This is a genomic window from Bartonella schoenbuchensis R1 (assembly GCF_002022685.1).
GTDB lineage: Bacteria > Pseudomonadota > Alphaproteobacteria > Rhizobiales > Rhizobiaceae > Bartonella > Bartonella schoenbuchensis.
Genome location: NZ_CP019789.1, coordinates 1 through 230,686, shown reverse-complemented (window position 1 = coordinate 230,686; position 230,686 = coordinate 1). Strand labels below are relative to the sequence as shown.

Below are 230,686 nucleotides of genomic sequence, written 5' to 3'. Positions count from 1 at the left end.
GATCTTCGACTGTGCTGAAATAATTCAACCATATACACACTATGCAAAAGCTTGATGTGTTGTTTCCTTCTCCCATGCTTCCTCTATAGATATAAACTATAAACTTCGTTGATCAGTGGATACTGCTGTAGGAACTAGCAAAAGCTTATCATAATCAAATCAGTAAGGAAGAGACTACATTCCACAATCCAAAACTGAACCTGAGAAACTTAACTCATTATCTATGGGGTCTTCATACCTATCTGTCACTTAAATTAAGCAAAGTAATCCATAGGTAGAACGGTCAAGATTTAATTCCCCGCTTTTTCTCCCTCAATCAGACCATGTAGATACACTGTAAACAAATAAATAAGTCATCGATAATGGTTTTCGAGAATAATACCGGTAGATCACAAAAACAACTTGTTGAGTCTCATAGTTATTTTAGCTTATTCGACAGCATCAAGATAGATATTAAGCATTTTGGCTAAAAACTCTATAGACCCTATAAATTGTTATAGAAAAATAGATAAAAACGGTACGTCAGCATTTGAATAGAAGATTGATACAGTCTAGCATATATCTTATTCATTGCTGTTTTTTAGTAACTAAAATCACGTGAATTATTGACCACTATTTGACACCTATCCAAACACAGTGACTTCTCTTGGAGGGAGAGTTGATAGTGGAACTATGGATGTTGAAAGCTCAGATATTACAGTAAATAATGGAAACTCCTACAGTATAAGCTCTTAGAGTCCACAGAAATCAACATCTGAAATGTACCTCAAAAGATCCCTAAAAACTACACGTAAGTTTAATAGCACTCCATTTCCTCCATAGAGAAAGCATCTGACCTCATATTGAAAGGATCATAAACAGCAGCACTCATATCGCTAGTTCTTAAAGATAATAGTTTTATCCAGCCAGTACGATAGAACTGTATTCTCATTAGGATACTCACTTGTGTTTATATCATTAACTGTAACCGCATCTTTGTAAGAAAATGCAAACAATTTTATTGTCTTAAACATCTTCTTTGATTCTTTCATTTTTGCTGATTCAATATCAAATTTATGCGTGTAATAGGAAATAAGCATCGCTTTAAATTCCTTAATTTGTATTTTCGGGATGTGTTAGATTTGAAAGTTGCAAACGCAATTCATCAATGATGTCTTGCAAAGCTTCAATGCGTTGATCTGCTTTTTTTGATAAAGTGCTTGAAAGATCATGCTGAATATCGTCTTTAACCTTATCAATGATTTTATTTAAAGAACACGAATTTGCTCTGTGTCGATAATCTCATCAATTACTGATGGATTATTGATCATCTTAAAAACTTTATTATTTTATGGTGTAAATAACCGTGTTGTATTAACAGGGCGTGTTTCTACTGAGCCTGTTAAAGAAATCGTGGATTATGTGTATATGCACCAGATGAGGCTATTGTCACTGTTCTGGGGCTATTTTTAGCCGGGTTTTAGCCAATAAACTATAACATTCCACTACAGAATATGTACACCCATGCGTATTGTACCCCGCTAATTGAACGGTGCATGTATGCGTATGCGCTTTTAAGCTATTTTGCTGCTTTTCGGCAAATTTTTCTACCTTGGTCTATACCACATTCATCATCAAAACCACGTAAAAACATCCCTCCTAAAATTGGGAAATTTAAAAAAGTAGTATCGTTATCTGTCCCCCAATGCTCACCTATTGCTTTGAATAACCTAGAATATTTTTTATGCTCATAGTTTGCACCATCACACAAAAGCTAACCATTTAGTAATGCTTGCATAGCAAATGTCGCAATAAACCAAGTTGGAAAAACTTTTATCTTAGGAGGTGTTTTTGGGAGTTAGGTTTAATAAATACTAATTATCAAGACTTCTTGTTAATGTACTATTATGATAGACCAATTTATAAATGCCGTCTTCTTGCAGCTCACCACCTTCTAAGGATATAACACCTGCATCGGTCTTTTATAATATAAATAGGCTTTTCATTCAAGCTACTGACGGTTAGTGTTGAGATATCAACATTTATGCCACTTGCCCTAAAACGTATAATAATGCCATTCTTATATGTCATTATAGGGGAGCTGTGTTCAGTGTGATTGATATCGTTTTTTACTATTCACAATAAACCCAGATTAGTAGGGCTACCATTATAAACACAAAAACTTGTCAAAATTCAATTAAGCGAATAGTTTAGCCTTCTCTCTACCAAAACGGTGCTTTACAATGTGTAATTGATCAAAAAACTCTATTTTACAAAGCTTTTTTATAACTTAACATCATAAACATTAACATTAGAATTTATAAGCTACACCAACGCGAAAATCATTAGTTTTGTAGCTATGCTCAACTCCACTCTTTGCGAATTGTTTTTTACCAAAATCCGAGTAACGGTATTCTGTACGCAAAATAGTGTTACCAATCATCACAAAATCAACACCAGCACCCAAAGTATAACCAATCATTGTCCCTGTTCCTCCCACCGTGTTATCCACTATTTGACCTTGTTCTTGGCTTGACCTCAATAAAACATCTTGAAGCTGCGTATAAGAAATACCACCAGCGACATAAGGCATAACATGATCAGCTGCAAAACCGACACGTACCCGCGTAGCACCAGCCCATTTCTGTTTTAAAATATGATTATAAGTTGCAAATTTAATCTTTGAAACAATGTTTTCATTATAAATACCACAGTCAGAAGCAGCAACCATTCCTTCAGAATCTCTCGCTGTGTTTTCATTTCTTAACTCTTCATTTTGACCATAATCATTTATTTTAACAGTTTTTATGTCCTTTTTATCAGACAAAACCATATCCGTATCAACACCTATAATAAAACTATTCCCGAGACTAACATTGGCACCTGCATAAAAACCTCCAACAACCCCTGAAAGTTTAGGCATAAAATCTTTTCTAATCAAAGCCCATTTTTCAACATCATCATTCTTTAAATAACCTGAACTTAGATCAATTTTATTCGAAAAAATACCAATCTGACCACCAAGATAAAAACCTGTCCAAGAAAAAGAAGGAGTAACAATAACTGATGGCGTAACAGATATTGATTCCTGAGGAATTGTACCATTTTCTGCTTGTACCGTAGAAATTGCAAGCAAAACAAAAGCAGATACTGTTATTAAATATTTCATGTACATAAATTTCCTCCTTAGCTACGATAGCTCTAACAAATAGTCTCACATTACCCTTCAAAAGAACTGTAGTAAAAATGATACAAGTATAGACAGAAATTAAAGCGATAAGTCCTTTTCACAAATCAAAGACAAGCAACTATCAAGCATCTTAATATCTTTATACTTGCCCAAAACTTGTCGGTGATATTAATTTCAGTGTAATAAGTAGAATTTTTCGCACACAACTCATCTGTATGTGAGTTTACGCTTTGTGTAAATTTTGCAATCTGTGTAGAGAAGGCTTTGCATTGTTAAATGCTACTGCTTTATTCTTTATAGAGCCGTAATGTAAATTGTTTGTAGCTTATATGTCTTGTTCAATATGCTGCTAATTACTTTATTCAAAAAGAACAAATGACGAATTTTACTTAGCACCCTCTCAGAACTATAGTGATACAATCATCCAGCACACAGAAAAAATCGAATAGCATTCGACAGTGATTTGCAAAATCGTTATTAGGCAAAAATTGTTTCAATATTGAATATAAAAACCTAAGGAATCTATTTAAATCTCTTATATTTTAGATAAAAACGCACCTTGATTTCCAGCCTAAAATTATGAACTAATTTATCGTTTAAGTGGAAGAATGATATATTTTAAAATATTGATACAAAAACAAAAAAGCATTAGCACTTTTGCAGACGCTAAAAAATAAAGCGATATAAATTATTCTTACTCTATAAATTATATTTTCCTTGTAATTACCCTTCTTTCCAAGAAAATAACATAGCATGCTTTTGCATTGATCAAGCCTTATAAATATCCGTATTGACTAAATTTTCACGTGTGATTTCTTTTATTGTACGGGCACCAATTAATGTCATAGCCACTCGCATTTCTTTAGCAAAAAGATCAAGGAGATGAGCAACACCTTTCTCACCTGTCGCCGCAAGCGCATAAGCAAAAGCACGGCCAATCATAGCAGCATCCGCTCCTTGTGCCACCATGCGTACAACATCAAGGCCAGACCGAACGCCAGAGTCAGCCAAAATAGTCAAATCACCTTTTACAGCCTCGGCAATTGCTGGCAACGCCCGCACAGTTGACAGCACTCCATCAAGTTGACGCCCACCGTGATTAGAAACAACAATACCATCAGCACCAAATTGCACTGCTTCACGTGCATCCCTTGGATCAAGGATACCTTTCAGAATTATTTGTCCTTTCCAAAAATCCCGAATCCATTGTAAATCACGCCAAGCAATCGATGGATCAAAATTTGCATCAAGCCAACCAATATAATCTTCTAGTTTAATTTTCTTTTGAAGATAAGTAGAAACATTTCCAAGATCATGTGGACGCCCCATAACACCAACATTCCAAGCCCAATGAGGATGGACAACAGCCTGTAACATACGGCGTAACTTAGCATAAGGCCCAGACATCCCCGAATGAGCATCACGATAACGTGCACCGGGAACTGGCATATCAACCGTAAAAACCAACGTACGTACACCAGCTACCCAGGATCGCTCTAATACATCACGCATAAATCCGCGATCTTTAAGAACATAAAGTTGAAACCAAAATGCATCTCCAACTGCTGTTTGTACTTCTGCAATAGAGCAAACTGAAACAGAAGATAAAGTAAAAGGAATACCTTTCGCAACAGCCGCGCGTGCAGCTTTTACCTCACCACGACGCGCATACATACCAGTTAACCCAACAGGTGCAAGCACAATTGGCATACTCAATATCTGATCAAAAATCTGAGTTGAAAGATCAACCTCTCCAACGTGCTTAAGAATCCGCTGACGTAATGTAAGTGCATGAAGATCTCTACAATTACGCTGCATCGTTTCTTCAGCATAAGCACCACCATCAATATAGTGAAATAAAAAGGGAGGTAACCGACGCTTTGCTGCTTTGCGATAATCAAAACTTGAAGAAATAATCACAGCGATATCCTTTTTCTATATATGAAATACCAAAGCTGTTTCCTCAAAAAATGAACTTATATATTTGATCAAAATCTGTATTTTCAAACTTATTTAAAATGCTTAGACAATTTTAATCCTTGTGCTTGATAATGCGAACCAATATCATGCCCATAAAGAAGTGACGGTCGATTAAGCATATGCTCATATACCAAACGACCGATCATTTGACCATGCTCTAAAATAAATGGAACCTCATGGCTACGTACTTCTAAAACCGCCCTGGCTCCTTTCCCACCTGCCTGAGTATGCCCGAATCCTGGATCAAAAAAACCTGCATAATGTACTCTAAATTCACCAACTAAGGGATTAAATGGTGTCATTTCAGCAGCATAAAGCGGTGGAACATGGATAGATTCTTGCGAAACTAAAATATAAAACTCATCAGGATCAAGAACCAATTCCATTTCACCACAATCATAAATAGGTTCCCAAAAATCTAAAACATTAGCAACACAACGTTGATCAACATCAATAACACTCGTATGATGTTTACCACGATAACCCACAAGCCCTTCTTCATTTCCTTTCAAATTAACAGAAAGCCCAATACCATCGTCGCTAATATTGGGAAAATCATCCGATATAAGCATTTCGTTTCTATGCAAAGCATGTAACTCAATTCCATTCAAATAGCTTTGCCCCTTACGAAACCGAAGCTGTGATAAACGCGAACCTGTACGTACTAAAATCGGAAATGTGCGTGGACTAATTTCAAGATAAAGTGGGCCATGATAACCTGCACAAATTTTATCAAACTCTTGAGCATTATCTGTAATCACACGTGTAAAAACATCTAACCGTCCCGTAGAACTTTTAGGATTAGCAACCGCAGAGAAAATGTTTGGCAAATCCAAATTTTCTAAAAGAGGAACAATATAAACACAACCGGTTTCTAAAACTGCTCCTTCTTGCAAATCAAATTCATGCAACTTTAACCGTTCAAGCTTATCAAAAACTTTTGTACCCAGTCCTGGCATAAAGGAAGCACGTATACGATATGCTTTTTTTCCCAAACGTAAATCAATACTCGCAGGCTGTATTTGATCGGCATCAAATGGGCAAATAGCTTTAAGAACGCTACTATCAATTAAAGCTTGTATATCACTATCTGCGAGAATACCGTTCGTGCACACCATATATCCTGCCTTTCATTTCTATTTGCCTCTTTTTGACCTAGATCATTAGTTATCGTAAGTTTTGTTAAGAATAATAAACTCATTCTTTACCGATGTATTTAACTGGTTTATAACCGCAATTAATATAATTCAAAACTATAAAGATAGAACAGTCTTTGGTAAAGTGTGATCTACGAGTAGAGACATTGAACATTTCAGTTATGTATTATTTCTTCCATTGAAAGTGAACAGAACCATTCTTAAAATATTATTTTCAACTTTCTCTCATTCTTAAATATTGAGTAAATATTTTTTACTCTTTCTATACAATAAAAACGAACCTTGTTAAATTAAACTATGATCATACGCCACCTCAGCGAAACCATTATTAACCAAATTGCCGCCGGTGAAGTTATTGAACGGCCAGCTAATGTTGTCAAAGAACTTGTTGAAAATGCTATTGATGCAGGAGCAACTCGCATTGAAATTGTTACAGCAAACGGTGGAAAAAACCTTATAAGAGTAAGTGATAATGGCTGTGGTATCCCAAAAGATCAATTAACTTTAGCGATTTCTCGTCATTGCACATCTAAACTTGTCGATGATGTACATAATATTTGCTTCCTTGGATTTCGAGGAGAAGCCTTACCTTCTATTGGTTCTGTTGCTAAACTTAAACTCGTTTCACGGACACAAGACGCTGATAGCGCCGCTGAAATTATCGTTACAGCAGGAAAAATTGAAGGACCAAAACCTGCTGCTGCCAATTCTGGAACAACTGTTGAAGTTCGTGACCTTTTTTTTGTGACACCAGCACGGCTAAAATTCATGAAAACTGATAGCGCTGAAATGAACGCTATTACAGATATGATTAAACGAATTGCTATCGCATTTCCACATATCCGTTTTTCTCTTTCTGGTAAAGACCGAACTCTCATAGAATTACCCGCAACTGAAAACAACACCCAAGGGCAATTAGAACGTATTACACAGATTATGGGAAAAGAGTTTGGCTCCAACACTATCACACTAAATGCTGAGCGTGAAACAGCTCGTTTAACTGGTTTTGCTTGTTTGCCATCTTTCAATCGTGGTAATAGTCTTCATCAATTTGTCTATGTTAATGGGCGCCCAGTGCGTGATAAATTTTTATCGGGAGCAATCCGGGGAGCTTACACCGATGTTATGGCTCCAAATCGCCATGCTGTATCCATTCTTTTTATTGATTTGCCCCCTGCTGATGTAGATGTCAATGTGCACCCAGCAAAAGCTGATGTAAGATTCCGTGACCCCGGTTTAATTCGCGGATTAATTATTGGAGCCATTCACGAGGCATTACGCCAGACTGGCATTCGCCCTAGTTCAACAGGCTCTAAAGCGATGTTAGCTGCATTTCAAAGACAATCATCATTCAAAACTTTTAGAAGCCCTAGCCCTCATCAGCCCTTTTCTTATAGTCCGCAACCACAGTATGTTGCACCAGGAACTACATCAGCAGATCATAAACCAGTAGATATTCCCGACTTTTCTGGTTTAAGAGAAGATATCACCCCTATGATAGAGTATGTAAACACACCTAGTAGTGACGTAGGTTTTGTAAATACCTCTACATCAGAAGAATTATACTATCCATTAGGAGCTGCAAAAGCACAAATTCATAAAAATTATATTGTTGCTCAAACCAAAAATAGTTTGATTATTGTAGACCAGCATGCTGCCCATGAAAGATTGGTTTATGAAGCCCTTAAAAATGCACTTTACTCCAAACCATTGCCTTCACAACTATTGCTTATTCCTGAAATTGTAGAACTCTCTGAAGAAGATGCAGCGTGTCTTTTAGTACATAAAGATGTTTTGCAAAAATTTGGTTTAGGAATTGAAGCATTCGGATCAGGGGCAATCGTAGTGCGTGAAACACCTACCATGTTAGGAGAAATCAATGCACAAGCTCTTATCAAAGACCTTGTCGATGAAGCGTCTGAATATGATACCACAGATAATTTAAAAGCAATGCTCAATCATGTTGCAGCAACTATGGCTTGTCATAGTTCAATACGTTCAGGACGCCTTTTGCATCCTAAAGAAATGAATGCTCTTTTACGGCAAATGGAAGCAACACCTAATTCAAGCACATGTAATCATGGTCGCCCTACTTATATTGAACTCAAACTAGCCGATATAGAACGTCTTTTTGGAAGAAAATAAAATCTCACTCACTATTTTAACCTGAAAAAATATTTTAATTCACTCTCGACTTTATAAAGAAAGCATCTTATGGCACTTTATATGTCTTATAAGAATAGAAAGGGTCCATAGAGAATGTTTTCTAATAACGAACGTGAAGCAACTATTCAGTATTCTAGTAATGGATACAAAATTGTGAACTACGGAACCTATACTCTTTGTGCTGTCAGCGGACAAAAAATCCCTATAGATGACCTAAAATACTGGAATCATCATCGTCAAGAAGCATATGCTAGTTGTGAATTGTCCTATCGTCGTGAACTTGAATGCAATCCACATCTTCGCCAATTATTAAAAATAGCGAATGAAAACCCGTAAAGCAGAAACTAGCGCTTTAAATATAGATTAAAAAGAATGCTTGCGTTTCCTAAAACGGGTCATAACCTCTTCAAGCAATATACGGCAAAAATCTGCCTGAACAAAATCGACTTCAACATCAAATATGGTAAGATTTTTTAATTCCTTTTGCAAACCATTTGCTTGTATGCGAGTATAATCCTTAGCAGTTGTAGCCAACCACAAATTGTGAATTCTGGCTTCTTGTGCAAGGTTCTTTAAATCCGTACTGGTAAAAAAATAGTGGTCTGGATAAGAACGAGTTTGTACAACATGACCAGACATTTCTTTAATGGATTTGAAAAATTTATCTGGGTTTCCAATACCAGCAAACGCTAAAAAAGATTTTCCAGCAACCTCATCAGTAACCAAGGGTTTAAGACGAGCATAATGCAAGGGTTTTCCAGAAACTGCTACCAAAAAAGCCACATCATTATGAGAAGCCGCATGACCAATGACTAAAACGCTATCCATTAAAGAAAACTGAGTTTCTAATGGTGCACGCAAGGGCCCTGCTGGAAAAACAGCCCCGTTTCCAAAACCACGCATTGCATCCACCACAAGTAATGCATAATCCATATAAAGGCGACGACTTTGAAACCCATCATCCATCAAAATAAGATCACAGCCCTCCTCCTTAAGGCGTTGTGCCGCCGCATAACGATCAGGCGATACTGCAACCAAAGCATAACGTGCAAGTAAAAGCGGCTCATCTCCAACATCACGTGCATTGTCATATTTCTCATTAACAAGACGTACACCTTTAGCCGTCCCTCCATAACCACGCGACACAATGCCAGGAACAAAACCAAGCTCTTTGGCTACCTTGGCAAAAGCAATCACAACAGGTGTTTTGCCCGCTCCACCTAATGTAAAATTGCCAATACACAAAACTGGCAAATCAATAACACAGGGCTGTCTTTTCATACGACAATGTGAAAAATAGCCATAAACTTTAGCAATGGGTGTAAATAAAAAACGTAAAATGCTTTTATTTTTCCACCAAAAATGGGGAGCTCTAATAAGCATACCCACTCCGACACTGACTTAAACTCGTCTGCATTACAAGTGGCTGTAAAAATGGATCAAGAAGCTTTAATGTGCGCTCAAGTGCACCTGCCATATCTGTTGCTATTTCATAAGCTTTATTAGCCATTTCTTGCCTCAATATTTCATCTTTTAAAAGCTTCTGTACTTGAAGTGCAAGCTGTGCAGTATCTTCAACCACAAAAGCTGCATCACGAGATAAAAAATGTTCAAATATATCTCGGAAATTTGCGACATGAGGCCCCGTTAAAATAGCTACACCAAGCAAAGCCAATTCCAATGGATTATGACCACCATAACCACATAACGATTTACCAATGAAAGCAACTTTCGATAAGCGAAGAAAAAGCCCTACTTCCCCAATTGTATCTCCCAGTAAAATATCTGTATTTGCATCCGGGACAGCATGCCTGCTTCTACGAACAAAATGCAAGCCTTTATCACTACATGCCTTGATAATATCTTCTGAACGTTCAGGATGACGCGGAACAACGATTGTTAATAAATCTGGCCAATAATTTTTAAGAATTTTATGAACCTCAAAAACTATCTTCTCTTCCCCTTCATGGGTTGAAATAGCAGCCCAAACTGGACGATTGCCAATAGCATTACAATAACGTGTAACTAACGATTGGTTTACAATCGGAACAACATCAGTTTTAAGATTACCAGAAAGCGCAACAGACTTTACCCCAAGCGCGTGATAATAAGCTACATCCTTTTGACTTTGACAAATAACCATATCAATATGTTTAAAAATATGCTTAGCAAAGGGTAATCGTTTTTGCCACGCCTTAAAAGAATGTTCAGACATACGTGCGTTAACCAGAATCTGTGGAATACGCATTTTAGCAAGTGTTTTTATACGTAAAGGCCAAATTTCTGATTCACAAGTCAAGACTAAATCAGGCTTCCAATTGCTAATAAAACGACATACGGCCGATTCTAAATCCAATGGAGCATATTGATGAATTAACCGATCACCAAAATGCTTTTTCACAAGAGTGGAAGATGTCACAGTACTTGTTGTCAACAATACATTAATTTTTAAAGATAAGATATAATTAATAAGCGGGAAAAGAGAAAGTGTTTCTCCAATACTAGCCGCATGAAACCAAATCAATGGACTTTGAGGACGCGCTTTATGACTTTTACCCAAACGTTCCTTCTGACGGCCCCGTTCTTCCTTTCCACACATAGTACGACAAAATAAATAAAAGGGCACTATAGGGCGCGAACAAGAACCAACTATTCGATAAATTGAAAGAGCTATTCGTGCTTTTAAGTCTATCATCTTCAATAAACCTTACTCACCTATTGCAAGACGGTTATAAGCTTCATCTGTTAAGCGATTCATCATATCTGTTAATTGCATGCGTTTTTCTTCTAGCAAAGCATCACTTGCATCTTTAGAAACAAAAAATGCCTCCCCAACGAGAACAATTGAACGCCCAAAAGGGAGTGGAATTGCAGTTTTATCCCATGTTTTTTCAAGAATTTTCTCTCTTGAAAAAGCATATACACAAGGAATAATAGGACGACCAGATAATTTAGCTAATAAAATAATTCCTCTCCCAGCTTCACGTGCTTTTTTATGCGAAATATCTGCAATCATAGCTGCCGTTTTTCCAGATTTAAGAGCGTTTTTTAGCGTTAACAACGCCTGCGCACCCCCCTTATTTACGTGATGCGTTTGACCGCGCCCCCCTGAACCACGTACAATTTCAAGCCCCAATTTTTTTGCTAATTGCGCATTTATTTCTGCATCTGCAGAACGAGAAAACATAGCCATAACTACTTCATCTCGAGAACGCAGAAAAGGCGCCATAATATGGCGCCCATGCCAAAATGTGATAATAAATGGATTATGAGCATTATATGTCTTTGTAAGATCATCTGAACTTTTTAATCGCGGATTTGTCCAATAAACAAAACGTAGATAGTTAACCAATAACCATACAACAAAAACTTGGACAAACCACGATTTCATCAATGAACCACGATTTTTTCGCCAAAATCGCTTTAAAACACTATCCGTTTTCTTTTGAATTATTTCACTCATCTTGATGTCAAATCCAGTCAATTTAATCTGACTGCTTTATTGTAGCCGGAAAATAATGTTTGAATATAAATTATGCATCACTTATTTCAGGATCAAGAAGTCGGTGCAAATGCACAATATAATAACGTTGTAATGCGTTATCTACACTACTTTGCGCCTTTGCCCGCCATGCCGCATGAGCTGATTGGTAGTCTGGAAAAATACCTACTACATCCAAATCATTAATATTTTTAAATTGATTATCATCAAGATTTTTTAATTCCCCACCAAATACAAGGTGCAATAATTGCTTTTTCTTGTTGGTTTCATTCATTACTGCCTCCGTATCATTAAATTTTTAGTCTTACGTTTATTTGATTAAACTAACTTTGCTTGACGAACAACATCTATCATATCCTGACAGCAATTATTTTCACCGGCAATTAAAAATCCATATTGATAAGGCTCAATTCTATAAGAAATAAACGGTGCATCAAATGATATAAAACATCCACCACACTCTTGCAAAATAAGATCAGCAGCAGCAATATCCCAACCATGACAATTTGGTCGAACCAACACAAGATCGATCTCACCTTGAGCAATAAGGGCAATACGGTAAGCAAGAGAGGGAATATAACGAAAAAAACTAACCTGATTTAAAAAATCGCATGGTAACTTTTGAGCAACTGATTGATCAAGCGAAATTCTATATTTCCGATTAACACAAGACGACATTAAGCGAGGCAACTTTATACCATTTAACGTCGCCCCCTGACCAATGGCAGCAGCATAAACATCACCTTTAGCCGGACACTGCAAAACACCCACAACAGGACGCCCATTTTCAATAATGGCAACTGAAACACACCAATAAACACTGCCAGAAAGAAAACCACGCGTTCCATCAATGGGATCAACCATAAAATAGCGTTCATAAACCTGTTGTTTTTGATTTTCTTTCATTTCTTCTGAAATCCAACCATAAGTTGGTCGCGCTTCAAGAAGTCGTTCCTTCAAAAAGTGATCAACCGCGAAATCCGCCTCACTGACCGGTGAATTACCATCTTTGATCCAAACTTCTTGCTCATACCCAAAATATTTCATCGCTAAATCCCCCGCTTCCCGACAAACATCAAGCAAAAGATTAAGGTCAGAATGATAATGCGCGTTATTTTCCTGCAAGTGTCATTCCTTCAATTAACAATGTTGGAGAAGCTGTTGCATAACGTCGATCAATATCAGTGGCCGGTGTTAAATGCGCTAACATATGAAGCAAATCAGAGCCCAAAGTTACTTCAGCCACTGGATAAGCGATTTCACCATTTTCAATCCAAAAACCGGAAGCACCACGACTATATTGACCGGTAACAAAATCAACCCCATGCCCAAACAATTCTGTAACATAAAAACCATTTCGTAAAGCTTTTATCATATCATGAGGTGATGCTAAACCCGGTTCAATAGCAAAATTAGTACTCGCTGGTTGAATAAACGATCCGCAACGCACACCGTGCCCATTGGTTTCAAGCCCCAATTCACGAGCTGCTGATGATGAAAGAAGCCAAGTTTTTAAAACACCATTTTCAATAATATTCAATGTTTGTCCTTCTACCCCTTCACCATCAAAAGGACGAGAAGCATTCCCTCGCAATCTCAAAGGCTGATCTGTTACATTGACATCAGGTTTCATCACCCTTGTCCCTTGTAAATTTTGTAAAAGGCTTGTTTTACGAGCAACCGATGCTCCATTAACCATACATGCAATATGCCCAGCAATTTCGCGAGCCACACGCGGATCAAAAATAACATCAACTACCCCAGTAGCTGCACGAACTGCTCCTAAACGCCGAACTGCTCTTGATCCTGCATTTTTGCCAATAACTTCTGCATCTTCCAAATCAGAAAAATGTAAAGAAGTTGTATAATCATAATCTCGTTCCATTGCTGTACTTTCACCAGCAAGTGCACTACAAGAACGTGAAAAACAGCTAGAACGATACGCCCCACAAAAACCATTGCTGGTTATAAGAACAAGCCCACTATTGCCGTAAGCCGTTGTAGCACCACCAGAATTGTTGACCCCTTTAACATCAAGAGCTGCTGCTTCCATTTTTAAAGCATCTTCTGTTAAAAACTGACTTTGCGGAACAAAATCATCAAAAAGGTCAAGATCTTTAGGATGAGTGACTAAATATCCTTTATCTACCAAACCTTCAAACAAATTATCAGGTGAAGCTTTAGCCATTGCAACAGCACGTTCTGCTAATTTTTCTGGATATGATGCCAAATTAGCAGAAACACTTGCTAGTTTTTTCCCAACAAAAACTCTTAATGTAAAATCATCACTTTCTGAAGCTTCTGTCGATTCAACTTTGCCCAGATGAACCGATACACGAACAGAATGTGAATGGACAATAACAGCATCAGCAGCATCTGCACCAGAACGCTTTGCCGCTTCAATCAATGAAACGGCTTTATCAATTTGTTCTTCGACAGTCATTATAAGCTCCTTCAAATATTTACCATTTACAATGATAAATCATTAACAAAATCATATAAAACATCATTTTTATATATTCATAGCCAAATATGCATTATTAATGCGCCATTGAATTTTCAATTAATTGAGAAATTTCCCTTTTAGCTTTTTCACGAAAAGGCGCTAAACGTTGTAAAATTTCTTTGGCTTCAAGAAAATCTAAAATATGAATCCCATCAATAGGAGGCCGTAATAAAAGATCCAAGTTTGAAAACCGCAAACGTGCTGCAACAAGCGCCTGTTGTCCTACAACACTTGCAGCAATAAGGCTTTCTGCAACCGAAACATGTCCATTTTTACAATCAACTATTGGTGGCCCGATAACATCAACACCAATTGAAAGATCAACTGGTTCAATAAAGCAATCAAAAGGTACCGGATTGCAAACCGCCCCATCAACCAACAAAATATGGTTACGCAAAACTGGCTTAAATAAACCAGGAATAGCAGAGGAAGCAGCTAAAGCCGAACGCAAATCTCCTTCTTGAATAATAGCCATTTCTGCTGTTTTTAAATTTGTAGCCACAGCACAAAAAGGAACTTTTAAAACACAAAAATCTCGTGGAAAATCACGAGGTAAAAAATTCTCTAAAATAGACTCCAAATTAAATTGCAAAAAACGCAAACCACATTCCCATAGCTCTTTCCATGAAAGAGGCATCAAAGACCATAAACGACGCAGAGCATTATCCGAATGAGAAAAAGTTGAAAGACAATAATCTTCCCAATCAGCTTGTGTCATTCCAGCAGCTAAACCCGCACCCACAATCGAACCAATAGAAGACCCAGCAATAACACTTGGTTTTAAACCCAAATCTTCAAGCGCTCCAATAACCGGAAGATGACCAAAACCACGCGCTCCCCCACTACCAAACGCTAAACCAATTTTCATTTTATCTTGCCTCTTTTACTCTTCAATTTCTAAGCAAATATAAAGCAACAACCTCCTATAATTCGTGCGATCCATATTGGATCAACTCTTTAATAACAACTACCAACGTCAGTCCTTTATTTTAAAATCTTCAGCAATTGATCTGACTTGATCAAATATAACAATACTGATTATATTTTAGTGCATCTGTATATAACTAATCAGCAATCCCCAATCTTAGTCTTCATATACTTTACCATAATGTCAGAAAGTGCCATTATATTTTTGTATCACATAAAAACCAACTGCACTTCTATTGTCTAAGTTTACTTGCTCTAACTTATACCTATTAACTATTTTTACCTTAAACAGAGACCATAGAAAACACCCTATGCACTTATGTAAGATTATTACTATGATATATCATTAAAATAGCGCACTTTTTTGGGAGATTGAAAGCACATTTGTTTTCATTTTAGCAGTAATTGTTTATCATATCTACGTCTTTTAAACTATTAAAGAAAACGCACTCTATAAAGTTAAGGCAACATTTCATACACTTACTAACAATCAATCACCACCACACTAAGTTCTATCCATTAAAAATATTATTTAGAAATAAACTCATGAAAATTATGATTATCTTTTAAAATATTCAGATAAATAAGTTTAAAGGTGAATATAACCAATTATTATGAAGAATGACTTTTCTCAAAGTCAAAGATTATGATTGAAGCTTATAAATACGTATGACTGTCTCACCATAAAAACGTTCATCATCTAAACGCAATATATCGGGTAAATTAATAACTGCCTCTTTCATTTCTTCGAGCACAAAAAGTGCTCCATCTTTTGCCCATCCACCTTTAAGAACCTCTATAAAAGCTTTTTCACCCAGACAATAACCATAAGGAGGATCTGCAAAGACAACATCAAATGGAAGCATTGTTCCAATATTACCAAGTTTAGTAGCATCACGACGCAAAATTCGCCCAATTGCTTGCAATCCAAAAGATTCAATATTTTTCTGAATTAAGCCGCGCCCTTCAACTGAGTTTTCAACAAAAACAGCAGCTTTTGCACCACGTGAAAGTGCTTCAATGCCCAAAGCACCAGTGCCAGCAAAAAGATCAAGAACACGCCTATTTGCCCAAAATTGTTCTTCTCGACTCACAAGAATATTAAAAAGGCTTTCGCGTATACGATCACTCGTCGGGCGAATAGATTGACCAAGAGGAGATGATAAAATACGCCCTGCAAATTTACCGCCAATAATCCGCACATCAGTCTCCAGATAATTTAGATGTTTTTATTCCATGTCTTACAGGTTTAAACTTGCTTACATTACCACTAAAAAACTTACCCTTCCGCTTGCTATCTGAAAAACGCTTATCATAATCGCCCTTAATAACTTTCCCCTTCTTTTTAAAAAGCTGATCTTCCTTGCCGCAAGCACGTGTTGCATCATAAGATACTTTGCTATGTTTTTTATTAAAACTAACGGATTTCTCTTTTCGTAATTGGCCCTCTAATAATTTTTCTTTTTCTCTACCTGAAAATTTTTTACCAACATAATCACTTGAACGATTATGATAACTGCCTTCATTATAGCAAAACTTCTTACGCTCAACCTGCGGACGCGCGCCAGGAGCCATCCAAACATTAGAATGGCGTGAACGCAGCGACAAATTCTTTGTTTTACCCATAGATTGTTCATCAGATTTCGTATTCAATCGTGCCCGACGACCTTCACAAAAGCCACTTTGCTTTTCATGGCGTGTACCATTTACACGAGAAACAACCTCATCATCACCTGCTACAAAAAGCTTTTTACTGTTCTGTTTTTTTACAGAAACCACAGAGTTTGAAAATGGTTTAAGAATAGGAGAATCAAAATCCGCATTGGCTTGTGCAATCAAACGTTCACCCAATTGATCACGCAACACCCGGCCCTTTAACTCACGAACTGCCCCTTTGTCTAAATCAGCAAGTTGAAATGGACCATAAGATATACGAATTAAGCGATTAACCGATAACCCTAAAGCTCCTAAAACATTCTTAATTTCACGATTTTTTCCTTCACGCAAAGCCACAGAAAGCCATATATTTGCCCCCTGCTCACGTTCAATTGATGCTTCAATTGAACCATAAAAAACACCCTTAATCGCAATACCATTTTTAAGGCTATCAAGTTTACTCTGTTTAATTTTTCCGTGGGCACGCACCCGATATTTTCGCACCCACCCCGTTATAGGAAGCTCTAATATACGTGCTAAACCACCATCATTAGTTAATAACAAGAGCCCTTCTGTATTAATATCAAGCCGACCCACAGATAAAACACGGGGCATTTCTTTCGGCAAATTATCAAACACTGTTGGTCTTCCCTCAGGATCACGGTTAGTTGTAACAAATCCTGCTGGTTTGTGATAAAGCCATAACCGTGTTCTTTCCATAGGAGGCAAAGATTTGCCATCAATTGTAATAACATCAGAACGCATAACATTAAAAACAGGTGTAGTTACAACTGCCCCATTAACAACAACACGCCCTGCAATAATCATCATTTCCGCATCACGACGCGATGCTACACCAGCACGTGCTAATCTTTTAGCAATCCGCTCACTTTCACTGTTTTCATCTATTTTCTTTTTATTTTGCTCCCCCTCAGATCGTTTAGAAAATTTATCACGTGTATCATATCGTTTATCCTGAAAAGAGGGAGTAGTATTATCGTTCATCATTTTCTATCCTTTAACAGCAACAATATGCACCTGTTTATTTTCAAATTCACTGTAGACACTTTTAAAGAAATGATAAAATCTCTTTTATCATAAATTAAATATAAAACGTTCAATTACTCTACAGCAAACTTCTATAACTATTTGATTACCTATTCTCTACATAGAAAGAAAAATATGTCTCTTACTCCTATGGAAATAGCCCTTTTAGAAGCACAATTGGCAGCAAAGCAAGACGAAATTCCTGTAGGTGCTGTTATCATGCGTGGTAAAACAATCATTGCACGTGTTGGAAACTATACAAAAACTGTATGCGACCCTACAGGACACGCAGAAATACGCGCTATTCGTATAGCTTGTGAAATACTTCAAAGCGAAAGAATTCCTGATTGCGATCTCTATGTAACACTCGAACCTTGCGCTATGTGCGCTGCAGCCATTTCATTTGCACGCATACGACGCCTCTATTACGCAACAAGCGACCCAAAAGGTGGTGCTATTGAACACGGTCCGCGCTTTTATCAACAGCCAACTTGTCATCATATACCTGAAGTCTATTCTGGTTTCAAAGAAAAAGAAGCAAGCCACTTGCTTAAAGAATTCTTCGCTCAAAAGCGAAATCAAAAACACTCTTTACTTTCGCCTCAAACACCTACTCTTTAAACAATAGCCCCTTAAAAAGGCCACAAGCTCTTCTTGTCACCAGATTTTGCTTGTCTTGCAGCACGTTTCCTTTTACGCTCTTTCACTGATTCATCGTACCCCTTTTGACCAACAGGGGCTGTTTTTGCTGGCTGACGATAAATTAAAGGCGGCTCACTAAGATCTCTCTGGTAATTTACATTTCCCTCACCTGCCGCTTGTCGACGGAATAAATATTTCTTACGTCGTTTTTTTACATTCACCTGTGGGGAGCCCCCTACACTATCTGCTTGAGGCGGAGGTAAAACTGCACGCGAATCCGGCCCTGGATATACAAGCTCAGGGCGTTGTTTCATAACAGGCTGATTATTATCAGTTGAGCTAGATGGAACAAGGCTCACAATATCATCAACAAATTGCAATGAAACTGCCTTATCTGTCCCATAAGTTGGAGCAGGCACACGGCACCCTGTCAAAATAAAGCATACGCTGAGGGTGCTCATTAACACTATTTTGACTTCACGCTTTTTCACTGCTTATCCATTTTTCAAACGTATTATTTACTTATATCCACTCTGATTAACTAGAGACTAGTTATCTACGCACGAACTTGCCTATCTGTAGACATAATAACGCGTTTTGCACTTAACATAAAAGACCCTCCTCAGCAATGACAGAATTCACATGATAAAAACTGTTGAATATCGCTTACTTCAATTATTCTAACTTAGAGCCTTTGCAATTTTCGTCAAGTTCCTGCAATTCCCGCAAAGCAGCCGCATCACGAGCAGAGACATCAGGATAAGCTGGATCACTTCCAACATCTTGTGTATAACGCCATGACCTGGCGCATTTTGCACCTAAAGCCTTATTTGAACACACACCAACACCTTCAACATCATCTAAAATAAACGCATTCGAAGGTGATATATCCTGAACAATTGTTAGAGCACTGGTGATACAAATTTCTGCCATATCTAAATTGTCTAACGCTTCCAATAAAACTGGATTAGAAATAAAGACAACAGGCGCTGCTTCTAAAGATGATCCAATACGTTTTTCTGCCCGCTCAAGTTCTAAAGCACCCGTAACAACTTTCCGAACTTGCCGAACTTTTTTCCAACGCTCAGCTAATGCCTCATTCTTCCACTCTTCTGGAGCAGAACGAAATTGCTCTAAATGCACTGAACAACTTTCTGGATAACGCTCCAACCAAGCCTCTTCCATTGTAAAAGGCAACATCGGAGCAAGCCATGTTACCATCCGTTCAAAAATCTCACGGACAACCTGTAAAGAAGCTTTACGTTTTTTTGATGAAGGTGCATCACAGTAAAGAGAATCTTTGCGGATATCAAAATAAAATGCAGATAACTCAATAATCGAAAAATCTAATAATGCGCGCATAATTTTTTTAAAATCAAACGCATTATAAGACTGATTAATCAATTGATCGAGCTCATAAAGACGATGCAGTATGAACTTTTCAAGATCTGGCATAGCACAATAAGATATTTCTTCCCCTGTATCATGCGCTAAAGTTCCAAGCATCCAACGAATTGCATTACGCAACTTACGATACAAATCCACATTTGTCTGAAGGATCTTTTTGCCTAAACGCTGATCTTCCCAATAATCAGTCGTCATCACCCAAAGACGAAAAATATCAGCGCCAGAGGTTTTAATGACATCTTGTGGAACAACTGTATTCCCCAAAGATTTAGACATTTTTTTGCCATTCTCATCCAGAGTAAAACCATGTGTAATCACCGTTTTATAAGGTGAACAAGCACGTGTCCCACAACTTTCCAAAAGAGAAGACTGAAACCAACCACGATGCTGATCCGACCCTTCAAAATAAACATCAGCAGGCCATTTTAAATCAGAACGACCTTCTAATACAAAACTATGAGTCGACCCAGAATCAAACCAAACATCTAAAATATCACGTACCTGGTGCCAAGACTCATGTGCACGTGCACCCAAAAAACGTTCACGCGCCCCTTGTGCAAACCACGCATCGGCTCCTTCCGCTTCAAAAGCCTGCAAAATACGCTCATTGACTTGTTCATCTTTCAGAACAACACCATCTTCATTAGCAAAAATACAAATCGGAACACCCCAAGCTCGCTGACGAGAAAGTACCCAATCAGGACGATCTGCTATCATAGAAACTAAACGATTTTGACCAGAAGATGGAACAAAACGCGTTATCGAAACAGCTTCTAAAGCTCGGCTTCGTAAAGTTGAACCATCACCCAAATCTTTATCCATTGAAATAAACCATTGCGGTGTATTACGAAAAATTACTGGTTTTTTGGAACGCCAACTATGAGGATATGAATGCTTTAAACGACCACGTGCAAATAATCGATCCGCTTGAATTAAAGCATCAATAACCTCTTTATTTGCATTACCCATTTTACCATTATCATCAATAATGCGGGCAGCTCCCTCTTTACGCTCTGGCCCAAAACCAGGTGCATCTTTTGTATAAAAACCAGCATCATCAACGGGAAAGGGAATAGTCGTATCAATACCAGCCTGCTCCAATGCAGATTTATAACTATTCCAAATCTCAAAATCCTCGCGCCCATGGCTAGGTGCTGTATGTACAAAACCTGTACCAGAACTATCCGTTACATGGGGGCCATCAAGCATCGCAATCTTATAGAGATACCCCCCAGCTAAACCTTTTAATGGGTGGGATAGAACAAGAGATTTAAGTTCATCATCTAAAACAGAGCGCAAACGCTTAAGAACAAGTTTTGCTTTTTCTGCACAACTATCAGCCAAAGCATCAGCAAAAAGAAGCTTTTCACCAGCTTGGGGGCCAAAAGCATTCTCTGCGCTCTCAACCTCATAAACACCATAAGAAATTTTAGAAGCATAACTAACTGCACGGCTTCCAGGAATTGTCCATGGTGTTGTTGTCCAAATTACCACAAAAGCATCATGTAAATCATGAGAAGAAGAGTGTAAAATAGGATATTTAACCCAGATAACTTCAGACTCATGATCGTGATATTCAATCTCTGCCTCAGCCAAAGCCGTGCGCTCCACCACAGACCACATCACAGGCTTTGAGCCACAATAAAGTTGATCTGACATAGCAAATTTTATCAATTCACCGGCAATGCATGCTTCTGCGTGAAAAGCCATTGTTGTGTAAGGATTTTTAAAATCTCCAACAATACCAAGACGTTTAAATTCTTCACTCTGAACGGTGACCCAATATTGTGCAAATTCACGACACTCTTGACGAAATTCATTAAGGGTACATCATCCTTATTTCTCCCCTGTGCACGGTATTTTTCTTCAACTTTCCATTCAATCGGCAGCCCATGACAGTCCCACCCGGGGACATAATTTGCATTAAAACCACGCATTTGGAATGAACGCACAACAACATCCTTTAAAACTTTGTTTAAAGCATGCCCAATATGAATATTGCCATTTGCATAAGGCGGACCATCATGGATAACATAAAGTGGACGATCTTTTGCTTGTTGACGCAAACGGGTATAAAGATCCATCTTTTCCCACCGAGCCATTAATTCTTGCTCTTTTTGCGGCAACCCTGCACGCATAGGAAAATTTGTTTTTGGTAAATAAAGAGTTTTTGAGTAATCTATTGTTTCATTTTTCACAGTCATTGTGAAACATTCCTGTCCACTTTTATGATTTTATTTTTCACAATTCCCCTAAACCCTGCAACCATGGTTGTTTAATTTATGCGGAAGGCCGAATTAATAATTCGTATGAAGCAACGATTAAGAAGAAAATATCATCACGCGTCAGGGCTTTATCACAAAACCAGTAAAAAAAGAAACCCCAAAATAAATTTATCAAAAAAATAAAGGCCCTGCCAAAGACAGAGCCTTTAAAAAACTTAAATCTTACAACAAATTAGAATTTGTATGCTACACCAACGCGGAAATCATTGGTCTTAAGATCAATTTCAGCGTTGTTACTGATAAATGATTTTTTACCAAAGTCTGAGTAACGGTACTCTGCACGTAATATAACACTGTCAGTCATTGCAAAGTCAACACCGGCACCAAGAGTGTATCCAACCAATGTCTTTGAACCTGACAATTGTTCAATAACTGTCTCTACGCCTTGCCTTTCTTCTGCAACCACAGCTTTAATCTGCGAATAAGCAATACCACCAGCAACATAAGGCATAATGCGGTCAAAAGCAAAACCAAGACGAACCCGTGTAGCACCAGACCATTTATCGCTAAAAGTCACACTTTCAGTTACACGAGAAGCATTATTGTCAGTTCCTTCAAAAAGAGCAGGGGCTCTTGTAGATACTCCAGCCCGCGCTGCCAATCTTGCCCCATTACCAGTCCGCAAAGAGCTTCTTGATGCTTTGGCCTTAGCTCCAGACCAAACGATGTCCGTGTCAACACCCAAAACAAAGCCATTGCCGAAATCAACGTTAGAACCTGCGTAAAGGCCCCCTACAAAACCTGAAAATTTAGGAAATGCCTTATTGTGTCCAAGAATCCCTTGTATGTCACCAGAAGTCCGCACCCAACTACTGTTACTTGAAAAGCCACCGATCTGACCACCAAGGTAAAAACCTGTCCAAGAAAAAGCAGGAGCAACAACAACCTGTGGTAACACTGTTGTTGGTCTTTCTTGAACTGGCATATCTGCTGCTTGAGCTGCAGATGCTGAAACTAAAGCGAAAATGGACGCTGTTATTACACATTTCATATTCATAATTTACTCCATAGCTAATGTGTGAATATGCCAGCTTATATAAATCACGTTTGCTAAATATCTGTAGCAAAAAAGACACACCTCTCAATTAAACGCTCAGAGTTTCATTAAAAATAAATTTATCAAAAAATAAAGGCCCCGCCAAAGACAGAGCCTTTAAAAAACTTAAATCTTACAACAAATTAGAATTTGTATGCTACACCAACGCGGAAATCATTGGTTTTAAGATCAACTTCAACTTTATCTTTGACGAATTTCTTTTTACCAAAGTCTGAGTAACGGTATTCCGCACGTAACATAACAGTGTCAGTCATTGCAAAGTCAACACCGGCACCAAGAGTGTACCCAACCATCGTTTTTGAATCTGACAAGCCTTCAAGAGGTTTCTCTACACTTGTACCTTCAGCTTTTTGTGCACCTGAAGCTTTAGCGTTTTCTACTGAAGCTTTAAGTTGCGAATAAGCAACACCACCAGCAACATAAGGCATAACACGATCAAAGGCAGCACCAAGACGAACCCGTGTAGCACCAGACCATTTATCGCTAAAAGTCACATCTCCCTTAGCTGGTTTAGCTATTTGGCTACCTTCATCCTTAGCTCTAGTTGCTACACCTAAGTACCCACCTCCACTTACGCCATCTGCGGGGTTAAAATCACCAATTGGCGTGTCTGGCTTCGCAGCCACTTCATATGACTTTGACTTACTAGCTTTATCTCCAGACCAAACGATGTCTGTATCAACACCCAAAACAAAACCATTGCCGAAATCAACGTTAGAACCTGCGTAAAGGCCCCCTACAAAACCTGAAAACTTAGGAAACGCTTTATTATCAACAAGAATCTCTTTAGTCCCATTAGGTACGTTATTATAAGTTCCTTTCGAACTGCTGTTACTTGAAAAGCCACCGATCTGACCACCAAGGTAAAAACCTGTCCAAGAAAAAGCAGGAGCAACAACAACCTGTGGTAACACTGTTGTTGGTCTTTCTTGAACTGGCATATCTGCTGCTTGAGCTGCAGATGCTGAAACTAAAGCAAAAATAGACGCTGTTATTACACATTTCATATTCATAATTTACTCCATAGCTAATGTGTGAATATGAAACTTATATAAACTACTTTCGCTAAATATCTGTAGCAAAAAAGACACACCTCTCAATTAAACGCTCAGAGTTTCATTAAAAATAAATTTATCAAAAAATAAAGGCCCTGCCAAAGACAGAGCCTTTAAAAAACTTAAATTTTACAACAAATTAGAATTTGTATGCTACACCAACGCGGAAATCGTTGGTTTTAAGATCAACTTCAACTTTATCTTTGACAAATGTCTTTTTACCAAAGTCTGAGTAACGGTATTCCGCACGTAACATAACAGTGTCAGTCATTGCAAAGTCAACACCGGCACCAAGAGTGTACCCAACCATCGTTTTTGAATCTGACAAGCCTTCAAGAGGTTTCTCTACACTTGTACCTTCAGCTTTTTGTGCACCTGAAGCTTTAGCGTTTTCTACTGAAGCTTTAAGTTGCGAATAAGCAACACCACCAGCAACATAAGGCATAATACGGTCAAAAGCAGCACCAAGACGAACCCGTGTAGCACCAGACCATTTATCGCTAAAAGTAACATTTCTAGTTACACGAGAAGCATTATTGTCAGCTCCTTCAACAAGAGTAGGGACTCCAGTAGATACTTCAGCCCGCGTTGCTACTTCCTGCACATCACTGGTCTGAGGCAAATCATAGCTTTTTGATGTTTTAGCTTTATCTCCAGACCAAACGATGTCTGTGTCAACACCTAAAACAAAACCATTGCCGAAATCAACGTTAGAACCTGCGTAAAGACCCCCTACAAAACCTGAAAATTTAGGAAACGCTTTATTATCAACAAGAATGTCTTCCTTACCTTTAGATACACCCTGATAAATTCTTTTCGAACTGCTGTTACTTGAAAAGCCACCGATCTGACCACCAAGGTAAAAACCTGTCCAAGAAAAAGCAGGAGCAACAACAACCTGTGGTAACACTGTTGTTGGTCTTTCTTGAACTGGCATATCTGCTGCTTGAGCTGCAGATGCTGAAACTAAAGCAAAAATAGACGCTGTTATTACACATTTCATATTCATAATTTACTCCATAGCTAATGTGTGAATATGAAACTTATATAAACTACTTTCGCTAAATATCTGTAACAAAAAAGACACACCTCTCAAGTAAACGTTGAGAGTTCCACTAAAAATAGAATTCTTTATCAATTAATATTAACAAAAAGTTACAATTTGTATGCCACACCCACACGCAAGTCATGGGTGCTATAACTAACGTTTACTGGACTCTCCATAAATTTCTTTTTACCAAAATCTGAATAACGATATTCCCCACGAAGAATAACATTATCACTTACTGCAAAATTAACCCCTGCACCAAGAGTATAACCAATCATCGCCTTTTTTTCTGTCATTAAATTTAAAGGATTCGCTGAATTAACTAAAAACCAGGGGGTAATTTGAACCTTTGTATAAGCAATGCCGCCGGCAATATAAGGCATAATACGATCAGCAGCAAAACCAAAACGAACCCGTGTGGCACCAGCCCACTTCTCTTTACGAGTGGTATTATAAGTTACCTCATCACCCACTTTAACCAAGCCAGATTTTTTGTGCCCAAAACGACTAACGAGTGCATTATGTACACGAGCTGATTGATCACCCACAATCATCCGCTTACCAAATTGTACATTCTTTTGGTTAGACCAAACGATGTCTGTATCAACGCTTAAGATAAGGCCATTGTCGTCGAGCCTAAGGTTGGAACCTGCATAAAAACCACCTATAAAACCTGCAAGATTATACTTATCACTCGAAACTATTTGAGATTTTTTAGTAACAGTATTTTTACCAGAAATAACACGAGAACTTACAGAAAGTTTGCCCAATGCCCCACCAACTTGTCCACCCAAATACAAACCTTCCCAAGAAAAAGTAGAAGGAACAAAAACTGGCATTGGTTCTTGAATAACCATATAACCCGATGCTCGCACAACAGAAGTTGAGAATAAAGTAAGAGCACATATAATAATAAGGCATCTTATCATAGACTGATCTCCATAATACGATTCAAAATGTATTTTATAATATTTTATTTCAATTATCTATAGAAAAATAATTCTCGGCTCTTCATTAACAAGAGGACACATATTATAGAAATGAGTCTGATTAAGTTATTTTTTGTTTATTATTGACTTAAAGACCTGCCAACAGCAATATAATCTAAAAAGATAGCGATAAATAATAGAAAGATATTTCATTATTTGACAAAAAACATGACAAGCACCCCACCTAATAAAACCATAAAATAATAAATTTAGCATCTTCTTAAATACATAACAAATTTTATATGTTTGAAATACTATACGGCATTGTACTGTAACTGTTATGTATGTCCTTATATTATCTAATAAATCTTTTCTCGAGACTCCATCAACCTGTTCACTACAATACCACACCTCCCCCTTAAATAAGTGGGATAATAAAGAAAATTGGCTTTTCTAAATAAGCGCACCATCAAGAATAGAGACATAACCTTTTAGCGTCTCAATAAATGAAATTTATAAGCTATAATAGCCCAGTAATCGTGTAGCAACACTTGTAAATTTAAGCTTCTGTTCAAATGTCTACCGAAATCCAAATACTCATTACACAAATAACACTCGTTCAAAATGAACCACTCCCACCGCCCAGCAGAAACATAAATAAATGACGCTTTTCGTGCTATCTATTAAATGACTAGAAATAATCCAATCATCCATTTCTACGGATTGACTAAGCTTAAAATAATACTCTGAAGTCCCAAATAGCTAATAACGCAAACAATACTAGATAAAGTGCACGAAAGTGCAAATACACTCACCTCACTTTTACTACTCTTGTTCAAAACGTCATTGAAGCCGTTTCACTATTAACTAATAACTAAACGAATGCATTCTAGACCATAATGAACGCCGTGATCTTTTATTTGGTGATACCAGATTTCTATTGCTTCCTCTGCTTTTAATTAAAGAAGCTGTATATCCCTGTCCATAATTCGTTATCCATTTATTCTGATCGGTACAAGAAATATTTAGAAAAGAACCATTCGTAGTATCACTATCCTGCTTATCAAAATGCAAATCTTTAGGAGAAGAAGTGTTAGCAATATTCTGTGCCAATCCTTTCACACTTATAAGATTAGCTCCCTGAACTGAAGCAGTTGAACCAAAAGCGAAAAAAAATATAAACCCGAGATGCTTTATGTTCATAGATTGACCTCCATACAAAATATCCAAAACGGATTTTATATATAATTACTTCACTCCAAATATCTATAGGAAAATTAAGAAAAAAGTGAAAGATTCATCAAAATAGGGTATTTTAACAATGTAATCCCCCATAAATGAGGATTGTGCATGGTGCATACCAACATAAAAAGCATTGATTTGACAACCAAACCGAAACCTTGTTTTTTGCGAATTTCTTTTTCTTGAAATTCAAATATTAATCTTTTGTACGGGACGATAACTTTACCGGCTATTGAATATTCAATACCAGTTCAAAGTTATAATCAAGAAACACCTTATACCCACCCATTACTCACAATGGACTTATAGCACCTTTAATGTATCTCAAATTTAAAATACCTTAAAACTATATATAATTGCGCCTTCATGATACTAGGCATTAATGCGTGATTAGGAGTCAAATAAAGTTGCACACAAGTTGTTATTAGCCCACTTCTCTAGAAAAGTACCATAGCCATCATAGAGCCAACATAACTCTTGGAGATACCTATATATCTGACTTTCAAAGTATATCAATAGCCCCTTACTTCTATCTACTGCTATACCCTATAAACTCCATTTTGGATCTTTTGGTCTCACATAAGGGCATGTCTTATATTATCGTAAAGAGTACATATTTGTGATATAATTTATAAATCAAATAGATTGATTTATAAATACTGTTCTATAAAATTTTTCAAAACAATATATTGAGAAAAACAAGAAAATAAAAAATGCCCGTAAAATACAGGCATTTTATTTTATTAACTTTTTCTGCTTAGATTAAAAACAAATTTTTAAACTCAACTATGTGCAAAAATATCAGTCTCTGTCCATCCCAAAAGATCGAGTTTTGCTCTCATCGGTAAAAATTGAAAACACGCTTTTGCAACATTTTCTCGCTCTTCGCGCTTTAAACGTGTTTCAAACACACTTTTCAAACGATGTAGATATAAAACATCAGATGCCGCATATTCAATTTGTGCACGTGATAAAGTTTCTGTCGCCCAATCTGAAGATTGTTGCTGCTTAGAAATATTAACATTCAGCAATTCGCTACAAATCTCTTTCAAACCATGCCGATCAGTATAAGTGCGCGTAAGCTTTGATGCAATCTTTGTGCAAAAGACAACATCTGGCATAATTCCAAAAGTATGCGCTAAAATGGCAAGATCAAAACGTCCAAAATGGAATATTTTGGTAATTGCCTTATCTTCAAGCAATTTGACCAAATTAGGAGCGCTATTTTGCCCTTTAGCAATCTGTATAATATCAGCAGTGCCATCCCCAGAAGAAAGCTGAACAACACACAAGCGATCACGATATGGTTGCAACCCTAAAGTTTCAGTATCAACCGCAATAGCATCAACGTGATAATTATCTAAATTTGGCAAATCACCTTGATGAACACGAATTTCTGTCATTTATTCTCCTATTTGCAAAAGTCTCAAGAATACGCGCCCAAGACCGCTGTCCTTTATGAAATGACTTTAAATTATATTTTTCATTAGGTGAATGAATACGATCATCAGCCAATGCAAATCCGACCAAGACACTTTCCATACCAAGAATTGATTGAAAGCTCCCAACAATTGAAATTGAACCACCCATAGCAATTAATAAAGCTGACTTCTCCCATTCTTGTGTTAAAGCATCCTTTGCTGCCTCAACAAAAGGTGAATCAGGAGATAACTGAACAGCTGAATAAGCACCATGGTCTTTAAATGTAACTGTACAATCTGCTGGAATAAGGCTGCGCACATAATCACGAAAAGCCTGACGTATTTTTTCAGGATCTTGTTTATGGACTAAGCGAAAAGAAACTTTTGCACTGGCTTGAGAAGGAATAACCGTTTTAAACCCTTCACCTGCATAACCCCCACTAATACCATTGATTTCCGCTGTAGGACGAGCCCATACTTGTTCTAAAATACTACGCCCCTTCTCACCAGCAGCAACAGAAAGACCAAAGGGACGAAGCAGCGCTTCTACACTACTATTAAGTTTATTCCATGATTGCAAAACTTGTGGAGGTGTTTCCTCTACACCATCATAAAATCCAGGAAGGATCACCCTACTATTTTCATCATGAAGCCCACCTAAAATTTTAGTTAAAATACGAAGAGGATTGGCTACTGCCCCTCCAAAAGCACCAGAATGCAAATCACATTTAGCCCCCGTGATAATGATTTCTTCTGTTAACAACCCCCGAAGACCGATACAAACTGAAGGTGTATTTGCATCCCACATTGGTGTATCGCAAACAAATGCACAATCAGCCTTAAGCTCATCAGCATTTTCTTTTAAAAAAGGAATAAGTGAAGGGGAGCTACTTTCTTCTTCACCTTCCAATAAAATAGTGACCTTAACAGGAAGCTGGCCTGTTTCCTTCTTAAACGCACGACACGCTTCAATAAAAGTCATAAGCTGACCTTTATCATCTGAAGCACCACGGGCACAAATAATCTTTTCTCCATTCTGTTCTTTTAAAGAAGGTTCAAATGGATCATCGTGCCATAAATTTAAGGGATCGACTGGTTGAACATCATAATGCCCATAAAACAGGACATGCAAACAGTCATCCGAAGGCCCTGGGTGATGCCCAACAACCATCGGGTGGCCAGGTGTATCGCGGCGTGAAGCTTCAAAACCTATAGTTTTTAAATCTTCCACCAACCAATCAGCTGCTTGACGACATGCATCCTTATAAGCTGGATCTGTAGAAATTGAATGAAAACGTAAAAGAGAAAAAAGACGTTCAAGACTCTTATCTATATTTTCATCAAGATGTGTAAGCACTTTATCAAGCATAAAAATCTCTCCATTCTAATGAAAGCCATTCACGACTTTAAGCTTATTGTAAGATTTTGCAAGATGTTTATTCATTTTTGACACTTTGGGCAGTAAAAACTTGAGCGCCCAGCCTGCAAAATACGTACAATAGGCACCTCGCATTGCAAACATTCCTTTCCTTCTCTTCCATAAACCGAAAAATTGTGTTGAAAATAACCAAGCGAACCATCTGTATGCACATAATCACGTAAAGAAGACCCACCAGCAATTATCGCTTCAGAAATTACATCACGTATATTTTGTGCTAGACAATTTGCCAATTCGTATGCACGCGCACTTTTTAGTGCCAATGTAAACGCACTACGCTGTGGAGATAAACGGCTACGCCAAAGCGCTTCGCAAACATAAATATTCCCAAGTCCTGCGATAATAGATTGATCAAGCAAAGCCATTTTAAGAGATGTCTTTTTATTGATAAAAGCCTTTTGCAAATAAGAACCAGAAAGCACATCCCCCATAGGCTCAACCCCTAATTTTTTTAAAAGTGGGTGCTCATTAAGCTTTATTGTGTCTACTAAAAGTATAAAACCAAAACGACGAGTATCATTATAAATGATATGATAAACGTTACCATCTTTTGCTCTAACGTCCATTATAAAATGATCATGTGCAACTAATTTGCCCATAGAAGCATACTCTTTTTTAAAAAGCTTATCTTCTATGCGCCACGTTCCTGACATTCCCATATGACCTAAAATTGTTTCATTTTGCGAAAGATGAAACAATAAATATTTTGCACGTCGATCAAGTTCTATGATCCTTCTGCCAACAAGCTTCTCAGAAAACTCTTCCGGAAAAGGAAATCGCAAATTTTTACGATTAAGTGTCACAGATATAATTTTTGCACCAGTCAAAACTGGTTCAAGCCCACGACGAACTGTTTCTACCTCAGGAAGTTCCGGCATTCATCTTCCTAATATATGACACATATTCAAATAAAATACTCCTAAAATTCATCACATTAACTCAATTGTTCCTAACAAAACACTAGGAACTGCTATGCCAATTTGAGTAAGACTACCTATGTTGATTACCCCTTCCCAATTACCCAATCAACATAAAGCATATTTTTACAGCTACAATACATTGCAATCTTTTTCACTATAAATAATGCGCTACTAAAAAGCATTTGAAAGAACATTCTCTAAAGCAACGTAACGTGCAGTGTTTTCATCAACAAGGTATTATAAAAACCAAACCTCTCTTTAAAATAAGCAAAGAATGCAAAACAAGAGAAATCTTCTCCAATCAACTAACCTTCTTATTATTTGGAATAATTTTTTGATTTATTAAAGCATGTGCAGCAACGATACATCTCATTTCAAAATCTACTTAACATTACTAATCAATACTCTTCTGACAGAAAAGTAGTCTCATTGAATGTATATAATTTCTAGTCTTATAAATATGAGGAAAGTTTTAGCACTTCTTCAGCCAAAATATGAAGATTATAAATAACGCCATTTTGCGTGATAGAAGCCTCTGCGCTCTCTTAACATCTGTTAAACAAGCGGTAAATCAGTATTTTTTACTCTGTAAAATGCAAAGCAGCAAAATGCTCTTTACAAAATCATAATCAAAACAAGGCCTTGCTTTTTTCGTAGCTTAAGCCACACTCCTACCGTAACTTCTGTAAAATGATAAAGCATTTCACGCAAAATTACCGCATGAATGCCACAACACATCATTTACAGCTCCTTTAAATTATGAAAAAATTACCGGGCTCTGTATTGTTTTTCTAACATTGCAACAACTGTATTTAACTTATCCAATGATGGCGCAGTATATGCTATAACTGGCGTAGTTTCCTGTGTCTTAGCAATACGATTAGGTGCAGGCGTAGGAATAGGAACCATGTCAGGTTTTGTAACAACAAAAGGTACAGAATTAACTTGCGCAACTTCTATTGAAGCAGATGCTATTTGTATTTCTTCTACTTTTGTTCCCTTGTTCTTTAAGTCCACATCTATGAAATTTGGTACATCGCCCTGATCTTGGGCAAAAGCAAAAGCAACATTATAAGGACGATCATTAACAGGAACTTGAAGTGATCCATCACGCGCCCGCTTTTCATAAAAAGCGTTGCCTCCGGCAACACGAACATAGTGCATATTCTTATAGGGAAAAGACAACCCAGCTGTATGAAAAAACATGGCGTTTTTACTCTTCTTATCCCGTTCACCACGTAAAACAGCATCTACAGCCTCTTTAACGCGAGCAACAGATGCTTTCTCAGTCATAGGACGTGTTAAAACACCAGGAGCAAATTGTTTGGGCTGACCAACAACCTCGCAAATCGTTTTCGGATAGGCACTTGAATTAACACGGTTCATAACGACCGTTCCGACTGCAATCATTCCCTCACGGCTTGAACGATTTGATTCAAAATACATCGCACGCATAAGACATTGGCGCTCTGTCAATGAAGGTGTCGTCACTTTAGCGACCTGATTATTGGGTGCCTTTTTAACGTTTAAATGATTTGATGCGCAACCCACAGTAACTAGTGGTATTATAGAAACAGCGATACGTACAATCCATCGATTTTTTTTTATTTTATACAGTAGATTCATATGTTTTCAAAACATTCAAATTTTAAATAAGTTTTAAATATGCAATTAAATAACACTATATTGTTAATTATTTACCTATCAGTAAACCCTTAACATATAATAAGCACTAAAAGAGATTTACACGAAAAAATAATAAGAAAATCTTAATTTAAAGCACATCTTATTTCTTTAACTATGCAAATCAATCAATCTTTCCATTTTTTATCATTCAATGTACTTACTGATCTGCATATCTAAGGCTAGATTATTCATTAAATATCATATTCTCAAACATGATTTAAAACTTCAATCTGCTTTTTTATCGCCTACTCCAACTGTATACGTAAGATCATCACGAGGACGATCAAAAGACATATGATGACCGGTTATAATATAATACAGCGTTTCAGCAATATTGGTAACATGATCACCAATCCGTTCAATACTCTTTACACAAAAAAGCAAATGCGTACAAACCGCAACATTATGTATATCTTCTGTCATATAATTTAAAAGCTCACGAAAAAGAGAAGTATACAAAGCATCAATTTCATTGTCACGCTCGCGTACCACATCAATACGACCTAACAAGCGCTTAGTATAAGCGTCCAGCACTTCCTTTAACTGATTGAGCGCCAAAATTGTAATTGTTTCAAGTTTGCAGTAAAAAGCCTCAGGTTGGCGTATTTCTGAAATAGCAGCTGCCCGTTTGGCAATGTTTTTTGCCATATCCCCAATGCGCTCAAGATCAGAAGAAATGCGAATAGCACCAACAATTTCACGCAAATCAACAGCCATTGGTTGGCGTTTACAAATAATAGTAATCGCTTTTTCATCAATGTCGCGTTCTGCCTCATCCAAAAATAAATCATCAGCAATAACCGCAGTAGCAAGCTGAAAATCATCATGAATAATTGATGCTATCGAGCGCTCGATCATTCTTTCTGCGCAACCACCCATTTCCACAATCTTTTCTGCCAAATATTTTAACTCTGCATCATAAGAACGGACAGTATGGCTTGTAGGCATATTTTATACTCCTAAATTAACTTACCCAAAACGCCCTGTAATATAGTCTTGCGTACGTTGTTCCTTTGGTGACGTAAATATTACTTCAGTTTCATCAACTTCCACCAAATGCCCCAAATGAAACATAGCCGTGTATTGAGAAACACGTGCAGCTTGCTGCATTGAATGTGTTACAATGACGATTGTGTAATCTTGTCGTAACGAATCGATAAGCTCTTCAATACGTGCCGTTGCAATCGGATCAAGAGCTGAACACGGTTCATCCATTAAGATAACTTCAGGATTCACAGCAATAGCACGCGCAATACACAAACGTTGTTGCTGCCCTCCTGACAAACTTGTTCCTGGTCCATGGAGACGATCTTTAACTTCGTCAAACAATCCTGCTTGCATCAAACTTTTTTCAACCACATCATGCAATTCAGTACGTGATTTTACTAAACCATGAATACGTGGTCCATAAGCAACATTGTCAAAAATAGATTTTGGAAAAGGATTAGGCTTTTGAAAAACCATCCCCACACGTGCTCGTAATTCTACAACATCAATGTGCGAATCATAAATATCTTCCTCATCTAAAGTAATCAAACCTGTTACTTTAGCACCTTCAATCGTATCATTCATACGATTAAAACAACGTAAAAAAGTTGACTTTCCGCAGCCTGAAGGGCCGATTAAAGCAGTAACTTTATGCTCAGGGATATCAAGAGTAATGCCATGGAGTGCTTCTTTATCTCCATAAAAAACCTTAACATCTTGACCCCGCATTTTGACCTTCATTGTAGACCTAACCTTATCTCGACGTACACACTTTACTGAAGTTATAAACGTCGTTCAAATCGTCGACGCAAAAGAACAGCTGAAATATTCATGACAGCAAGAAAAACCATCAATACAATAATGGCGCCTGATGTTTTTTCAACAAAAGCACGCTCTGCTTCACCCGCCCACATAAAAATTTGCACAGGCAAAGCCGTTGCTGGATCCATTGGTGTAGTAGGAATATTCGCAACAAAAGCGACCATTCCAATCAAAAGTAAAGGAGCAGTTTCACCCAGCGCTTGTGCCAAACCAATAATCGTGCCAGTCAGAATACCGGGCACCGCTAAAGGAACAACATGATGAAAAACCACTTGCGTCTTTGATGCACCTAATCCTAAAGCTGCTGTACGAATAGACAGTGGAACAGCTCGCAAAGCAGAACGTGTAGCTATAATAATTGTTGGTAACGTCATAAGAGTTAAAACGAGCCCACCAACAAAAGACGCAGAACGTGGCATGCCTAAAAAATTAATAAAAACAGAAAGCCCTAAAAGACCAAAAATAATTGAAGGAATAGCAGCAAGGTTATTGATATTAATCTCTATAAAATCTGTAAACGTATTTTTACGTGCATATTCTTCAAGATAAAGAGCCGTTGCTACCCCTATGGGCAACGCAACTGCTAAGACAATAAACATCATATAAAAAGAACCAATTATTGCAACACCTAATCCTGAAGTTTCAGGACGACTTGAAGAACCAAATGTAAAAAAACCGCGATTAAATGTTTTATAAAGCGTATTGTCATCAATTAAGCGTCTAATCCATTCTACCTGTCGATTAGAAACCTTGCGCTTTTCCTCTGCCACTTGCAAATTAATCTGTCTTTTATAAACTAAATCAACATCTGCCGCCGCTAAAATTTTAATTTTTTGCGTTGTACCAATCAAGTTTGGATTTTTTACTACCATATCACGTAACTGCACGCGAACATTACCCGAAAACATACGGTTAATATCGCGCATAGCTGCCCGATCATTGTAATCCACTCCAAGTTTTGTAGCCAAAGCATTACGTACAAGAAGTGGATAATTTGCAGTTATTAATACCTTTGGATTAGTTGCACGTTGACCACCCGGATCAATCACCTTTTCATCTAAATAAATTGATAACGTCATTTCACTATGAAAAAAGGCTGTATAGCCTTGACTGACAATAGACCATAAAAGAATAATTAAAAAAAACAAACCAATGAAAATAGCAACAAGGCCATAAGCACGAAAACGGCGTTCAGCCCAATAACGACGCCTCAGACCAATATTACGACGATACGAGACAAAATCTCCACTCATTCATATTGCTCCCGATATTTACGCACTATATAAAGAGCAAAAATATTCATCAAAAGAGTCAAAATAAAAAGTGTCATTCCCAAAGCAAAAGCTACAAGAGTTTGCGGCGAATTAAACTCAAAATCACCTGTTAATTGATTAACAATTTTAACTGTCATCGTAGTCATTGCCTCAAATGGATTAAGAGTCAAATTGGCTGCAACACCTGCTGCCAACACAACAATCATTGTCTCCCCAATTGCCCTGGACGCTGTTAATACAAGTGCTCCCACAATACCAGGAAGTGCCGCTGGTATAATGACTTTTTTAATGGTTTCAGATTGTGTTGCTCCCAAACCGTAAGAACCTTCACGCAATGAACGGGGAACAGCAGTAATAATATCATCTGACAAAGATGAAACAAAAGGAATCAACATAATTCCCATAACCAAACCAGCGGTCAAAACACTATGGGCCATAATAAAACCGGCCCCACCAGAAAGAGAAATAGAAAGGTCGCGCAAAAAAGGCCCAACAACCATTAAAGCAAAGAAACCATAAACAATAGTGGGAATACCAGCAAGAACCTCCAATAACGGTTTTACAATTGACCGCAATCGGCTTGAAGCGTATTCGGCCATATAAAGAGCAGCAAACAACCCAATAGGAACAGCAAAAAGCATTGCCACAAACGCAATATAAAGCGTGCCAGCCAACAGTGGTATGAAACCAAATTGCCCTATCTCACCGCCTGAACCATTGGTTGAAAAACGAGGGTCCCAAACTGTTCCCCAAAAAAAGTTTAAAAACGGTACAGATTGAAAAAAACTCACCGTCTGGAATAATATGGAAATGACAATGCCAATCGTTGTTATAACTGTAATCGCAGACGCACAAATTAAACCAATAATAATGAAACGCTCAACCTTATTGCGTGCACGCTGTTGCGGAGAAACATGTATAATCCCAAAAATAAAACCACAAAGTGCAATTATAAAACATAAACCATAACCAATAAATTGCAGTTTTTTAGAAGAAAAATACCATGATCGTGCTATCTTCAACGCATAATCTGGTACCTCCATAGGCAAAATAAACCCTTTTTTCGACAATTGCTCTTGTACATCTGCGTAAGGAATTGTCATCAAATCCCCTTCAAAATGATGAATAATTTTAGCCAAATCACGAATTATTTCTAAAATAAGGTCATGATTTTCTATTTCTATCGCACCTATTATAGACATCTTAACTGCCTGCGAAGCATTATATTCTAAATAAACTGCACTTCCAGCGTTCCAAAAAACTAAAAACACAAAAGCTGGGATAACAGTTATTAACAATGTCCACCAACCGTAATAATACGCACGAGAGTGCATCTTGAATCTCATAAATTCAAGGAAACGAGCTCGCATATAAGAAATGCAAAAGCCGACAAAACCAAAAATCAATAGCAGAAAAATAACAAAAGAAATGGGCATATTGTCTTTCAATTTTTACAAAAAAGCAGCACAGAGAAATCCTACATCGTCATTTTAGAAAATTATTTTAAAGTCATCACTGTACCAGCATAAAAAGAAGTACGCTGCATTTGCCGCTCTTCTTTAGAAGCAGCAACTAAACCATAATCCGCCAATGGACCATCTGGACCAATCATTTGATCGGAAAGAAAAAAGTCAACATATTCCCACAAACCTGGAACAATACTAAAATGCGCTTTTTTAACATAGAAGAAAAGTGGACGCGAAAGGGAATATTTACCATTAGAAATTGTTTCACTACTTGGAACAACACCATTAATGTATGCAACTTTAAGTTTGTCAGCATTATTCTCGTAAAAAGACAAGCTTAAAACACCAATACCTGTTTTATTAGACATAAGATGAGCAAATGTTTCAGAATAATCACCATCGATATCAATGGCCTTCCCATCCTTACGTACAGCAATACAAGCAGCATTAATCTCCTTCTCATTCATTCCCAAAGCTTCCATTGCCTCAACTGCCCCACTAGCCTTACAGCCTGCGGCTAATAATTTTTCTTCAAAAACTTCACGTGTTCCATGTTTTTCACCAGGTATATAAACTGTAATTTCCCAATCAGGAAGAGCATTATTGACTGTATTCCACTTCGTAACTTTATTTAACTGCAGTTTCCCATCAACCACAACTTGAGCAGCCAATGCCCTATATACATCTACAGAGCGTAATTCCCAGTCAGGTCCACTGCTATTTGTTGCAAAAACAATGCCATCATACCCAATGCGCATTTCTTCAATATCTTTTACACCAGCATTAAAACAGGACTGTAATTCACCTGATTTCATTGGCCGTGAACTATTAACGATATCAATCGTCTTATCTCCAATACCACGGCAAAACTCTTTAATACCAGCACCTGAACCACCAGACTCGATAACGGGAATTTTAAAATTAGGGTAAATTTCTCCAAATACCTCAGAAACGATTTTTTCATAAGGTAAAACTGTTGATGAACCCGCAATCTTAATCTGATCGCGAGCATTACCGATATCAACCAGCAATGCAGTAACGCACATCAGCCCCACTCCAACTGATAACAACTTACTCATTCATACACTCCCTAAGACCCAAATTCTAGTTTACATTTGTAGAATCACAAAATAAATTTAGTAATCTTCTTAAATAAATTAACTCGAACGCTTACGTTCAATAATGTCCCAAAAAAGAGAGGCGATATCCGCACCTCCAAAGCGTTTAATTTCACGAATCCCAGTGGGAGATGTAACATTGATTTCTGTTATATAGTCTCCAATTATATCAATTCCTACAAGAAGAAAACCTCGTTTCTGCAAAGTAGGACCAATGCGTGCACAAATTTCATAATCACGTTTAGTCAAGCCAATAGTTTCTGCTCGACCTCCAACATGCATATTGGAACGAGCATCCATTTCCGCCGGAATCCGATTAATCGCCCCCACAGGTGTACCATCAAGTAAAATAACCCGTTTATCCCCTTTTCGAACGACATCTAAATAACGCTGAACAATAAAAGGTTCACGATAACTGTGTTCAAACATTTCTACAAGCGATGTTAGATTGCGATCATCTTGTTTTAAATGAAAAACACCCGCCCCTCCACTACCATAGAGTGGTTTAATAATAATATCACCAACCTTATTTCTAAACGATTTTATTTCTTCAATATCTTTTGTAATTAATGTTTCTGGCATTAAATCAGAAAATTCAGTAACAAAAATCTTTTCTGGACTATTACGTACCCATGTTGGATCATTTACGACAAGCGTCTTAGGGTGAATGCGCTCTAATAAATAAGTTGTGGTGATATAATACATATCAAAAGGTGGATCTTGACGTAAAAGAACTACATCCATATCCATCAACGGCGTGTATACAGGCTCCCCCAATTTATAATGACACCCCTCTTCATCACGTACAATTAATGGCTCCAACCGTGCAATCACGCAATCACCACGCATAGATAAGCAATCTGGTGTATAATGAAAAAGAGTGTGTCCACGTTCTTGCGCTGCTAAAGCAAGCGCAAATGTAGTATCTCCTTGGATCTGGAGCGTTGAAATATGATCCATCTGAATAGCAATTTTCATAAATAAAACCTCCTATCACTAAAAACAGACTGGTTAATGCGCCATAAATTTATTAAATCATAAAAAAACTATGACAAGAGAAAATCTATGATACAAAAAGGTGATACAAAATTAAGCAAAGAAGAAATTGAACGTTACGCACGTCATATTGTTTTACCCGAAATCGGTGGCGTGGGACAGCAAAAGCTTAAAACTGCTCGTGTTCTTGTCATAGGTGCAGGTGGTCTTGGCTCCCCTGTTCTTACTTATCTTGCTGCAGCAGGTGTTGGAACGCTTGGAATTGTTGATGATGATATTGTTTCACTTTCCAATTTACAACGCCAAGTTATTCATAACACAAATACAATCAATCAATACAAAACCATTAGCGCTGAAACTACTATAAAAGCGATAAATCCTCACGTTATAGTTGAAAAACATAGTCTACGTTTAGATGAAAGTAATGTAGATAAACTGCTCAACGCTTATCATATTGTTATCGATGGAAGCGATAATTTTGCAACACGTTATCTACTTGCTGACCATGCTGCTCAATGTGCTAAACCTTTAATAAGCGGTGCTATAAACCGATTCAATGGCTCACTGACAGTGTTGATGCCTTATAAAGACAATAATCCCCATTATCGCGATTTGTTTCCTAACCCACCTGCAACTGGCGTCATACCCACATGTTCTGAAGTCGGAATCATTAGTCCTCTACCCGGAGTTATCGGGACATTACAAGCAATGGAAGCTATTAAACTGATCACAAACATTGGTGAACCTTTAGTAGGAAAAATCCTTCTTTATAATGGATTGTCAGCGCAATTTGATGTGATTGTCTATAAACGGCCAGATTCTAATGCAAATGCTGCAGCCATTAAAGCTTGCGTATAAGAATTTTGGGGACAAGAAAAAATACGATCAGCACAATCATACTCAACTACTTTTCCTTTATGCATTACGAGTACTTCATGAGCAAGCGCTTTAACGACTTTTAAATCATGGCTAATAAACAAATAACCCAAATGATATTTTTGTTGTAAACGATGCAAAAGGTCAACAATCTGTGCTTGCATACTCATATCAAGAGCAGATGTTGGTTCATCAAGCATAATAAAGCGAGGCTTAAGAATAATTGCACGTGCAAAAGCAATTCGCTGCCTTTGTCCACCGGAAAATTCATGAGGATAACGATAGCGCACAGCAGGATCAAGATCAACCTCACGCAAAGCTTCAATCACACGATTATCGCGTTCACAATCAGAAAGATATGGTTCGTGAATCGACAACCCTTCAGTGATAATCTCACTTACAGACATACGTGGTGAAAGCGAACCAAAAGGATCTTGAAAAACAATTTGAATATGGCGGCGTAAAGAACGCATCTGATTGAAAGTAAAATTGCCAATATCAACACCATCAAAATAAATCTGACCTTTGGAAGAAATCATTCGTGTCAGTGCAAGTCCTAATGTTGTTTTCCCTGAACCTGATTCACCAACAACACCAAGTGTCTGTCCAGTACGAACTGTAATATCAACATCTTGAACAGCTTTTACATAATCAACTGTTCGCCGCAATAAACCTTTTTTAATTGGAAACCAAACACGTATTTTCTTACCTTGCATCAAAACGGGCGCATTATCATTAGCCTGTAGGGGATAACCTTGAAACTCTGCCGCTAATAATTTCTTTGTATAGGAATGCTGGGGATTGTTAAAAATTTCACTCGTGGTACCATTTTCAATAATTTTCCCCTCTTTCATAACATAAACGCGCTCTGCAATACGACGCACAATAGCCAAATCGTGGGTAATTAAAAGCATTGACATATTGCAGCTTTTTTTAAGCTGCACTAGGAGTTCAAGAATTTGTGCTTGAACTGTCACATCAAGTGCAGTTGTTGGTTCGTCGGCAATTAATAACTGTGGCTTATTTGCAAGTGCCATTGCAATCATCACGCGTTGCCGTTGACCACCCGATAATTGATGTGGGAAAGAACCCAAACGTTTTTCCGGCTCATCAATTCCCATTTGATTGAGCAAATCAATAATACGTGTGCGTAATAATTTACCAGATATGTTTGAATGTATTTTAAGAACTTCACCTATTTGCTGTTCCACAGTATGCAAAGGATTAAGAGAAATCATTGGTTCTTGAAAAATCATAGCAATATCTTTGCCACGAACTTTACGCAAATCCTCTTCTTTCTGTTTCATTAAATCTTGATTATTAAAAAGAATTTCACCTGATTGATAAAGTGTTTTTACACAAGGTAAAAGTTGCAAAATAGATAGTGCTGTTACCGATTTTCCAGAACCAGACTCCCCTACCAGAGCAACTATCTCTCTCTTTCCAATATCGAAAGAAATTTGGTCAACAACGCATTTTTTTTCTTTAGCTTGGCAAAATGCAACCGACAAATTACGTACCGAAAGCATCTTTGTCATTGCAATGTCTTTCGTGGATCAAAAGCATCCCGCACTGCCTCACCAATAAAAGCCAACAAAGCCAATAAAGTAGCAATAACAACAAAACCTGTAATGCCAATCCAAGGAGCGTTTAAGTTAGAAGTAGCCTGCCGCATTACCTCACCCAAAGAAGGATAACCAGGCGGAAGACCAAACCCTAAATAATCAAGTGACGTCAGTAAAGAAATACCTGATGTTAATAAAAATGGCATATAAGTTAAGGAAGCAACCATAGCATTTGGCAGTAAATGACGTATTATAATAATGCGATCAGGCACCCCTAAAGCGCGTGCAGCAGTAATATAGGCAAAATTGCGCGCACGTAAAAATTCTGCACGCACCACACCAACCAATGCGACCCACTGAAAAAGAAGCATAACCCCTAACAACACCCAAAAACCCTGCGCCAAAACAGCAGCCATAATAATAATTAAATAAAGCGACGGTACAGAAGACCATATTTCAATCAAACGTTGACAAATTAAATCAACCCAACCACCAAAATACCCCTGAACTGCCCCTGCTATAACACCAATAATAGCTGAAATAGCTGTCAAAAGAATACTAAAAATTATCGATAATCGAAAGCCATATAAAACCCGCGCAAAAACATCACGTGTTAGATCATCTGTCCCAAGCCAATTCCATCGACTTATCGTGCATTCCGGATCAGCGCTTCCTTGTGCATAATTGATACAACGCTCTTCTTTACTTTGAAGCCAAAAAGGAGGTGATAATGCTACAGTTTTATTACCTACTACTGTATTATATGAATAACGAACTAGTGGCCACACCGCCCAACCATGTTTTGCAATCTCATTTTGAATGAAAGAATCTCGAAAGTCCGCTACGGCTAAGTTTCCACCAAATTTTTCATCGGAATAATCAAAAAAAACAGGGAATAGCAACTCCCCCTTATAAGAAGCAATAATAGGGCGATCATTGGCAATAAATTCTGCTGAAAAAGAACAAAAACATAAAAATAAAAAGAGCCACAATGACCACCAACCACGACGATTTTGTTTGAAATTACGCCAACGACGCGCACTCAATGGAGAAAAAAAAGATCGTTTTTGTAACTTCGAGTCACAGAATTGATCATACTTTATCTTTTCCATCATAAATCTTTTCTATCAAAATCAATACGTGGATCAACCAGCATATAAATGATATCAGAAATAAGACTCACAACAAGACCAATCAGAGAAAAAATATAAAGACAGGCAAATACAACAGCGTAATCACGGTTAACAATAGATGTATAACTTAAAAGCCCCATACCGTTTAATGAATACAGCATTTCAATCAATAAAGATCCGCTAAAAAATGAACCCATAAAAGCTGCAGGAAAACTGGCAATTACAATCAATATCGCATTGCGAAAAATATGACCATAAAGAATAGAGCGTTCGCTTAAACCCTTCGCGCGAGCTGTAATGACGTATTGCTGACGAATTTCTTCCAGAAAACAATTTTTCGTTAACAAGGTTGTTGTAGCAAAAGAAGAAATGACCATCGCTGTTAATGGTAAAATCAAATGGTACAGATAATCTAATATCTTGCCTCCAAAGGATAATTTATCAAAATTATCCGAAGTCAAATGACCTAATGGAAACCAATCAAAAAAAGATCCCCCAGCAAAAAAAACCATTAAAAAAATTCCAAAGAGAAAATTAGGAATTGCATAGCCAATAACAATAATAGCACTCGTCCATACATCAAAAGCAGAGCCTTCTTTAAGAGCTTTACGGATTCCTAACGGTATGGAAATAGTATAAGAAATCAGCAAATTCCAAAAACCAAAAGAAAGAGAAACAGGTAGAGCACTCTTAATCAACTCAATAACTGAACGCCCTTGTATATAAGACTCCCCAAAATCAAAACGTATATAATTGCCAAGCATCGTCAAATAACGCTCCAAAGGTGGCTTATCAAAACCAAATTGCCGTTCAAGTTTGGCAATAAATTCTGGATCCAACCCTTGTGCTCCACGGTACTTAGAACCCCATAAGCAGATAAATCAGCATGCGCGCCATCAAAAATACTATCAGAAGAAAGACTAAGATCGCTACCACCAGCCACCCGTCCTACAGCATCACCACCCATTCCTTGTAATTGAGCAATAATATTCTCAATAGGTCCACCGGGTGTAAATTGTACAACGACAAATGTTACCGTCAAAATACCAATCAGTGTCGGTATAATTAGTAAGAGACGCCATAGAATATAGGCCACCATTTCTTATTTTACCTTTTGATCAAGTCACACCAAATCACTTTAAATAATACATTCATCACAATTTTTCTGATAACTCGATAAAACCCAAATCACAAATAAAGTTAACTACACATACTTTTAAAGTCAGCACTTCTAGCACAAACTAATTTTGTTTAGCATCTTCATTATCCAGTGGTAAAGGAACAGGGTGATCAGATAGACTGCGTAAATAAAGTAAAAGATCAGCACGATCTTGATCATTTTTAATCCCTCGAAATGACATAGTCGTCCCTGGAAATGCTTTACGAGGTGATTGAAGATAGTGATCTAAAGTGGGAAAATCCCATTTTTTATTAGAATTTTCACGTAACACTCTTGAATAAGTAAAATCTTTTGCATCCGCAAAAGGGCGATTTACTATCTCCCAAAGTGTTGGGCCAAGAACACGGTTAGAATTATCACGCCCAGAAGTATGACATAGAGCACACTGACGAAAAATTTTACGCCCATTTTCAAGATCACCTTTTTGAAGACGCTCATTTAACGATAGATAATGGTGAGATAGATCCTGCTTTTCTTTAAGATCATCATTATCTGCAGTATAAGAATGTTGAACTGATGCAAAATAATTATAAATTACATCACTAAAAATGAAAATTCCCCCCGCAATAATTAGCAAAAACAGAGAAGCACAAATAAAATAGGTAAATGTAGATCGTTTCATTAAAATCTAAATATTCAATTTTTATCATTTTCAGTTTAAGGCTTTTCCTTATAGTATATCATTATAAATATATCAAATATACAACATTTGGAACTCTAGTGATGGCTTTTAAACCACTCATTCTTATTCCTGCTCGCATGGGTTCATCTCGTCTTCCAGGAAAACCTCTCGCTGAAATCGCTGGAAAACCTATGATTATTCATGTAGCTGAACAAGCGAAAAAAGCTGCATTAGGACGTATCATTGTTGCAACGGACCACAATACCATCGCTCAAGCTGTTACAGCTTACGGACATGAATGCATCATAACACGTACTGACCATCAATCAGGATCTGATCGCATCTATGAAGCTTTAACCATCATTGATCCTGAGCGACACTACAATATCATTGTAAATCTACAAGGTGATTTACCAACAATAACCGCTCACGAAATTATTAGCACTCTACAACCTTTAGAAAATGACTTAACTGATATTGCAACCCTGGGTGCTAAACTTGTTGAAGAAGATGAAAAAACAAATCCCAATGTAGTCAAAATTATTGGTACACCGCTTTCTCAAAACCGTTTGCGTGCTCTTTACTTCACCCGTGCAACTGCACCTTACGGAAATGGTCCTCTTTACCATCATATTGGATTATATGCTTATCGACGTGAAGCACTTGAACGATTTGTAACTCTTGCACCATCCACACTCGAACAACGTGAAAAACTTGAACAATTACGTGCATTAGAAAATAATATGCGTATCGATGTAGAAATAATTGATACGATTCCCTTAAGTGTCGACACACAGTCTGATCTTGATAAAGTACGCAAAATCTTAACATAAAGAAATCAAATCTTTATAACCATATTAACACTTTTGCACTACGCTAAAAATTATCACTAACAATAGCCACACGGTTTATTGTTTTTACTCACATTGCCACATAAAGAAAAAAATATTATTCTTAAAAGCGTCTAATTTCTAAGTGTAAGCTTCTTTTTATGAAAACGCTGTAGTTTTTAAATACCATAAGTAAAAAGCCATTAAGATAGACTTGCATTATAGAAGATTACGCTTGGCAAATAGAGCATTTATAAGAGTTCCAAATGTATAGAACCTATTCAGTTATTTGGAAAAATGCTTCTTTAAAACCGGATTTGCAAAACACTTTCAACTCAATTTGAGTAATTTTATATCTCCACATATATTCAACGAAATTCGAATATTGTAGAGATTTTTCAACAGATTGGATAACCCAGCTTTTAAAAAGAAAAATTAATTTTCACATTAATTAGTGGCGTTCACTTTTATAGCCTAATCATCCCGTAAATTATAAGCTACATTGCAAACAAACATAGAAATAAGAGAAAACTTTGATCAAGAATTACCTATAACAAAGCCAATATTTTATCTACTTTAAACAAAAACATAGGCTGTTTTATTATAAATAATTGACAAATTTCTTGCATATTCAGCAACCTACAGTACAAAAATAAAATCATTCAAAAACCGCAAATCACAAAATGTTAAAGAAAAACCAAAAATATTTCTTATGCTAAATATAAATTAAATTCAAAAGAAAGCTTTTTAACTATTCTTTCTACGTTTTTTGTTTCAAAGCTTGATTTTCTTTTTTAAATCGACAATATAAAATTGGGAGGTTGGTGATGGACGAACTACTCGCCAACCGGGTCAGGTCTGGAAAGAAGCAGCCCTAACGAGCTCTGGTACGGGTCATCGTGCCGACCTTCCACTTTTATTAAATGGAATCACGCCTTTGCTATTTTACAAATCTTCGTGATAAGATAAGTACTCTGCCTCCCAAAAATAAAGAAATCTTGGGCGTTTTTAAGAAATGATCCTATTTTCTTAAAATAAATTGATTGAGAAAAAATCCTTTTATAGTAGAGTATATTTTTAATCTGTGTTTTCATGTCATTGTAATATACTTACAAGAGCTTTTAAAATTGGAATCATTGATGGAAAAACTGCCTGCAGCAACGACTTATCGTGTTCTCGCTCGCAAATATCGGCCTCAAAATTTCTCTGACCTCATTGGTCAAGAAGCAATGGTGCGCACCCTTACTAATGCTTTTGAGACAGGACGCATTGCACAAGCGTGGATGTTAACAGGAATTCGTGGAGTAGGAAAAACCACAACAGCACGCATTTTAGCGCGTGCGCTCAACTACAAAACAAAAGATATTGACCAACCCACTATTGCACTTAATACACTTGGTGAACATTGTGCACAAATTATTGAAGGCCGACATATTGACGTTATAGAAATGGATGCTGCCTCGCACACTGGCATTGACGATATTCGTGAAATTATTGAACAAATACGTTACCGTCCTGTTTCTGCGCGCTATAAAATATACATTATCGACGAAATTCATATGCTTTCAACACAAGCATTTAATGGCCTATTAAAAACGCTTGAAGAACCACCACCCCATATAAAATTTATTTTTGCAACAACAGAAATTCGCAAAGTCCCTATTACAATCCTTTCACGCTGCCAGCGTTTTGATTTACGGCGTATTGAATCAGCAGTTTTAGTAGAGTACTTGCGTAAAATTGCTAAACATGAAAAAATTAAAGTAGAAGATCAAGCTTTATCTCTAATCGTTCGTGCTGCAGAAGGGTCTGCACGTGACGCTTTGTCTATTTTTGACCAAGCTATTGCCTATAGCAATGGTAAAGTCAGTACTGTTTCAGTACGCACAATGTTAGGACTAGCTGATCAAGCGCGTATTATTGATCTGTTTGAATTTGTTATGAAAGGAAATATTGTCAGTGCATTGAGTGAATTACGTAGCCAGTATGATGCAGGTGCCGACCCTTTTATGATATTAACAGAATTGTCTGACTTCAACCATTTGGTCACGCGGTTGCGTTTGACACCAGAGATAGCTGGAGATCTCTTCTTAACAGAAGAGGAACGTTTAAGAGGTTTAGACTTTTCACAAAAACTTTCTATTCCCGTTCTTTCCAGAAACTGGCAAATTTTGCTCAAAGGCTTACAGGAGGTCAATAAAGCTGCACGCCCTATTCAAGCTGCTGAAATGATATTGATTCGCCTTACCCACACTGCTGACCTGCCAACTCTTGATGAAGCGTTGAAAAAACTCACACAAGAAAAAACATCTCTCACAATTACCGAAAATAATCCCCATCAAGAAGCCAACAATGTAAACCATAGCGTAAAAGCTGGTGGTGGACAGACTCACTCTTTCTCACAAATTTCAAACTCACAGCAAAACCAACATAATTTAAAAACAGTCGTAACTAATCAACCCAGCCTTTCCGTTCAACCAATAGAATCATTCAAGATTCAAACTCCTGAAAATACAGATTCTTTTAAAACAACAGAAAGCCTTGATAACATTCAAACTATCGAATCTTCTAACAACATTGTTCATTTACCGTACGCTTCTTCTCAACCAGAAACGGAAACAACAGAACAAAAATTCTTAAATATAAACTCCCTACATGATATCGTTAATTTAGCTGAACAACACCGCGAAACACATTTCAAATTGCTTATTAAAGAATTTGTTCATCCTGTTTCTTTTGAACCAGGGCATATAACATTAAGACTTGCTGAAAATGCTCCGCGTTCACTAGCCCGTGATATAAAAAAAATGTTACATCAATGGACTGAAAAAAAATGGACAATAACCTTCGTCACTGAAGGGGGAGGACCAACTTTACAAGAAGAAAGCGCAGCCGCTCAAAGGGCTCTTTTTTCTGATGTAGAAACAGATCCTGATATAGCAACAATTCTCAACCATTTTCCAGGAGCAAAAATTGTCGATATTCGTCTGAATAAACAAGAAAATGATCTTGATTTAACTCCTCATATCTTCGACAATGAAAACGATGATCATACAAATGATGAATAAGGAAATTAATTACTATGCGTGATATGATGGGCATGATGAAAAAAGCCAAAGAAATGCAAGAAAAAATGCAGCAAATGCAAGATGATTTGGCTAATTTGCATATAACAGGTACAGCCGGCGGCGGGCTCGTTAGTATTACCTTAAATGGTAAAAATATTATATCAGCAATCAAAATTGACCCGTCACTAATCAATCCTGAAGAGGTTGAAATACTTGAAGATCTCATTATGGCAGCTCATAATGAAGCTAAAGCAAAAATTGAAACGGCTATAGCAGAAAAAACACAAAGTATAACAGCAGGTTTACCGATTCCACCAGGTTTCAAGCTTCCGTTTTAATAAAGTGGCTTTAATTTAATCTTTTGGAATAATGGTATGTCTCAACACATTGCAGGCCCTGAAATTGAGCGCCTCATTCAACTTTTAGCGCGAATACCAGGTCTTGGACCGCGTTCAGCACGCCGTGCTGCCCTTCATCTCATCAAGAAAAAAGAAATACTATTGGAGCCATTAGGGGCAGCAATACAAGAAGCTGTAAACAAAGTAAGCATTTGTTCTATTTGTGGCAATGTGGATACAACTGATCCTTGTTTGATTTGTACAGACCCTCGCCGTGATAATACAACGATTATTGTTGTTGAAGATATTTCTGATCTCTGGGCTCTTGAACGAGCCGGAATTTTACCAGCGCGTTACCATGTATTAGGTGGACGACTATCCCCATTGGATGGAATAGGCCCAGATGAACTCAACATCACTTCTTTAATAAACCGTGTTATTAATGATTCAATTACAGAAGTTATTCTAGCTGTTAATGCAACTGTTGAAGGGCAAACAACAGCGCATTATATCACCGATCAACTGTCTAATTTTTCAATTAAAATTACCCGGCTTGCCCATGGAGTACCAGTAGGTGGTGAACTAGATTATCTTGACGATGGAACCTTAGCTGCAGCACTACGAGCGAGAACCAATCTTTAAAATCTAATTTTCTATTATCTTGTTATTTCTCCCATGGTATTTTTAAAGGAGAAAATATTAAAAAGACTATAGTTAAGAGATTATCTCTTCTCATAAATTGTGATCGTGCTTTAATAATATACACACTTAAGACTGAGCGTATAACTTAAAAATTATAGAAAAATAGCTTATACAGAAACACAGTTTGAAAGCTTTGGCAGTTTTATTAGAATTCATTAATTGACTAGTTTGTACAATACCACACATTTCAGAGTAATAATTGTCTTTTTAGTAAAATATCCTGTGGCTTAAAATCTAAATAACCTTGGATTTCCATATTTGCCATATTCTTCTAATGCTGCATATGAACTTTATGGTTCTTTTTCGGTTACTCCTTGATAATTTTAATATTTTTAGTGATACCCTTGCGTACACTTTTGCCATGCTATACCAAGACACACATTAAACACTAATCTAGTCTGAAAAATATTTCCAAAAACGTAATGTTTATTAATATTGCAATTGTCTTCAAACATTGCAAAATATACAAAATAAAAATACTCAAAAAACTATAACTAATTATTTATCTGTTGTTATATCCAGTTAAAAAAATGCGTTCATGTTCATCCTTGCTATAGACACCGCTTCAATTTATTGTGCCGTTGCACTTACCCGCCATCAAGCTGTTATTGCGCGTATCAGCGAACGCATTTCCAAAGGCCATGCTGAAAAACTCATCGGTCAAATTGCACAAATAATTGACCAAACCGACATCACATTTGATCAAATTGATCGGATCGCCATTAATATCGGACCTGGATCATTTACAGGTGTACGTACAGGTGTTTCAACTGCAAGAGCTTTAGCATTAGCACTAGAAGTACCAGCCATTGGGGTGAGTACACTTGAAGCATTAGCAGCACAAGCAATTAATAAAAATGCCATGTCAACAATCACTGTTGTCATTGAAGCTGGTAGAGGAATGTTCTATTATCAAAATTTTAACAAAGACCTTACAGCTTTATGTGTGCCTGGCTTACAAACACTTGAGAATATCGTCGCAGCTTTACCACAACAAACAGTATTAACTGGTCCAGCTGCTGATATTATCGCTTCGTACATCAAAAACAATAAAATAAACACCACAACCATATCAGATCTCATTCCATGTGAAGCGGCTGATGTTTTAACCTATGCTCACCTTGCGGCAAACAAACAGCCACAAGCTGCACCTCGCCCACTTTATTTACGCGATGCTGACGCAAAACAAAACGCCAGTTTTGTCTTACCACGAAAAAATAATGGCTAAAGTTTCATCCATAAAAAAACATTTTGAGATTGCATCGCTACAAACTGATGATAGCGCTCTTCTTCATCAAATTCACCAAAATTGTTTTATTCCAGCTTGGGAAGAACAAACATTTGATACTTTTTTAAAAGATCATTCTATTTTTGGCTACAAAGTTTACCTTATTAATCAGCCTGATCAAATTTTAGGATTTTGTCTATGCCGTTTTATTCTTGATGAAGCAGAAATTATTACAATTGCTGTCCAACCTCATTACCAAAGACAAGGAATTGGCTCTTTGCTTGTCGATAGTATACTTTGTTATCTTCAACATGCACGTGCCGCAAAGCTATTTTTAGAAGTTGAAGAAACCAATCTTTCTGCCTTGGCTCTTTATCAGCATTTTGAATTCAAAAAGATTGCTAAACGTCTTGCTTACTATCAATCACCAAATGGCCGCAAAAATGCAATCATCATGCAAAAAACTTTTAAGCAAACAGATTGAGATTTATACAAAAAGCGTTTAGGAATGCATCATGAAGCAGTCGCATCTTAAGAATACACTTTCTATTTCTCCCCAAAAGGTTTTTATCAAAACCTACGGCTGTCAAATGAATACTTATGACAGCCAACGAATGAATGATAGTCTTAGTGCCGAAGGTTATGTAACTACACAAACACCAAATGATGCTGACCTTATTCTTGTTAACACCTGCCATATTCGTGAAAAAGCAGCAGAAAAACTTTATTCTGATCTTGGTCGCTTGCGGATGATACGTCAAAAACGTGCACCTGATAAACCTTTAATAATTGGTGTGACGGGCTGTGTTGCACAAGCCGAAGGAGATGAAATCTTGCGTCGTGCGCCAACAGTAGATCTTGTTGTTGGACCGCAAATGTATCATCGCTTGCCAGAGTTATTAAAACAGGCCAAACAAGGAAAAAAAATCGTTGAAACGAATTATGCTGTTGAAGATAAATTTACTCATTTACCACCTCATAATAAACATGCTGTGCAAAAACGGGGTGTTAGCGCATTTTTAACAATACAAGAAGGATGTGACAAATTTTGCACCTTTTGTGTTGTTCCTTATACACGGGGTGCTGAAACATCACGACCTGTTGAACAAATTACTCATGAAGCCATCCAACTTATTGAAGCTGGTGTCAAAGAAATTACGCTTTTGGGGCAAAATGTAAATGGCTGGCATGGACAAAGTGCTAATGGCAAAACTTGGCGCCTTGGTGACCTTCTCTATCATCTTGCCAAACTTGATGGTTTAAAGCGTTTGCGTTATACAACCAGCCATCCACGTGATATGGATGACAGCCTTATTGCTGCACATCGCGATCTTGATATGCTTATGCCTTATCTGCACCTTCCTGTCCAATCTGGTTCAGATCGTATCTTAAAAGCAATGAATCGCCAACACAAAAGTATTCATTATCTTAAACTTATTGAAAAAATTCGTACCGCACGACCAGATATTGCTTTTTCAGGCGATTTTATTGTGGGATTCCCAGGTGAAACTGATGAAGATTTTGAAGAAACCATTAAACTCATTAAACAAGTGGGTTACAGTTCAGCTTATTCTTTTAAATATTCCCCCCGTCCTGGAACACCTGGTGCAACAATGAAAAACCATGTCGATGAAACTGTGAAAAATTCTCGCCTTCAACGTTTACAAGCACTCCTTCTTGACCAGCAACATACATTTTTACGTTCTAAAATTGGTCAAAAAACCAATATCCTTATTGAAAAATCTGGTCGCCATCTTGGGCAAATGGTAGGTCGCTCTCCTTGGCTTTTACCTGTTGTTGTAGATGCACAAGTCTCTACAGGCACTATTATGGAAATTCATATTAAAAATGCGAGTCCAAACAGTTTCGTCGGAGAAAAAGTGAATATTTAAAAACACTCCTAAAGTTTTGTTCAAAGTATTAACTTAAAAAACTCTTTTATTTTTAAAGAAAAAAATTATATCTTAAATGTATCATACTTAAACAACACAGGAGAATAGGTTGAAAGTATCAACCGAAAAACCAAAACACATTAAAAAGGCAATAAATGCCTCCCCCAAAAACATTAATATCTTTGAAAAAACGAGCTTATCGGAAACTGATCATATTGTTTTAACTTTTGAAAATAACAACTATGCAAAAATGGTTTTTGGAAAATTCGATGAAAATCTTTCTTATATTGAACAAAAACTCGGACTTAACATTTACCCGCGCGGTAACAAAGTTTCAATCCGTGGAAGTGCTGCTGCTACAAAACACGCGCAATATGCATTAGGCCAGCTCTATAAACTAGCAAAAACACGTCAAGAGCTTACTTTATCAGATACAGAAAGTGCACTCACTATGGCAAATTTGCCAAATGAAAAGCAAAAGTCTCCAAAAACAATTCAATCTACGACAAAACATGTACCAATACAGTTGAGCACTCATAAAAAAACAATCTATCCTCGCACCCCAACGCAAGAGGCTTATCTACGAGCAATGGAGTGTTCTGAGCTTGTTTTTGGTATAGGTCCAGCAGGAACCGGCAAAACATATCTTGCTGTTGTTCACGCTGTAACGCTCTTAGAACGCGGTATTATTGAACGAATTATCCTCTCACGTCCTGCAGTTGAAACTGGGGAACGTCTTGGTTTTCTTCCTGGTGACCTCAAAGAAAAAGTTGATCCCTATTTACGCCCGCTTTATGACGCCCTTTACGATATGATGTCTGCTGAAAAGGTAGAACGCATTTTAGCTTCTGGAGTCATAGAAATTGCTCCTCTTGCTTTTATGCGCGGACGAACACTTGTTCATTCAGCTATCATCCTTGATGAAGCACAAAATACTACACCCATGCAAATGAAAATGTTTCTCACACGTCTTGGAGAAGGAGCGCGTGTTGTTGTTACAGGTGATATAAGCCAAATTGATCTTCCGGCAGGGCAAAAGTCAGGTTTAACAGAAGCAATTCGCATTCTTTCAGATATAGAAAATATTTCGATCGTTCGTTTTGACGAAAAAGATATTGTACGCCATCCTCTTGTTGCTGCTATTGTCCGCGCTTATGATCGCGATTCTGGCAAACAAGCAAAAAAGTATCATTCTAATGATCTTGATTGAAAAATGAATTAAATCCACCATGATTACTATTGATATAACTATTGAAGATTCTGAGTGGGATAATGAGGACGTACTTTATGACATCACCACAAAAGCATTAACCACCACAATGCATCATTTATCATTAAACCAAGTAACAAGTGAACTCAGCTTGCTTTTTACAAATGACGATCACATAGCACAAATCAATGCACAATGGCGCTCTCAAAACAAACCCACCAATGTTTTATCCTTTCCTGCTTTTCCTCTCAAAGTTGGACAAAATCCTAAACCTATGCTTGGTGATATCATCATTGCAAGGGAGACTATTATGAGAGAAGCAAAAGAAGAAGGGAAATCATTTCAAGACCACCTGACGCATATGATTGTTCATGGCCTCCTCCATCTTCTTGGTTACAATCATGAAACAAATGATGAAGCTAATCAAATGGAAATGTTAGAAAGAGAAATCCTCAGCAAGCTTTCCATAAAAAATCCCTATACTGAGTTACTTTAAAATGATAAAAATCAAACTTTAAAAACCGATATTATACAATAAAGCTTAAAACATCTTACGCGTTATATTATAAAAAAAAGGCTTAGAAAATCTTAGGACCATGGTGGATAAAATCAATACACACAATAACAACCAAATATCTTCTCATACTGAAGGAGCCTCCTCTCAACGAACAAATCATATAGAAAAAAATTCATTTCTGAGCCATTTGTTTTCATTCTTACGTGGACGTAACTCCACATCACTGCGTGATGATTTAACTGATGCCCTTGCTGCTCACAATGAAGATGACGCAACACTCTTCTCACCCGAAGAGCGTATTATGCTGCACAATATCTTACGCTTGCGTGAAACACGCATTGATGATGTGATGATCCCACGCTCTGAAATCGAAGCATTAGAAATAAATACCCCTCTTGGGGAAGCTCTCGAATGTTTCGAAAAAATTGGTTATTCTCGTATGCCTGTTTATGCTGAAACTTTAGATGATCCACGAGGTATAATCCATATTCGTGATATTCTTAGTCATATAACCCGCTTTATTACCAGTTCAACTTCCAACAAAAATGGGCAAAAATCTGTTCCACTTCAGTTAAACCATACAGACGGTTTAGATACCCCAATTGGTAAACTAGATCTTATTCGGACGGTTTTATTTGTTCCAAGCTCTATGCTTGCTAGTAAATTATTAACACGTATGCAAGCTACACGAACACAAATGGCTTTGGTTATTGATGAATATGGTGGCACAGACGGTTTAGTTTCTATGGAAGATATTGTTGAGCTCATCGTTGGTGATATTGAAGATGAACACGACAATATCAACAATGTTATTGTGCGTGAACCCGATAATAAATGGCTTGTTGATGCAAGAACTGAATTAGAAGATGTGGAAAAAGCTCTCGGTCCTGATTTCATTGTAGGAGAATATGGTGATGAAGTCGACACCATTGGTGGTTTGATTGTTTCCATTCTTGACCGCATTCCTTCAAAAGGTGAAATCATTGAAGCTATACCTGGCTACAAATTCCGTATTTTAGAAGCTGATAAACGCCGGATTAAGCGATTACGCATTGTTCGTATCCCAGAAAATGAGCACTTAACTGAAGAGGCTACTTTAAAAGGGTGATGATCAAGTGCTTGTTAATAAGCTCACAGCTTTTCTACTTTCTATCACTGGCTGGAAACGGCAAATATGTGTTTTTTTATGTGGTGCACTCACATCTTTTGCGCTCCCACCTTTTTACTTGACACCTGTCAGCTTTTTAACTTTTCCTGTCTTTGTTATCTTACTTGATGCAATCTATGCTATTCAAAATCTCAAAAAACGCCTTTTGATAAGTGCATTAACCTGCGGAAATTTTGGCTTTGGTTATTTTGTTTGCAGCCTTTGGTGGACAAGCAATGCTTTATTGATAGATCCGATTACTTATGCTTGGACAATACCATTTGTTGTTTTTGGTCTTCCTGCTTATCTTGCTCTTTATTGGGCTTTTGCTGGTCTTATTGTTGGTTGGTTATGGACAAAAGGGATAGCACGCTTCTTTGTCCTTGCTTTTGCACTGGGACTAGCAGAATGGCTACGCGCCATCTTGTTTACAGGATTTCCATGGAATGCACTTGGCTATACGGCTATGCCAACCCCGATACTCATGCAATCAGATATGATTGTAGGGCTTTACGGAATGAACATTCTTGCTGTTTTAGTCTATAGTTTACCTACAGTTTTATTCACGAATGAAAAAAAGAAATCTGCACTTATTCTTTGTTTTCTACTTACATTAACCCATAGCTTCTTTGGATTTTATAGACTGAATACAGCACCTAATATCGCTGATTATCAAAAGAGTAGTTATTGGGTACGCATTGTTCAACCCTCCATCCAACAAAATAAAAAGTTAGACAATGCTACACCTGAAGATATATTCACAGCTCATCTAAATTTAAGTATAATGTCAGAAACTGATCAAACTTTAAAGCCTGACTTTGTCGTATGGCCTGAAACATCTGTTCCTTACATTCTCACAGGTACTTCTGCTATCACAATGCGCATTGCCTCACTTCTTAAGCCACAACAATGGGCTATTATTGGTGCTGTGCGAGCCAATACTGACTCCCCTAATGCCCAAACACAATATTTTAATACAATTGAAGTCATTGACGCCAAAGGCAATATTCTTAACGCTTCCGATAAACTCCATCTGGTCCCTTTTGGTGAATACCTCCCCTATCAAAGTTTATGGAATAAAATTGGATTAAATGCCATTGCCGATAAAATTGGTGGATATAGCTCTGCTTCTGAGCGCCAAACTGTTATGATGCCAAATGGATTTTCTTATCTTCCTCTCATTTGCTATGAAGCCATATTTCCCCATGAAATGACTTTTAAAGGCCCTCCTCCTCAAGCAATTATTAACGTTACAAATGATGCATGGTTTGGCATAACACCTGGCCCCTATCAACATTTTCAGCAAGCACGGCTGCGTGCAGTTGAACTAGGAATACCTCTTATACGAGCAGCCAACAATGGAATATCAGCTGTGATCGACCCTTATGGACGAATCGTTGATGCTCTTGAACAAAATGCTATTGGTTTTCTTGATTCTCCGATTCCATCACCAATTATTTTAATATGGAACAATGAATACAGAATATTCTCTACTTTCATCTTATTCATTCTTATGCTATTGTGCCGTATTAGTTTTGGCTTTACAAGACGACCTTAATGATTGAGTGCTTATGTATAATATCATGTTATGCGTACCAGTAACGTTGGGGAAAAGTATTACATATTATCCTAATTTATGATAAACTAACTTTACGTGCATCTAATATTGATTTGGAAACAAAGCGCTGAAAATAAAGAGTTGCAGTATGACCGAAACTAGAAAAAAGCCCGATCCAATAGATGTTTATGTTGGCACTCGTATTCGTTTACGTCGTAATATGTTAGGTCTTACCCAAGAAAAATTAGGTGAGCAATTAGGTATTACTTTTCAGCAAATCCAAAAATATGAAAAAGGTACAAACCGTGTTGGTGCAAGTCGCCTTCAAGCAATTGCAGAAATTATGGATGTTCCTGTTTCTTATTTTTTTGATAAAGGCATTACTCAATCCGTAGAAGGTTTTGCTGAAAGCGAGAGTAATTTCATGGATTTTTGCTCTAGCAGCGAAGGAATCCAATTAATGCGTGCTTTTACTAATATACTTGATGCTAAAGTACGTCGAAAAATCATTGATTTAGCAAAAGCTCTTTCTGAAGAAGATCAAACAAATAAATTATAAGAATAAAAATACATTTTTCCTTTAATATCGCCTCATAAATCAGCATTGACGATTTGCCATAGGATTGGCAAATAGAGCAAACTTTAAATAAATAATAAGAAAGTGCCGGTTTTCTTTTTTGAGGGAGTTTTTATGCCGCATCAAAATTATTTTTTCACTAGTGAATCAGTATCCGAAGGGCATCCTGACAAAATCTGTGATCGTATTTCGGATGAAATCGTTGATATGGTTTATAAAGAAGCGCAAAAAACTGGAACTGATCCATGGTTAATGCGAATCGCTTGTGAAACTTTAGTAAGCATAAATCGCGTGGTTATTGCTGGTGAGGTGCGTGTTCCTGATACGCTCTTAAAAAGAGACAAAAATGGAGAATTTATTTATGATAAAATTGGTTCTCCGATCATCAACCCTACTCATTTTCGTACAGTTGCACGTCAAGCTATTCGTGCAATTGGTTATGAACAGGCAGGTTTTCACTGGAAAACGGTTAAAATTGATGTTCTTTTACGTCAACAATCGGCTGATATTGCACAAGCGGTTGACAATGCAACTGATCGTCAAGGCCAAGAGGGAGCAGGCGATCAAGGTATTATGTTTGGATATGCTTGCCGTGAAACACCAGACCTTATGCCTGCACCAATCTATTATGCGCACAAAATCTTAGAGCTTCTTGCCATAGCGCGCCATAAAAAAGAAGGAGAAGCTGGAAAACTGGGGCCAGACGCTAAAAGTCAAATAACAATACGATATAAAAATGGAAAACCTATAGAAGTAACGTCTATTGTTCTTTCAACACAACATTTGGATGAAAGTTGGGATTCAAATAAAGTACAAACAGTGGTTGAGCCTTATATTCGCCAAGCTTTACGTGATATTCCTATTTCTGATGAATGCAGTTGGTATATCAACCCAACAGGCAAATTTGTTATTGGCGGGCCTCAAAGTGATGCAGGGTTAACAGGACGCAAAATCATTGTTGATACTTATGGTGGTGCAGCGCCCCATGGTGGAGGGGCGTTTTCAGGTAAAGACACAACAAAAGTCGACCGTTCTGCAGCATATGCTGCACGCTATCTAGCTAAGAATATTGTTGCAGCTGATTTAGCAGAACGGTGTACTATTCAACTTTCTTATGCAATTGGCGTTGCACAACCCCTATCTATCTACCTTAACCTTCACGGAACAGGAAAAGTAGATGAAAATACTATTGAAACCGCAATCCGCAAAATAATGGATCTTTCACCAACAGGTATCCGAAAACACCTTGGTCTTAATAAACCCATTTACGCCAAAACAGCTGCTTATGGCCATTTTGGGCGCAAACCAGAACATGATGGTTCATTTTCATGGGAAAAAACTGATCTAATTGCAACGCTTAAATCAATGATTAAAGTGCCATGATTGCACATAAAACACGTATGAGCGAAGCTTTTTTTGGTCGCCGACAAGGGAAACGGCTACGAAACAATCAACTTTCGTGTATAAAAACGCTTCTCCCCACTCTTAATGTTGATTTAAATAAACCAGCGCCCTTAGAGTTAACATCTTTATTTGCTACTCAAGTAAAGGAAGTCCGGCTTGAAATTGGTTTTGGTGGAGGTGAAAATTTAATTCATGAAATGGAACGTTTTCCACAAACTGGTTTTATTGGCGTAGAACCCTTTATTAATGGTATGGCAAAAATATTGGTCCATATTGAAAAACACACACATTATCAAAATCATCTTCGCCTTTATGATAATGATGCCACACAACTTCTTGATTGGCTGCCAACAGCATCACTTGATGGAATAGACCTTTTTTATCCCGATCCATGGCCTAAAAAAAAGCATTGGAAACGGCGATTTATCAATACAAAAAACCTTAATCGTTTTGCTCGAGTTCTTAAGATAGGTAAAAAATTCCGTTTTGCCAGCGATATAGATACTTACGTTAATTGGACCCTATATCATTGCACACATCACGACAGTTTTGAATGGCAAGCAGAAAATCCTCAAGATTGGAAAAATCCCTACCCGTCATGGCAGAGCACCCGTTATGAAGCAAAAGCTTTGCGCGAAGGCAGAACACCTGCTTATCTCACTTTTATTAGAAAATAGCTGATAAAACACTTTACCATGGACGACTTGAAAAACTTTAAATTTAAGAATATAATGAAAACAATTCTTAATCTTGTGATAAGGAGTGGGTTATTTGAACCCGCTCTTTTTTAATATCAGTGGGTCAAAACAACTTGAATGATATAAACGAAACTGAAACAATAAATAACATTGACGAGCCGCGTCTGTTTAAAGAAGATGGCATCGAAGGGCGTGTGGCTGCTCTTGTCTCACCATTGCTCAAACCTTTAAGTTATCGTTTAATTCGCGTAAAATTCTCTGGTTTAAATGGCTTAACTCTTCAGATTATGGCTGAACGCACTGATGGCACCATGACAATAGAAGATTGCGAAATTATTAGCCGCACTGTTTCGCCTTTTCTTGATGTACAAAACATCATTGAACGAAAATATCATTTGGAAATCTCATCTCCTGGTATTGATCGTCCATTGGTAAGAAAATCTGATTTTTTCAAGTGGCAAGGACATGTTGCAAAAATTGAAACTGGTGTTGTTATTAATGGACGCCAGAAATTTCGTGGCACACTAACAAATATTACACAAAATAGCTTTACCTTAAATACCGATAAAGCTTCTCACGGAGAAATAGCGGATGTTTTGATTCCCTTCGCTGATGTTACAAATGCGCGTCTAGTGCTCACTGATGAACTTATTCGCGACGCACTGAAAAAGATAAAGAGTTACGTCAACAGCTAATCCCTGAAGATAATTTTAACACTTTAACCGAAAAAACAAACTGTCAAAATTAATATTAATTAGGATCATTCCGCTTGGATGGTATAAAAAAGGAGAAAATCTATGGCTATAAGCGCTAACAGGCTTGAACTTCTGCAAATCGCAGATGCTGTTGCACGCGAAAAGTCAATTGACCGTGAAATTGTCATTTCTGCAATGGCTGATGCTATACAAAAAGCAGCACGTTCACGTTATGGTCAAGAAACCAATATCCGTGCTGAGATTAATTCTAAAACCGGTGAGATCAAATTACAGCGCTTGCTTCAAGTTGTTGATATTGTTGAAGATTATACAAATGAAATCGCTTTATCTGACGCCTTAAAACATCAAGTCGATATAAAAATTGGTGATTTTTTCTGTGACCCTTTACCTCCTATGGATTTTGGGCGCATTGCAGCGCAATCTGCCAAACAAGTTATTGTCCAAAAAGTACGTGATGCGGAACGTGACCAGCAATTTGAAGAATTCAAAAACAAAGTTGGCGAAATAATTTCTGGTACAGTCAAGCGTGTAGAATATGGTAATGTTATTGTCGATCTAGGACGTGGAGAAGCTATAATACGACGTGATGAGCTAATTCCCCGTGAGTCATTTCATTATGGAGATCGGATCCGTGCCTTTGTTAATGACGTACATCGTGAACAGCGAGGTCCGCAAATTTTCCTTTCGCGTACGCACCCTCAATTTATGGCAAAACTTTTTACCATGGAAGTGCCAGAAATTTATGATGGTATTATAGAAATTAAATCCGTTGCACGTGATCCAGGTTCGCGTGCCAAAATTGCTGTCGTTTCACGTGATGGCTCAATTGATCCTGTTGGAGCATGCGTTGGAATGAGAGGAAGTCGGGTTCAAGCTGTTGTTGCAGAATTGCAAGGAGAAAAAATTGACATTATTCCTTGGTCACCTGATGCTGCAACATTTATTGTCAATGCACTACAACCTGCTGAAGTTTCAAAAGTCGTTCTTGATGAAGATGCAGAACGTATTGAGGTTGTCGTTCCTGATGACCAACTCAGTCTCGCTATTGGGCGACGTGGGCAAAATGTTCGTTTAGCCTCGCAATTAACAGGGTGGAGCATTGATATCTTAACAGAACAAGAAGAATCCGAAAATCGTCAAAAAGAATTTAATGAACGCAGTAAGCTTTTCATGGAATCCTTAGATGTTGACGAAATGGTCGGACAAGTTATGGCATCAGAAGGTTTTGCTTCAATTGAAGAAATTGCCTATGTTGATCTTGAAGAAATCGCTTCTATTGATGGTTTTGATAATGAAACTGCTTCAGAAATTCAAAGCCGTGCACGCGAATACCTAGAACGCAAAGAAAAAGAATTAGATGAAAAACGTAAAAAACTCGGTGTTGCTGATGAATTGCGATCACTTCCTGGCATGACAAACGCGATGTTGGTTGCTATTGGTGAAGATGGTATTAAAACAATAGACGATTTTGCAGGTTATGCAGTGGACGACTTAATTGGCTGGCGAGAACGCAAAGGAGGTCAAGTTCAAAACTTCTCTGGTATCTTAACCCCATTTGATATTACACGTACTGATGCAGAAGCTATGATTTTAGCTGCACGTGTGCAAGCAGGTTGGATATGCCAAACTGATTGTGTCGTAGAAAATTCTACAGAAAATGAGAAAACAGATAACGTGGATGAAGATACACTTTAAAATAGGAGACACACTTTAAATGAATGAGCGGACCTGTATTGTGACAAAGAAGAGCGCTTCAACAGCAGCGTTGATCCGCTTTGTCGTTGGTCCAAACAATCAAATTATTCCCGATCTTAAAGCTAATTTGCCTGGGCGTGGTATTTGGGTCTCTGCTCATCATCACGCCATTGAAGAAGCAATTAAACGTAAAGCTTTTAGCAGAAATCTTAAAACAGATGTGGAGGTTGCTTCAAATCTTGCTAATATTGTGGATAAACTCCTCCTAAAGTCTGCCCTTGGGAGCCTTTCTATGGCGCGAAAAGCAGGTGCTGTTGTTACAGGTTTAACCAAAGTTGATTCTGCTATTCGCTCTGGTCAGGTTGCTCTCGTGCTGCATGCAAAAGAAGCTACGGAAGATGGTAAACGGAAAATTTTACAAGCAATCTATGCAATACAACAGAAAACGAATCAGGATATAAAAGCTTTATCTTTATTTACAAGCGATGAAATGAGTGTGGCTTTTGGAGCTAATCTTGTGATACATGCAGCCTTATTGAATACAAAATCTGCAGAGGGTTTTAGCAAAACGATAAACAAATTGATCGCCTATCGTAACGAGAAATACAATAAGCCTTGTGAGATGACGGCAAAAGCCGTGAAGGAAATACAATGAGTGAAAATAATAATGACAAGATAACAGCTAAAAAGACGCTGACCCTCAAACGAACAGGGCTGGAAACTAGTATGGTCAAACAAAATTTTAGTCATGGCCGTACAAAAGCTGTAGTTGTCGAAACTAAACGACGTAAAATTACACGTCCTGATGAAAAAGTTGAAACATCATTGTCAATTACTAAACCGCATGTGGCTCAACCACGTTCCAAACCGCGGTTTGAAGAAAAAGCAACGAGTAAACCTATAGCCCAAAAATCTGTGACTCAAAGTAATCTTTCATCAGCTGAAATAGAAGCAAGATTTCGCGCTTTAGAAGAAGCAAAAATCCAAGAACAGATAACGCGTCAACAAGCTGAAGAAAAAGAAAGACGTGCCAAAGAGCGTGAAGAAAGTTTACGTTTACAAGCTGCTCAAGAAAAACAAAACAGCAAGACAATCAACACACTGTTGTACAAACTCAAACTTTCTCTCCTGCAGTCTCTCTAACAGAACCAATAGAATCAGCAAAGGCAGCTGCCCCGTTTAAAAATACAGCTTCAATCGAAAAACGTGCCATAGATGACAATGAAGACGAAGAAAAGCGTAACCGTCGCGCTAATCTTTCCAAATCAGAAATACGTGCACCTAAAGCTGTAAAAGGTGCCGATGAACGCCGCCGCGGAAAATTCACACTTAACAGTGCCTTAGATGAAGAAGGCAGTGCACGTGGCCGTTCAATGGCTGCAATGCGCCGCAGACAAGAAAAATTTAAACGCGCTCAAAACCAAGAACCACGGGAAAAAATTTCTCGTGAAGTTATTCTTCCTGAAACTATTACTATCCAAGAACTTGCGCAACGTATGGCTGAGCGTTCCGTTGATGTTATTAAATTTCTGATGAAGCAGGGCCAAATGATGAAGCCCGGCGATGTTATTGATGTAGATACTGCTGAACTTATTGCTATTGAATTTGGTCATACAGTTAAATGTGTCTCAGAATCGGATGTAGAAGAAGGTATCTTTAATATAGCTGATGACCCTCAAAAAATGCGACCACGTCCACCAGTGGTAACAATTATGGGCCATGTCGATCACGGAAAAACGTCTTTGCTTGATGCTATTCGCAAAGCCAATGTTGCATCTAATGAAGCAGGTAGTATTACGCAACATATTGGTGCTTATCAAATTGAACACAATGGTCAGAAGATTACCTTTATTGATACACCCGGACACTCTGCCTTTACAGCCATGCGTGCTCGAGGTGCCCAAATCACTGACATTGCTATTCTGGTAATCGCTGCAGATGATAGTGTTATGCCGCAAACAATTGAATCAATCAATCATGCAAAAGCTGCTGGTGTGCCTATTATTGTTGCCATTAACAAAACTGATAAACCAACTGCTGATGCACAAAAAGTGCGCACAGAGCTTATGCAACACGAAGTTTTCGTGGAATCCATGGGTGGGGAAACTTTAGAGGTTGAGGTTTCTGCTAAAACTGGTCAAAATCTTGATAAACTTCTAGAAGCTATTCTTCTTCAAGCTGAAATTCTTGACCTGAAAGCAGATCCAGAGCGAACTGCAGAAGGTATTGTTATTGAAGCAAAACTTGATCGAGGACGTGGATCTATTGCAACTGTTCTTATTCAAAAAGGTGCATTGCATCTTTCCAATATTATCGTAGCAGGTAATGAATGGGGCCGTGTTCGTGCCTTGATTGATGATCATGGTAACCATATTAAAGCAGCAGGTCCTTCTACACCGGTTGAAATTTTAGGTATGCAAGGTACACCGCAAGCTGGTGACCGTTTTGCTGTTGTAGTGAATGAAGAAAAAGCACGTGAAATTTCTGAATATCGTCAACGATTAGCACGTGACAAAGCTGTAGCACGAAAAGCTGGTTCTCGTGGTTCTCTTGAACAAATGATGACAAAACTGCAAACCGCTGGCATAAAAGAATTTCCGCTTATTATTAAAGGGGATGTTCGGGGATCTATTGAAGCGATTGCATCAGTATTAGAAAAGCTCGGAAATGAGGAAGTATGTGCACATATTGTTCACTCTGGCACTGGAGGAATCACTGAAAGTGATATTTCTCTTGCTGCAGCATCTAATTCTGCTGTTATTGGTTTTAATGTCCGAGCTAATAAACAAGTGCGTGATCTAGCCGCGGCTCAAGGAATCGAAATTCGCTATTATAACATCATTTACGATCTCGTTGATGATGTCAAAGCAGCTATGTCAGGATTACTTTCACCAGAAAAACGTGAAACATTTCTTGGTAATGCTGAAATTTTGGAAGTCTTTAACATTACAAAAATTGGAAAAGTTGCTGGTTGTCGAGTTACAGAAGGTAAAATAGAACGAGGTGCAAGTGTTCGCCTCATTCGAGATAATATTGTTATTCATGAAGGAAAACTTAAAACACTTAAACGTTTCAAAGATGAAGTCAATGAAGTGCAAGTTAGCCAAGAATGTGGGATAGCATTTGAAAATTATGAAGATACACGTATAGGCGATATTGTTGAAATTTTCCGAGTCGAGCACATTAATCGCACATTATAAAATCACATGATAATTTTCCTCTTTATTAAATGAGAGAAATTTTTGGGTTGATGAATGGGTGCCTCTTTCCTTTTTAATTTTTTAAAAAAGTAAAGAGAAGAGAAATTGTAATAAAGGTTATGAGTTCAATGAAAAACACAGGCCCATCACAACGGCAATTAAGAGTGGGAGAACAAGTTCGCCACGTGTTAGCTCATATACTGCAACGAGATATTTTACTTGATGATGTCTTAAAAGGTGTTGTTATTTCTATCTCTGAAGTACGTATGTCAGCAGATTTGAAAATTGCCACTTGCTTTGTTTCTCCGCTCAGTACTATTCACGATATTTCTCATACTGCTATTATAGAAGTCTTAAATAAACACAGTCGTTTTATCCGTAAAGAAATTAGCCATCAATTGCGACAAATGAAATACATGCCTGAATTACGTTTTCGATTTGATAGTAGTTTTGATAATTTTTCAAAAATTGATGCTCTACTCCATTCACCTGAAGTAGCACGCGATCTTCTTCATAATGACGAGCCTGAAAATTAAAAGAGCATGGCACAACAACGCAAAAAAAAAGGTCGTTCTATCTCTGGTTGGGTAATTCTTGACAAACCAAAAGGAATGAGATCAACAGAAGCTGTCTCACAAATCAAATGGCTCTTTAATGCACAAAAAGCAGGGCATGCAGGCACACTCGATCCACTTGCTTCTGGTATGTTACCTATTGCATTAGGCGAAGCAACCAAAACTATTCCTTATGTTATGGAAGGTATCAAAACCTATCACTTTCACGTAGCTTGGGGAGAAGAGCGCTCAACAGATGATCTCGAAGGTGAAGTCATTAAAACAGCGACTCAACGTCCAACACAAGAAGATATCCTCGCCCTTTTACCTAAATATACAGGTGTTATTTTACAAACACCTCCAAAATTTTCTGCAATTAAAATTGCCGGAAATCGTGCTTATGATTTAGCCCGTGCAGGCGAAATTGTTGAAATTCCGCCCCGCGAAGTGAAAATTGAATCCCTCAAACTTACTGGAACCACCACACAAGGACATTCCATTTTTGAAATAACATGCGGAAAAGGAACATATGTACGCTCCTTAGCACGCGATATGGGACGTGATCTTGGTTGTTATGGATATATTGCTGACTTACGCCGTGTCGCAGTAGCTCCTTTTAATGAAAATGATCTCATTCCATGGAGTAAATTAGAAGCAGCCGTAACACATAAAGACGAAAAAAGAGAAAATTATGCATTTCCCAAACGGGATTTCTCTATACTTGATGAACTACTAACTGAAACAAAGGCTGCATTAGTTCATCTCCCTCATTACACCATAAACGAAAATCAAGTACAGCATTTAAGCACGGGCAATCCAGTACTCTTACGTAATCAAAATACATCCGTTGATGAAAGTGATGTTTGTATAATCTACAAAGACCAACTTCTCGCTATAGGTACTATTGAAAAAAACCAATTCAAACCAAAACGTATTTTCACAAATAGATGAACTTCTTTCTGCCTGCGATAACTTCTTTATGAAACGAAATATTCTCTTACACTTATTACGAACAATTGATCTATTTTACTACTTTATATCCAAGCTGTTCTACTAAAATCATTGCTCTGTAGGAAACTTCAAATATACCTCATCAGCCTGTGGTACTGTTTGCCATTCGATCATACGATGTACTCTTATACCATCGGGTGCACAATTTAATCGATCAAGATGTTTATTCACTTCTGCATCTGCTTTTATAGCCCGATAATTATGGCGTAAATAATCTACCCATGTTGGCATATGATAAACTTCTGTCCAATAGCCAGGTTTTTCAAGGTTACGTACAAGAACCCATTGGCGAGCACCATCACGTCGACGAATATGACGACGACGTGCCATAACTTCAAGAAATTCTTCAAGATCATTTTCATTGATTTGATAATCAATCATAATCATGATAGGGCCACTGCATGCTTCCAAGTCAAGCAAAACTTGTGGTTCTTTAAATTGATCAAGTGGATCAAAATCTATCTGAGGAATTTCTTGGATTTTAAACTTTATACCCGCAAGAGCCCCTAAAATTAAGAAGAGAGCACAAACACTCAAAGCCACTGTTGGAGAATAAGCATCAGCAAATACACCCCAGATCACACTACCAACTGCCATACCACCATAAGATGCAGTCTGATAAAGTGCTAAAGCACGTGCAACAACCCAACGTGGTGTGGAAAGTTGTACAGATGTATTAAACAGCGACAACGCTAAAACCCAGAATAAACCAGCAGGAAATAAAACAAGATGGCTTACAACAATTGAACGACTGATTGCTAAAACAAAGCAAACAAAAGAAAAGCCAATAAATGAAGTTGCAACAATCGTTTCTGAACTAAAACAATGCCGTATATACGAGTTAACAAAGCCAGCTGTAATCGCACCTATACCAAAACAACCAAGTAACGTACCGTAGAGAAGGGCACCTCCCCAAGAATGTCACATGCAACAATTGGCAATAAAGCAGAAACCGAAATCGTCCCGATACCAAAAAGAAACGCTCTGGCCATAACGTTTAAAAGATTAGGCGACATCACAACATAACGCAGACCATCTGCTATAGCCCCTAAAAATTTCTCTCGTGGCAATGGTAATGTATTGGTCTTATAGTTGGGTTTCCATACAAATAAAGTACTCGTTAAAGGAATATAACTCATAGCATTTAATAAAAAAGCCGCCGTTCCACCTAGAGCAGCAATAACAGCTCCTCCGATAGCAGGACCTATACTGCGCATTAAATTAAAACCAATACTATTTAGAGTAACAGCAGCAGGGATATTTTCTCTACTGACAATATCCCCCATTGTTGCTTGCCAAGCAGGATTATGAAAAGCAAGCCCACACCCAATCAAAAATGTGAAACACAGTAAAAGCCAAGGCGTTATCAATCCTAAATAGGATAAAACAGTCAAATTAATTGATACAATTATCATAACTATTTGTGCAAATAACATAATTTGACGCCGATTAAAATTATCGGCTAATGCTCCTGCCATCAGAGAAAAAACAACAAGCGGTAATACTGTAGCACCTTGAACAAGCCCAACCATGAAATGTGACGAACTAATCAAAGTCATCAACCAGCTTGCCCCTACAGCTTGTATAACAACTCCTAAATTAAAAATGAGATTCGCTGACCATAAATTTCGAAACATTGAATTTCGAAAAAGCTCTAACGTTGAAATTTTCTGCATCTTTTGTCTCCAAATCGGCAGTCTAATCTTCTTTTACCATAAACACATTGCGCAAAGCTGCAATCTTTCTCTCAAATAGATATGCCATATTTCATAAAATAGCCTTAAACTAAACAACTTTATTTCTAAAGAAGATCTTCAATATACTTTCAAGGGCTAGTATTTTGTTCTTCTTTCTTATATAAATACCAAAGCAAGTAAGAATTTTTGTTCTTCTTGTTTTTTCATAGACCCTCGCTGGACGACATCTCGGCTATGGGTGACTGTTGTTTCCTCATTTTTTGAAAGGATGATATGATGTCGATTACAGCTGAACGTAAACACGCTCTCATTACAGAATATGCAACTAAAACCGGTGATACAGGCTCGCCAGAAGTGCAAGTTGCTGTTCTTTCTGAACGTATTTCTAATTTAACTAATCATTTTAAATCTCACAAAAAGGACAATCATTCTCGTCGTGGCCTTTTAAAGATGGTTTCTAAACGCCGTCGTCTTCTTGATTACCTTAAAGAAATTGACCAAGATCGCTATCAGGTATTGATCGGAAAACTAGGTTTGCGTCGCTAAAATAAAGTAAATGGGTGTTTTTACAAAAACATCCATTTATGTCAGCTTACTGCTTTCATCTTCAAAATTGATAAAAATTTTCATAAGGCAGGATTGCCAGTTGCTTCGTATCTCAATTGTGATTTATTCTTATCTTTGCGAAAGAACAGAAGCATCTTGTTGTCTTGCCCACATTTGAAAGAAAACATACAAAATTAGAACGTGAACACTGGCCATTAAGGATAAAAAATGTTTAAAACCCATAAGGTAGAAATTGAATGGGCCGGTCGGCCACTCATCCTCGAAACAGGAAAAATTGCACGTCAAGCTGATGGTGCAGTTCTTGCAACCTACGGTGAAACCATCGTCTTGGCAACCGTCGTTTCAGCAAAAAATCCAAAACCAGATCAAGATTTTTTTCCATTAACCGTTAATTATCAAGAAAAAACCTATGCTGTCGGTAAAATACCAGGTGGTTATTTCAAACGCGAAAGCCGGCCGAGTGAAAATGAAACATTGATTTCACGTTTGATTGATCGTCCGATTCGTCCTCTTTTGTCGACGGTTATAAAAATGACACTCAAGTCATTGTCTCTGTTATACAGCATGATTTAGAAAACAACCCTGATATTCTTGCTATGATTGCATCTTCTGCTGCATTAACTTTATCAGGCATTCCTTTTGTAGGTCCTATCGCTGGTGCTCGCGTTGGTTATTGTAATGGGCAATATGTTCTCAATCCTCACATTGATGAAATGCCCGAATCAAAACTTGATCTTGTCGTTGCCGGAACAGAAAATGCCGTGTTAATGGTTGAATCAGAAGCGCAAGAATTACCTGAAGATGTCATGCTTGGTGCTGTTATATTTGGTCAAAAAGGTTTTCAACCGGTTATTGACGCTATCATAAAACTTGCTGAAGTTGCTGCAAAAGAACCGCGCGATTTTATTCCAGAAGATTTATCTGACCTTGAAACAACTATGCTTGGAATGGTCGAAAAAGACCTCCAAAAAGCTTATACAATCACCGATAAACAAGAACGTCACACTGCAATTGACGCTATTAAAGCAGAAGTTGTCGACAAATTTATGTCGAAAATAGAGGAAAATTGTGAATTTAATGCTGATCAAATTGCCACTGTTTTCAAGCATTTACAGGCTAAAATTGTTCGCCAAAATATTCTTGATACTGGAAAACGTATTGATGGACGCACCCTTTCAACTGTCCGTTCAATTCAATCAGAAGTTGGTATTTTGCCTCGTGCACACGGATCAGCACTGTTTACCCGTGGTGAAACACAAGCACTTGTTATAGCAACCTTGGGAACGAGTGAAGACGAACAATATATTGACTCATTAACAGGAACGTACAAAGAAACATTCTTACTTCATTACAATTTCCCACCTTTTTCAGTAGGTGAAACAGGACGTATTAGTTCTCCTGGTCGTCGAGAAATTGGTCATGGTAAATTGGCATGGCGTGCTATTCACCCAATGTTGCCAACAAAAGACTCTTTCCCTTACACTATTCGTGCTGTATCGGAAATTACTGAATCTAATGGATCATCTTCAATGGCAACTGTCTGTGGAACTTCACTTGCGCTCATGGATGCAGGTGTTCCTTTAGCTCGGCCTGTTGCAGGTATTGCAATGGGCTTGATTAAAGAAGGTGAACGTTTTGCTATTTTGTCTGACATTTTAGGCGATGAAGATCATCTTGGTGATATGGACTTCAAAGTAGCAGGTACAAAAAATGGTATCACGTCTTTGCAAATGGACATTAAAATCGATGGTATTACCGAAGAAATTATGAAAATAGCACTTGAGCAAGCCAAAGACGGTCGAATCCATATTCTCAATGAAATGTCAAAAGCCTTAACCAGCGCACGTGATGAACTAAGCGAGTTTTCTCCACGTATAGAAATGATGAACATCCCTGTAGATAAAATTCGTGATGTTATTGGCTCTGGTGGAAAAGTAATTCGGGAAATCGTCGAACAAACTGGAGCTAAAATTAATATTGAAGATAATGGTGCAATTAAGATTGCTTCTACCGATGCTAAAGCCATTGAAGCAGCAAAACGTTGGATTCATTCGATTGTTGATGAACCCGAAATTGGTTCCATTTATCAAGGAACAGTTGTAAAAACTGCAGAATTTGGCGCATTTGTGAACTTTTTTGGCTCACGCGATGGACTTGTTCATATTTCCCAACTGGCATCAGAACGCGTAGAAAAAACAACTGATATCGTTAAAGAGGGTGATAAAGTTTGGGTTAAATTAATGGGCTTTGATGAACGCGGTAAAATCCGATTATCGATGAAAGTTGTTGACCAACAAACTGGGAAAGAAACTTCTCTCGATGATTCAATAAAGACAGAAAAAGAAAATAGTTCTGATAAAAAAAGTAACACTGAACGAAAACGCCGCAGTAAGAAAAAAGAAAACTGAGTTTTTTCTTATTATCATGAAAAAAATGCTATCCTCACGTTAGGATAGCATTTTTTTTGAAAGAACCCAATGTGTCACTGTTGTTATCTTGAAAAATATGAATTCCTTCAACTTAACCCAAATGAATATTGGCCGTTTTCTGATTTAATTAAGATACTCAATGAATAATAAATACAAACTTTTAAAGTATAATTGTCTTAGTAATTAAATTTCTTAAAATCTACCAATGTCAAATTCCGTCTCTTTTGCAAACAAGCTAAATATTTGCCTATGATGGTGTGCTTTTACAATTTGATAAATACCGTGATCCTCGCTAAAAACTACTTCTTGGATTTGTCTAAATAGATCAAACCAAGTATATAAATTGTCATCAACAAAGATAAAGCTAGCAAACATCACTTCAATGATGAAATAGATAAATTATATTAGTGACAAATTACCCAAAATCAAAGCCTTGTATTTTGGTTTTAAGTATCACAATCTATATAGATAGATACAATATTTATCGTTTCGTTCACCACTACTCAGTTTTGAAAATAAATTTCATAACATTTTGGCATGTTTTTATGGTCGTCATTGTTCCAGAAAGAATCTGCCATATTTGCTATTTTGTATATTTCTGGAAAACTTTTATTTTAGTAGAAAGATTAAGACTTCTTTCTTATGCAAAAACCTAAGAAAATAAATAAAACCTAGCCTGCACTTAATCTTTATGAAATTAATCATAACAAAAAGCAGCCAAAAACACATGTAATAATTAACAGCTATTATTTTCATGGTTTTTTATTAGAACGATCTTGTTTACGAGTTTATCACAGATTTTCACAATACAATCATTTCAAATCCACGGTCTCATACAACAAAACATAAATATCTTCATCTTATAAAGACAGTATTGCGATTATCAATATCTGCAAAATCCTTCAAATAAGAAAGCAGCTTATTTTATTGTTGCTAACCAATCTACTCTTGTGAAAGAGTGTAAAAAACTCTTTCACAAAGTTTTGATATATAAAAAGTACACAGTTTTAAAAGTTATCGAAGCACAACGAAAAGATGACAACAAGCGATAACCTTTTAAAGAATAAAACGTGAAAGATCGACATCAGCCGCCAGATCACCTATAGATTGTTTGACATAAGCAGCATCAACTTTAAATGAAGTACCAGCTTTATCAGGCGCTGTAAAAGAAATTTCATCTAGAACACGCTCCATCACTGTTTGCAAGCGACGTGCTCCAATATTTTCAATCCTTGCGTTTAAATCAACAGCAATATCAGCCAAAGCATCAATTGCATCATCTGTAATTTCTAAATGAACCTCTTCTGTCGCCATCAAAGCAATATATTGCTTAATCAAACTTGCTTCAGGTTCGGTAAGAATACGCCGTAAATCTTCCCTCGTTAAAGCATTTAACTCTACACGTATAGGCAAACGACCTTGAAGCTCTGGCAACAAATCAGATGGCTTGGATACATGAAACGCACCAGAAGCAATAAAAAGAATATGATCCGTTTTTATCTGCCCATATTTAGTAGCAACTGTTGTTCCCTCAACTAAAGGCAAAAGATCGCGCTGAACCCCTTCACGTGAAACAGTAGCACCTGCTCCACCGTCTCTGGTTGCAATCTTATCAATCTCATCAATGAAAACAATTCCATCATTTTCAGCCACACGCAATGCTTCTTGAATAATTTGATCCTGATCAAGAAGTTTTTCAGATTCATCATCAATTAATGGTTTAAAAGCATCCCGCACAGTTGTTTTGCGGATTTTTGTACGAGTCCCCATTTTGCCAAAAATATCTGATAGACTCATAATACCCATTTGTGCACCAGGCATACCAGGAATATCAAAGGTGGGAGTACCATTACTGCTATTATCGGCTACTTCAATCTCAATTTCTTTTTCATCTAATTCACCTTCGCGTAATTTTTTACGAAAACTATCACGTGTAGCAGGACTTGCCGTTTTGCCAACAAGGGCATCCAAAACCCGCTCTTCAGCATTCATATGGGCTTTAGCTTTCACTTCATCCCGCTTTTTTTCGCGTACAAGAGAAATTGCTATTTCAACAAGATCACGAATAATTTGTTCAACATCACGCCCAACATAACCAACTTCGGTAAATTTAGTGGCTTCTACTTTAACAAAAGGCGCACCAGCAAGTTTTGCCAATCGACGTGCTATTCCTGTTTTACCAACACCTGTCGGCCCTATCATTAAAATATTTTTCGGCATAACTTCTTCACGCATTTGTCCTTCAAGTTGTTGCCGACGCCACCGATTACGCAAAGCAATAGCAACAGAACGTTTAGCGTCTTTTTGACCAATAATAAAACGATCAAGTTCAGAAACAGTTTCGCGAGGAGAAAATACAACACACATTCAAATAGCTTTCTCTAAAGAATTATAATTCTGTATCCAATGTTTCAATCGTGAAATTGCCATTGGTATAAACACAAATTTCAGCAGCAATGCTCATCGCCTTACACGCAATAGCTTTTGCATCCAAATCCGTATCTATAAGTGCCCGCGCAGCCGATAAAGCAAAATTGCCCCCAGAACCAATTGCCATGATTCCATCTTCTGGTTCTAATACATCTCCAAGACCTGTTAAAGCCAAAGTTACTTTTTTATCAGCCACAAGCATCATTGCTTCAAGACGACGCAAATAACGGTCAGTTCGCCAGTCTTTTGCGAGCTCTACGCACGCACGCATAAGCTGATCAGGATACTGTTCAAGCTTAATTTCCAATCTTTCTAACAATGTGAAAGCATCCGCTGTAGCGCCTGCAAAACCAGCAATAACTGTTCCACCCTTCCCAAGACGACGCACTTTACGTGCATTACCTTTCATAATGGTTTGCCCAAGTGAAACCTGACCATCACCAGCCATAACTACTTTATCACCCTTTCGTACAGTAACAATAGTTGTACCATACATTCTATCAGACTTATGTTCTGTCATTAAGAAAACTCCTTAATATTGCTTCCCTTTATCAGACATAAAATGTAACTATCTATCTCTTTATTTAAGAACATATATTGCAAAACACAACGACTGAGCTTAACTCAATTATTTAAATAAGAAAATGATACCGTTGCTGCTAACTTAAATTGTTGTTAAATAACTTTCACATGTAATCTGCATTTTCTAAAGGGCAAACTATGAAAAAAATAGCCATAGGAACATTGGGTGGCACTATTGCAATGGCGCCCGATAGTTTTGGAAAAATGCAACCAACTTTAACTTCAGATATCCTTATAAAAAGTGTTCCTGATTTAAAAAACATTGCTGATATTTATGCTCAAACATTAACACAATTACCAAGTGGATCTTTATCTTTTAAAATTCTTTTTGAAACAATAGAATGGGCAACACAGCAAATTGCAGCCGGTGCCGATGGTATTGTTTTAACACAAGGTACTGATACACTAGAAGAAACAGCTTTTTTTCTCTCCCTTTACTGGAATAAAGTTGAACCACTTGTTATAACTGGCGCTATGCGTCTGCCCTGTAATGCAGGTGCTGATGGGCCGGCTAATCTTTTAGCTGCAACCCGCGTTGCTGCTGATCAACAAAGTCGTAACAGAGGTGTCTTGGTTGTGATCAACGACACTATTCATTCACCCTACTGGGTGCAAAAAAGCCATACTGTCAAGGTTGAAACATTTCAGTCAGATTTAGCAGGCGCTTTAGGGACCATTTTGGAAGGAAAACTTATTTACTTCAACGATCAAAACTTCTTCCCTACAACTTTTACTTTTCCCAAAAAGGATAATCACCAAGTTGCACTCCTGCACTCCTCTCTCTCATCTGATACAAACTTAATGAAATTCTGTCTTGAAAGTGGACATTATGCAGGTCTTGTTATAGCTGGTTTTGGTGCGGGTCATTGCTCTTTTCAAGAAGCAGACATTGTACGACAATACGCCAAGAAAATTCCAATTATCATCGCAAGCCGTTCTTATAATGGCTCAACAGCTAAAACAACCTATGGTTATAAAGGTTCAGAAATCGATATGATCGCTTCTGGCGCCTTAATGTCAGGTTATTTATCCGCAGTGAAAGCGCGTTTACTTTTATGGGCTTTTTTAGCACAAGGTCTATCACGAGAACAAATTAATATGTATTGGAATGATTGGACTATAAGTTGAGCAAACCCGTTGATTATCTTAAATGAAGAGAATATGCACAATAAAATATTTCTGACAATAAAGCGCCCTATCTTTTCATACTCAAGTATTGCTATTGCAAAAAAAGCAATCCAGCAAAAATCCTTGGCTGGTAAAAAATGATTGATATCAATTTGTCAAAAACCAATCAAGGAGATGATCTGATCAACTACATTTCTGGCCCTTATTCTCCTTATAGTGTCTTTACTGCACAAGAATGGTCACAGTTTCGTGCAGATACACCACTTACTTTAACTTTTGATGAAATTAAGCGTCTACGATCAATTGGCGATCCTATTGATCTTGAAGAAGTACAACGCATTTATCTCTCGTTGTCGCGTTTGTTATCATGCCACGTTGAAGCAGTGCAAAAACTCTTCCAAAAACGACAACAATTTTTGTACCAAGAAGACACAATAAAAACTCCTTTTATTATTGGAATTTCCGGTTCTGTTGCAGTAGGAAAATCAACCACTGCACGCATCCTTCAAGAACTTTTGAAGCGCTGGACATCCAGCTTTAAAGTCGACCTTGTAACAACTGATGGCTTTCTCTATCCTAATGCTGTGTTACAGAAGAAAAATCGTATGAATCGTAAAGGTTTTCCTGATTCTTATGATATTAAAAAATTGCTGAGCTTTCTTTCTGCCATAAAAGCTGGTATTGGTAATGTCAGCGTGCCGCTTTATTCACATATGACCTACGATATTGTAGAAAATAAAGAAGCTATCATTGACCGCCCTGATATTTTAATCGTTGAAGGTATTAACGTGCTTCAGGTCAGTAATTTTCTCAATGATAAAAAAATTATGCCTTTTGTTTCAGATTTTTTCGATTTTTCAATCTATGTAGACGCTGAAACAGAAATGATTCGCCATTGGTATCTAGATCGTTTCAAGCGTTTACGTAAAACAGCGTTTCAAAATCCTGAATCTTATTTTCATCGTTATGCACTCTTAAGTGAAGAAGAAGCTTTTAAAATCGCTGAAAATCTTTGGCATACAATTAACTTAAAAAATTTACAGGAAAATATATTGCCAACACGGCCACGGGCTAACCTTATTCTACGGAAAGGAAGAAACCATTTAGTCGAATATGTCGCACTTCGAAAACTATAAGGATCAAATAGATATGCTTCAACACCAAATTAATTTCACTTCAACACGTGCTGACAATAGCTGCCCTATTATTTTAGTGTGCCAAGAAAATTGTGCTGACTTACCTTTTGATGCATCAACAACCAAATGGATGAAAGTCAATAATTTTACTGGAAAAGCAGGGCAAATATTATTTGTTCCTCATGAAACAGGACAATTAAAAAAAGTTTTATTTGGAATTGGCAATGGTGAAGAACCTTTTATCACAGGGCTTCTTGCCAAACATCTGCCCGCCGGCCATTGGCATTTACAAGGATCAGCCGCAAACGAAATAAATACTTATTTAGGATTAGCATTAGGAAGCTATCAATTTAACCGCTATCTCCAAAATCCTTCTTCCAAATCATTATCGATTCATGTTCATGACACAATTGATCTTAATGAACTCAAACGAATTTATGAGACAGTCTTTTTTGTCCGTGATCTTATCAATACTCCAGCCAATGACATGACCCCTGATACTCTGGAGGCCACAACCCACCAACTAGGGCAAACTTATAATGCTCACGTCAAAAGCATTTGTGGAGACGAACTCCTTACACAAAACTTTCCAATGATTCACGCCGTAGGGCGGGCAAGCAATATTGCACCACGACTTATTGAACTACAATGGGGGCAGGAAAATCATCCTAAAATAACATTAGTTGGTAAAGGCGTGACCTTTGACACTGGGGGATTAGACATTAAATCAGCCAACAACATGCTGTTAATGAAAAAAGATATGAGTGGTAGTGCGCATGTCTTAGGTTTAGCCAAGCTTATTATGGATGCACAATTACCTTTCCGTTTACAGGTTCTGATTCCAGCCGTTGAAAACGCAGTTTCGGGTAACGCCTTTCGGCCAGGTGACATTTTAAAAAGTCGAAAAGGACTAAGCATTGAAATTGGCAATACAGACGCTGAAGGTCGACTTATTCTTGCCGATGCATTAACCTATGGTGATGAAAACAAACCTCAATTCATGCTTTGTATGGCTAGTTTAACAGGGGCTGCTCGCATAGCGTTAGGTCCAGATCTTCCTGCATTTTATTGTAATGACTCATCATGGGCACAAAAAATTTCTCAAGCTGCCAACTGTGTTAGTGATCCTCTTTGGCAAATGCCACTCTGGCAACCTTATAAAGAAAAATTATCATCACCGATTGCTGATCTTAATAATGTAACTCGGGATAACTTCGCTGGCTCTATAACTGCTGCCTTATTTCTCAACTCTTTTGTTGAAAAAACCCAACACTTTGCTCATTTTGATCTGTACGGGTGGATACCAAGAGAAAAACCAGGTTATCCTACTGGTGGTAGTGCACAAGTTATTCGTGCCCTTTATCATCTTTTCAAAGACCAAAGTTAACATAGATGACACATAAAGATCCACGATTATATCCATTCAGAAATGATCTTGCAGATCAGCACATTATAAAAGAAATGACAGCTCAACGCCCTATTCAAGGAGAAAAAAAACGCGTTAATACAGCAGTTGCCGGTTTGTTTAAGGATAAAAGTCAAAAAAGCGAAAGGCAAACTGAATGCCTTTTTGGAGAAGAGCTTTTAATCTTTGAACAAGGAGAAATCATGTCATGGGGGCAATCACTCAAAGACAACTATGTGGGTTATATCGATACAAAAATTCTTTGTACACCAACTATAAAACAAACTCATATCGTTGCAGTACCGCGCACCTTTCAATATTTACAAGCTGACTTACGTGGACCAATAGAAAGTGCCTTATCCATGGGAAGCAAAGTAAGTGTCGTTGATGAAATTGAGACACGAAATACAATGTATTCTATCCTTGAAAATGGAAAAGCTATTGTTTCTTGTCACCTTAAGCCCATTGAATATCTCTATGAAGATTACGTTACAGTTGCGCAAACTCTTGTCGGCACACCTTATCTTTGGGGTGGTGTCAGTGGTTTTGGTATTGATTGCTCGGGACTGGTCCAGCTTTCCATGATGATGACCGGTCAAATGGTTTTACGAGATGCCGATATGCAACAGAAAACCATAGGAAAACAATTGACAGACGATGAAAATCTTCAACGGGGTGATTTGATTTTTTGGAAAGGCCATGTTGCTATTATGGTCGATCACCAAAATATCATTCACGCAAATGGCAAATCTATGGATGTTATGATCGAACCATTAGAAGAAGCTATCGCATATTTTGCTAAGAAAAATCAGCATCTCATAGCAAAACGTCGACCAATCTAGAAAATATAATATACGTTCTCTCATATGAGAGAGAGTTTAAAAAAACACAACAACGCAATTATTATTATCATATGTGGAAAACAATAATTTGATTTTATATACTCATTAATGCAGAGCTGAATTCTACACTTACTTTTTTAAACATATAAAGTTTACCCTCTGTTATAAGGCTTTTCATTTACGTACTTCAACTAAAACATTTCCGTTTATAATTTTACGTATTTCCCCCATAAGACAGCTTACACATAAGCATCAAAGCATTAAAAATAACTTTTATTATTGTGTATTATAAATTGTATCATTTAATCAAATGAATGCCAAAAAGTTCGTCTATACATTGCTTTATTAAAAGAAGAAAATTTACTGTAATATTATGATGAATCTGTACTTACAGTACATCTATATCTTCAAATGTTTTAGTATTGTTCATAAATTTTATCATAATTGCTCAATTAATTTAAACCTCTTTAACTAAACATATGCCATATTAAATAAGTCTCGGACCTATTTTCCAAATGTTAAATTACAAAAATACAAAAAGCATAGAATAAAAAAAGGTTGAAAAGTGAAAAATTCCATCTGGTTTCGATTTTCAACATTCCTATCATGTGTATTAATAACAGGAGAATTTTTATTTAGTTCTCTTGTTCTTTCGCATGCACAAGCATCCAATCAAAATTTGGGTCCAAGTGGTTTACCACTTCCACGATTTGCTTCGATCAAGCCTGCACGTGTTAATGTACGCGTGGGACCGGGAAGTAATTATCCTATTATCTATACCTATCAAAAGCAGGGCTTGCCTATTGAAATTATTCAAGAATATGATCAATGGCGCAAAATTCGTGACGCTGAAGGAGACGAAGGATGGGTCTATCAATCGCTTTTATCGGGAAAACGAACTGCTATAACTATTCCGTGGCAAAAAGATAAAACAAAAAGACTTATGGTACGCCAAACCCCAACAGATAATGCAAAACTTTTAGCAGAAGTAGAACCCAATATTATCGGGAATATTCGTCAATGTGACGGGCATTGGTGTGAACTAGATATTCGCAACATTCGCGGATGGCTTCATCAAACCCAATTATGGGGAATTTATCCTGGTGAAAAAATCAAAAATTAATGATTTTCCAGCTTCTGCACTTAATTTTCATGTATCAAACTGTTTAATTTCTAATATCAACTAAGTTTTGGGTCTTAATCGAATGATTAAATCAACATGCGAAATTTCCATCCCCTCTGGTGGTTGAGGCAAATTTTCAATAATAGGAGACCCTTTTAAACTACAAGGAATATCAAGAATACGATTCTCACCTTCAATATAGAAATGATAATGATCAGATGTATTCGTATCAAACCAAGTTTTTGAACCTTCTACAGCAATAATTCGTAATAAACCAGCTTCCGTAAATTGATGAAGTGTATTATAAACCGTCGCTAAAGATATAGGAACATTTGATTTAACCGCCTCTTCATAAAGCTCTTCAGCCGCAATATGGCGATTGCCTTGAGAAAAAATCATTTTGGCGAGCTCTAATCGTTGGCGCGTTGGTCGCAAACCATTTTGACGTAAATGCTTTTCTAATTCAGGTAAGGAATAATAATTCACAACTCTCTCACGAACTATTTTTCTTCATAAATCCTAAATCGTTTATGCTTATTGACGCAATATAAACTGCATTACATTTATATTCAAGTAAGGTTGACATTCAAGAAAATGAGGAAGATAAAATATAAATTCTTGATTTTATCAAAAATAGCCTTTCATAATAAAAATATATAAAAAAGGTCTTTAATCATATAAAATTATTTCCTTCTCCCTCAAATTTGCTTTAAAAATAAGTTGAAAAAGCACAATGAAATACACGGAGATAAATGGAGTAACAATGGCTGAACAAAAGTCTCGCTACACTTATGAAGAGCTCCTAAGCTGTGCTCGCGGTGAAATGTTTGGTAAAGGTAATGCGCAATTACCTGCACCACCAATGTTAATGATTCACCGAATCACCCAAATTAGTGAAACTGGTGGTGAATATAATAAAGGGATAGTCCGTGCGGAGTTTGACATCACTCCAGATCTATGGTTTTTCGATTGTCATTTTATCGGTGACCCTGTCATGCCAGGATGTCTCGGCTTAGATGGACTATGGCAATTAACAGGTTTTTTTCTTGGTTGGTTAGGTGAACCAGGAAAAGGGCGTGCTATATCGACAGGAGAAACAAAATTATCAGGCATGGTTACTCCACAAACTCAACTGCTTGAATATGAAATCAATTTTAAACGTATTCGACGTGGGAATTTGGTCTTAGGAATAGCAGATGGATGGGTGAAGGCAGATGGAAAAGCCATTTACAAAGCCAATGATTTACGCGTTGCTTTATTTAAAGAAGACTAACATTATTCCATCAGAAAAAACATTTTGTTGTGCTCTATATGAACTAAGGAGGTATGAATGCGTCGAGTTGTTGTAACCGGAATGGGAATTATCTCCTCAATTGGAAACGGACTTCAAACTGTTTTAACGAGTTTGCGTGAAGCAAAATCCGGAATTTCTTATGCACCCGAATATGCTGAATTAGGCTTTCGTAGCAGAGTTTATGCCAAACCAAATGTAAATATAGAAGAATTGGTTGATCGACGAGCCATGCGTTTTCATGGTTATGGAACAGCGTGGAATCATATTGCTATGGATCAAGCAATAGCTGATGCAGGTTTAGAGCCTAGTGAAGTATCAAATGAGCACACTGGTATTATTATGGGTTCTGGAGGACCTTCTACTCGTTCAATCGTTGAAGCTGCCGATATTACACGTCAGAAAGGCCCTAAACGCGTTGGACCTTTTGTGGTACCCAAAGCGATGAGTTCCACAGCAGCAGCAACTCTTGCAACTTTCTTTAAAATTAAAGGAGTGAACTACTCGATCTCTTCAGCTTGTGCTACATCTAATCATTGCATTGGCAATGCTTATGAGATGATACAATACGGCAAACAGAATCGTGTCTTTGCAGGAGGTTGTGAAGATTTAGATTGGACGTTATCTGTTTTATTTGATGCCATGGGCGCTATGTCTAGTAAATATAACGACACACCAGAAAAAGCTTCACGTGCGTATGATATCAATCGAGATGGATTTGTTATTGCTGGTGGTGCTGGTGTTTTGGTTCTTGAAGAGTTAGAAGTAGCCAAAGCACGTGGCGCAAAAATCTATGGTGAAATTGTTGGTTATGGTGCTACATCTGATGGGCATGATATGGTTGCTCCATCCGGTGAAGGAGCAGAAAGATGCATGCGCATGGCACTTGCAACCGTAAAAAATAAAATTGATTACATCAATCCCCATGCAACAGCAACGCCCATTGGTGACCCCCCTGAAATAGAAGCAATCCGCCAGATCTTTGGGACAGGTGATCAATGCCCACCAATTTCTGCTACAAAATCTTTAACGGGTCATTCTTTAGGTGCAGCAGGTGTTCAAGAAGCGATCTATACATTGTTAATGATGAATCATAATTTTATTTGTGAGAGTGCTCATATTGAAGAACTTGATCCCGCTTTTGCTGATATGCCGATTGTCCGTAAACGCCGTGATCACCAAGAATTAAATACTGTATTATCAAATACATTTGGTTTTGGAGGTACCAATGCAACGCTTGTTTTCCAACGTTATACGTAAATGATGATTCTTAATTGATTGACAATGGCACGATCTTACGGAGAAATAATATGAAAGGTTTGATGGAGGGCAAGCGTGGCCTCATTATGGGGATTGCGAATGATCATTCAATTGCTTGGGGCATTGCATGTCAATTAGCAGAAGAAGGAGCTGAACTAGCCTTGACTTATCAAGGAGATGCCTTTGGAAAACGCGTTCAACCGCTTGCAAAAAAACTTGGCTGCAAATTATTACTTGAGTGTGACGTTGAAAAAATTGAAAATGTCGACCAAGTTTTTGAATATTTAAAAAAAGAATGGGGGTCGATTGATTTTGTTGTCCATGCCATTGGCTATTCAGATAAAACACAATTAAAAGGGCGTTATGTCGATGTTACAACCCGCGAGAATTTTACTCGCACAATGGTAATTTCAGCTTATTCTTTTACAGAAATCGCTCAACGCGCGGGTAAGCTCATGCCCAATGGTGGAACACTTTTAACACTCACTTATGGAGCTTCACAGCAAGTTGTTCCTAACTACAATATCATGGGCGTTGCTAAAGCAGCCTTAGAAGCTATGGTGCGTTATTTAGCTGCAGATTTTGGTCCTCAAAATATCCGTGTCAACGCAATTTCAGCTGGTCCTGTTAGAACCTTAGCTGGCAATGGCATTGCAGCTGCAAGAGCAATCTTTTCATATCAACGTCGTAATGCACCACTCCGCCGCACTGTAAACATTAATGAGATTGGGAAATCTGCTCTTTATTTGCTTTCTGATTTATCATCAGGCGTTACGGGAGAAATCCACTATGTTGATTCAGGATACAACATTATGTCTATGCCAACACTTGAAGAACTAAAACAAAGTGAAGAAACTCAAGGAGAATAATGGTTTAGACATTAGAAAAAAGTAGAAACACTTATTCAATAATTCCTACAAATTCCTGCAAAAATATTTAAGTCTATAAATTATTTAAGAGAATGATTCCTTTTACTATAGAATCATTCTCTTTCTCTTTTAAAATGCAAGCATTCTAGTCATTAAAAGATGATGAATCTTTCAACGCTGGTTCTTCCGGCGTTTGTACATTTGATGCCGGTTCTTGCACACCTGGTGCTAATTCCTCTTGCTGTTGCACACTCGACGCCGGTTCCTGCATACCTTGCACTGGTTTTTCCGGCTCCTGTATTGATGTTTGTTCCTCCTGCTCTTGCATACTTGATGCAGGCTCTTCCGGCTCAGTTACATTCATTTCTAATACTTCTGGCACAATAATGCGTCCTGAACCACCCATCATATTATAATTCAAATGAGAAATAGCCCACCACGTTCCCCCAATAATAATGAAAACGCACATAGCTGCAAACCATAGGGTTATCCAATTCCACTTAGCATCTGGACCAGAATTCAAGTGCAAAAAGAAAACAATCTGTACGACAATCTGGATCAGTGCCATACCAATGAGATAAATAACTTTCGTACTAACCGCCCAACTGTCCAACATCCCATACATTACAGGAATAAAAGAACCTAAAGTAAAAAAACAGCTAGAATAAAACCAACCAAATAAGAGATAGTACTTGGATTATGTGCTTTGTCATGCATGCTCATTACAGTGCTCCTAACAAGTAAACCATAGTAAAAACACCAACCCAAACAATATCAAGCAAATGCCAGAAAATTGAAAGGCATGTTAAACGTGTTTTGTTATTCTGATCCAAACCACTACGACATAGGTGAAAAAACATCACAATCATCCAAAGTAGACCAACACTTACATGGAGACCGTGCGTACCAACCAAAGCAAAAAATGCTGACCAATAAGCAGACAGAACCTCTCGCCCAAAAAGTTGCGTACCTGTTGTTAAATCAACACCAGCATAAGCACCAGCATCATAATAATACACCTCACTTAAAAGTTCACGAAATTCATAAATTTCCATCCCAATAAAGCAAGACCCAAGTACAAAGGTTATAGCCATCCATAAACGTACGCCAGCCAAATTACCCTTGTGGGTTTGTACCATCACAAAACCGTAGGTAATTGATGATAATAACAAAATAGCAGTTTCAACCAACACAAAGTTTAAATGAATAAACTCACTGCCTGCTTTACCTCCGCCATAAGAAGCAGAAAATACAGCAAAACCTGAAAAAAGCGTCGCAAACACGATCAAGTCCGAAAGGATATAAATCCAAAATCCAAATATCATTACCGAACTATTGTCGTGGTGATGCTCATCCGCGCAAACATTATTCATTGTTACCGCACTCATGCTTTTACTCCTTGTTCTTTAAGAACAGCTGTGAAGGTGTCTTCTGTTTTCTGCACTTCTTCAGCTGGAATATAATAACCATGATGATCGCCCATTAATGAATGACAAACAATCGTTGCAATAAAGCCAATCACCCCAATCGCAACAAGCCACCAAATATGCCAGACAAGCGCAAAACCTACAATTAATGAGAATAAACCTGCAATAACTCCAGCTGATGTATTTGACGGCATATGGATTTTTGTAAATCCACTCGTTGGGCGCTGATAACCATTTTTCTTCATATCCCAATAAGCATCCTCAGCCTGCACCTCTGGAATAATTGCAAAATTATAAGCAGGAGGAGGAGAAGAAGCCAACCATTCAAGCGTACGTGCATCACCCCAAGGATCATTCGATGTTACTGGCAAGCGCCCCTTATGCTTAATGCCATACCAAATCGCCAAAACAACTTGGAGCACAAAACAAAGGATACCAAGAAGAATAATAAAAGCTCCCACCGCAGCAATAATAAACATTGGCTGCCAACTAGGTTCAATATAGTGTTGGAGACGACGCGTAGCTCCCATTAAACCAAGTATATAAACCGGGAAGAAAGCAACGTAAAAACCAATAAACCAACACCAGAAAGATGCAATACCTAACATGCGGTTTGGTTTAACACCAAAAACTTTTGGAAACCAAAAAGCCAGACCACCCAAATAAGCAAAGACAACACCCCCAATAATTGTATGGTGAAAATGACCCACCAAAAATAGAGAATTATGAAATTGCCAATCAGCAGGCACAATCGCCATCAAAACACCTGTCAAGCCACCACCAACAAATGTAAACATCATCCCCATACACCAAAGCATAGGAGGCTCAAAGCGAATCCGACCCTTATACATAGTGAGCAGCCAATTAAAGACCTTAACACCCGTTGGAATTGCAATAATCATCGTTGCAACACCAAAGAAAGTATTAACAGCTTCACCACCACCCATTGTAAAGAAATGGTGTCCCCAAACAATAAGTGAAAGAATCAAAATAACCAAAATCGCCCAAACCATTGAGCTATACCCAAAAAGGCGTTTTGAAGAAAAAGTGGGTACGATTTCAGAAATAATCCCAAAAGCGGGGATAACTAAAACATAAACTTCAGGGTGACCAAAAATCCAAACATAATTAATCCAGACCATTGGATTGCCACCAGCTGCATTGGTGAAAAAATTCATACCCAAATAACGGTCACCTGCTAACAACGCAAACGCTACAGCTAAAACAGGATAAATAACTAAAATAAGAATATTGCTAACAAAAGCTCCCCAACAAAAAACGGGCATTTTCATCAATGTCATCCCAGGAGCGCGCATTTTAATAATAGTTGCAACAAAATTTATTGCTCCCATCGTTGTCGCGATACCAGAAAGCTGAAGGGACCACAAATAATAATCGACACCTGTATCTGGACTACTTTGTAACTCTGAGAAAGGTGGATACATCAACCAACCACCACGACCAAAATTGCCAACTCCAAGAGATATATTCAGCAGTATTGCTCCCGCAACCGTAATCCAAAATCCTAGATTATTTGCAAACGGAAACGCGACATCACGAGCACCGATTTGAAGAGGTATAAGGTAATTAAAAATACCAAATAAAATTGGTGTCGCCATGAAGAAAATCATAATAACACCATGGGCCGAGAAAATCTGATCAAAATGCTCAGGAGGCAAATAACCTGCTGTTTCATTACCAAGCGCCATAGCCTGATGTGTTCGCATCATAATCGCGTCAGCAAAACCACGTACAAGCATGATAATCCCGAGAACGATATACATAATACCAATGCGCTTATGATCAACTGTTGTAATCCAATTGCGCCAAAGAATTCCCCACCAGCCAAGCGCTGTTAAAGCAACAACAGCGACCAAGCCAATCACAGCAATTGCAATACATGTATGAAGAACAATTGGCTCATGTGTAAGTGCATGAAAAGCACCAGCCGTAGGATCCGTAAGTCTTCCAAACATTTCTCACCCCATATCCAATGAATTTTAGTTTTAAAAAACCTTTTTAAAAAAGTTTTTCTCGATTGATGCCTTCTTAAAGAACACCCGGATCAAAAACAGAACAAAGTGTACCCCAAAGTGTTTGAGCGGCAGCACGCTTCATTAAGTCTTCATTACATATCGTATTTTCATCAACACACCGGTTAACAATTCGATAATAAAGCCGTTCTTCAACAGGTGCAAAATAACGCACTTCAGCATCTTTTTCTTTCGCGACAACATCACCCATACGAGGTACACTTGAAAGTTGACGATAAGATGAACGATCAAGTTTTTGTCCACTCGCCCGAGCTTTAGCAATCCAATCATCGAAATCTTCTAAAGACACAGAATGCCATTGAAAACGCATACCTGAAAAACCATCACCACTATAGTTTGCCGAGCTCCCGTTGAATATTCCTTGCTCATCAGCTACTAAATGTAATTTAGAATTCATCTGTGGCATAGCATAAAGAACCGTACCCAGTTTTGGCACCCAAAATGCATTAACAGAGTTTTCTGATGTTAATTGCAACAATACTTGACGACCTTCTGGCGCATAAATTTCATTGATCGATGCAACGCCATATTCAGGATAAATAAACAACCATTTCCAATCTAGAGCCACAACATCAACCTGCAACGGCTTTTCTTCACCAGCAACATCTACTGGAAGTGGATTTGAAGGTTCAAGCCTATAAGTGTAATAGGCCGTCAACAAACCTAAAATCGCAACAATAACAATGGGAATACCCCACATAAAAGCTTCAATTTTATTTGAGTGCCCCCAATCAGGTAAATAATCTGCCGCTGTGTTCGATGCGCGATATTTAATAGCCAAAAGGACTACCGCAATCATCACTGGAATCACGACACAAAGCATAACAAGAACACATATAACAATTAAAGTAAGCTGTTGACGTGCAATATATCCCCCAGGTTGAAGAATATCCATTTCACAACCAGATAAAAGTAACGCTCCCCCTAAAATAGCAAGCATCTTAATTTGTTCAAAACAGTTTCTCATTCTGACCTGCCTGTTATATGTATTAATAAATTATCATAAAAACAGTAATAGTATTTTTATAAGTTATCTTACTCATTTGAAACAAATTATTAAGAAAATGTCAAACACACCTTATCAATTTTGTCCAATTTATGCCTTTTTCATACCACATTTTAGCCACTTGGCAATATAATTAAGTGCAAATAAATATCCTTCACCTCCACACCCGGCAATAACTGCATCTACCCCGTAGAAATATAAGAATGGTGACGAAAGGATTCACGCTGATAAATATTTGACAAATGGACCTCTACTATTAGCCCTGAAAACATTTTTAATGCATCAAGAATTGCAAGAGATGTATGACTATAAGCAGCTGGATTAATAATCAATCCAGCACTCGTTCCAGTTGCTGCTTGTATCCACTCAATCAATTGTCCTTCACAATTACTCTGATGAAATTGCACCGTTATTCCAAGGTTTACTGCATAATTCTTGCAAGACTTTTCAATATCTTCTAAGGTTTCACTGCCATAAATTTCTGGCTCACGTCTTCCAAGGAAATTCAAATTAGGACCATTTAAAACCGTTATAATCGCAGACACAATAAGCCTCTTTTTCTCAATTATTACCCCATCACAAACTTTGAATAGGTTTCTTGCTGCAATAAAGCTCCATCTTCAATCTCAAAGAACTCTGCTCGTCCTTTTAAGGAATCAAACAAAATACGATCTGTTCCTGTCATAAATGTTTGACTACCTAAATCATCAAGAATATCAAATAAAGCAGCACGCCGACGAGAATCAAGATGAGCAGCCATTTCATCAAGAAGAAGAATAGGTGTCATATTTGACATCATACCTGTTAAACGCGCATGACATAAAACTAAACCTGTCAACAAAGCTTTCTGTTCACCTGTTGAACAAGATGTTGCAGCTATATTTTTATCCGCATAAAAAACCTGTAAATCTGTGCGATGCGGCCCTTCTAATGTTCGCCTAGCAGCACAATCTATCGGGCGATTGCGACGCAATCGGTCTAAAAACTGCTCTTCAACCTCAATTGCTGATGTCGTTCCAAGAGCTTTTTCCAAAAAACCATCAATTTGCAGAAAAGCCCGTGGAAAAGGTGTATAAGATGACGTTTGCTCAGACATATCATTCAAAAGCTGAATAACATCAACCCGTGCAGCTGCAATAGCTGTTGCAAGTTCAGCCATCTGCGCCTCTAAAGCATCAAACCAAGCACAATTTTCATTTCCATCTAAAAACAAACGATTACGCGCGCGCATAGCCTTATCATAATCTGCGATACGCCGGCCATGTAAAGAATCAATAGCCAAAACCATACGATCTAAAAAACGACGTCGATCAAGTGAAGGCCCCATAAAAAGTCCATCCATAGAAGGAGTCAACACACTCACATGACAATAATCTGTCAAACAATCACACGACTCATGCACACCATTGATATGTACTTTTCGACCACTATCACTAGTCTCTAAAGTCGTACCAATATTCACTTCACCATAAAGAGCACATTGGAGACGAGCAAACACAACAAATGCAGCCCCTACACCCTTAGAAAAACTGATATCAGAATAAGCCGCACGCCGTAACCCACGACCAGGAGAAAGAAAAGATAACGCCTCTAAAAGATTAGTTTTACCAGCACCATTATGACCGGTAAAAACTACATGCTGACCTGATAAATGAATATTGAAAGAGCAATAATTGCGATAATGCGTTAATTTCAGCTGCCTCACTGTTACCTTATGTATACGGCTAGCACTGCACTGCAAGACACACTATCCCTAAACACGAATAGGCATCAGCACATAAAGTGCAGCTGCATCATCACTTTCACGAATCAGTGCCGGTGCCCCAGCATCAGCCAACATAAAAACCATTTCATCACTTGTAAGCTGCGCAGCAATATCTAAAAGGTAACGTGAATTAAAGCCTATCTCAAGCGGATCAGATGTGTAATCTGCAACCAATTGATCTTCTGCACTTCCAGAATCAGGGTTATTAACTACAAGCTTTAGCTGCCCATTTTCGATTGTTAATTTTACCGCACGACCACGATCACTTGAAATTGTTGAAACACGATCAACTGCAGCAGAAAAATCCTGCCGGTTGACAGCTAGCTTTTTATCATTGTTCAGAGGAATGACGCGTTGATATTCTGGAAATGTTCCATCAATTAATTTTGATGTCAAAACCACAGACCCAACAGAGAAACGAATCTTTGTTTCTGAGAGTTCTATAGAAACATCACCCTCAGTTTCTTCGGAAAGCAGTTTTTGTAACTCTCCCACAGCTTTACGAGGAATAATAACACCCGGCATATCCTTAATTTCTGAAGGCGCCTCCATATCAACCTGTGCTAAACGATGACCATCAGTTGCAACCAAACGCAACTTCAAAACACCATCATCAACGACATGAAAATAAATACCATTAAGATAATAACGCGTTTCTTCAGTCGAAATAGCAAATTGCGTACAATCAAATAAACGCTTTAAATCTGATGCCGATAAAGAAAAACAACAACTAAACTGACCTGGAAGCGATTCTGGAAAATCTACCTTAGGAAGACATTGAAGTTGAAAATTAGCACAACCAGAAACAACAGACATTGTATTTGCTTGATTGTTATCAACCTTTAGCACAATCTCACTTCCACTGGAAAGCTTACGAACAATGTCATAAAGCAAATGCGCTGGAACAGTTATTGCTCCTTCCTGCTCAACTTTAGCTAAAGAAGACTCTATAACTTCAAGATCAAGATCTGTTGCTTTTAATTGTACACCATCACCACTTGCGTTAATCAATACATTTGACAAAATAGGAATCGTATTACGACGCTCAACCACACGATGAACACGATTAAGAGACTTTAAAAATTGATTGCGGTCAATTGTAATGTGCATAAAAATCCCCGTTGATAATTTATTCATAACTATAGGAATTCGCTCAGCCAAAGCACTCGATTCATTTAAAGAATCATAGTTTAAGTTTATTCAACCTCTACTAAAATGGCAATAGGGCATCATACAAGCAAAAACGACTATTCTCACTGGATCTTTCCAACATATTAACAAATAGAATAAAAAATTATCAATGTTATACAGCCTGTTCTCCAATTAGTCGCTTAAGTAACTCAAGTTCTTTAGCTAAAGTCTGATCATCATAAATCAAATCTTCAATTTTGCGTACAGCATGTAAAACTGTTGTATGATCGCGCCCTCCAAAACGACGCCCAATTTCAGGCAACGAACGAGGCGTCAATACTTTTGCCAAATACATTGCAACTTGCCGTGGCTTAACAACCGTACGTGTCCGGCGATTGGATAATAAATCCTGCTTAGAAACGTTATAATGGCGTGCAACCGTACGCTGAATTTCTTCAATTCGAATACGCTTTGGCTCACCTGAACGTGTCAAATGACCTAATAACTCATCAACACGCTCTAAAGATAAATCAGATTCAAAAGACTGACGGAATAAAAGCTGATTAAACGCTCCTTCAATATCGCGCCCTGACCCTAAAATTGTTTTAGCAATATACTCTAAAATATCATTAGAAATTTCAATTGCACTATCATCTTGGCGCGCCACCTTCAATCGTTGCTGCAGCATTTTTAAGCGCATTTCATAATCTGGCGCTTCAATTTCAAGAGCAACCCCCCTTGAAGACGAGACCGAACCCGAAGATCAAGCGATTCCAATTCCGCTGGTGGACGATCTGCAGCCACGATAACCTGTTTTGCACTATCAAGTAACATGTTGAGTAAATGGCAAAACTCGTGCTGAATCGATTTACCCTGTAAAAATTGCATATCATCAATAATTAAAAGATCAATATCGCGAAGCTGTTCTTTAAAAGAAAGAGCATTATTATCACGAATAGCTGTCGCAAAACGCCACATAAAATATTCAGCAGTCAAATAAATAACCCGTGCTGGCGTCAAACGCTTCAAAGCAGCGGCTGCGATAGCTTGAAGCAAATGCGTTTTCCCCAAACCAACCGATGCATGAATAAAAAGAGGATTAAATCGTAACGCGCTTTTATGCCCCTCTGCAATTGAACGCGCAGCAGCTAAAGCAACACGATTTGAAGCACCCTCAACAAAATTCTCAAAAGTATAACGCGAATCAAGTGGCGAACCAAAGATTCCTGCCTGAGAATTCTTGGCTGAATGCTCCACATAACTCTCAGCTAAAGATGAAGTATTCTGCTCCTCAGGAACTGCAACAACAGAGCTTCCATTTGTTTTGCATACTCCATTTTTTGAAACACGTTTTAAATCACGAACAATAACTTCAACCCGAAGAATCGCTGAATTTTCTTGTTGCCATAAACTGGTTAAAAGAGAACCGTAATGATTATTAATCCATGAACGCAAAAATGCTGTAGGAACAGAAAGTTTTACAAGATTGCGATTATATTCGGAAAGCTTCAAACGACCAAACCAACTGGTATAAGCCTCAACACCAACCCGCACTTTTAATTGCGCCATCACACGTGTAAAAGCAGCTGCACCTTCTTCTTCTAAAATAACTGGATGCTCTCCAAGAGTACTTGTACCACCCATTTCATTTATATTCGTCATTTGATTTATTGCTCTTTCTGTCGACAGGACATCCACCGAAACCCTTTTCAAGGAATTAGCTCTAGAACTCAATTTATCCACCATTTTTTATTCCGATAAAAACTACAATCTTGTCCTGCCAGACAGCTAAATATTTACTTAGCCAAGGCAAGTGCTCCTTTCCCCAAATGAGATAATTCACCCTCCCCTAAGATAGCCTCATTACAACCTGACTAATAAAGATGACCAATAAGATTTATCTTTTTCTGATTGTACGATATGCCCTTCAAGATGACAAAACATATCAATAAAGAAACCAAAAAAACTCACCCGAAAACTCGCTTAAGCTAAAGCACTCTTCACCTAACACACTATAGCATCTAGCTGATGTAAACCTTGTGCATTTTCAATTTCTATTAAAGACCATACAAAACAGAAGAGGTAAAATGCAAGAGGCGAAAATAAAATCAAATGATCATTAAAATCCGTAATAATTTTGTAATCGTAAAAAACAAATAAGAAAGTTCATTGATTCAACTCACTTTTTCTTTACGAAAAATTTACTACTAATGAAAAAATTCATTCATTAAAAAAAAATAAAAAAAGCTTGACAAGAAAAGACTCTATTACAATCCACAAGGCTTGTGGATAACTATCTTAACATTATAAATTTATTCTATTTTTTAACAGTAATAACCGTTCGTATAGCTTTTATAAAAAAAGCATCATGTTTAAAAATAAATAAAAAAGTCAGCACCTGTTCGGTACTGACTTAATTTGACAAATTGTAAAAAATTTAGGCGCTAAAAGCTTTTAAGCGTTTTGCTAAACACGACACTTTTCGTGCAGCAGTATTCTTATGAAAAACCCCTTTAGAAACCGCACGCATAATTTCAGGTTCAAAATTTTTAAATGCTACTTCTGCAGAAGCTTTATCACCGCTAGCTAAAGCATCATTAAATTTACGAATAAAAGTGCGAACGCGTGAACGGCGGGCCTTATTGACCTGCGTGCGTGCTGCGATCTTGCGCACCGCTTTTTTGGCTGAAAGTGTATTCGCCATCGTATCTTTCTCTTTCAACTAATCAGTAAAAATTAACTCGACAAAATATTTTACTGAAATAAACAAGTCTAAGCTCTAAAGCTGTTCATTATTGCTGCTCTTATAACGTAATCTGAAAACAAACGTCAATTAGATTCTCAAAGATGAACCTAAAAATCAGCAAAACACCTCTTTGAGCCCCTACTTAAACACACTGTTAAACAGATAAATTTTATTTAACCTGCCAAATTACGCAAAACATAGTGCAAAATGCCACCATGATGCAAATAATCTAACTCATCCTCAGTATCAACACGACATAATAATGGTACAGTTTTCACCATTCCATCAGAAAAAGTGATTGTAGCTGTAGTCTTCTGACGAGGTTTCAAATTATCGATTCCTTCAATCGTTATTTGTTCATCTCCTTTTAAACCAAGCGATTGCCAACTTGCACCCGCTTCAAATACAAAAGGAACAATACCCATACCAACAAGATTAGACCGATGAATACGCTCAAAAGATTGAGCAATCACTGCTTTTACACCAAGAAGATTAGTACCTTTAGCCGCCCAATCACGAGATGACCCGTTGCCATATTCAATACCAGCAAAAATAACGAGTGGGACTCTTTCTTGCTTATATGTCATTGCTGCATCGTAAATTGTTGTTTCTTCTTTGGATGGATAATGAACTGTATAACCTCCTTCACGACCACTTTCTCCTAACATAAAATTACGAATGCGGATGTTAGCAAAGGTCCCACGCATCATAACTTCATGATTTCCACGACGGGTTCCATACTGATTAAAATCAGCCATTTTAACACCATGATCAGTCAAATATTGCCCCGCAGGCGAATCAACCTTAATAGAACCAGCAGGAGAAATATGATCAGTCGTAATTTTATCACCAAACAAACCTAAAATTCGTGCATTTTTAATATCTTCTAATGCACCAGGAACTTTCAGCATACCGTCGAAATAAGGCGGGTTACGTACATAAGTTGACTGATCATCCCAAGAATAGGTAACACCAGAAGACACTTGAACTTTTTGCCAATTTTCATCTCCCTTAAACACATCTGCATATTTCTCAACAAAAATCTTACGAGTAACATTTTCTTCGATAAATTCTTGTATTTCTTTAGAAGTAGGCCAAATATCTTTTAAGTAAACTGGCTGACCATCCGAACCTCTACCAAGAGGCTCTTGGGTTAGATCTTTGCGTACCGTCCCCATAAGAGCATGCGCTACAACTAACGGTGGTGAAGCTAAATAATTTGCTTGCACATCAGGTGATACACGCCCTTCAAAGTTACGATTACCTGAAAGGACTGCTGAAGTAATTAAACCATTATCGTTTATCGTTTTGGAAATGGCTGGCAGCAAAGGACCAGAGTTCCCGATACATGTCGTGCATCCAAACCCAACTAAGTTAAACCCTAAAGCATCCAAATCTTTCTGAAGACCTGAACTAAGAAGATAAGCTTCAACTACCTGTGAACCAGGCGCAAGAGAAGTTTTAACCCATGGCTTGGTTTTGAGACCTTTTGCCACAGCATTACGTGCCAAAAGGCCAGCAGCAATAAGAACACTTGGATTTGATGTATTCGTACAAGAAGTAATCGCAGCAATCACCACATCTCCATGACCGAGCTCATACTCCTCACCCTCAACCTTATAACGGTCATTTTGCCCAGTAGTTTTCTTATAATCATGGACCAATGCCATCTCAAAACCTTGGCCCACATCTTCCAATGGAACCCGCCCTTCAGGACGTTTAGGGCCAGCCATAGAAGGCACAATGCTTCCCATATCTAATTCAATTACATCACTAAAAACAGGATCAGGTCCTGTTTCATCACGCCACATCCCTTGTGCTTTAGAATAAGCCTCTACCAAAGCAATCCGATTTTCATCGCGCCCTGTCATATTAAGATAGCGTATTGTTTCTTTATCAATTGGGAAAAAACCACAGGTTGCCCCATATTCAGGCGCCATATTCGCAATTGTCGCCCGATCAGCAAGCGTCATATACTCTAAACCAGGACCAAAAAATTCAACAAATTTACCAACAACACCTTTTTGGCGTAAAATTTGTGTTACCCTTAGAACTAAGTCAGTAGCAGTTACACCTTCTTTCAGTTTTCCAGTTAAATGAAAACCAATAACTTCAGGTAATAACATTGAAACTGGCTGCCCCAACATGGCAGCTTCTGCTTCAATACCGCCAACACCCCAACCTAAAACACCCAAACCATTCACCATGGTTGTATGCGAATCAGTTCCCACGCACGTGTCAGGATAAACTGTCTGACAACCATCCCCATCGTTCATCCATACACATTGCGCTAAATATTCTAAATTGACCTGATGACAAATCCCTGTTCTGGGAGGAACAACACGAAAATTTTTAAACGCTTTCTGCCCCCATTTAAGAAAACGATAACGCTCGCCATTGCGCTCATATTCACGCTCAACATTTTTCTTAAATGCCATTGAATTGCCAAAATTATCAACGATAATTGAGTGGTCAATGACGAGGTCAACAGGAATGAGAGGGTTGATTTTTTCAGCGTCTCCTCCTAATTTGACCATAGCATCGCGCATTGCAGCAAGATCAACAATTGCAGGGACGCCAGTAAAATCTTGCATGAGAACGCGTGCGGGGCGATAAGAGATTTCTGCACCAGCGCTGCCTTTATCATTCAGCCAATGAGCAATGTTTAAAATATTTTCTTTTTTAACTGTACGGCCATCTTCAAATCGTAGCAGATTTTCGAGAAGAACCTTCATGGAAAATGGCAAACGAGAAACACCTTTAAGGCCGTTTTTCTCTGCTTCAATCAAGCTATAATAAACGTATTCTTTGCCACCAACATTTAAAGTTTTACGACACTTAAAGCTATCAATTTGAGACATGATTGTTCATCCTTATATTATATATTCACCCATTTTCCGGAATGAACAACACAAACTACAAATATAAATGCAGCTTGAATACGAATGCAGTCACTTCCGCTATCCATTCCCCGCTTTCTTCGGTCAATTCGCAAGCTCGATCTTAAAATCCATTCTACATCGACAACTGATAGAACATACACCTTATAAAACTATTCCTAGAACTATTCTAGATACAATTACATAAAAAACGTGTTTTTTATTTTACAATGTAATAAAAGCTATAGAAATAATAAGAATAACAGGCAATCACATGGTGTTATTAGGTAAAAATCTAGCAGCACGTAGAAATGAAGAAATTTTATTTCAAGGTCTTTCTTTTTGTCTACTCCCACAACAGCTCATGACAATTACAGGCCCAAATGGCATCGGAAAATCGACATTGTTGCGAATCATTGTCGGCCTTCTTGAAGCTGCTGAAGGCCATGTCATTTTTAAAGAACATACACAGACATATCCTTTAGCTAGTGTATGTCATTATCTCAGTATTCAAAATGCTATGAAATCCTTCTTATCAGTCATTGATAATTTGCAATTTTGGGCAGCATTTTACGGTCAATATCTGCGTACGCCCCATGAAGCCCTTGCTGATGTTGGTCTTTCTGATCTTGGGCACCTACCTTTTCGCGTTTTATCAACTGGGCAAAAAGACGCGTAGCTATTGCTCGTCTTTTGCTATCTTATCGTCCTGTTTGGATTCTAGATGAACCAACATCTGGCGTTGATAGCCATACCCAAAACATTTTCGCAAATCTTTTTCAAAATCATCTCAACCAAGGCGGCATGATTATTGCTGCAACCCATACACCCCTTGGTCTTCCAGAAAACTATACGATTGCCCTAGAGCATTTTCTACCCTTATAAAGAGAAAGTATAAATGAAAGCATTATTCTGGCGAGATCTTAAATTAACCTTAGAACCACAAGTTTCTTCACTAACAGAGCTCTTATTTTTTATTGCTGTTATTATGATCATTCCTTTTGCCATCGGGCCAGATCCAGATATTCTCGCACGAATAGGTCCAGGTATATTATGGCTTGGTGCTCTTCTAGCTAGCCTACTTAACCTTAATAAACTGTTTCAAATTGATCATGATGATGGCAATCTTGATCAACTTATCCTTGCCGCTCACAGACAAAGCTTAACACTTATTGTTTTTACCAAATGCCTTGCCCATTGGGCAGGCACTATGCTGCCTCTTATTCTTGCTACCCCTATTTTAGCATTTATGCTCCATTTAGATGCTAAAACAACTTTCGCAACGATGCTCACCCTTTTATGTGGAACACCTGCTATCATTTTTATTGGTGCCATTGGTGCAGCATTGGCAATATCATTGCCGCACAGTACTATCCTCACTTTCATTATTATTCTGCCATGGACAATTCCAATCATGATTTTTGGTGTTGCAGCTTCTACAGCCCCAATAATACCAAACATCTTCTTTACTGCCTTGGCTTTTCTTATTGCTTTCTCACTTTTTTTGAGTGTCTTTAGCTCTTTTGTCGCAGCTATAACACTGAAATATTTATATTAGAATAATAAAAGATAATTGCTGCAAAACTAAAGTTTGCTTATTATAAACTTATGAATGAATTACCACGTCAAAAAAAAACGAAGCTTTTCCTCATAAATTCAACTCGTTTTATGGAAATTAGCAGTACTGTTTTGCCTTGGTTAACCAGCGCAACAGTGCTTTTTTTTATCTTAGGATTAGCTCTTGTTATACATTCTCCCGATGACTATCAACAAGGTATTACTGTTAGGATTATGTATATTCATGTGCCTTTTGCATGGCTATCTACAATTTGCTACATTATGATGAGTGCCGCTGCACTAAGCAGCCTGATTTGGAATAATTGCCTTGCTGATATAGCACTCAAATGTAGTGCTCCCATTGGAGCAATCTTTACAGCTTTAGCCTTAATGACAGGAGCCCTTTGGGGACGCCCCACATGGGGAACATGGTGGGTATGGGATGCTAGATTAACATCAGTTTTAATCTTATTTTTTATTTATCTTGCTATTATCACGCTCGCTCGTGCTTTTGATAACCAAGTAAAAGCTGCACGTGCTACAGCGATTTTAACACTGGTTGGATTAGTCAACATCCCCATTATTAAATTTTCCGTCAATTGGTGGAATACGCTTCATCAATCAGCATCACTTTTACGTTCAGGTGGCACAACAATTGATGGCCCCATGCTATGGCCACTTATAACTATGATGTTTTGCTTTATTCTTCTATTTATCTTATTAAACTTAATGGCCATGCAAAATGAAATTACTCGTCGTCATATTCAAGCACTCCAAACTAAAATAACCCGTCGTACTTAACATTAAAACTTCTTTACCATACCTAACTCAAATAATATGCAAAACAAACTTTTAGCAAATTTTTCTCAGCGCATTGATTTTCTCCTTGGCACTCTTCACCATGAACAAACTGTCATTTTAAGTTACATGCTTTCTGCAATTACTCTGCTTTGTTTTATTGGGCATATTCTCCGTAAAGGAGCCCATCAAAGAAAAATCTTGCAACAACTACAAGCAAAAGAGCTTATTTTGGAAGAAAAATGCGATGAAAACAACTCCATCCAAATGTAAAAAAAGTATATCTTTATCTATTTTATTTGGCCTGCTTGCGCCATTTTTGCTCTTTCTTCTTTTAATCTTACTGCTCTTTAGCTCTATAAAAAACAAACACTCTAACGATCTTTCCCTCACCCCAAATATATTAATTGGAAAACAAGCTCCTAAAACTAACCTTCCCTTGTTAAACAAAGACGATTATTTAAATTCAGAACAGTTTAAAGGACGCATAACATTAATTAACTTTTGGGGATCCTGGTGCCCACCTTGCCGTGAAGAACATCCCGTCCTTATGAAAATCGCAAAAGATCATCGTTTTGATCTTATCGGAATTAATTTTAAAGATAACAAAGAAAATGCCAAACGTTTTTTAACTCATTTTGGCAATCCTTTTAAACTTATCGGTTTTGATGTTTCAAACCATACAGCCATTAACTGGGGCGTATATGGACCACCGGAAACCTTTGTTCTGGATAAAGAAAACATCATCATTGCCAGACATATTGGCCCTTTAACATGGCAAATTTATCAAAAAGAAATTCTGCCAAAAATAGAAAAAGCTATAGCTGTCAAAGGATCTTCTAACGATAAATGATTTATTTCACCCAAATAAACAATTTTACTCTTTCGGTGCTTTATTAAGAAATAAAACAAACAAGCAATATTTTTGATTTAAATCATTTCTATATTAGAGTGGACATTTCAGCTTTCTTACGAAACCTTAAAATTAGTTTGTACACACCGTATTAGTTTAGCTTTACTCTCTTGATGTGCACTTTTTATACAAGCACAGACTTTATCTTTCAAATCACTATAACTTGGTTAACACCACAGTCCACTCAGTATTACTCATTCTACCCTATGAACCGTAATCTCAAACAATTCAACCAATCATGTTAATATGCAATAATGGACTTTATTGCTGTAATATCAACAATAGCCTCAATTAACATATACAGTTAACAACTAACAAAAAACACCTCTATGAATAAGAAGCAATAAAACTGCTTAACAACTAATAATAATTAAATACGCACAGTTAGTATTTTGATATAGCCACCAAGACTTGCTTGAACTTCCTATTACTTTCGTTTTAGGAGAATTTCTTATCATAAAAGTGCATCAAAAAATGAAAAAGTAAATATCAAGCACACCAGTTGAATGATACAATTTAGCCTTAAGAATCAAGAAATACCTACAGATAACAAAACATCCGCGGAATAATGAAACTTTGTCTAAATTTTGTAATGATTTATACACACACCAATGCGTATTATCATTCGAACGAACAACCACGAAAAGTGAAATTTGAACCCTCAAGATTCCAATAAAAATTTCACATCCATTTAAATATATATCTTCACAAAAGATCTCTTTTATAAGATCCAGATTTAAAAATAATTTTTTACTTTTTTAACTAAAATTCACTTATAAAATATAAATTCTAATATAGGATAATACCTTTAATTATATTCTTACTCGCCGTTTTTCTGATATTGGTTGAAACGCTATTTTGGCATGAAAAGCGCAATAAGGGTTGCCTTCACCAGAATCAGCGCCACAAAAATGAAAATCTGATGACAAAGGATCTCCCACTGGCCATCTACATGTATTTTCACTCAGTTGCAAAAGATTAAGATGACGTGAAATAGGAACAACCACTTTTGATTGCTCTAAAACATCAACTGCTTCCACATCCTCAGCTATAAAATCCATTTTCAAAGCTGTAGCTCCAACACTGCAAGAAATAGCATTTTCTGGAACTACAGAAGATGCAGCACGGCGCATTCGTGGTATTGATGAACCAACACCTGTTGATGTTTTTTGTACACGCGATATCACAGGTGTTGTTTTACCACGCCCTGGTAATTTTAGCCGATGCACTTTACCGATCACTGCATTTCTGCTAACCCCACCTAGTTGAGCTGCGATCTGACTTGCACTTAGACCCTCACTCCAAAACTTCTTAAGAAGTTCAACGCGTTCACATGTCCAGCTCATACAAGAACTCCTTTCTGATTATATCATTGAAATGCATTTTTATCGCATTTTCAAATGTCTTAACTTTTTTTTATATTTTAAAATCAAGCGCAAAAAGATCTCTTTTGATCCGTAGATTTACAAACGTAAATACAATTTCGTTTGCTTATTTAGACTATAATATGCACTGACTCTATGACAAGAGCCTTTACCTTCTGAAATGTCTTTTTAAAAAGTTTTCCCCAACTTGCGAATCAATCATAGATAAAATTCTTTCTTTTTCTCCAACCTTTTCATGTAAACATACCTTTTAGAAACCTTAATTGACTTTTTATAAATTGGCGCGATAGTTTATCAATAATTTTGAAGTACCGATTACATTGCATTGATAAGCGTAGCAGTATTTTGTTCATCAGATTGCGGTGCTTAAGAAATAAAGGAAATAATGATGGAAAGCACCTCTACACAATCACTTTATAATAATTATGCTCGACGTAATTTGTGTTTTAAACAAGGCAATGGTGCATGGCTTATTTCCGACAAAGGAGAGCGTTATCTTGATTTTACATCTGGCGTTGCTGTCAATGTTTTAGGATATGCTCACCCAAAACTAATTGATGCTCTTAAAATAGAGGCTGAAAAACTTTGGCATATTTCCAATCTTTTTCAATCACCTGAACAAGAAACACTTGCTACACGTCTTTGTGCAAATAGCTTTGCTGACAAAGTTTTTTTCTGTAACTCTGGTGCAGAAGCATTAGAGTGCGCATTTAAAACTGCACGACATTATCACTACGCAAATGGTCAACCAGAACGTTTTGAAATTATTACTTTTGAAGATGCATTTCATGGCCGTACACTTGCAACGCTTGCTGCTAGTGGACAAAAAAATATCTTGAAGGTTTTGGCCCTAAAGTAAGTGGTTTTATTCAAGTTCCCTTTGGGGATGAAAAAGCTTTACGTAGTGCCATTAATAAAAATACTGCAGCCATCCTTATTGAGCCCATTCAAGGAGAAGGGGGGCTTCGAGCAGTACCTCTTGAAACTCTAAAGCTTTTACGCAAACTATGTGATGAAAATGGCCTGTTATTAATTTTAGACGAAGTTCAAACTGGTATTGGACGAACAGGTAAACTTTTCGCTTATGAATGGAGTGATATTATACCTGATATTCTCACTCTAGCAAAAGGGCTGGGTGGGGGCTTTCCATTAGGGGCTTGCCTTGCAACAGATAAAGCTGCAAAAAGCATGACACCGGGAACCCATGGTTCAACTTTTGGAGGCAATCTTCTTGGTATGGCTGTTTGCAATAGTGTTCTTGATGTTGTGTCAGAACCTGGTTTTCTTAACCATGTGCAACACGTAGCTCATCAGCTAAAACAAGGGCTTTTAACTATTCTTGAAACTTATCCTGATGTTATTTGCTCAGTTCAAGGAAAAGGCCTTATGATAGGTGTCCAGTGTATCGTCCCCCAAAATGATGTCATCACTGCATTGGAAAATGAATATATTTTAAGTGTTGGTGCCGGCAACAATTTTGTGCGTTTCTTACCTCCTCTCATCATAACTGAAGAAGAAATACGTGAAGGTCTGCACCGTATTGAAAAAGCAATTGCTCACCTTTCAAATTCATAAAAAAATAAATGTAATCTCATGATAAATGCTCTTTGCTATTTTTTTGACTTATCCATTTTAACCCCACAAACAGCACGCATTATCATCGATTATGCCGCAATCCTTAAAACAACTTTCAAAGCAGGGCAAAATTCAAAACCCTTTATTAGTAAAACATTAGCAATGATTTTTAAAAACCGTCCGTCCACACGCACTCGCATTTTATTTGATATCGGCATGCGATAGCTTAGTGGAGAAACGCTTATGTTAACTGGTTCACAGATGCAACTCAGTCACAGCAAAATCATTGCTGATACAGCACGAATATTATCGCGTTTTGTAGACATCATTACACTAAGGACTACAATACACCATCGAATGCTCAAATTAGCACAACGTGTCCAAATTCCTGTCATTAATGTCCTTACAGATGATACGCATCCTTGCCAAATTCTAGTAGATATTCTTACTTATGAAGAGCATCGTGGACCAATTTTTAGCAAAATATTTGCTTGGATGGGAAAGAGTAATAATGTTCTTCATTCCTTAATCGAAGCGACAGCTCTTTTTAACTTTCATCTACGCATTGTCATACCCAAAAGCAGCAAACCACAAACAAAACATGTTGAATGGTCACGTAAACGGGGTGCTCATATTACACTTACTAATGATCCCCAAAAAGCTGCAGAAAATGCTGATTGTATTATTACCGATACATGGGTTTCCATGGGGCAAGAATTTCGTGTCCGCAATCATTCTATTTTTCAGCCCTATCAAGTCAATGAAGCTTTAATGAAATTAGCAAAACCCAATGCTCTTTTTATGCATTGTCTTCCTGCTCATCGTGGCGAAGAAGTCGTAGATACTGTAATTGATGGACCACATTCTGTCGTTTTTGATGAAGCTGAAAATCGTTTTCATACCCAAAAAGCGATTTTTGCTTGGTGTTTACATGACGCATTTTTCTCTACACAATAACTTACTCAAAATCATAAAAAGTCAAAGACATGAACACTGAAAGCAAAAAAACCAATAACGAAACTTATTCTAATGACGTCTTCTTGAATGGAGATGATACTGTTATTCCCTTTCAAGTTGAAGGACTTGATGTGCGTGGACGTATTGTACAACTTGGAGAAGCTGTAAACTCTATTCTTACAAGCCATCAATATCCTGAACCTGTCTCTTATCTTTTGGCAGAAGCTTTGGTTTTAACCGTTCTGCTTGGAACATCACTCAAAATTAAAGGGAAATTTATCTTACAAACTCACTCTAATGGACCAGTAAATATGCTGGTATGTGACTTTACTACTCCCTCTCAGCTGCGTGGTTACGCTCGCTTTGATGAAAAAAGTTTAAAACAAGCAATAACCAATGGTCAAACATCTTCAAAAATGCTGCTTGGCAAAGGAACCTTAGCATTTACCATCGATCAAGGTTCCCATACGAAACGCTATCAAGGAATTGTCGCATTAGATGGATCAAATTTACAAGAGGTTGCCTGTACTTATTTTGATCAATCAGAACAAATCTCCACAGATATCCGTTTGGCAGTCGCCATGTTAATCAATCATGATCACCAAGGAAAATTAACAAAAACCTGGCGAGCAGGGGGTATTTTAACCCAACTTTTGCCTCAAGCATCACCCTATCATAAAACGCATATAACACATAAACAAGTAAAAGAAACCAAAACTCATGCCCAACTTAAAGATCAATGGCAAGAAGTTAAAGTACTCACTAAAACCATTGAAAATGAAGAGCTTACAGACCCTCAAGTTGGTCCTAAACGGCTACTGTTCCGTCTTTTTCATGAACAAGGCGTTACAGTTTTTAAAGCCTCTTCTATTGTGGCTCAATGTTCTTGCTCACGCAAAAAAATTAAAATGATATTAGATAAATTTTCTACTGAAGAACGTGCTCAAACAGTCGAAAACCAACAAATTTCAGTCACATGTGAATTTTGTTCAACAGTCTATTATTTCAAACCACAAGAATTTTCTGAAACAGAACACGAATGATCTCTACTTATAACAAAGAAGAGTTGTTTCTTCTTAATTCAACAATAAACATGATTTGCACAATTTCACTAAACACAGCATCATAACTATTTCCCCTTATGTAAACTGCGTAACCGGATATAAAGTGCGCCATTTCCACCATGCTGACGAGAAGCTTTCTCAAAAGCATGAATATAATACCGAAAAATTGGTGTTGATAACCAATAAGGAACATACTGACATAGAACGCCATTACTTCCATGTGATTGGCCTTTTCCTGTAATCACTAGAACATAGCGTAATCCACGCTGTTGAGATGATTGTAGAAATTTTTTCAAGAAAAAATAGGCTTCATCCTGTATAAAACCATGAAGATCAATACATGCTTCTATAGGATAGTGACCCTTTGCAATTTTACGATGTGTTGCACGATCGAAAAAATATATTTTTTCTGTTTGTTCTATCATCCCTCTACTGTTTTTAACCATCGTTAATTGTTTTTGATTTTGTTGAGAAAATGAAAGAACATGTTCTTCTTGCAGTTTTTTATGTTTGGTATTTTGAATATCTTCTCTCATAAAAGGAGAGCTTCTATCATGAAGCGGTATCGTAGTACGACAAACTTTCTCCCACAAAAGGCTATCTTCTAACACCAATAACTTATGCCCCTCCTCCTCTTGACCTCTAGCCATTTTGACCCTGCAATTTTCTTGAATTTAATTAAAAAAACTCAAATAAACGAACAATCGTTTTAATCTCCATCTTCTGTTGCAAAAAGTTTCCAATTTGGATCTTGTGATAAACTGTTGCGAACAAAGGTCCAAACATCTTTAATTTCTACAATAGCTTCAGGATCACCATCTATACATTCGTTTTGCTTATTATAAGTTACAGAAATAATTTCACTCACAATACGCACAGTTAAAAACTCTTCATTTTTTTGCATTTCTGCTGCAACAAATTCAACTTTATTAATCCCGACAAAAGTAAATTCGACTTTCTCTTCTCTCTTTTCGCGCCGCTCAATAGCTGCACAAAAACTTTCAAAAACATCTTGAGAAAGCAACTTTTTAAGCTGATCACGATCACCTTGTGCAAAAGCTGTCATAATCATCTCATAAGCAATTTGAACACCATTGACAAAAAATTGAGGAGAAAAATTAGAATCAGCCTGACAGATAGCCCGCAAACCATCATTCAATGCGCTTCCTTCTGGTGCAATTGCATCAATTTCGCTAAAATCTTTCTTTCGTGCGTTAGCCTGATGAGGGAACGAAAGACTATGATCGACTGTTTCTGTTTCAATCTGCTTTTTAGAACAACCAGAATAAGGATCAAAGGGAGGTCTTTCAAAACCAGTCCGCTTTCCTAATACATTACGTAGTTGCATAAAAACAACAACCATAATAACAAGAGCTATTACAAGTACAACGTCAAATTCCATGGGTGCTGTCAATCTCCAAACTTAAAGTGATCTGTAATAAACATTGCAGTTAATATTATTTATCAATAAATATATAAATTAAATAAATCTACCATTCAAATAGTGTTTATGGTCTCTAATTTAAGTTGAAAAGACACTATATATAAATTTTCCTATAAAAAATCTTGAGAAGGGAAGTTTCGTGTGACAAAATTCTATCATATAAAGCCTCGCTTTTTTGTGGTTATTGTCCTTAGCGTTCTTTTTATCGAAATTGCCAGTTTTATTGTTGTTGGGAATGAAATCGGAATTTTAGCAACTTTAAGTTTAATCCTTTTAACAATGATAATTGGAAGTATTTTATTACGTATTCAGGGTATTAGCCTTTTAAAAAATATACAAAGAGAACTTATCCAAGGGACTATGTCAGAATATTATATAGCTGATGATGTCCTCATTATTATTGGAGCGATTTTACTTATTTTTCCTGGTTTTGTAAGCGATATTTTAGGAATATCACTCCTTATAAAACCTATACGTACCTTTATCCGTTTCCTCTTTTTATCATTAAAAAATAAAATTAATGCTAAAACCAGTGCCAAGACTCAAAATAAATCTGAAAAAATAATTGAGCTTAACGCAGAAGATTATCAAAGCTACAATATCAAAGAATCTCCTTGGCGTATAAATGATGATCATTAAAATATAAAAAAGCGACAGAAAACCAAAAAATAACGAAGACAAAAGAACGTTTCTTGTAACCTTGCACAAAGCATGGTAACCACTTTATTTTGAAACCTGAAAAATATATGCATTCCATATGAAAGGTATTTAATATGGCCGAAGGTGAAATAAATAATAAAAATGCAGGGCCAGTTTTTGCTGTATTGACTCAGTACTTAAAAGATTTTTCATTTGAAAATCCAAACGCCCCTCAGTCATTGCGTCCACGAGAAAAAGCACCGCAAATTGATATTAACATAAATGTTGATGCCAACCCAGCTGGCAACGATAATTATGATGTAACCTTATCACTTTCAGTCAAAGCCTTTGATGATTCTGAAATATTATTTCATGTAGAACTAATTTATGGTGGTATTTTCCATATTAAAAATATTCCACAAGAACACGTTATGCCATTGGTCTTTATTGAATGTCCCCGTCTTTTGTTTCCCTTTGCTCGGCAAATTATATCTGATGCTACTCACAATGGTGGTTTTCCGCCCTTGCGCATTGATCCTATCGATTTTGCAGCTTTATTTCAAAAGCGTATTGCTGAAGAACAAAAAAATAACTCAACGCAACCATCTTAAAAATTGTTTCAAAACAGATGCGATCTATTTTTGGTTTTCCAATATTAAAAAGATCTTAAAATTTCAGTTTTTTCTCTCAAACAATTTTTGCTGCATGATAAGCCGCCAGTGTTGCAATATTGACAATATTTGTGTCGTGTCCACTAAACGGCACAATTTGGACAGATTTTTTCAACCCAATTAAAATGGGGCCAATAATGGTTGCTTGGCCAAGCTCTTGTAACATTTTACTTGCAATTGAAGATGAATGATATCCAGGCATGACCAAAATATTAGCAGGTTCTGTTAACTTCATAAAAGGATATTGTTGCATCAATTTCGGATTGAGTGCTACATCGGCACTCATTTCTCCATCAAATTCAAAATCAACCTTACGTTCACACAAAAGATCAACAGCATCTTGAATATGCTGAGTAACCTGCCCTTTCATATACCCAAAGGTAGAGAATGCTAAAAATGCTACCCGTGGCTGATACCCCAGCCCACGAACAAAAGAAGCCGTCTGTTCAGCTATGTCGGCAAGTTCTTCAGCGCTAGGATGTTCATAAATAGCTGTATCAGCAATAAACACAGTTCGTTCACGACAAATAGCCATTGAGATACCAAGCAGCCGTTCTTTTGGTTTTTCATCAATTACCCGGCGTATATCCATTAAAGCTGTTTCATAATTTCGTGTTACCCCTGTAATCATCACATCAGCATGGCCCAATGCTACCATACAAGCGGCAAAATAATTGCGATCATTATTAATGCGGCGATGACAATCTCTCAACAACCAACCTTGACGCTGCATTTTTTTATAAAGATAATCAGCATAAGCATCCGTATAATCGGATAGCTTAGCATTAACAATAGAAATACCCTCACGTTCAAGATCAATTCCAGCAACAACAGCAGTATCTTTAATCTGTTCTTCACGGCCAATTAAAATTGCTTTGCCCAATTTTTGATGAACATAAGAAACTGCTGCACGCATCACTTGTTCTTCTTCGCCTTCTGCAAAAACAATTTGTTTTGGCGCTTGACGAACACGATTGTAAACACCACGCATCATGGATGCAATAGGATCGCGCCTAGCATTTAAATCACGCTCATAAGCCTCTAAATCATCAATATGCTTCCTTGCAACACCACTCTCCATTGCTGCTTTTGCCACTGCAATTGAAACAACTGTAAGTAAACGTGGATCAAATGGAACGGGAATAATATAGTTTTGGCCAAATTTTAGCCGATTGCCATGGTAAGCTTCTGCAACGCTATCTGGCACATCTTCATGCGCTAAACCAGCAATAGCTCTTGCTGCAGCAATCTTCATACTTTCATTAATAACTGTCGCACGCACATCAAGCGCACCACGAAATATATATGGGAAACAAAGAACATTATTAATTTGATTGGGATAATCTGATCGACCTGTTGCTATAATAGCATCATCACGTACTTGCATAACCTCTTCAGGTGTAATTTCGGGATCGGGATTGGCCATAGCAAAAATGATCGGCCGTGGAGCCATTGACTTGACCATTTCACGAGTTAATGCACCTTTAACTGAAACTCCGAAAAATATATCAGCCCCTTCCATTGCTTCGGCAAGAGTACGCTTATCTGTTTTTGTAGCATGAGCAGACTTCCACTGATTCATCCCCTCTTCACGACCTTCATAGACAACGCCTTTAGTGTCACATAATATAATATTTTCAGGACGAAAACCCATTGCTTTGATGAGCTCAATACAAGCAATCCCCGCAGAACCAGCGCCATTGCAAACCAACCGCGTATTCTTCATATCACGCCCAGTTAAATGCAAAGCATTGAGAACACCAGCAGCTACGATAACTGCTGTTCCATGTTGATCATCGTGAAAAACAGGAATGTTCATTATCTCGCGCAAACGGCTTTCGATAATAAAGCAATCAGGCGCCTTAATATCTTCAAGATTAATGCCACCAAAAGATGGCTCCAAATGGCGCACTAGATTGATAAAACTTTCCGTATCGTTTGTGTCAATTTCTAAATCAATCGCATCAATATCTGAAAAACGCTTAAAGAGTACCGCTTTTCCTTCCATCACCGGTTTAGATGCCAGTGCCCCTAAATTCCCTAAACCTAAGATAGCAGTCCCATTTGATATAACAGCAACAAGATTGCCTTTTGCTGTATAATCATAAGCCAGTGCTGAATCGTGAGCGATTTCTTTAACCGGAACAGCCACACCCGGCGAATAAGCAAGTGCTAAATCACGCTGAGTTGCCATAGACTTTGTTGCAACAATTTCAAGCTTTCCTGGCCGACCACGACTATGAAAATCAAGAGCCTCTTGCTCGCTTGCACTATAAGCTTTTTTATGCACTTTTTGACCCTGTTCACTTTTTTCATCTGACTTATTTTTCTCCAAAAACAGTATATATTCTGCTTACTAACAAGTGCAACTACTTGATTTTAAAGTTTGATTCATATGCTAAAAATCGCTATGTTTTCATTAAATAGATAATTTACTATACGTTTCAATTTAGAGATAATGAAGATCTGCATTGAAGTAAATAAAAAAGGGCGTAAAAACCTATATCAAAGGAAATGGGCACGTCAAAATGACAGAAAAGGCTGAATATAAAAATAATTTAATCCCACAGTCTGCAACTGCACATCAAGATCGCCTTACACCCATGATGGAGCAATATATAGAAATCAAGGCAGTCAATAGCGATTCTCTTCTTTTTTATCGTATGGGTGATTTTTATGAATTATTCTTCAATGATGCAATTGAAGCTTCACAAGCTTTAGGAATCACGCTCACAACACGTGGCAAACATTTAGGCGAAGACATTCCCATGTGTGGTGTTCCTGTTCATTCTGCAGATGATTATTTGCAAAAGCTTATCGCTCGTGGTTATCGTGTTGCTGTATGTGAACAAACAGAAGACCCTGCAGAAGCAAAAAAGCGCGGCTCAAAATCCGTTGTTCAGCGTGATGTTGTACGCCTTGTTACACCCGGAACCATAACAGAAGAAAAGCTCCTTGATCCAACGCGCGCAAATTATTTGATGACACTTGCTCGCACCAGAACCAATGACAGAAAAGAATTTGCCCTTGCTTGGATTGATATTTCCACGGGCATATTTCGTGTTACACAAAGTCACCATGAAAAGCTTTTGACAGATATCATGTGCGTAGACCCACAAGAAGTGATCGTAGCCGACTCATTTTTCCATGATCCATCGCAAAAATCGCTCTTTAATGCTCTTGGTCGTATTGTCTCACCTCAACCACTTAGTCTTTTTGATACAATAACCGCTGAACATGATATTTGCAATTATTTTAAACTATCAACTCTTGAAGGCATTGCAGACTATTCACCTGCAGAACTTTCAGCAATCGCAGCCGCCATCCGTTATATTGAAAAAACGCAAATCACTCATCGCCCCCTCTTATGCGACCTGAGCGCCAAAATGAAAGTGCCACCCTTTTTATTGATGCAGCTACTAGACTTAACCTTGAACTTATTCGTACCACATCTGGACAACGCGACGGGAGCTTACTAAAAACTATCGACCGCACTGTCACAGGAGGTGGTTCACGTCTTCTTGCTGAGCGCTTAATTTCCCCGCTTACTACTCCTGAAATTATTGATAAACGTCTTGATTCAATTGCCTTTTTTCTGAGCAATACTTCCCTTGCAAAAGCTATCCGTCTTATTTTGAAAGGGGGGCAGATATGCCGCGTGCAGTTTCACGCTTAGCTCTTGGCCGAGGAGGACCACGTGATATAGCCACAATTCAGCGTGGTTTTGAAATTATTAATGAGCTTAACCAACTTCTGAGCAATGAATTGCCTCCTCAAGAAATAGGTGACGTACGAGAAGTATTCTCACATTTACCCATTGCTTTGCATATTCAATTAGAAAAAGCATTAGCCGATGATCTGCCTCTTCTTAAACGTGATGGTGGTTTTATTCGTTCTAATTATCATCAAGAATTAGATGAAACGCGCAGTTTACGTGACGAATCCCGTCGTATCATTGCTGAACTTCAAGCACAATATGCTCAAGAAACAGATATTAAAACACTCAAGATTAAGCATAATAACATTTTAGGGTATTTCATTGAAGTCACAAGCTTACAAGCTTCAGCTCTCACAGATAACCCGCAATCAAAAGAACGTTTTATCCACCGGCAAACAATGGCAAGCGCTATGCGCTTTACTACAACAGAGCTTGTTGAACTTGAAAGTCGTATTGCTCATGCAGCAAATCACGCAATAACGCTTGAATTAGAAATTTTTGATACACTTGTTAATGAAATTACCGCACACGTTGATTTCATTCGTAAAGCCTCTGAAGCGCTTGCTGTTTTAGATGTATCTGTTGCTTTAGCTCATTTAGCTGAAGAACAAGGATATTGTCGTCCCAAAATTGACGATTCGCTTACCTTTCAGATCACTGGGGGACGTCACCCCGTTGTAGAGCAAGCATTACGAAAACAAGCAACAGAATCATTTGTTGCCAATGATTGCGATCTCTCTGCACAACAAGACCATCAATATGCAGCAATTTGGTTATTAACAGGCCCAAACATGGGAGGAAAATCAACCTTTTTACGGCAAAATGCTCTCATTGCTATTATGGCACAAATGGGCTCCTTTGTTCCAGCTGCTTCAGCTCATATTGGTGTTGTTGACCGTTTATTTAGTCGTGTTGGTGCTTCTGATGATCTTGCACGGGGGCGTTCAACTTTTATGATGGAAATGGTTGAAACAGCAACCATTCTCAATCACGCTAGTAACCGTTCTCTCGTTATTCTTGATGAAATCGGGCGGGGCACATCAACCTTTGATGGCCTTTCAATTGCTTGGGCAGCAGTTGAATATCTTCATGAGGTAAACCACTGTCGTGCCATCCTTGCCACACATTTCCATGAAATGACAGCACTGACTAAAAACTCAATCGTCTTCATAATGTAACAATGAAAGTCAAAAATTGGAATGGTGATGTGGTCTTTCTGCATGAAGTCACTAAAGGAGCTGCTGACCGATCCTATGGTGTACAGGTTGCAAAGCTTGCCGGACTTCCCACAGCAGTTATTGCTCGTGCTACAGATGTTCTACAACAATTAGAAAAAGGTGAAATGAATGGAAAAGGAAACAAATTAATTGATAACTTGCCGCTATTTTCTCCTCAAACAACGTCACCTACAACTGAAGAAACAGATAAATATTATGCAATTAAAGAAGCTTTAAATAATATCCACCCTGATGAATTATCACCTAAGGCTGCGTTAGAAGAGCTCTATCGCCTTAAACAGCTGAATGCACAATGAATTTTCTAATAAACTGTAGAAAGATTTCTTATCATTTACTTAGGCATATTTTTTAAAAAAGCTTTATTTGGATTTAAATCCTTTTGATTTTTCTCCTTTTAGGATTCATAATTTTTTATTTGGAACGTTAAAATCTAACAAGTAAACTTCACTTTTCTGATTTTTCCTTACCAACAACATTAAGTGATTTAATTATCAGTATTATGGTGTATCAGTTCCTTTGGTAAACACTCTTACCTTGTAAGATAACCTTCAAATATACCACTCTATTCATTCCCCATTTATGCTTATAACTCATTGTATTATTATTGCTTTTTTTATGATCAGCATAACTTATAGATAAGTGTAAATTGATTTCATCCCCTAACTACAGATCTTCTTTTGGCGTTTTAGTAGAGCTTATTTATAGTATTGTTTGGGATAACTTTTTGTTCTCTTCATGACGTAGAGAAACTACAGCAATCAAAAATTACATCATTACATTTTTCAATCTCTCTAAGCTTTAATCAAAATAGTTCATAACCCTCCCCTCTACCAATGAGTGACAATCTGAAAAATTAAAGTTTTGGTCAATTTTATTTATCTGCACTAAACTTAAATTTTACTTAAATCAAATATTACGAACCGCGCCTTTAGCAGCAGAAGTAGTCATAGCTGCATAAGCTTTTAGAGCTTTTGAAATCTTACGCTTACGTTCTTCAACCGGTTGCCAAGCAGTGTTTCCTTTTTCTTCCATCTTGGCACGACGGCGTACAATCTCAATATCATCAACCATCAAATGAATGATACGGTTTGGAATATCAATCTCTATGATATCGCCCTCTTCCACTAAAGCAATTGTGCCCCCTTCAGCAGCTTCTGGTGAAACATGACCGATAGAAAGCCCTGAAGACCCCCCGAAAAGCGACCATCTGTTATAAGTGCGCAAACCTTCCCTAATCCTTTAGATTTAAGATAGCTCGTGGGATAGAGCATTTCTTGCATTCCAGGCCCACCACGTGGACCTTCATAACGGATCAAAACAATGTCACCTGGTTTAATTTTATCGGCCAAGATTGCTGAAACAGCTGAATCTTGACTTTCAAAAATCCGTGCAGGACCTTTAAAAGTTAAAATCGACTGATCAACACCTGCGGTTTTCACAATACAACCATCTTGTGCAAGGTTCCCATAAAGAACCGCCAATCCTCCATCTTGCGAATAAGCGTGTGCAATATCACGGATGACACCTTTTTCACGATCAAGATCAAGAGTATCATAACGAGATGCTTGGCTAAAAGCTAACTGTGTTGATACACCACCTGGTGCCGCACGATAGAATTCATGAATGCTTTGTTCATTGGTTTGTTTCACATTCCATCGACACAAAGCCTCTTTCATCGTTTTTGCATGAACCGTGTAAGTTGATGTATCGATAAGTCCGGCTGCATCTAATTCACCCAAAAGCCCCATAATACCACCAGCGCGATGAACATCTTCCATATGAATATTAGCAATAGCAGGTGCAACTTTGCACAAAACAGGAACACGGCGTGAAAGACGGTCAATATCAGCCATGGTAAAATCCACCTTGCCTTCTTGCGCTGCTGCTAAAAGATGCAGCACAGTATTAGTTGATCCGCCCATAGAAATATCTACAATCATTGCATTTTCAAAAGCCTTACGTGAAGCGATAGAACGCGGCAAAACTGTCTCATCATCTTGTTCATAATAACGCTTTGTTAATGTAACGATACGCCGGCCTGCCTCTTCAAAAAGCCGCTGACGATCTGCATGTGTAGCCAACATAGATCCATTTCCAGGAAGAGAAAGTCCTAATGCTTCTGTAAGACAATTCATAGAATTGGCAGTAAACATGCCTGAACAAGAGCCACATGTAGGACAAGCGGCGCGTTCCATTTCAGAAACTTCTTCCTCTGAATTACGATCATCAGCCGCAACAATCATTGAATCAACTAAATCAACAGTAATATCCTGATCTTTCCATTTAATCTTGCCAGCTTCCATAGGGCCACCTGAAACAAAGATTGTTGGAATATTTAACCGTAAAGAAGCCATCAACATGCCAGGCGTAATTTTGTCACAATTAGAAATGCAAACAAGAGCATCTGCACAATGGGCATTGACCATATATTCAACAGAATCAGCAATGATTTCACGGGAAGGTAAAGAATAAAGCATTCCATCATGCCCCATAGCAATCCCATCATCGATAGCAATAGTGTTAAATTCCTTCGCAACACCACCAGCGGCAGCTATTTCTCGCGCAACAAGTTGCCCAAGATCTTTCAAATGTACATGCCCTGGCACAAATTGTGTGAAAGAATTCGCAATTGCAATAATGGGCTTACCAAAATCCGTATCTTTCATTCCTGTTGCACGCCAAAGACCACGAGCCCCTGCCATATTGCGTCCATGAGTTGACGTTCTTGAACGATAAAAAGGCATTATTTCTTTCCTTGAATAATTTAAAATTCTTCTCTGTTGTGCTGCACCCTAAATAAAGACAAGAATTTTAGCGCTAAAAATAAAATATTGTTCTACTGAAGCATTTGAATCTCTAAAAGACTGGTATTCTTTATAAAATTCAATTCAATAGCTGTTATTTGTTCATAATCAATAAGATTATCCTATGTACCACTTCTTTAATTTTGATTAAATATAACAATAACTTACAAGAACTAAATAAAAGCACAACCAGACAATAATAATAACCAATATCAATTGAATTCATGATGAATAAAATTTAAATCATGAATTTATAGTGCATAATGCATTGATTTTATTAATTGTTTTTTTGAAGATAAAATTCAAATCCCATTGCTATTTTGGTATGTGCTGCGCATTACGAATCATGAAGTTAGCACTATTTTCCAGTTTATGGATCTAATTTTACGCTACTCTTGAGATCTTTTATTACAAGTTATAATCCAATCAATGGCTTTTTTGTAATACCTTCAAGCAATAATAGAGTTTTTGTTTAGCGAATAGTTTATTTCACTTTGCTTTTATTAAACTTTCATTTTTATGGCTGTTAAAAATTCAAAAAGACATAGAATGAATGAGTGCAAGATAAACATATTGCAAACTCTATTGAATAAACCTCTTAAAAAAGAGATTTATCACGAAAACCATGGTACCTCTCAACCGATGTATAGATCTTCTTTCCAAATATTTGCGTTATATTAAGAAAAATATCCCGACCTTTTTGGTGGAGCTAAGCGGGATCGAACCGCTGACCTCTTGCATGCCATGCAAGCGCTCTCCCAGCTGAGCTATAGCCCATAAAAGATACCCTCTCTTCCCAAAAGGAAGATTAACAATCTAACAAGATTCCTAAAACGAGAAAAATCGAAGATCAAGAAGAATTTGTCTTCAACAAAACGAATACTGAATCTTCTCGTTTCTTTTAAGTACCATCATCGTCTGGAACACTACCACCAATAATGTCGGTTACATCGTCATCCTCATCGCTTTCAGTGTGCGATAAAAATGTATCGTCGTCATCCCCGAGATCCATATCATCATCTTCCAAAATAGGGAGATCATCATCCTTAGAATCGTCAACATCTTCTTCCAGCAACATAAAAGCAGACTTTTCAAGTGCTGTATCTAGCTCTTCAGTGTCAACTTCTTCTTCGCTACTGGCTTCAGCTGCGGCAACCTCAAAATAAGAGCGCGGATAAGAAAGCCCTGTATAAGGTGATACAATAGGATCACGATTAAGATCATAAAATTTCTTTCCCGTTTCCGGGTCAACACGTTTGGTTCCAAGTTCCTGTTTTGCCATGGACCGTGCCTCTTTTTTGGTTAGCTACAATTTCATTTAAAAACGAATTTAAGGTGCTTAAGCGAAAAACAATGTATTTGTCAAAGATAAATGCATCGTTTCACACGGATTTTCTCATGACGCTTATTAAAGCGTGTGCTAAAGAACACTTAATTTTGTAAAATTTAGATTAAAATTCAATAAAGCTTCTATGCAAAACGCAATACCCGCAACAGCTCAAAAATCTACCAATCTTTCTGGTACAATTAAAATACCAGGTGATAAATCAATCTCTCATCGATCTCTCATATTAGGGGGGCTTGCAAATGGTGAAACACATATTCACGGGCTTCTTGAAAGCGATGACATTTTGCAAACAGCTGCTGCTATGCAAGCTATGGGTGCCCATATTCGTAAGGAAAATAATCTCTGGGTCATTCGCGGAACTGGGAATGGCTGCCTTTTGCAAGCGCAGACATCTTTAAATTTTAAAAATTCTGGAACAAGCGCTCGCTTGATTATGGGAATGGTCAGTTCTTATCATATGAAAACAACTTTTACTGGCGATTCTTCTCTATCTAAACGTCCAATGAAGCGTATCCTTGACCCTTTGTGTTTAATGGGCGTTTCAGTTGAAAAAATGTGTGATGATCATTTGCCTTTAACGCTTTATGGTCCTAAAATGGCTAGTCCGATTTATTATCGTGTACCAATGGCTTCTGCCCAAGTTAAATCAGCAATTCTTCTTGCAGGTCTTAATACTCCTGGTATTACTACTGTTATTGAACCAATCCTCACCCGAGATCACACGGAAAAAATGTTAAAAGCATTTGGTGCTGAACTTGAAATAGAAACAGATAAAAAAGGTACACGTTTCATTCATCTGAATGGCCAACCACATCTTACTGGACAAATTATAGATGTTCCAGGGGACCCTTCCTCTGCTGCTTTTCCACTCATTGCAGCCCTTCTTGTGGAAGACTCCGATATCATTATTGAAAATGTTCTCATAAATAACTCTAGAATCGGTCTTATCCAAACATTGTGGGAAATGGGAGCTAAAATTGATCTTTTAAATCAACGCCAAACAGGCGGAGAGGATGTTGCTGATCTACGGGTCAGATCATCAATATTAAAAGGCGTAACTGTACCTAAAGAGCGAGCCCCATCAATGATTGATGAATATCCCGCTTTAGCAGTAGCAGCAGCCTTTGCTGAAGGTAAAACAACTATGCTAGGAATTGAAGAATTGCGTGTTAAAGAATCAGACAGGCTTTCTGCCATTGCCCAAGGATTAAAAATCAACAATGTCGATTGTGAAGAAGGTGTAGACTTCCTTATTGTCCATGGGCAAAACTCAACAAAAAGCCTAGGAGGTGGATGCGTTACAACATATCTTGATCATCGAATCGCAATGTGCTTTCTTGTCTTTGGATTGGCATCAGAAAAACCTGTAACCGTCGATGATACACGAATGATTGCCACCAGCTTTCCAGAGTTTATCCCCTTAATGCACCAACTTGGAGGTCAAATTCTTTGAAACCTTTTATCATTGCAATTGATGGCCCAGCAGCTTCTGGTAAAGGAACATTAGCCCGTAAAATTGCAACCCATTATCACCTTTACCATTTAGACACTGGTCTAACCTATCGTGGTGTTGCTTATGTACTTTTACAGCAAGGATTGGCTCTTGATGATGAAACCAGTGCTATCACATACGCCACAAAGCTTGATTTTAACGCTTTAGATTCAAATCTTCTCACTTCTCATGAAATTGGCGAAGCGGCTTCAAAAATAGCGACCATACCGGCTGTGCGCGAAATTCTTGTTGCAAAACAACGCAATTTTGCCAAAACCCTGCCAGGTAGTGTGCTTGATGGCCGTGATATTGGCACTGTTGTCTGCCCTGACGCAAATATAAAATTCTACGTTTTTGCAAATGCTCAAACACGCGCAAAACGCCGCTATCAAGAAATTTTAAAAAAAGGAGCACAAGCAGATTATCATGAGATCCTTACTAATCTTAAACAACGCGACAAACGTGATTTAACCCGCAAACAAAGCCCTTTAAAACCAGCAAAAAACGCCCACTTGCTTGACACGTCAGAATTGAGTATAGAAGAAGCATTAACAGCTATGTGTACCTTTATTGATCCTGTCATAAAAGCTCATACCGTTAAATAAAATCATCCTGGTGATTCCAGCTTAGCGCTAATTTTTCTTTCCTGTATTAAAGATAAGAAATCATGGAATTACCCCATATTAACACTAACCCAGCGCTTATACCTCTTTAAATAAAGGTATATATTTAGGAGTTCTTATGTCACAATATAATCCCACAACAGCGGATTTTGAAGCTCTTTTAATGGAATCCTTTCAAACCAACGATCTTACTGAAGGATCCGTTGTGAAAGGTCGTATCATTGCAATCGAAAAAGACATGGTCATTATCGATGCTGGCCTTAAAGTAGAAGGACGTATTCCACTTAAGGAATTTGGCACAAAAGGTAAAGATGGTTCCTTGCAAGCTGGTGATGAAGTTGAAGTTTATGTTGAACGCATCGAAAATGCGATGGGTGAAGCTGTTTTATCACGCGAAAAAGCACGTCGTGAAGAAAGCTGGACTCGCCTTGAAGAAAAATTCAATGCCGGTGCGCGTGTAGATGGAGTTATCTTTAGCCAAGTTAAAGGTGGATTTACAGTCGATCTTGATGGTGCCATTGCTTTCTTGCCCCGCAGCCAAGTTGACATTCGCCCTATCCGCGATGTTGCACCTTTAATGCACAATCCACAATCTTTTGAAATTCTGAAAATGGATCGTCGCCGTGGTAATATTGTTGTTTCACGCCGCACCGTCTTAGAAGAAAGCCGCGCTGAACAGCGTTCAGAAATTGTTCAAAATCTTGAAGAAAATCAAATTGTTGAAGGTGTGGTTAAAAATATTACCGATTATGGTGCCTTTGTTGATCTTGGTGGAATTGACGGCCTTTTGCATGTTACCGACATGGCATGGCGGCGTATTAATCACCCATCTGAAATCCTTACAATGGGTCAAACTATTAAAGTTCAAATTATTCGCATCAATCAGGATACGCACCGTATTTCACTTGGGATGAAGCAACTTGAAAATGACCCCTGGGATAGCATTAGTGACAAATATCCAGTTGGTAAGAAAATTACAGGTGCTGTTACGAACATCACTGATTATGGTGGTTTTGTTGAAATTGAACCAGGAATTGAAGGGTTAATTCATGTCTCTGAAATGAGCTGGACAAAGAAAAATATCCATCCTGGAAAGCTCCTTTCTACGTCACAAGAAGTAGAAGTTGTTGTTCTTGAAATCGACGCTTCTAAACGGCGTATTTCCCTTGGTTTAAAGCAAACATGTGAAAATCCATGGGTGGCTTTTGCTAATAAATTTCCTGTAAATTCACAAATTGAAGGTGAAGTTAAAAATAAGACAGAATTTGGTCTTTTTATCGGCCTTGAAGGTGATGTTGATGGGATGGTACACTTATCTGATCTTGATTGGAACCGTCCTGGTGAACAAGTCATCGAGACTTATAACAAAGGTGATATCGTTAAAGCTGTTGTTCTTGATGTTGACGTTGAAAAAGAACGAATCTCTTTGGGAATTAAGCAACTTTCCTGTGATAAAGTTGGAGAAGCAGTAGCTTCTGGTGAATTGCGTAAAGGTACTATCGTGACCTGTGAAGTTTCTGGAATCAATGAAAATGGCATTGATGTGAAATTAATTGATCACAACCTTGAAACGACTATTCGCCGTTCTGATTTGGCCCGTGATCGTGATGAACAAAACCCTGAACGTTTTGCTATTGGACAAAAAGTTGATGCTTGCATCACCACATTCGATAAAAAAACGCGGAAACTGTCAGTATCCATCAAGGCCTTGGAAATTGCAGAAGAAAAAGAAGCAGTAGCACAATATGGATCAACAGATTCTGGTGCTTCTCTTGGTGACATTCTTGGTGTGGCCTTAAAAAAACAAGAACAAGATTGATAATCTCAATAACTAATACTTAAGACCGCTTATATTTTTGAGCGGTCTTTTTTATCTTTTGCTGGAAACATTTTCTTGACTTTTCAGCGAGCTGACAAAAAATAAATATTTTCCAATAAAAAACTTATTTTTTTCACTAACCATTCATGACTAGGATAAAATGTTAACAATTCATTAAATAAAGAGAAATTTGCATAATTGAGTGGCAATAGAATATTATGGCACCCACACTATTTTTCATGAAGTGGTTTTCTTCTCAAAAAACAGAAATTTGTTATTTTTCTGAAACCGATTCCCCTATTCGTTCAACTGATAAATCGCAAGAAGAGCTTTACAAATTAGGCTATGATATAGCTTTGGGCAAAAACAATTTTCTTGCTGAATACAAGGGAGAGAGTGATTTTCGCAAACGATTAACTGAAAATGCTAAACTTATTCTCCATGCTTTCCGCATTAGCGATGTTGCCGCGCGTAACAATGAAACTATAGCACCATCTGCTCAATGGCTTATTGATAATCATTACACCATTGACAAAACCATACAACAGTTACGCTGCAATTTTCCAAAAACGCTCACTAACAAACTCTCCCTTGATGAACAAAAAGCAGGAATCCCACGTATTTTTGCTTTAACCTGGCTTTATATCGCCCATACAGATAGCAGTTTCTCACAAGAAACCCTTACAGCCATGGTTAATGGCTTTCAGAAAGTATGTAACCTTAAAATTGGCGAATTGTGGGCCTTGCCTTCTGTTATTCGTATGATTTTAATTGAAAATGTTCGTCGTCTCTCACTGCGTATTGAGCAAGCACAGCATATGCGTTACCTTGCCAATCAAGTGGCTAACAAAATTACCCTTGCAAAAAATGAGACTGAATTACATAATCTTTTCACTCTTTATGAAAAATTCACTGCTAATTTAACCTTTTCAACTCATTTGTTTTATCGTCTGCGTGGTGCATCTGTTGATGTTACAGTGGCACTGACTTGGCTTGAAAAGCAATTACATCATCACGGCAGTAATCCAGAAATTGCAACAGCTGATGAACATACCCGTCAAGCAAAAGACGGTGTGACTATGGGCAATATTATTCGTGCTCTCAAAACTATTGATGACATTGATTGGACAGCGTGGTTTGAAACCGTTAGCTATGTGGACTCTATCCTGCGTCAAAACAGTGATTTTTCTGAACTCGATTCTCATTCACGTAATACCTATCGGCAAGTGATTGAAAAAATCGCACACCGTTCTCCACTCAGTGAATTGGAAGTTACGCAAAAAGCCGTAGAGATGACGCAAACCTTCCTTGAAGATGACGCTCATCAAAATAACTCTTCTATTGGCTGGTACCTTGTTGACAACGGGCGTTATGCCTTTGAAAAAGCTTGTGGATACACTCCATCCCTTTTCATAAGATGGATGCGCGCTTACCGTCGCTTAAAAGTAGGAACAATTGCAATTCCTGTTTCTATTTTAACACTTATCCTTTTGTTTGCAACTTATACTCTATTACAGATATCCAACCTAGCGCCATGGATGAATCTTATTTTTATCGCTCTGGCACTCTTTCCTGCCATGGAAGCTTCTTTTTCCTTTTTTAATACTGTTGTTTCATGGTTTATCCCACCAAATCAGCTCATTGGTTATGAATATAAAGAGGGGATTCCTAAACACGCACGTACAATGGTTGTCGTGCCCACTTTAATTACTTCATATGATTATATTGATGAACAAGTGCGTAATCTTGAAGTACATTATCTTTCTAACCCGCAAGGTGCTATTCATTTTGCGTTAATCACGGACTGGGCAGATTCTTCATTAGAAGAAACACAAGATGACCTTGATTTGCTGCATTATGCACAAGAGAGCATAGCTAAACTTAACCACCGTTATCATCGTGATGACATTCCTTTGTTTTTCCTTCTTCATCGCCGACGCCTTTACAATGCTAGCGAAAAATGCTGGATGGGGTGGGAACGTAAACGTGGTAAGCTTCATGAGCTCAACCTTTTACTACGAGGAAATCAAAATACGAGCTTTTACACTCCAGATCCACGCCTTCCTGTAGATTGTCGTTTCGTTATGACCCTGGATTCAGATACACGTTTAACACCTGAAGGGGTTACTAAACTTGTTGGCAAGCTCAACCACCCACTCAATCATCCCGTTTTTGACCCTCAAAATGGAACAATTGTAAAAGGTTATAGCATTTTACAACCGCGTATTACGCCTTCTCTTACAACAGGAAAAGAAACATCAATTTTTCAACAAATTTTTTCTACCAATCGTGGAATTGATCCTTATGTCTTTGCTGTCTCTGATACTTATCAAGACCTTTGGGGAGAAGGAACTTTTACCGGCAAAGGTCTTTATAATATTGATGCATTTGAACAAGCGCTTAGTGGAAAAATCAAAGAAAACACTGTTCTTAGTCATGATCTTTTGGAAGGAAGCTATGCACGCGCAGCACTCGTGAGTAATGTAGAGGTAATTGAGGATTATCCAACAGCCTATAACATTGATGTTGCTCGTCATCACCGTTGGATTCGTGGTGATTGGCAATTATTGCCTTATCTCTTTAAGCGCTGTCAAATTAATCTTATGAATCGTTGGAAAATTCAAGACAATTTACGCCGTTCTCTCACACCACTTACATGGCTAATTGCAGCAATCATGGGATGGTCTATTTTACCATTAAAGATAGCAGCCATCTGGCAAATATTTTTACTGCTCAGTCTATTTATCTCTCCAATTCTAGGTATGCTTCAGACATTCATGCCATTTAGTCTTGATTATTCTTTGCGTGGACAGCTGAAATTAATTTTGAACAGTATTATTTCAACGGCAGCAGAAATACTTCTTAAAACCACCTTTATTGCTCATTCAGCTTATTTTGCAACCGATGCAATCATCCGCACTTTCTATCGCATGTTGATTTCAAAACAACATCTCCTTGAATGGAAAACCTCGGCTGCAACAAAATTAATCCCCAATAGTTTAAGCTTCTATATTCTCACAATGTGGCCAGCATCACTGATTGGTGCCATTGCCATAGCGCTACCTATATCCTTTTATAGCCCGACAATCTTCATTGCTTTGCCCTTTGGACTGGTTTGGTTTTTCTCACCACTCATTGCGTGGATTGTAAGCCAACCAGCAACATTCCAAGATATGCTTGATATATCTTCAGAAGATGAAAAAGCACTTCGGTGTATTGCACGACGTACGTGGCTTTATTATGCAACTTTTGTCAATGCGCAAAACAATTATTTGCCACCTGATAATTTCCAAGAAGATCCCGAACCCCTTGTCGCTCAGCGTACATCCCCCACCAATATTGGAGTTTATCTTCTTTCCACTATTGCCGCACGTGATTTTGGTTGGATTGGCTTTAAAGATGCTATTACACGCATCAAGCGTACATTAAGTACTCTTGAAAAAATGGAAAAATTCCGTGGTCATCTTTATAATTGGTATGAAACAGACACTCTTAAACCTTTATTGCCAACTTATGTTTCAACAGTTGATTCAGGTAATCTTGCCGGTCATTTAGTGACACTCTCTTCAGCTTTAAATGAATGGGCTCAAACACCTGACATGTTTTTACAAAGTGATCCAGCAGGTTTACTTGATGTTAGTGATATTCTTGAAGAAACTTTAAAAGAGATTCCTGATAATCAGCATTTTTCATGCTCTCTATACCAACAGATCGAAGAACGCATTGTTTACTTTCGTCATGTCGTTAGTACTTCCAAAGAAAAGACAGAAACTGTAACTTCATGCACTATTAATTTTCCACTCTTAGCTCGTGATATTGCACTCTTAACAGAGGAACTTGATAAAAAAATTCAAACTGTAGAATCTGCTCACACTCTGTCTTGGGCTAAATGTCTTGTGGAAACCTGTGAAGCACATCATCATGATATTACCTATGACTATGACATCGAAAAACTGCGCAAACAATTAAACACTTTAGCGACAAAAGCACGACAAATAGCTTTTGATATGAAATTTGATTTTTTAGAACAACCTGAACGGCAACTTTTGTCTATCGGCTATCGTGTTCAGGAAAATAAACTTGATGAAAGCTGTTATGATCTTCTAGCTTCAGAAGCACGTCTCTCAAGTCTTTTCGCTATTGCAAAAGGCGATATAAAATTCAAACATTGGTTTCATCTTGGCCGTTTACTCATCCCAATTGGTTGGAAAGGTGCTTTACTATCATGGTCGGGATCTATGTTTGAATATCTTATGCCTTCTCTGGTTATGCGTGAACCCTTAGGATCCATACTAGATCAAACTAATCGATTGATTATTCGCCATCAAATACAATACGCCCGTAAACGGGAACTGCCATGGGGTATTTCAGAAGCTGCGTTTAATGCCCGCGATCATTTAATGAATTACCAATATTCCAATTTTGGAGCTCCAAGCCTTGGACTTCAACGCGGTTTATCACGTAATGCTGTTATTGCCCCTTACGCTAGCATTTTAGCTGCGCAATATATGCCAACTCAAGCTCTTATAAATTTAAAACATTTACGTGATCTTGGCGCTTTAGGGGCCTATGGATATTATGATTCTATTGATTTTACTCCTTCGCGTGTGCCAAAGGGAGAACAATATGCTATCGTGCGTAATTATTATGCGCACCATCACGGCATGTCAATTCTTGCAATTAATAATGTCATTTTTGAAGGACGGATGCGTAACCGTTTTCATCGTGATCCCGTTATTGAAGCTACACAATTATTATTACAAGAAAGAGCCCCCCTTCAAATTCCTATCATTCACGCCAAAGTTGCTAACCCAATGCGCAATGACTCTGGAGAATTTGATGACGCTCCTTTGCGCACTATTACAAACCCGCTTCTCAAAACCCGTGAGACTTTGCTCTTATCCAATGGTTGTTATTCCACAATGCTAACAGCCAATGGTTCCGGCTATAGCCGTTGGCATGATTATACTATCACACGCTTTATCCCTGATGCATCAGAAGATCAACAAGGTACCTTGTTTTTCCTACGTGATACACAAAATGGACGCTGGTGGTCTGCCACCGGTGAGCCAACACGCATTGTCGAAGAAGAATCAGTCACCATTTTTACAGATGAAAAAGCTGAATATACAAAAATAGTTGATGGTATAAAATCAACGCTTGAATGTCTTGTGGCATCGGAAGGTGATGGTGAAGGCAGACGCCTTCAGCTTATAAATACAACCAACAAAGATCGCTTTATTGAAGTGACATCTTATGGTGAACTAGCACTAGCAACTATGGAGAGTGTTTGTGCTCACCCTGTTTTTTCACACATGTTTGTAGAAACAGAAATTGCTGATTCAGGTGGAACGATTTTTGCTAAAAGGCGCAAACGCGCCCCTAGTGATCCGGATATTCATATTGCCCATTTTGTCACTGACTCATCTGGAACTATTCCAAAATCAGAAGCTGAAACTGACCGTTGTATTTTTATTGGTCGTGGTCGATCTATTCATCGTCCAGCTGCATTTGATCAAAATGCCCACTTTAGTAACCGTCAAGGCTGTGTTCTTGACCCGATTATCTCAATTCGTTGCTACTTAAAAATTCCAGCACATGAAAAAAGAGAACTTATTTTCTGGACATTTGCTGCTCATTCAAAAGAAACACTGCAAAATCATATTGAACGTTATCGCCAACCTAATATGTTTCAGCGAGAATTTTCTATAACATGGACACGCTCGCAAGTTTCACTATTCCAAAACAATATCCGCCCCAGAGAAGCTATTGCTTATCAAAAATATGCAACACCACTTATATACCCCGACAGAACATGGCGTCTTCCCTCTAAAACGCTTGCTAATACTCTTGGAAAACAATCTGATCTTTGGCCAATGTCCATCTCAGGAGATTATCCTATTTGTCTTCTCAGAATTGATAATGAAACGAATATAACTGTACTACGCGACCTGCTTAAAGCACACGAATATTGGCGTATGCGAGGGTTAATTGTTGATATGGTTGTTTTGAATGAACAGGCATTTTCCTACATACAAGACACTCAACGCGCTATTGAATGGACATGTGAATCCTATCGTCGTCATGCCAATGAAATGAATGGAAATAAACACATTTTTACCCTTCAACGTGATCAAATAAATGAGCAAAGTTTCAAGACACTTCTTGCATCAGCCCGCATCATACTTCATGCCCAAAATGGTTCTTTATCTGAACAGCTTAAATGTACAGAAAATATTGATCCTGATCTGATAACTCGCAATCGTAGGCAAGATTTTAATCACAAACTAAATCACAGCAAACATGACAAAAAAAGACAAGCAGAAACGCAAGATGAACAAAATTCATCTACTTCTATTGGTCTTATAGCTCAGCAAAAACAATCATCTCCTCTTATCAATGGAAAAGACCTGCGTTATTGGAATGGTTATGGGGGGTTTAATCAACATAATCATTATGTGGTGCATCTTAATGGGTATACCACTACACCACAGCCATGGATTAATGTCGTTGCTAATCATAATTTTGGCTTTCACGTATCAGCTGAAGGTGCAATCTTCACCTGGGCTAACAATAGTCGTGATTATCACTTAACCCCTTGGACTAACGATCCTGTTTCCAATCGCCCAGGAGAAGCTCTGTATCTTGTTGATCGTCTTTCTTTAAAACGTTTTTCTCCAGTCTCTGCTGTCGAATGTGATGACAGTGTTGTTTACGAAGCTTGTCATGGTTTTGGATTTTCAACCTTTAAATCCACACATTCCGATATTGCATTAGAACTTACCCATACGCTCGATCGAGAAAGACCTGTTCGTTTTTCGCGCCTTATTATTAAAAATGAAAGCAAAAAACCACGCAGTTTACGTCTTTATAATTACGTTGAGTGGGTTTTAGGTAATGCACGTACAAAATATGCTCCCTTTATCATTCCCTCTTACGATTCCAAACGTGGCGCACATTTTATTCAAAACCCCTATCACATCGAAAGATCTCAACAGGTCACTTTTTTATCAGCATCCGAAATACCAACCAGTGTTACAACTGATCGCACTGAGTTTATTGGTTCAACAGGAACAGTTAAACACCCTCATGCCATTTACAAAGCTGAAAAACTTTCAAATACAGTAGAAGCAGGCCGTGATCCTTGTTCAGCATCAGCCTATGATATTTATCTATTACCGGGTCAAACAAAAGAAATCATCTTTTATCTTGGTAGTGCTGAAAATAGACAAGAAGCTGAAAAATTGCTGGATCAAGTACGCATAGATGATTTTCAAGTTATTCTTGCACAACAAAAACAGCAATGGAATGATTTTGTTTCTCCTTTGCAAGTTAAAACGCCTGACCCTTCTTTTGACATTATGGTCAATCATTGGCTTCCTTACCAAATCTATGCATGCCGCATGATAGCACGTGCAGCTTTTTACCAAGCCAGTGGTGCATTTGGCTTTCGCGACCAGTTACAAGATAGTTTATCTTTGTTACTGCTTAAACCGCAATTAGCGCGTGAACAATTGTTAAGCGCTGCAGCCCGTCAATTTACTGAAGGTGATGTACAACATTGGTGGTTTCCTGATACTAACGCTGGTGTTCGCACACTCATTTCTGATGACATAGTCTGGCTTGCTTATGGAACAGCCATTTATGTCAATACTACTGGTGAACATACATTTCTTGATACTCCTATTCCTTTTATTGAAGGAGCTCCTCTCAAAACAGGACAACATGATGCTTATTTTCACCCCACACAATCACCAAAAATTGCAACACTTTATGAACATTGTGCCCTAGCTTTAGATCTTACTATCAAACGTTGTGGTCCACACAGTCTCCCACTTATTTTAGGTGGTGATTGGAATGATGGTATGAATTTAGTGGGAGTGGAAGGAAAAGGCGAAAGCATTTGGTTGGGCTGGTTTCTTGGTACCACATTACAAGCATTCATTCCCATTGCTAAAAAACGGGGTGACGATAACCATGTAAAAGCTTGGAGCACACACTTTAAACGTTTAACAAAAGCTCTGGAAAAAAATGGTTGGGATGGCGCTTGGTATCGACGTGGTTATTTTGACGATACAACCCCTCTTGGTTCTCAAATAAATACTGAATGTCAAATTGATGCCATCGCTCAATCTTGGGCTGTAATTTCTAAAATGGCATCTTCCAACCGCCAAAAACAAGCAATGATGTCAATGCTTGATCACTTATGCGATGAACAAGGTGGGCTTATTCGTCTTTTCTGGCCGCCTTTCAATAAAAGCACTCTCGAACCCGGCTATATTAAAGGGTATCCACCGGGAATTCGAGAAAATGGTGGACAATATACCCATGGTGCTATTTGGAGTATTATAGCGCTTGCAGAAATAGGTGAAATAGACAAAGCGTATAACTTATTTTCCATGATAAACCCTATCATCCATGGTCAAAATCCTGAAATTTACCGTGTTGAACCTTATGTCATGGCCGCAGATATCTATGCTGTTGAACCACATCGAGGACAAGGTGGTTGGACATGGTATACGGGTTCAGCAGGCTGGTTTTATCGTGCAGCGACAGAAACTATTCTTGGGATTCACATCCAAGCCAATCAGTTATTTTTACGCCCACATTTACCCTCCTGTTGGCCTGAATACGAAGTAAAAATGAAATTTTATGAAGCTGTTTATATTATTAAAGTTAAATGGGCTTCAAAAGATACACTCAGTGTTAACAGTAAGGAATATACCAACATTGATGCAGGTATAGAATTACAAAAAACAGGTGTTCATGAGATCATACGTACTCTTAAATCCCCAATTCCAAAAAAATGAAAAGCTTTTTTATATTGTTCACAGTTATAAAGTTGTTATAGTTTTTATATTTTTATGATGATTATATTGATATGCAACAATTTTAGATTTCACTCAGCTGAAAGAACAGGGGCATGAATCATACAGATATTGCTAGACGCGTTTATAACCACACATGGAAACTTGACCCCATTATTCGCTCGCTTCTCGATACGGATTTTTATAAGCTTCTTATGGTGCAAATGATTTGGGGACTTTACCCAAATGTTCATGTCACCTTCTCACTTATAAACCGCAGTAAAACAATTTGTCTTGCCAATGATATTGATGAAGATGAGCTACGTGCTCAGCTTGATCATGCCCTTAGTTTACGCTTTACCAAAAAAGAAATAATCTGGCTTGCTGGTAATACATTTTATGGACGCAAACAAATTTTTAAACCAGATTTTCTTAATTGGCTTGAAAAATTTCAACTACCCGAATACGAATTAACCCAAAAAGACGGTCAATATATTCTACGTTTCCATGGTCCATGGGCTTATAGCTCTATGTGGGAAATCCCTGCTCTTTCTATTATCAGTGAATTACGTTCACGCGCTGCAATAAAAAACCTCGGTCGCTTTGCACTCGATGTCCTTTATGCTCGTGCTAAAGCAAAAATGTGGAGTAAAATTGAACGCCTGAAACAATTGCCTGATCTTAACATCGCTGACTTTGGCACTAGACGTCGCCATTCTTTTTTATGGCAACGTTGGTGTGTCGAAGCGTTAAAAGAAGGAATTGGCAATTCTCTGGTCGGATCTTCCAATATCCTTCTAGCAATGGACACAGACTTAGAAGCTCTTGGAACAAACGCACATGAATTACCTATGGTTATCGCAGCCCTTGCTAACAATGACAACGACTTGCACCAAGCATCTTACCAAGTTTTGCAAAATTGGAACCGCTATTATGGTGGAAATCTTTTGATTGTTTTGCCTGATGCTTTTGGAACAGAAGCATTTTTACGCAATGCACCAGATTGGGTAGCAGACTGGACAGGATTTAGAATTGACAGTGCTTTACCCATTGAAGGAGGTGAACGCATTATAAAATGGTGGCAAGAAAAAGGAAAAAATCCACAAGAAAAATTATTGATTTTTTCCGATGCGCTAGATGTAGATACGATTGAAAAAACCTATCATCACTTCCATGGTAAAGTACGCATGAGTTTTGGGTGGGGAACCAATCTCACCAATGATTTTGAAAATTGTGCACCCCAAAACATCGCAAATCTTGAAGCTGCTTCCCTTGTTTGCAAAGCCACTCACGCTAATGGTCGACCAACTGTAAAACTTTCAGATAATCCTGAAAAAGCCATTGGAGATCCACAAGAAATACAACGCTATTTGAATTTTTTTAATCCTGAACTATCCACTACCAAACCTATCAAGATTTAATCATTAACTGATACTGATTAGATAAAAGAGACCAACTATGAAATAAATCATTGCCCAACCCAAATAGCAGATATTATTTCTATTCCTCTTAACAGGCAAAAATAATATCATTACATGAATGATCTCTTATTGCTTGTGATCTGATCAGCATTCAATAAAGCATTCCACGCACAATTCTATTGATGATAAATTGTTCACAAACGTATACTTCATCTAGCAAACATACCTGTACTACTTTAGAAAATGACAGCTGATGTGCATATTGATATCGATAGATGAAAACTTTATCTTAAATATTTTTTAGTCAGAAAACTTTCTGCAAATAGTCTCAATAAAACAAGAAAAATGTAAGACAGACTTAATTAATAAAATTTCTTATTTTGATAATGATGATGAGGTAGATGAGGATGGGCGTGTCACAATATAAATAGCAATCACCAACAAAATAATTGCAGCGGAGAAAGCAAACCATAAGGCAGGGTGTACAATTATTAAAAATGACAAAAAACCACCGATCATACTTACCACAGCAAAAATTTTAACAAAAGGTGAGATGATTCTCTTTTCTTCCCATTGCTTAATGGGAAGACCAAAAATTCGATGATTATGCAACCAATAATGAAACCGTGGTGATGAACGGGCAAAACACCATGAAGCAACTAATAAAAAAGGTACGGTTGGCATAATAGGTAAAACCACACCGATCAGACCTAATACAATCATCACCCAACCCAATATAGAATAGAAAACTCGTAAAGGGCGAGATATTTTAAAATCTTTTTCTATCATTTATTGCTGTTTCTTCTCTCATTCAGATATCATGATGTAAAATTTTGCCCTCTATATATTTAGCACATAATCTTGCTGAACACTCTCCATCAATAAACATATTTTCAACAATGACCATTGCCTAAATGTAGGACAGTTTATGCAATATGATGATCATTTAAAAGTTTTCAAGAAATGAAAATAAGTTTTTAGGACATTTAAAAATAAAAAGGCTGCACGATAAATCAATGCAGCCTCTCAATTACGAATGCAGTGTTGGGAGGAGAAAATACTGCATCCATCGGCTAGACATTAGGAGGAAAATAACCTAGCACCCCCCATTTAATAAAAAGAAAAATTTAAAACAACCTACAAAAATGCATGGCTGCTATGCAAAGAATCTATTATACTTGCGTTTCCCGAGTTGCAGCCTGTTGAACAAAAATCCATATAAAAACAGCGGTAAAAATTAGTGTCAAAATCAATACAATCGTAGAAGCAGAATCAGAACCAATAAATAAGCTTAGATAAATTCCTAAAAAACTAGAAAAAACAGCAACCAATACAGCAATCAAAAGCATAGAGAAAAACCGCTTAGTAATAAGGTAAGCAATTGCTCCTGGTGCAATCAACAAAGAAATAACTAAAATAATCCCAACTGCTTTCAAAGCCGCAACAATCGTGAGAGAAATCATTGTTAATAGAGTATAATGGAGCACTGATATCTGTAATCCTATTGCACGCCCTTGAATCGAATCAAAAATATACAGCATAAAATCACGCCATTTCGTTCCCAAAATTAAAGTGACGATAATAGAAATTATTGCTGTCTGCGTAATATCAAGCCAATTAACACCCAAAAGATTACCGAATAAGATGTGATTTAAATCCAAATTACTATAAATTGCCGTTGCTAGAACAAGCCCCAAACCAAACATAGACGAAAAAACAACACCCATAACCGTATCTTGTTTTATACGGCTATTGCTCCCTAAAAAACCTGTCGTGATGGCACAAATCATACCAGCAATGAAAGCACCAAAAACAATTAAAATCATCGTAACATTGGCTGGATGTAAATGGTGAAACCAAGCAAATGGCAAAGAGGCTAAAAATGTTATCACCCACGGTGTTGTCATATAACCAATAACCACACCAGGAAAAACTGCGTGAGAAATCGCATCTCCTAAAAGCGCCCACCCTTTTAAAATAAGGAAACAAGAAAGCATAGCCATTGGAATGGAAAGAATAACGGTAATAGTCATACCCTTAACCATAAAAGAAAGCTGAAAAGGGAGCAGTAATTGATCTATCATGTTGTTATCACATTTTCTTTGCCATTCTCACGCGCAAACGGGCAGCGAGAAAACCGTATTTTGGAGAAAAAATAAAAGCTATAATAAACAGAAATGCTTGAAAAAGCACAACAACACCACCGGTATGCGCATTTAAAAAATAACTTACATAAACACCCAGTACACTCGTAAATGTCCCAATCACTACTGCAATTATCAAAAGGTTCACAAAACGATCACTTAAAAGATAAGCTGTCGCCCCTGGTGTTACCACAAGACAAATAACCAAAAAAGCTCCTACTGTTTGCATAGCAGCAACAGTACACGCAGCAAGAAGCGTAAAGAAGAGAATTTTCAATAGCTTTACATTCAATCCAAGAGCACGTGCATGACTTTCATCAAATAAAGAAACTAATAAATCTTTCCACTTCGCACATAATATCAACAAAGAGAAAACACTAATACAAACTAACTGCATAATATCTGATGAACTAATTGCCAAAACATTTCCAAGAACAATCGTATCAATGTTAACAGCCATTGGTCTTAATGACTTGAGAAACAATCCAAGAGCAAAAAAGGAAGAAAAAGTTAAACCAATAATCGTATCTTCTTTCAGTTTTGTTCGATGGTTAAGAAATAACATCGCGGCAGCAGCAGCCCCACCAGAGAAAAAAGCCCCAAGCGAAAAAGGCAACCCTAAAAGATAAGCCCCAGCAACCCCAGGCACAATCGAATGAGAAAGTGCATCACCAATTAACGACCAGCCCTTTAACATTAGAAAAGCCGAAAGAAATGCACAAACACACCCAACCAACCCCGAGACCCACATTGCATTGATCATATATTGATAGTTGAATGGCTCAAGTAACCAAGACATCATGAAACGTGCTTCCGCTCTTGATTGTAGTCAAAGAATAAAGGCTCTTCACCATTTGCAAAAATATTATCTTTTTTTCCACCTTGGAAATCAATATTATAGCGGTGTAATGCACCACCAAAAGTTCGTTCAAGATTTTTCTGCGTGAAAACCATTTGTGTCAATCCAGAAGCTAAAACAGTTCCTTTTATTAAAACCGTACGATCACAAAATTCAAAAACAGAACTTAAATTGTGGGTAGAAACTAATATTATCGCACCTTCTTTACGAAGGTCTTGCAACAAAGCGATAATTTTATCTTCTGTTTTAATATCAACTCCCGTAAATGGCTCATCTAACAAAATAGCTTTTGCCTCCTGCGCTAAAGCACGTGCTAGGAAGACACGCTTTTTTTGTCCACCAGAAAGCTCCCCAATTTGGCGTTTAGCAAACGCTAACATATCAACACGCTCTAAAGCAGAACGAACAGCTTCGCGATCTTGCGCGCGCGCATAGCGAAAAAAATTCATATGGCCGTACCGCCCCATTAATACAACGTCTTCAACAAGAACAGGAAAATCCCAATCAACATCTTCACTCTGAGGTACATAAGCAATGAGATTTTGTTTCAAAGCCTTCTTAACCGGCAAACCTAAAATGCGAATTCTCCCCTTTGAAGGCTGCACAAACCCCATAATGGCTTTAAATAACGTTGACTTTCCTGATCCATTAACCCCGACCAATGCAGCAATCGAACCAATTGGATTTTCAAAACTTACTTCGCGCAAAGCCATATGCCCATTGCGATAAATCACCGTTACATCTTGAACAGATATTCCAGATTCAATCATTGACCTTTCACCCCATCAGATAACCCCTGGGCAATACGCGCGCTCGTAACACGTAACAAATCAATATAGGTTGGAACCTCCCCGCCTTTTTCACTGAGTGAATCAACATAAAGAACACCGCCATATCGAGCGCCTGTTTCTTTTGCAACTTGTTTGGCAGGTGCATCAGAAATAGTACTTTCAGAAAAAATGACTTGAATATGGTATTTGCGAACCATATCAATAACATGTTTAACTTGCTGTGGTGTTCCCTGTTGATCAGCATTTATTGGCCATAAATAAAGCTCTTTTAGACCAAAATCACGAGCCAAATAACTAAACGCACCTTCACTGGTCACAAGCCAACGCTTATCTTCTGGCAATGCTTCCAATTCAGCTTTGATTGGATCAAGACTTAAACGAATCTTCTGCTTATAGATTTCAGCATTTTCTTTATAAATGTTAGCATGCTCAGGATCATACTTTACAAAGGCATCACGAATATTATCAATGTAAATTAAAGCCAAAGTCGGTGACATCCACGCGTGAGGATTCGGTTTACCGCTAAAAGGCCCCTCGCCAATTGCGATGGGTACAACACCTTGTGAAACAACAACACTTGGAACATCTTTAATATTTTGAAAAAATTTTTCAAACCAAAGCTCTAATTCTAACCCATTCCACAATATAAGATTGGCGCCTTGCGCACGCATAAGATCGCGCGGTGTAGGCTGATATTCGTGAATTTCAGCACCTGGTTTAGTAATGGATTCAACATCAGCAACATCACCTGCTACATTACGTGCCATATCAGCAATAATAGTGAACGTTGTAACAGCTTTAAATTTGTTAGCACTCAAAGCTAAGTTAGGAATTAAAAAGATTAAACCTAAAAAAAATGCAGTAAAAAACGTTTTTACTTTCATCGATCTACTTTCTATTGCAAATGATTTGCATTATCAATTAGCAGTTAATTTCTACCTTTGCAACGAGAAATTATCCAAAATAACGGTTTTTTTCTGTTATTTTCAGTTATTTAAAAAAATTTTTTACACTGAAAACTGTTTATAATTTCAATTAATAGTCTACTGATATTGAAAATCAATTTCAAAAAATTCCCTGGCCCTTTAATTTAAGGCCCATATTTACCGCTCTAGTACTCAACAAAAATACCCAAAAGGCGCTTTATGTATAAAATAATTCATACAAAAGAATAGCAACCAACTGTGCAAAACATAAAATTCAGCAACGCAAACATGCACCTGTCGCTTTAGTAACATTTTCCACCACTTTCAAAGCAAGTTCTTCAAGATCTTCATCTGTTAAGGTTCGTTCAACAGGTTGAATAGCAACTTCAATCGCCACAGACTTTTTATCCTCACCAAGACTTGGATCTTCAAAAAGATCAAAAATCTGTACTGAATGAATAAGTTTTTTATCTGCCCCACGTGCAGCATTAACAATTAAAGAAGATGCTATTGCTTTATCAACCACAAATGCAAAATCGCGTCGTACCATTTGAAAAGGTAACAACTTTAAAGGAGAACAGATTTTTGTTGCCTTTTTCTTTGGTTCCGGAATTTGGTCAAGAAAAACTTCAAAACCGCATAAAGGACCACTAACATCTAATTTTTCTAATGTATCAGGATGAAAAACACCAAAGAAACCAAGAATAATCTTCGGTCCAAGCTTAATGACACCTGAACGACCAGGATGATACCAATCAGGTGTTTCAGTTCCAATTTGTACTTTGCTAATATCTATACCACACGCCTCCAAAACAGCCAATGCATCTGCTTTGGCATCAAAAACATCAACTGTTTTTGCATTTCCACTCCAAAAACGTCCAGACCCTTCAAATTTTTCTGTACCACGACGAATACCACCAGCAACACACTGTTGTTCATCAGGTGCATCGCCCTTATAAATACTTGAAACTTCAAACAAAGCAAAATCCGGGAAACCACGATCAACATTTCGCTGTGCAGCAATAAGCAAACCAGGCAAAAGAGAAGGGCGCATCACCGACATATCAGTTGCAATAGGGTTTACCAATTTAAGCTGCGCTTGACCACCTCCAAAAGTCAGTGCTTGATTTTCAGAAATAAATGACCAAGATACAGCTTCCACCATGCCTCTACACGCTAAAGCCCGGCGAGCAACACGTGAGACAATTTGCGAGAACGTTAAAATTTTATTATTTCCCCCAGTAAAATCTTTCAATGGTATAGGTTCAATTTTATCCAGCCCATAAATTCGTATCACTTCTTCTACTAAATCAGCTTTACCCACAACATCAAAGCGCCATGTTGGCACTTCGACCGTAACCACATCTCCTTCTCCTTTAATGCCAAATCCAAGCTGTTTTAAAATAGCAATGGCTTTTCCGCGTTCTATTTCTAAATTAGTCAAACGTTTAATTTCAGAAAATGGAAAGCTAATCTGTTTAACTTCTGGCTTCTGATAGCCAACAACTTGCGCTTTTGATACCTCACCACCACAAAGATTCAGCACCAACTGTGTGGCAATCTCAAGCCCCGATTCCATAAAAGCAGGATCAACACCCCGTTCAAACCGATAACGCGCATCACTAATAAGGCCTAATGTGCGACCGGTCTGTGCAATGCTGCGTGAATCCCAAAGAGCTGATTCAATAATGACACGACGTGTCATTTCATCACAACTTGTCCTGACACCACCCATAATGCCAGCAATAGCAACAACCCCTTCTTCATCTGCAATGACACAATCCTTGGTACTTAAGTTATAGGTTTTACCATTCAGAGCTTGCAGCTGTTCACCTTCACAACCACAACGTACTCTTAAAGCCCCTTTAATTTTATCGGCATCAAAAACATGAAGTGGACGACCAAGATCAAAACTTATATAGTTTGTTATATCAACCAGCGCATTAATCGGTCTTAAACCGATTGCATTCAAACGTCGTTGCATCCATTGTGGTGATGCACTATTTTGCACATTGCTCACTTCGCGCCAAGAAAAGCCTAAACATAGTGATGTACTTTGAAAAAAATCCAAAGTGACTTGAACTGATGTTTCAAAAGAGATGTCAAACTGCGGTATCGATAATTCTTTCAATCGCCCAATTCCAGCTGCAGCTAAATCACGAGCAATCCCATAAACACCTGTGCAATCAGAACGATTAGGCGTTAGCCCAACATCAATTACAGGATCATTCAAACCTGCATAATCTGCATATGGCACTCCAAGAGGAGCATCCTCTGGCAATTCAATAATCCCATCATGCTCATCTAACAATTTAAGTTCTGCTGATGAACACATCATACCAAAACTATCAACACCGCGGATTTTCCCCACAGATAATGTCACATCAAGCCCCGGCACATAAGTGCCTGGCAATGCAAGAACACTAACAAGCCCAGCACGTGCATTTGATGCCCCACACACAACCTGCACAGGTGTACTGGACCCTGTATCTACTGACAAAATTTGTAATTTATCTGCATCAGGATGTTTTACAGCTGTTAAAACCCTTGCATTCACAAAACCTGCTAAAGAAGCATAATCTTCAACATGATCAACCTCAAGACCAATAGCTGTCAATTTATTACAAATTTCATCTAAAGATGCATCTGTTTCTAAGTGATCCTTCAACCAAGACAATGTAAATTTCATCTTAAAACCTCATATGAAAACCGCGACAAAATTATACATTGCTCAAGCCAGTAAAAAGGGCAGGAACATCAAAGCAACGAAAACCATAATGATTCAACCAACGTAGATCAGTTTCAAAAAAAGCCCGCAAATCAGGCATGCCATATTTTAACATAGCCATACGATCAATCCCCATACCCCACGCAAATCCTTGATATTCATCCGGATCAAAACCAGCATTCTTTAACACATGAGGATGCACCATACCACACCCTAAAATCTCCAACCAATCACGACCTTCTCCAAACCTCACTTCTGAACCGGAACGATTACATTGAATGTCTACTTCCATAGATGGCTCAGTAAAAGGAAAAAAAGATGGGCGAAAACGCATCTTTACCGAAGATACTTCGAAAAAAGCTTTACAAAAAGTTTCATGAAGCCACATCATATGTGCAATAGTGGAAGTTTTATCAACTACTAATCCTTCTACCTGATGAAACATCGGTGAATGCGTTGCATCAGAATCCATACGGTAAGTTTTTCCAGGAATAATGATGCGTATTGGTGTTTGTTGCTTTTCCATTACACGAATTTGTACTGGTGATGTGTGCGTGCGCAACAATTTCCGATTCCCCGCTTCATCCTCATCAAAAAAGAAGGTATCGTGCATTTCACGCGCTGGATGATCTTCAGGAAAATTCAGTGCAGTAAAATTATAATAATCCGTTTCAATATCTGGCCCTTGCGCAATAGAAAAACCCATATTCGCATAAATAGCTATGATTTCATCAATCACTTGCGAAATAGGGTGGATACGACCACGCTCTATAGGCGAAGAACGAACAGGCAAACTTACATCAATTGTTTCCTTAGACAGGCGTAGAGCCGTTGCATGACGTTTGAGAACATCGCGCTTTTGCGCCCACAATTCTAAAATACGATTTTTTAATCCATTAAGTATCGGTCCGACTTTATGGCGCTCATCGGGATTCATCTTTCCTAATGCTTTTAATCTTTCAGAAATGCTACCTTTTTTGCCCAATGCCGCAATACGTACCGCTTCAAGTGCCTGTTCATCATTGGCTGCTTCTAAAGCTGAACAAATTTCTTGTTCTAGACGTTCAATATCATTCATATTTCTGCCTATTTTACATTAAAAAAAAACCGCACCAGTAATAACCAGAGCGGAATCTTGAATAAATAAATGCTTTAAGAAAACGCAAACTGGCTTACTTGACAGCGCCTTCAAAAGCATTAGGCGTTGTGTCTTTTAAATATTCTAAAGCCTTTTTTGCAGAAACCACTAAAGCAGCAAATGCTGTGGGCTCATAAATAGCTATATCAGACAGAACCTTACGATCAATCTCAATACCGGCCTTTGACAGTCCGTCAATAAAACGCCCATAAGTTAAACCTTCTACACGAACAGCTGCATTGATCCGCTGAATCCACAAAGAACGGAAAGTACGTTTGCGGTTTTTACGATCACGATAAGCATATTGCTTTGAACGATCAACCGCTGCTTTAGCTGCACGAATGGTATTTTTACGCCGACCACGAAAACCTTCAGCTTCTTTAAGAACTTTTTTGTGTTTAGCGTGAGCTGTAACACCTCTTTTTACACGTGCCATATGACAATCTCCTATGAATCAAAAGTGCAAGGCTTAAAGGCCATTGGGTAAATAATACTGAGTGATTTTTTTAGCATCTGATTCAGCTAGAATCATTGTTCCACGTGCATCACGAATGAACTTATTAGAACGTTTAATCATACCGTGACGTTTGCCTGCTGCTGCTGCTTTCACTCGACCTAATGCAGTAATCTTGAACCGTTTCTTAGCAGATGATTTGGTCTTCATTTTGGGCATTTTGCTACTCCATATGTTTAAATTTGATCAAATTGATCAAAACTTGAATAAGCCATTTGAACAGCCACGGCATGCCCTGCCGGGCGGTTCCAACCATATTTTCATAAGCCAGTATACATAAAATAGCAAGGCCGTATTAAAAAAAAACAGGAGCTCCATTCCCTTTAACTTCAACCAAGGGTGCTGGAATGGCATTTGTTTTGATTGCTGCTTTGCAAAGATCAGCAATGATGCACTGTGTACAAAGTGCTTTACGCGCCTTGCAAATGTAACGCCCATGTAAAATAAGCCAATGATGAGCATAATGCATATAACAAGCTGGTATAATTTTCACTAACTTCTCCTCAACCACCTCTGGTGTTTTACCTGGTGCTAAACCAAGGCGGTTTCCAAGGCGCAAAATATGCGTATCTACAGCTAGAGTAGGTTGACCAAAAGCAACATTCAAAACAACATTAGCCGTTTTGCGCCCTACACCAGGTAGCGCCATAAGTGCTTCGCGACTATCAGGCACTTGTCCATCGTATTGATCAATTAAAAGGCAACAAAGTGCATAAATATTTCGGGCCTTTGCACGCCAAAGACCAATGGTTCGGATATAAGATGCGATCCCCTCTTCTCCCAACGCAACCATTTTTTCCGGTCTATCTGCAAGGGGAAATAACTCTTGTGTAACTTTATTAACACCAACATCTGTAGCCTGAGCTGAAAGAATAACCGCAACCAAAAGAGTAAAAGCATTCGTATACACAAGATCGCTTTTGGGAGTAGGGCGCTGAATAGAAAAACGGCGAAAAATTTCTGCAATTTCATCTTTTCTATATAATGTTCCGACGACTTTTTGCATTTTTCTCAATTACCTTGTCTTTTCAGTCATCAACCTTCTTTCTCATTTTCTTTGAAGTTATTGCTCACACTTGGCCCTCATAAAAGAAATATGAAAAATGCTTTTTAAAGATTTGTCAATTAATCACTTTAAAGAGTAACTATTACAATGACACATATTTTATTCTTTTCTTTTTAAATTTGAAAAAGGAATAAAACGTCACAATATATTAATATAACTAATAAAGCTTACGCTAATTATAAATAGTGCGTATTTTCATAAAAATAATGAGGAAAGCTATACGTGTAAACTCTAGCTGTTATCGCACTAAAATTTAATATGCTTAAGCTTCCTCTAGAAGAGAATCAATTGGCTATTCACAATGAGCAAACAGTTAAAACCATTAATATTTCTATCATGATATAACTTTGCATAAGTTCCAATACGCTTTTCTTCTCACTAAAGATATGTATAGCATGAGTACTAAGTTGAAAAATAATCTTTTATCAATTATTCTTTATTTATTAAATGCAATAGATCTAATTCAAGTCAGCAGCGAAAATAACAAAAGTCAATGCATAAAGGACCAATGAAATGAGTGAGCATAAACAAATCTTGTCATTACAAGACACAGCATCTTCTAATGAAGGACAAATTGCTTATTTAAAAAAGTTTGTACAGACGATCTAGCTAAAAATTTTCCAGATCTTCCGCCAATGACTCCAGGAATTACAGTATGGGCTCTCTTTGGTGAAACAGGCCACCCAATCATTTTATCCGATGAGCGCTCTATCGCTCTTGCAGGTGCCAATGAACATGAGTTACAAATTGTCACATTGCACTAAATTATTTTTAAGACAAATTATGAAATCACCCAATCTATGAACTTAAGTGTTGTAGCCATTGTACAGTCATAATTCTTGCCATAAAGGCTATTAAAGCTTCAACTAAACAGGATAAATTTGTCTTACAAAAACAGAAGGCAATCAATCATTTGCTTGTATATCATTCACAATAAACATAAATCTTCCTAAAATATTGAATGACATTTTGATCCGGCTATTTGCACAATCTTTCTAGCGCCAACCACATGTTCTTAATTGCTGATCATAACGTCTTGCCATTTTATCCATACGTTGTGCAGCTTCTGTAATCGCTGGGGTAGAACGACCTTTATTGCGAGCATAAGCACCATGCCCCATATAATAATTTAAATAAAGACTATACGCATCATTAGGGTTAATACCATTGCGTTTAACACTTTGGCGATGATACCAAGCGACAAAATCGGCAGAATCAGCAAAATTAGTCCGTCGTGCAGAAGATCTTCCTGTAGAGCGGATATAGACTGCCCATGTATTATCAAGCGCTTGAGCATAACCGTAAGCTGTTGAACGACGCTTCCACGGAATAAAACCAAGAAGTTTTTTACGCTTAGGGCGCGCATTATAACGAAAACCCGATTCTGTATTAATCGTTGCAAGAATAATAGATGCAGGAATTCCATGACGCATTTCTGCATTTCTAGAAGCTTTTTTCCAATTATCAAAAAAGCCATTTTTTTGAGCTAAAATAGCACAAGCATTATTTGTATATGTGGGAGGCTTTGTTGCGCAACTGCCTAAAAAAAATACAAATGTCCCCAATAATAAAAGGCGCCGCATCACCCTGTATTCCCTTATAAAAAGCTAAAACGTGGTATAAATACTTCCAAATTCTTACCAAATTAATAAAAGATAAAATTATCCTCTATTTACTTGAATAATCCTATTTTATTACTCATCACCCAAACGCAATGTTTGTGACTGAATATGCGCTGTTATTGGCTTTGACACAAAATCATTTTCTTTTAATTCGAAAGCCTCAATGCGGCTAGCACGTCTCATGATTTTAGAAGACGATGTTAAAATTGCTTCAATATCCTCGCCTGTTTTGTAAAAATGTTTTTGTAAAGCACGAACACGCATATCCATCCGTCCAAAGTCTTCCATTAATTTTGCTACCTCTGATTGAACCAAATGCGCTTGTTCACGTATCTTTGCATCTTTCATAATAGTTTGTACAACTTGAACAGATAACATCAACAAAGATGGCGAGACAATAATCACATGCGCACGATTGGCTTTTTGTACTAATGATTCAAAATCTTCATAGATTGTTGCAAAAATTGATTCCGATGGCACAAAGAGAAAAGCTGTATCATGTGTGTCTCCGGGAATTAAATATTTTTGCGCAATATCACGAATATGAACATCCATATCAGTACGAAATTGGCGTTCAGCTCTTTTTCGTTCTTCAGAAGATGATGCTTTGCGCATAGCATTCCAAGCTTCTAGAGGAAATTTAGCATCCACAACAAGGGCTGGTGCTTTATTAGGCATATGGATGAGACAATCTGGTTGTTTTCCATTTGAAAGAACCGCTTGAAAAACATAAGTATTAGCTGGCAAAGCATCAGAAATAATAGCTTCCATCCGTCCTTGACCAAAGATGCCGCGTGTTTGCTTGTTGTTTAAAATAGCCTGCAGTTGAATAATCTGCCCAGTAAGTGATTGAATATTATTTTGTGCTGCATCAATGACTGCTAAACGTTCTTGCAAACGAGTTAAATTTTCATAAGTAGATTTGGTCTGCACTTGGAGAGTTTGACCTAAATTAGTTGTCATCCCATTGAGTTGTTCGCGAATAGATTGATTTAATTCAGCCTGTCTTTGACCAAAAATTTCTGCCATTGTCTGCATGCGCCCTTGCATTTCTGCTTGGGTTTTTAACAATGCAGCCATCTGCATTTGCATTTCATGTGCGTGTGTAGTCGCTTCAATAGTCTTTTTCCGGTTACTGCGTATAATCATCATAATCACAAAACCGGCCAGTAAAAATAAAACTATAAATCCATAAAAGCGCTCATTTAAGAGTATCAAAGAAAAAAACGAATCAAACATAACAGTAATATAGCGATTTTATTACGAAAAAGTGCGCGAATCTCTTATTCAATATTGACCAGTCATAAACCATTGATTAATTTATTTCTATGCTAATGAAATCTTTAGTTACTCTACCTGACCCGATTCTACGTGAAGTTTCAAAACCTGTCGAACAGATCGATCTAGCTATTCAAAAGCTAGCCGACGATATGTTGGAAACCATGTATCACGCTCAAGGCATCGGTCTTGCTGCCATTCAAGTTGGTGTGCCATTACGTATGCTGGTTATAGATATTGCTGAAAACAATACCCCTAAAAATCCGCTTGTTGTGATCAACCCGGAAATTTTATGGCTATCAGATGAACGCAATATTTACAAAGAAGGTTGTCTTTCTATTCCTGAATATTATGCACAAGTTGAACGTCCTAAACGTCTTCGTGTTCGTTATAGTGATCGTGAAGGAAAGCAAACAGAAATTGAAGCAGATGATCTTTTAGCTACTTGTCTGCAACATGAAATCGACCATTTGAATGGCTGCCTTTTTATTGATCACATTTCAAAAATCAAGCGCGATATGGTAATTCGAAAATTAAAAAAACGCGCAAAAGAAAAAGACACACAGAAAGCAATTGTTTGATGGTATTACGATTAGGTTTTATGGGAACACCTGATTTTTCTGTGCCCATTTTACATGCTTTATTAGATGCTGGCCATGATATTGTAGCAGTCTACAGCCAACCTCCCCGCCCAGCGGGACGGCGTGGTCTTAAATTGGTCCCTTCCCCTGTCCAGAATGTAGCACAAGCAAAATCCATCCCCGTTTTTACCCCTCAAAGTCTTAAAACACCTGAAGAACAAGATCGGTTTGCAGCATTATCTATTGATGTTGCTGTTGTCGCAGCTTACGGATTACTTTTGCCAAAAGCTATTCTCGAAACACCACGCTTTGGTTGTTTGAATGTTCATGCCTCATTATTACCGCGCTGGCGTGGCGCAGCCCCTATTCAACGCGCGATTATGGCTGGTGACCAAGAAACTGGAATCATGATTATGAAAATGGATGAAGGGCTAGATACAGGGCCTATTGCTTTATCCCGTTCAATCACTATCACCGATAATATGACAGCTCATGAACTTTCAAACAAGCTTTCACATATAGGAGCAAAGCTCATAGTAGAAGCTCTATCAACTCTTGAAAGAAACGAACTTAAACTTACCCCACAACCCTTGGAAGGGGTAACCTATGCTGCCAAAATTAAAAAGAAGAAACCCGAATTGATTGGACGCAATCTGCACAATCCATCCACAAATGTATCTGCGCTCTCTCCCCTTTTCCTGGTTGCTGGTGCATCATGGATATTGGTGGAAAACAAGAACGGGTGAAAATTCTTGGAAGTCGCGTAGTAGAAGGTGTCTCACTTGAAATTGGTCGAATAGAAGCAAAAAATCTGATTATCCATTGCGGAAAAGGACAAATAGAAATAACTCACCTCCAACGATCTGGCGGCAAAATTCTCGATAGTCCAACATTTTTGCGGGGAACCAACATTTCTGCAGTTTTTTGATATGGTACGTTTTAAACTTACTCTTGAATATGATGGTTCAAATTATGCTGGTTGGCAACGTCAAGCGGGTCTGCGCACTATACAAGGTGCTATTGAGCAAGCTATTTTTAACTTTAGCGGCGAAAAATTGACCATCGTTACAGCTGGTAGAACCGATGCTGGTGTTCATGCTATAGAACAAGTTGCGCATGTTGATTTTACGAAAAACTGGCATGCTAATACTGTACATAATGCACTTAATGCTCATTTGCAGCAACAAGGTGAAAATATTGCTGTTTTAAATGTACAAAATGTCCCAGATAGTTTTCATGCACGATTTTGCGCAACCAAACGCTATTATCTTTTTAAAATTCTCAATCGTCGTTCACCACCAGCTCTAAACGTTAAACGTGTGTGGTGGCTACCAAAACATCTTAATGCGGATGCTATGCATGAAGCAGCCCAAAAGCTTGTGGGACAGCATGATTTTACCACTTTCCGCTCAGCCCACTGCCAGGCTAAAAGCCCTATTCGCACCCTTGAACGCTTAGATGTGTACAGAAAAGGAGAAGAAATTTTTCTGTACGCACAGGCTCGCTCTTTTCTTCACCATCAAATCCGTTCATTTGCAGGAAGTCTTGTGAAAGTTGGTACTGGACAATGGACAGCTCAAGATCTTGAAGCAGCGCTTAATGCCAAGGATCGTGCGCGCTGTGGTATGGTCGCACCTCCTTCAGGTCTTTATTTGATGAAAATTGACTATTAATTATTTTAAAAACGTCTTCTTAAGCTATCAACCCAACTTATAAAAAGAACGAATTACTTCAAAAGCTTGTTCTGCTGTATTGACGAACGTGAAAAGATCAACATCAGAAGGAGAAATCATACCTTGAGTGGACAAATAATCAAAATTGATAACATTGTTCCAAAATTCCTTCCCAAATATTAAAATAGGAATTTTTTTCATACGACCTGTTTGCATTAAAGTTAATGCCTCAAACAGCTCATCCAAAGTGCCAAATCCCCCAGGAAAAATAGCCAATGCTTTCGCTCGTATTAAAAAATGCATTTTTCGTATTGTTAAATAATGAAAATTAAAACACAAATGCGGTGTCACATAAATATTGGGCCATTGTTCATGAGGCAAAAAAACATTCAAACCAACCGTTGGTGCACCAACATCATCAGCACCACGATTTCCTGCTTCCATTACCCCAGGTCCTCCCCCGTTGCAATTACGAATTCGCGATATTTTGTGGTAGCAGAATAGCGCGAGCACAAACGCGCAAACTCTCTTGCCTCATCATAATAATGAGACATATTTTGCAAATTATTCTTTTGGTGTTGATTTTTTGCTGCCCACGCTTCTTGCCCAGGCTCAGGAATACGTGCCCCACCAAATAAAACAACAGTTGATTGAATGCCACATTCTTGAAAAACCATTTCTGGTTTTAAAAACTCAAGACCAAGACGTTGTGAACGCAATTCAGGACGCATCATAAATTCCTGATCCATATAAGCTATACGGTAAGTAAGTGAACGCATCTGCGGTGTGTCAGATATTGTATCCACTTGTTGCCCAACCTCTTTTGCACAGGAAGATAGCGTATTATTTTTTTCTTCTTTTTTTACCATTCTTTTATAGCCTTTTTTATATACCTGTACCTGTTACACTCTTTTAAAACCCTTTTATTGACTACACACATTTCTTCACGTAGGCCATAAACAATAAATCTTTATGCTTTCAACTTGCTTAATGGAACTTTGGCAATGACCAATCTTACACAACTTGAAACGATTATTGAAAAAGCATTTAACAATATCGATTCTATTAATACCTCTACAAAAGGTGAAATTCGTGACAGCGTTGAACACGCATTAAATCTTCTAGACAAAGGTGAAGTCCGCGTAGCAAAACGTCAAGAAGATGGTCAATGGCATATTCATCAATGGTTAAAAAAAGCTATTCTTCTATCGTTTAAACTCAATCCTATGCGCATCATTTCTGGTGAAACAAATGGATCATGTTGGTGGGATAAAATACCTTCAAAATTTTCTGGATGGCAAGAAGATGATTTTAAACAAGCCAATTTCCGCTCAGTTCCTGGAGCGATTGTACGCCATTCTGCTTATATTGCGCCCAATGTCATCTTAATGCCATCTTTTGTTAACCTTGGTGCCTATATAGACGAAGGAACAATGATTGATACGTGGACTACTGTTGGTTCTTGTGCTCAAATTGGTAAGCATGTTCATCTTTCTGGTGGTGTCGGCATTGGAGGCGTTTTAGAACCACTGCAAGCAGGCCCAACAATTATTGAAGATCATTGTTTTATCGGTGCACGTTCTGAAATAGTTGAAGGTTGCATTATTCGTGAAGGCGCTGTTTTAGGTATGGGAGTTTTTATTGGAAAATCTACAAAAATTATTGACCGTACAACAGGTGAAATTTTTATAGGTGAAGTACCAGCCTATTCAGTTGTTGTTCCAGGCTCTCTTCCTGGAAAACCACTACCCAACGGTGAAATAGGTCCCAACCTTTATTGTGCTGTCATTGTCAAACGAGTCGATCAAAAAACACGGAAAAAAACATCCATTAATGATCTCCTACGCGACTAAAAGTACTGTTTAAAGATCTTTCTCGACAAGCATTATATCAAACAAAATAATCAAAAAAGGCAAACACTTTCCTTTTTAAATTATTTATTCATTTTAAGTGCTTGAATAAAGGCTGACTGTGGAATTTCTACCTTCCCAAACTGACGCATGCGTTTTTTGCCTTCTTTTTGTTTTTCTAACAATTTGCGTTTACGGGTAATGTCACCACCATAACATTTAGCTGTCACATCTTTGCGTAAAGCACGAATTGTTTCACGTGCAATAATTTTACCACCAATTGCTGCTTGAATTGGAATCTGAAACATATGTTGAGGAATAAGATCTTTAAGCTTTTCGCACATAGAACGCCCACGTTTTTCTGCTATAGTGCGGTGTACAAGCATTGACAATGCGTCAATAGGTTCTCCATTGACTAAAATAGACATTTTAACCAAATCACCTTCAGAATAATCAATCATCTGGTAATCAAAAGAAGCATATCCCTTTGAAATTGACTTTAACCGATCATAAAAATCAAAAACTACCTCATTTAGAGGTAAATCATACGTTACTATGGCACGCGTCCCAACATATGATAAACCAACTTGTACCCCACGCCGTTCTTGGCAAAGCTCTAAAATCGCTCCAAGATAATTATCAGGTGTCATAATTGTTGCGCGAATCCATGGCTCTTCAATGGAAACAATTTTAATACTATCAGGCATATCAGCTGGATTGTGCAATTCCTCAACAGAACCATTAGTCATATGCATGCGATAAACAACAGAAGGTGCTGTTGCAATTAAATCTAAATTAAATTCGCGCTCTAATCGTTCTTGAATAATTTCAAGATGAAGCAGCCCTAAAAAGCCACAACGAAAACCAAAACCCAAAGCAGCCGATGTTTCCATTTCAAAAGAAAAGCTCGCATCATTTAAGCGCAATTTCCCCATAGCTGCACGTAAATCTTCAAAATGAGCTGCATCAATTGGAAAAAGGCCACAAAAGACAACCGGCTGAGCAGGTTTAAAACCAGGCAACATATCTTCACAAGGGCGGCGTTCCTCAGTAATAGTATCCCCAACGCGCGTATCTGCAACTTCCTTAATAGAAGCAGTTATAAAACCGATCTCTCCTGGTCCTAATTCATCAACCTGTATCATTTTTGGAGTGAACACTCCAACTCGTTCAACGGGATATTTTGCTCCCGTGCCCATCATACGAATAGTTTGACCTTTTTTTAACACACCATCAATTACCCGCACCAAAACAACAACACCAAGATAAACATCATACCAACTATCAACTAGCATTGCCTTTAGTGGTTTTGTAACATCGCCAACGTGGGGAGGAGGTAGGTGCATAACAATTGCTTCTAAAACATCCACAACACCTAAACCTGTTTTTGCCGATATTTCCAACGCTCCAGATGCATCGATACCGACCACATCTTCAATTTGCTCTTTAATTCGTTCAGGCTCTGCAGCTGGAAGATCCACCTTATTGAGCACAACAACCAATTCGTGATTATTATCAATGGCCTGATAAACATTTGCTAATGTTTGTGCTTCTACCCCCTGACTTGCATCCACTACTAATAATGAACCCTCACAAGCCGCCAATGAACGCGATACTTCATAAGCAAAATCAACATGCCCAGGTGTATCAATAAGATTTAAGATATATGTGTCACCATTTTTTGCTTTATAGTGCAAACGTACTGTTTGCGCTTTAATAGTAATCCCACGTTCGCGCTCAATATCCATAGAATCGAGCACTTGATCTTTCATCTCTCGTGTTTCAAGACCACCTGTCATTTGAATCAAGCGGTCAGCCAAAGTTGACTTTCCGTGATCGATGTGTGCCACAATGGAAAAATTACGGATATAATTGCGATCTATTGTCATACAAGGCGATTTAGCAAAGAATAGAACAAAACGCAAAGACCAATTATATACTCTTGAAAACCTTTAAAAGAATAGAGGTGAAGATCGTTCGTAAAACCCCATTAACTTGAACAAAGATTAAATTTTTATTTGCTTCAATCACAATGAGAATTACTCAATATGAAATTCTCTATTTTGGTTTTTATCAACTATAGACTCTAAACATTTTCAATAATCTAGCTCTCTCAAGCAAAATCGTCATAAAAATTGTTAAGAAGAAAAAGTTAATTGATTTTTTTATTCACTGCGCCTTTTTTACGCCATTGCGCAGGCTGTAATTCAGCTATCACAATCCCAATTAGAATAAATAAACCACCCAATAAAGCTGAAGCAGACAAACGCTCACCAGCCAAACGCCCAACAATACCAGCCCAAACAGGTTCACCTGCATAAATGAGTGTTGCGCGGGTAGGTGAAACAGATTTTTGTGCCCAATTCATAGTCAATTGGATTACTGCACTCATCAAAGCCAAACTTAAACCTACATTTAGCCAAACCCATGAAAATTCAGGAATATTTTCTCCCATTAAAGGCATACAGAGAAATGAAAAAACACCACCAAAAAATAATTGTATAACCGTTATACGCCGACTATCAACCTTATTTGCAAAAAGCCCAATGAGAATAATTTCCCCAGCAATTGCTAAAGCTCCTAGCAAAGTAAGAATTTCACCTTTTGAAAAATTAATACCTTTAAACCCTTGTCCCGAAACCAACACAAGCCCGACAAAAGCAAAAATAATACCAATCCAACTGGCAAAATGAGGTGGCTTTTTAAACAAAATCCATTGCAATATTGGAACCATCGGCACATAAAGTGCAGTGATAAATGCTGACTGACTACTGATAATAGTTTGAAGCCCTGCTGTTTGCAAAGTATAACCAAAAAACATTCCCAAACCGATGCTCATACCAGCAAAAATTTCATAAAAGGTTACGCCTTTCATAGAGCGCCAAAAAATCATTCCAGATATGAACGCCGCAACAATGAAACGAAACCCCACAAAAAAAAGTGGCCCACTATATTGTACTGCAATATGAATAATTAAAAATGTAATACCCCAAAGTATTGTCGCAGCAAATAATGCCAATTCTTGTTTACTGAATAAAAAACGCCTCAATTGTTGCATCTCAGCCATGAAAGGTTCCATTCCTAAATTGATTCCGATACATTTTATGAAACGATAAGCGTCCCAACCCCATGTTCGGTAAATAATTCAAGCAAAACAGAATGAGGTGTTTTACCATTTAAAATAACTACACCTTCCACGCCATTTTGAATAGCCTCAATACAAGTTTCTACTTTTGGAATCATACCACCTGAAATTGTTCCATCTTTGATAAGGTGCTTAGCCTCAGAAATTGTCAATTCTTTTAAAATTTTACCCTTTTTATCCAACACACCAGGAACATCAGTTAGAAATAAAAGGCGTTTAGCTTTTAAAGAACCAGCAATTGCTCCAGCAAAAATATCAGCATTAATATTATAGGTTTTACCATCGCGGCCTGGAGCAACCGGAGCAAGTACCGGAATCATTTCAGAACGTGCTAACAGATCCAGCAATGTTCGGTCAATTTCAACAGGTTCACCAACAAATCCTAAATCTAAAACACGTTCAATATGTGACTCAGGATCAATTATAGTCTTATAAGCTTTTTCAGCAAAAACCATATTGCCATCTTTACCACAAAGACCAATTGCCCACTCTCCTTCAGCATTGATAAGAGCTACAATTTCCTTATTGATGGAGCCTGCTAACACCATCTCAACTACTTCAACGATTTTTTCATCAGTTACGCGTAAACCATTTTCAAATCGCGATTCGATACCCATTTTTCTCAAAATTTCAGCGATCTGAGGGCCACCCCCGTGAACTACAACAGGATTAATGCCTGATTGTTTCAAAAGAGCAATATCACGTGCAAATGCCTGCCCCAAAGCAGGATCACCCATAGCATGTCCGCCATATTTTACAACAACCGTTTTATTTTCATATTTTTGCATGTAAGGCAAAGCAGATGACAAAAACGCTGCCTGTTTTTCGAAAATATCTGCGGCAGTATTTGCAATATCACCCATTAAAAGAGTCTCCTCATCATTTTTTGCCCTCTTTTATAAAATTTAGGGAAAATGAAAACAGATTTGAAATACATTTTTTATTCAACTCCTTAAAAATCATCTGATTTTTTCCAAAATTGCGTTTAAAACAAACGAAACTAGATAAATGCATCTTAAGCAATTATTGACACTGGAGTGTTTAAAAAAGAGGAACAAAAAAATATTACCACTTTATAATCTTACTTTATCAAAAGTGCTAAGATAATATAGAAAACCCTTTGGGAAATGCTATATAATTACTGATTAAACTACACAATAACGCTTTAACAAAATAGGTTGTAAAAAATCAATGGTTTTATGGAGAAAATATATTTTTCTATAATGCAATTAATTGCCATACCTTTAGTAAATGGAACAACTTGATAAGTGTAATAATCTCTAATACATAAATGTATTATTATCACTAATTAAACATTGTTTAATGGAATCCAAACCTTAGCAATTTCTGCATAAAAGTTAAACATTCATAAAGGCGATTGTATTTTGGTCTCTATGCCCATCTTTTAAGGGTTTTACTTTTATCATAATCTGTACCATATTGGCCCAATCCGCTCTATCCTTTTTGAAGAATTAACTGTCAAATTATGATGCACCTTAATAAGTTTCCAATAAAATTAATTATCATCATTGTGCAATATTGAAACTTATTCGTTATTTTTCTCTCACAATCCATAGCTTTACAAGCTACTGAAATTTAAATTACTCAACTATCATTGCTGTAAAACAAAAATTTTCTTTCAAACAAAAAAATCAAATGTGATTTGAGTTTTTCTATTATATTTTACAAAACATATGACAAAAAACGTTGAATATATTGAAATTTTGCAACCAACTTGCAATCTTTTCATACTGTAGGAACGACAAAAAACTGAAGAACAGATGCATGAAATCTATAGTTAATGATTACTCTGATTGCGTCCAATGAAAAGTATTTTATACATAAATCTTAATGAAGCTATGTTTATCGTCCTTAACCTCAGGCAGAGGATTGACTATTCTTATATTTTCTAAAACCATCCTCTATAGGTATTTTAGAGATTATACTTAAAGAAAAACCTGTTAGGTTACCTGATTTAAGAATATGTAGACAGATTTATTGCAAAAACATTCGTGTGTATTTTTTGTCGTTCCTTGCTTATGTCTATTTTATGAATTTTGACCAGCAATATTTTCAAAAAACTCTTTCATACGTGAAAAAAAACCGTGTGATTGCGGTGAATTTTCATGGTTGGAAAGCTTATCAAATTCTTGCAATAATTCACGTTGTTTTTGCGTCAATTTTTGCGGTGTTTCAATAGTGATATGTATATAAAGATCACCCCTTGTTTGTTGGCGTAATATAGGCATTCCTTTACCTTTAAGGCGGAATTGATGCCCATTTTGTGTACCTTCTGGAACCTTCACTCGGGCTTTGACACCATTAAGATCAGAAACCTCAAACTCTCCCCCTAACACAGCCGTAATCATCGAAATAGGCACACGGCAATGAAGATCTGCTCCATCCCGCTGAAAAAATTCATGCGGTTTAATGGAAAGAAAAATATAAAGATCACCCGCAGGACCCCCACGAGTTCCAGCATCACCTTCGCCAGAAAGACGAACACGAGTACCATCTTCAATACCCGCTGGAATATTGACACGCAACGAACGGTTTGCTTCCACCCGTCTTGTACCATGGCATTTTGAACATGGGTCTGTAATAATTTCACCACGGCCATGACAAAGTGGACATGTTCGTTCAATAGAAAAAAAGCCTTGCGAAGCACGCACACGCCCAGCCCCATAACAAGTGCCACAAGTTTGTGGCTTGGAGCCTTTTTTTGCACCCGATCCCTCGCAAACATCACACATAATGGAACTGGGAATATTAATTTGCGCCGTTTTACCTGCAAATGCTTCTTCTAATGTCACCTCCATATTATAACTTAGGTCTGCACCACGTTCACGTCCATCACTACGTTTACGATGTCCACCGCCCATGATTTCACCAAAGAAATCTTCAAAAATATCAGCAAATCCACCACCAAACGGACTAACCCCTTCACGACCACCATTTTCAAAAGCGGCATGACCAAATCGATCATAAGCAGCCCGCTTTTGAGGATCTTTTAGAACTTCATAGGCTTCGCCAATTTCTTTGAATTTTTGTTCTGCTTCTTTATCCCCTGGATTACGATCAGGATGATATTGCATTGCCAGCTTACGAAAAGCAGATTTCAGCTTTTTATCATCACATCCACGCGTTACGCCGAGAATTTCATAATAATCAACTTTCATCATGTATTCCTGATAAATTTTCCGTCATCCATCTCAAGATAATATTTGTTTTAATCTACATTCTTTAAGTAACAAAGTTATAAACTTGCTCCTAAATAACAAAACCCAGCCTTATATTTCACAGGCCGGGTTTATTAACTTATAAATACATTTGCTTCAACTATTTCTTTTGATCATTAACTTCTTCAAAATCAGCGTCCACAACATCATCATTTTTTGTATCTGTTTCAGCATCAGTCTTTGCTTCTGTTTCTGAAGCCTCATACATAGCTTGTCCAAGCTTCATGCTAACTTCTGCTAATTTTTGCATCTTCACTGTTACTTCTTCAGTATCAGTACCTTCAAGTGCAGTCTTTAAATCAGCCATTGCTGTCTCAATCTGACCTTTATCTTCAGGCGATACCTTATCACCATATTCAGCTAAAGATTTTTCAGTTGAATGGACAAGAGCTTCTGCCTGATTTCTCGTTTCAACACTTTCACGACGCTTTTTATCTTCAGCAGCATGCGCTTCTGCATCTTTGACCATATTTTCAATGTCAGCATCACTCAGACCACCCGATGCTTGAATGCGAATCTGATGTTCCTTACCAGTACCTTTATCCTTGGCAGAAACATTCACAATACCATTTGCATCAATATCAAAAGTGACCTCAATCTGAGGAACACCACGTGGTGCCGGTGGAATACCAACAAGGTCAAATTGAGCTAATAATTTGTTATCACTAGCCATCTCGCGTTCACCTTGGAAAACACGAATAGTAACAGCATTTTGATTGTCATCAGCTGTTGAAAAAGTTTGCGATTTTTTAGTCGGAATAGTGGTATTGCGTTCAATTAGACGTGTAAATACCCCACCTAATGTTTCAATACCCAAAGATAAAGGTGTAACATCTAAGAGCAATACATCTTTTACATCACCTTGTAATACACCCCCTTGAATAGCAGCACCCATAGCCACAACTTCATCAGGATTAACGCCTTTATGTGGATCTTTACCAAAGAAGCTTTGTACGACTTCCTGAATTTTAGGCATACGGGTCATACCACCCACCAAAACGACTTCATCAATTTCACCAGCGCTTAAACCCGCATCTTTCAATGCAGCTTTACAAGGCTCAATAGTGCGCTGAATCAAATCTTCTACTAACGATTCAAATTTCGCTCTGGTTAATTTCATCGTTAAGTGTTTAGGACCAGATTGATCAGCTGTAATAAATGGCAAATTAACTTCAGTCTGCTGTGAAGAAGATAGCTCGATCTTTGCTTTCTCCGCTGCTTCTTTCAAGCGCTGTAAAGCCAATTTATCATTTTTCAGATCAATTCCATGTTCTTTCTTGAATTCATCCGAAAAATAGCTAACCAAGCGCATATCGAAGTCTTCACCACCTAAGAATGTATCTCCATTGGTTGACTTAACTTCAAAAACACCATCTCCAATTTCAAGAACAGAAATATCAAATGTACCACCCCCAAGGTCATAAACTGCAATAGTTTTACCGTCCTTTTTATCTAAACCATAAGCTAAAGCAGCAGCTGTGGGTTCATTAATGATTCGCAAAACTTCAAGCCCAGCAATTTTACCAGCATCTTTAGTCGCTTGACGTTGCGCATCATTAAAATAGGCAGGAACAGTAATAACCGCCTGCTCAACCTTTTCACCTAAATAAGATTCTGCGGTCTCTTTCATTTTTTGCAAAATCATTGCAGAAATCTGCGATGGAGAATATTTCTTTCCTACTTCCTCAACCCATGCATCACCATTGTCACCTTTAACAATTTTATAAGGCACAAGCACTTTATCTTTTTCAACCATAGGATCATCAAAGCGGCGCCCAATTAGACGTTTAACCGCAAAAACCGTTCCTTCAGGGTTGGTAACCGCTTGCCGTTTAGCAGGTTGCCCAACAAGCCGCTCACCATTATCGGTAAAGGCAACAACAGAAGGTGTGGTCCGTGCCCCTTCTGAATTTTCAATGACCTTCGCATTTTTGCCATCCATGACAGCAACACAGGAGTTGGTCGTCCCCAAATCAATACCAATTACTTTTGCCATATTTTAATCTCCATTCAGCAAGCTGCCTAAACCTTTATCAAGCATCTTTCCAAGACAGCTCCTTATCACATTTAAAGCCTGCTTTTGATTTCAACACTATAAACGATAACTTGAAAATCATAACAAGTCTTGTTAGCTGGTATATAAGAACAGCTTTTTACCCCTACAAGAGAATAACGAGAGAAACATTTCTAAAATAAAAATTTTCTTTAAAATAAGCATTCGTACTTTTAATATCTTCGCTAAAATATATTTCTACAACTAAGACAAGTACAATAGCATATCTCTCACAAAGCTGTAAATTACGCCCATAAAACTTGAAGGAATAAGAATGATTATTCCACTTTTCCTTAACCTTTATTTCTCATAGTGACTAAAAATATTCAAGGAAAAGTTTGTAAAAATATCCTTCATGCACAATAAGTTTACTCAAATATTTCCAATCGCACTAAATAAACTTTATATTGGTTGCAATAAATCAGACTTAATTGCTACACATAAGTATTTCTGCATCACTTATAAAATTAAACTCAATTTTCAAATGAAGTGAAATTCTTAATTCTTATGTACTCCCTAACATATTTTCTCTCTGAGCATCTTGAACTTTTCTCATTTCTTTAACCAATATACGCATGTACCCTTTTTCTTAATCATTCATACCAACATAATTTGTGCAATATTACCTTTTATTAATATGCGTAAGAATTGTACTTACAATTAATATGAGTTTAATAAACTAAAAATAAACCAATGGCGACACCTACCACCCCAAAATGGAGAGTTTTATGGACACACACACTACCTCTACACAATATGCATTTAAAACTATTATCACCTGCATCTTGTATACTCTTATTTCTGCCTTTATAGCTCTACCTGCAATTGCAAATGTTAACCAATACAAACTTGGCGAGTTAGAAATCATTTACCCTTGGACACGAGAAACGCCTAAAAGTGCAAAAGTTGGCAGCGGTTATCTCCATATTATTAATCACGGCAATACCCCCGATCGGTTAATTGCTATTTCAATGGACGGAGTACAAGAAACAGAAATTCACTCCATGGCAGCAGTTAACAATATTATGCAAATGAAAAAACTGTCCAATGGCATTGAAATTCCCGGCAATGGTGAAATCATATTGAAACCTGGTGGCAATCATATCATGTTTATAGGGCTTTCACAGCCATTTCAACAAGGCAATAAAATCAATGCAAAGTTAACATTTGAGAAAGCTGGAGCAATTAATGTTGACTTTTTCGTAGATGCTATAGGAGTAACATCATCTTCTAAGCCACATACCTCTCACTAAACTCTTACAAAAACCATATGATACGATAAGAGTAGGGTACGCTTTTCAATTTTTCTTAAACACTATTAATGGTCTATAATCTATCATAAAAATAGAGAGTCTCCCACCACTCTTATTTATCATATTTGGCCAATGTCAGCAATATATAAGTATTGTTCAAAGTAATTCATCAAGCGGCCTTGACATTGGTTCATTGGTTTCAAATACAAATGTATTTTAGCCTTTTTCTATAAAACTTTTTTAGTTTTTTAAACCTTGTACAGCAATAGATTTGTAATCTTACGATCAGATTGGTAAACATTAACAGAAAAAACACCATACGAATTATTAACGATTAAAACCACTCCTTCAAATGTTTCTTTAATCTTGAACTTCTTTGCTCAAAACAATTTCACAATTTTCAATCTAAAATCGATTTTTTCTGTACCAAACTGAAAATTATTAAGTACAGCTTTAAGGTTGTTTTCTTTTTGTTTATAATTGCCTATATTAATTGACTAATTTTAGAAAAATTTAAAATCCTCTTATAATTTTCTTTCGTACAATAACAGCGTATCTTTAATAGCGCACCTGTTCCCCCTATATCACCATACTGTAAAAATAGATTAGGTGCACTTTATAAACTCCAACCATTAAAAATGAGCTCTTTCACTTCTTTGACACAAACAATGGTAGATTTTGTAAAAAACGCCTCAATGAAAACCTACACTAAGCGAGGGAATCCTAACTAAGCAAAAACGCATTACAAAACTGCAAAGAAAAAATAGTCTTTACCATTAAGACGAAATGTATTTTACTTTGCTACAATTTGTACCATATTTGTTTTGCAAAAAAAATATGAACTCTCATATAAGAGCTATGGGCGATTCTCTGCCACAGCGATAGAAAGGTCTAAGAAGCTATGAAGGATACTCCAGCAATCACCCAGACGATTGTACTTGTTGATGATGATCGCAATATTTTGACATCCTTATCTTTTGCACTTGAAACAGAAGGCTATCGGGTTGAAAGCTATACAGATGGAGCATCTGCGCTTAAAGGCTTAACGTTACATCCCCCTCACTTAGCTATTTTTGATATTAAAATGCCACGAATGGATGGAATGGAACTTTTGCGTCGACTACGTCAAAAGTCTGATCTCCCAGTTATTTTTCTTACATCTAAAGATGATGAAATTGATGAACTTTTTGGGCTTAAAATGGGTGCTGACGATTTTATTACCAAACCCTTCTCTCAACGTCTTCTTATTGAGCGAGTAAAAGCTATTTTACGCCGTTCAAACGCTCGCAATCAAGCGCTTCTAACAGGAACATCACCTGCCTCTTCTCTTAAACGTGGAGATCTTGTTATGGATCAAGAACGCCACACCTGTACATGGAAAAATAGACCTGTTATATTAACAGTTACAGAGTTTTTGATTCTGCAAACTTTAGCGCAACGACCAGGAGTTGTTAAAAGTCGTGATGCTTTAATGGATGCTGCCTATAATGATCAAGTTTACGTAGATGATCGTACCATTGATAGTCATATTAAACGTTTGCGTAAAAAATTTAAACAAGTGGATGATGATTTTGCAATGATTGAAACGCTTTATGGTGTAGGTTATCGTTTCCATGAGGTTTAAAGTTATTGTGTCACGACAGTTTGAACAACAATCAAATCAATGACAACAAATACTCAATCAAACACTGTATCAAATAAAACACCCAATAACGTTTCCCCTACACGATTTCCTATATTTACTCATTTGCATTTTCGGGGACAGCGTTTATTTAGACAATTGTTTTTTTCTAGCCTTACACGCCGCATTGTTATTTTAAATCTCGCTGCTCTTGGCATTTTGGTTACAAGTATTTTGTATCCTAAACAATTTCGTGATGGTTTGATTGAAGCAAAAATTGAAAGTTTGCGCACCCAAGGAAAAATCATTGCTGGGGCCATTGCTGCTTCTGCAACAGTAGATACTAATTCTATTTTAATTGATCCTCAAAAACTTTTGGAATTACAAGCTGGAGAAAGTGTTACACCAACACCTCAATCAACCGACACTTGGGATTTTCCTATTAATCCAGAGCAAATAGCTCCACTTTTACGCCGCCTTATTACACCAAAAACAACAAGAGCACGTATTTATGATCGAGATGCCACTTTGCTTCTTGATTCACGTGTTCTTTACTCCAGTGGAATAGTTTCTAGCTATGATCTTCCCGCTATTGAAACAAAACAAAGTCCCTGGAAACGCTTATATTCATGGTTTTCACATGCACTCTACGGTGGTGGCCTTGCTCTTGATAGAGAGCAAGCAAAAAATAATGGTGATATCTATCCAGAAGTTTATCAAGCATTAAATGGTTCTTCCGCTACTGCCCAACGGCGTAACAAGCATGGACAACTGATTGTTTCGGTTGCTGTTCCTGTGCAACGTTATCGTGCAGTAGTTGGTGCTCTTCTTCTTTCAACTCTCAGTTCAGACATTGATAATATTGTGAAAGCTGAAAGGCTTGTTATTTTTAAAGTTTTTGCAGTTGTTGGTAGTGTACTTTTTGTACTTTCTTTATTTTTAGCCTATACAATTGCTAATCCATTAAGCAAATTATCTGCCTCTGCCAATCGTGTGCGTCATGGCAACAATAAGCGGGTAGAAATTCCTGACTTTTCAGAACGTGAAGATGAAATTGGCCATCTTTCAACTTCTATACGCGATATGACTAACGCCCTTTATACACGTATTGAAGCTATTGAACGCTTCGCTGCCGATGTGAGCCATGAATTAAAAAATCCTCTTACTTCACTGCGCAGCGCTGTTGAAACGCTACCATTGGCTAAAAATGAAGCAGCACAAAGACAACTGTTTGAAATTATCCAACATGATGTCCGCCGTCTTGACCGTTTAATTACCGATATTTCTGATGCCTCACGGCTTGATGCAGAACTTGCCCGCGAAACTGCGCAGATTGTTGATATGAGTCAGCTTTTGGAAAGTCTTATTCATGCCGTTCGTGAAGTATATCGTAATAAGCAAACTATTAATATCAGCCTTAATATTATGCCGCGCCCTTACAATAAACCCTATCTCATTTTGGGACATGAATTACGTTTAGGTCAAGTCATTTCCAATCTCATTGAAAATGCACGTTCCTTCATTCCGCATAACAATGGCGAAATCCGTATTACAATGAAAAATAATGCTTCAACTCTTACCCTAACTGTTGAAGATAATGGCCCTGGCATTCGTTCAGAAAGTATTGATCACATTTTTGAACGTTTTTATACTGACAGACCAAATGAAGATACATTTGGACAAAATTCAGGACTTGGTTTATCTATTAGTCGGCAAATTATTGAAGCCCATAATGGAACACTCACAGCTGAAAATATTATTGACCCCTTACTTGAAAATAGCAAAATTGGTGCGCGGTTTATTATTGTTCTTCCCTTTGCCAAATAGAACCTTCTATTCACAATACACCAAGGTGCAAGAAAAAATAAAATACAGCTATGCTAATTATCTCCAACTAAAGAATAAAAGCTGAATTATCAATCCTCCTGAACAAAGAAAACTATTCCTCTCTCTTGCCTTACTTGACTGTATGGGCTAACCACAACATAAAGTAAAACTGATTAGTAATCAGAATGCGATATTGTGCGCAAAAAATAAAAAATGCCGCAAAAACATTCCAGAAAATTTAAAGAACAGCATTTAAATTTGTAAAGTTGCCTTTTAAATAGAATTTAGAAAACGAATTTATCCGCTGCATTATTCTCTTTAATTTTGAATATGAGTATTTTTCCATTAATCAAATTATTGAAGTTGTGAATTAATACACTCTTCTTTTAAAATTTTTTAGCTTTCATAAAATACAATTTATAGCCATTTGTTAAGCTATCAAATATTCTTTTTAGAAACATTACTCTTAGTACACTGTAATGTTTTGTATAATAATAAAAATTCTCGAAAACAGAAAAGCTTACTTTTTAGTTAGATACATTAGAGCGTAATCTTTTTGCCATTTTTTTGAGTCAATAAAGGTTATTAAATAATCAGAATTTTTAAGTCCCCCCTTATTCTAAGCTACATTCAGTGCCACTAAAATGGATAGATATTTTATTTTTTCACAAATTGTATATCAAATTTGCTATTCTAATATTCACGCAAAAGTTTCTTTTATTGGTGACAGTACCACCCTTTTCAGCACAAATAATCTTATGAATTCAATTGATAATATAGGGCTCGTTATTTCTGTCTACATCATTATCTATCTTATAATAATTGGCTCTATCTTAGTTTATCCATCATCACATTCAAAACATTTAAGCGTCAAAATTATCTGCCAACAATAAGGAGGCTCTATGCCACGTCTATTTGCTGCTATTAAAATTTCTCAAGAAACAACAAAAGCACTTATATCACTGCAAAATGGCTTGCCAAAAGCCCAGTGGATTAACCCACAAAATTTCCATGTCACCTTGTCTTTTTTTGGAGAGATCGCAAACTCTGTTGCTGATGAACTTATTGAAGCTTTTGGTACAATAAAATGCCCTCCTTTTATGCTCCAACCTAATGGCTTTGAAGTTTTTGGTTCAGAAACTTCCCCTCATTCCCTGGTTGTTCGCATAAAACCCTGTGAACCCCTCACCCTTTTACATGAGAAAATACTATGCATTCAGAAACGTTTAGGATTAACTCCCGATGAGATGCAATATACCCCGCATATTACTCTTGCACGACTGCTCGATATTCAACCTGAGGATCTTTCTTCGTATTTATCTGCTCAAAGTGATTTTTCTTTTCCTCCCTTTTCAGTTGATCACTTTGTTTTACTCCTGTCGAAAGACCCCTCAAGTGATGCCCTTTATATTGTAAAAGGAAGTTGGCCACTTCAAGCGTAAGAGCACTTTAACAAAGTACTCTTTAAAGTTGTTCTAAAAATTGCTTTAACAATGTCAGGTCGAATATAAAATAACATGCCTTTATAGTTTAAAATATCTTTTTTACTGATGTGTTGAGGCTGGATCAACTTTAACAGAATCTTCTTTAAGCCCCCCTTAGCCACACCAACCATGGCCGGACGCAAAACACGCTCACCAATAATATAACCTGCCTGAACGACTTGCTGTACAGTATTATCAGGAACATCAGTGTTAGGAATTTCAAACATTGCCTGATGAAAATGAGGATCAAATTTCTGCCCTTCTGGGTGAATCTTTTTTACTCCATGGCGTTCTAAAGCTGTCATCATGGCCCGCTCTGTCATTTCAACGCCTTCTGCTAGCATTTTCAAACCAGTATCATTTTCGCGTGCACCTTCTGGAATAGCTTCTAAAGCACGATTAAGATTATCAGAAACAGATAACATATCGCGGGCAAAATTAGCGATCGCATAAGCCCTTGCATCAGCTACATCACGCGTTGTACGACGTCGAAGATTTTCCATATCAGCAGCAAAACGTAAAAGTTGATTTTTTAGTTCCTTATTTTCATTCTGTAAATCAACTAAGGGATCTGTAGACTCACTTTCTTTTTCTTCAACGTTTTCGCAAACCTCTTCTTTATTCATTTTCAAAAGCTCATCTGCAGCTTTTTCAAGTGCTTCACGATCGTTTGGGTTTTTTAGATTACAATTTTCAAATGAAGCATCAGCAAATTTGTTTTTTTCGTCAGACATAAAAGTTCCATTCCTTCATAAGATTTGTTATTTCCGATATTGAAATTTTGCAGACAAAAATCAAGAGGTATTTATTCACCTTAACATAATGAGTGTCTACAATAAAAATGCCCGATACAAGCTAACGCAATAACTGTGACATAAGTTGAGCTGTATAATCAACCATAGGTACAATTCTTGCATAATTAAGCCGTGTTGGTCCAATAACACCCAAAGCACCAATTACCCTTTGCTGTGAATCGCAATAAGGTGCTACCACTAAAGAAGAACCTGAAAGCGAAAACAGCTTATTTTCTGAACCGATAAAGATACGAACCCCCAAACCTGCATCTGCTAAATCAAGCAATTGTGCCATACTTTCACGCGTTTCAAGATCATCAAATAAATGCCGTAACCGCTCTAAGTCTTCTTCTGCTTTTACATCTTCAAGTAAATTGCTTCGCCCACGAACAATAAGATGCATCTTATGATCTGAATCTTCTCCCCCCCAAAGAGCTAATCCAGTTTCAACAAGATGATGGGATAATTGATCAAGTGCAGCCCGCGTTTCCACACATAAACGTGCAATTTCCGTTTTAGCTTCATTGAGTGTACGCCCTTGAATATGAGCATTGAGAAAATTCGTTGCTTCCGTCAATTGCGAATGCGTAACGCCTTCTGGCAAATGAATGATGCGGTTTTCAACCTCACCTTGTTGTGTCACTAAAACTGCAAGAGCATGCTCGCAATCAAGACGTACAAATTCAATATGTTTTAATGTACCTTCATGTTTCATCGCTAAAACCAACCCCGCTCCACGTGAAAGGTCTGAAAGAATTTGGCTAGCTTGGATCAAAAAGTGTTCAACTGATTGTGTATGACCTGCTTCTTTGACTTGAAATTCAATATTCTCACGTTCCTCAGATGGTAAGTCGCTTACTTCCATAAATGCATCAACAAAAAATCGTAAACCTGATTGCGTTGGCATTCGCCCTGCAGACACATGAGGTGCATAAATCAAACCCAGGTGTTCAAGATCACTCATTACATTGCGAATTGTTGCAGGTGATAATGTTTGTTGTAAAAGCCGCGATAGATTACGTGATCCCACCGGCTCACCATCATTAAGATAGGCTTCAACAATATGGCGAAAAATATCACGCGAGCGTTCATCAAGCCCTTTAAGCTCATCGGTAATAGATGCTTGTTTTATCACAATTATTTCACCACTTCAAAAACACTTTTTCTTATATAAGTTTTATTAAGGTTTGGTCAAATAGTCTAAAGCAACGTAAAAAGCATATCACATATTTATTGCCAAAAGTACTATCGTTTTATCATCAAAGATACCATCATCAAAAGAGAAGCTATTTTATGTAGCACTCTAATCTTCATCCTTCTCAAATGCAAATAATCCTCTTTGAATAAGATCTCAAAAAAAATTATAGAAGGATCAAATTACGCAAAATTTGGCAATATTCACATTTTATAATTATTCAAGTTAGACACCACTATAAAAAATTTTCTCACGATAAAATCCTTAAAAACCATAAGGGTGTTATTTTTTGTCATATCTATAAAAATATATTCATGATTGACTTTAACTATGATGTAAATTTACAAACTAAACCTAATACTAATTTCGTTATAATAAGTCGCAAAACTTTTGTGGACGTGAAAAAACCACCGCAAATAAATCTCTCAAGCTGTATTGATCACTTCATTTATTGGAATTTACAAAACCGGTATTGTCAAATTTATTCTCCTATAAACAAACTCTCAATCCAACAAATAATTCATCCCTCATATCAGGAGAGATACGTATGAAACGTATAACAAATGAAAAACTTGTTATTGCTACACATAACGCCGGAAAATTGCATGAAATCACCGCATTAATTGCTCCTTTCGGCTTAACAACACTCTCAGCAAAAGAGCTCGGTTTGCCCGAACCAAAAGAAACAGGAACAACATTTGAAAAAAATGCCTATATCAAAGCCTTTGCAGCAGCAAAAACTACACAGCTTCCTGCTTTATCTGATGATTCTGGCTTAGAAATAGACGCATTAGGTGGTGCACCAGGCGTCTATACAGCCGACTGGGCCATTCAGCCTGATGGTACACGTAATTTTTCAAAAGCTATGCAAAAAATAGAAGATGAATTACAAAAAATTGGAGCCCTTGAAAAAGGCCAGCGTAAATGTCGGTTTATATCAGTCATCTGTGTTGCATGGCCCGACGGCTATGCAGATTATTTTCGTGGCAGCATTGAAGGCACATTCATTTGGCCACCACGTGGAGATAAAGGTTTTGGTTTTGATCCCATTTTTCTACCAGATGGATATGAAAATACCTTCGGTGAAATGTCAACAGAGCAAAAACATGGCTGGACACTTAATGATAAAACACCCCTTTCCCATCGCTCACGCGCTTTTAAGCTCTTTGTGGAAAATTTTTTGGCATCCTAATGGCTGAACCCTTCGGTATTTATATTCATTGGCCTTTTTGTGTTGCTAAATGTCCTTATTGTGATTTTAATTCGCATGTTCGCAAAAATGGGGTGGATCAACAGCGTTTTGTAGCCGCCTTTAAACGCGAAATGACAACACAATATCGTACGATAGGCCCCCGTCATATTACAAGTATCTTTATAGGCGGTGGTACACCTTCCCTTATGACACCTCAAACTGTTGATGCTTTACTACAAACTGTCGCCAAAAATTGGACAATCGACGATAAAACTGAAATCACGTTAGAAGCCAACCCTTCCAGCGTAGAAGCAGAGCGCTTTCGCGGCTACCGTGCGGCAGGTATTAATCGCTTATCTTTAGGTGTACAAGCACTCAATGATAAAGCCCTGCGACAACTTGGCCGTCTTCATGATGTTAAACAAGCTCTTCATGCTATCACTTTAGCACGTGAAATCTTTACACGTTTATCTTTTGATTTAATCTATGCCCGCCCTGAGCAAACGCTTAAACAGTGGAAATATGAACTTTCCCAAGCTATTGATTTAGCAGCAGACCACCTTTCCCTTTACCAACTAACCATTGAAGAAGGGACCGTCTTTAAAAAGCTTTACGCTGCAGGAAAACTTATTCTTCCAGTATCTCAGCTGGCAGCAGACCTTTATAATCTTACTCAAGAAATAACAACTATGCACGGCCTTCCCGCTTACGAAATCTCAAACCATGCAATGCCTGGTGCTGAATCTCGTCATAATCTTCTTTATTGGCGCTATAATGAATATGCAGGTTTTGGCCCAGGAGCACATGGACGTTTTATACAACGCCCGATGAAAAATTTCTCTACTTTTTCAAAAATACCACTATCCAAAACTGAAAAACTTGAACGTTATGTCACAATGAATGAAAAACATCCCGAACGTTGGCTTGAATTGGTAGAAACCACAGGACATGGCTGTATCGAAACAGAACAATTAACAAGAAAACAACAGGCCAACGAAATGTTGCTCATGGGTTTGCGCCTTTCAGAAGGTCTTGATCTTACACGCTATGAAACCTTAAGTTTAAAAAGTTTATCACCAGTCAAACTTGCCAATTTACAACAACAAGGTTTGATAGAAATGGTAGACAACCAGCGCTTAAAAGCTACAACTAAAGGATTTATTGTTCTCGATTACATCATTAATCAATTGGCAAATTAGCACTTCTGTTTCAGGTAAAAAATTACGAATAATGACCCTGACTATAAAACGCTTTTAATAATTAACCTATTTTACGTTTATAGTAATCGTTTTTATGCAAAAAAATCAACAATGAAGCGTTCATAAATCGAAGTGAGATTTTCCAATGCATCAAGAGTAACGCATTCGTCCACCATATGCATGGTTTGCCCTGGTAAACCAAATTCAACAACGGGGCAATAATCCTTAATAAACCGTGCATCTGAAGTACCGCCAGAAGTTGAAAGTTCTGGTCTATTTCCTGTCATACTTTCAATAGCGTTCGATAAAGTTTCAATCAGCTTACCATTTTGAGTTAAGAAAACGCTACCTAAATTTGGCACCCACTCAAGTTGATAACATGGAAGCTCATTATGATTGTTTTCTGATTGTACCGATGCAAGACGATTTTCAACTTCAGCAATGAGTGTTTCTCTTGTCCAAAGGTCATTGTAGCGTATATTGAAACGAATTACTGTGTGCATAGGAATAATATTGACAGAACAATTACCCGTATCAATACTTGTTAATTCCAAATTACTTGCTTGAAAATTTTTTGTTCCTTGATCTAGAGGAGTTTGTATCAGTGCCTGAACAAGCTTATGTGCCAAAGGTAATGGATTGGCTGCTCGTTCAGGAAAAGCAACATGACCTTGCCGACCCTGCACTCTAATAATACCGGAAATTGACCCCCGACGACCAATTTTGATCATATCACCAACAACTTTTACACTTGTCGGTTCACCAACAATAGCCGCAGTCCATTTTTCGCCCTTTTCTACTGCCCATTTTAAAAGTTTTACTGTGCCGTTAAGAGCGGGACCTTCTTCATCACCAGTTATTAAAAAACTTATTGTCCCTTTAATTGGCTGTTTCTTAAAAACCCGTGCTAGCGCTGCTATAAAGCACGCTATGCCTCCTTTCATATCAACAGCACCCCTTCCATAGAGTTTTCCTTGATCTATGACGCCTTTAAAAGGAGGATAAGTCCAATTGCCCAGCTCACCAGGTGGGACTACATCACTATGACCCGCAAACATAAGATGTGGACCTTTATTTCCAATCTTTGCATAAAGATTTTCAACATCTTCTGTATTTTTATCTACAAAAACAGGGCGTTCAACAGTAAATCCCAGTTTTGTTAAAAAGTGTTCCAAAGTCGACAAAGCACCTGCTTCATGAGGTGTAACAGAAGGGCAACGGATAAGCGCCTGTAATAACTGAATAGGATCTGTAAGAACAGGCATAAATATATTCCAATCTGTACAAAGAGTGATTTAAAAATGTTAAGCTAAATCATAAAAAAGATAAAGCAAAAATGTTAAAAGCCCTTACTAAACAAAGCAAAAAAACAATTTCAATAAAGCGACTTAGTCGCCTTTTATCAAAATATCATCAACAACATGGCTGGATATTAAGCCCACCTAAGTACAATTTTTTGCATAAAAGGCAGTGTAAAACACACTGTAAATATCAACTAAATAATGATTTCAACATATAGCTATTTTTTGATTTAATAACTAGTACTTCAAAAATCATAAAACCAAACCCACAGAAAGAACAAGAATAATTAAAAATAGTAAAAGAATCTGATCTTTTCATTTAATACATCTAATAATGATAGTATATTTTGGTCAATGCTTGCAAAATAATATCTGTTACAATAAGCCCACTAATCGATAGGTATGCATAAACTATAAAGGGCAAAAAACTTTGTATAAAAATACAAAGTAGGAGATGATATCGCACACAATGACAAAAAATAGCAGATAATTATCAATAAAAATGTATGAAGTTTAAAAAATAACCATAATATTCTTTGTATTAGTGAAAATTAATCGCGTGCAATGTATGACCATTTTTCTTTAACCAAGCATGATAAGTTTTACTACCTGGGCAAAGTTTCTCACAAAGATCCCAAAATTGTGATCTATGATTCATTTCGATAAGGTGAGCAACCTCATGTGCAACAACATATTCAACAATTTCTCTTGGCGCCATAACAAGACGCCATGAAAAAGATAAACGCCCATCTACCGAACATGACCCCCAGCGGCTTTTGATATCTTTATAACGGATTGATTTAACTTTACGTTCCACTTTATGTGCATACTGTTCTACTAGCGGTGTTATAATGATTTTAGCTTGTTTTTTTAAAACATCAGCAATTCGCCTTGGCAAATATTCTAACCGACTATAGATAATAATTTGCGGTTTTTGTTCCATACCACCTGCAATGATTTCATCCACCCCACGTCCTTCTTTATGTTTTATAATGTGTGCAACACCCAATAAAGGAATTGTTGCACCCTCCTTGAGATCAGAACTTTCACGCGACATGAGAACATGAGTAAGATGTGTTTCTATCCAACAACGATGTTTTTCAAGGAAAGACTGAACCGCATTAAGATTCATCGCTGGTGGTATTGTTAAACAAATCCCCTGTCCATCCGCATCAATGCGTAACGTAAAACGGCGTGCATGTTTATGTTCTCGTACCCGTAAAGGCACAACGCGATCAGAGAGAATAAAATCTTGCTCATAAATAGCCATGCATCATGTCTCTATAATCTAATCAACTAGATCTTGATGGTTCATTGATTCGATCAATTAATGACATCAACACCTTTTCAAAACAATCCAAATCTTGTGGACGTGAAAACCGGTGATTTGCATCACGAACAAGTGTTAATGTTACATCATGCAAAGGCAAATGATCAAGTAAAGCTAATGCATGTTGATAGGGAACTATTTCATCTTCCATTCCTTGTAGAATATGAACTGAGCACCCAATATCAATGCATCCTTTCATAACACAGTTATTTCGCCCATCTTCAAGTAATGCCTTTGTAAAAGGTGTTGGTTCTAAATCATAACTTGAAGAACGCTCAAAATAGCCTTTTTCTTCCAGAGCTTTCCATTCTACCGTGGTCAAAGTTGGTTCAATCAAAGCTTGTGTAAAATCCGGAGCAGGTGCAATCAATATCATCCCGGCAAGTGGTTTATTTTGCTGCGCGAGCATCATAGCAAGCCTTAAAGCAATCCACCCACCCATAGAGGAACCAATTAAAATTTGTGGTCCTTCACAATAAGCTTCAAAAATCGCTAAACTTTCTTTCACCCAACGTGAAATCGTACCTTCAAAAAAATCTCCTTCTGATTCCCCATGACCAGAATAATCAAAACGCAAGCAAGACAAATTATTTTTTTGAGCAAAAGCATCAACCACCATTGCCTTGCTTCCCAGCATATCAGATCGATAACCAGATAACCAAACCAATCCCGGAGAACGACTACCTTTACGATGACGTACAGCAAGAACTGTATCTTCAAACGAAAAAAACTGACAAGGAATATTTTGATCTATCATCATTCTTCCTTAATAAAATAGTTTTTACTATAAAAGAAAAACCTCTTTTTTCAAAACTAAACTTAAAACAACGAATAAATAAGCTTGTATTAACGATAGTGAAAAAAACATGAATTCTTATTGTTTTTCTGTATAGATATTGTATATTAAGGCATTCTATAAATAAATCAAAATTAAGGAGCATAGACCATTCGCCGATCATTTAAAATGACGCCTAGCCAAAAAGATGGGCCACGTTCAAATCAAGATATTCGTGTTCCTTGCGTTCAACTCATTAATGATGAAGGACAAAATCAGGGAATTATTGCAACGCAAGAAGCGCTTGCTATGGCTGCAGATGTTGGGCTTGATTTGGTTGAGATTGTGCCAAATGCAGAACCGCCTGTTTGTAAAATTATTGACCTAGGCAAACTGAAATATCAAAATCAAAAAAAAGCAGCTGAGACGCGTAAAAAACAAAAGACTATCGAAGTCAAAGAAATCAAGATGCGACCAAATGTTGACGTTCATGATTATGAGGTGAAACTTAAGGCCGTTCATCGCTTTATTGATCATGGTAATAAAGTAAAAATTACTTTGCGTTTCCGTGGCCGTGAAATGGCGCACCAAGATCTTGGAATGAAGCTTCTTCAGCGAGTTAAAGAAGATACAAGTGAAATTGCTAAAATTGAATCTGAGCCTAAACTTGAAGGTCGCCAGATGATGATGGTTATAGCACCTAAATAATTTTAATTGAGGAAACGTGCTTTAATACAACTCGTTTTGGTCGAGTTGTGAATATGATCTTAAAATATTGTAGAGTGTTGATGTAATATTTTTGAAAACAAAAATTGGCACACTAAATCTCTCTAGAGAGTATTCCCTATAGAAGAGGGTTTGCTTTTCTATAAGGAGTACTTTAATCTTGCGTGAAATAATGAGAGAAAATAAAAGTATTTCATGGCAAAAATACAAACATCCCTTTCTGGTAAATACCTTATCATCCGTCTTTTACGAGAGAATTTTCGTAAACATGTGTACTGGTATAGTGCAGCCATTGTTGCAATGATCATCATTGCATTGGCCACTGCAATTAGTGCATGGATGATGCGTGATATCGTCAATCATATTATTGATGGACACAGTTTTAACATGATTGTTTTCATCTCTAGCGTTTTTGCATTTATTTTTATTCTCAAAGGGGTTGCAACTTTTGCTCAAACCTATTGTCTGAGTAAAGCAGGCAATAGTATCATTGCCGAACAACAGCGTAAAATTTACGCACGTCTTATGAAGCAAGGCGTTTCTTTTTATCAAAATAATGCTTCATCTGATCTTCTTGTTCGTGTAACCCATAATGCAACAGCAGCTCGTAATATCATCGATATAATTATTACAACTTTTGTGCGTGATTTACTCTCTGTCATTGGCCTTTTGGTTGTTATGTTTATTCAAAATTTTACGTTAATCGCCATTACCTTAACAGTAGGACCTCTTGCATTTTTAGGAGTTCGAATGGCTTTAAAACGTATTCGTGGCCTTATGGAAAAAGAACTTCTCTCATTAGGTGAAATTATCAAAGTTATGCAAGAAACTGCTGTTGGTATTCACGTAATTAAAGCTTTTTCGTTAGAAGAGTTGATGAAAAAACGCATGAATAAAGCTATTTGTGATGTTGAAAAACAAGCAAATAGTATTGCAATGCTTGAAGCTGCTACACATCCAATCATGGAAACGCTTGCCGGCATCGCAATTGCAGTTATTATTTGTTTTTCCGGCTATCTTGCAACCCAGCGTGCTGGTGTTCAAGGTGAATTAATGTCGTTTCTTGTAGCTTTGCTCCTCATTTATGAACCTGCTAAACGATTGGCAAATGTGCGTGTCAAAATTGAATCTGGTTTGGTCAGCATTCGTACAATGTTCGAAATACTTGATTATCCACTTACTGTTATAGAACATAAAGAAGCTAAAGACTTTAATAAAACACACTGCTCTATTCGTTTTGAAAATGTTTCTTTTGCTTATATGGATGATCAAACAGTCTTAAACGACATTAACCTGGAAATAGAAGCAGGAAAAATGACAGCATTGGTGGGGCCATCTGGTTCAGGTAAATCAACCCTTATCAATCTTATCATGCGCCTTTATGACCCTACACAAGGATCTATATTCATTAATGATCAAGACATTCGCTTCATCACATTTCATTCCCTTCGAAACCTCATAGCTTATGTAGGGCAGGACACTTTTTTGTTTCAAGGAACTATTAAATATAATATCGGGCTTGGAAAAAAAGGTGCCAACAACAATGATATTATAAAAGCAGCAAAAGCAGCCAATGCTCATGACTTTATTATGGATTTGCCCCAAGGTTATGATACACAAGTGGGCGAGAATGGGAATAATCTTTCAGGAGGTCAAAAACAGCGTATCGCTATTGCCCGTGCAATACTTCATGACAGTAAAATCCTGATTTTTGATGAAGCTACAAGTGCATTAGATTCACACGCTGAGGCTCAAATTAATGAGACAATTCAAAACCTTACTAAAAAGTGTACAATTCTTGTGATTGCTCACCGTCTTTCAACAATTGCGCATGCTGATAAAATTATTGTAATACAAAATGGGCAATTAGTTGAACAAGGTACTCAGATAGAATTGTTAGCAAAGAAAAAAGGCCTTTATAAAAAGCTTCATAATACTCAATTTAAAAAGCAAGAGTTTTAGGCGACTAGCTTTTAAAAATTTTGTATTTAATACTCTCTTTCATAAAACAAACCAAAACTGGAATTGTTTTCATTTCCTATAGCACCTTTTGCCTTGAGATGGCGTGAAATATCTAAATCAATTGTTCCTTTTGTTGTGCCATCTAACCCTGCCTCAAAACCCAAATAAATATTATCGCGAACATAACGCCCAACACGTAAACCGGTATTGCCATTTTCATCAACAATAACGTCAAGATCATCAAGACCAACCTTAGCACGTAAAGTATTCAATAAAGATGTATTAGAAGCACCAGCAAGCTCAGCTACAGCTGCTGCAAGTTGAGCAATTTGAAATGGCGATAATTCATTAAGAGAGCGCTTAAAAATCAAACGTGCTAATACTTCATCTTGCGGTAAAACAGGTTGTGACTCAAATTGAATATCAAGGTTATCAATAGTTCCACTCACTGTTACAGTAACATGAATGTCGCCATTATTACTGTTAGTAACAAAATAAACAGTTGGATTGAGATTGCCACTAAAACTTACCTGTCCTTTATCAAAATTGAGACGTTGTGATAGAATATCAAACCGTCCACGAATCATCTGAAGCTCTCCAACTGGATGTACATCATGTAACGGACCTGTTAAACTAATACGTCCCCCCAACTCAGCATCCAAACCTCGACCACGAACAAAAATTTGGTTGTGTGCATTAATTTGCATATTTAATTGCACAACAGAAGAAGGTTCTTTAGAAATATTATGATTGCTTCTGTAAGCTTTAGCATCAGCACGTTCAAGCGTTTTTAGAATTAATTTAGTTAAATTATGATGTCTAATATCAAGGAATGTTGCATTTCGAAAATGATCAGGAATAAGAATTTCAGCCTTTTCAACTGTAACTTCACCATCAATAACAAGATTGCTCAACAAATGACCAGTCATTGTTGTTTTGCCTGTTAGCGTCGCAAAAATCATAGATCTATCATTATAATTGATACGGTCGAGGTGAATAGATAAATCTGTTTGCAGATCTGTAGAAATACGGCCTGAAACAGAAACAGATCCCTCACCAGATGAACGAGCAGAAGCATGCTCTAAAATTATATGATCGCCATTCAATTTGGCTTTAAGCATTATATTGCTTAGCTCCAAATTTGTTTGCGAATCAAAAAAACCACCATTTACTATCGAAAAAGATCCTATCAACTGTGGCTGAGACAATGTTCCATTTAAAACAGCATCAATTTTTGCTATTCCTGTTATATGCGCACCACGTTTTGCTAAAAATTGATCAACAAAAGCAAGAGGCATTACACCTTTAACACTCAGTTCAGTTGGTGAATTATCCAAAGAAAGACGCCCATTTACAAAAAGATCCAAATCTTTAGATCCAGTCGCTGTTATATGCTGAATATGAAGTGTTGATTTTTCATAAAAACCACGAGCATTTATATTAATTAATGATGCATTCTTATGAAGCATAGAATTGATTGTTAAATTTTGACTAGAAAATTCAAAATGCGCAGATGGATCCTTCAATGTCCCCCCAATATCGACCTTACCAGTTACCTCTCCTCTCAAAGCTTGCCCTTCAATAAAACCGTTAAACAAAAGCGCAGATAAATTTTTCAAATCAATATGAAGATCAAGTTCGCCTTTATCTAAAGATACAGTTCCTTGTGTTTGCGCTTGCAACCCTTCTCCAGCTAAATTCGCCCCTAAAGTAAAAGTTTTATCTATCACCTTACCACTAGCAGAAAACATAAAAGGTTTTATCTTTCTCTCTTGGAGAGCTGCAATTGTCAGCTCATAACCTTTTATATCATAGGTCACATCAGGATTTTCAAAACGACCATGAATCATAATTTGCCCTGACAAAGTACCAACCGCACCAAGATCCGGTTTCCATAGGTTAGCTAAAGCTACAGGAATAGCATTCATAGTCAGATGCAAATTTAAAACATCTTGAAGAGTACCATTAAGCACAATCTTACCTTGATCGACAATAAATCCTAATTCACTTATTGTTATCCCGTTCTCACCAAAAATGATTGTTGCTGGAGTGAATAATTTTGCATGAAAATTGGAGTATTTTATATCCATAGCGTCGAATTGGATTTTTTGTTCATCGGTCAATAGTCCTGCCGTAATCATACGACCAGAAAACTGCGTATTTGTATTGTTAGGTAATACCGCCTGAATATTAAAAACCGTTCGCTCACTGTTACCATCAGCGTGAAATTTTAAACGATCGGCCACCATAAATGATGTTTGAACACGCTCTGCATTGACAAAACCTTTAAATTGTATCGCATTGAAAGGGTTGAATATATCAGCCTGCACTGCTAATTTTTTGATTTCATTTTTTGCAAATATTAAATGATCACTCTTGATGCTCAGATTAGTTTTTTGCTTACCCTTGTGTTCATCAAAAACAAATTCTCCTCTTACTTTTCCGCTACCTTTTTGCGAAAACAACGCAGCAAACGTTGAGATATCGTCAACGTCAATATCCAAAGTTCCCTTTATAAAACCTTCAAAAGTTTGAAAAAGATCACCTGTTATTTTTGTAGACGCTCCTTCAATATTGATATCCTTAAGCTTCCAAATACGGTTGAAATTTTCAAAAGAAGCAGACAATTGTAACGGTTGTTGAGCAAAAATCCCGTTACCTTCTACAAAGCCAGTTACATTAGAAGAAACCGATGTATTATCCACCAATGCATTGACATTTAATATTGTATTTTGAAGCTTTTTACCCATAAAAAGCGCCTCAGTAATATCAGCGTGCGTACTGATCATTATAAGACTATTGTGTCCTCTAGCAGCACCCTGTATAGTGATCGCACCCTCCATCCTTGGGTCTAACATGGTAAGGTTAGATATTTGAGCATAAACATCCATCTCAGCACTCACATTTGAAAGATGTCCATTAGCCGTTACACTGGCATAGTCATTTTTCAACCGCAAATGATGTAAAATTAAGCCCTTCGTGTTTCGAGCAACATTACCTGAAAGGGCAAGCTTTCCTTTTAATAAAGAATCAACAGCCTTAGTACCTATCATCACGTTATCAGCAGCTCCTGACAACTCAAGATCAAAAGCGCTACCAAGTAAACTCATACTCCCTTTGGCTTTAACATCTGCATTCCCAGACATTGGTTGCCCAATTAACACACCCAGAGGTGTTAATGTTTGTGCTTTTAAACCAAGATCCCCTTTAAAAACAAAACGATTTACTTCTCCCTTTAACCAAGCAGAAAAACTTTGAGCCACAATACTAAAATCATGAACTAATATCGGTTTTCCAGAGACAACATCTGTATCTATATGGAGATGAATCGTTTGATCTAGACCATCTTCAAATGCATTCTTAGTATTTGCAACTCCCTGAAGAGTACCATTAACCTGAATGCCAACATGACGAGTAGCTGGATCATCCAGATTTTCGCTCACACCCCCCATATCAAAAATTGCATCACGAATATGAATATTTTCATTGCTCAAATGATGTACAATAAGCCGACCTTTCCAGGTTTGTTGATCTTGGCGACCATAATCAATGGTTAAAGTCAAATTATTCACATGTGTTTGACCTTCTGGCAATAAACGAGCAGATTCATTTGCTTGATCAAAACCTATATTGCCATCAACAAAAAGACGCCGTAAAAATCCATCGGCTGTTATCTCTGCATTAGCTACAACATTAATTGCTTTACCTTGAACAACCATATGATCAAGGCGTGTGATACCCTCTTTTGTTATCACCGCCTCTATTCCCAATGTTACATTAGATTCAAAAAGGTTGCGATATTGAGAAGGCATTAAAAGGCCAATTGTACCTGCCAACTGCGCAGAAAGGCTATGACCATCTAAAACCCTTGCAAGAACAATATTGCCATTTAAAATAGGTTGGCGATCAACTTCTGCCCGAAGTGCAACAACTAAGTCATCAAAGGTACCATCACCTTTAATGACAAGATTTAACGCAGGCCGTTTCTCAATATTAAAGACATTAGCCAATATACCATTTTGCGGCTCGTTAGCGGTAATATCAATTTGAGCTATACGGCTTTTTTTGGATATCTTTGTTAAAATAGAAAAATAACCTGATGCATCTAAACGATGAGCCTTTACATTAGCATCAACAGCTGCATTGGTTAAAGCTAAACGTCCTTCTAATGATACATCAGAAGAAAGACCAAAAAGATTTTGTCCAAAGGTCACCTGTTCAGCCTTAAACATATTGACAGAAATAGACATAAGTAATTTGGGAATGGAAAACTGATCACCTTCTAAAAAAGAAACAGATGTAGAACTGTATGGTTTGCGTAAAAACGTAACGTGTCCTACCAAAAGCTCGTTAACCTCAATACGCCCCCTTAACAACGCTAAACGATTCCAATTTATTTTCGCATTGGTAATGGTAAGCCAAACACCTTTATGATCACTTACTGTAATGGCATCAATCGATGGTTCAGACGATAATATTCCTTGTATATGATGCAAACGAATTTGACGATTAGGCGTTGAAAGTTTGTGTTCAATAAAAGAAACAAACCATGAACGCTCACCTCCTATTATGTTTTTAAAAGGTGAATCACCTTTCTGTATAAAAACAAAAAAGCTTATTACAAGAAAAGAAAATCCAAATAAGAAGGCAAAAAAACGCAATATTTTTTTCATTAGAATGCTTGCCCTATACCCACATAAAAACCTACACGTGGATCACCTTTCTCCCGCTTAAGAGGCCAAGCCAAATCAAACCGTAAAGGACCAAGACCTGTCATGTAACGTCCCCCAATGCCTACCCCCCATTTAATATCTTGCGAAAAATCAAAATATGCCTTCTCCCTCACAAAACCACCATCTATAAAGCTGACCAATCCTATTGTATCATTGACAGAAAAACGTAATTCAGCTGAACCTTCAACAAGTGCATGCCCACCAATAATAGCATCATTTTTCGCCTTTATGCCAATATTGTGATAAGCATAACCACGAACAGACCCTCCACCACCAGCAAAAAAAAGCATATCTGAAGGCAACTTCGCTTTATCGCTGCCAATAATTGTACCAAGTTTTGTTCGTGTTGCAAAAACAAAACGGTCGTGTTCATCAAGCACCCAATAAGAACGACCTTCTATTGTTATTTTCGTCACAAAATCATTAGCATGCGCTTCATATAATGGTTCAATTATCGTTTCACCATACAAACCTTTTGTCGCATTGAACTTATTATCACGGCTATCATAAATCAAACCATTCTGTAACCCAACCATCGTAAAATTACGGCTCCCAAGATAATCATCATGCGACTGACCATTAGAAACTACCACAGCAAATTGCCCGGATAAATTATCATTAAAAATATGGGTAAGACCAAACTTTCCTCTGATAGCTTGTGTTGTGTAATTATCTAAGCTATCTCGCTGCATTTTTAATTCTGTTTCAAAGTCTGTGTCAGGAGTGATTATACCAGGCTTTGTTAATGTCGTTCCAAAAAGATAATTAAAATTCTTTGGATTATAAGATTTTGTTTTATAATCGCCAATACCACTTATTTTAGTTTCAATTTTAAGGCGCTCTGCACGGCCAAAAAGATTATTATGCATCCAATAAGCTTCAAAACCAGCGCCATCTAATGTTGAATAGCTACCACCAACACCAAAACGTCGTGGTTTACGTTCCTCTAAAACGAGCGTTAGGGGTAAACTTCCATCAGGGTTAATTGCATCAGCCTCTTGTATATTGACAGCACGAAAAACATCAAGCCGCGCAAGCCGTTTATTAGCTTTAGCTAATGCATCAGAATCATATTGCTGACCTGGTTTTAATGCTGTTATCCATTTAACATAATCTGAATCTATGCGTGGTTGTTCACTCACATTACGCACACTTAAAGAACCATAATAAGCTTTTTGCCCAGGATCAGTTATAATTTGCGCATCAATAAGGTGCGTAGTGTGATCAGCAACCACATCACGGCTCATAATGTTAACTTTAGCATGTCCATGTCGACGCCACCCTTCAATTACCCATCGTTCTGCCTTAAAAATAGTTTCAGATTTTGCAACAGCCCCAATCTTATAACCCAACTCTTCAACTGAAGGCATTGAATTTGTTTTTTTTATAAGTGGAGCAGCCTGTGTGATACTTGCAGCACTAAAAACATACTGTGGCCCAGCATCAACTGTAATAACAATGGTAGATTGAACTGGCAATTGAGTCATAGGAGACAAATCAGCAACTTCCAGACCATTAATCTTAATACTAATAACACCCCCGTAACGTCCATCAGCATAAAGAGCAGAAAGAATGGCTTGGTAATTTGAACGAGCTTTAGCCAACAAACCAGAAGAACTGGAAACTGCTTTATCTTGATCAGCAACAAGAGAAGATACGTCTTTAACTATTTGAGCCCCTATTTGTGGTGCACCTTGTGGTACAACAACTTCAACTTGATAAAATCTTTCCGTACCACTCATATCCCCTGAAGAAAGATTTGGCTTTTTTTTACCCCACAAATGAATGCCAAAAAGCTCAAACGCTGCAAGCGATTGCGGAAAAACAAAAACTAAACATAAGCCCACAAATATGCTGTATATAGTTTTTGATTTCGATGAAACTTTTTTCTGACATATTACCAAATCAGATACTCTTAAAATAAATATTCTATAGTATGTTTTTTATACATAACATCTAAAAAGAAAATAAATATGTCTGTTTTTTAAATTCTTCACGCATTTGATTATATCAAACAATATTTTATGGTGATATCATATCATTTTCCTGTGTTTATAAGCCTATGATATTATAAAAACAAATAGTCTCCTTTTTCTTTTTTTAAACATCCTTATTAGCTCATTCTATAATATCTTGAGCCGTAATGTTACCATAGTTAAATTTATGTAAATCCCCATCTGTAACTACGCCATAAAACTTGTATATATTTATTTATATGTACAAATAAATTGCTCCATCAAAAACATCACACACAGACCCTGCTTGATTTTTATAGGCAGATATGATTGTTTTTTCGCAATCAAAAAAAGGGGGAGACTTATGGTCGCGCGTGTTACAACAATTGCTTTTCGTGGTTTAGAAGCAATCCCTGTTGATGTGCAGGTTATGATTGCTCCTGGTAGGATAGGAATGGCTATTGTTGGATTGGCAGATAAAGCTATCGCAGAAAGCCGTGAACGTGTGCAAGCAGCCCTGCATGCTTGTGGACTTTCCATGCCCAATAAACGAGTTACGATTAATCTTGCACCAGCTGATTTACCTAAAGAAGGTTCACATTATGATCTTCCTATTGCAATAGGCTTAATGCTCGCTATGGGACTTCTTCCCCCTCAAATAGCACAGGACTATATCATTTTAGGAGAATTATCACTGGATGGCTCTATTACTGCTGTCAACGGGGTTTTACCAACCGCAATGACAGCTTTATCACTTAATAAAGGATTAATTTGTCCCCACCAATGCGGACCTGAAGCTGCATGGGCAAATGCAGATATGGATATTCTCGCACCCGATACACTTCTTGCTATTGTCAACCACTTTAAAGGAACACAAATCCTAAAGCGTCCACAACCACGCCAATACACAATCCAAACTGAGTTACCAGACCTTTGTGAGATTAAAGGACAAAAAGCCGCCAAACGTGCTTTAGAAGTATGCGCAGCTGGACGGCATAACCTTTTATTTGTAGGTCCTCCTGGCGCAGGAAAATCTATGTTGGCTCAATGCTTACCTTCTATTTTACCGCCTCTTGATAGCCGTGAGCTTTTAGATGTTTGTTTGATCGCCTCTATTACTGGAGAAACAGTACACAATACCATTTCACGCCACCGTCCCTTTCGCTCTCCTCATCATTCTGCTTCCATGGCAGCAATAATTGGTGGTGGACTCAAAGGAAAACCAGGAGAAGTAACACTTGCGCATAATGGCGTTTTATTTCTCGATGAATTGCCTGAATTTTCTCCACAAGTCCTTGATTCTCTTCGCCAACCCTTAGAAAGTGGAGAATGTATTGTTGCCCGCGCTAATCACCATATTAATTATCCCGCTCGCATCCAACTCATTGCTGCAATGAATCCTTGTCGATGTGGCATGGCAGGCGAAGAAGGCCATGTTTGTGCTAAAGGTCCACGCTGTCAGAGCGATTATCAAGCTCGTATTTCTAACCCTTTACTCGATCGTATTGACTTACGCATTTGTGTGCCAGCCCTAACAGCTATGGATCTCATGCAACCAGAACAGTCCGAAAAAAGCTGTGACGTTGCAAAACGCGTTGCACGAACCCGTGTTATTCAAGCCAAACGTTTTGCAAAATTGGGCCTTGGTCATATTCGCACCAACGGTGATTGCCCTGGCAAAATTATTGAACAAATTGCTATTCCAGATCAAAGTGCGACCACATTGCTACAAGATATTAGTGAAAAAATGTGCTTTTCTGCACGCGCTTATCACCGTATCCTCAAAGTTGCACGTACTATCGCTGATCTTGATGAAGCAGATCAACTTTCACGCCATCATCTTGCAGAAGCCATTTCCTATCGATTAAACAATGAAAAATTAACAACTATTGGTTAAAGAAGTTATTTCGTCAATAAAAATGAATCGGCAAATAATATAAACAAAACCTTATTAATTTATTATCATTTCCAAATATTTTAAGAATATAACTTAAGTGCATTAATTAATTTTGCATTTTTTGCAAAAACATTCCGCATTTTTCTCTCTGACAACTGTAAAACTACACAAGTAGCGCCCAATAAAATAAAACAATCAACTTATTAGGTCATTCAGCCATTAAGATTAAGGTTCATAATCATCAAAAAATATTGTTTTCTTCTAGCTATAAGCTTGATCAAAATAGTGAGCGTTTTTATAAGCTAAAATGTCTGATGTTTTCTAAAATTGTCAGAAAAAACATAATAATTCATACATTTATCCAGAACACATGGGAGGTAGGAATGTAAATCTCATTGTAAATGTTTTTGAAGCATAAACACAAAGAAAAGCGATCCTTAAGTATAGAAAATATCATCAAACCTTCCTGTTCTTCTTTTAATCAAATAAATGCAAAAAATAAAGATTTAACACCATTTACGTATGGAAAAATTAATCCACCTAATTATAGAGTAACAAATGTTGAATATATACTTGATATACGGTAAATGTTTTAATGCAATCATATTGTAAATAACACATTAGAATACTAAACCTGAACAGAGCCAATAAAATATTGATATCAAAACAGAAATGGATTGACTTATGAGTGATGAAACAACCTCATCATCAAATAGTGAGTATGGTGCCGCTTCCATCAAAGTTCTCAAAGGTCTTGATGCTGTACGTAAACGCCCCGGCATGTATATCGGTGATACTGATGATGGTTCCGGTTTGCACCACATGGTTTACGAAGTTGTAGACAACGCTATTGATGAAGCTTTAGCTGGTCATGCTACCCTTGTAAATGTCACGCTTCATGCCGATGGATCTTGTTCTGTTCGTGATAATGGGCGTGGAATTCCAACTGATATTCACCCAACAGAAGGCGTTTCAGCAGCTGAAGTCATTATGACACAACTTCATGCTGGTGGAAAATTTGATCAAAATTCTTATAAAGTGTCAGGAGGATTACACGGCGTTGGTGTCTCTGTTGTCAATGCGCTTTCCGTTTGGTTGCGACTACAAATTAAACGTAATGGCAAAATCCATGAAATGTCGTTTACTCGTGGAGTGGCCGATTCTCCACTTAAAATTGTTGGCGATTGTGATACAGAAAGTGGAACAGAAATTAGCTTTTTACCAAGCTCTGAAATCTTTACCAAAACTAAATTTGATTTCGAAACTCTAGAACGTCGTTTGCGAGAGTTAGCTTTTTTAAATTCTGGTGTGCATATTCTTCTCACAGACCAACGTCATGCTGATGTTCAATCAGTAAAGTTACACTATGATGGTGGGTTAATTGAGTTTGTAAAATATATTGACCAGTCTAAAAAAGTGCTCATTGATAATCCTATTTACATTACAAATGAAAAGGATGGGATGAGTGTAGAGGTTGCTTTATGGTGGAATGATTCCTACCATGAAAAAGTATTATGTTTTACCAATAATATTCCGCAACGTGATGGAGGAACTCACCTAGCAGGCTTTCGCAGTGCCTTAACACGCCAAATCAATGGTTATGCTGAATCTTCAGGTATTACAAAAAAAGAAAAGGTCAACTTAACTGGTGATGATTGTCGTGAAGGATTAACAGCTATTCTTTCAGTCAAAGTTCCTGATCCAAAATTTTCCTCACAAACAAAGGATAAATTGGTTTCTTCTGAAGTACGTCCTATTGTTGAAAATTTAGTAAATGAGGGTCTTTCAGCATGGCTAGAAGAACACCCTAATGAAGCGAAAATTCTCATCAGTAAAGTAGTAGAAGCTGCAGCAGCCCGTGAAGCAGCGCGTAAAGCACGTGAGCTCACACGGCGAAAGGGAGCTCTTGACATTACTTCACTTCCAGGAAAGCTTGCTGATTGTCAAGAACGTGATCCCACAAAATCAGAAATTTTTATCGTTGAGGGAGATTCAGCTGGTGGTTCAGCTAAAAGTGGGCGTTCACGTCAAAATCAAGCGATTTTACCTTTGCGTGGTAAAATTCTTAATGTCGAACGAGCGCGTTTTGACCGAATGCTCTCATCTGAAATGATTGGTACACTTATCACCGCTCTTGGAACTTCTATTGGTAAAGATGAATTCTCGCCCGATAAATTACGTTATCATAAAATCATCATTATGACAGATGCGGATGTCGATGGGGCCCATATTCGTACTTTGCTTCTCACTTTCTTCTTTAGACAAATGCCTGAATTGATTGAGCGTGGTCACCTTTATATTGCTCAGCCACCTCTTTATAAAGTATCACGTGGTAAGTCTTTTCAATATATTAAAAATGAAACAGCATTTGAAGAATTTTTGATCGATGCAGGATTGGAAGATACGGCATTAGAATTATCAACAGGTGAGATTCGTACAGGCGCTGATTTACGCCAACTTGTTCAAGATGCTTGTTTGTTACGCCAACTTTTAAATGGTCTTCATACCCGTTATGACCGCAATATTGTTGAGCAAGCAGCAATTGCTGGTGTTTTTAACTCTGAAGCTTTTGCAACACCAGAGAAAACCCAAAAAACAATAGATAATGTCGTGCACCGCCTTGACTTAATTGCTGATGATATGGAACGTGGTTGGAGTGGGTATAGCACACCAGATGGAGGTTTGTGTTTTGAGCGCATTTTACGCGGTGTTAAAGAGGCTGTTGTGCTTGATACAGGGCTTATAAATTCAGCAGATGCACGTCAAATTGATCGTGTTTGTCAAAATCTCACAGAAATATATAATCCTCCCACTCTTCTGCGTCGCAAAGATAAATCAGAGCATATTTTTGGACCAATGAGCTTATTAGAAAGTATCTTTGTAAACGGTAAAAAAGGCATCACTCTACAGCGTTATAAAGGTCTTGGAGAAATGAATGCTGAACAGCTTTGGGAAACAACCCTTGATCCTGATGCGCGCTCTCTTTTACAAGTTAAAATCAATGATGCAACTGACGCAGATTCTCTCTTTTCCCGTTTAATGGGTGATGAGGTTGAACCACGGCGAGTTTTTATTCAAAATAATGCTCTAAGTGTTGCCAATCTTGATATCTAAAAGTACTTTTTTGTTTTAAACTTAAGCGCCATGGGTTTTGCGTATTACTTTTTTGTATGTGAGAATTTTCTCTATTCTTCATTTACATAAAAGAAAAATAAGAAAGGTCGTCACATATGCCAACTGAAATGAAACGCGTAGGGGCTGACGGTGGCATGGAATATTCTTTTGGTTTCACAAAAGTTGATGAAATGCAAAAGCAATCTATGGTCGATGATGTATTTCATTCTGTTGCGACAAACTACGACAAAATGAATGACATTATGTCTCTTGGGCTGCACCGTATGTGGAAAAATTCCATGGTTGCATGGCTCTCTCCACCAGCGATTTCTGGCTGGAAAATTCTTGATGTAGCTGGTGGCACGGGTGATATCGCTTTTCGTATTCTCAATGCTTCACACAAACAAGTTCACGCTACAGTACTTGATATTAATAATTCGATGCTCAACATTGGCAAAGAGCGTGCGCATAAAAATGGTCTTGCTCCTTTTATTGATTTTGTTGAAGCCAATGCAGAAGATCTTCCTTTTGAAAATCAAAGCTTTGATGCTTATACAATTGCTTTTGGAATTCGCAATGTGCCACATATTGATAAAGCTCTCAAAGAGGCTTTGCGTGTTTTAAAACCGGGCGGGCGTTTTTTATGTTTAGAGTTTTCAAATGTCGAAATGCCTTTTCTTGATAAAATTTATGATCTTTGGTCTTTTCATGCCATTCCCCAACTTGGTCAACTCATTACTGGTGATGGCGATGCTTATCGCTATTTGGTTGAATCCATTCGTAAATTTCCCAAACAAGATGATTTTGCCCATATGATTAGTCGTGCAGGTTTCTCGCGAGTATCATATCGTAACCTCACCGGTGCTATTGCAGCATTACATTCAGGCTGGAAGATCTGAAAAATGGTACAAATTTCCGCTTATTTCCAACTTATGCGCGCAGGATGGATTTTAGCGCGCGAGGGTGTTCTTAGTGCTCTTCCCAGAGAAGGTCTTCATGGCCCTTTAGCGACATGTCACCATATAGCAAGAATTTTAGCACGGCGTAAAACAAAAAAGAAGCACCGATCTGAAAATATGTCACACGCCATTAATAAACTTGGCCCCTCTTATATTAAGCTTGGTCAATTTCTTGCCACCCGACCTGACATTGTAGGGCGTGATATTGCTAAAGATCTGGCACAGCTACAAGACTGTGTCCAAACATTTCCTTGTACTGCAGCTATTGCCCAAATTGAAAGTTCGCTAGGTCGCCCTATGGATGATTTATTCATAGACTTTTGCCCACCTATTGCTGCTGCTTCTGTTGCTCAAGTTCACCCAGCTGAATATTATGATGAAACAGGTCATAAAAAAAAATGTGCTGTTAAAGTTATCCGCCCCAATATCAGAACTCGTTTTGCCAAAGATCTTAAAAGTTTCTACCTTATTGCCCGTTTGCAGGAGCGTTATATCCCCGCTTCTCGACGTTTACGCCCTGTTCGTGTTGTTGAAACTCTGGCACAAACTACCCGCATTGAAATGGATTTACGCTTAGAAGCAGCTGCTCTATCAGAAATGGCTGAAAATATTCAAAATGATGTAGGTTTTCGGGTGCCTCTTGTTGATTGGGAAAGAACAGGGCGCGATGTTTTAACGATGGAATGGATTGATGGCATAAAAATGTCTAATATTCCAGCACTTAAAGAAGCAGGTTTTGATTTAAAAAATCTAGCAACCACGCTTATTCAATCTTTCCTTCGCCACACATTACGGGATGGTTTTTTTCATGCTGACATGCATCCTGGTAATTTATTTGTAGATCAACAAGGGTGTATTGTTGCAGTTGATTTAGGAATTACAGGGCGGCTTAGTAAAAAAGAAAAATATTTCCTCGCTGAAATTCTTTATGGTTTTATTACTCGTGATTACTATCGAGTGGCACGCGCCCACTTTGAAGCAGGATATGTACCACCTCATCACAGTATTGAAAGTTTTGCTCAAGCCAACCGAGCTATTGGTGAGCCCATTCACGGACAATCAGCACAAAGCATTTCCATGGCTAAATTACTCACGCTTTTGTTTGAAGTTACTGAATTATTTGACATGAAAACTCGACCTGAACTTTTGTTACTGCAAAAAACTATGATTGTTGTAGAAGGTGTAGCTCGCACATTGGACCCAGCTTTTAACATGTGGAAAGCCTCTGAACCCGTTGTTAAAGAATGGATTGGCAAAAATTTAGGACCTATGGGACTTATCCAAGATTTTAATGAGGGAGCACAAGCACTGTTTTCACTAGCACGTCAAACACCAAAATTAGTGAAAAACTTTCAACGTATAGAAGAAAATCTCAACCAAATGACAAAAACAGGACTGTATCTTTCCCCCCCCACCTTTAAGCACTTTGTTTTAGAACAAAATCGCAATTACCGTTATAGCCGTTATAATTTATTTATCACGACCCTTTGTCTCATTATTCTAGGCTTTTTTCTTTTTCATTTTTTCTAATTTGCTTAATATGCTAAAAAGAATAAAGTTTATGAAATCATTGAAATCACTTTATTCCTTTGGAAGCATTTTATGGCCAGTATCACTATCCGTAATCTTTCACCTGAAGCCAAAGCAATGTTGCGTACACGAGCAGCACAAAATGGTGTTTCTATGGAAGAAGAAGCCCGTCGTTTGTTAAGCAATCCCACCGCATTATCCACACCACCATTACAAGCAAGTACTGCTGAAATGCAATCATTGCAATCAAAATCTGTGCTTTTCATTATCGGCGGTGGAATTGCTGCCTATAAAGCACTTGATTTGATTCGTCGTTTACAAGAACGTGGAGCGCATTTGAACATTATTATGACAAAAGCGGCTCAAAAATTTGTTACCCTCTTAGCAGCTGAAGCTCTGAATGGAGGTGATGTCTATAGTGATTTATTTTCACGTGAAAAAGATCATGATATTAGCCATATTCGGCTAGCACGTAATGCTGATTTAATTATTTTAGCACCGGCTACTGCTGATCGTATTGCAAAAATGGCCGTCGGTATAGCAGATGATCTAGCTGGTTGTGTGCTTTTAGCAGCACGTTGTCCACTTTTGATTGCGCCAGCTATGAATCCGGCTATGTGGGCTCATCCTACAACTATACGTAATGTCGCACAATTGCATGCTGATGGGGTTCATATAGTAGGGCCAGAAAATGGTAAAATGGCTGAACGAGATGAAATAGGTTATGGACGTATGAGTGACCCTTAACCATTGTAGCCTCAGTAGAAACTCTTTTGAGGGAGCAAGAAAAACCGCTTTCTGGTCGTCATTTTATTGTTACTTCTGGCCCCACATACGAACCAATTGACCCGATACGTTATCTTGCCAATCGCTCTTCAGGCAAACAAGGCCATGCAGTTGCAACAGCTTTAGCCAACTTGGGGGCTAAAGTAACACTTATTTGTGGACCTGTTGATCTTCCTGACCCACAAAATGTAAAAACTATTCACGTGGAAACGGCTTGTCAGATGTTAGAAGCTGTTCAAGCTGCACTACCTGCTGATGGTGCTATTTTTGTTGCTGCTGTTTGTGATTGGCGTAGCCAAACGCAATCTTTACAAAAAATCAAAAAGGAGAATAACAAAATCCCACCATCTTTGCATATGGTTGAAAATCCTGATATTTTGGCAACTATCGGTCATGCTTCAAACCGCCCCCCACTCGTTGTTGGTTTTGCTGCTGAAACATGTGACATTATTGTGAACGCACAAAAAAAATGTGTTCAAAAAGGAGCAGATTTCATTCTTGCAAACGATGTTTCTCTCCACACTGATGGAACAAGCGTAATGGGTGGAGATACAAACAGAATTTGTCTGGTCAGTAGAAAAACTGTTGAACAATGGCCATGTATGAGTAAACAACAAGTAGCTGAAAAATTAGCAAAGATTATTGTGTCATTTTTTCATTCTCTTTCCCCCACTGATTAGAAGAAGAAAGAGCTTCTTGTTTCAATAAAATAAAAATTTTTAAAAGTTGATGATGTTTTAAAAACACAACATAAAATAAGAGATAAATTTTAATTAATACAATTTACGTAAGGACCATATAATTTACCAAACAGAGCTTATATAAAACACCATTAATATGAGCTATGATGATGTTAATTTATTTAATCTATCTCTTGTTTTCTATTCTTCTCTTCTTATCTATCGTTTATGATTTTTACCGCTACTTATTTGGCTCTAAAACGCCTTTTTACCCCGCAATATTGCATTATGATGTTGAAAATTTTGGGGCTTACTTGTGTTGTTTTCATCATTATATGGCTACTCATAAACAAGCTTTTTATGCCTTATCTTTGGCTTTGGGTTACGCATTTTTTTCCCATATTAACAGATTGGACAGGATTATTAAAACTTAGCACATTAATCATTCTTAACTTTGGTCTAGCTTTCTTAGCGCCTTTTCTGATTGCTCCAACTACTGCTATAATTGGCAGTTTTTTCGTTGATGCTGCCGCTGAAATTATTGAAAAAGAAGATTATCCCAATGAACCTGTTGGGCAAACTATGTCGTTTACGTCTTCGCTTATTCTCTCTTTAAAATTTGCTGTCATAAGCCTTTTAGGTAACGCAATTGCCTTTATTTTATTTTTCATACCAGGTGTTAATTTGATCGCTTTTTACGTTATTAATGGCTATATGCTAGGTCGTGAATATTTTTTACTCTCTGCTTATCGTTTTCAATCTCAGAAAGAAGCCCATAGTTTTTTACGCATCCATCATATGACAGTATTTTGGGCTGGTTTGGTGATTGCGTTTTTCGTTTCTATTCCCATTGTTAATTTAGTAACACCACTTTTTGCGGCTGCCTTTATGACATATTTATATAAAATGCTCCCCCATAATCACTCTACACTTATTACATTAAAATAACTTACATCCAAAAAATAATTTATACTCAATCAAGTCAAATAGTCGATCTACGAAAGAGGCATTTCATGCCAGAATTAATTTTATATTTAATATAATCTGACGATACTAAAAAATACAAAATTACATATTTAAAATATGATAATCTATTGAAATAATTAATTTTATTAATAAAACGTGTTTATTTTATTGGTTTTATTTTCCTTATAAAGGCACAGCTTAAGCTAGTAATACTTGTAATTGAGATTATCATGCCGCTTTTAAAGCCATATACTTATAAATTAATGTTTCAAAACACCACAGCATGTATTCATAAATTGAAGTAGATTTTTAATCCATTTTTATGGACAGCATTTTCCCATATAAACTTTTGCTCTCATTATTTTACAAGTTATTATAATGCTATAGTATTAAAGTTCTTTTGGCTGAAAATTTATATTATTTGGTTGATAATTGAATCATTGTTGACTTATCACAAAAAACAGATGAAAAATTTTCCTGCTAAAATGAATAATGAAATTTTATTTTATCTATCAATATCTTAACAGTCAGTAACAAACAGATATCAAAAATTTGCAAAATAGTTTAAATTTTGTCTATTATGTTTTTGCAGTAAATGTCACTAATCAATATTAAAGGAAATATCTTTGATTAACCAGAGTAACTCTACAGTTAAAGTGACCAAACAATACATGCTTACCTGCTACAATAGGATTTAATATTCAAATAAATAAACAAGCAAACTATATTGCTAAAATTGTTAACAGATTTATTAAAGGAAATACTCTCAACTCATGCCATTGTTGCTCTATTAAATAAACAAGGGAAGTTAAAATGATATATTGAAAGCCAACACTGGTAAAAAATAAAACAAATAGTTGATTAATCAGTCAAAAGAATCCGACTATTCAATCCCAATATGCCCTTAAGCCATATAAAGTGTATAACATCTAAAGGGAGGTTGCCAAATGAATTGGATTACAAATTATGTTCGTCCTAAAATTAATTCTATATTAGGTCGCCGCGAAATTCCGGACAATCTATGGATCAAAGATCCTACTAATGGGGAAATGGTATTTCATAAAGATTTAGAAGCTAATCAATATGTGAGTCCTTCTTCTGGTCATCACATGCGCATTAGTGCCAAAAATCGTCTTATGCATTTTTTTGATGATGGTGTTTATACATTACTTGAAAATCCAAAAGTTGTCACAGACCCATTAAAATTTCGCGATACAAAACGCTATACTGATCGGTTAAAAGAATATCGCTCTAAACTTGGTGTTGATGATAATATTTTAAATGCACGAGGAACTATTGAAGGCTTACCAATTATTGCCACTGTTCAAGACTTTGCCTTTATGGGTGGATCACTTGGCATGGCCTCAGGAGAAGCTATTATCAAAGCTTTTCACACTGCCATTGAAGATAAATGTCCTTTGGTCCTTTTTGCTGCTTCTGGTGGAGCACGAATGCAAGAAGGAATATTGTCACTAATGCAAATGCCCCGTACAACAGTAGCAATTGAAATGATGAAAGAAGCAAAACTTCCCTATATTGTGGTTCTAACCAACCCTACCACTGGTGGTGTAACTGCTTCTTATGCGATGTTAGGAGATATCCACATTGCTGAACCTGGAGCCATGATTGGTTTTGCGGGGCCACGTGTCATTCAACAAACCATTCGTGAAACTTTACCAGAAGGCTTCCAAAGTAGTGAATATCTGCTTAATCATGGTATGATTGATATGGTTGTATCACGCTTGGAAATGAAAGCCACTATTGCACGGCTTTTACGTTTGATGATGAAACATTCTGTACCCCAAAAACCTTCTTACCCATCATCTCAAAATCCTCAAACAGTATTTTCTGAAATAAATGCTGCTTAAATTATGAACAAAAGCGGCACACAAAAAGTGATTGATGATTTACTGGAAAGCTATCCAAAAAAATTTGCTCCTTCTTTAGAACGTATTTCTCGTCTTTTAGAGTGTCTTGGCAACCCACATTTAAAACTTGCACCCATTATTCACATTGCCGGAACAAATGGTAAAGGATCTGCTTTAGCCATTTGTCGGGCTTTGTTGGAAAGTTCAGGCTACCGCGTTCATGTATACAGCTCTCCTCATTTGGTGCGTTGGAATGAACGCTGGCGACTAAGCGGTCAATTTGTCACAGATAACCAACTGATCAAAACAATTCACCAAATTATAGAAGTAAACCGTAACGAACCAATCGCTGTTTTTGAAATTCTCACAGCAGTTGCTTTTATGTTGTTTAGCACAAATCCGGCTGATGTAATAATTGTAGAAGTTGGATTAGGAGGGCGTTTTGACGCTACCAATGTAATTAACAAGCCAGCTGTATCCCTTATTATGCCTATTGACTATGATCATGAAACCTTTCTTGGCAACACTATTGAACAAATCGCTTTTGAAAAGGGGGGAATTATCAAACAGACTGTTCCTGTGGTCATTAGCAAGCAAAATTATGATATAACTCATTGTGTTTTAAGCACCCTTGCTGATAAAAATAAAGCACCTTATTTTATTTTTAACCAGGATTATCAAAGTTATGAAGAATATGGGCGTATGGTATTCCAAAACAATCAAGGTTTAATGGATTTACCACTTCCTAACCTTATTGGAGCTCATCAAATTGCTAATGCTGGTGCTTCTATCGAAGCAATCTATCAAGCAGGGTTTCAACTTTCACAACAAACAATAAGCAAAGCTTTGCGCAATCTTTACTGGCCAGCACGAATGCAGCACCTCACCCATGGGCGACTGGTTGATCAACTTCCTCTCAGTACTGATTTATGGCTAGATGGCGGACATAACCCCGCTGCTGGAAAAGTTGTTGCAGCAGAACTTACACAATGGAAAAAAAAATCAAACCGTCCTATTATTATGATTGCTAGTATGCTTAAAACTAAAGACGCTATTGGTTATTTTCGCCCCCTGGCCAATCTTGTAGATAAAGTTTACACGATCCCTTTAAATTCCAATGATGCGAGTATATGCCCAACAATCTTAGCTCAATCAGCTCAAAAGGTAGGGCTTATTGCTAGCCCACAAGCTAATCTACAAACTGTTTTTCATAAAATTAGTTTAGAACATAAAGATGCAATCATCCTTATTGGTGGCTCTCTTTACTTTGCAGGTGATATTTTACGTGACAATGAAACACCGCCATGCTAAAAATTTCTATCCATAGGGCTTTAATAAATAGAATTTTTTACCATGAAATTTGATTGCACTCTTTATCAACATCCTAAACTTATCACTGTTTTCGGTGGATCAGGTTTTGTAGGACGACATATCGTTGAAACTTTAACCAAACAGGGTTATCGTGTTCGTATTGCTGTTCGTCATCCACAAAAAGCTTACTACATGTTACAAGTAGGTGAAGTGGGCCAAACCCAAATGCTTGCAACTGATGTTAAGAACCGTGCTTGTGTTGCCCGCGCATTGCTTGGAGCAGATGGTGCAATCTTTCTTCCTGGAAGTTTAACACAAGCAAGCCAGTCGAATTTTCAAAATGCGCAAACTGATGGCGCAAAAAATGTTGCAGAATTATCAGCTCAAGCGAATATTCCGCTCATTCACATGTCTACGCTCATTGCCAATGATGAAAATACCTCATGCTCTTATGCTCATGTCAAATTTACAAGTGAGCAAATTGTGCGTCACAGCCATCCTCAAGCAATTATTATGCGCCCATCGGTTATTTTTGGACCGGAAGATTGCTTTTTTAATACCTTGGCAAATCTATCTCGCTTTTCGCCTATTATACCACTTTTTGGTGGTGGACAAAGCAAATTGCAACCTGTTTATGTTGGTGATATCGCTGAATTTGTTGCACGCGCTTTGGAAGGAAAGGTTGCTTCTGGAAAAAGTTATGATCTTGGTGGACCTGTAGTTATGACATTCCAGAATGCCATTGAAAATGTACTAAAAATCATTCACCGCAAGAAAATAGTTTTATCTATGCCTCTTTCCATTGGTCTCTTCATGGGAAATATTTTAGGAAATATCGGTAAAATACCCTTATTGCCAGAACTTATAACAGCTGATCAAATACGCTTTCTACAAATAGACAATATTGTCTCTCAAGAAGCTATTAAAAATGGACGAACTTTAGAAGGGGTCGGGATTAGTCCTAAAACAATGAGCGCTATTTTACCCAGTTATCTATGGCGGTTTCGTCCTCAAGGACAGTTTTCTAAAAGTTTATCAGCTTAATATACATTTTTTGTGATTAAATTGATAATGTCTACACTTTTAAAATCTAATAACAGAATAGATGTACTGACGCTTAAATCTTATTCATATGTTATTTTTCAGACAATATAACCTTATGAATAAATTCTTTGACCCTTCTTTTTGCAATGTCAAAACCATTGCAAACCATTAGTTTTTTGCTTTATCAATAGAATTTATGATATTTTATTGCCTGTTGTGGGTATCATCATTCACTATATCGATATATTATATCAATATATTGGTCGCATAAGCTCATGAAAATCTAAAATCATATAAACATATAAAGAAATCTTTATATGTGCGTGCATTTTTTAAGCTTCTTTAATCACTTTGAACAAAGTAATTTTAAAGGAATAAAAATAATAGCTTAAATACTACGTTATCAAAGATACCGAACTTGCTGTTTATAGCTAGCAAGAAATCTGGTATTCCTCGCCAAAAATGGAAATATTCAATCTGATGATTTGTCGTAAAGAATTTTCTTCTAATCAACCTGTAAGTGAGGCATATATTTCTTGTACAGAAAACTACAAAAATAAAACAATCGTTTTGCCCAAATATTCTAATGAAAAAGTTGCATACCTTTATCTTGATCGGTTAAAAATAAAATCAAACGTTCTATCAGAAGATATAAGCCAACCTATATTGGAGTTACCTACAAAAACCTTATAAGCCAAATCTAACCGTTATTAGAACGTTTCCCTGGTAAAAAAAGGAGATGCATCGTGCGCAACTTTGGTGAGTATACCTCCAAAGAAAAAACTCAAAAAATCACTCAAATTTATACCAGTATTTTTTGCTTCTTATTCTTTTTTTCTCCATTGCCAGCTGTTGCTCAACCGTTAGCATTCTCCTCTCTTTCTAACTTCACTTGGCCAGATGGTTCATGGCTTATTTTAGCTCTCTTTGGGGGTATTTCTTGTGCCTCACTGCTCATATGTATAGCGGTTATTGTGGCTATAAAAAAAGCTTCATGGAAACCGTTGAAAATGATTCAAGCAGATTTTTTTGAAAAGCTTAAATATTATGAGTGGCTTTTTGAAGAAACAGGCCAATGCCTTCTTATTTGGGAAAATCCCACAGCTTTACCGCATATAGTTGGTAATATTTCCGCATTACAAAAAATGGAAATTAACCAGAAAAATTTTCAATGTTTTGGGCGTTGGTTAGAAGAATCATCTCTAAGACAACTTGATCAAGCGCTGATTGAATTGCGTTGCAATGGTTGCCCTTTTGAGCTTTCTATTACTACGACAAATAAAATATTGTTGCAAGTTACAGGCGTCATTGCAGGAACAGCGGCCATTGCGCGTTTTCAAAATATTTCAACACAACAAAGTGAAAATATTCGCTTACAGAAAAATATCGCCGAATTACTTAAGGAACTGAACCTACAACGTAACCTTCTTGATCATATTCAAGAACCTGTGTGGATCCAAGACTGCAAAGGGAAAATCTGCTTTATCAATCGCGCTTTTCGAGAAATAACAGGCTTTAAAGAAGGCAGCAATCATATAACTGACCTTTTCAATGAAGCCACACAGTGCAAAACAGGTGAAGCAGAAACAGTTTTTCAAGAACATGTGCATACAGTTGTTGATGGAGAACGGCGCCACTTTCACCTCACCCGTGTCACAACAAGAGAAGGGATGGCAGCTTTCGCCCGTGATGATAGTGCACATGAAAATCTTACCAAAGAAATGAGACGAATTCTTCAAAATCATTGTGAGACACTCGATCAAATTTCAACAGCTGTGGCAATTTTTGATGCTCATCAAAAGTTAAAATTCTGCAATCATGCCTTTAAGGTTTTATGGCCACTGGAAAATTCTTTTTTAGAAAGTGAACCAAGTCATTCATTGCTTCTGGAACAATTGCGTGAAAAAGGATTGCTTGGTGAACATCCTGATTGGCGTGCATGGAAAGAAGAGCTTTTTAAAGCTTACCAGCAAATAGAATCGGACCAACAAATTTGGAATCTTCCCGATGGACGTACAGTGCGTGTTATTGCTAGCCCTCATCCGCAAGGAGGTGTTACTTGGTTTTACGAAAATCTTACTGAAAAAATTGATCTTGAGCGGCGCTATAACACATTAATTAAAATACAAGGTGAAACACTTGATAAACTTTCAGAAGGTGTAGTGGTTTTTGGAACTGATGGTCGCCTTCGTTTATCAAATCCAGCCTTATCAAAATTGTGGTCTTTACCTTATAATTTATTAGTAGAAGGGACCCATATTACACAATTACAAACCCATTGTTCAACTTTAACAGTGGGGCAAGAATGGGAACAATTTACCAAATTTATCACTGGTTTTGCTGATAAACGTGATGCATATTCAGGTCGCATAGACTTAAAAAATGGAACGATTATTGATTATACATTGGTACCATTGCCCAACGGACAAACAATGCTAACATTTGTTAATGTTACTGATAGTGTTCATATTGCGCGCGCACTACAAGAAAGGAATGAAGCTCTAGAAAGTGCTGATCGTTTACGCAACGAATTTGTCCAACATGTTTCTTATGAATTACGTACACCCCTTACCAATATTGTTGGATTTTCTGACATTTTACGCGACCAAATTTTTGGCTCTATCAATGAACGCCAACATGAATATCTTGGCCATATCCAATCAGAGTCAAATGCTCTTTTGAATATTGTTAATGATATTCTTGACCTTGCAACTCTTGATGCAGGCATCATGGAATTGGACATTAAACCAGTTAATATTGCCGATGCTATGGCACAAGCAGTTGCCCGAGTAGAAGAACATCTTAACGGGCGCTATATCACATTTTCACAACAGATTTCTCCTTCTTTAAATTTTATTTTGGCTGATGCAACACGTTTGCACCAAATTTTTGTTAATATACTTAGTAATGCTGTTAATTTTGCAACGGAAGAAAGTACGATTGAATTTTGTGCAAATAAACAAGGAGACAACATTGTTTTCAGCGTCCATAATGAAGGGTCTGATATCCCAACTGATATTCTGGATCGTATTTTTAAACGTTTTTCTTCTCGTCCGCACCATGGTGGACGTGCAGGAGCAGGTCTTGGCCTCTCTCTTGTCAAAAGCTTCGTTGAACTCCACGGTGGACACGTTAAAATTTTAACCGGTACGGGCCAAGGGACAACAGTTAAGTGCTTTTTTCCAGTGCAAAAAGAGGATATAATTTCTTAATCTTACTTTTAGTTATTATAACAATTTTTTTCTATAAATTTCATGGAATTCTTTATGAATTTTAGTTTTTTTCTCGAAAATGAAGAAGCAACTAAACTTTTTGCGCAAGATTTAGCTCTTGCCTTAAAACCAGGCGACCTTATAACACTCCAAGGTAATCTTGGGGCAGGAAAATCAACACTTGCCCGCGCACTTATCCATGCACTTGCTAACGATAACACATTGGATGTTCCTAGTCCTACCTTTACTCTTGTTCAAAATTATCAGCTTCCGCAATTTGAAGTTATCCATGCCGATTTTTACCGCCTTTCTATGGTAGAAGAAATTGATGAATTAGGGCTTCATGAAGCACGTGAACAAAGTGTTTTATTGATAGAATGGCCAGAAAAAGGAGCAGATCTCTTAGGGCCTACTACCTTTGCCATCACCCTACAACATGAAAACTGTGGACGCTACATTAGCGTAACATCAGCAGTACATTCTGCCCAGCGCTTGCAACGGTCCTTTGCCATTCGCTCTTTCTTAACAGCTCATGGCCGTGGTCATGTTCACCGTTATTTTTTAGCAAGTGATGCTTCAGCACGTTCCTATGAACTTTTAGATGATGGTCACCATCAAGAAGTTCTCATGGATGCAGCAATTATGCAAACAACACATGATGCCAATTCGGCTTATTCAGAAATAACACATCTTGCAAAAGATATCCGTCAATTTGTAGGGATAAGTCGGCTTATTTCGGATAATGGATTTTCTGCTCCTCGTATTTTCGTTGAAGATTTTGAAAAAGGACTTTTAATTTTAGAAGATCTAGGGCGTGAAGGACTTTTAGATCAAACAGGCAATCCTATAGAAGAGCGTTATCTTGCTTGTAGTGAACTATTGGCGACTTTCCATCAAAAATCATGGCCTTCAGAAAAACAATTTGCAACATTTTTACTTCAAATTCCCTGTTATGATTACCAAACTATGCAAGCAGAACTTTCCTTACTGCTGGATTGGTATATACCCTTTCAAAAACAAAAACCCTTAGATGAAAAACAACGTGAAGCTTTTTTTACCTGTTGGCACCCTTATCTTGACATGTTAATCCAAGGAGAAAATACCTTTGTTATGCGCGATTATCATTCGCCTAACATTCTTTGGCGCGCTCATAAAAAAGGTATCGATCGTATTGGTCTTATTGATTTTCAAGATGGTTTGAAAGGTCCAACAGTTTATGACCTTGTTTCTTTAGCGCAAGATGCACGTTGCTATATTTCACCAACATTGGAAGCAAAAATTCTCGATGCTTATTGCAATGCACGCCGTCAAGCATCACAATCTTTTGATGAAAACGAATTGCGTAAACTTTATGCGTTTGCGGGTGCTCAACGAATTTCAAAAATTTTAGGAATTTTTATACGGCTTCATCAACAAGATGGAAAATCATCTTACCTTAAACATTTGCCCCATCTGCAAGATTATCTTATCCGTAATCTTTCACACCCAATTCTTGCTGATTTACAAAGCCTTTATCAAGAAATGGGTATACTTGCAGACACACCATAGGCATCCAACCTATTGAGCATATTATTATGCGTCTCATACATATTTTCTCATGAGTAGGAAACAATTCATGAGATTTAATTTTGTATCATTAAATCACCTTTTTAAAGTAAAATCGTCTTCTCTCATTCTTAAAGTGCAGATTTTCTCCTGATTAATCATAATCTTTTTGCTCCATACAAATAGGGATATTATTATCTTCAGCCCTTACAAATCTATTGCTTTAATCATTACGTGCCACAAAACTATAAAACAAAGCATAATGGTTGTATTATAGCTGCAACCGCAACACTTCACTCCTCTTACTTCTGTTTTGGAAAAACCATTGTATAAACGCAGTTTTTCAAGCTTTTGCTAATTGAAAATTAATATACAATGGAAATAATCAAAAGATAACTAAGATGGAATCTTTATGCTCTCAAAACAAGGCTCAATGACTCGTAAACCGCGTGTATTTTCTATTTCTCCTGGAACTTCTTTTTGCCTCATTTTGTTGATGCACTTCTCTCAGGTACCCTTATTGATGACTTTGCACCAAATGGAGATATCCAAGCTGCGCTTGTTGATACTCTTATTTATGTACCAACACGGCGTGCTGCTCGCGCTTTACGTGCAGCCTTTGCTGAAAGAAGTCATACACGATCGAGCTTTTTGCCCACTATCCGCCCTTTAGGAGATATGGATGAAGAAAGTTCTTTTTTGTTGAAAATCATGATAGTATTTTAACACTCAATCCCCCTATTAAAGAAAGTGAACGTCTTCTCCTTCTAGCACGCCTTATTCGTCCCTGGCGTGAAAATCTGCCAGCCCATTTGCGTGCTATATTTGGTACAGAAGATGTGCTCATTCCTGCTAATACCGCTGATGCAATTTGGCTTGCTCAAGATTTAGCAAGCTTGATGGATGAAGTTGAAACAGAATCTGCAGATTGGTCAAAACTTAAAGATATCTGCCCTGATATGGTTGCTGAATGGTGGCAAATTACTTTAGATTTTTTAACTATTATTACACAAAATTGGCCTCAAATTTTAAAGGAAAAACAACGAAGCAATCCGGTTGAATGGCGCAACCAAGCACTTAAAATACAAGCAGACATTTTACACCGCACACAACCTCATAAACCTATTATCGTTGCTGGTGCAACAGGTTCTATTCCTGCAGTTGCCCATCTTTCAAAAGTGGTTGCCTACCTGCCCAAAGGAGCCGTTGTTCTCCCAGGGCTTGATCTTTATATGGATGAAGCGCAATGGGATGCATTAGGCACAATGAATAAAGATACAACAACTCTTGATTGTTTTGATCATGCTCTTGGTGCTTTTAGTCACCCTCAATATCATTTAAAGAAATTTTTATCTCTTATGAAATGTCAACGCATTCATGTGAGTGAAATTGGCCAAAGAAGTATAATGCAAACAAAACGCGCTGCCATTGTATCAGAAGCGCTACGACCCGTTTCTACTACAGATCAGTGGGCACAAATCGTGCGTGATGATTATGAAAATGTTTGCGCAGATTGGTCACTGATTGAAGCCAGTAATGAACGTGAAGAAGCTTTAGCTATTTCTATTGCTTTACGTAATGCCATTGAAGAACCTCAAAAAATTGCAGCTCTTATTACTAATGACCGCAATTTAGCACGCCGTGTTGTCGCTGAATTACAGCGATTTGGGATTGAAGCAAATGATTCAGGTGGAATACCACTTGCACATACATCACCTGCAACCCTATTACGACTGCTGTTAGAGAATGTATTTAAGCCTGGTGATCCTATCGCCTTTCTATCTCTTCTTAAACATCCACTCACAATTCTAGGACAAAATCGTCAACGTTTACGTGAAATAGTAGAAAATTTTGAATTATTTGTTCTTCGAGGCAATCCTAATCATATCAACCTTTGCGAATGTGATCAATTTCTTGAAACATGGGTGCAAACATATTCCTATAACATGTCTGACAACTGCCCCCTTGATCTACAAAAAACCGAAGAGGCACGATCGCTTTGTCACCTTTTGGTTAAAGCAGTTGAACCATTAGCATCTTTGATAAAACAGGATAAAGAATGTACCATCAATGAAGTTGCAAGAGCAACTGTTGAGGCATTTGAAAATTTTGGGCGAGACGATAATAACTCTTTTGTGCATCTTTACCAAAATGAAGCAGGAAAAGCTCTATCAATTTTTTTGCATGAATTGGTGAATGATCAATCAGGATTAAAGTTTCATCTTTATGAATGGCCTGCTATGTTTTCAGCTCTTATAGCAACCCGCTGTGTAAGCCCCTCTCCCGGTGGGCATCCGCGTTTATTTATTTGGGGGACCTTAGAATCACGCTTACAAACAGTTGATACAGTTGTTCTTGGTAGCCTTAATGAAGGATTTTGGCCTTCAACAACCCGCAATGATGCTTTTTTATCGCGGCCAATGAAAATGACACTAACTCTTGAACCACCTGAAAAGCGTATTGGCCTTGCAGCACATGATTTTCAATGGGCCATGGGAATGAATAAAGTGGTGATGAGCCGAGCTACGCGGGTCAACCATATTCCTTCTGTTCCCTCACGCTGGTTGCAACGTTTAGAAACAGTAGTAGGCAAACAAGTTTGGAAAAAAATCTGCTCACGGGGAGAGACATTTCTTCATTGGGCAAAAATGCTCGACAAAACAGATACGATTGGTTTTACACCACGACCTTGCCCTGTACCGCCACTCGATATGCGCCCACGTCATTTTTCAGTGACTGAAATAGAAACATTGCGCTATAATCCTTACGCCATTTATGCTAAAAAATCTTGCGTCTCAAACCACTTAAGGCACTCATTTATAGTCCCTATGCAGCTGACCGTGGAATTTTATATCATGCTATTCTTGCCGCTTTTTGCACACAAATAAAAGACCCAAACGTTGCTCATGCATTAGCGACATTTCTGGCCATTGGGCGCAAAGAATTTGACAAATTAAATTTGCCTCCTGACATTAAAGCAATTTGGTGGTCAATTTTTGAAAATTTTGCTCCTTTCTTTATTAAATGGGAACAAAATCTTGGACCTCGTAAACGACATGTTGAAGTCGCTGCTCAAAAAACGCCTATAGGCACAACAGGTGTCACTCTTTCAGGGCGTGCTGATCGTATTGATATTTTACCTGATAAAATGGTTGAAATTCTTGATTTTAAAACCAATACTCCTCCTTCATCTAAACAGGTTCGTGCTTTATTACATCCACAATTGGCGTTGGAAGCAGCTTTGTTAATGCAAGGAGCTTTTACAGACTTCCAAGATCTTACTCCTTCAAACTTATTTTACGTCCCCCTTAAAGGAAAAGGTCCAATCAAATCTCAATCGATTATTTTATACCAAAAAAAAGCAAAAGATCAGACAAGTGCAGTCTTACTTGGTCAAGAAGCATGGAAACGTCTTATTACATTGATTGAGTATTATCAAAATCCACAACAAGGTTACCTTTCACACGCACTCCCTTCACCTCATCGTTATGAAGGTGATTATGACCACTTGGCTCGATTATCGGAATGGTCTAGTAATTTTTATAAAGCAGGTTCATCATGACTACTTTTTTTATTCCTGAAGCAGCCCTTGATGCACAAAAAAAAGCGACACATCCAAAAACAAATGTATGGGTTTCTGCAAATGCAGGATCTGGAAAAACCCATGTTTTAAGTGAACGCGTCATCCGCTTGCTTTTAAACGGCACTCCTCCAGCGCGCATTTTATGTCTAACTTATACCAACGCAGCCGCTTCTGTGATGCAATCGCGTATTTTTCGCACACTCTCTAGTTGGAATGAACTTAATGATGAGCAACTCCAAACAGTTTTATCGCAACTTGAAAACAAGCCCACAAATACACAAAAACTCGCTCATGCGCGTAAACTCTTTGCTCGTGCCCTTGAAACACCAGGTGGCTTAAAAATTCAAACCATTCATGCATTTTGTGAAGCTTTATTGCATCAATTTCCGCTAGAATCTAATATTGCTGGTCATTTTGAACTGCTTGATGATACAAATCGAACACAGTTATTGCACCAAGCCCGTTGCCAACTTTTGGCACATAGCCATATACAATCGGCTTTAAAAGAGCTCTTTAAAACTATTAGCGAAAGTACATTTGATCAATTGCTACATGAAGCTGCTCAAAAACAGCATGAACTTTCTGATTTCTTACCGTTCATTTTATCTGAAAGTGGAGAACAGCAATTACGCGCATTTTTTAATTTAAAACCCAATGAAACACATTCACAAATACTTAAAGAAATTCAACAAACCGCTTCATTGTCTCCATATACCTTCAAATATTTTCAAACCTACAGTAATAAAAAAGCAACAGACATTATAGCGAAATTTTCTCAGTTAGCGACCGTCTCAGATGAAGAAGATATTATAGACGTTGTATCAAGCATCTACTTTACAGCTGACGGCATACCACGTAATTTTTCATGTCTTTTTTCCAAAAAATTAGATGAAACTTCGTCTTTTATTCAAAAAGAAATTGAAGAAAAACAAAACAAGGTTTCTACTTTATTAGACAAATATCAAGGTATAAAACTTGTCACACTCAATATAGCCGCTTTCCAGATTTGTGCTACTTATCTTAAAATCTATGCGGATTTAAAAAAGGCCAACGGCCTGCTAGATTTTGATGACCTTATTGAACGTACACTCTATTTATTGCAGCGTAAAGGTGCAAGTCAGTGGGTGCAATATAAACTTGATCGCGGCATTGATCATATCCTTATCGATGAAGCACAAGACACCAACCCTGAGCAATGGCAAATTATTCAGCTTTTAGCGCAGGAATTTTTTGCAGACTATAGTCAACACACAAACATCCGCACTATTTTTGCTGTTGGTGATGAAAAGCAATCTATTTATTCTTTTCAAGGTGCTGAGCCAGAAAATTTTGCTAAAAATGGCAGGATGTTTCAAAAACAAGTGCAACGCATTAATCAAAAATTTGAAAAAATACAACTGCACTATTCTTTTCGTTCTACAGCTGATATCCTCAAAGGTGTTGATCTTGTATTTGAAACGCCAGAAAATTATAAAGGACTTTCAGCAGACAATGTAAAAACAGTGCATGAACCTGTTCGCATTAACAGCCCAGGGGAAATTATTTTATGGGACACCATTTCCAAAGAAACAAACAAACTTCCTGATGATTGGCATTTAACTGTTGATCATTTGGATACACCTGAAATACGCTTAGCCAATAAAATTGCCGCAACCATTGCTAACTGGTTGCACTCAGGTGAAATGCTTCCAGCAAAGGGGCGTCTGCTGCGTGCCAGCGACATTCTGGTTTTAGTTCGTAAGCGACATGATCAATTTGTACCAGCTCTTTCTCGCGCACTTAAATTACACAATGTTCCTGTGGCTGGCGCTGACCGTTTACAATTAACCAGCCATATTAGTGTGCGCGATTTAATGGCGCTTGCACAGTTTGTTTTGCAACCACAAGATGACCTCTCTCTTGCCTGTGTTTTAAAAAGTCCACTTTTTGCGCTTAGCGAAGATGCACTCTATCACCTTGCAGCAAAACGTACAGGATCACTTTGGCAAAGCCTTTGTACCCACGCTTCATCACATGTATCTTATAAAGATGCTTTTGAAAATTTAAGCAAATACCGTACCTTTGTTGATAAAATGCCCGTTTTTGAATTTTATAGCCATATTCTCAACAATGACAAAGGACGACAAAAAATCCTCGCTCGTCTAGGATCTGAAGCAAATGAGATTCTTGATGCTTTTATGGATTATACACTCACGATTCAAAAAACCGGTTTGCCAGGACTGCAAGCCTTTTTAGAAACATTGAGTGCCAATAAACCAGAAATCAAACGTGAACTTGATCAAAACCATGAAGAAGTCCGCATTATGACTGTCCACGCTGCTAAAGGATTGGAAAGCGCTGTTGTTTTTTTTGTTGATCCAGGTAGTGCAATTTGGGATACACGTTATACACCACACTTTTTCACATTTCCTTTGAATGGAAGACAAGCTCTTATTTGGCGCCCAAATGCACAATTTGATACAAAATTTAAAAAAGCACTCTCATATTTAAAAGAGCGTGCTGAAGAAGAATATAAACGCCTTCTTTATGTAGGAATGACGCGTGCTGAAGATCGATTAATTGTTTGCGGTTATAGCGGTCAACAAGAAAACCCTAATACATGGCTAAAGTTAGTAAAAAAAGCCCTTCAGCCCCACACCGTTGCTATAAAAGACCCGACAGAAGATGTAGCAGCTTGGCGCTATTCTATTACACCTTCTTCTACCCTAATAAACAAAGAAATACTTGATGAAGGCAACCAAACATTGCCACCTTTACCTGATTTTTTTCATCATAAAATGCCTTTAGAACCAGCTTTACCAAAACCCTTAAGACCTTCTGTTGCTAGTCTTTTCATTGATGTTGACGCGGAATCTTTCCCTAATCAAACACACCTTAGCATTTCACCTGTTTTAGGAGAAAAAAATACAAACAAAATTTTTACTATTGAATATGGTAATTTGGTTCACCGCTTACTACAATATCTGCCTGAGTGCCCTCCCCAACAGCGTTTTGATTATGCCCAGCGTTATCTTAACATAAAGGCTTCCCATTGGCCTGAAATTCAAAGAGAAAAAGCACTCCAACAAGTTTGTAAATTGTTAGAAAATCCACATCTCAAATCTCTTTTTTCTGATAATTCCCGCGCTGAAGTTTCGCTTACGGGTACCCTTAAAATTCATGGTAAAGAACAGATAATTTCCGGACAAATTGACCGTTTATGTGTCACCCAAGACAGCGTTCTTTTTGCTGATTTTAAAACAGGAATTCCACCAGAAGATGAAACAACTATCGCACCAAATTATTTATTACAAATGGCTCTTTATCGAAAATTGCTGCAAACTATTTACCCAGATAAAAATATTGATGCCTTTCTTATTTATTGTAAAGAAGCAAAAATTTTTACACTTACTCCTGAAAAACTCGATGCATGTTTAAATGAATTTACCTGATAAAGAAGAAAAAACTTTATAAAAGGTCTTGTTCTCCTTTATTTTATCATTACTTGACATTAATCGAAGTCATCTTAATATGTATAAAAGAATATATAAAGGCTCAATCAATGACATGTATAAAAGCTGACAATAGCAATTTCAAAAACGAAGTTCTTACCTCTTCCACCCCTGTTGTAGTTGATTTTTGGGCAGAATGGTGTGGCCCTTGCAAAATGATTGCACCAATCCTTGATGAAATTTCAATGGAAATGCAAGGCCAGGTGAAAATTGCCAAAGTTAATATTGATGAAAATCCAGAATTGGCTACACAATATGGAGTTCGCTCGATCCCCACTCTCTTGATGTTTAAAAATGGAAATATCTCATCTCATATGGTTGGCGCCGTTTCTAAAGGACGCCTCTGCGAATGGATTAAAGAGGGGCTTGGTTAAATCTTCTTATAATAAATTTTTATATAAAGAGAGAAATTTTAAAAAGCTCTTTATCTTCTTAAAACGATTTTCTTTGCTAAAAATTATTATTTAGAACGGATTTGATAATCCTTAAAAGGTGAAAATTTTATTTTTGGCGCTCGTTGTGCTTCATAACTTAATGAAAAATGATTTTCTGCTAAAAAAACCGGATCACCATCCAAATCATGAGCAATAGCAGAGCGGTGGTTTGTGATAAAATTTTGAAGTTCATCTTTATTGTCTGTAAAAATCCAACGACAAATATTAAAACGCGCTGGTTCAAAGTTTACGGGTAAAGAATACTCCACCTTCAGTCTTTCTATTAAAACATCAATTTGCAAAGCACCAATAACACCAATAAGAGCAGGTGATCCATCGTCAGGAATAAAGAGTTGAACAACTCCCTCTTCAGCCATTTGCCTTAAAGCTTCTTTAAGCTTTTTTGCTTTCATGGGATCGTTCAAACATACGCGACGCAAAATTTCTGGTGCAAAATTTGGTAAACCTTTAAAAAGAATATCCTCGCCTTCAGTCAAAGTATCACCAATTCGCAAAGTTCCATGATTAGGAATCCCGACTACATCACCAGCATAGGCTTGATCAGCAATTTGGCGTGAACGAGCAAAGAAAAATTGCGGTGTCGAAAGCGTCATTGGTTTTCCCGTCCGAACTAATTTTGCCTTCATACCACGCTTAAGCGTCCCCGAACATACCCGTAAAAACGCAATCCGATCACGATGATTAGGGTCCATATTGGCTTGAATTTTAAAGACAAACCCTGTCATCTTGGATTCTACAGCCATTACGGTGCGCTGATCAGCCACCTGATCACGAGGACTTGGACCAAAATCAACTAACGCATTTATCAAATCACGAACACCAAAATTACGTAAAGCTGAACCAAAATAAACAGGTGTCATATGACCTTCACAGAAAGCTTGAAAATCAAAATTTTTGCATGCATCACGGGCAAACTCTACTCCTTCAATAAAAGATGCGCGTTGATTTTCAGGAAGTAAATTAGAAACCTCAACAGGCCCAGAAACTATTTGTGGAGTTACTTCATCATCATGTTGACGAAAACGATTATGATGAAGATCAAAAGTACCTTTAAAATCTTTACCTATACCTACAGGCCACGTGATTGGAGCAGTATCAAGAGCAAGTTTTTCTTCAATTTCATCTAAGATTTCTAGGGGGTCACGCGCCTCACGATCCATTTTGTTAACAAAAGTAACAATAGGAATGTCCCTCATTCGGCAAACTTCAAATAGCTTTAATGTCCTAGGCTCAATTCCGCGTGCACCATCCAATACCATGATAGCACTATCAACCGCCGTGAGAGTGCGATATGTATCATCGGCAAAATCAGCATGGCCTGGAGTATCTAATAAATTAAAAATATGCCCCTCATATTCAAATGTCATCACAGATGTTACAACCGAAATACCGCGGTCACGTTCAATTTTCATCCAATCAGAACGAGTTTGAATACGGTCTTTTTTTGCTCTCACCTCACCAGCAAGTTGAATAGCTCCACCAAACAGTAAAAATTTCTCTGTTAACGTCGTCTTTCCTGCATCAGGGTGAGCAATAATCGCAAATGTACGCCGCCGCTTTACCTCTTGCGCTCTATTTTCCATTATTTCCCCCTTAAAATCGTGCAAGCACTTCAGCAATGAGCGCACGCATTTTATCAATTCCATAAAGTGCAATAAACGATCCAAACCTTGGTCCCCGTTCTTGTCCTAAAAGAACTTCATAGAGCATTTGAAAAAAAACATTCGAAACACCAGGGCCCCTTCAGGACTTTTTTTGTTATGATCTTGATAACGTTCGGTTAAACGTGCCACATCAAGAAGCGCATTTTGAATTGTATTTTCATCAACAGTTTCTGGAAGACTGGCTAATTTTTCATCAATTTTAGCCAATGTTAAACGTTCATCTTCATCAGGTATGCGAAATTTCTTGTTTGGTTTTACAAAAACACCAAAATATTTAATGGCAAATTCCACTAACTGGTCAAGCATTGGGTACGTTTGTGGATTTGCTCCTTTAGCATAGCGAGAAATAAATCCCCAAAGAACTTCTTTATTTTCAGCATTTGAAGCGCTTACTAAATTCAATAACATAGCAAAAGATACAGGCAAACTAATCTGTGGAGGGCAACCATTATGGATATGCCATACGGGGTTATTTAGCCGTTCTTTCCATAACTGGCGATTATAAGCTGAAAGATGTGCATAATATTCATCAACAGCTTTTGGAATAACATCAAAATAAAGTCGTTTTGCCGTTTTAGGCTTTAAAAACATATAAAGTGCTAGGCTTTCTGTTGGTGCATAAGTCAACCATTCATCAATAGTCAAACCATTCCCTTTAGATTTGGAAATTTTTTGCCCCTTATCATCTAAAAAAAGCTCATAATTGAACCCTTCAGGCGGATTACCATCAAGTACTTTGCAAATTTTAGAAGAAAGAGTGACAGAATCGATAAGATCTTTTCCTGCCATTTCATAATCAACCCCAAGCGCTTTCCAGCGCATTGCCCAATCCACCTTCCACTGGCATTTAACCTTTCCACGTGTGATTTCTGTTTCAATAGTTTCACCTGTTTCAGGTTCTATATAAGTAACAGTGCCTTCCTCAACATTACGGTCAATCATTGGTACTTGTAAAACTTTTCCAGAAACAGGAGAGATAGGTAAAAAGAGTGAATATGTTGCCCGCCGCTCTTCACCCAATGTTGGTAGAATAATATCCATAACCTGGTCATAACAGGCGAGTATTTTTAAAAGTGCTTCATCAAAACGACCAGAGTTATAATAATCGGTAGAGCTGACAAATTCATAATCAAAATCAAAATGATCAAGAAAAGTGCACAAACGCGCATTGTTAGCTGCTCCAAAAGAAGGATAAACATCCCCAAAAGGATCTGGCACACGACTAAGTGGCTGACCAAGATAACACTCCATCTTTTCACGGTTAGGTACATTATCAGGAACTTTGCGCAAACCATCCATATCATCAGAAAAACACAAAATTTTTGTTTTAACTTGGTTCTCAGTTAAAATGTGAAACGCATGACGTACCATGGTCGTGCGGGCTACTTCTCCAAAGGTACCAATATGCGGCAAACCAGAAGGCCCATAACCTGTTTCAAATAAAACGCTCTCTGGATAACCTGTTTTTTCATAACGCTTGATAATTTTGCGTGCTTCTTCAAACGGCCAAGCTTTCGACTGGGCAGCTGCATCAATTAATTCGGGTGTAAGACTAAGGGCAGCACATTGATCACGCATTTATAATTTTTATCCTTAAATTAAATTGTTTAATACCATGGTGTATGGTCATTGAATTTATTCGTCAATAATAGCAAAGTTAAAAGTAGCAAAATTCTTTTATCTCATTTTATTACTTCACAATAAGCCTTGCTTTTATATTTTAATTGGCTTTTTTAAGTGTCGTCATTTTAAACTTGACCCTACTACACTTACTCCAAAAGAAAACAAATCCTTTCATATTGAAGACAACATAGACAAATAACGTACCTGTTGTTGGTGAAAATGAGTAATAAAAACTTTGTTAAATATTTTGTCTAAAAGTTATTTTTCCAGAAAAAATATTAAAGTAGTTTTTTATTATTTTCGTAATTTTGATGAACGCATTGCTAATGTGCGTAAGCGTAAAGCATTTAATTTAATAAAGCCAGCAACATCTTTAACTTTAATATTGGGGCCAAGAGCATAAGCAAAAAGTTCAAAACGTACTTGATCATTCCCTTTTCCTGTTGCGCCATGAGCAATTGCATCTGCACTTATTTCTTTAGCAATTTCAATAAGATATTTTGAAATAAGTGGGCGAGCAATTAATATCCCCAAAAGATAAACCCCTTCATAAACTACATTTGTTCGAAACATTGGAAACACAAAATCACGTACAAATTCTTCACGCAAATCTTCAATATAGATTTCTTTAATACCAAGCATTTTGGCTTAAAACGTGCAGGCTCTAATTCTTCCCCTTATCCCAAATCAAGCTGTAAAAGTTACAACTTTTACACCGAGTTTGCTTTGTAACCATTTAAGAATGATTGACGTATCTAATCCCCCTGAATAAACTAAAACAACTTTCTTAATATCTTGCCATTTTTTCATTTTAAAGCTCTACATTATTTTCCTTCTTTTATTCAGAAATCAACCCCATGCAAACAATCAAAATAAATTCCCCTTAAACAATATTAAAAGGATGCAAAATTAAAAGGATGCAAAAAAGAATGAAAAAGCTTAAAAAATGTGTATGTGAAAAGTCTTATATTATAGCAATCTCTTTATATAAAGGAAGTTTAAATGTCATTTTTCCCTGAATGGCCCATTTTTGTACAATTCGCTCTAATATCTTTGATTTTAGCGCTTATCCCAGGACCTGATATGATGCTTTCAGTGGGACGGACCATTGCACAAAATAAAAAAGCTGGGATTATGTGTGCCTTTGGTAGTGCAACGGGTTTTGCCATTCAAGTTACTGCTGTGGCTATTGGTTTATCAGCACTTATTGTCACCTCACCGAGGGCTTTTTTTCTTCTGAGAATTGTTGGTGCTTTCTTTCTTCTATGGCTTGCTTTTCAAACATTGTTAAAAAACTCAACATTTTCCCTACAACAAACATCCCCACCAAAACATCAAAGCCTCAAACGTAATTATCTTGCAGGAGTTGGAATTAATCTTTTAAATCCCAAAGTTATTCTTTTTAATATGACTTTCTTACCTCAATTTATCGATGTTAATGACCCTATGGTCAAACAAAAATTGTTTATTTTGGGGCTTTCCTATATCCCTATATCTTTACCCATTACAATTTTATTGGTTCTTATGGCCAACAAATTTTCCACGAGTTTAAAAGAAAACCCTTTTTATATTCGCATGCTCAATTGGCTTATTGCCGCTATCTTCATTATTTTTGCTTTACGCCTACTTATCATCAAAGCGCACTAAATTAAGCTTATTCATCCCCAGTTGTATTTTCGCAGTGCAATCGCTCAGATTTACGTAAGCGTTCTGAAGCTGATTTTAGCTGTCCACAGGCAGCTAAAATATCACGACCACGCGGCATCCGAACGGGTGAAGCATAACCTGCTTGATTAATGACATCAGCAAAGCGTTCAATTTGTTCCCAATCAGAACATTGATAATGACTTCCCGGCCATGAATTGAAAGGAATTAAATTGATTTTAGCAGGAATACCTTTAAGCAATTGTACTAATTGTTTAGCATCATCCAAACTATCATTCACGTCTTTCAGCATAACATATTCAAATGTAATTCGTTTTGCATTAGAAAGACCAGGATAATTACGACAAGCGTCCATTAACAGAGTAAGCGGATATTTTTTATTGATTGGTACCAATATATCTCGTAATGCATCATGTACAGCATGAAGAGAGATTGCTAACATAACTCCAATTTCTTTTCCGGCTCGTATAATTTCAGGAACTACTCCACTTGTTGAAAGTGTGATTCGCCGTTTCGATAAAGAAAGTCCATCACCATCAGATGCAATCAATAAAGCTTTTTTGACCGCTTCAAAATTATAAAGCGGCTCACCCATACCCATCATAACAATATTGGTGACTTTGCGCCCTTCGATTGAAACGGCTGCACCATCAGGTGTATTTTTCTCAGGAAAATCACCCAAACGATCACGTGCAACTAATAATTGCGCCAAAATTTCTTCAGCTGTCAAATTACGAACAAGTGTCTGTGTTCCTGTATGACAAAAAGAGCAGGTTAATGTACACCCTACTTGAGATGAAATACATAAAGTACCGCGCCCTTCTTCAGGAATATAAACCGTCTCAATTTCAACAGGCTTTCCAGCACCACGCGCTGGGAAACGCAAAAGCCATTTACATGTTCCATCGTTTGATGTTTGTTCTTCAACAATTTCCGGACGCGCAATAGAAAAATGATTTTGAAGCATTCTGCGCATTGGCTTGGCAATATTTAACATTTCATCAAAATGTGAAACACCACGCACATAAAGCCAATGCCAAAGTTGACGTACGCGCATACGCGTTTGATGTTTTGGTACACCAATTTCCTCTAAAGCTTGCACCATTTCATCATGCGATAAGCCAATTAAGGATAGTTTAGACCTCTCCTTTATCTCAATATCATTTACTTTGAGCACTTGGCATGCACCACCTGGTTGAAAAATCATATAAAATAGCCATTGATTTCCAGTTTATATAGCTATTTTAAAAAATTATAAGCGCTTTAATGACATTTTTGTGCCATATTTAACGCAGCTGTCACCCCTTTTAAGGAATAAGTGTAAGTAGTATGCGTTCCCCGTTTTGAGGTTGCTTTTACCACCATATCTTTACCCGAACGCATAGCAGAAACAAGCTGTTTTTCCATCTCCGATGATGCTAACCAAGCTGATGAATCCTTTGTAAAAAAGTCAAAATCTTTATCTCCAACAGTTACAGTAACTTTTGACCCTTCTTTAAGTGTATAACCAGCCATAAATTGCGGTTCGAATGTAACAGGTGAATCAGACCGTTTAGTGACCAAAAAGAAATTATCACCATGATTAACAGTTGTCGGAAGTGCACTTAAAGGTACTGATAACACATAACAAACTGTATTTTCTGATGATTTATAAGAATAAGCTCCCCAAGCTTCAAATTGATTTAGGCGGTTTGGCGTTTGTGCCCATGTTATCCCAGCAGCAGCTAGAATCATCACAGACGTAGTGATAAAAGTCTTTTTTAACATCTTCATTTAGCTCACTTCTTTATTCTCTTTAACAAAACTCTTTTATTAATGAAGCCTAACAAAGGCTGGCTAAATATTTAGCATTATTGTTGTTAATTATTTAACAATAAAATAAGGCTTCTAATTAAAATAAGCCTTTCATTCTAGTGTAGCCTTTTGGCTTTTATAGAATATAAATTTTTTTATTTATAACCAGATAAAAAGACAACACTCTGATTTCATTTCGTCAAATTTATTTTTGCATAAAGAACTTATGTTTTCGTAAACGAGTATATTTCTGCCGTTTAAAATAAAAATATACCTTCACTCTGTTTGATAATTTGATTGCAAAATAGAACAAAAATGAACACGATTGTCAAATCGTTAAGCAACAAATTGTAAGAATTATACTGTATACAAATAAATTATTACACAATTTTGAAAAATGTATTTTTTGTGGGAAATTTTGAATTTTAAAATCTTGTTGCTATCATTAATCGGTATCAAAAATTGAATCTACACGCATAAAAATACAAGAGCAGTTTTGTCTCTATATTGATCAATTCTTTGCCTATACACGAAATACGAACACTTTATGTTCACTTACTATAGTATGCTTAAAGATCAGGCATCACATTCCTTATCAATTAAGCCAACTTTTAGATTTGTGTGCGACGCTATTTTACGCCTTTTCTTTATTTTGCTTATTCAAAAGAAATATCGCAAAATTATCAAATATTATGTGCCTTCTAATTTTGAAATATTTACAAAAGAGACTAGCAGGATATTAATCTTTTTTTTTAAGATTAATTACTTTAACATAAATTATGTCACATCCCGCCTTCGATTATTTCTACCATAATACATATTGTACCAATATTGCCTCTCAGGCTGCATTTAATGTTAAATGTTGAAGTAATAAAGCATCAAGCGCGTCAACATCATGTGTATTGCGTAATTTGTCAATAACGTCAGAATAATGCAAAATACGCATAATTTGTGACAAAGCTTTCAAATTATCCGTGCCAGCATGCTCTGGTGCTAAGAGTAGAAAAACAAGGTCAACAGGTTCATCATCAAAAGTTTCAAAATCAACTGGATGTTCAAGACGAGCAAAGATACAGATATTTTGATCAATATTAGGAAATTTCCCATGAGGGATCGCAATACCATTTCCCACACCAGTTGATCCTAATTTTTCACGCTGCAAAATAACATCAAAAACCATACGCTCATTAAGGCCTGTTAACTCATTAGCTTTCTCAGCTAAAATTTTCAGGACTTGTTTTTTCGAATTTGCTTTAAGCACTGGAATAATTGCTTCTGGTGCAATTAACTCACTCAAATTCATAACTTTTTTCCTTTTTTTACGCTTAAATACTTATTTACAAATCCCAAAATAGTATTAATTTTTAAGAGTTTTTGTCTATTTCTGTCAATATCTTACGTACGCTATTTTTTCATAATAGCTATGAATTAATCTTTCTAATATCACTATTAATTTGATGATAAACACGCTCAAGCCTGTTCTCAACAACATTGGGAAAACAAAAATAAAACTACCTTGTCAATCAAAATTTAATTCCTGCTCTAGTAATAGTCATCATCATTTTTATTAACTCTTCAATTGTTATAGTTGATTTATAACCTTTGGAAGATTGTTCTCTCTCTTACAATAAGCTCCATAATACCACATACATATTAAGCTAAAGTGGTATTCTTATTTGGAGTATCAGCGTATGGCTTTAAAACAACTAATGATAACGACAAAGCTGTATAAAATACATTCAACTACTCTATTACAACCACTCTATTAAAAGCTATGCGTACATTTTGTAATTGGCTTGACGTATGCAAAGATGCAAATCAGATATAATTGATAGAAAGCAGCATTTTACCCCTTATAATTATGATCTTTTAAGTTTAATTTGATCTTCTATAGCACATTAAAATAATCAAAGAGAAAACTGATTGCCCAAATAAATTCTGCGGACATCAGCATTATTGATAATATCGTTCGGACAGCCATCAATTAACACCTGTCCTTCATGAATAATATAAGCACGATCAACAAGATTTAATGTTTCACGCACATTATGATCAGTTATCAAAACACCGATACCACGTTGAGTTAAATGATGAACGAGTCGTTGGATATCAGAAATAGCAATAGGGTCAATTCCTGCAAATGGCTCATCAAGCAACATAAAATTGGGGCGTGAAGCTAAAGCACGTGCGATTTCAAGTCGCCGTCGTTCACCCCCAGATAAAGAAATAGCTGGTGTTTTGCGCAAATGATCAATTTTGAATTCACATAAAAGTGCATCCAATTCTTCACGACGTTTAAAGCGATCTTTTTCGATCACTTCCAAAACAGCTTTAATATTATTTTCTACTGAAAGACCGCGAAAAATAGATGCTTCTTGTGGTAAATATCCAATACCCAAACGCGCACGTTGATACATCGGCATATGGGTGACATTAAACCCATTAATTTCAATTGTCCCCCCATCGGCTTCAACTAAACCTGTAACCATATAAAAACAAGTAGTTTTACCAGCACCATTAGGGCCTAAAATACCTACAGCCTCACCGGTGCAGACATTAAAAGAAACATCCTTAACAACCTGCCTTCCTCGATAAGCTTTAACTAAATGACGCGCAACTAAAGTTCCTTTTAAAGGTTGTTTTAAAGCCTCACTTGCAAGATCATATCTCGTTGTTTGTTTTGTTTTTTTGATTTTAAGCATAAAATCTTAATAGCTATTTTTGACTTGATTTTAAAATGATTGAAGCACGATTCTTTTTCTCAAACGCCTGACAACCTTCGAGAAAAGCTTTTCCGCTTTCCATATGTACTGTCAACTTGCACCCTGTCGCAACATTATTATTATCTTTCAAGACAACTTTATTACCTGTCAAAATCATCCTATTTGATTGTCTATCAAAAATACCTTTATCACCGGTAGCAATTTGCGTGGCTATTTTAATATAAACCTTTCCCAACGCTTCCATTTTCTTAATACCTGTTACATCAAAACCAACAGGCGATGTTGACTCTATGTTTTTCTTATTTTCATCAATTGTTTTATGTGTTTTATCATAATAAACAATTAATTGTGATGTTTGCATCAGTCGCTCACCTTGAACAATTGAAACATTGCCACTAAAAACAGCAATCTCCTCTTTATCGCGTATTTCTAAGGAATCTGCATGCAATTCTATGGGCTCTTTACTATTTGATAAATTAATCCCGAAATGAGCTTCCTCAGCATGTCCCCAAACCATTGTTAATCCTAATGTTCCCAAGATTAAAGCCAAATATAAACCCATTTGTTTTTTATATGATGTTCTTGGCTGCACTTAATTTACCCTCAATTTTCCCATTTGTTTATGTACAGATTTATCTCCCATAAACATCATTTAAAGATTCGTGTTGGTTTTAATTTATTGTTTGTCGATCACTAAATGCACATCACCCTGAAAATATATCTTTTGCCCTTTTTCATGAATTTGCAAAGTATTTGCTTTAAGAGATAAGCCTGCACGTTTAATATGTACACATTGATCGGTTTTCAATTGGCTTTCAGATAAATCGATATCAGCAGCTATGAACTGTGCGACCATATTGTCCTGTGTTTTGACTGTAAACGGCTTATCTAATTTTAAATGATTATTAATATGATCATAAGTCCCACTTTGTGCCTGGAGAAAAGCTGTCCCCAATTTGCCTGAAGGTATCTCAGCTGTAATACCTTGTAATCCAACCACCTCAGAATGTAGAGAATCTTGAAAAGCTTCTTGCGCTTCAAGCCAATAAAGCTTGTGAGAACTTGTATAGCTTTCTAATCTTGGATTAACCATTATCAATTTTACTATCTCATCATCTTCATTCTTTAAAACCACACTACCAGAGGAAGCAGAAAGAGAAAAAAATATAAACCAAGAAAAAACCAGCGCTATAATCAATGCCACGAGAGGTAAAAAGATTTTTAACAAACGGATTCGACACGAATGATGATATGCTTTCTTAAAAATATCATCAGAAGATGATTTTATTGAAAAATCTTCACGGTAATTGTGCATAGTCATATTTGTTTTATCTCTCAAATACTCTACTTTTTTCAATCTGTAGCATCTCTTAATATGTATTTTTAAATTTTGCTTCTTGCAATCTGACTGCTCTTGGTTTTATTCTGTTTTTATTAATCTATATGCGTAACGTGCGCACATGGAATGCATAATTGGTAAAATATAATCTTTTTTGTGTAAATAGAGAGGCTATTTTGATCAAATCAGAGCTCATACAAATTATTGCTCGTTATAACCCACATCTTCTTCAGCGTGATGTAGAAAATATTGTAAATGCTGTTTTTGAAGAAATTTCAACAGCGCTCATTAATGGCGACCGTATTGAACTTCGTGGTTTTGGAGCTTTTGCCGTCAAAAGTCGTTCAGCGCGCAATGGTCGTAACCCACGAACAGGTGAAACCGTTGTCGTTGAAAAAAAATGGGTTCCTTTCTTCAAGACAGGTAAAGACTTGCGGGATCGACTGAATAAATGAGTAAACTCATGACAACCAAACGTATTCTTTTGGCAATTATTTTAGTGCCTCTTACAATTTTTTTGATTGCTTTTACTATAGCTAATCGTCAAATTGTTACTTTAACGCTTGATCCTTTTCGAACTAATTCTGAAAATTTTACTTATCAAGCTCCCTTTTTTGTTTGGCTTTTTATTTTTCTTGCTCTTGGTATTTTGTTGAGTAGTGCAGTGCATTGGCTTATACAACGTCAATATCGTAAAGCTCTTAAAAAAAGTAAAGCAGAGCTTGAGAAATTAAAGACGTCAATTGCTAAAAACCTTAATATAACGACACCTTAATGAATTTCACCCTTATTGTGTTTGACAATGAATCTTAAAGGTATTCTTGCTTTTTTTATAATGTTTAATTAATTTCGAATTTTCACATTATTCTAGAAATTCAATAGTCTTTCATAATAAACCTTCTTGCAAAGAAAGTACTATGACACCAAATATGTCTGCAAAATGCTTTCAAACACATTTCAATGGTGTGTACCCGCAAGAAAAAATACCTCTTATTTTAGAAACAAGTCCCAGTGCAGACTATGCCTTAATTGACTCTGGCAATGGACGAAAATTAGAACGTTACGGTTCTTACCGTATTATCCGACCAGAAGGTCAAGCATTATGGAAACCCGCTCTACCACAAGAAAATTGGACTGATGTTGATGCCATTTTCAAAGGCAATCGAGATGAGGAGGGTATTGGTCGCTGGCATTTTCCTAAAAAACAACTTGATGAAACATGGCCTCTTTTTTGGAATGGTTTGCCTTTTTGGGGACGTTTTACTTCTTTTCGTCATGTAGGTGTTTTTCCCGAACAAGATGCTCATTGGCGTTTGATGGAAGAACAAATTATCCAAGCCAAGCGCCCTATCAAATTGCTCAATCTTTTTGGTTACACAGGTGTTGCTTCTTTGATTGGTGCACGTGCAGGTGCAACTGTTACCCATGTTGATGCTTCTAAAAAAGCCATCACTTGGGCAAAAGCTAATCAGGAAAAAGCGGGCTTATCAGATCGTTCCATTCGTTGGATTTGTGACGATGCTGTAAAATTCGTTGAACGCGAATTACGTCGTAAAAAAACCTACGACATAATTCTTCTTGATCCTCCTGCTTATGGACGTGGACCTCATGGTGAGGTTTGGCAATTATTTGACCATTTACCAGAAATGATTAAAAATTGTCGCAACCTTTTATCTGATAAACCATTATCCATCGTGCTTACAGCCTATACTATTCGTGCTTCTTTTTATGCACTTCATACTTTAATGCGTGATGAATTGATAAATCTTGGTGGTATAATTGAATCAGGAGAACTAATTTTGCGTGAAGAAACTGCTGGACGTGCTCTTTCTACTTCTCTCTTTAGCCGTTGGATTGCTTGAACATGGATACACAAAAAACAGGTCAAGTTAAAGAAATCACCTCTCTTAGCAACCCTATTATTAAAAGCCTTAAAGCACTCAATCAAAAGAAGAACCGTAATCGAGATGGAGTCTTCATGGCAGAAGGACTTAAACTGGTGATTGATGCTTTAAACCTTGGCTGGGCAATTCAAACACTTATTTTATCTAAAAATAAAGTTGGTAACACTGTTATTGAAAATATAGCTGCACGTACTGTAGCTCGTGGTGGTTTTGTCATTAAAGCTTCACAAAAAGTTATGGAATCTATTACCCGGCGTGATAATCCGCAAACAGTTGTTGGCATTTTTAAACAACAGTGGCACCCTATTGAAATGATAAAGGGACTAACTCAAGATGTCTATATTGCACTTGATCGTGTACGTGATCCTGGAAATCTTGGTACCATCATCCGCACTGCAGATGCAGTGGGAGCAAAAGGGGTTATGTTGATTGGCGAAACGACAGATCCTTTTTCACCTGAAACAGTACGCGCAACAATGGGATCAATTTTTTCCGTACCACTCTACCGTTTTAGTGAAAGCGCCTTTTTGAATTGGTCTACACACTTTAAAGGCATCATTATTGGAACACATCTCAAAACATCTGTTGATTATCGTAGTGTTGATCTTAAAAAAGGTCCTATTATACTTTTAATGGGAAATGAACAACAAGGTTTACCAGATGTCCTCGCTGATCGCTGTGATCAACTGGTGCGCATTCCGCAAAATGGACGTGCCGATTCGCTTAATTTGGCTATAGCTACAGCTGTTATGCTTTATGAAATTCGCCGTCCTTATTTAACACTTGAACCCACGATTTAACACTTGAACTTATGTGAGGTCAAAATATGACACACAAATCATTATCCTTCCTTTTTTCTGGTTTGTTTATTACAGTTTTACTTGATCAAGCGATAAAATTTTGGGTTATACAGACTATACCTTTAGAAACAAAAATTCCGCTTCTTCCTTTTATTTCGCTTTACCACGTACGCAACTCTGGTATTGCGTTTTCATTTCTTTCTTCCTTTTCCCATTGGGGAATCATTGCTTTTACGCTCATCATTATTGTTTTCCTTTTATGGTTTTGGAAAAATATCGAGCGTGATAAAATTTTAACACACTTTGGTATTGTTTTGATCCTTGGTGGAGCAATTGGAAATCTTATTGATCGTGTTCGTTTCCATTATGTTACTGATTATATATCATTCCACATTGATGGCATCTTTTCTTTTGCTATTTTCAATCTCGCTGATACTTTCATAACACTTGGATCCATTGCCGTGTTAATTGATGAATTCCGTATTCTTGCTTCGAAAAAAAAGCTATCTCAATAATAATACTTCCGAGGAATAATATACTACTTCATTATTTATGAAGCTATTTCTGCTATAAATATAACTTCTTATTTTATCTACTGATAAGGTTAACCCACAACGTATTTACATTCTATCTGCTACTGTTTTTTCTTTACAGAGCTTAGTAAAATTGTAATCCTAATTTACAATAGAAAAATTCGATACTCACTCTTTAGTTCGCGATATTACTAAAGCTTCTTCCAGCTTTGTGTAGTATTTTAATGTATAATAAAGCCGTTGTTAGAAAACTAACACCGGATTAATAACTACGGATTTAAGCTAATAGAAAAAAATGCCTTTAGGTTAAAATCTAACATCTCATAGGCTGTTTTTAACGTTCTTTATTGCCACTAAATGAACAGTATAATATCGGAGATATTAATAAAACAGATTTTGTTACTGTTTTAGATTATTCTGATTTGTTTTTATAAAATTGACGATATAAAAATAGTGCCTCTTTTGGCTATTGAGGTACTAACAACTAAAATTTGGCTTGGATAGTACTTCAGTTATGAATTATTGTAATCACCAAAAATAGAAAAATCTTTAGTATTCATTAAAAAATAAAGTGCTTAACTAAGCTTTTGAAATTATGCGCATTAATAAATATTACTGAATATAGCTAATTCTTTTCAAATTTATTTAAGCAAAATTGTTCATTCAAACTACTGATAAAATAGATTCCTAATCTTTTAAAATATCCTTGAAAAAATTAAATATTTCCAGTTAAAATGTGCTCTTTCATTACGAATTTGTAAGTTTTCCTTTCAATAAAAGTCTCTTGTAATTTTTAAATAAATCTCCATAATAGAAAAAGCGTATGCTGGAATTTTACCAGCAACGTTTAGGGGCGTCTATATGAGCTTAATAATGGCTTATGTAACGTTATTAAAAGGAATTTTTACCTTTTAATCCTAACTCGTGACGGAACATATGCTAAAGGACTTTTTATTATGGCTGATTTCAAAAATTTACGTTCGGCGTCTGTTTCTCATGCCGATGCATCAATCGATCAAGGATTGCGCAGTTATATGCTGGGCGTCTATAACACAATGGCCATTGGTTTACTTATTACAGCTTCTGCTGCTTATATAATTGCATCATTGGCCACAACAGCAGATATAAATCAAGCAGTTGCACAAATTAATGATAGCGTTTACTTAACATCATTTGGAGTGACATTTTATACGTCACCTTTGTCTTATGTTATTATGTTTTCGCCGCTTGTTGCTGTATTGTTTCTCAGTTTTAAAATCAATACGCTTAGTACCAATGCTGCTCGTAGTCTCTTTTTTGGTTATGCAGCGCTTGTTGGCCTTTCATTGTCATCAATTATTTTGCGTTACACACCTGAAAGTATTGTGCAGACTTTTGTTATCACTTCTGCAGCTTTTGGCTCTCTTTCGCTTTATGGCTACACTACAAAACGTGATCTTACGGCGATGGGATCATTCTTGTTTATGGGGTTGATCGGCCTATTACTTGCTATGGTCGTTAATATTTTTCTAGGATCAAGCGCCTTACAATTTGCTATTTCAGTAATTGGTGTTCTCGTTTTTGCGGGCTTAACAGCTTATAATACACAAACTATCAAATTAATGTATTATGAAGGTGATGCAGATGACACGCGTGGTCGTAAAATTATTATGGGTGCGTTAAATCTCTATCTTGATTTCATTAATATGTTTGTTTTCTTGTTGCAATTTTTGGGTTCAAATCGCAATTAACTATACAGTTATTGTTTTATTGAAAAGCCTTGTTTCATTCAAGAAACAGGGCTTTTTTGTTTTTAACATAAGCGCGTATTTTCTAATCTTTTAGCATTATATTTACGTGTACTGAACAACTAACTCAAACATAAAATGATAAAGAAGCCTCATAAACCAAAATTTCGCTGGCCCACCGCATTTATCCAGCAAAAGCTTCATAAACCTCTCTTAAGTGTTATTCGTAATCGTTCTGGTTACCGACCAAATACTGTTAATTGTGATAACGATTATGATCTTGTTGTTGCTTCTTATAATGTTCATAAATGCGTAGGTGTTGATAAAATTTTCAACCCTACTCGCATTGTACGTGTTATTGCAGAATTACAAGCTGATATTCTTGCACTCCAAGAAGCGGATAAACGTTTTGGTGAACGCATTGGTTTGATTGATCTTAAATTGTTAAAAGCTGAAACAAATTTGATTCCTGTGCCTTTGAATACCATGTCACCCCATGGCCATGGTTGGCATGGTAATGCTCTTTTTGTGCGTCAAGGGAAGGTACATGATATTTTACAAATCTCCCTACCTGGTATTGAACCACGAGGTGCTATAATGGCAGAATTAGAAATGGAGACAGGTTTTATTCGCATTATTGCAGCTCATTTTGGCTTGTTACGCCATTCTCGCAATCAGCAAGTAAAAATGCTTCTTGCACTTTTGCAAAAACGTTCTTTTATGCCCACATTACTTATTGGTGACTTTAATGAATGGCGAGTAGGGAAAAAATCGTCATTAAATCATTTTTTTCCTTATTTTGATATTACACGAGGAACTGTACCAAGTTTTCCTTCTCGCTTTCCTTTTCTAGCTCTTGATAGAATTTTTGCTTTTCCTCCCCATTTGGTAACAAAAATTGAAAGTCATTATTCCCCACTAGCACGTGTTGCATCAGATCACTTACCAATTAAAGCTCACCTTAATCTTGCCAATGTAATGACGATGTTTAAAGATCAAATAAGCGAGAAAAACTAATGTGCCTCATTCCAGTTTTGAGCAGCAGCGACTTTTACTTTAAGAGGGACAGACAAAGATAATGCAGGCATTGCAGCATTTTCCATTACCTTTGTAACAAGGACTTTTGTTTTTTCACTTTCAGTTTCTGGTACTTCAAAAATCAGTTCGTCGTGAACTTGTAGTAGCATTTTTGCTGACAGTTTTTCTTTTTTCAAAGCACCTTCCATCTGGATCATAGCACGGCGAATGATATCTGCAGCTGATCCTTGAATTGGTGCGTTGATAGCAGCTCTTTCATTGAAAGTACGGATTTGGGAATTAGTCGCTTTTATTTCAGGGTAATGAATACGACGTCCAAAAATTGTTTCCACATAACCATGTTGGCGTGCAAATGATTTAGTCGTTTCCATATAATCTTTAATTCCTGGAAACCTTTCAAAATAAATATCAATATAGCGACTTGCCTCATTTCGTGAAATACTTAATTGGTTTGCCAATCCAAAAGCTGAAATACCATAAATAATACCAAAATTAATCGCCTTTGCACGTCGGCGTATATCTGAGGGCATTCCTTCTACTGCAACTCCAAATATTTGCGATGCGGTTATAGCATGAATATCTTGATCTTGCGCAAACGCTTCTTTCAATGCAGTGATATTGGCGATATGTGCAAGAATGCGCAATTCAATCTGACTATAGTCAGCCGATAATAGTACACATCCCTTTGGAGCAATAAAGGCTGTTCGAATTTTGCGCCCTTCTGGCGTTCGTATTGGAATATTTTGCAGATTGGGCTCTGATGAAGATAACCGCCCTGTTGATGTCGTTGCTAAAGAATAATTAGTGTGAACACGCCCTGTCTCAGGCAAAATGTAATAAGGTAAAGCATCTGTGTAAGTGGATTTTAATTTTGTAAGTTGGCGCCAATCAACGATTTTACGTGGTAAAGTGTGACCTTCAGCGGCTAATTCTTCTAAAATTTGTGCAGAGGTTGACCACTGACCATTTTTGGTCTTAACGCCCCCAGGTAAACCCATTTTACCAAAAAGAATATCACTTAATTGTTTTGGTGAGGCAATATTAAATCGTTCACCAACCAATTGGTAAATTTCCTCTTCCAAAGAAAGGGCAGCCTGCGCTAACTCACATGAAAGACGTGAAAGAATTTGCCTATCAACCAGAATCCCTCGTTCTTCCATTTTTGCGAGAACTTCTATCAGTGGTCGATCAAGACGTTCATAAATTTTCGTCACGCCTTGTGCGACAAGTTGTGGCTTTAAAACTTGCCATAACCGTAGCGTTATATCGGCACCTTCTGCTGCATAAAAGGTTGCCTGTTTTAAATCTACTTGTGCAAAAGAAGTAATTTTCTTTCCGTTATGCGTTAAATCTTTGTAAGCAATTGGTTTATGCTTAAGCCATCGTTCAGATAAAATATCCCTATTATGAGTCGAAGTTCCAGCATCTAAAGCATATGATATGAGCATTATGTCATCAAAAGGTTGTGTCACAATGGCGTATTGTTTCATAATCAACCAATTATATTTCATATTATAGCCAATTTTTAATACAGCTTGATCTTCTAATATTGGTTTTAAAAGCGCTAAAACCTTTTGTGTTTCAATTTGTGTGACTACACACCCACCTCCTAAAAGGTCGCATCCTTCTTCAGTGTGTTCTAGTGGTATATAAGCTGCTTTTTCTGGCTGTAATGCCAACGAAAAACCAATAATTTTCGCTTGTATAGGGTTTAATGAGGTTGTTTCTATGTTAAAAGCAAAATAACCTTGCTCTTGTGCTTCCAGTAACCATTCTCTTAAGATTTTCTCATCAAGGATGGTTTCATAAGAATCTCCTATATTTTTTTGTACAAGAGCCTGATCTTTACGTTTTTGTGCCAAAGTCTGTGGTGAATCTTTACAAAAATCATGGGTTAATAATGAACCAACTTTCTCACTATCCAAGTCAGGCCCATGAATAGTTTGGGTCCACTCAGTATCTATATCAAGAGCATCAATAACCTCTGCATCACATGCTGTTGCTTCTGCTACACGACGGGTTAACGTTGTAAATTCCATAGCTTTTAAAAAAGCAATTAAACGCGGGCCATCTTGTGGTTCTAAAATAAAATTATCTAAATTATTGTCTATAGGTACATCTGTTTTAAGCTTTACCAATTCACGAGAAATCTTTGTTTGCTCTTTATAAGCTTGAATATTTTCACGCCGTTTTACTTGTTTGATTTCTTCTGCGTGTTGCAATAAGAGATCGAGAGTACCAAATTGATTTAATAATTGTGCTGCAATCTTTGGACCAATACCTGGAACACCTGGAATATTGTCTGTGGTATCTCCAACTAAAGCTTGCAAATCAATCATTTTTTCAGGCGCTACACCCCATTTTTCTATGACTTCAGAAACACCGATATGTTTATCTTTCATTCCATCATATAAAGATACACGCGTATTTACCAACTGCATTAAATCTTTATCTGAGGAGATAATTGTTGTTTTTGCTCCCGCTTGAGTTGCCAATTGCGCATAGGTCGCAATTAAATCATCTGCTTCAAATCCTTCTTTTTCGATGCAAGGCAAATTAAAAGCTTTTGTAGCTTGTCGTATCAAAGCAAATTGAGGAATAAGATCTTCAGGAGGAGCTGCACGATTAGCTTTATATTGAGGATAAATTTTTTTACGAAACGTATCAGATGAATAATCAAAGATAACAGCAAAATGGGTTGGCACAATACCAACAGCCGTATTGCGAGCATCACAAAGTAATTTCCATAACATGTTGCAAAAACCGGCTACAGCCCCTACAGGAAGCCCATCCCTTTTGCGTTTTAAGGGTGGTAAAGCGTGATAAGCACGAAAAATGTAACCTGATCCGTCAACTAAAAATAAGTGATCTTTTGTTTCCATGATAATTTCATTTCTTCATTTTAGCGCAAAACAAATTTATTTTTATATTTTTTTCGATCTCATTTCAAAATTTATAGAGTTGCCTCTGAAAAGCCATTTTTTTGTTTTTATAAGATATAAAGTCGTTGCGTTTTATAGTCAGTACCGAGAGCTTTTCTTTGTTATTATAGGATATGATAGCTTTCATTTTACTCCTTCTATGATAGCTGAGGTACAACGTAGCGGTAAGGTCGTTGTGGTGTTCCCCTCCCCACAACGGCCGTATTTTTAAGAATTATATTATCCAATCCAAATTTTTAATAATTTTTTCAAAGAAACTTAAATTCTTATTGAAAAATTTTAAAGTTATTCCACAAAGCCTTATCGCCTATTTTTTTAACTAAATCAGCGTGCATATCTTTTTCTTGTGTGCTCAACCTTGAAGGTAAAGCGTGGGGACGAGTTTTAACTGTATGGGAAACATTCTTGCCATTTTGAATATTTTCATCAAGGTCACTATTGTTATCAAAACTAAGTACACCCTGTTTTCCACCAATTAACTCAATATAAACATCAGCAAGAATCTCTGCATCAAGTAGAGCACCGTGAAGAACACGATTACTATTATCAATCCCAAAACGTTTACATAAAACATCAAGAGAATTAGGCCCCATAGGGAATTTTTGCCGTGCTATAGCTAGTGTATCAATGACATTATCAACACTGATAAGCGGTTTATTGATCCGCCCTAATTCCGCATTAAGAAAGCTTATGTCAAAACTTGCATTATGAGCAACCATTGTTGCACCATCAATAAATTCTAGAAACTCATCAGCAATATCTTCGAATTTCTTTTCATTTTTTAAACGTTCATTGGTCAATCCATGAATCGCTACAACTTCGTCAGGGATAATGACTCCTTGCGGATTTAAATAAACATGGAATTGGCGTTTCGTAAGATAACGATCAACCATCTCTACACAGCCAATTTCAATAATACGATCGCTGTCTTTATCTAAACCCGTTGTCTCGGTATCAAAAATAATTTCACGCATTTCTTTAATTCTTTAAAGATACATCCTTTAGTAAATTCTTTATTATACGAAAAACTTGTTGACGTGTATTATCTAAACTTTTTCCCGTATCAATGACAAAATCCGCACGTTCTCTCTTTTTTTCATCGGATATTTGTTTGGCACTGATCGCTGCAAATTTTTCCTCACTCATATTTGGACGATTCATTACACGCTTCTTTTGTATTGCTGATGGTGCAGATACAACAATTACACTATCTACTCGGTTTTCACTGTTTGTTTCAAAAAGAAGCGGAATATCAAGAACTATTAGTTTTTTTCCCTGTTGGCGTGCCCTGTTAACAAATTCTTCTTCTTTTTTCCAAACTAAGGGATGAATTATTTTTTCTAAAGTTTGTAGTTTTTCGTGATTATTTATCAAAACTTTGGAAAGTTTTAAACGGTTAACTTGACCATTTTCAACAACACCTGGAAAAGTACGTATAATAAGTGACAAGACCGGCTCACTACGGTAAAGTTGGTGCACTACTTCATCAGCACTAAAAACAGGAACACCTGCTTGTTCAAAAAAACGAGCAGTTGTTGATTTGCCCATGGCAATTGATCCGGTCAATCCTATAATTTTCATATTTTATTTTCACTCATATCCTCTACAATCGCTGTTCGCAATGCCTTTGTTACAAGCGGTCTTGTTCCAAACCATTGCTCAAAACCAGGTACAGCCTGATGTAAAAGCATACCAAGTCCATCAACTGTTTTCAAACCATGAGCTTTTGCTTGTTGCAAAAAAGGGGTCATTAATGGAGTGTAAACAACATCTGTTACCAATGCTGTTGGTTTTACTTTATGAAAATCAAAAAAAATACTCTTTTGTTCGCTATAAAGATTTGTCATGCCTACAGAAGTTGCATTAACAATGAGATCAACTTGATAAAGTATTTTGTAAATATTATGCCAGTCATAGACTTCAACAGGTTTTCCAAAATACTCAGCCAAATCGTCCGCATGTTGTCTTGTACGATTAAGCAAGAAAATACGTTCAAATCCACGTTTTTTCAAGATATATAAAACAGCGCGTGCAGCACCTCCTGCACCAAAAACAAGTGCTGTTTCTTTAACCCAATCAGGAGCAAATTCATCAAGATTAGCACTAAAACCATATGCATCAGTGTTTGTGGCACAAAGTTTTTGCCCCTCAAACCATAATGTATTAACAGCACCAATAGCTGTTGCTACCTCATCTTTATAAGTTGCTAAATGAAAAGCTTCCTGTTTATGGGGTAAGGTAACGTTGCCTCCACAAAAACCCCTTTTTTGTGAAGATATAAGAAAACTCTTAAATTCTTCGGTTTTTACCTCTTTTGCAAGGTACTCACCTTGTAAACCATATTGTTTGAGCCAAAAATTATGAATCTTTGGTGATTTTGAATGATGAATAGGATAACCAGCAATAAAAGCACACGGATATTCTTTTTTTTTGCAGTTTATTGCAAAATTAACCATCAATAACTCCCAAATGACGCAATTTAGCCAGCAAAGGTAATAATGGTAAGCCAATGATAGTAAAAAAATCTCCTTCTATTTTATCAAAAAGATGTATTCCTTCTTTCTCAATTTGATATACCCCTACACTTTTTAAAACATCCGCTCCTACACGCGTTAGGTAACGTTCAATAAATTCTGATGAGAGAGAACGTACCGTCATATGAGCACTAAAAGCTTCAACCCATATTTCTTGACCATTTTTGACTAAAGCTATTGCACTATGAAGAGAATGTGTTTTTCCTGATAAAGCACGTAATCGTTGATGTGCTTCTTTAATATCTGAAACTTTATGAAAAATCTGTCCATCCAGATCAAGTATTTGGTCACAACCTATAACTAATGCATGAGGAAAACGCTTAGAAACATCTTTTGCTTTTGAACTTGCAAGGAAACAACTTGTTTCTTTAGGAGTTTTAGTTTTTACTTTCTCTTCCACTTTTCGTTCATCAAAAGAAGCTCCTTCAATAGAAAATTTTAAACCAGCTTTGTCTAACAATTGTGCACGGTAAGAGCTAAGAGATGCTAATATTAACATATTTTCATCCATAATTTTTTTCATCTTCTCTCACGAAATTGTGATAAAAGTTTAAATACCGCTGCTGCAGTTTCCTCAATAGAACGTCTGGTTACATCAATGATAGGCCAACCAAAACGTTCATAAATGCGTTTTGCATAAATCAACTCTCTAGCTATGCTGGTGCGATCAGTATAATTTTCAATAGCAAAACCTTCCCCCAAATCTCGATTTTGACGAATATGTGAAATTCTTTCAGCTGAAGCAATTAAACCAACAACTAAAACATTTTTTTCTTCCAAAAGAGTTTGTGGTAAATCAATTCCTGGAATAAGAGGTATGTTAGCAGTTTTTATTCCACGATTTGCTAAATAGATGCTTGTTGGTGTCTTAGAAGTTCTTGAAATACCTACAAGAATTACATCTGCATCTAATATACTATCAGGAGATTGTCCATCGTCGTGGTCTATTGTAAAATTCAACGCTTCAATACGACGAAAATAATCTGCATTAAGACCATGCTGCGCACTAGCACGTAAATTTGTTGGTGTTCCAAGATAAGACTGAAAAGCATTTAAAACAGGATCTAAAATGGCAACACAAGGAGTGCCTATTTTTGCACATACTTTACTGAGAAGTTGTTTCATTTCTTCATCAATAATTGTGTAAAGAACAATACCCGGCTCTTCTTGAATTTCATCAAGAATTTTTTGCAACTGTGTTTTATTACGAATCATTGGGTAAAGATGTTCTATTGCCTGATACATCGTGTATTGCGATGCAACAGCTCTTGCAGCAGAAATCAATGTTTCCCCTGTTGCGTCAGAAATCATATACAAATGAAAGCTTTTTTTTTCTTTTTG

The 230,686-nt window shown here is 37.3% G+C and carries 158 protein-coding genes, 1 other RNA gene and 24 pseudogenes; 87 read left to right on the top strand and 96 right to left on the bottom strand.

The genetic code is table 11. The annotated features are described in order from the left end of the window. Positions 1–1,558 precede the first annotated feature (1,558 nt). The 4 genes from BscR1v2_RS00920 to BscR1v2_RS00905 form a co-directional block, all read right to left on the bottom strand. The gene (locus BscR1v2_RS00920; protein WP_078689396.1) at positions 1,559–1,750 is read right to left on the bottom strand and encodes a tail fiber protein; all 192 of its coding nucleotides are present in this window, start codon (positions 1,748–1,750) and stop codon (positions 1,559–1,561) included. Positions 1,751–2,290: 540 nt separating this feature from the next. Further along, the gene (locus tag BscR1v2_RS00915; RefSeq protein WP_078689395.1) at positions 2,291–3,154 is read right to left on the bottom strand and encodes an outer membrane protein; all 864 of its coding nucleotides are present in this window, start codon (positions 3,152–3,154) and stop codon (positions 2,291–2,293) included. Between the two features lie 783 nt (positions 3,155–3,937). Beyond that, positions 3,938–5,089 (bottom strand): FMN-dependent L-lactate dehydrogenase LldD, encoded by a 1,152-nt coding sequence (lldD, locus tag BscR1v2_RS00910; protein WP_078689394.1) that lies wholly within the window; start codon positions 5,087–5,089, stop codon positions 3,938–3,940. An 89-nt stretch (positions 5,090–5,178) separates the two neighbouring features. Then, a complete protein-coding gene (locus BscR1v2_RS00905; protein ID WP_010703337.1) occupies positions 5,179–6,267 on the bottom strand; it encodes a 2'-deoxycytidine 5'-triphosphate deaminase in 1,089 nt (362 codons plus the stop codon). 336 nt (positions 6,268–6,603) lie between these two features. On the opposite strand from BscR1v2_RS00905, the gene mutL reads away from it, so the two are divergent. Then, positions 6,604–8,451, top strand: coding sequence for a DNA mismatch repair endonuclease MutL (gene mutL, locus BscR1v2_RS00900; protein WP_078689393.1), 1,848 nt, complete (start codon positions 6,604–6,606; stop codon positions 8,449–8,451). A gap of 114 nt (positions 8,452–8,565) precedes the next feature. Next, positions 8,566–8,808: a DUF2093 domain-containing protein gene (locus tag BscR1v2_RS00895; protein WP_078689392.1), complete on the top strand. Its 243-nt coding sequence runs from the start codon at positions 8,566–8,568 to the stop codon at positions 8,806–8,808. A 27-nt stretch (positions 8,809–8,835) separates the two neighbouring features. Here the strand turns inward: BscR1v2_RS00895 and lpxK are convergent, their stop codons facing one another. From lpxK to BscR1v2_RS00850, 9 genes are all read right to left on the bottom strand, one after another. Beyond that, complete coding sequence (lpxK, locus tag BscR1v2_RS00890; RefSeq protein ID WP_078689391.1) at positions 8,836–9,855, bottom strand: tetraacyldisaccharide 4'-kinase; 1,020 nt, start codon at positions 9,853–9,855, stop codon at positions 8,836–8,838. Further along, the gene (gene waaA, locus BscR1v2_RS00885) at positions 9,845–11,167 is read right to left on the bottom strand and encodes a lipid IV(A) 3-deoxy-D-manno-octulosonic acid transferase (protein ID WP_078689390.1); all 1,323 of its coding nucleotides are present in this window, start codon (positions 11,165–11,167) and stop codon (positions 9,845–9,847) included. The genes lpxK and waaA overlap by 11 nt, the downstream gene beginning before the upstream one ends. 12 nt (positions 11,168–11,179) lie before the next feature. Continuing rightward, positions 11,180–11,935 (bottom strand): lysophospholipid acyltransferase family protein, encoded by a 756-nt coding sequence (locus tag BscR1v2_RS00880; protein ID WP_078689389.1) that lies wholly within the window; start codon positions 11,933–11,935, stop codon positions 11,180–11,182. Between the two features lie 70 nt (positions 11,936–12,005). Further along, positions 12,006–12,248 carry a DUF4170 domain-containing protein gene (locus tag BscR1v2_RS00875; RefSeq protein ID WP_010703331.1) on the bottom strand — a complete coding sequence of 81 codons (243 nt, stop codon included), beginning with the start codon at positions 12,246–12,248 and terminating at the stop codon, positions 12,006–12,008. A gap of 44 nt (positions 12,249–12,292) precedes the next feature. After that, the gene (locus BscR1v2_RS00870; RefSeq protein ID WP_078689388.1) at positions 12,293–13,099 is read right to left on the bottom strand and encodes a 3'(2'),5'-bisphosphate nucleotidase CysQ; all 807 of its coding nucleotides are present in this window, start codon (positions 13,097–13,099) and stop codon (positions 12,293–12,295) included. Beyond that, positions 13,086–14,417, bottom strand: coding sequence for a TldD/PmbA family protein (locus BscR1v2_RS00865; protein WP_078689387.1), 1,332 nt, complete (start codon positions 14,415–14,417; stop codon positions 13,086–13,088). The genes BscR1v2_RS00870 and BscR1v2_RS00865 overlap by 14 nt, the downstream gene beginning before the upstream one ends. A gap of 97 nt (positions 14,418–14,514) precedes the next feature. Then, positions 14,515–15,348 carry a patatin-like phospholipase family protein gene (locus tag BscR1v2_RS00860; RefSeq protein ID WP_078689386.1) on the bottom strand — a complete coding sequence of 278 codons (834 nt, stop codon included), beginning with the start codon at positions 15,346–15,348 and terminating at the stop codon, positions 14,515–14,517. Between the two features lie 703 nt (positions 15,349–16,051). After that, positions 16,052–16,609: a 16S rRNA (guanine(966)-N(2))-methyltransferase RsmD gene (rsmD, locus tag BscR1v2_RS00855; protein ID WP_078689385.1), complete on the bottom strand. Its 558-nt coding sequence runs from the start codon at positions 16,607–16,609 to the stop codon at positions 16,052–16,054. Position 16,610: 1 nt separating this feature from the next. Then, positions 16,611–17,972 carry a pseudouridine synthase gene (locus BscR1v2_RS00850; RefSeq protein ID WP_078690283.1) on the bottom strand — a complete coding sequence of 454 codons (1,362 nt, stop codon included), beginning with the start codon at positions 17,970–17,972 and terminating at the stop codon, positions 16,611–16,613. 273 nt (positions 17,973–18,245) lie between these two features. Here BscR1v2_RS00850 and BscR1v2_RS00845 point away from each other — a divergent pair, with 273 nt between their 5' ends. Next, the gene (locus tag BscR1v2_RS00845; RefSeq protein WP_078689384.1) at positions 18,246–18,731 is read left to right on the top strand and encodes a nucleoside deaminase; all 486 of its coding nucleotides are present in this window, start codon (positions 18,246–18,248) and stop codon (positions 18,729–18,731) included. A gap of 11 nt (positions 18,732–18,742) precedes the next feature. Here the strand turns inward: BscR1v2_RS00845 and BscR1v2_RS00840 are convergent, their stop codons facing one another. The 18 genes and pseudogenes from BscR1v2_RS00840 to gshB form a co-directional block, all read right to left on the bottom strand. Continuing rightward, on the bottom strand, positions 18,743–19,243 hold the full coding sequence (locus BscR1v2_RS00840; protein WP_078689383.1) for a hypothetical protein: 501 nt from the start codon (positions 19,241–19,243) through the stop codon (positions 18,743–18,745). 184 nt (positions 19,244–19,427) lie between these two features. Then, positions 19,428–22,363, bottom strand: a pseudogene (gene ileS / locus BscR1v2_RS00835) (isoleucine--tRNA ligase). Between the two features lie 253 nt (positions 22,364–22,616). Further along, positions 22,617–23,441, bottom strand: coding sequence for an outer membrane protein (locus tag BscR1v2_RS00830; protein ID WP_078689382.1), 825 nt, complete (start codon positions 23,439–23,441; stop codon positions 22,617–22,619). A gap of 182 nt (positions 23,442–23,623) precedes the next feature. Next, complete coding sequence (locus BscR1v2_RS00825) at positions 23,624–24,514, bottom strand: outer membrane protein (RefSeq protein WP_078689381.1); 891 nt, start codon at positions 24,512–24,514, stop codon at positions 23,624–23,626. Positions 24,515–24,695: 181 nt separating this feature from the next. After that, positions 24,696–25,565 (bottom strand): outer membrane protein, encoded by an 870-nt coding sequence (locus tag BscR1v2_RS00820; protein ID WP_078689380.1) that lies wholly within the window; start codon positions 25,563–25,565, stop codon positions 24,696–24,698. Between the two features lie 146 nt (positions 25,566–25,711). Continuing rightward, positions 25,712–26,533 (bottom strand): outer membrane protein, encoded by an 822-nt coding sequence (locus BscR1v2_RS00815; protein ID WP_078689379.1) that lies wholly within the window; start codon positions 26,531–26,533, stop codon positions 25,712–25,714. Positions 26,534–27,400: 867 nt separating this feature from the next. Further along, the gene (locus BscR1v2_RS00810) at positions 27,401–27,736 is read right to left on the bottom strand and encodes a hypothetical protein (protein ID WP_078689378.1); all 336 of its coding nucleotides are present in this window, start codon (positions 27,734–27,736) and stop codon (positions 27,401–27,403) included. Positions 27,737–28,557: 821 nt separating this feature from the next. Next, positions 28,558–29,178 (bottom strand): ribonuclease D, encoded by a 621-nt coding sequence (locus tag BscR1v2_RS00805; RefSeq protein ID WP_078689377.1) that lies wholly within the window; start codon positions 29,176–29,178, stop codon positions 28,558–28,560. After that, positions 29,150–30,565 carry a M20/M25/M40 family metallo-hydrolase gene (locus tag BscR1v2_RS00800; protein WP_078689376.1) on the bottom strand — a complete coding sequence of 472 codons (1,416 nt, stop codon included), beginning with the start codon at positions 30,563–30,565 and terminating at the stop codon, positions 29,150–29,152. Before BscR1v2_RS00800 ends, BscR1v2_RS00805 begins: the two co-directional genes overlap by 29 nt. A gap of 71 nt (positions 30,566–30,636) precedes the next feature. Continuing rightward, positions 30,637–31,512 (bottom strand): bifunctional DNA-formamidopyrimidine glycosylase/DNA-(apurinic or apyrimidinic site) lyase, encoded by an 876-nt coding sequence (gene mutM, locus BscR1v2_RS00795; protein ID WP_078689375.1) that lies wholly within the window; start codon positions 31,510–31,512, stop codon positions 30,637–30,639. Positions 31,513–32,169: 657 nt separating this feature from the next. After that, entirely contained in the window at positions 32,170–32,295 is a 126-nt protein-coding gene (locus BscR1v2_RS08410; RefSeq protein WP_257787979.1) for a hypothetical protein, read from the bottom strand. Positions 32,296–32,322: 27 nt separating this feature from the next. Continuing rightward, complete coding sequence (locus tag BscR1v2_RS00790; protein WP_078690282.1) at positions 32,323–33,162, bottom strand: cell wall hydrolase; 840 nt, start codon at positions 33,160–33,162, stop codon at positions 32,323–32,325. A gap of 303 nt (positions 33,163–33,465) precedes the next feature. After that, complete coding sequence (gene phoU, locus BscR1v2_RS00785; RefSeq protein WP_078689374.1) at positions 33,466–34,188, bottom strand: phosphate signaling complex protein PhoU; 723 nt, start codon at positions 34,186–34,188, stop codon at positions 33,466–33,468. 21 nt (positions 34,189–34,209) lie between these two features. Next, positions 34,210–34,968, bottom strand: coding sequence for a phosphate ABC transporter ATP-binding protein PstB (gene pstB, locus BscR1v2_RS00780; protein ID WP_236829004.1), 759 nt, complete (start codon positions 34,966–34,968; stop codon positions 34,210–34,212). Positions 34,969–35,009: 41 nt separating this feature from the next. Continuing rightward, positions 35,010–36,302, bottom strand: coding sequence for a phosphate ABC transporter permease PstA (pstA, locus tag BscR1v2_RS00775; protein ID WP_078689372.1), 1,293 nt, complete (start codon positions 36,300–36,302; stop codon positions 35,010–35,012). After that, entirely contained in the window at positions 36,299–37,759 is a 1,461-nt protein-coding gene (gene pstC / locus BscR1v2_RS00770) for a phosphate ABC transporter permease subunit PstC (RefSeq protein ID WP_078689371.1), read from the bottom strand. Before pstC ends, pstA begins: the two co-directional genes overlap by 4 nt. A 62-nt stretch (positions 37,760–37,821) precedes the next feature. Beyond that, positions 37,822–38,868: a PstS family phosphate ABC transporter substrate-binding protein gene (locus tag BscR1v2_RS00765; RefSeq protein WP_078689370.1), complete on the bottom strand. Its 1,047-nt coding sequence runs from the start codon at positions 38,866–38,868 to the stop codon at positions 37,822–37,824. Positions 38,869–38,946: 78 nt separating this feature from the next. Next, complete coding sequence (gene gshB / locus BscR1v2_RS00760) at positions 38,947–39,885, bottom strand: glutathione synthase (protein ID WP_078689369.1); 939 nt, start codon at positions 39,883–39,885, stop codon at positions 38,947–38,949. 87 nt (positions 39,886–39,972) lie between these two features. On the opposite strand from gshB, the gene BscR1v2_RS00755 reads away from it, so the two are divergent. Continuing rightward, positions 39,973–40,761: a molybdopterin-synthase adenylyltransferase MoeB gene (locus tag BscR1v2_RS00755; protein WP_078689368.1), complete on the top strand. Its 789-nt coding sequence runs from the start codon at positions 39,973–39,975 to the stop codon at positions 40,759–40,761. Here the strand turns inward: BscR1v2_RS00755 and BscR1v2_RS00750 are convergent. The 4 genes and pseudogenes from BscR1v2_RS00750 to BscR1v2_RS00735 form a co-directional block, all read right to left on the bottom strand. Further along, the gene (locus BscR1v2_RS00750; RefSeq protein ID WP_078689367.1) at positions 40,707–42,317 is read right to left on the bottom strand and encodes an ABC transporter ATP-binding protein; all 1,611 of its coding nucleotides are present in this window, start codon (positions 42,315–42,317) and stop codon (positions 40,707–40,709) included. The two genes, BscR1v2_RS00755 and BscR1v2_RS00750, sit on opposite strands and share 55 nt — an antisense overlap. Continuing rightward, positions 42,314–43,459 (bottom strand): ABC transporter permease, encoded by a 1,146-nt coding sequence (locus BscR1v2_RS00745; protein ID WP_194284946.1) that lies wholly within the window; start codon positions 43,457–43,459, stop codon positions 42,314–42,316. Before BscR1v2_RS00745 ends, BscR1v2_RS00750 begins: the two co-directional genes overlap by 4 nt. Beyond that, a pseudogene (locus BscR1v2_RS00740) lies at positions 43,456–44,576 on the bottom strand (microcin C ABC transporter permease YejB). Before BscR1v2_RS00740 ends, BscR1v2_RS00745 begins: the two are co-directional and overlap by 4 nt. A gap of 142 nt (positions 44,577–44,718) precedes the next feature. Continuing rightward, positions 44,719–45,279: a c-type cytochrome gene (locus BscR1v2_RS00735; RefSeq protein ID WP_078689366.1), complete on the bottom strand. Its 561-nt coding sequence runs from the start codon at positions 45,277–45,279 to the stop codon at positions 44,719–44,721. Between the two features lie 101 nt (positions 45,280–45,380). On the opposite strand from BscR1v2_RS00735, the gene BscR1v2_RS00730 reads away from it, so the two are divergent. The 19 genes and pseudogenes from BscR1v2_RS00730 to BscR1v2_RS08540 all read left to right on the top strand — a co-directional run. Beyond that, positions 45,381–46,112 carry a 3-deoxy-manno-octulosonate cytidylyltransferase gene (locus BscR1v2_RS00730; RefSeq protein WP_078689365.1) on the top strand — a complete coding sequence of 244 codons (732 nt, stop codon included), beginning with the start codon at positions 45,381–45,383 and terminating at the stop codon, positions 46,110–46,112. Between the two features lie 813 nt (positions 46,113–46,925). Next, an RNA gene (gene ffs, locus BscR1v2_RS00725) (signal recognition particle sRNA small type) lies at positions 46,926–47,023 on the top strand. 225 nt (positions 47,024–47,248) lie between these two features. Continuing rightward, positions 47,249–49,177: a DNA polymerase III subunit gamma/tau gene (locus BscR1v2_RS00720; protein ID WP_078689364.1), complete on the top strand. Its 1,929-nt coding sequence runs from the start codon at positions 47,249–47,251 to the stop codon at positions 49,175–49,177. A gap of 14 nt (positions 49,178–49,191) precedes the next feature. Further along, positions 49,192–49,515 (top strand): YbaB/EbfC family nucleoid-associated protein, encoded by a 324-nt coding sequence (locus BscR1v2_RS00715; protein ID WP_010703301.1) that lies wholly within the window; start codon positions 49,192–49,194, stop codon positions 49,513–49,515. Between the two features lie 36 nt (positions 49,516–49,551). After that, complete coding sequence (gene recR, locus BscR1v2_RS00710) at positions 49,552–50,157, top strand: recombination mediator RecR (protein ID WP_010703300.1); 606 nt, start codon at positions 49,552–49,554, stop codon at positions 50,155–50,157. Positions 50,158–50,755: 598 nt separating this feature from the next. Further along, positions 50,756–51,445, top strand: a complete 690-nt coding sequence (tsaB, locus tag BscR1v2_RS00705) for a tRNA (adenosine(37)-N6)-threonylcarbamoyltransferase complex dimerization subunit type 1 TsaB (RefSeq protein ID WP_010703299.1) — start codon at positions 50,756–50,758, stop codon at positions 51,443–51,445. Further along, positions 51,438–51,929, top strand: a complete 492-nt coding sequence (rimI, locus tag BscR1v2_RS00700; protein WP_078689363.1) for a ribosomal protein S18-alanine N-acetyltransferase — start codon at positions 51,438–51,440, stop codon at positions 51,927–51,929. The genes tsaB and rimI overlap by 8 nt, the downstream gene beginning before the upstream one ends. Before the next feature lie 31 nt (positions 51,930–51,960). Then, on the top strand, positions 51,961–53,337 hold the full coding sequence (gene miaB / locus BscR1v2_RS00695; RefSeq protein ID WP_078689362.1) for a tRNA (N6-isopentenyl adenosine(37)-C2)-methylthiotransferase MiaB: 1,377 nt from the start codon (positions 51,961–51,963) through the stop codon (positions 53,335–53,337). A gap of 109 nt (positions 53,338–53,446) precedes the next feature. Continuing rightward, the gene (locus BscR1v2_RS00690) at positions 53,447–54,547 is read left to right on the top strand and encodes a PhoH family protein (RefSeq protein ID WP_078689361.1); all 1,101 of its coding nucleotides are present in this window, start codon (positions 53,447–53,449) and stop codon (positions 54,545–54,547) included. 19 nt (positions 54,548–54,566) lie between these two features. Next, positions 54,567–55,043, top strand: coding sequence for an rRNA maturation RNase YbeY (gene ybeY / locus BscR1v2_RS00685; RefSeq protein WP_078689360.1), 477 nt, complete (start codon positions 54,567–54,569; stop codon positions 55,041–55,043). Between the two features lie 100 nt (positions 55,044–55,143). Beyond that, positions 55,144–56,172 (top strand): hemolysin family protein, encoded by a 1,029-nt coding sequence (locus BscR1v2_RS00680; RefSeq protein ID WP_078689359.1) that lies wholly within the window; start codon positions 55,144–55,146, stop codon positions 56,170–56,172. 7 nt (positions 56,173–56,179) lie between these two features. Then, on the top strand, positions 56,180–57,769 hold the full coding sequence (lnt, locus tag BscR1v2_RS00675; protein WP_078689358.1) for an apolipoprotein N-acyltransferase: 1,590 nt from the start codon (positions 56,180–56,182) through the stop codon (positions 57,767–57,769). 148 nt (positions 57,770–57,917) lie between these two features. After that, entirely contained in the window at positions 57,918–58,328 is a 411-nt protein-coding gene (locus BscR1v2_RS00670; RefSeq protein WP_010703292.1) for a helix-turn-helix domain-containing protein, read from the top strand. Positions 58,329–58,460: 132 nt separating this feature from the next. Next, complete coding sequence (gene metK / locus BscR1v2_RS00665; protein WP_010703291.1) at positions 58,461–59,729, top strand: methionine adenosyltransferase; 1,269 nt, start codon at positions 58,461–58,463, stop codon at positions 59,727–59,729. Next, positions 59,726–60,427, top strand: coding sequence for a tRNA (guanine(46)-N(7))-methyltransferase TrmB (gene trmB, locus BscR1v2_RS00660; protein ID WP_078689357.1), 702 nt, complete (start codon positions 59,726–59,728; stop codon positions 60,425–60,427). Before metK ends, trmB begins: the two co-directional genes overlap by 4 nt. Before the next feature lie 143 nt (positions 60,428–60,570). Continuing rightward, positions 60,571–61,196, top strand: a pseudogene (gene rimP / locus BscR1v2_RS00655) (ribosome maturation factor RimP). Between the two features lie 49 nt (positions 61,197–61,245). After that, positions 61,246–62,859 carry a transcription termination factor NusA gene (gene nusA / locus BscR1v2_RS00650; RefSeq protein WP_078689356.1) on the top strand — a complete coding sequence of 538 codons (1,614 nt, stop codon included), beginning with the start codon at positions 61,246–61,248 and terminating at the stop codon, positions 62,857–62,859. A 19-nt stretch (positions 62,860–62,878) separates the two neighbouring features. After that, positions 62,879–63,514, top strand: a complete 636-nt coding sequence (locus BscR1v2_RS00645; RefSeq protein WP_078689355.1) for an RNA-binding protein — start codon at positions 62,879–62,881, stop codon at positions 63,512–63,514. Beyond that, positions 63,511–63,915 (top strand): annotated as a pseudogene (locus BscR1v2_RS08540) (translation initiation factor IF-2 associated domain-containing protein); the annotation flags it as partial. The gene BscR1v2_RS00645 and the pseudogene BscR1v2_RS08540, both read left to right, overlap by 4 nt. A 58-nt stretch (positions 63,916–63,973) precedes the next feature. Here BscR1v2_RS08540 and BscR1v2_RS08535 read toward each other — a convergent pair. Beyond that, complete coding sequence (locus BscR1v2_RS08535; protein WP_418214937.1) at positions 63,974–64,186, bottom strand: hypothetical protein; 213 nt, start codon at positions 64,184–64,186, stop codon at positions 63,974–63,976. A gap of 46 nt (positions 64,187–64,232) precedes the next feature. On the opposite strand from BscR1v2_RS08535, the gene infB reads away from it, so the two are divergent. From infB to truB, 3 genes are all read left to right on the top strand, one after another. After that, positions 64,233–66,059 (top strand): translation initiation factor IF-2, encoded by a 1,827-nt coding sequence (infB, locus tag BscR1v2_RS00640; RefSeq protein WP_418214936.1) that lies wholly within the window; start codon positions 64,233–64,235, stop codon positions 66,057–66,059. Between the two features lie 128 nt (positions 66,060–66,187). Continuing rightward, positions 66,188–66,595 (top strand): 30S ribosome-binding factor RbfA, encoded by a 408-nt coding sequence (gene rbfA / locus BscR1v2_RS00635; protein WP_078689354.1) that lies wholly within the window; start codon positions 66,188–66,190, stop codon positions 66,593–66,595. A 6-nt stretch (positions 66,596–66,601) separates the two neighbouring features. Continuing rightward, on the top strand, positions 66,602–67,564 hold the full coding sequence (truB, locus tag BscR1v2_RS00630; protein WP_078689353.1) for a tRNA pseudouridine(55) synthase TruB: 963 nt from the start codon (positions 66,602–66,604) through the stop codon (positions 67,562–67,564). Positions 67,565–67,672: 108 nt separating this feature from the next. Here truB and BscR1v2_RS00625 read toward each other — a convergent pair. Next, positions 67,673–69,300 (bottom strand): annotated as a pseudogene (locus BscR1v2_RS00625) (MFS transporter). Positions 69,301–69,597: 297 nt separating this feature from the next. Here BscR1v2_RS00625 and rpsO point away from each other — a divergent pair. Both rpsO and pnp read left to right on the top strand, forming a co-directional pair. Next, positions 69,598–69,867, top strand: coding sequence for a 30S ribosomal protein S15 (gene rpsO, locus BscR1v2_RS00620; protein WP_007476079.1), 270 nt, complete (start codon positions 69,598–69,600; stop codon positions 69,865–69,867). 228 nt (positions 69,868–70,095) lie between these two features. Continuing rightward, positions 70,096–72,296 (top strand): annotated as a pseudogene (gene pnp / locus BscR1v2_RS00615) (polyribonucleotide nucleotidyltransferase). A gap of 1,077 nt (positions 72,297–73,373) precedes the next feature. On the opposite strand, the gene hslU reads toward pnp, so the two are convergent. Together hslU and hslV are read right to left on the bottom strand one after the other, a co-directional pair. Continuing rightward, positions 73,374–74,684, bottom strand: a complete 1,311-nt coding sequence (gene hslU / locus BscR1v2_RS00605; RefSeq protein ID WP_078689351.1) for an ATP-dependent protease ATPase subunit HslU — start codon at positions 74,682–74,684, stop codon at positions 73,374–73,376. Then, positions 74,685–75,267: pseudogene (gene hslV, locus BscR1v2_RS00600) on the bottom strand (ATP-dependent protease subunit HslV). Positions 75,268–75,467: 200 nt separating this feature from the next. On the opposite strand from hslV, the gene BscR1v2_RS00595 reads away from it, so the two are divergent. The 5 genes from BscR1v2_RS00595 to BscR1v2_RS00575 all read left to right on the top strand — a co-directional run bounded on the left by BscR1v2_RS00595 (position 75,468) and on the right by BscR1v2_RS00575 (position 80,963). Further along, complete coding sequence (locus BscR1v2_RS00595) at positions 75,468–76,457, top strand: asparaginase (RefSeq protein ID WP_078689350.1); 990 nt, start codon at positions 75,468–75,470, stop codon at positions 76,455–76,457. 137 nt (positions 76,458–76,594) lie between these two features. Continuing rightward, entirely contained in the window at positions 76,595–77,593 is a 999-nt protein-coding gene (gene coaA, locus BscR1v2_RS00590; protein ID WP_078689349.1) for a type I pantothenate kinase, read from the top strand. 13 nt (positions 77,594–77,606) lie between these two features. Further along, positions 77,607–78,980: a leucyl aminopeptidase family protein gene (locus tag BscR1v2_RS00585; RefSeq protein ID WP_078690280.1), complete on the top strand. Its 1,374-nt coding sequence runs from the start codon at positions 77,607–77,609 to the stop codon at positions 78,978–78,980. 5 nt (positions 78,981–78,985) lie between these two features. Then, positions 78,986–79,840 (top strand): C40 family peptidase, encoded by an 855-nt coding sequence (locus BscR1v2_RS00580; protein WP_078689348.1) that lies wholly within the window; start codon positions 78,986–78,988, stop codon positions 79,838–79,840. 565 nt (positions 79,841–80,405) lie between these two features. Further along, positions 80,406–80,963: an SH3 domain-containing protein gene (locus BscR1v2_RS00575; protein ID WP_078689347.1), complete on the top strand. Its 558-nt coding sequence runs from the start codon at positions 80,406–80,408 to the stop codon at positions 80,961–80,963. 60 nt (positions 80,964–81,023) lie between these two features. Here the strand turns inward: BscR1v2_RS00575 and irr are convergent, their stop codons facing one another. Then, positions 81,024–81,467, bottom strand: a complete 444-nt coding sequence (irr, locus tag BscR1v2_RS00570; protein ID WP_418214943.1) for a Fur family transcriptional regulator Irr — start codon at positions 81,465–81,467, stop codon at positions 81,024–81,026. A 259-nt stretch (positions 81,468–81,726) separates the two neighbouring features. Here irr and fabA point away from each other — a divergent pair, with 259 nt between their 5' ends. From fabA to fabI, 3 genes are read left to right on the top strand one after another with little or no spacing between them, the layout of a single operon-like run. Continuing rightward, entirely contained in the window at positions 81,727–82,236 is a 510-nt protein-coding gene (gene fabA, locus BscR1v2_RS00565; RefSeq protein WP_007476100.1) for a 3-hydroxyacyl-[acyl-carrier-protein] dehydratase FabA, read from the top strand. 57 nt (positions 82,237–82,293) lie between these two features. Further along, the gene (fabB, locus tag BscR1v2_RS00560) at positions 82,294–83,514 is read left to right on the top strand and encodes a beta-ketoacyl-ACP synthase I (RefSeq protein ID WP_078689346.1); all 1,221 of its coding nucleotides are present in this window, start codon (positions 82,294–82,296) and stop codon (positions 83,512–83,514) included. A gap of 50 nt (positions 83,515–83,564) precedes the next feature. Beyond that, a complete protein-coding gene (fabI, locus tag BscR1v2_RS00555; protein WP_078689345.1) occupies positions 83,565–84,383 on the top strand; it encodes an enoyl-ACP reductase FabI in 819 nt (272 codons plus the stop codon). Between the two features lie 145 nt (positions 84,384–84,528). Here fabI and cyoD read toward each other — a convergent pair. From cyoD to acnA, 10 genes and pseudogenes are all read right to left on the bottom strand, one after another. Then, positions 84,529–85,106 (bottom strand): annotated as a pseudogene (cyoD, locus tag BscR1v2_RS00550) (cytochrome o ubiquinol oxidase subunit IV). Continuing rightward, entirely contained in the window at positions 85,106–85,771 is a 666-nt protein-coding gene (locus BscR1v2_RS00545) for a cytochrome (ubi)quinol oxidase subunit III (RefSeq protein ID WP_078689344.1), read from the bottom strand. The pseudogene cyoD and the gene BscR1v2_RS00545 overlap by 1 nt, the downstream one beginning before the upstream one ends. Beyond that, entirely contained in the window at positions 85,768–87,786 is a 2,019-nt protein-coding gene (cyoB, locus tag BscR1v2_RS00540) for a cytochrome o ubiquinol oxidase subunit I (RefSeq protein WP_078689343.1), read from the bottom strand. Before cyoB ends, BscR1v2_RS00545 begins: the two co-directional genes overlap by 4 nt. A gap of 73 nt (positions 87,787–87,859) precedes the next feature. Further along, on the bottom strand, positions 87,860–88,831 hold the full coding sequence (cyoA, locus tag BscR1v2_RS00535; protein WP_078689342.1) for a ubiquinol oxidase subunit II: 972 nt from the start codon (positions 88,829–88,831) through the stop codon (positions 87,860–87,862). Between the two features lie 129 nt (positions 88,832–88,960). Further along, positions 88,961–89,415 (bottom strand): annotated as a pseudogene (gene aroQ, locus BscR1v2_RS00530) (type II 3-dehydroquinate dehydratase). A 23-nt stretch (positions 89,416–89,438) separates the two neighbouring features. After that, complete coding sequence (gene recF, locus BscR1v2_RS00525) at positions 89,439–90,611, bottom strand: DNA replication/repair protein RecF (protein WP_078689341.1); 1,173 nt, start codon at positions 90,609–90,611, stop codon at positions 89,439–89,441. A gap of 12 nt (positions 90,612–90,623) precedes the next feature. Continuing rightward, positions 90,624–91,745, bottom strand: coding sequence for a DNA polymerase III subunit beta (gene dnaN / locus BscR1v2_RS00520; protein ID WP_078689340.1), 1,122 nt, complete (start codon positions 91,743–91,745; stop codon positions 90,624–90,626). 193 nt (positions 91,746–91,938) lie between these two features. Next, positions 91,939–93,512 (bottom strand): annotated as a pseudogene (gene dnaA / locus BscR1v2_RS00515) (chromosomal replication initiator protein DnaA). 691 nt (positions 93,513–94,203) lie between these two features. Next, on the bottom strand, positions 94,204–94,470 hold the full coding sequence (gene rpsT / locus BscR1v2_RS00510; protein ID WP_007476123.1) for a 30S ribosomal protein S20: 267 nt from the start codon (positions 94,468–94,470) through the stop codon (positions 94,204–94,206). Between the two features lie 215 nt (positions 94,471–94,685). Continuing rightward, positions 94,686–97,373 carry an aconitate hydratase AcnA gene (gene acnA, locus BscR1v2_RS00505; protein ID WP_078689339.1) on the bottom strand — a complete coding sequence of 896 codons (2,688 nt, stop codon included), beginning with the start codon at positions 97,371–97,373 and terminating at the stop codon, positions 94,686–94,688. A gap of 292 nt (positions 97,374–97,665) precedes the next feature. Here acnA and ccmA point away from each other — a divergent pair. The 5 genes and pseudogenes from ccmA (at position 97,666) to BscR1v2_RS00480 (ending at position 100,599) form a co-directional block, all read left to right on the top strand. Further along, positions 97,666–98,276: pseudogene (gene ccmA / locus BscR1v2_RS00500) on the top strand (heme ABC exporter ATP-binding protein CcmA). A 13-nt stretch (positions 98,277–98,289) separates the two neighbouring features. Further along, entirely contained in the window at positions 98,290–98,949 is a 660-nt protein-coding gene (ccmB, locus tag BscR1v2_RS00495) for a heme exporter protein CcmB (RefSeq protein ID WP_078689338.1), read from the top strand. Positions 98,950–98,999: 50 nt separating this feature from the next. Next, positions 99,000–99,749 (top strand): heme ABC transporter permease, encoded by a 750-nt coding sequence (locus BscR1v2_RS00490; RefSeq protein WP_078689337.1) that lies wholly within the window; start codon positions 99,000–99,002, stop codon positions 99,747–99,749. A gap of 36 nt (positions 99,750–99,785) precedes the next feature. Further along, positions 99,786–100,019, top strand: a complete 234-nt coding sequence (gene ccmD, locus BscR1v2_RS00485) for a heme exporter protein CcmD (protein WP_418214935.1) — start codon at positions 99,786–99,788, stop codon at positions 100,017–100,019. Further along, entirely contained in the window at positions 99,994–100,599 is a 606-nt protein-coding gene (locus BscR1v2_RS00480) for a DsbE family thiol:disulfide interchange protein (protein ID WP_078689335.1), read from the top strand. The genes ccmD and BscR1v2_RS00480 overlap by 26 nt, the downstream gene beginning before the upstream one ends. A gap of 872 nt (positions 100,600–101,471) precedes the next feature. Here the strand turns inward: BscR1v2_RS00480 and BscR1v2_RS00475 are convergent. After that, positions 101,472–102,005 (bottom strand): GcrA family cell cycle regulator, encoded by a 534-nt coding sequence (locus tag BscR1v2_RS00475; protein ID WP_078689334.1) that lies wholly within the window; start codon positions 102,003–102,005, stop codon positions 101,472–101,474. A gap of 427 nt (positions 102,006–102,432) precedes the next feature. Between BscR1v2_RS00475 and BscR1v2_RS00470 the strand changes: the two are divergent. The 3 genes and pseudogenes from BscR1v2_RS00470 to BscR1v2_RS00460 all read left to right on the top strand — a co-directional run bounded on the left by BscR1v2_RS00470 (position 102,433) and on the right by BscR1v2_RS00460 (position 105,619). After that, positions 102,433–103,619, top strand: a pseudogene (locus BscR1v2_RS00470) (acetylornithine transaminase). Positions 103,620–103,637: 18 nt separating this feature from the next. After that, positions 103,638–104,576, top strand: a pseudogene (gene argF / locus BscR1v2_RS00465) (ornithine carbamoyltransferase). 29 nt (positions 104,577–104,605) lie between these two features. Further along, positions 104,606–105,619 carry an Hsp33 family molecular chaperone gene (locus BscR1v2_RS00460; protein WP_078689333.1) on the top strand — a complete coding sequence of 338 codons (1,014 nt, stop codon included), beginning with the start codon at positions 104,606–104,608 and terminating at the stop codon, positions 105,617–105,619. Positions 105,620–105,705: 86 nt separating this feature from the next. Here BscR1v2_RS00460 and BscR1v2_RS00455 read toward each other — a convergent pair whose 3' ends face one another. Both BscR1v2_RS00455 and BscR1v2_RS00450 read right to left on the bottom strand, forming a co-directional pair. Further along, a complete protein-coding gene (locus BscR1v2_RS00455) occupies positions 105,706–106,290 on the bottom strand; it encodes a Smr/MutS family protein (protein ID WP_078689332.1) in 585 nt (194 codons plus the stop codon). Positions 106,291–106,349: 59 nt separating this feature from the next. Beyond that, complete coding sequence (locus BscR1v2_RS00450; RefSeq protein WP_078689331.1) at positions 106,350–107,042, bottom strand: Tim44/TimA family putative adaptor protein; 693 nt, start codon at positions 107,040–107,042, stop codon at positions 106,350–106,352. A 183-nt stretch (positions 107,043–107,225) separates the two neighbouring features. On the opposite strand from BscR1v2_RS00450, the gene BscR1v2_RS00445 reads away from it, so the two are divergent. Both BscR1v2_RS00445 and secB read left to right on the top strand, forming a co-directional pair. Beyond that, positions 107,226–107,723 carry an FxsA family protein gene (locus BscR1v2_RS00445; RefSeq protein WP_078689330.1) on the top strand — a complete coding sequence of 166 codons (498 nt, stop codon included), beginning with the start codon at positions 107,226–107,228 and terminating at the stop codon, positions 107,721–107,723. 134 nt (positions 107,724–107,857) lie between these two features. Beyond that, positions 107,858–108,334 (top strand): protein-export chaperone SecB, encoded by a 477-nt coding sequence (gene secB, locus BscR1v2_RS00440; RefSeq protein ID WP_078689329.1) that lies wholly within the window; start codon positions 107,858–107,860, stop codon positions 108,332–108,334. Between the two features lie 76 nt (positions 108,335–108,410). Here the strand turns inward: secB and BscR1v2_RS00435 are convergent, their stop codons facing one another. Then, positions 108,411–110,729 (bottom strand): NADP-dependent malic enzyme, encoded by a 2,319-nt coding sequence (locus BscR1v2_RS00435; protein WP_418214934.1) that lies wholly within the window; start codon positions 110,727–110,729, stop codon positions 108,411–108,413. A 193-nt stretch (positions 110,730–110,922) separates the two neighbouring features. Between BscR1v2_RS00435 and mutS the strand changes: the two are divergent. Next, a pseudogene (gene mutS, locus BscR1v2_RS00430) lies at positions 110,923–113,646 on the top strand (DNA mismatch repair protein MutS). A gap of 610 nt (positions 113,647–114,256) precedes the next feature. Here mutS and ilvD read toward each other — a convergent pair. Beyond that, a pseudogene (ilvD, locus tag BscR1v2_RS00425) lies at positions 114,257–116,094 on the bottom strand (dihydroxy-acid dehydratase). Positions 116,095–117,055: 961 nt separating this feature from the next. After that, positions 117,056–117,436 carry a TIGR02300 family protein gene (locus tag BscR1v2_RS00415; protein WP_010703247.1) on the bottom strand — a complete coding sequence of 127 codons (381 nt, stop codon included), beginning with the start codon at positions 117,434–117,436 and terminating at the stop codon, positions 117,056–117,058. A 190-nt stretch (positions 117,437–117,626) separates the two neighbouring features. On the opposite strand from BscR1v2_RS00415, the gene aroA reads away from it, so the two are divergent. The 5 genes from aroA to pncB all read left to right on the top strand — a co-directional run bounded on the left by aroA (position 117,627) and on the right by pncB (position 131,664). Next, the gene (gene aroA, locus BscR1v2_RS00410) at positions 117,627–118,955 is read left to right on the top strand and encodes a 3-phosphoshikimate 1-carboxyvinyltransferase (RefSeq protein WP_078689328.1); all 1,329 of its coding nucleotides are present in this window, start codon (positions 117,627–117,629) and stop codon (positions 118,953–118,955) included. Beyond that, a complete protein-coding gene (cmk, locus tag BscR1v2_RS00405; protein ID WP_078689327.1) occupies positions 118,952–119,599 on the top strand; it encodes a (d)CMP kinase in 648 nt (215 codons plus the stop codon). The genes aroA and cmk overlap by 4 nt, the downstream gene beginning before the upstream one ends. A 136-nt stretch (positions 119,600–119,735) precedes the next feature. Then, positions 119,736–121,436 carry a 30S ribosomal protein S1 gene (rpsA, locus tag BscR1v2_RS00400; RefSeq protein ID WP_010703244.1) on the top strand — a complete coding sequence of 567 codons (1,701 nt, stop codon included), beginning with the start codon at positions 119,736–119,738 and terminating at the stop codon, positions 121,434–121,436. A 218-nt stretch (positions 121,437–121,654) separates the two neighbouring features. After that, positions 121,655–130,246, top strand: coding sequence for a GH36-type glycosyl hydrolase domain-containing protein (locus BscR1v2_RS00395; RefSeq protein WP_078689326.1), 8,592 nt, complete (start codon positions 121,655–121,657; stop codon positions 130,244–130,246). 113 nt (positions 130,247–130,359) lie between these two features. Then, positions 130,360–131,664, top strand: a complete 1,305-nt coding sequence (gene pncB, locus BscR1v2_RS00390) for a nicotinate phosphoribosyltransferase (protein WP_078689325.1) — start codon at positions 130,360–130,362, stop codon at positions 131,662–131,664. Positions 131,665–132,039: 375 nt separating this feature from the next. Here pncB and BscR1v2_RS00385 read toward each other — a convergent pair whose 3' ends face one another. The 10 genes from BscR1v2_RS00385 to nth all read right to left on the bottom strand — a co-directional run bounded on the left by BscR1v2_RS00385 (position 132,040) and on the right by nth (position 141,770). Continuing rightward, entirely contained in the window at positions 132,040–132,450 is a 411-nt protein-coding gene (locus BscR1v2_RS00385; RefSeq protein WP_078690278.1) for a YbaN family protein, read from the bottom strand. A 386-nt stretch (positions 132,451–132,836) separates the two neighbouring features. Further along, a complete protein-coding gene (locus BscR1v2_RS00380) occupies positions 132,837–133,748 on the bottom strand; it encodes a metal ABC transporter permease (RefSeq protein ID WP_078689324.1) in 912 nt (303 codons plus the stop codon). 7 nt (positions 133,749–133,755) lie between these two features. Then, on the bottom strand, positions 133,756–134,610 hold the full coding sequence (locus tag BscR1v2_RS00375) for a metal ABC transporter permease (RefSeq protein WP_078689323.1): 855 nt from the start codon (positions 134,608–134,610) through the stop codon (positions 133,756–133,758). Then, the gene (locus BscR1v2_RS00370) at positions 134,607–135,437 is read right to left on the bottom strand and encodes a manganese/iron ABC transporter ATP-binding protein (RefSeq protein WP_078689322.1); all 831 of its coding nucleotides are present in this window, start codon (positions 135,435–135,437) and stop codon (positions 134,607–134,609) included. The genes BscR1v2_RS00375 and BscR1v2_RS00370 overlap by 4 nt, the downstream gene beginning before the upstream one ends. Next, entirely contained in the window at positions 135,434–136,342 is a 909-nt protein-coding gene (locus tag BscR1v2_RS00365) for a metal ABC transporter substrate-binding protein (protein WP_010703237.1), read from the bottom strand. The genes BscR1v2_RS00370 and BscR1v2_RS00365 overlap by 4 nt, the downstream gene beginning before the upstream one ends. A gap of 316 nt (positions 136,343–136,658) precedes the next feature. Further along, complete coding sequence (pheT, locus tag BscR1v2_RS00360; RefSeq protein ID WP_078689321.1) at positions 136,659–139,073, bottom strand: phenylalanine--tRNA ligase subunit beta; 2,415 nt, start codon at positions 139,071–139,073, stop codon at positions 136,659–136,661. A 31-nt stretch (positions 139,074–139,104) separates the two neighbouring features. Beyond that, positions 139,105–140,190 carry a phenylalanine--tRNA ligase subunit alpha gene (gene pheS / locus BscR1v2_RS00355; RefSeq protein ID WP_078689320.1) on the bottom strand — a complete coding sequence of 362 codons (1,086 nt, stop codon included), beginning with the start codon at positions 140,188–140,190 and terminating at the stop codon, positions 139,105–139,107. Between the two features lie 94 nt (positions 140,191–140,284). Further along, a complete protein-coding gene (gene rplT, locus BscR1v2_RS00350; RefSeq protein WP_007476181.1) occupies positions 140,285–140,686 on the bottom strand; it encodes a 50S ribosomal protein L20 in 402 nt (133 codons plus the stop codon). Between the two features lie 33 nt (positions 140,687–140,719). After that, positions 140,720–140,923: a 50S ribosomal protein L35 gene (rpmI, locus tag BscR1v2_RS00345; RefSeq protein ID WP_010700643.1), complete on the bottom strand. Its 204-nt coding sequence runs from the start codon at positions 140,921–140,923 to the stop codon at positions 140,720–140,722. Positions 140,924–141,059: 136 nt separating this feature from the next. Continuing rightward, a complete protein-coding gene (gene nth / locus BscR1v2_RS00340; protein WP_153301957.1) occupies positions 141,060–141,770 on the bottom strand; it encodes an endonuclease III in 711 nt (236 codons plus the stop codon). 573 nt (positions 141,771–142,343) lie between these two features. Between nth and BscR1v2_RS00335 the strand changes: the two are divergent. Continuing rightward, positions 142,344–142,594: pseudogene (locus BscR1v2_RS00335) on the top strand (BQ00720 family protein). 231 nt (positions 142,595–142,825) lie between these two features. Here the strand turns inward: BscR1v2_RS00335 and BscR1v2_RS00330 are convergent. Together BscR1v2_RS00330 and BscR1v2_RS00325 are read right to left on the bottom strand one after the other, a co-directional pair. Beyond that, positions 142,826–143,413 (bottom strand): transglycosylase SLT domain-containing protein, encoded by a 588-nt coding sequence (locus BscR1v2_RS00330; RefSeq protein ID WP_078689319.1) that lies wholly within the window; start codon positions 143,411–143,413, stop codon positions 142,826–142,828. Between the two features lie 111 nt (positions 143,414–143,524). After that, the gene (locus tag BscR1v2_RS00325; RefSeq protein WP_078689318.1) at positions 143,525–144,691 is read right to left on the bottom strand and encodes a DNA recombination protein RmuC; all 1,167 of its coding nucleotides are present in this window, start codon (positions 144,689–144,691) and stop codon (positions 143,525–143,527) included. 89 nt (positions 144,692–144,780) lie between these two features. Here BscR1v2_RS00325 and def point away from each other — a divergent pair, with 89 nt between their 5' ends. From def to truA, 3 genes and pseudogenes are all read left to right on the top strand, one after another. Continuing rightward, a complete protein-coding gene (gene def, locus BscR1v2_RS00320) occupies positions 144,781–145,311 on the top strand; it encodes a peptide deformylase (RefSeq protein WP_078689317.1) in 531 nt (176 codons plus the stop codon). Further along, positions 145,311–146,239: pseudogene (fmt, locus tag BscR1v2_RS00315) on the top strand (methionyl-tRNA formyltransferase). The gene def and the pseudogene fmt overlap by 1 nt, the downstream one beginning before the upstream one ends. A 1-nt stretch (position 146,240) precedes the next feature. Beyond that, positions 146,241–146,984: a tRNA pseudouridine(38-40) synthase TruA gene (gene truA / locus BscR1v2_RS00310; protein ID WP_078689316.1), complete on the top strand. Its 744-nt coding sequence runs from the start codon at positions 146,241–146,243 to the stop codon at positions 146,982–146,984. Positions 146,985–147,011: 27 nt separating this feature from the next. Here the strand turns inward: truA and BscR1v2_RS00305 are convergent. Beyond that, positions 147,012–147,853 (bottom strand): annotated as a pseudogene (locus BscR1v2_RS00305) (LOG family protein). Between the two features lie 135 nt (positions 147,854–147,988). Between BscR1v2_RS00305 and dapD the strand changes: the two are divergent. Next, positions 147,989–148,837, top strand: a complete 849-nt coding sequence (gene dapD, locus BscR1v2_RS00300; protein ID WP_078689315.1) for a 2,3,4,5-tetrahydropyridine-2,6-dicarboxylate N-succinyltransferase — start codon at positions 147,989–147,991, stop codon at positions 148,835–148,837. Positions 148,838–148,917: 80 nt separating this feature from the next. On the opposite strand, the gene lepA is transcribed toward dapD, so the two are convergent. The 5 genes from lepA to dnaK form a co-directional block, all read right to left on the bottom strand. Then, positions 148,918–150,723 carry a translation elongation factor 4 gene (gene lepA, locus BscR1v2_RS00295; RefSeq protein ID WP_078690277.1) on the bottom strand — a complete coding sequence of 602 codons (1,806 nt, stop codon included), beginning with the start codon at positions 150,721–150,723 and terminating at the stop codon, positions 148,918–148,920. Positions 150,724–150,986: 263 nt separating this feature from the next. Beyond that, on the bottom strand, positions 150,987–151,901 hold the full coding sequence (locus tag BscR1v2_RS00290; protein WP_078689314.1) for a DMT family transporter: 915 nt from the start codon (positions 151,899–151,901) through the stop codon (positions 150,987–150,989). Positions 151,902–151,936: 35 nt separating this feature from the next. Continuing rightward, entirely contained in the window at positions 151,937–152,842 is a 906-nt protein-coding gene (gene argB, locus BscR1v2_RS00285) for an acetylglutamate kinase (protein ID WP_078689313.1), read from the bottom strand. Between the two features lie 1,185 nt (positions 152,843–154,027). After that, positions 154,028–155,158 (bottom strand): molecular chaperone DnaJ, encoded by a 1,131-nt coding sequence (gene dnaJ / locus BscR1v2_RS00280; protein WP_078689312.1) that lies wholly within the window; start codon positions 155,156–155,158, stop codon positions 154,028–154,030. Between the two features lie 160 nt (positions 155,159–155,318). Further along, positions 155,319–157,214 carry a molecular chaperone DnaK gene (gene dnaK / locus BscR1v2_RS00275; RefSeq protein ID WP_078689311.1) on the bottom strand — a complete coding sequence of 632 codons (1,896 nt, stop codon included), beginning with the start codon at positions 157,212–157,214 and terminating at the stop codon, positions 155,319–155,321. 785 nt (positions 157,215–157,999) lie between these two features. Between dnaK and BscR1v2_RS00270 the strand changes: the two genes are divergently transcribed. The 4 genes from BscR1v2_RS00270 to thpR all read left to right on the top strand — a co-directional run bounded on the left by BscR1v2_RS00270 (position 158,000) and on the right by thpR (position 163,414). Then, positions 158,000–158,524: a copper chaperone PCu(A)C gene (locus BscR1v2_RS00270; RefSeq protein ID WP_078689310.1), complete on the top strand. Its 525-nt coding sequence runs from the start codon at positions 158,000–158,002 to the stop codon at positions 158,522–158,524. 901 nt (positions 158,525–159,425) lie between these two features. Further along, positions 159,426–160,148: a response regulator transcription factor gene (locus BscR1v2_RS00265; RefSeq protein WP_010703219.1), complete on the top strand. Its 723-nt coding sequence runs from the start codon at positions 159,426–159,428 to the stop codon at positions 160,146–160,148. Between the two features lie 39 nt (positions 160,149–160,187). Then, positions 160,188–161,972 (top strand): sensor histidine kinase, encoded by a 1,785-nt coding sequence (locus BscR1v2_RS00260; protein WP_078689309.1) that lies wholly within the window; start codon positions 160,188–160,190, stop codon positions 161,970–161,972. Between the two features lie 902 nt (positions 161,973–162,874). Next, a complete protein-coding gene (gene thpR / locus BscR1v2_RS00255) occupies positions 162,875–163,414 on the top strand; it encodes an RNA 2',3'-cyclic phosphodiesterase (RefSeq protein WP_078689308.1) in 540 nt (179 codons plus the stop codon). Between the two features lie 137 nt (positions 163,415–163,551). Here the strand turns inward: thpR and grpE are convergent. Next, a pseudogene (gene grpE, locus BscR1v2_RS00250) lies at positions 163,552–164,190 on the bottom strand (nucleotide exchange factor GrpE); the annotation flags it as partial. A 121-nt stretch (positions 164,191–164,311) separates the two neighbouring features. After that, on the bottom strand, positions 164,312–165,382 hold the full coding sequence (gene hrcA, locus BscR1v2_RS00245; protein ID WP_078690276.1) for a heat-inducible transcriptional repressor HrcA: 1,071 nt from the start codon (positions 165,380–165,382) through the stop codon (positions 164,312–164,314). Positions 165,383–165,992: 610 nt separating this feature from the next. Between hrcA and rdgB the strand changes: the two genes are divergently transcribed. Both rdgB and hemW read left to right on the top strand, forming a co-directional pair. Continuing rightward, complete coding sequence (gene rdgB, locus BscR1v2_RS00240; protein ID WP_078689306.1) at positions 165,993–166,637, top strand: RdgB/HAM1 family non-canonical purine NTP pyrophosphatase; 645 nt, start codon at positions 165,993–165,995, stop codon at positions 166,635–166,637. Then, entirely contained in the window at positions 166,637–167,836 is a 1,200-nt protein-coding gene (hemW, locus tag BscR1v2_RS00235) for a radical SAM family heme chaperone HemW (protein ID WP_078689305.1), read from the top strand. The genes rdgB and hemW overlap by 1 nt, the downstream gene beginning before the upstream one ends. Positions 167,837–167,928: 92 nt before the next feature. Here hemW and dapE read toward each other — a convergent pair whose 3' ends face one another. The 3 genes from dapE to BscR1v2_RS00220 all read right to left on the bottom strand — a co-directional run bounded on the left by dapE (position 167,929) and on the right by BscR1v2_RS00220 (position 171,221). Next, positions 167,929–169,101 (bottom strand): succinyl-diaminopimelate desuccinylase, encoded by a 1,173-nt coding sequence (gene dapE, locus BscR1v2_RS00230; protein ID WP_078689304.1) that lies wholly within the window; start codon positions 169,099–169,101, stop codon positions 167,929–167,931. Positions 169,102–169,678: 577 nt separating this feature from the next. After that, on the bottom strand, positions 169,679–170,407 hold the full coding sequence (locus BscR1v2_RS00225) for a M48 family metallopeptidase (protein WP_078689303.1): 729 nt from the start codon (positions 170,405–170,407) through the stop codon (positions 169,679–169,681). A gap of 22 nt (positions 170,408–170,429) precedes the next feature. Beyond that, positions 170,430–171,221, bottom strand: coding sequence for an alpha/beta hydrolase (locus BscR1v2_RS00220; protein WP_078690275.1), 792 nt, complete (start codon positions 171,219–171,221; stop codon positions 170,430–170,432). 210 nt (positions 171,222–171,431) lie between these two features. Between BscR1v2_RS00220 and infC the strand changes: the two genes are divergently transcribed. Together infC and BscR1v2_RS00210 are read left to right on the top strand one after the other, a co-directional pair. Beyond that, positions 171,432–171,950, top strand: coding sequence for a translation initiation factor IF-3 (gene infC, locus BscR1v2_RS00215; protein ID WP_010703209.1), 519 nt, complete (start codon positions 171,432–171,434; stop codon positions 171,948–171,950). A gap of 213 nt (positions 171,951–172,163) precedes the next feature. Next, entirely contained in the window at positions 172,164–173,930 is a 1,767-nt protein-coding gene (locus BscR1v2_RS00210; RefSeq protein ID WP_078689302.1) for an ABC transporter ATP-binding protein, read from the top strand. 26 nt (positions 173,931–173,956) lie between these two features. Here BscR1v2_RS00210 and BscR1v2_RS00205 read toward each other — a convergent pair whose 3' ends face one another. Beyond that, entirely contained in the window at positions 173,957–178,603 is a 4,647-nt protein-coding gene (locus tag BscR1v2_RS00205) for a translocation/assembly module TamB domain-containing protein (protein ID WP_078689301.1), read from the bottom strand. Next, positions 178,603–180,510: an autotransporter assembly complex protein TamA gene (locus BscR1v2_RS00200; RefSeq protein WP_236829003.1), complete on the bottom strand. Its 1,908-nt coding sequence runs from the start codon at positions 180,508–180,510 to the stop codon at positions 178,603–178,605. Before BscR1v2_RS00200 ends, BscR1v2_RS00205 begins: the two co-directional genes overlap by 1 nt. Before the next feature lie 472 nt (positions 180,511–180,982). Between BscR1v2_RS00200 and BscR1v2_RS00195 the strand changes: the two genes are divergently transcribed. The 14 genes and pseudogenes from BscR1v2_RS00195 to trxA all read left to right on the top strand — a co-directional run bounded on the left by BscR1v2_RS00195 (position 180,983) and on the right by trxA (position 206,978). Further along, a complete protein-coding gene (locus BscR1v2_RS00195; RefSeq protein ID WP_078689299.1) occupies positions 180,983–182,515 on the top strand; it encodes a YifB family Mg chelatase-like AAA ATPase in 1,533 nt (510 codons plus the stop codon). A 684-nt stretch (positions 182,516–183,199) separates the two neighbouring features. Beyond that, positions 183,200–185,629, top strand: a complete 2,430-nt coding sequence (gene gyrB, locus BscR1v2_RS00185; protein ID WP_078689297.1) for a DNA topoisomerase (ATP-hydrolyzing) subunit B — start codon at positions 183,200–183,202, stop codon at positions 185,627–185,629. A 116-nt stretch (positions 185,630–185,745) separates the two neighbouring features. Further along, positions 185,746–186,528 carry a bifunctional demethylmenaquinone methyltransferase/2-methoxy-6-polyprenyl-1,4-benzoquinol methylase UbiE gene (ubiE, locus tag BscR1v2_RS00180; protein ID WP_078689296.1) on the top strand — a complete coding sequence of 261 codons (783 nt, stop codon included), beginning with the start codon at positions 185,746–185,748 and terminating at the stop codon, positions 186,526–186,528. 3 nt (positions 186,529–186,531) lie between these two features. Beyond that, positions 186,532–188,118 (top strand): 2-polyprenylphenol 6-hydroxylase, encoded by a 1,587-nt coding sequence (gene ubiB / locus BscR1v2_RS00175; protein ID WP_078689295.1) that lies wholly within the window; start codon positions 186,532–186,534, stop codon positions 188,116–188,118. Positions 188,119–188,190: 72 nt separating this feature from the next. After that, positions 188,191–189,584, top strand: a pseudogene (gene coaBC, locus BscR1v2_RS00170) (bifunctional phosphopantothenoylcysteine decarboxylase/phosphopantothenate--cysteine ligase CoaBC). 228 nt (positions 189,585–189,812) lie between these two features. Continuing rightward, positions 189,813–190,532, top strand: a complete 720-nt coding sequence (locus BscR1v2_RS00165; protein ID WP_078689294.1) for a sulfate transporter family protein — start codon at positions 189,813–189,815, stop codon at positions 190,530–190,532. A 965-nt stretch (positions 190,533–191,497) separates the two neighbouring features. Continuing rightward, positions 191,498–192,418, top strand: coding sequence for an acetyl-CoA carboxylase, carboxyltransferase subunit beta (accD, locus tag BscR1v2_RS00160; RefSeq protein ID WP_078689293.1), 921 nt, complete (start codon positions 191,498–191,500; stop codon positions 192,416–192,418). Between the two features lie 3 nt (positions 192,419–192,421). Then, entirely contained in the window at positions 192,422–193,729 is a 1,308-nt protein-coding gene (locus BscR1v2_RS00155; RefSeq protein WP_078689292.1) for a bifunctional folylpolyglutamate synthase/dihydrofolate synthase, read from the top strand. A gap of 42 nt (positions 193,730–193,771) precedes the next feature. Further along, a complete protein-coding gene (locus BscR1v2_RS00150) occupies positions 193,772–194,773 on the top strand; it encodes a complex I NDUFA9 subunit family protein (protein WP_078689291.1) in 1,002 nt (333 codons plus the stop codon). Positions 194,774–195,519: 746 nt separating this feature from the next. Further along, on the top strand, positions 195,520–197,985 hold the full coding sequence (locus tag BscR1v2_RS00140; RefSeq protein WP_078689289.1) for a sensor histidine kinase: 2,466 nt from the start codon (positions 195,520–195,522) through the stop codon (positions 197,983–197,985). Positions 197,986–198,039: 54 nt separating this feature from the next. Continuing rightward, positions 198,040–199,533, top strand: coding sequence for a tRNA (adenosine(37)-N6)-threonylcarbamoyltransferase complex ATPase subunit type 1 TsaE (tsaE, locus tag BscR1v2_RS00135; RefSeq protein WP_078689288.1), 1,494 nt, complete (start codon positions 198,040–198,042; stop codon positions 199,531–199,533). Positions 199,534–199,963: 430 nt separating this feature from the next. Then, positions 199,964–203,092 (top strand): annotated as a pseudogene (gene addB / locus BscR1v2_RS00130) (double-strand break repair protein AddB). Beyond that, on the top strand, positions 203,089–206,544 hold the full coding sequence (addA, locus tag BscR1v2_RS00125; protein ID WP_078689287.1) for a double-strand break repair helicase AddA: 3,456 nt from the start codon (positions 203,089–203,091) through the stop codon (positions 206,542–206,544). The pseudogene addB and the gene addA overlap by 4 nt, the downstream one beginning before the upstream one ends. Positions 206,545–206,654: 110 nt before the next feature. Further along, entirely contained in the window at positions 206,655–206,978 is a 324-nt protein-coding gene (gene trxA / locus BscR1v2_RS00120; protein ID WP_078689286.1) for a thioredoxin, read from the top strand. Positions 206,979–207,064: 86 nt separating this feature from the next. Here trxA and BscR1v2_RS00115 read toward each other — a convergent pair whose 3' ends face one another. The 3 genes and pseudogenes from BscR1v2_RS00115 to BscR1v2_RS00105 form a co-directional block, all read right to left on the bottom strand. Beyond that, positions 207,065–208,642: a peptide chain release factor 3 gene (locus tag BscR1v2_RS00115; protein WP_078689285.1), complete on the bottom strand. Its 1,578-nt coding sequence runs from the start codon at positions 208,640–208,642 to the stop codon at positions 207,065–207,067. Positions 208,643–208,652: 10 nt separating this feature from the next. Continuing rightward, positions 208,653–210,301, bottom strand: a pseudogene (locus BscR1v2_RS00110) (lysine--tRNA ligase). 339 nt (positions 210,302–210,640) lie between these two features. After that, positions 210,641–211,156 (bottom strand): annotated as a pseudogene (locus tag BscR1v2_RS00105) (argininosuccinate synthase domain-containing protein). A gap of 192 nt (positions 211,157–211,348) precedes the next feature. Here BscR1v2_RS00105 and BscR1v2_RS00100 point away from each other — a divergent pair. Then, positions 211,349–211,993 (top strand): LysE family translocator, encoded by a 645-nt coding sequence (locus BscR1v2_RS00100; protein WP_078689284.1) that lies wholly within the window; start codon positions 211,349–211,351, stop codon positions 211,991–211,993. Between the two features lie 7 nt (positions 211,994–212,000). Here the strand turns inward: BscR1v2_RS00100 and rlmN are convergent. From rlmN to lptC, 6 genes and pseudogenes are all read right to left on the bottom strand, one after another. Next, positions 212,001–213,231, bottom strand: a pseudogene (gene rlmN, locus BscR1v2_RS00095) (dual-specificity RNA methyltransferase RlmN). 43 nt (positions 213,232–213,274) lie between these two features. Then, positions 213,275–213,778 (bottom strand): invasion associated locus B family protein, encoded by a 504-nt coding sequence (locus BscR1v2_RS00090; RefSeq protein ID WP_010703187.1) that lies wholly within the window; start codon positions 213,776–213,778, stop codon positions 213,275–213,277. Positions 213,779–214,643: 865 nt separating this feature from the next. Further along, positions 214,644–215,108, bottom strand: coding sequence for a PTS IIA-like nitrogen regulatory protein PtsN (gene ptsN, locus BscR1v2_RS00085; protein ID WP_078689283.1), 465 nt, complete (start codon positions 215,106–215,108; stop codon positions 214,644–214,646). Between the two features lie 604 nt (positions 215,109–215,712). Continuing rightward, a complete protein-coding gene (lptB, locus tag BscR1v2_RS00080; RefSeq protein ID WP_078689282.1) occupies positions 215,713–216,507 on the bottom strand; it encodes an LPS export ABC transporter ATP-binding protein in 795 nt (264 codons plus the stop codon). 13 nt (positions 216,508–216,520) lie between these two features. Beyond that, complete coding sequence (locus BscR1v2_RS00075; RefSeq protein WP_078689281.1) at positions 216,521–217,090, bottom strand: LptA/OstA family protein; 570 nt, start codon at positions 217,088–217,090, stop codon at positions 216,521–216,523. Positions 217,091–217,204: 114 nt separating this feature from the next. After that, positions 217,205–217,849, bottom strand: a complete 645-nt coding sequence (gene lptC, locus BscR1v2_RS00070) for an LPS export ABC transporter periplasmic protein LptC (RefSeq protein ID WP_078690274.1) — start codon at positions 217,847–217,849, stop codon at positions 217,205–217,207. 194 nt (positions 217,850–218,043) lie between these two features. On the opposite strand from lptC, the gene ihfB reads away from it, so the two are divergent. The 7 genes from ihfB to BscR1v2_RS00035 all read left to right on the top strand — a co-directional run bounded on the left by ihfB (position 218,044) and on the right by BscR1v2_RS00035 (position 223,848). Continuing rightward, positions 218,044–218,322: an integration host factor subunit beta gene (gene ihfB, locus BscR1v2_RS00065; RefSeq protein WP_010703183.1), complete on the top strand. Its 279-nt coding sequence runs from the start codon at positions 218,044–218,046 to the stop codon at positions 218,320–218,322. 8 nt (positions 218,323–218,330) lie between these two features. Then, entirely contained in the window at positions 218,331–218,642 is a 312-nt protein-coding gene (locus BscR1v2_RS00060) for a LapA family protein (protein WP_034989913.1), read from the top strand. A gap of 154 nt (positions 218,643–218,796) precedes the next feature. Beyond that, complete coding sequence (locus BscR1v2_RS00055) at positions 218,797–219,729, top strand: class I SAM-dependent methyltransferase (RefSeq protein ID WP_078690273.1); 933 nt, start codon at positions 218,797–218,799, stop codon at positions 219,727–219,729. A 2-nt stretch (positions 219,730–219,731) separates the two neighbouring features. After that, positions 219,732–220,571, top strand: a complete 840-nt coding sequence (locus BscR1v2_RS00050; protein WP_078689280.1) for a TrmH family RNA methyltransferase — start codon at positions 219,732–219,734, stop codon at positions 220,569–220,571. A 26-nt stretch (positions 220,572–220,597) separates the two neighbouring features. Beyond that, a complete protein-coding gene (gene lspA / locus BscR1v2_RS00045) occupies positions 220,598–221,086 on the top strand; it encodes a signal peptidase II (RefSeq protein ID WP_078689279.1) in 489 nt (162 codons plus the stop codon). 974 nt (positions 221,087–222,060) lie between these two features. Continuing rightward, on the top strand, positions 222,061–222,834 hold the full coding sequence (locus BscR1v2_RS00040) for a Bax inhibitor-1/YccA family protein (protein WP_078689278.1): 774 nt from the start codon (positions 222,061–222,063) through the stop codon (positions 222,832–222,834). 135 nt (positions 222,835–222,969) lie between these two features. Continuing rightward, a complete protein-coding gene (locus tag BscR1v2_RS00035; protein ID WP_078689277.1) occupies positions 222,970–223,848 on the top strand; it encodes an endonuclease/exonuclease/phosphatase family protein in 879 nt (292 codons plus the stop codon). Here the strand turns inward: BscR1v2_RS00035 and polA are convergent. The 6 genes from polA to BscR1v2_RS00005 all read right to left on the bottom strand — a co-directional run. Next, complete coding sequence (gene polA / locus BscR1v2_RS00030) at positions 223,845–226,751, bottom strand: DNA polymerase I (protein ID WP_078689276.1); 2,907 nt, start codon at positions 226,749–226,751, stop codon at positions 223,845–223,847. The two genes, BscR1v2_RS00035 and polA, sit on opposite strands and share 4 nt — an antisense overlap. Before the next feature lie 326 nt (positions 226,752–227,077). Beyond that, the gene (gene dnaQ / locus BscR1v2_RS00025; RefSeq protein ID WP_078689275.1) at positions 227,078–227,785 is read right to left on the bottom strand and encodes a DNA polymerase III subunit epsilon; all 708 of its coding nucleotides are present in this window, start codon (positions 227,783–227,785) and stop codon (positions 227,078–227,080) included. Positions 227,786–227,789: 4 nt separating this feature from the next. Next, entirely contained in the window at positions 227,790–228,392 is a 603-nt protein-coding gene (gene coaE, locus BscR1v2_RS00020) for a dephospho-CoA kinase (protein ID WP_078689274.1), read from the bottom strand. Continuing rightward, positions 228,389–229,267 carry a shikimate dehydrogenase gene (locus BscR1v2_RS00015; RefSeq protein ID WP_078689273.1) on the bottom strand — a complete coding sequence of 293 codons (879 nt, stop codon included), beginning with the start codon at positions 229,265–229,267 and terminating at the stop codon, positions 228,389–228,391. The genes coaE and BscR1v2_RS00015 overlap by 4 nt, the downstream gene beginning before the upstream one ends. Then, positions 229,260–229,856, bottom strand: coding sequence for a Maf family nucleotide pyrophosphatase (locus BscR1v2_RS00010; protein WP_078690349.1), 597 nt, complete (start codon positions 229,854–229,856; stop codon positions 229,260–229,262). Before BscR1v2_RS00010 ends, BscR1v2_RS00015 begins: the two co-directional genes overlap by 8 nt. Before the next feature lie 8 nt (positions 229,857–229,864). Next, on the bottom strand, positions 229,865–230,686 hold an 822-nt coding region (locus BscR1v2_RS00005; protein WP_257787985.1), incomplete at its 5' end, for a pyruvate, water dikinase regulatory protein.

Coding starts and splice junctions, on each gene's coding strand:
- pheS (WP_078689320.1), bottom strand. CDS start 140,190: ATGAATGATATTGAACGTCTAGAACAAGAAATTTGTTCAGCTTTAGAA.
- BscR1v2_RS00735 (WP_078689366.1), bottom strand. CDS start 45,279: ATGAAACGATCTACATTTACCTATTTTATTTGTGCTTCTCTGTTTTTG.
- BscR1v2_RS00225 (WP_078689303.1), bottom strand. CDS start 170,407: ATGGCTATTTATGAGCAAGATTTTATTCTCTCTGATCGCGTTGTGCCT.
- tsaE (WP_078689288.1), top strand. CDS start 198,040: ATGAATTTTAGTTTTTTTCTCGAAAATGAAGAAGCAACTAAACTTTTT.
- BscR1v2_RS00810 (WP_078689378.1), bottom strand. CDS start 27,736: ATGAACATAAAGCATCTCGGGTTTATATTTTTTTTCGCTTTTGGTTCA.
- BscR1v2_RS00165 (WP_078689294.1), top strand. CDS start 189,813: ATGATTTTTACCGCTACTTATTTGGCTCTAAAACGCCTTTTTACCCCG.
- BscR1v2_RS00365 (WP_010703237.1), bottom strand. CDS start 136,342: ATGAAAGTAAAAACGTTTTTTACTGCATTTTTTTTAGGTTTAATCTTT.
- coaA (WP_078689349.1), top strand. CDS start 76,595: ATGATTGATATCAATTTGTCAAAAACCAATCAAGGAGATGATCTGATC.
- rimI (WP_078689363.1), top strand. CDS start 51,438: ATGGCTAAAGTTTCATCCATAAAAAAACATTTTGAGATTGCATCGCTA.
- rplT (WP_007476181.1), bottom strand. CDS start 140,686: ATGGCACGTGTAAAAAGAGGTGTTACAGCTCACGCTAAACACAAAAAA.
- fabA (WP_007476100.1), top strand. CDS start 81,727: ATGGCTGAACAAAAGTCTCGCTACACTTATGAAGAGCTCCTAAGCTGT.
- BscR1v2_RS00755 (WP_078689368.1), top strand. CDS start 39,973: ATGATACAAAAAGGTGATACAAAATTAAGCAAAGAAGAAATTGAACGT.
- miaB (WP_078689362.1), top strand. CDS start 51,961: ATGAAGCAGTCGCATCTTAAGAATACACTTTCTATTTCTCCCCAAAAG.
- BscR1v2_RS00035 (WP_078689277.1), top strand. CDS start 222,970: ATGATAAAGAAGCCTCATAAACCAAAATTTCGCTGGCCCACCGCATTT.
- mutL (WP_078689393.1), top strand. CDS start 6,604: ATGATCATACGCCACCTCAGCGAAACCATTATTAACCAAATTGCCGCC.
- BscR1v2_RS00115 (WP_078689285.1), bottom strand. CDS start 208,642: ATGGAAAATAGAGCGCAAGAGGTAAAGCGGCGGCGTACATTTGCGATT.
- lepA (WP_078690277.1), bottom strand. CDS start 150,723: ATGACAATAGATCGCAATTATATCCGTAATTTTTCCATTGTGGCACAC.
- BscR1v2_RS00450 (WP_078689331.1), bottom strand. CDS start 107,042: ATGGAATTTGACGTTGTACTTGTAATAGCTCTTGTTATTATGGTTGTT.
- recR (WP_010703300.1), top strand. CDS start 49,552: ATGTCTCAACACATTGCAGGCCCTGAAATTGAGCGCCTCATTCAACTT.
- truB (WP_078689353.1), top strand. CDS start 66,602: ATGGCACAACAACGCAAAAAAAAAGGTCGTTCTATCTCTGGTTGGGTA.
- BscR1v2_RS00830 (WP_078689382.1), bottom strand. CDS start 23,441: ATGAATATGAAATGTGTAATAACAGCGTCCATTTTCGCTTTAGTTTCA.
- BscR1v2_RS00040 (WP_078689278.1), top strand. CDS start 222,061: ATGGCTGATTTCAAAAATTTACGTTCGGCGTCTGTTTCTCATGCCGAT.
- lpxK (WP_078689391.1), bottom strand. CDS start 9,855: ATGCTTATTAGAGCTCCCCATTTTTGGTGGAAAAATAAAAGCATTTTA.
- BscR1v2_RS00090 (WP_010703187.1), bottom strand. CDS start 213,778: ATGTTAAAAAAGACTTTTATCACTACGTCTGTGATGATTCTAGCTGCT.
- trxA (WP_078689286.1), top strand. CDS start 206,655: ATGACATGTATAAAAGCTGACAATAGCAATTTCAAAAACGAAGTTCTT.
- gyrB (WP_078689297.1), top strand. CDS start 183,200: ATGAGTGATGAAACAACCTCATCATCAAATAGTGAGTATGGTGCCGCT.
- phoU (WP_078689374.1), bottom strand. CDS start 34,188: ATGCCTACAAGCCATACTGTCCGTTCTTATGATGCAGAGTTAAAATAT.
- BscR1v2_RS00730 (WP_078689365.1), top strand. CDS start 45,381: ATGGCTTTTAAACCACTCATTCTTATTCCTGCTCGCATGGGTTCATCT.
- BscR1v2_RS00015 (WP_078689273.1), bottom strand. CDS start 229,267: ATGGTTAATTTTGCAATAAACTGCAAAAAAAAAGAATATCCGTGTGCT.
- thpR (WP_078689308.1), top strand. CDS start 162,875: ATGCCACGTCTATTTGCTGCTATTAAAATTTCTCAAGAAACAACAAAA.
- BscR1v2_RS00330 (WP_078689319.1), bottom strand. CDS start 143,413: ATGCGGCGCCTTTTATTATTGGGGACATTTGTATTTTTTTTAGGCAGT.
- BscR1v2_RS00905 (WP_010703337.1), bottom strand. CDS start 6,267: ATGGTGTGCACGAACGGTATTCTCGCAGATAGTGATATACAAGCTTTA.
- rpsO (WP_007476079.1), top strand. CDS start 69,598: ATGTCGATTACAGCTGAACGTAAACACGCTCTCATTACAGAATATGCA.
- BscR1v2_RS00370 (WP_078689322.1), bottom strand. CDS start 135,437: ATGATTGAATCTGGAATATCTGTTCAAGATGTAACGGTGATTTATCGC.
- ptsN (WP_078689283.1), bottom strand. CDS start 215,108: ATGAATTTGAGTGAGTTAATTGCACCAGAAGCAATTATTCCAGTGCTT.
- nusA (WP_078689356.1), top strand. CDS start 61,246: ATGGCTATAAGCGCTAACAGGCTTGAACTTCTGCAAATCGCAGATGCT.
- hslU (WP_078689351.1), bottom strand. CDS start 74,684: ATGTGTGTTGTATTTTCTCCTCGCGAAACTGTTTCTGAACTTGATCGT.
- gshB (WP_078689369.1), bottom strand. CDS start 39,885: ATGAAAATTGCTATTCAGATGGATCATATTTCAACGCTCCAGATCCAA.
- BscR1v2_RS00395 (WP_078689326.1), top strand. CDS start 121,655: ATGGCACCCACACTATTTTTCATGAAGTGGTTTTCTTCTCAAAAAACA.
- rbfA (WP_078689354.1), top strand. CDS start 66,188: ATGAAAAACACAGGCCCATCACAACGGCAATTAAGAGTGGGAGAACAA.
- def (WP_078689317.1), top strand. CDS start 144,781: ATGCTAATGAAATCTTTAGTTACTCTACCTGACCCGATTCTACGTGAA.
- waaA (WP_078689390.1), bottom strand. CDS start 11,167: ATGATAGACTTAAAAGCACGAATAGCTCTTTCAATTTATCGAATAGTT.
- BscR1v2_RS00800 (WP_078689376.1), bottom strand. CDS start 30,565: ATGCTTGATAAAGTGCTTACACATCTTGATGAAAATATAGATAAGAGT.
- addA (WP_078689287.1), top strand. CDS start 203,089: ATGACTACTTTTTTTATTCCTGAAGCAGCCCTTGATGCACAAAAAAAA.
- ybeY (WP_078689360.1), top strand. CDS start 54,567: ATGATTACTATTGATATAACTATTGAAGATTCTGAGTGGGATAATGAG.
- BscR1v2_RS00460 (WP_078689333.1), top strand. CDS start 104,606: ATGAACACTGAAAGCAAAAAAACCAATAACGAAACTTATTCTAATGAC.
- BscR1v2_RS00595 (WP_078689350.1), top strand. CDS start 75,468: ATGAAAAAAATAGCCATAGGAACATTGGGTGGCACTATTGCAATGGCG.
- cyoB (WP_078689343.1), bottom strand. CDS start 87,786: ATGTTTGGAAGACTTACGGATCCTACGGCTGGTGCTTTTCATGCACTT.
- polA (WP_078689276.1), bottom strand. CDS start 226,751: ATGGAAACAAAAGATCACTTATTTTTAGTTGACGGATCAGGTTACATT.
- BscR1v2_RS00375 (WP_078689323.1), bottom strand. CDS start 134,610: ATGATGTCTTGGTTACTTGAGCCATTCAACTATCAATATATGATCAAT.
- BscR1v2_RS00155 (WP_078689292.1), top strand. CDS start 192,422: ATGAACAAAAGCGGCACACAAAAAGTGATTGATGATTTACTGGAAAGC.
- lptC (WP_078690274.1), bottom strand. CDS start 217,849: ATGACTATGCACAATTACCGTGAAGATTTTTCAATAAAATCATCTTCT.
- acnA (WP_078689339.1), bottom strand. CDS start 97,373: ATGTCTCAAATTGATAGCTTTAAGTGTCGTAAAACTTTAAATGTTGGT.
- dapD (WP_078689315.1), top strand. CDS start 147,989: ATGACCAATCTTACACAACTTGAAACGATTATTGAAAAAGCATTTAAC.
- BscR1v2_RS00195 (WP_078689299.1), top strand. CDS start 180,983: ATGGTCGCGCGTGTTACAACAATTGCTTTTCGTGGTTTAGAAGCAATC.
- BscR1v2_RS00060 (WP_034989913.1), top strand. CDS start 218,331: ATGACAACCAAACGTATTCTTTTGGCAATTATTTTAGTGCCTCTTACA.
- pheT (WP_078689321.1), bottom strand. CDS start 139,073: ATGAAATTTACATTGTCTTGGTTGAAGGATCACTTAGAAACAGATGCA.
- BscR1v2_RS00865 (WP_078689387.1), bottom strand. CDS start 14,417: ATGACTGTCGAAGAACAAATTGATAAAGCCGTTTCATTGATTGAAGCG.
- BscR1v2_RS00270 (WP_078689310.1), top strand. CDS start 158,000: ATGGACACACACACTACCTCTACACAATATGCATTTAAAACTATTATC.
- BscR1v2_RS00325 (WP_078689318.1), bottom strand. CDS start 144,691: ATGTTTGATTCGTTTTTTTCTTTGATACTCTTAAATGAGCGCTTTTAT.
- rdgB (WP_078689306.1), top strand. CDS start 165,993: ATGAAACGTATAACAAATGAAAAACTTGTTATTGCTACACATAACGCC.
- tsaB (WP_010703299.1), top strand. CDS start 50,756: ATGTTCATCCTTGCTATAGACACCGCTTCAATTTATTGTGCCGTTGCA.
- BscR1v2_RS08410 (WP_257787979.1), bottom strand. CDS start 32,295: ATGATGTGTTGTGGCATTCATGCGGTAATTTTGCGTGAAATGCTTTAT.
- rpsT (WP_007476123.1), bottom strand. CDS start 94,470: ATGGCGAATACACTTTCAGCCAAAAAAGCGGTGCGCAAGATCGCAGCA.
- BscR1v2_RS00475 (WP_078689334.1), bottom strand. CDS start 102,005: ATGAGCTGGACATGTGAACGCGTTGAACTTCTTAAGAAGTTTTGGAGT.
- BscR1v2_RS00150 (WP_078689291.1), top strand. CDS start 193,772: ATGAAATTTGATTGCACTCTTTATCAACATCCTAAACTTATCACTGTT.
- BscR1v2_RS00050 (WP_078689280.1), top strand. CDS start 219,732: ATGGATACACAAAAAACAGGTCAAGTTAAAGAAATCACCTCTCTTAGC.
- pncB (WP_078689325.1), top strand. CDS start 130,360: ATGAATCATACAGATATTGCTAGACGCGTTTATAACCACACATGGAAA.
- BscR1v2_RS00860 (WP_078689386.1), bottom strand. CDS start 15,348: ATGAAAATTGGTTTAGCGTTTGGTAGTGGGGGAGCGCGTGGTTTTGGT.
- dnaJ (WP_078689312.1), bottom strand. CDS start 155,158: ATGAAAGTTGATTATTATGAAATTCTCGGCGTAACGCGTGGATGTGAT.
- BscR1v2_RS00415 (WP_010703247.1), bottom strand. CDS start 117,436: ATGGCAAAACAGGAACTTGGAACCAAACGTGTTGACCCGGAAACGGGA.
- BscR1v2_RS00480 (WP_078689335.1), top strand. CDS start 99,994: ATGAAAACAACTCCATCCAAATGTAAAAAAAGTATATCTTTATCTATT.
- accD (WP_078689293.1), top strand. CDS start 191,498: ATGAATTGGATTACAAATTATGTTCGTCCTAAAATTAATTCTATATTA.
- BscR1v2_RS00805 (WP_078689377.1), bottom strand. CDS start 29,178: ATGACAGAAATTCGTGTTCATCAAGGTGATTTGCCAAATTTAGATAAT.
- ccmB (WP_078689338.1), top strand. CDS start 98,290: ATGAAAGCATTATTCTGGCGAGATCTTAAATTAACCTTAGAACCACAA.
- lptB (WP_078689282.1), bottom strand. CDS start 216,507: ATGCTTAAAATCAAAAAAACAAAACAAACAACGAGATATGATCTTGCA.
- infC (WP_010703209.1), top strand. CDS start 171,432: ATGACGCCTAGCCAAAAAGATGGGCCACGTTCAAATCAAGATATTCGT.
- ubiE (WP_078689296.1), top strand. CDS start 185,746: ATGCCAACTGAAATGAAACGCGTAGGGGCTGACGGTGGCATGGAATAT.
- BscR1v2_RS00845 (WP_078689384.1), top strand. CDS start 18,246: ATGTCTCTTACTCCTATGGAAATAGCCCTTTTAGAAGCACAATTGGCA.
- BscR1v2_RS00645 (WP_078689355.1), top strand. CDS start 62,879: ATGAATGAGCGGACCTGTATTGTGACAAAGAAGAGCGCTTCAACAGCA.
- BscR1v2_RS00010 (WP_078690349.1), bottom strand. CDS start 229,856: ATGGATGAAAATATGTTAATATTAGCATCTCTTAGCTCTTACCGTGCA.
- infB (WP_418214936.1), top strand. CDS start 64,233: ATGGCTGCAATGCGCCGCAGACAAGAAAAATTTAAACGCGCTCAAAAC.
- fabB (WP_078689346.1), top strand. CDS start 82,294: ATGCGTCGAGTTGTTGTAACCGGAATGGGAATTATCTCCTCAATTGGA.
- BscR1v2_RS00820 (WP_078689380.1), bottom strand. CDS start 25,565: ATGAATATGAAATGTGTAATAACAGCGTCTATTTTTGCTTTAGTTTCA.
- BscR1v2_RS00715 (WP_010703301.1), top strand. CDS start 49,192: ATGCGTGATATGATGGGCATGATGAAAAAAGCCAAAGAAATGCAAGAA.
- nth (WP_153301957.1), bottom strand. CDS start 141,770: ATGCAAAAAGTCGTCGGAACATTATATAGAAAAGATGAAATTGCAGAA.
- BscR1v2_RS00750 (WP_078689367.1), bottom strand. CDS start 42,317: ATGACAAAGATGCTTTCGGTACGTAATTTGTCGGTTGCATTTTGCCAA.
- BscR1v2_RS00875 (WP_010703331.1), bottom strand. CDS start 12,248: ATGAATGAAACCAACAAGAAAAAGCAATTATTGCACCTTGTATTTGGT.
- BscR1v2_RS00100 (WP_078689284.1), top strand. CDS start 211,349: ATGTCATTTTTCCCTGAATGGCCCATTTTTGTACAATTCGCTCTAATA.
- mutM (WP_078689375.1), bottom strand. CDS start 31,512: ATGCCGGAACTTCCTGAGGTAGAAACAGTTCGTCGTGGGCTTGAACCA.
- BscR1v2_RS00880 (WP_078689389.1), bottom strand. CDS start 11,935: ATGAGTGAAATAATTCAAAAGAAAACGGATAGTGTTTTAAAGCGATTT.
- lspA (WP_078689279.1), top strand. CDS start 220,598: ATGACACACAAATCATTATCCTTCCTTTTTTCTGGTTTGTTTATTACA.
- BscR1v2_RS00585 (WP_078690280.1), top strand. CDS start 77,607: ATGCTTCAACACCAAATTAATTTCACTTCAACACGTGCTGACAATAGC.
- rpsA (WP_010703244.1), top strand. CDS start 119,736: ATGTCACAATATAATCCCACAACAGCGGATTTTGAAGCTCTTTTAATG.
- BscR1v2_RS00265 (WP_010703219.1), top strand. CDS start 159,426: ATGAAGGATACTCCAGCAATCACCCAGACGATTGTACTTGTTGATGAT.
- pstC (WP_078689371.1), bottom strand. CDS start 37,759: ATGCCCATTTCTTTTGTTATTTTTCTGCTATTGATTTTTGGTTTTGTC.
- BscR1v2_RS00895 (WP_078689392.1), top strand. CDS start 8,566: ATGTTTTCTAATAACGAACGTGAAGCAACTATTCAGTATTCTAGTAAT.
- rpmI (WP_010700643.1), bottom strand. CDS start 140,923: ATGCCCAAAATGAAGACCAAATCATCTGCTAAGAAACGGTTCAAGATT.
- argB (WP_078689313.1), bottom strand. CDS start 152,842: ATGGGTGATATTGCAAATACTGCCGCAGATATTTTCGAAAAACAGGCA.
- hemW (WP_078689305.1), top strand. CDS start 166,637: ATGGCTGAACCCTTCGGTATTTATATTCATTGGCCTTTTTGTGTTGCT.
- BscR1v2_RS00490 (WP_078689337.1), top strand. CDS start 99,000: ATGAATGAATTACCACGTCAAAAAAAAACGAAGCTTTTCCTCATAAAT.
- BscR1v2_RS00210 (WP_078689302.1), top strand. CDS start 172,164: ATGGCAAAAATACAAACATCCCTTTCTGGTAAATACCTTATCATCCGT.
- BscR1v2_RS00720 (WP_078689364.1), top strand. CDS start 47,249: ATGGAAAAACTGCCTGCAGCAACGACTTATCGTGTTCTCGCTCGCAAA.
- BscR1v2_RS00290 (WP_078689314.1), bottom strand. CDS start 151,901: ATGGCTGAGATGCAACAATTGAGGCGTTTTTTATTCAGTAAACAAGAA.
- BscR1v2_RS00670 (WP_010703292.1), top strand. CDS start 57,918: ATGACCGAAACTAGAAAAAAGCCCGATCCAATAGATGTTTATGTTGGC.
- BscR1v2_RS00825 (WP_078689381.1), bottom strand. CDS start 24,514: ATGAATATGAAATGTGTAATAACAGCGTCTATTTTTGCTTTAGTTTCA.
- BscR1v2_RS00205 (WP_078689301.1), bottom strand. CDS start 178,603: ATGAAAAAAATATTGCGTTTTTTTGCCTTCTTATTTGGATTTTCTTTT.
- pstB (WP_236829004.1), bottom strand. CDS start 34,968: ATGAAGGTCAAAATGCGGGGTCAAGATGTTAAGGTTTTTTATGGAGAT.
- secB (WP_078689329.1), top strand. CDS start 107,858: ATGGCCGAAGGTGAAATAAATAATAAAAATGCAGGGCCAGTTTTTGCT.
- BscR1v2_RS00765 (WP_078689370.1), bottom strand. CDS start 38,868: ATGAGTAAGTTGTTATCAGTTGGAGTGGGGCTGATGTGCGTTACTGCA.
- BscR1v2_RS00055 (WP_078690273.1), top strand. CDS start 218,797: ATGTCTGCAAAATGCTTTCAAACACATTTCAATGGTGTGTACCCGCAA.
- BscR1v2_RS00455 (WP_078689332.1), bottom strand. CDS start 106,290: ATGGCTAGAGGTCAAGAGGAGGAGGGGCATAAGTTATTGGTGTTAGAA.
- dnaK (WP_078689311.1), bottom strand. CDS start 157,214: ATGGCAAAAGTAATTGGTATTGATTTGGGGACGACCAACTCCTGTGTT.
- BscR1v2_RS00815 (WP_078689379.1), bottom strand. CDS start 26,533: ATGATAAGATGCCTTATTATTATATGTGCTCTTACTTTATTCTCAACT.
- BscR1v2_RS00580 (WP_078689348.1), top strand. CDS start 78,986: ATGACACATAAAGATCCACGATTATATCCATTCAGAAATGATCTTGCA.
- aroA (WP_078689328.1), top strand. CDS start 117,627: ATGCAAAACGCAATACCCGCAACAGCTCAAAAATCTACCAATCTTTCT.
- BscR1v2_RS00075 (WP_078689281.1), bottom strand. CDS start 217,090: ATGGGTTTATATTTGGCTTTAATCTTGGGAACATTAGGATTAACAATG.
- BscR1v2_RS00680 (WP_078689359.1), top strand. CDS start 55,144: ATGGTGGATAAAATCAATACACACAATAACAACCAAATATCTTCTCAT.
- dnaN (WP_078689340.1), bottom strand. CDS start 91,745: ATGCACATTACAATTGACCGCAATCAATTTTTAAAGTCTCTTAATCGT.
- metK (WP_010703291.1), top strand. CDS start 58,461: ATGCCGCATCAAAATTATTTTTTCACTAGTGAATCAGTATCCGAAGGG.
- coaE (WP_078689274.1), bottom strand. CDS start 228,392: ATGAAAATTATAGGATTGACCGGATCAATTGCCATGGGCAAATCAACA.
- dnaQ (WP_078689275.1), bottom strand. CDS start 227,785: ATGCGTGAAATTATTTTTGATACCGAGACAACGGGTTTAGATAAAGAC.
- cyoA (WP_078689342.1), bottom strand. CDS start 88,831: ATGAGAAACTGTTTTGAACAAATTAAGATGCTTGCTATTTTAGGGGGA.
- BscR1v2_RS00545 (WP_078689344.1), bottom strand. CDS start 85,771: ATGAGTGCGGTAACAATGAATAATGTTTGCGCGGATGAGCATCACCAC.
- trmB (WP_078689357.1), top strand. CDS start 59,726: ATGATTGCACATAAAACACGTATGAGCGAAGCTTTTTTTGGTCGCCGA.
- BscR1v2_RS00745 (WP_194284946.1), bottom strand. CDS start 43,459: ATGATGGAAAAGATAAAGTATGATCAATTCTGTGACTCGAAGTTACAA.
- BscR1v2_RS00380 (WP_078689324.1), bottom strand. CDS start 133,748: ATGATAGATCAATTACTGCTCCCTTTTCAGCTTTCTTTTATGGTTAAG.
- fabI (WP_078689345.1), top strand. CDS start 83,565: ATGAAAGGTTTGATGGAGGGCAAGCGTGGCCTCATTATGGGGATTGCG.
- truA (WP_078689316.1), top strand. CDS start 146,241: ATGGTACGTTTTAAACTTACTCTTGAATATGATGGTTCAAATTATGCT.
- BscR1v2_RS00260 (WP_078689309.1), top strand. CDS start 160,188: ATGACAACAAATACTCAATCAAACACTGTATCAAATAAAACACCCAAT.
- pstA (WP_078689372.1), bottom strand. CDS start 36,302: ATGAGTGGAGATTTTGTCTCGTATCGTCGTAATATTGGTCTGAGGCGT.
- BscR1v2_RS00915 (WP_078689395.1), bottom strand. CDS start 3,154: ATGTACATGAAATATTTAATAACAGTATCTGCTTTTGTTTTGCTTGCA.
- ccmD (WP_418214935.1), top strand. CDS start 99,786: ATGCAAAACAAACTTTTAGCAAATTTTTCTCAGCGCATTGATTTTCTC.
- dapE (WP_078689304.1), bottom strand. CDS start 169,101: ATGCCTGTTCTTACAGATCCTATTCAGTTATTACAGGCGCTTATCCGT.
- ubiB (WP_078689295.1), top strand. CDS start 186,532: ATGGTACAAATTTCCGCTTATTTCCAACTTATGCGCGCAGGATGGATT.